The sequence below is a fragment of the Spirosoma liriopis genome, from assembly GCF_023196085.1.
GTDB lineage: Bacteria > Bacteroidota > Bacteroidia > Cytophagales > Spirosomataceae > Spirosoma > Spirosoma oryzicola.
In genome coordinates this window covers 1-212,043 of record NZ_JALPRF010000006.1, presented here as the reverse complement: position 1 = coordinate 212,043, position 212,043 = coordinate 1, and the positions used below count along the sequence as shown (strand labels likewise).

170 protein-coding genes, 1 pseudogene and 5 riboswitches are annotated in these 212,043 nt (G+C 48.4%); of the genes and pseudogenes, 104 read left to right on the top strand and 67 right to left on the bottom strand.

Annotation, left to right across the window (positions count from 1 at the left end; genetic code table 11):
- Positions 1-1,683: pseudogene (locus M0L20_RS25195) on the bottom strand (hypothetical protein); the annotation flags it as partial.
- A 477-nt stretch (positions 1,684-2,160) separates the two neighbouring features.
- Between M0L20_RS25195 and sugE the strand changes: the two are divergent.
- Positions 2,161-2,481 carry a quaternary ammonium compound efflux SMR transporter SugE gene (gene sugE, locus M0L20_RS25190; RefSeq protein ID WP_248479893.1) on the top strand — a complete coding sequence of 107 codons (321 nt, stop codon included), beginning with the start codon at positions 2,161-2,163 and terminating at the stop codon, positions 2,479-2,481.
- A 131-nt stretch (positions 2,482-2,612) separates the two neighbouring features.
- Here sugE and treF read toward each other — a convergent pair whose 3' ends face one another.
- The gene (gene treF / locus M0L20_RS25185) at positions 2,613-4,220 is read right to left on the bottom strand and encodes an alpha,alpha-trehalase TreF (protein WP_248479892.1); all 1,608 of its coding nucleotides are present in this window, start codon (positions 4,218-4,220) and stop codon (positions 2,613-2,615) included.
- A 149-nt stretch (positions 4,221-4,369) separates the two neighbouring features.
- Positions 4,370-7,744, bottom strand: coding sequence for a maltose alpha-D-glucosyltransferase (treS, locus tag M0L20_RS25180; RefSeq protein ID WP_248479891.1), 3,375 nt, complete (start codon positions 7,742-7,744; stop codon positions 4,370-4,372).
- A 341-nt stretch (positions 7,745-8,085) separates the two neighbouring features.
- Here treS and M0L20_RS25175 point away from each other — a divergent pair, with 341 nt between their 5' ends.
- From M0L20_RS25175 to M0L20_RS25165, 3 genes are all read left to right on the top strand, one after another.
- Positions 8,086-8,280 carry a hypothetical protein gene (locus tag M0L20_RS25175; RefSeq protein WP_248479890.1) on the top strand — a complete coding sequence of 65 codons (195 nt, stop codon included), beginning with the start codon at positions 8,086-8,088 and terminating at the stop codon, positions 8,278-8,280.
- Positions 8,281-8,326: 46 nt separating this feature from the next.
- Positions 8,327-8,734, top strand: a complete 408-nt coding sequence (locus M0L20_RS25170) for a ribosomal maturation YjgA family protein (RefSeq protein WP_248479888.1) — start codon at positions 8,327-8,329, stop codon at positions 8,732-8,734.
- A gap of 141 nt (positions 8,735-8,875) precedes the next feature.
- On the top strand, positions 8,876-10,189 hold the full coding sequence (locus M0L20_RS25165; protein ID WP_248479886.1) for an esterase-like activity of phytase family protein: 1,314 nt from the start codon (positions 8,876-8,878) through the stop codon (positions 10,187-10,189).
- 221 nt (positions 10,190-10,410) lie between these two features.
- On the opposite strand, the gene M0L20_RS25160 is transcribed toward M0L20_RS25165, so the two are convergent.
- Positions 10,411-10,659, bottom strand: coding sequence for a hypothetical protein (locus tag M0L20_RS25160; protein WP_232563396.1), 249 nt, complete (start codon positions 10,657-10,659; stop codon positions 10,411-10,413).
- Positions 10,660-10,985: 326 nt separating this feature from the next.
- Between M0L20_RS25160 and M0L20_RS25155 the strand changes: the two genes are divergently transcribed.
- From M0L20_RS25155 to M0L20_RS25140, 4 genes are all read left to right on the top strand, one after another.
- Positions 10,986-11,873: a Nif3-like dinuclear metal center hexameric protein gene (locus M0L20_RS25155; protein WP_248479885.1), complete on the top strand. Its 888-nt coding sequence runs from the start codon at positions 10,986-10,988 to the stop codon at positions 11,871-11,873.
- A 546-nt stretch (positions 11,874-12,419) separates the two neighbouring features.
- Positions 12,420-13,427, top strand: coding sequence for an SDR family oxidoreductase (locus M0L20_RS25150; protein WP_248479898.1), 1,008 nt, complete (start codon positions 12,420-12,422; stop codon positions 13,425-13,427).
- 377 nt (positions 13,428-13,804) lie between these two features.
- Positions 13,805-14,254, top strand: coding sequence for a response regulator (locus tag M0L20_RS25145; protein WP_232563399.1), 450 nt, complete (start codon positions 13,805-13,807; stop codon positions 14,252-14,254).
- 85 nt (positions 14,255-14,339) lie between these two features.
- Positions 14,340-14,921, top strand: coding sequence for an LOG family protein (locus tag M0L20_RS25140; protein ID WP_248479883.1), 582 nt, complete (start codon positions 14,340-14,342; stop codon positions 14,919-14,921).
- Between the two features lie 58 nt (positions 14,922-14,979).
- Here the strand turns inward: M0L20_RS25140 and M0L20_RS25135 are convergent, their stop codons facing one another.
- Positions 14,980-17,490, bottom strand: a complete 2,511-nt coding sequence (locus M0L20_RS25135; protein WP_248479881.1) for a PAS domain-containing sensor histidine kinase — start codon at positions 17,488-17,490, stop codon at positions 14,980-14,982.
- A gap of 292 nt (positions 17,491-17,782) precedes the next feature.
- Here M0L20_RS25135 and M0L20_RS25130 point away from each other — a divergent pair, with 292 nt between their 5' ends.
- On the top strand, positions 17,783-18,253 hold the full coding sequence (locus M0L20_RS25130; RefSeq protein WP_262924015.1) for a DUF2306 domain-containing protein: 471 nt from the start codon (positions 17,783-17,785) through the stop codon (positions 18,251-18,253).
- Between the two features lie 48 nt (positions 18,254-18,301).
- Here M0L20_RS25130 and M0L20_RS25125 read toward each other — a convergent pair whose 3' ends face one another.
- Positions 18,302-18,955 carry an HAD hydrolase-like protein gene (locus M0L20_RS25125; protein ID WP_248479877.1) on the bottom strand — a complete coding sequence of 218 codons (654 nt, stop codon included), beginning with the start codon at positions 18,953-18,955 and terminating at the stop codon, positions 18,302-18,304.
- Positions 18,956-19,387: 432 nt separating this feature from the next.
- On the opposite strand from M0L20_RS25125, the gene M0L20_RS30165 reads away from it, so the two are divergent.
- From M0L20_RS30165 to M0L20_RS25105, 5 genes are all read left to right on the top strand, one after another.
- Positions 19,388-19,516 (top strand): hypothetical protein, encoded by a 129-nt coding sequence (locus M0L20_RS30165; protein WP_262924014.1) that lies wholly within the window; start codon positions 19,388-19,390, stop codon positions 19,514-19,516.
- Positions 19,517-19,614: 98 nt separating this feature from the next.
- On the top strand, positions 19,615-20,028 hold the full coding sequence (locus M0L20_RS25120; protein ID WP_248479875.1) for a response regulator: 414 nt from the start codon (positions 19,615-19,617) through the stop codon (positions 20,026-20,028).
- 219 nt (positions 20,029-20,247) lie between these two features.
- A complete protein-coding gene (locus tag M0L20_RS25115) occupies positions 20,248-20,718 on the top strand; it encodes a D-Ala-D-Ala carboxypeptidase family metallohydrolase (RefSeq protein WP_248479874.1) in 471 nt (156 codons plus the stop codon).
- A 155-nt stretch (positions 20,719-20,873) separates the two neighbouring features.
- The gene (locus tag M0L20_RS25110) at positions 20,874-23,144 is read left to right on the top strand and encodes a hypothetical protein (RefSeq protein ID WP_248479873.1); all 2,271 of its coding nucleotides are present in this window, start codon (positions 20,874-20,876) and stop codon (positions 23,142-23,144) included.
- A gap of 282 nt (positions 23,145-23,426) precedes the next feature.
- Positions 23,427-24,563, top strand: a complete 1,137-nt coding sequence (locus M0L20_RS25105) for a glycoside hydrolase family 130 protein (RefSeq protein ID WP_248479872.1) — start codon at positions 23,427-23,429, stop codon at positions 24,561-24,563.
- Positions 24,564-24,676: 113 nt separating this feature from the next.
- Here M0L20_RS25105 and M0L20_RS25100 read toward each other — a convergent pair whose 3' ends face one another.
- Both M0L20_RS25100 and M0L20_RS25095 read right to left on the bottom strand, forming a co-directional pair.
- Positions 24,677-24,925 (bottom strand): hypothetical protein, encoded by a 249-nt coding sequence (locus tag M0L20_RS25100; protein ID WP_248479871.1) that lies wholly within the window; start codon positions 24,923-24,925, stop codon positions 24,677-24,679.
- 153 nt (positions 24,926-25,078) lie between these two features.
- Positions 25,079-25,807, bottom strand: coding sequence for an SDR family oxidoreductase (locus M0L20_RS25095; protein ID WP_248479870.1), 729 nt, complete (start codon positions 25,805-25,807; stop codon positions 25,079-25,081).
- A gap of 769 nt (positions 25,808-26,576) precedes the next feature.
- Here M0L20_RS25095 and M0L20_RS25090 point away from each other — a divergent pair.
- The 5 genes from M0L20_RS25090 to M0L20_RS25070 all read left to right on the top strand — a co-directional run bounded on the left by M0L20_RS25090 (position 26,577) and on the right by M0L20_RS25070 (position 33,491).
- Positions 26,577-27,611 (top strand): aldo/keto reductase, encoded by a 1,035-nt coding sequence (locus M0L20_RS25090; RefSeq protein ID WP_248479869.1) that lies wholly within the window; start codon positions 26,577-26,579, stop codon positions 27,609-27,611.
- Positions 27,612-28,656: 1,045 nt separating this feature from the next.
- Positions 28,657-29,244: a hypothetical protein gene (locus M0L20_RS25085; RefSeq protein WP_248479868.1), complete on the top strand. Its 588-nt coding sequence runs from the start codon at positions 28,657-28,659 to the stop codon at positions 29,242-29,244.
- Between the two features lie 943 nt (positions 29,245-30,187).
- Positions 30,188-31,723, top strand: a complete 1,536-nt coding sequence (locus M0L20_RS25080; RefSeq protein WP_248479867.1) for a replication initiation protein — start codon at positions 30,188-30,190, stop codon at positions 31,721-31,723.
- Positions 31,724-31,920: 197 nt separating this feature from the next.
- Entirely contained in the window at positions 31,921-32,691 is a 771-nt protein-coding gene (locus M0L20_RS25075; RefSeq protein ID WP_232563413.1) for a ParA family protein, read from the top strand.
- Complete coding sequence (locus M0L20_RS25070; protein ID WP_232563414.1) at positions 32,688-33,491, top strand: hypothetical protein; 804 nt, start codon at positions 32,688-32,690, stop codon at positions 33,489-33,491. The genes M0L20_RS25075 and M0L20_RS25070 overlap by 4 nt, the downstream gene beginning before the upstream one ends.
- 55 nt (positions 33,492-33,546) lie before the next feature.
- Here M0L20_RS25070 and M0L20_RS25065 read toward each other — a convergent pair whose 3' ends face one another.
- The gene (locus M0L20_RS25065; protein WP_248479865.1) at positions 33,547-34,338 is read right to left on the bottom strand and encodes a polysaccharide deacetylase family protein; all 792 of its coding nucleotides are present in this window, start codon (positions 34,336-34,338) and stop codon (positions 33,547-33,549) included.
- A gap of 254 nt (positions 34,339-34,592) precedes the next feature.
- Between M0L20_RS25065 and M0L20_RS25060 the strand changes: the two genes are divergently transcribed.
- Together M0L20_RS25060 and M0L20_RS25055 are read left to right on the top strand one after the other, a co-directional pair.
- Entirely contained in the window at positions 34,593-36,983 is a 2,391-nt protein-coding gene (locus M0L20_RS25060) for a mechanosensitive ion channel family protein (RefSeq protein ID WP_248479863.1), read from the top strand.
- Positions 36,984-37,086: 103 nt separating this feature from the next.
- Positions 37,087-37,662: a DedA family protein gene (locus tag M0L20_RS25055; RefSeq protein ID WP_248479861.1), complete on the top strand. Its 576-nt coding sequence runs from the start codon at positions 37,087-37,089 to the stop codon at positions 37,660-37,662.
- A 23-nt stretch (positions 37,663-37,685) separates the two neighbouring features.
- Here M0L20_RS25055 and M0L20_RS25050 read toward each other — a convergent pair whose 3' ends face one another.
- Positions 37,686-38,438 (bottom strand): hypothetical protein, encoded by a 753-nt coding sequence (locus tag M0L20_RS25050; RefSeq protein ID WP_248479859.1) that lies wholly within the window; start codon positions 38,436-38,438, stop codon positions 37,686-37,688.
- 217 nt (positions 38,439-38,655) lie between these two features.
- Between M0L20_RS25050 and M0L20_RS25045 the strand changes: the two genes are divergently transcribed.
- Positions 38,656-40,359 carry a UDP-N-acetylglucosamine--peptide N-acetylglucosaminyltransferase SPINDLY family protein gene (locus M0L20_RS25045; RefSeq protein WP_248479857.1) on the top strand — a complete coding sequence of 568 codons (1,704 nt, stop codon included), beginning with the start codon at positions 38,656-38,658 and terminating at the stop codon, positions 40,357-40,359.
- A 206-nt stretch (positions 40,360-40,565) separates the two neighbouring features.
- On the opposite strand, the gene M0L20_RS25040 is transcribed toward M0L20_RS25045, so the two are convergent.
- The 3 genes from M0L20_RS25040 to M0L20_RS25030 all read right to left on the bottom strand — a co-directional run bounded on the left by M0L20_RS25040 (position 40,566) and on the right by M0L20_RS25030 (position 42,879).
- Complete coding sequence (locus tag M0L20_RS25040) at positions 40,566-41,636, bottom strand: zinc-dependent alcohol dehydrogenase (protein WP_248479855.1); 1,071 nt, start codon at positions 41,634-41,636, stop codon at positions 40,566-40,568.
- A gap of 69 nt (positions 41,637-41,705) precedes the next feature.
- A complete protein-coding gene (locus tag M0L20_RS25035; protein ID WP_248479853.1) occupies positions 41,706-42,107 on the bottom strand; it encodes an SPW repeat domain-containing protein in 402 nt (133 codons plus the stop codon).
- A 4-nt stretch (positions 42,108-42,111) separates the two neighbouring features.
- Complete coding sequence (locus tag M0L20_RS25030; RefSeq protein WP_248479851.1) at positions 42,112-42,879, bottom strand: SDR family oxidoreductase; 768 nt, start codon at positions 42,877-42,879, stop codon at positions 42,112-42,114.
- A gap of 678 nt (positions 42,880-43,557) precedes the next feature.
- Between M0L20_RS25030 and M0L20_RS25025 the strand changes: the two genes are divergently transcribed.
- Together M0L20_RS25025 and M0L20_RS25020 are read left to right on the top strand one after the other, a co-directional pair.
- A complete protein-coding gene (locus tag M0L20_RS25025) occupies positions 43,558-44,538 on the top strand; it encodes a c-type cytochrome (RefSeq protein ID WP_248479849.1) in 981 nt (326 codons plus the stop codon).
- Positions 44,539-44,666: 128 nt separating this feature from the next.
- On the top strand, positions 44,667-46,415 hold the full coding sequence (locus tag M0L20_RS25020; protein ID WP_248479847.1) for a glycoside hydrolase family 15 protein: 1,749 nt from the start codon (positions 44,667-44,669) through the stop codon (positions 46,413-46,415).
- 65 nt (positions 46,416-46,480) lie between these two features.
- Here the strand turns inward: M0L20_RS25020 and M0L20_RS25015 are convergent, their stop codons facing one another.
- From M0L20_RS25015 to M0L20_RS24975, 9 genes are all read right to left on the bottom strand, one after another.
- Positions 46,481-47,620 carry an endonuclease/exonuclease/phosphatase family protein gene (locus tag M0L20_RS25015; protein WP_248479845.1) on the bottom strand — a complete coding sequence of 380 codons (1,140 nt, stop codon included), beginning with the start codon at positions 47,618-47,620 and terminating at the stop codon, positions 46,481-46,483.
- A 107-nt stretch (positions 47,621-47,727) separates the two neighbouring features.
- Complete coding sequence (locus tag M0L20_RS25010; protein ID WP_248479843.1) at positions 47,728-48,678, bottom strand: DUF8428 domain-containing protein; 951 nt, start codon at positions 48,676-48,678, stop codon at positions 47,728-47,730.
- A 77-nt stretch (positions 48,679-48,755) separates the two neighbouring features.
- A complete protein-coding gene (locus tag M0L20_RS25005) occupies positions 48,756-50,138 on the bottom strand; it encodes a sensor histidine kinase (RefSeq protein WP_248479841.1) in 1,383 nt (460 codons plus the stop codon).
- Complete coding sequence (locus tag M0L20_RS25000; protein WP_248479839.1) at positions 50,138-50,818, bottom strand: response regulator transcription factor; 681 nt, start codon at positions 50,816-50,818, stop codon at positions 50,138-50,140. Before M0L20_RS25000 ends, M0L20_RS25005 begins: the two co-directional genes overlap by 1 nt.
- Positions 50,819-51,019: 201 nt before the next feature.
- Positions 51,020-53,239, bottom strand: a complete 2,220-nt coding sequence (locus tag M0L20_RS24995; RefSeq protein WP_248479837.1) for a bifunctional alpha,alpha-trehalose-phosphate synthase (UDP-forming)/trehalose-phosphatase — start codon at positions 53,237-53,239, stop codon at positions 51,020-51,022.
- A gap of 219 nt (positions 53,240-53,458) precedes the next feature.
- Positions 53,459-54,532, bottom strand: coding sequence for an alpha/beta fold hydrolase (locus M0L20_RS24990; RefSeq protein WP_248479835.1), 1,074 nt, complete (start codon positions 54,530-54,532; stop codon positions 53,459-53,461).
- 54 nt (positions 54,533-54,586) lie between these two features.
- Positions 54,587-54,979 carry an SPW repeat protein gene (locus M0L20_RS24985; protein ID WP_232563431.1) on the bottom strand — a complete coding sequence of 131 codons (393 nt, stop codon included), beginning with the start codon at positions 54,977-54,979 and terminating at the stop codon, positions 54,587-54,589.
- Between the two features lie 172 nt (positions 54,980-55,151).
- Complete coding sequence (locus M0L20_RS24980) at positions 55,152-55,655, bottom strand: DUF11 domain-containing protein (protein WP_354004274.1); 504 nt, start codon at positions 55,653-55,655, stop codon at positions 55,152-55,154.
- Positions 55,570-56,070: a hypothetical protein gene (locus tag M0L20_RS24975; protein WP_435531846.1), complete on the bottom strand. Its 501-nt coding sequence runs from the start codon at positions 56,068-56,070 to the stop codon at positions 55,570-55,572. Before M0L20_RS24975 ends, M0L20_RS24980 begins: the two co-directional genes overlap by 86 nt.
- A 592-nt stretch (positions 56,071-56,662) precedes the next feature.
- Between M0L20_RS24975 and M0L20_RS24970 the strand changes: the two genes are divergently transcribed.
- The gene (locus tag M0L20_RS24970) at positions 56,663-58,315 is read left to right on the top strand and encodes a hypothetical protein (protein WP_248479832.1); all 1,653 of its coding nucleotides are present in this window, start codon (positions 56,663-56,665) and stop codon (positions 58,313-58,315) included.
- Between the two features lie 147 nt (positions 58,316-58,462).
- Positions 58,463-60,040 (top strand): M81 family metallopeptidase, encoded by a 1,578-nt coding sequence (locus M0L20_RS24965; RefSeq protein WP_248479831.1) that lies wholly within the window; start codon positions 58,463-58,465, stop codon positions 60,038-60,040.
- A gap of 43 nt (positions 60,041-60,083) precedes the next feature.
- Here M0L20_RS24965 and M0L20_RS24960 read toward each other — a convergent pair whose 3' ends face one another.
- Together M0L20_RS24960 and M0L20_RS24955 are read right to left on the bottom strand one after the other, a co-directional pair.
- Positions 60,084-61,277, bottom strand: coding sequence for a T6SS phospholipase effector Tle1-like catalytic domain-containing protein (locus M0L20_RS24960; RefSeq protein ID WP_248479830.1), 1,194 nt, complete (start codon positions 61,275-61,277; stop codon positions 60,084-60,086).
- Positions 61,278-61,497: 220 nt separating this feature from the next.
- Positions 61,498-63,918, bottom strand: coding sequence for a TonB-dependent receptor (locus M0L20_RS24955; RefSeq protein WP_248479829.1), 2,421 nt, complete (start codon positions 63,916-63,918; stop codon positions 61,498-61,500).
- Positions 63,919-64,540: 622 nt separating this feature from the next.
- Here M0L20_RS24955 and M0L20_RS24950 point away from each other — a divergent pair.
- Genes M0L20_RS24950 through M0L20_RS24940 form a run of 3 tightly spaced genes read left to right on the top strand, consistent with a single transcriptional unit; the run spans position 64,541 to position 68,793 of the window.
- Positions 64,541-66,076, top strand: a complete 1,536-nt coding sequence (locus tag M0L20_RS24950; RefSeq protein ID WP_248479828.1) for an ankyrin repeat domain-containing protein — start codon at positions 64,541-64,543, stop codon at positions 66,074-66,076.
- Positions 66,077-66,079: 3 nt separating this feature from the next.
- Positions 66,080-66,580 (top strand): DUF2271 domain-containing protein, encoded by a 501-nt coding sequence (locus M0L20_RS24945; RefSeq protein WP_248479827.1) that lies wholly within the window; start codon positions 66,080-66,082, stop codon positions 66,578-66,580.
- A gap of 17 nt (positions 66,581-66,597) precedes the next feature.
- The gene (locus M0L20_RS24940) at positions 66,598-68,793 is read left to right on the top strand and encodes a PepSY domain-containing protein (protein ID WP_248479826.1); all 2,196 of its coding nucleotides are present in this window, start codon (positions 66,598-66,600) and stop codon (positions 68,791-68,793) included.
- Positions 68,794-68,871: 78 nt separating this feature from the next.
- On the opposite strand, the gene M0L20_RS24935 is transcribed toward M0L20_RS24940, so the two are convergent.
- The 3 genes from M0L20_RS24935 to M0L20_RS24925 all read right to left on the bottom strand — a co-directional run bounded on the left by M0L20_RS24935 (position 68,872) and on the right by M0L20_RS24925 (position 71,364).
- Complete coding sequence (locus M0L20_RS24935) at positions 68,872-69,306, bottom strand: VOC family protein (RefSeq protein ID WP_248479825.1); 435 nt, start codon at positions 69,304-69,306, stop codon at positions 68,872-68,874.
- Between the two features lie 184 nt (positions 69,307-69,490).
- Entirely contained in the window at positions 69,491-70,138 is a 648-nt protein-coding gene (locus M0L20_RS24930; RefSeq protein WP_232563441.1) for a carbonic anhydrase, read from the bottom strand.
- 239 nt (positions 70,139-70,377) lie between these two features.
- The gene (locus M0L20_RS24925) at positions 70,378-71,364 is read right to left on the bottom strand and encodes an FAD:protein FMN transferase (RefSeq protein ID WP_248479824.1); all 987 of its coding nucleotides are present in this window, start codon (positions 71,362-71,364) and stop codon (positions 70,378-70,380) included.
- Positions 71,365-71,594: 230 nt separating this feature from the next.
- Here M0L20_RS24925 and M0L20_RS24920 point away from each other — a divergent pair, with 230 nt between their 5' ends.
- The gene (locus M0L20_RS24920; protein WP_248479822.1) at positions 71,595-72,074 is read left to right on the top strand and encodes a glutathione peroxidase; all 480 of its coding nucleotides are present in this window, start codon (positions 71,595-71,597) and stop codon (positions 72,072-72,074) included.
- A gap of 147 nt (positions 72,075-72,221) precedes the next feature.
- Positions 72,222-74,297, top strand: coding sequence for a GAF domain-containing sensor histidine kinase (locus M0L20_RS24915; RefSeq protein ID WP_248479820.1), 2,076 nt, complete (start codon positions 72,222-72,224; stop codon positions 74,295-74,297).
- A gap of 192 nt (positions 74,298-74,489) precedes the next feature.
- On the opposite strand, the gene M0L20_RS24910 is transcribed toward M0L20_RS24915, so the two are convergent.
- Positions 74,490-74,888 carry a hypothetical protein gene (locus M0L20_RS24910; RefSeq protein WP_248479819.1) on the bottom strand — a complete coding sequence of 133 codons (399 nt, stop codon included), beginning with the start codon at positions 74,886-74,888 and terminating at the stop codon, positions 74,490-74,492.
- A 448-nt stretch (positions 74,889-75,336) separates the two neighbouring features.
- On the opposite strand from M0L20_RS24910, the gene M0L20_RS24905 reads away from it, so the two are divergent.
- Positions 75,337-76,335, top strand: a complete 999-nt coding sequence (locus M0L20_RS24905; protein ID WP_248479817.1) for a threonine aldolase family protein — start codon at positions 75,337-75,339, stop codon at positions 76,333-76,335.
- Positions 76,336-76,409: 74 nt separating this feature from the next.
- Here the strand turns inward: M0L20_RS24905 and M0L20_RS24900 are convergent, their stop codons facing one another.
- On the bottom strand, positions 76,410-77,555 hold the full coding sequence (locus tag M0L20_RS24900; protein WP_248479815.1) for an energy transducer TonB: 1,146 nt from the start codon (positions 77,553-77,555) through the stop codon (positions 76,410-76,412).
- Between the two features lie 148 nt (positions 77,556-77,703).
- Positions 77,704-77,887: riboswitch (cobalamin riboswitch) on the top strand.
- Between the two features lie 29 nt (positions 77,888-77,916).
- Between M0L20_RS24900 and M0L20_RS24895 the strand changes: the two genes are divergently transcribed.
- From M0L20_RS24895 to M0L20_RS24875, 5 genes are all read left to right on the top strand, one after another.
- Positions 77,917-79,113 carry an ABC transporter substrate-binding protein gene (locus M0L20_RS24895; RefSeq protein ID WP_248479814.1) on the top strand — a complete coding sequence of 399 codons (1,197 nt, stop codon included), beginning with the start codon at positions 77,917-77,919 and terminating at the stop codon, positions 79,111-79,113.
- Between the two features lie 68 nt (positions 79,114-79,181).
- Positions 79,182-80,201, top strand: coding sequence for an iron chelate uptake ABC transporter family permease subunit (locus M0L20_RS24890; RefSeq protein WP_232563497.1), 1,020 nt, complete (start codon positions 79,182-79,184; stop codon positions 80,199-80,201).
- Positions 80,201-81,262, top strand: a complete 1,062-nt coding sequence (locus M0L20_RS24885; RefSeq protein WP_248479812.1) for an ABC transporter ATP-binding protein — start codon at positions 80,201-80,203, stop codon at positions 81,260-81,262. Before M0L20_RS24890 ends, M0L20_RS24885 begins: the two co-directional genes overlap by 1 nt.
- 6 nt (positions 81,263-81,268) lie before the next feature.
- On the top strand, positions 81,269-81,847 hold the full coding sequence (locus M0L20_RS24880; protein ID WP_232563450.1) for a cob(I)yrinic acid a,c-diamide adenosyltransferase: 579 nt from the start codon (positions 81,269-81,271) through the stop codon (positions 81,845-81,847).
- A 156-nt stretch (positions 81,848-82,003) separates the two neighbouring features.
- Positions 82,004-82,516 carry a bifunctional adenosylcobinamide kinase/adenosylcobinamide-phosphate guanylyltransferase gene (locus M0L20_RS24875; protein WP_248479810.1) on the top strand — a complete coding sequence of 171 codons (513 nt, stop codon included), beginning with the start codon at positions 82,004-82,006 and terminating at the stop codon, positions 82,514-82,516.
- Between the two features lie 158 nt (positions 82,517-82,674).
- Here M0L20_RS24875 and M0L20_RS24870 read toward each other — a convergent pair whose 3' ends face one another.
- The 10 genes from M0L20_RS24870 to M0L20_RS24825 form a co-directional block, all read right to left on the bottom strand.
- Entirely contained in the window at positions 82,675-83,253 is a 579-nt protein-coding gene (locus tag M0L20_RS24870) for a nitroreductase family protein (RefSeq protein ID WP_248479808.1), read from the bottom strand.
- Between the two features lie 28 nt (positions 83,254-83,281).
- Positions 83,282-83,869, bottom strand: coding sequence for an AAA family ATPase (locus tag M0L20_RS24865; protein WP_248479806.1), 588 nt, complete (start codon positions 83,867-83,869; stop codon positions 83,282-83,284).
- Complete coding sequence (cbiB, locus tag M0L20_RS24860; protein ID WP_248479804.1) at positions 83,862-84,809, bottom strand: adenosylcobinamide-phosphate synthase CbiB; 948 nt, start codon at positions 84,807-84,809, stop codon at positions 83,862-83,864. The genes M0L20_RS24865 and cbiB overlap by 8 nt, the downstream gene beginning before the upstream one ends.
- Positions 84,797-85,810, bottom strand: coding sequence for a pyridoxal phosphate-dependent aminotransferase (locus M0L20_RS24855; RefSeq protein WP_248479802.1), 1,014 nt, complete (start codon positions 85,808-85,810; stop codon positions 84,797-84,799). The genes cbiB and M0L20_RS24855 overlap by 13 nt, the downstream gene beginning before the upstream one ends.
- Before the next feature lie 3 nt (positions 85,811-85,813).
- Positions 85,814-86,209 (bottom strand): type II toxin-antitoxin system VapC family toxin, encoded by a 396-nt coding sequence (locus M0L20_RS24850; RefSeq protein ID WP_248479800.1) that lies wholly within the window; start codon positions 86,207-86,209, stop codon positions 85,814-85,816.
- Positions 86,209-86,367: a hypothetical protein gene (locus M0L20_RS24845; RefSeq protein ID WP_248479799.1), complete on the bottom strand. Its 159-nt coding sequence runs from the start codon at positions 86,365-86,367 to the stop codon at positions 86,209-86,211. The genes M0L20_RS24850 and M0L20_RS24845 overlap by 1 nt, the downstream gene beginning before the upstream one ends.
- Positions 86,368-86,493: 126 nt before the next feature.
- Positions 86,494-87,966 (bottom strand): cobyric acid synthase, encoded by a 1,473-nt coding sequence (locus M0L20_RS24840; protein WP_248479798.1) that lies wholly within the window; start codon positions 87,964-87,966, stop codon positions 86,494-86,496.
- Positions 87,959-89,911 carry a putative cobaltochelatase gene (locus M0L20_RS24835; protein WP_248479797.1) on the bottom strand — a complete coding sequence of 651 codons (1,953 nt, stop codon included), beginning with the start codon at positions 89,909-89,911 and terminating at the stop codon, positions 87,959-87,961. Before M0L20_RS24835 ends, M0L20_RS24840 begins: the two co-directional genes overlap by 8 nt.
- 58 nt (positions 89,912-89,969) lie before the next feature.
- Positions 89,970-94,259, bottom strand: a complete 4,290-nt coding sequence (cobN, locus tag M0L20_RS24830; RefSeq protein ID WP_248479796.1) for a cobaltochelatase subunit CobN — start codon at positions 94,257-94,259, stop codon at positions 89,970-89,972.
- Positions 94,260-94,264: 5 nt separating this feature from the next.
- Positions 94,265-95,635, bottom strand: coding sequence for a cobyrinic acid a,c-diamide synthase CobB (locus M0L20_RS24825; protein ID WP_248479795.1), 1,371 nt, complete (start codon positions 95,633-95,635; stop codon positions 94,265-94,267).
- On the opposite strand from M0L20_RS24825, the gene M0L20_RS24820 reads away from it, so the two are divergent.
- The 3 genes from M0L20_RS24820 (at position 95,625) to M0L20_RS24810 (ending at position 99,261) form a co-directional block, all read left to right on the top strand.
- On the top strand, positions 95,625-95,831 hold the full coding sequence (locus M0L20_RS24820) for a hypothetical protein (protein WP_248479794.1): 207 nt from the start codon (positions 95,625-95,627) through the stop codon (positions 95,829-95,831). The genes M0L20_RS24825 and M0L20_RS24820 overlap by 11 nt on opposite strands.
- Positions 95,794-95,996, bottom strand: a riboswitch (cobalamin riboswitch). It overlaps the preceding gene by 38 nt.
- A 45-nt stretch (positions 95,997-96,041) precedes the next feature.
- Positions 96,042-96,248, top strand: a riboswitch (cobalamin riboswitch).
- 117 nt (positions 96,249-96,365) lie between these two features.
- Entirely contained in the window at positions 96,366-97,001 is a 636-nt protein-coding gene (locus M0L20_RS24815) for a cytochrome c biogenesis protein CcdA (RefSeq protein ID WP_248479793.1), read from the top strand.
- A 40-nt stretch (positions 97,002-97,041) separates the two neighbouring features.
- Complete coding sequence (locus M0L20_RS24810; protein WP_248479791.1) at positions 97,042-99,261, top strand: TonB-dependent receptor plug domain-containing protein; 2,220 nt, start codon at positions 97,042-97,044, stop codon at positions 99,259-99,261.
- 166 nt (positions 99,262-99,427) lie between these two features.
- Here the strand turns inward: M0L20_RS24810 and M0L20_RS24805 are convergent, their stop codons facing one another.
- Positions 99,428-100,360 carry an NAD-dependent epimerase/dehydratase family protein gene (locus M0L20_RS24805; protein WP_248479789.1) on the bottom strand — a complete coding sequence of 311 codons (933 nt, stop codon included), beginning with the start codon at positions 100,358-100,360 and terminating at the stop codon, positions 99,428-99,430.
- 118 nt (positions 100,361-100,478) lie between these two features.
- On the opposite strand from M0L20_RS24805, the gene M0L20_RS24800 reads away from it, so the two are divergent.
- Both M0L20_RS24800 and M0L20_RS24795 read left to right on the top strand, forming a co-directional pair.
- On the top strand, positions 100,479-101,327 hold the full coding sequence (locus tag M0L20_RS24800) for a helix-turn-helix domain-containing protein (protein ID WP_248479787.1): 849 nt from the start codon (positions 100,479-100,481) through the stop codon (positions 101,325-101,327).
- A gap of 168 nt (positions 101,328-101,495) precedes the next feature.
- Positions 101,496-103,643: an alpha-L-rhamnosidase-related protein gene (locus M0L20_RS24795; protein ID WP_248479786.1), complete on the top strand. Its 2,148-nt coding sequence runs from the start codon at positions 101,496-101,498 to the stop codon at positions 103,641-103,643.
- Between the two features lie 67 nt (positions 103,644-103,710).
- Here the strand turns inward: M0L20_RS24795 and M0L20_RS24790 are convergent, their stop codons facing one another.
- The 3 genes from M0L20_RS24790 to M0L20_RS24780 form a co-directional block, all read right to left on the bottom strand.
- A complete protein-coding gene (locus M0L20_RS24790) occupies positions 103,711-104,487 on the bottom strand; it encodes a LytR/AlgR family response regulator transcription factor (RefSeq protein ID WP_248479785.1) in 777 nt (258 codons plus the stop codon).
- A gap of 151 nt (positions 104,488-104,638) precedes the next feature.
- On the bottom strand, positions 104,639-105,664 hold the full coding sequence (locus M0L20_RS24785) for a sensor histidine kinase (protein ID WP_248479784.1): 1,026 nt from the start codon (positions 105,662-105,664) through the stop codon (positions 104,639-104,641).
- Between the two features lie 109 nt (positions 105,665-105,773).
- Entirely contained in the window at positions 105,774-106,352 is a 579-nt protein-coding gene (locus tag M0L20_RS24780) for a cupin domain-containing protein (protein WP_248479783.1), read from the bottom strand.
- Between the two features lie 434 nt (positions 106,353-106,786).
- Between M0L20_RS24780 and M0L20_RS24775 the strand changes: the two genes are divergently transcribed.
- The 7 genes from M0L20_RS24775 to M0L20_RS24745 all read left to right on the top strand — a co-directional run bounded on the left by M0L20_RS24775 (position 106,787) and on the right by M0L20_RS24745 (position 116,749).
- On the top strand, positions 106,787-107,131 hold the full coding sequence (locus M0L20_RS24775; protein ID WP_248479782.1) for a nuclear transport factor 2 family protein: 345 nt from the start codon (positions 106,787-106,789) through the stop codon (positions 107,129-107,131).
- A gap of 265 nt (positions 107,132-107,396) precedes the next feature.
- Positions 107,397-108,551 (top strand): acyltransferase family protein, encoded by a 1,155-nt coding sequence (locus M0L20_RS24770; RefSeq protein WP_248479781.1) that lies wholly within the window; start codon positions 107,397-107,399, stop codon positions 108,549-108,551.
- A 180-nt stretch (positions 108,552-108,731) separates the two neighbouring features.
- A complete protein-coding gene (locus M0L20_RS24765) occupies positions 108,732-108,992 on the top strand; it encodes a hypothetical protein (RefSeq protein WP_248479780.1) in 261 nt (86 codons plus the stop codon).
- A 226-nt stretch (positions 108,993-109,218) separates the two neighbouring features.
- Positions 109,219-110,391 (top strand): efflux RND transporter periplasmic adaptor subunit, encoded by a 1,173-nt coding sequence (locus M0L20_RS24760; protein ID WP_232563474.1) that lies wholly within the window; start codon positions 109,219-109,221, stop codon positions 110,389-110,391.
- 63 nt (positions 110,392-110,454) lie between these two features.
- The gene (locus M0L20_RS24755; protein ID WP_248479779.1) at positions 110,455-113,652 is read left to right on the top strand and encodes an efflux RND transporter permease subunit; all 3,198 of its coding nucleotides are present in this window, start codon (positions 110,455-110,457) and stop codon (positions 113,650-113,652) included.
- Positions 113,653-113,654: 2 nt separating this feature from the next.
- The gene (locus M0L20_RS24750; RefSeq protein ID WP_248479777.1) at positions 113,655-115,085 is read left to right on the top strand and encodes an efflux transporter outer membrane subunit; all 1,431 of its coding nucleotides are present in this window, start codon (positions 113,655-113,657) and stop codon (positions 115,083-115,085) included.
- Positions 115,086-115,972: 887 nt separating this feature from the next.
- Positions 115,973-116,749, top strand: a complete 777-nt coding sequence (locus tag M0L20_RS24745; RefSeq protein ID WP_248479775.1) for a DUF5958 family protein — start codon at positions 115,973-115,975, stop codon at positions 116,747-116,749.
- Positions 116,750-116,812: 63 nt separating this feature from the next.
- Here the strand turns inward: M0L20_RS24745 and M0L20_RS24740 are convergent, their stop codons facing one another.
- Together M0L20_RS24740 and M0L20_RS24735 are read right to left on the bottom strand one after the other, a co-directional pair.
- Positions 116,813-117,055: a hypothetical protein gene (locus tag M0L20_RS24740; RefSeq protein ID WP_232563478.1), complete on the bottom strand. Its 243-nt coding sequence runs from the start codon at positions 117,053-117,055 to the stop codon at positions 116,813-116,815.
- Positions 117,056-117,316: 261 nt separating this feature from the next.
- The gene (locus tag M0L20_RS24735; protein WP_248479773.1) at positions 117,317-118,450 is read right to left on the bottom strand and encodes an FAD-dependent oxidoreductase; all 1,134 of its coding nucleotides are present in this window, start codon (positions 118,448-118,450) and stop codon (positions 117,317-117,319) included.
- 93 nt (positions 118,451-118,543) lie between these two features.
- Here M0L20_RS24735 and M0L20_RS24730 point away from each other — a divergent pair, with 93 nt between their 5' ends.
- Positions 118,544-119,500, top strand: a complete 957-nt coding sequence (locus tag M0L20_RS24730; RefSeq protein ID WP_248479771.1) for a helix-turn-helix transcriptional regulator — start codon at positions 118,544-118,546, stop codon at positions 119,498-119,500.
- A gap of 108 nt (positions 119,501-119,608) precedes the next feature.
- On the opposite strand, the gene M0L20_RS24725 is transcribed toward M0L20_RS24730, so the two are convergent.
- Positions 119,609-120,412, bottom strand: a complete 804-nt coding sequence (locus M0L20_RS24725) for an NIPSNAP family protein (protein WP_248479770.1) — start codon at positions 120,410-120,412, stop codon at positions 119,609-119,611.
- A gap of 305 nt (positions 120,413-120,717) precedes the next feature.
- On the opposite strand from M0L20_RS24725, the gene M0L20_RS24720 reads away from it, so the two are divergent.
- From M0L20_RS24720 to M0L20_RS24700, 5 genes are all read left to right on the top strand, one after another.
- Complete coding sequence (locus M0L20_RS24720; RefSeq protein ID WP_232563482.1) at positions 120,718-121,092, top strand: hypothetical protein; 375 nt, start codon at positions 120,718-120,720, stop codon at positions 121,090-121,092.
- Between the two features lie 185 nt (positions 121,093-121,277).
- Positions 121,278-121,754: a hypothetical protein gene (locus M0L20_RS24715; protein ID WP_248479769.1), complete on the top strand. Its 477-nt coding sequence runs from the start codon at positions 121,278-121,280 to the stop codon at positions 121,752-121,754.
- Positions 121,754-122,389: an SCO family protein gene (locus M0L20_RS24710; protein ID WP_248479896.1), complete on the top strand. Its 636-nt coding sequence runs from the start codon at positions 121,754-121,756 to the stop codon at positions 122,387-122,389. Before M0L20_RS24715 ends, M0L20_RS24710 begins: the two co-directional genes overlap by 1 nt.
- A 21-nt stretch (positions 122,390-122,410) precedes the next feature.
- On the top strand, positions 122,411-123,544 hold the full coding sequence (locus tag M0L20_RS24705; protein WP_248479768.1) for a PepSY-associated TM helix domain-containing protein: 1,134 nt from the start codon (positions 122,411-122,413) through the stop codon (positions 123,542-123,544).
- Positions 123,545-123,557: 13 nt separating this feature from the next.
- Entirely contained in the window at positions 123,558-123,743 is a 186-nt protein-coding gene (locus tag M0L20_RS24700) for a hypothetical protein (protein ID WP_248479767.1), read from the top strand.
- A 135-nt stretch (positions 123,744-123,878) separates the two neighbouring features.
- On the opposite strand, the gene M0L20_RS24695 is transcribed toward M0L20_RS24700, so the two are convergent.
- Positions 123,879-124,340, bottom strand: coding sequence for an Lrp/AsnC family transcriptional regulator (locus tag M0L20_RS24695; RefSeq protein WP_232563486.1), 462 nt, complete (start codon positions 124,338-124,340; stop codon positions 123,879-123,881).
- A gap of 174 nt (positions 124,341-124,514) precedes the next feature.
- Positions 124,515-124,720: riboswitch (cobalamin riboswitch) on the top strand.
- Between the two features lie 150 nt (positions 124,721-124,870).
- Here M0L20_RS24695 and metE point away from each other — a divergent pair.
- The 6 genes from metE (at position 124,871) to M0L20_RS24665 (ending at position 131,717) form a co-directional block, all read left to right on the top strand.
- Positions 124,871-127,171, top strand: a complete 2,301-nt coding sequence (metE, locus tag M0L20_RS24690) for a 5-methyltetrahydropteroyltriglutamate--homocysteine S-methyltransferase (protein WP_248479766.1) — start codon at positions 124,871-124,873, stop codon at positions 127,169-127,171.
- A 257-nt stretch (positions 127,172-127,428) separates the two neighbouring features.
- Positions 127,429-128,427 carry a methylenetetrahydrofolate reductase gene (locus M0L20_RS24685; protein ID WP_248479765.1) on the top strand — a complete coding sequence of 333 codons (999 nt, stop codon included), beginning with the start codon at positions 127,429-127,431 and terminating at the stop codon, positions 128,425-128,427.
- A 107-nt stretch (positions 128,428-128,534) separates the two neighbouring features.
- A complete protein-coding gene (locus M0L20_RS24680) occupies positions 128,535-129,230 on the top strand; it encodes a response regulator transcription factor (protein WP_248479764.1) in 696 nt (231 codons plus the stop codon).
- Entirely contained in the window at positions 129,227-130,594 is a 1,368-nt protein-coding gene (locus tag M0L20_RS24675) for a HAMP domain-containing sensor histidine kinase (protein WP_248479763.1), read from the top strand. The genes M0L20_RS24680 and M0L20_RS24675 overlap by 4 nt, the downstream gene beginning before the upstream one ends.
- Before the next feature lie 246 nt (positions 130,595-130,840).
- Positions 130,841-131,230 carry a hypothetical protein gene (locus tag M0L20_RS24670; RefSeq protein WP_248479762.1) on the top strand — a complete coding sequence of 130 codons (390 nt, stop codon included), beginning with the start codon at positions 130,841-130,843 and terminating at the stop codon, positions 131,228-131,230.
- Between the two features lie 124 nt (positions 131,231-131,354).
- Entirely contained in the window at positions 131,355-131,717 is a 363-nt protein-coding gene (locus M0L20_RS24665) for a TerB family tellurite resistance protein (RefSeq protein ID WP_232563492.1), read from the top strand.
- 39 nt (positions 131,718-131,756) lie between these two features.
- Here M0L20_RS24665 and M0L20_RS24660 read toward each other — a convergent pair whose 3' ends face one another.
- From M0L20_RS24660 to M0L20_RS24650, 3 genes are all read right to left on the bottom strand, one after another.
- Complete coding sequence (locus M0L20_RS24660) at positions 131,757-132,965, bottom strand: sialidase family protein (protein WP_248479761.1); 1,209 nt, start codon at positions 132,963-132,965, stop codon at positions 131,757-131,759.
- Between the two features lie 71 nt (positions 132,966-133,036).
- Positions 133,037-134,173 (bottom strand): acyltransferase family protein, encoded by a 1,137-nt coding sequence (locus M0L20_RS24655; RefSeq protein ID WP_248479759.1) that lies wholly within the window; start codon positions 134,171-134,173, stop codon positions 133,037-133,039.
- A 437-nt stretch (positions 134,174-134,610) separates the two neighbouring features.
- A complete protein-coding gene (locus tag M0L20_RS24650; protein ID WP_248479758.1) occupies positions 134,611-135,576 on the bottom strand; it encodes a DUF4886 domain-containing protein in 966 nt (321 codons plus the stop codon).
- Between the two features lie 513 nt (positions 135,577-136,089).
- On the opposite strand from M0L20_RS24650, the gene M0L20_RS24645 reads away from it, so the two are divergent.
- Genes M0L20_RS24645 through M0L20_RS24635 form a run of 3 tightly spaced genes read left to right on the top strand, consistent with a single transcriptional unit; the run spans position 136,090 to position 141,465 of the window.
- Positions 136,090-139,383: a SusC/RagA family TonB-linked outer membrane protein gene (locus tag M0L20_RS24645; RefSeq protein WP_248479757.1), complete on the top strand. Its 3,294-nt coding sequence runs from the start codon at positions 136,090-136,092 to the stop codon at positions 139,381-139,383.
- 23 nt (positions 139,384-139,406) lie between these two features.
- On the top strand, positions 139,407-140,924 hold the full coding sequence (locus M0L20_RS24640; protein WP_248479756.1) for a SusD/RagB family nutrient-binding outer membrane lipoprotein: 1,518 nt from the start codon (positions 139,407-139,409) through the stop codon (positions 140,922-140,924).
- Positions 140,925-140,943: 19 nt separating this feature from the next.
- Positions 140,944-141,465 (top strand): DUF1735 domain-containing protein, encoded by a 522-nt coding sequence (locus M0L20_RS24635; RefSeq protein ID WP_248479755.1) that lies wholly within the window; start codon positions 140,944-140,946, stop codon positions 141,463-141,465.
- 141 nt (positions 141,466-141,606) lie between these two features.
- Here M0L20_RS24635 and M0L20_RS24630 read toward each other — a convergent pair whose 3' ends face one another.
- Positions 141,607-142,992, bottom strand: a complete 1,386-nt coding sequence (locus tag M0L20_RS24630; protein WP_248479754.1) for a Gfo/Idh/MocA family protein — start codon at positions 142,990-142,992, stop codon at positions 141,607-141,609.
- Between the two features lie 289 nt (positions 142,993-143,281).
- On the opposite strand from M0L20_RS24630, the gene M0L20_RS24625 reads away from it, so the two are divergent.
- The 22 genes from M0L20_RS24625 to moeB all read left to right on the top strand — a co-directional run bounded on the left by M0L20_RS24625 (position 143,282) and on the right by moeB (position 166,704).
- Positions 143,282-145,273 (top strand): T9SS type A sorting domain-containing protein, encoded by a 1,992-nt coding sequence (locus tag M0L20_RS24625; protein WP_248479753.1) that lies wholly within the window; start codon positions 143,282-143,284, stop codon positions 145,271-145,273.
- A gap of 353 nt (positions 145,274-145,626) precedes the next feature.
- The gene (locus M0L20_RS24620; RefSeq protein WP_248479752.1) at positions 145,627-146,634 is read left to right on the top strand and encodes a GRP family sugar transporter; all 1,008 of its coding nucleotides are present in this window, start codon (positions 145,627-145,629) and stop codon (positions 146,632-146,634) included.
- A 217-nt stretch (positions 146,635-146,851) separates the two neighbouring features.
- Positions 146,852-147,124, top strand: a complete 273-nt coding sequence (locus M0L20_RS24615; RefSeq protein WP_232563337.1) for a hypothetical protein — start codon at positions 146,852-146,854, stop codon at positions 147,122-147,124.
- A 62-nt stretch (positions 147,125-147,186) separates the two neighbouring features.
- Positions 147,187-147,864 (top strand): NUDIX hydrolase, encoded by a 678-nt coding sequence (locus tag M0L20_RS24610; protein ID WP_248479750.1) that lies wholly within the window; start codon positions 147,187-147,189, stop codon positions 147,862-147,864.
- A gap of 231 nt (positions 147,865-148,095) precedes the next feature.
- The gene (locus tag M0L20_RS24605) at positions 148,096-148,389 is read left to right on the top strand and encodes a hypothetical protein (RefSeq protein WP_248479748.1); all 294 of its coding nucleotides are present in this window, start codon (positions 148,096-148,098) and stop codon (positions 148,387-148,389) included.
- Between the two features lie 118 nt (positions 148,390-148,507).
- The gene (locus tag M0L20_RS24600; protein ID WP_248479746.1) at positions 148,508-148,996 is read left to right on the top strand and encodes a ferritin-like domain-containing protein; all 489 of its coding nucleotides are present in this window, start codon (positions 148,508-148,510) and stop codon (positions 148,994-148,996) included.
- Positions 148,997-149,149: 153 nt separating this feature from the next.
- Positions 149,150-149,650, top strand: coding sequence for a DUF2231 domain-containing protein (locus tag M0L20_RS24595; RefSeq protein WP_248479744.1), 501 nt, complete (start codon positions 149,150-149,152; stop codon positions 149,648-149,650).
- A 355-nt stretch (positions 149,651-150,005) separates the two neighbouring features.
- Positions 150,006-150,764 carry a hypothetical protein gene (locus tag M0L20_RS24590; RefSeq protein WP_248479742.1) on the top strand — a complete coding sequence of 253 codons (759 nt, stop codon included), beginning with the start codon at positions 150,006-150,008 and terminating at the stop codon, positions 150,762-150,764.
- Between the two features lie 145 nt (positions 150,765-150,909).
- Complete coding sequence (locus tag M0L20_RS24585) at positions 150,910-152,883, top strand: cytochrome c oxidase subunit I (protein ID WP_248479740.1); 1,974 nt, start codon at positions 150,910-150,912, stop codon at positions 152,881-152,883.
- Positions 152,884-152,916: 33 nt separating this feature from the next.
- Complete coding sequence (locus M0L20_RS24580; protein ID WP_232563344.1) at positions 152,917-153,189, top strand: hypothetical protein; 273 nt, start codon at positions 152,917-152,919, stop codon at positions 153,187-153,189.
- 364 nt (positions 153,190-153,553) lie between these two features.
- Complete coding sequence (locus M0L20_RS24575; protein ID WP_248479738.1) at positions 153,554-154,765, top strand: pyridoxal phosphate-dependent aminotransferase; 1,212 nt, start codon at positions 153,554-153,556, stop codon at positions 154,763-154,765.
- A 155-nt stretch (positions 154,766-154,920) separates the two neighbouring features.
- On the top strand, positions 154,921-156,126 hold the full coding sequence (locus M0L20_RS24570) for a sensor histidine kinase (RefSeq protein WP_248479736.1): 1,206 nt from the start codon (positions 154,921-154,923) through the stop codon (positions 156,124-156,126).
- Positions 156,123-156,827, top strand: a complete 705-nt coding sequence (locus M0L20_RS24565) for a LytR/AlgR family response regulator transcription factor (RefSeq protein WP_248479734.1) — start codon at positions 156,123-156,125, stop codon at positions 156,825-156,827. The genes M0L20_RS24570 and M0L20_RS24565 overlap by 4 nt, the downstream gene beginning before the upstream one ends.
- Before the next feature lie 144 nt (positions 156,828-156,971).
- Positions 156,972-157,256 carry a DUF3500 domain-containing protein gene (locus M0L20_RS30370; protein WP_354004275.1) on the top strand — a complete coding sequence of 95 codons (285 nt, stop codon included), beginning with the start codon at positions 156,972-156,974 and terminating at the stop codon, positions 157,254-157,256.
- Between the two features lie 343 nt (positions 157,257-157,599).
- Positions 157,600-158,733, top strand: coding sequence for a DUF3500 domain-containing protein (locus M0L20_RS24555; RefSeq protein WP_248479732.1), 1,134 nt, complete (start codon positions 157,600-157,602; stop codon positions 158,731-158,733).
- A gap of 102 nt (positions 158,734-158,835) precedes the next feature.
- A complete protein-coding gene (locus M0L20_RS24550; protein ID WP_354004270.1) occupies positions 158,836-160,197 on the top strand; it encodes a HupE/UreJ family protein in 1,362 nt (453 codons plus the stop codon).
- 509 nt (positions 160,198-160,706) lie between these two features.
- Positions 160,707-160,798: riboswitch (TPP riboswitch) on the top strand.
- Positions 160,799-160,980: 182 nt separating this feature from the next.
- Entirely contained in the window at positions 160,981-161,184 is a 204-nt protein-coding gene (gene thiS / locus M0L20_RS24545) for a sulfur carrier protein ThiS (RefSeq protein ID WP_232563377.1), read from the top strand.
- A complete protein-coding gene (thiC, locus tag M0L20_RS24540) occupies positions 161,181-163,079 on the top strand; it encodes a phosphomethylpyrimidine synthase ThiC (protein ID WP_248479730.1) in 1,899 nt (632 codons plus the stop codon). Before thiS ends, thiC begins: the two co-directional genes overlap by 4 nt.
- Positions 163,076-163,720 carry a thiamine phosphate synthase gene (locus tag M0L20_RS24535; protein ID WP_248479728.1) on the top strand — a complete coding sequence of 215 codons (645 nt, stop codon included), beginning with the start codon at positions 163,076-163,078 and terminating at the stop codon, positions 163,718-163,720. The genes thiC and M0L20_RS24535 overlap by 4 nt, the downstream gene beginning before the upstream one ends.
- Positions 163,707-164,492, top strand: coding sequence for a thiazole synthase (locus tag M0L20_RS24530; protein ID WP_248479726.1), 786 nt, complete (start codon positions 163,707-163,709; stop codon positions 164,490-164,492). The genes M0L20_RS24535 and M0L20_RS24530 overlap by 14 nt, the downstream gene beginning before the upstream one ends.
- A complete protein-coding gene (gene thiH, locus M0L20_RS24525) occupies positions 164,489-165,628 on the top strand; it encodes a 2-iminoacetate synthase ThiH (protein WP_248479724.1) in 1,140 nt (379 codons plus the stop codon). The genes M0L20_RS24530 and thiH overlap by 4 nt, the downstream gene beginning before the upstream one ends.
- Positions 165,625-166,704 carry a HesA/MoeB/ThiF family protein gene (gene moeB, locus M0L20_RS24520; protein ID WP_248479722.1) on the top strand — a complete coding sequence of 360 codons (1,080 nt, stop codon included), beginning with the start codon at positions 165,625-165,627 and terminating at the stop codon, positions 166,702-166,704. The genes thiH and moeB overlap by 4 nt, the downstream gene beginning before the upstream one ends.
- On the opposite strand, the gene M0L20_RS24515 is transcribed toward moeB, so the two are convergent.
- Positions 166,690-167,295, bottom strand: a complete 606-nt coding sequence (locus M0L20_RS24515) for a thiamine phosphate synthase (RefSeq protein WP_248479721.1) — start codon at positions 167,293-167,295, stop codon at positions 166,690-166,692. The genes moeB and M0L20_RS24515 overlap by 15 nt on opposite strands.
- A 298-nt stretch (positions 167,296-167,593) precedes the next feature.
- On the opposite strand from M0L20_RS24515, the gene M0L20_RS24510 reads away from it, so the two are divergent.
- The 5 genes from M0L20_RS24510 to M0L20_RS24490 all read left to right on the top strand — a co-directional run bounded on the left by M0L20_RS24510 (position 167,594) and on the right by M0L20_RS24490 (position 173,316).
- Positions 167,594-168,565 (top strand): aldo/keto reductase, encoded by a 972-nt coding sequence (locus tag M0L20_RS24510; protein ID WP_248479720.1) that lies wholly within the window; start codon positions 167,594-167,596, stop codon positions 168,563-168,565.
- Complete coding sequence (locus M0L20_RS24505; protein ID WP_232563369.1) at positions 168,566-169,402, top strand: helix-turn-helix domain-containing protein; 837 nt, start codon at positions 168,566-168,568, stop codon at positions 169,400-169,402.
- 519 nt (positions 169,403-169,921) lie between these two features.
- Positions 169,922-172,075, top strand: a complete 2,154-nt coding sequence (locus M0L20_RS24500; RefSeq protein ID WP_248479719.1) for an alpha/beta hydrolase family protein — start codon at positions 169,922-169,924, stop codon at positions 172,073-172,075.
- Between the two features lie 146 nt (positions 172,076-172,221).
- Complete coding sequence (locus M0L20_RS24495) at positions 172,222-172,794, top strand: hypothetical protein (protein ID WP_248479718.1); 573 nt, start codon at positions 172,222-172,224, stop codon at positions 172,792-172,794.
- A 255-nt stretch (positions 172,795-173,049) separates the two neighbouring features.
- A complete protein-coding gene (locus M0L20_RS24490; protein WP_248479717.1) occupies positions 173,050-173,316 on the top strand; it encodes a hypothetical protein in 267 nt (88 codons plus the stop codon).
- A 211-nt stretch (positions 173,317-173,527) separates the two neighbouring features.
- Here M0L20_RS24490 and M0L20_RS24485 read toward each other — a convergent pair whose 3' ends face one another.
- From M0L20_RS24485 to M0L20_RS24460, 6 genes are all read right to left on the bottom strand, one after another.
- Positions 173,528-174,103: a sugar O-acetyltransferase gene (locus M0L20_RS24485; protein WP_248479716.1), complete on the bottom strand. Its 576-nt coding sequence runs from the start codon at positions 174,101-174,103 to the stop codon at positions 173,528-173,530.
- A 23-nt stretch (positions 174,104-174,126) separates the two neighbouring features.
- Complete coding sequence (locus tag M0L20_RS24480) at positions 174,127-176,388, bottom strand: xanthine dehydrogenase family protein molybdopterin-binding subunit (protein ID WP_248479715.1); 2,262 nt, start codon at positions 176,386-176,388, stop codon at positions 174,127-174,129.
- A 2-nt stretch (positions 176,389-176,390) separates the two neighbouring features.
- Entirely contained in the window at positions 176,391-177,410 is a 1,020-nt protein-coding gene (locus M0L20_RS24475; RefSeq protein WP_248479713.1) for an FAD binding domain-containing protein, read from the bottom strand.
- A complete protein-coding gene (locus tag M0L20_RS24470) occupies positions 177,407-178,057 on the bottom strand; it encodes a (2Fe-2S)-binding protein (RefSeq protein WP_248479711.1) in 651 nt (216 codons plus the stop codon). The genes M0L20_RS24475 and M0L20_RS24470 overlap by 4 nt, the downstream gene beginning before the upstream one ends.
- A 188-nt stretch (positions 178,058-178,245) precedes the next feature.
- On the bottom strand, positions 178,246-179,289 hold the full coding sequence (locus M0L20_RS24465; protein ID WP_248479709.1) for an NAD(P)-dependent alcohol dehydrogenase: 1,044 nt from the start codon (positions 179,287-179,289) through the stop codon (positions 178,246-178,248).
- A gap of 93 nt (positions 179,290-179,382) precedes the next feature.
- Positions 179,383-180,261 (bottom strand): helix-turn-helix domain-containing protein, encoded by an 879-nt coding sequence (locus M0L20_RS24460; protein ID WP_248479707.1) that lies wholly within the window; start codon positions 180,259-180,261, stop codon positions 179,383-179,385.
- Positions 180,262-180,425: 164 nt separating this feature from the next.
- On the opposite strand from M0L20_RS24460, the gene M0L20_RS24455 reads away from it, so the two are divergent.
- On the top strand, positions 180,426-180,896 hold the full coding sequence (locus M0L20_RS24455) for a putative molybdenum carrier protein (RefSeq protein ID WP_248479705.1): 471 nt from the start codon (positions 180,426-180,428) through the stop codon (positions 180,894-180,896).
- Positions 180,897-181,242: 346 nt separating this feature from the next.
- Here M0L20_RS24455 and M0L20_RS24450 read toward each other — a convergent pair whose 3' ends face one another.
- The gene (locus M0L20_RS24450; RefSeq protein WP_248479703.1) at positions 181,243-181,641 is read right to left on the bottom strand and encodes a T9SS type A sorting domain-containing protein; all 399 of its coding nucleotides are present in this window, start codon (positions 181,639-181,641) and stop codon (positions 181,243-181,245) included.
- Between the two features lie 715 nt (positions 181,642-182,356).
- Here M0L20_RS24450 and M0L20_RS24445 point away from each other — a divergent pair.
- Positions 182,357-183,787, top strand: a complete 1,431-nt coding sequence (locus M0L20_RS24445) for a S41 family peptidase (protein ID WP_232563354.1) — start codon at positions 182,357-182,359, stop codon at positions 183,785-183,787.
- Between the two features lie 398 nt (positions 183,788-184,185).
- A complete protein-coding gene (locus M0L20_RS24440; protein WP_248479702.1) occupies positions 184,186-187,026 on the top strand; it encodes a PAS domain S-box protein in 2,841 nt (946 codons plus the stop codon).
- A 434-nt stretch (positions 187,027-187,460) separates the two neighbouring features.
- Here the strand turns inward: M0L20_RS24440 and M0L20_RS24435 are convergent, their stop codons facing one another.
- Both M0L20_RS24435 and M0L20_RS24430 read right to left on the bottom strand, forming a co-directional pair.
- On the bottom strand, positions 187,461-187,799 hold the full coding sequence (locus M0L20_RS24435; protein ID WP_248479701.1) for a hypothetical protein: 339 nt from the start codon (positions 187,797-187,799) through the stop codon (positions 187,461-187,463).
- A gap of 206 nt (positions 187,800-188,005) precedes the next feature.
- Positions 188,006-188,626, bottom strand: a complete 621-nt coding sequence (locus M0L20_RS24430; RefSeq protein WP_248479700.1) for a hypothetical protein — start codon at positions 188,624-188,626, stop codon at positions 188,006-188,008.
- A gap of 324 nt (positions 188,627-188,950) precedes the next feature.
- Here M0L20_RS24430 and M0L20_RS24425 point away from each other — a divergent pair, with 324 nt between their 5' ends.
- Positions 188,951-189,736 (top strand): SDR family oxidoreductase, encoded by a 786-nt coding sequence (locus M0L20_RS24425; RefSeq protein WP_248479699.1) that lies wholly within the window; start codon positions 188,951-188,953, stop codon positions 189,734-189,736.
- A gap of 267 nt (positions 189,737-190,003) precedes the next feature.
- Here M0L20_RS24425 and M0L20_RS24420 read toward each other — a convergent pair whose 3' ends face one another.
- From M0L20_RS24420 to M0L20_RS24400, 5 genes are all read right to left on the bottom strand, one after another.
- Positions 190,004-190,402, bottom strand: a complete 399-nt coding sequence (locus tag M0L20_RS24420; protein WP_248479698.1) for a GlcG/HbpS family heme-binding protein — start codon at positions 190,400-190,402, stop codon at positions 190,004-190,006.
- A gap of 426 nt (positions 190,403-190,828) precedes the next feature.
- Positions 190,829-191,431 carry a MarR family winged helix-turn-helix transcriptional regulator gene (locus tag M0L20_RS24415; protein ID WP_248479697.1) on the bottom strand — a complete coding sequence of 201 codons (603 nt, stop codon included), beginning with the start codon at positions 191,429-191,431 and terminating at the stop codon, positions 190,829-190,831.
- Entirely contained in the window at positions 191,432-191,698 is a 267-nt protein-coding gene (locus tag M0L20_RS24410) for a hypothetical protein (protein WP_248479696.1), read from the bottom strand.
- 101 nt (positions 191,699-191,799) lie between these two features.
- Positions 191,800-192,567 carry a hypothetical protein gene (locus tag M0L20_RS24405; protein ID WP_248479694.1) on the bottom strand — a complete coding sequence of 256 codons (768 nt, stop codon included), beginning with the start codon at positions 192,565-192,567 and terminating at the stop codon, positions 191,800-191,802.
- Between the two features lie 44 nt (positions 192,568-192,611).
- On the bottom strand, positions 192,612-192,872 hold the full coding sequence (locus tag M0L20_RS24400; protein WP_248479693.1) for a DUF2024 family protein: 261 nt from the start codon (positions 192,870-192,872) through the stop codon (positions 192,612-192,614).
- 792 nt (positions 192,873-193,664) lie between these two features.
- Between M0L20_RS24400 and M0L20_RS24395 the strand changes: the two genes are divergently transcribed.
- The 9 genes from M0L20_RS24395 to soxC all read left to right on the top strand — a co-directional run bounded on the left by M0L20_RS24395 (position 193,665) and on the right by soxC (position 205,460).
- On the top strand, positions 193,665-193,916 hold the full coding sequence (locus tag M0L20_RS24395) for a hypothetical protein (RefSeq protein ID WP_248479692.1): 252 nt from the start codon (positions 193,665-193,667) through the stop codon (positions 193,914-193,916).
- Positions 193,917-194,050: 134 nt separating this feature from the next.
- Positions 194,051-194,200, top strand: coding sequence for a hypothetical protein (locus M0L20_RS24390; RefSeq protein ID WP_248479691.1), 150 nt, complete (start codon positions 194,051-194,053; stop codon positions 194,198-194,200).
- A 286-nt stretch (positions 194,201-194,486) separates the two neighbouring features.
- Positions 194,487-197,675 (top strand): SusC/RagA family TonB-linked outer membrane protein, encoded by a 3,189-nt coding sequence (locus M0L20_RS24385; protein ID WP_248479690.1) that lies wholly within the window; start codon positions 194,487-194,489, stop codon positions 197,673-197,675.
- Positions 197,676-197,696: 21 nt separating this feature from the next.
- Positions 197,697-199,166 carry a RagB/SusD family nutrient uptake outer membrane protein gene (locus M0L20_RS24380; protein ID WP_248479689.1) on the top strand — a complete coding sequence of 490 codons (1,470 nt, stop codon included), beginning with the start codon at positions 197,697-197,699 and terminating at the stop codon, positions 199,164-199,166.
- A gap of 83 nt (positions 199,167-199,249) precedes the next feature.
- A complete protein-coding gene (locus M0L20_RS24375) occupies positions 199,250-200,977 on the top strand; it encodes an amidohydrolase (RefSeq protein ID WP_248479688.1) in 1,728 nt (575 codons plus the stop codon).
- 51 nt (positions 200,978-201,028) lie between these two features.
- Positions 201,029-202,195, top strand: coding sequence for an LLM class flavin-dependent oxidoreductase (locus M0L20_RS24370; RefSeq protein WP_248479687.1), 1,167 nt, complete (start codon positions 201,029-201,031; stop codon positions 202,193-202,195).
- On the top strand, positions 202,192-203,640 hold the full coding sequence (locus M0L20_RS24365) for an APC family permease (RefSeq protein WP_248479686.1): 1,449 nt from the start codon (positions 202,192-202,194) through the stop codon (positions 203,638-203,640). The genes M0L20_RS24370 and M0L20_RS24365 overlap by 4 nt, the downstream gene beginning before the upstream one ends.
- Positions 203,621-204,217, top strand: coding sequence for a c-type cytochrome (locus M0L20_RS24360; protein ID WP_248479685.1), 597 nt, complete (start codon positions 203,621-203,623; stop codon positions 204,215-204,217). The genes M0L20_RS24365 and M0L20_RS24360 overlap by 20 nt, the downstream gene beginning before the upstream one ends.
- A gap of 1 nt (position 204,218) precedes the next feature.
- Positions 204,219-205,460 (top strand): sulfite dehydrogenase, encoded by a 1,242-nt coding sequence (gene soxC / locus M0L20_RS24355; RefSeq protein WP_248479684.1) that lies wholly within the window; start codon positions 204,219-204,221, stop codon positions 205,458-205,460.
- Between the two features lie 148 nt (positions 205,461-205,608).
- Here the strand turns inward: soxC and M0L20_RS24350 are convergent.
- On the bottom strand, positions 205,609-212,043 hold a 6,435-nt coding region (locus M0L20_RS24350; protein ID WP_262924012.1), incomplete at its 5' end, for an ExeM/NucH family extracellular endonuclease.

Below are 212,043 nucleotides of genomic sequence, written 5' to 3'. Positions count from 1 at the left end.
ATTGGTTAATTGCGTCAGGCTACTGCTGTTGCCATTACTGGAACTGGTGAATTCAGCTACCGTACCTGTGATGCGTACTTTGTCGCCAACGGTTCCGGTAAAGAGTCCAGCTGGATCATACACGAAAATACCTTCTGAGGTAGCCGGATTGCCATCGCTGTCAGCGTCTTCTTCCTGCACGTAAAATCCATTTAGCCGGTTCGTTCCAGAAAAAAGCCGTGTTACAATCCCTTCAATTGTCCGTACACCACCAAAGGCGCTATTAAACGTAGAGCCAATTCCCTGGATGGATGAAATCCGCGTAATGGTCACACCGCCACTGACGGTGCCACTAAGGCTAACATTTGTGCTGAGCGAACCACTATTGATAGTTACTGTACCGCTGAGCGAACCAGCCGGAGCCGAAGCACTGGTGCGAACATTAAAAACGATGTCTGACTTAGTATCAGTGGGTGTAATTGACAGGCTGGCATTATAAGATGAATTGCCAGCTGTAGCGATTTCAAACCCGTTTGGCGCTGACAATCTAATTTTCTGACCCCCCAAATTTGTCGCCGTTACGGTAAACGTCTGGGCGTTAGACGGTGTACCCTGTACAGCCGTAAAGCCGGACAAGGTAACTGGATTAACTGCTAGAGCCGGCGCATTTGCATCATTGACCTGCCCACTAACGGTAACCGGAGCAGTTAGCGTTGTATTGCTTGTGTTGGTTATAGAACCCGTAACGGCACCAACAGCGGCACCCGTTAACCGTGCGTAGACGATGGCTGAAGTTGTCGTCGCAGGCAGCGAGAGGGTCGATGTATAATCGGTTTCTGCTGATAAGCTAATCGCAATGCCCGATGGCGCGGTTACAGTTACGGGCGCTACCAGGTTATTCGCCGTCAGCGTGTAACGTTGGGGAGCCGATGGAGTTCCCTGCGATGTACTTAACCCGCTCAACGTTGATGGCGTAACGACGATTGATGGATCTGTAGAAAGCGAAGACCCCGTTACAGTTAGGTTATCGACCGAAACCTTTGGTCTCGACCCAGTAATATTAGCACCCGTGTTGGTTCCTCCATTGTAATAATAAAGGCGGAATCGGGCCGTAGATGCATTGTTGTATGCGGCTGATAACGGAACCGATACTGTCGCTGAACTGACTACGTTGTTGATTGCCGTAAAATCGCCCCCCAGATCAGTGAAAGTCGTTCCGTCCGTCGACCCATATACTTTGATAGTACCGGCCCGGTTGCCCGTTTGGTTGCTGATCTGAGCTACATCAAAGCGAAGTAACTCTGCTTTCAGCCCGGTAAAGTCGACTAAAAAATCGAACCCGGTGCTCGACATGTTATCGGTCCCACCCGTTGATAAAAGAACGATGTTTCCCGATCCTTTTTGCACTCCGCCCGATGTCCCGGACGAAAACGTTGATGAAGCTGTCGTTATGCGGGAGCCATTGGGAATGTTGGCGGTACCGCTGACAGCAATCGGTGCGAATCGATTCGCCCCAGAACCGCTTGTAAAGCCGTTGGTCCAGCCACTAATGCCGGAGAAGTCTTCTGTGTACGTGAAATTGGGCTGGGAAGCCAGGGGAACGGGAGTTGGATTTGTCTGCGCCCAACTGGCGGGTTGAGTCAGCCATATGACCGACAACAGCCAGAAGAGCCGCAGGACTTTACTTAAGAAAACGTGCTGCATACTATAGTTTGGATTAGTTAGTAAAGACAAATCCGCATACGGTCAGAGACTTAGTCCGTATACGTAATCGTCTAGTAGCAGCAAAAGTAGCAGAGCTATTTATTAGACTATTAGCATTTAACAATCTGTTAATACGTTACTTACGATTGATAATGTTGCATTAACAAACAAAGTAGATAGAGCTAGGACTATGTAGACGAAATGGCCTTGTAAGTTTCTTTTGTTCCAGTGAATTGATGTTTCAGTAATTGAACATTAAATAAATCCGTTCTTACGAATAGCTGACAAAAGCAACACTATCAGCTTCTCTGATCCGGTCCCTAGCTGCTGAGCTCTTTTTACGAAAGCAGTATATGTGTTAACTTTGCATCCTCATCTATTCTTTGCTCTTGCACGGATTGATAAGGCCAGGAGGACGACCTCCCCCATAGCGGGAAACCGATTCGGGACGACCCGACTTAAAAAACGGTAATCGTTATGTCTTGGATTTATTTAGTTCTAGCCGGTTTGTTGGAAGTTGTCTGGTCTTACTTCATGAAACTGTCGGATGGATTTACCCGACTATTGCCTTCCATTGTTACTATTCTCGCGATGATGGCCAGTTTCGGCTTGCTGGCCTTGGCGATGCGCTCTCTACCACTGGGTACAGCCTATACAATCTGGACCGGAATTGGTGCCGTTGGGGCATTCGCGGTTGGTATACTCTTCCTTGGTGAATCGTTTACCCCTACCCGCCTGCTCGCAGCCTTATTAATCGTAGCTGGACTTATTCTGCTAAAGCTTACTTCGGACCATTAGTGGGTTATACAGATAAAACCTTTGTCTAGAATACAAGTGGCTGTTGCTCAACGTACAGTGAACAACAGCCCCAACGATTTATTGATAAAACTCTGGGCAGCAATAGCGATTAGAGCATGTTGTTAAACCCTTCACTGCTCACTTAGCAAGACAGCCAACACGCCATTGGTCCATCCGAACCCGTCCTGATTGGGGTATTCGCCACCTTTAGCGGCTGCGGTATGAACAACGTCGTATTTTTCGACCATCTTGCCCGAGGCCTTGTACACGCGTAAATTTTCGCTTACCCAATTCATTTTGATTTGATCCGCCAGCGTGTTTTGTCGGTAATACCGCAACCCTTGGATTGATAGCCATTGCAAAGGAGCCCATCCGTTTGGCGCGTCCCACTGCTCACCGGTACTAGCCAAGGTTGTGGTTAGACCACCCGGCTTTAAAAACGATTTCCTTAGCTTATCCGCAACGGCAGTCGCCTGTTCCATCGACGCAATCTTTACGAAAAGCGGATAGACTGCCGCCAGCGAGTAAATCCGGGAAGGCTTTCTGGCCATAAAATCATAGTCGAAGAAAAACTGATTTTTCGCATCCCAGCAGTACCGGTGAATGGCTCGACGACGTTGTAAAGCCAGCTTTCGATACGTTTCTGCCTGACGAGAATCTCCTTTCAGTCGGTAACATTCCGACAGTGTTAGCTCCAGATTGACGAGCAGACTGTTTAAATCGACTGGAATAAAATCGGTGGTATGAATAGTCCGAAGTCGTTTTCCGTCGCTGAACCAGCGGCTGCTGAAATCCCATCCCGACTCGGCTCCGGCGCGAATATGCCGATACAGCATTTGCGGGTCTTTTACTTTCTTACCCAGTAATACATCTTCTTTGTAGGACTCAGGACGCGGTGTCGGATTATCGTCATAATAGCGGTTAAGAAATATTCCTTCGTCCAGACGAACAACACGACGGTAAGCTGTATTCGGATTGGTTAGTTGCGTTTTTCCGTCCATCCAGAATTTGTATTCCTTTTGCAATTCCGGTAGATAACGCAGCAACATTCGACGGCCCTGTACTTCACTGAGCAGGTTGACCATAAGCGAGAAGAACGGTGGTTGCGACCGGCCCAGAAAATACGTTCGGTTTCCATTGGGAATGAAACCAAACGTCCGGATGAGATAAGCAAAATTATTGACCATGTTTTGAATCAGATCAGCTTTTCCGGATGCTTTCAAGCCGAGCATCGTGAAGTAGCTGTCCCAATAATAGATCTCGCTAAAACGCCCGCCCGGAACTACGTACGAATTCGGCAGCGGAATCAACGATCCGGACTGCTGACCCGGCTTCGCCGATGGAGTCGCGGGTCGTGTCAGCACCGGCCATAAGTCGGCAATGTGCTGTTGCATCGATTGACCGGCTTTGCTGGTGTAACCCGACGCTGGCTTTACGGGCATCGTGAAATGCTGCATCACAAACGCTTCCAGATTAAAATCCGCGCGCTGACGAGCCTGGTTATAATTGTCGAGTATCGTAGCCGGCGGAAATTTGGGTGTGCAATCGGCAAACGTTTTTGAATCAGGAAAGACACTGTTCATTTGAACCGCTTCGAACAGCGGACCGAACTGAACATCGGGGCTAACTAATACCTGCTTGGCTGTTCCTGATTTCTCACGAACTTTCTGTCCATAGCCAGCGCCTAGGGTGAGCAGGTACAGGGTAAGTAGAAAAAAAAACGGAAGTCTTCGCTGCATGGTGGTGTTTACTAAGAATGCATTCGCCGATAGTTGCCCTTCGATTGAGCTTACTATCCACGAATGCATCGTTTCTGAATTGATCAAGATATACCTGTCGAAGTAAACGGACAGAAACGGGCCTGCTGCTAAACAGACCCGTTTTGCCGTTATCCTTCGTTATCGACTAAAGCCGCCGTTACGTCTGCTTCCGATGATTTGTCCGTTGGTTCGCCAATAACTGATTTAATGATGTTCAGTGGAACACGAACCCAATCCGGACGGTAATTCAACTCGTGGTTTAAATCCGTTATGGCTCTTTCAAGCAGGTACGTCTCCAACATCATCTGCAAATCTTCGGATTGCTTTGGAATGAACGAACTCGTTTGAACTGTCTCCAGATAAGCCCCCATAAAGAAGTTGCTCATGTAACGCGCCCAAAACTCTGCGTAAGGCATCAACCGAACTGTATCTTCCGGCGATACTTGGTTATTGTGCAAAAAGCCTTCATAACCAACGTAGTAAAAAGAACGGATGATTGAGGCTACGTCACGCAGGGGCGACCGTTTCAAACGTCGTTCGCTGTAACTACGGGACGGGTCTCCGCCAAAATCCTGAATAACAATATCAGTACTTGTCAGCAGAATTTTATCCAGCTGCAAATCGCCGTGAATCCGAGTTTTGGTCGTATCCAGCTTTTTCCGGTAGATTCGCTTGAGCGTATTTAGTACCTCGTCCTTACGACTCAGCATCTGTTCTACTTCCTGTTGCAGATCATCAGGCAAGCGCTGAAGGTTTCGTTTCTGGCTCTGGTAGCTTTCACGCACCAGCGACTGTAATCCCGAAAACAACGAACGTTGATAGTGCAACGAGAAATCTTCCGGGGCAAAGTCTTTCACGCTCGTCTGGGAAGCCAATGCCATGTGCAACTGACCTATTCGAGTACCCAACAAACGGGCTTGCTCAGCCGACCGCTGACCAATAAGTTCCTGCGTAACAGCGGGTAATTCGTCGAACGAAATGGGCTGACTTAACGTACCAGCGGTAGCATTAGTAGCAGCTGCTAGCTGATTCTGATCACGGGCCAGGATTCGTTCGATAAAGTTATTAATTCGCTCCAGCACGTAGGTTCGTGCATCACCGGGCCGGAAAATCATATCCTGCATGGTTCCCAGTGTGACGGGCTTGTCCGTAGTCTTCATCTCAACCGAACCAGCAAAAGCAGGAACGTATTCAAACTTGGCCTTTTCGGACAGGAATCGGGCAATCTCAGTATCCGGATTGATGGTTGGTTCAACCCGTCTGTACAGCTTCAGCTGAAAGCAGGAATCGTAGCTGATGGCTGCATAACCACGGTTGGCCGTGCTCAACTTTGGCTTTATGTCCCCATGCTCCTGAACGTACGTGTTCAAAGCGGGCGTGCTTTGGAACACCAGTTTACTAGCCGAAGTCAGGCTTTTTTCGGTCATGTGTTGGAGCAATGCCAGCTGCACATCCGTCAGGTAAAGACCGTCGCAAAGCACTCCCGTTTCGTCGCCAATTTCCAGATTAGCGATGACAGACTGTGGACAGTTTCCGGTAAGGTTAGCCGCTGATGTTTCTTTAGCGAGCGCGACGACTAACTGGAAGGTTTCGGGTAAGCCCCGTTCGTAAGCAACTTCCAGCAGCAGTATATGGGCTGTACCGTCGGGTAAAGGCAAAGTAGCCTGGTTCGTGACCGTAATTCCCTGCATTGTCTGCGTCTGCTCACTAAACCAGTCTGTTTTAAGCAGGTAGTCCGGTAAGATTTTGGTTTCCAATACCTGCCGATTGTTACCCTTTAATAAGTCATTCCAATCGTTGATACGCAGGGTTGGCAATTGAACCGAGGCAGCCGTCATCGCCTGCGTCTTTTCAAGCATAAACCACTGGTAGTCATGCGCTCCCAATGTAAAGAAATACGTTTCGTTGTCGGTCACAGCCGGGAAAGACGTTTTGCTGAAAACCTCGACCGGAACGTATCCCTTAAATCCGCTCAGACCAACCTCTGCCGGTTGGGGGTACTTCGACAGGTTGATCACAACCAATAGTGTCTCTTCCTCGTAAGTACGTGTGAAAGCGAGCACTTTTGGGTTTTCGACGGGCAAAAAGGTCATATTGCCCCACCCAAATGCTTTAGACCGCTTCCGCAGATTGATCATCCGTTTCATGAACCAGAACAGCGACGACGTATTACTGCGCTGCGTTTCAACATTGACGGATTCGTAATGGTATTCGGGGTCCAGAATTGTTGGCAGATACAGTTTGTGCGGGTTTGTGCTCGAGAAACCCGCATTCCGATCCGGTGACCATTGCATGGGCGTACGTACGCCATCGCGGTCGCCCAGATACACGTTGTCACCCATACCAATCTCATCGCCGTAATATATGACAGGCGTACCGGGTAGCGAAAACAGCAAACTGTTGAGCAGTTCTATTTTTTTCCGGTCGTTGCCCATAAGCGGTGCCAGCCGATGCCGAATACCGAGATTGATTCGGGCTTTCGGATCTTTGGCGTAGGTCTTGTACATGTAGTCCCGCTCTTCATCGGTCACCATTTCGAGCGTCAACTCATCGTGGTTGCGCAGGAAAATAGCCCATTGGCAGGTCTCCGGAATGGTCGGTGTCTGGTCGAAAATATCGGTAATCGGGTACCGATCCTCCATCTGCAAAGCCATAAACAGACGCGGCATTACCGGGAAGTGGTAATTCATGTGACATTCGTCACCATCGCCAAAATACGAAGCTGAATCTTCGGGCCACATGTTGGCTTCCGCAAGAAACGCAACACCCGGAAAATGATCGTCGATGTGCTTGCGTAGCTTTTTCAGAAAAGCGTGCGTTTCCGGCAAATTCTCCCCGTTCGTTCCCTCCCGCTCGAACAGGTAAGGAACGGCATCCAGACGAAATCCGTCAACGCCCAGTTCACACCAGTAATCGATCATCTTGAAAATCTCTTCCTGCACCAGCGGATTATCGTAGTTCAAATCAGGCTGGTGGTAAAAAAAGCGGTGCCAGTAATATTGCTGTGCTTCCGCATCCCAAGTCCAGTTAGACGCTTCAAAATCCTGGAAGATGATCCGAACATCTTTGTACTGGGTTGGATCGTCCGACCAGACGTAGAAGTCACGTTCGGGCGAGCCTTTCGGTGCCTTACGAGCCCGCTGAAACCAAGGATGTTGATCGGAACTATGGTTGATAACCAGTTCCGTAATCACTTTAAGGTTTCGCTGATGCGCTTCCTGAAGCAGAACCTTGAATTGCTCAATGTTTCCGTACGAGGGATTGATGCTGTAGTAATCCGCAATATCGTAACCGTCATCGCGGAGGGGCGACGGATAAAAGGGCAGCAGCCAAATAGCCGTGATGCCCAGCTCCTGCACGTAATCCAGCTTTTCCAGTAGACCCTGAAAATCGCCGATGCCGTCGCCATTTCCGTCGCAAAATGCTTTGATATGGAGTTCGTAGATGATCGCGTCTTTGTACCAATAAAGGTTATCACGTACATCCTTCTTAATATCTGCCATAGCTCTTCAGTAAGGTGTTGTGGTTGTCTAAAACACGTTTCTGAAAAAGACAGCACTTGTGTTTTAGATAAGCCCATTGAGTATTTAGGTCGTGAAAATTCTAACTGTGCTATCTGTCAAACGAATGGAGTAATCGGCTAGGGTATCGCAAAACCAATTGCCGTACGGAAGCTGTTGTGACTTCGGTTTATTCGTTTAACTGGTAGAATTCTGCAAACGTTTTTGCTTAACAAACCTGAATTGACTCAAACTGTTTATCAATGGCAAAGGCTATTAGACGATAGACATATGCAGGGAACGCATTGAATCCGGACAATAACCAACGCTAACGGTCTATAAATTTGGCCTGCATTTTAACGTCAGGAAAGCGGGAAACGAAACCGACTCAGCTAACCCCCGCCGGTGCAATGGCTGCCAATCGACCGGCGATTATCCTGTCATGGAATGAAATAAATACTCCGCTACTAGAAGAGTGCTCCATTCGTCTGATCGGTTACCGCACCTTAAATCGGTCTCCGAAAAGCAACCGGGGTTGAATGAACAGATATGCTTTTTAAATTCACCCCGCAAATTAATCTGGAGATGCAAAAATCAATAGTTGCGAGAAATCGCATTCATTACGGATTACTTACCATCAGCGTTCTGTTGATGGGGTTTGCGTCGAGACGTTTTTTCGGCGATTATTCGTTCGTGAAGCTGTACGTCGGTGATGGATTGTGGGCCTTGATGATTTTCCTGGGCTTCGCTTTCATGTTTAGCCAATGGTCTACCAAAGCTATTGCGGCAGCGGCTTTAGGTTTCTGTTTTGGTATTGAGTTTAGTCAGTTGTACCATGCTCCCTGGATAGATGCCCTGCGGGCCACAACCGTAGGCGGACTAATCCTCGGCTTTAGCTTCGTCTGGAGTGATCTGCTTTGCTACGGTATAGGCGTTGGGCTTGGTGCACTTATCGATACTTATTTTATGCAGCCTACTCCTAAAACCGTTTGAACGAATTGTTTGCTTCGTAGTAAATCGGATAGCTGAACTCAGTACTGTTCATAAATCCTTAATAGATAGCCCGTTAAATTTACAATAGGGTAATAGTGAGCCTAATAGCTTTGCGTGTTTGTAACAAGGCTGTTTATGTTCATGAAAACACAATTTATACCTACCTCATTTACTATTGGTTGCGCACTCATCGGCGGTCTTTTCGTTACCTCCTGCAATGACCACCTCCTTCCGGTAGTCAATTATCCTGCTTACGCCGAAGCGTCGAATCCAAAAATACTATCGACCGCTGCTAACGGAACAGTTCTTTACAACGGTGGATTTGGTTCGTCCATCGCAGCCGACCATACCGATCCAAATGTCTTTTACTTATTAACCGACCGAGGGCCTAACGCTACAGGAACAGCGGCTAACTCGATCATTTTTGGAAAAGCTGACTTTACTCCACAGATCGGAAAATTTCGCGTTGTGGGTAATCAACTGGTACTGGAACAGACGATTCTCCTTAAAAATGCAAACGGTCAGTTGCTAACGGGACTACCAAACCCAAGCGGTCAGGGCAGTACCGGCGAGACAGCACTTGACTTAAACGGACAGCCGATTACGCCCAGCGCTGATGGACTTGATTCGGAAGGGCTTGTACTGGCGTCGGATGGAACATTCTGGGTAAGTGACGAATACGGCCCACACATTGTACATTTTGACGCGACAGGTAAAACGATTGAGCGTATCAACCCATTCGGTACAGGTACGGGCGGGCGCACCTTGCCGAAAGTACTTGCCCGCCGTCGGCCAAACCGGGGTATGGAAGGATTGACCATTACACCCGATGGCAAAACGCTGGTAGGTCTGATGCAATCACCCATGTACAATCCGTCTTCTTCGGCAGTATCCGGTTCGGTTGTCCTGCGGATCGTGACCTTCGAGATCGAGACAGGAGCGACCAAACAGTACGTCTACCTGATGCAGAACGCTAGTCTGACAGGCTGTAGCGAAATTGCGGCAATCTCTAATACGACTTTTCTGGCGCTGGAACGCGATGGGGATTATGGCGGAAATCCAGCTAAACCAGCCGCCTTCAAACGGATTTATAAATTCGACCTGGCCGGTGCAACCGATATTTCCGATCCATCGAATGGCGACGGCGGCAAACTGTACAGTGGCTTAACGGTTGAGCAACTCAAGGACAAAGCAGGCTTAGCTAACGCCGGTGTAGTTCCCGTTACCAAGACGCTGGTGTTCGATCTTCTGAAAGACATATCGCCGGTGTATCCGCATGATAAAGCCGAAGGTATCGCATTGCTAAGCAACAATCGATTGGCTATTGCGAACGACGATGATTTTGGCGTTGTTGACAATGGGCAAAATAGTTTTGCCACCAAAATTTTGCCAGCTACCGGGAAAGTCGATCTCAATCGTGTGTATTTTGTAACCCTGCCAACCCCAGTGAACTAACAAATTACGACCATGCTCCATTGCCCTCACGTTTCGTAAGGGCAATGGCAATAAAACCGCTATTGGACTCCATAGAGTCAGGTATGGCTATTGCTTATGAATGTCCATTGTTAACTGTTTCAACCTGACGTACAGCAGAACAAGCGACATAAAGTTTACGCAACAGATCCCTTTTTTGTCACAATCGCTGATTGATCAAGATATCTATTGTTGGATATTTTTCAATTTAAACAAAGGTACGCCCCCAATATCCGGGGCTCGCTGGCTTTGCAACAAATTACCGGATCAGGTTGTACCCAGTCGTGGCGTAACTGTTCGTAGCAAATGCGTGGATAAAGCGCAGATCCATTATTCCAGCCACAAAAGCTGAACAGCCAGTTGGCCTCTTCTACGTTTTTTGCAAACCCCGCCGACGAATGCCAAATTGGCCAGTGCCCATCTACTTCCAGAATAATTGACGTTCGTATCATTGCTTTTTTGATGGCAAGATATCAATCGTTCAGCAACTGACGTGTTAACCTTTTCTCTGGAATATTAAGCAGTTATTACTCCTCTGTCCCTCTATTCTGACCACTACCGGTATGTTCTATCAGCTACTTAGCCTGAATAGCAATTACCGTGACGTTGCCGACTCTGATAAAACAAAAGTCAAGATACCCGCACACATGAATCATTTCTCCCGGCTTGTTCAGTAGGATTTTCGATTTTGCTGTTTTCTAAGCAAAAACTCACTAAGCTGGAAGCGCTTCAACTGTTTCAGCTACGAACTGATCGAATTCTTGGTGTGTAGTAACTTATGACTAATCTCTCTTTATCCCGGCGTACCTTTCTGATGGCTTCACTTGGCCTTCCTGCTTTTCGGATGCTACGGCCACATAGTCCTCAAGCACTTACGACAGGACAACTAATTGACCGTATTAAAACGCAGGTAGGTATCCCCTGGCGTGAGCAAACTGTTGACCGGCTAATCGAGGGTACGCCTGAACTTCCCGTCAAAGGCATCGCCTGCACAATGATGGCTACTCTTGACGTGGTTCAGCGCGCAGCCGCCAAGAATCTCAACCTGATTATTACGCACGAACCAACGTATTATTCTCACCAGGATCGTACCGAATCCATCGAACAGGATTCCCTCTACCAGTACAAGCATAATTTTATTCAGCAACATGGCATGGCCATCTTTCATTTTCACGATCACTGGCATGGCCGCAAACCGGACGGCATTGCTACAGGCATGATTCGTGAATTAGGCTGGCAGAAAAATGTCGATCCGGAAAACCACCGTTTGTTTACGTTTCCGCAAACGACGCTCGCTCGTTTTGCCCAAAACATGAGCAACAAACTGAACATTCAAACAATGCGGGTCATCGGCGATGCTCAATTGCCGGTCAAGCGCGTAATGGCCAGTTGGGGAAATGTCAGTCTACTCCAAGGGATTTCTTACGTAAATCAGGCGGACGTAGTAGTCGTGGGCGAAACGCACGAATGGGAGTTGGTCGAATACGTGCAGGATGCGATTGCTGCGGGCCAAAAGAAAGCGCTGATCATTCTGGGCCATTTTCTATCAGAGCAAGCGGGCATGAAATACTGTGCCGAATGGCTCAAAGAATTTATCCCGGAAGTACCCGTTGAGTTCATTGCCGCAAAAGAACCGTACTGGCGAGCCGATAAACCCGTCAAATAAGCTTGCTTTTAGGGACTGTGGTGTCGGTTTCTTAAAACCGACACCACAACATTACAGTGGTATAGTCAGGTTTAAGAACCTGACTATACCACCTTGTTCATTGTCAAAACGCGGGTTCATTTTCGTTTCCAGCTTCACTGCAATTGTCCTAAGCCGTCGCAGGGAAATGTTTGTTGCCAATAAAGCCATTACCTCATTTTCGGACAAATTTCTCTTCAGGCGTAGCGTCGATCTGGTCACTACTTTCCGCTCTGCCATTCGGTTTTCAATCGCTGTTTTGCCTTGACTGAACGGCTAACCTTTCTGTCCACCCTCCCAGACTAGCCACATCTCGGATAGCCTAAAACCCGGCCTGCTCTAGCGAAAATATATAAAATGCCAAACTCATCGATTTGTGGCTCGCAGAAACTTAACACTATGCGGCAACAAACGGTTAACCCGTCGCATAACGCAAAACTAGCCGCTGTCAATTACAGTGGGCTAGCCAATTACAAAAAAAGGCATACCAGTACACAAACTGGGCCGAACTCAACAAACAACATTAAAATGAGTGAAGACAATCAGCTAAGTAGACGCCAGGCTATTCACGGAATAGGCACTGGATTGGCTACGGTTGTGGCAACGCCAGTGTTAGCCGCTTCTAATGTATTATCGACCGAGAATAACGAGCCACCCGCCCTCGAAAATCCAACGACAAAATATCCGAAACCACCCTTTCGAAGCCAGTCGCAAGCCTGGCCGGGTCTGGCCAGCAAGATGGAGCCGCGTCCCGATCATGGCGAAACCAGCTACAAGGGATCAGGTCGTTTGCAGGGTCGCAAAGCCCTTATTACCGGTGGCGACTCAGGTATGGGCCGTGCTGCGGCTATTGCTTATGCCCGTGAAGGAGCAGACGTTGCGATCAATTATTATCCCAATGAAGAGGCAGACGCTCAGGAGGTTATAGCGCTCATAAAAGCGGCTGGTCGTAAGGCGATTGCGATTCCTGGCGACTTGCGCGACGAAGCGTTCTGTAAGCGGCTGGTGGACGAAGCGGTTCGCGGTCTAGGTGGACTCGACATCTTGGTTAGCAACGCGGCTCGTCAACAGGCTCGTGAATCGATCATGGACATTACCAGCGAAGATTTTGATGCGACAATGAAGACCAACATCTACGCTCCGTTCTGGATCATCAAAGCAGCCCTACCCCACCTGAAACCCGGCTCAACAATTATCGGAACGACTTCTGAACAAGCTTACGATCCCTCCGCTGATTTGTACGACTATGCACAGACAAAGGCTGCAACCATGAACTATGTCAAGTCGTTGGCTAAACAGCTTGGTCCAAAGGGCATCCGTGTCAACGGAGTGGCACCGGGCCCTATCTGGACACCGTTGCAGGTGAGCGGTGGAGCGACCCAGGAAAAACTAACTAAGTTTGGTAGTGATACTGCTTTAGGCAGACCCGGCCAACCGGTAGAATTGGCGTCCATCTATGTGCAGTTGGCCGCCAGTGATGGCAGTTTCGCCACGGGTAACATCTACGGTTCTGGTGGTGGGAAAGGCCAGCCTTAATGTAGAATTGTCAGCTATAGCGTCTTGGCTATGCGTAGTCAGTTTGCTACTAGAGAGGTGAATCGGTCTTTTTCTTGCTTTACTCTCTTATAAACAGTGCGAAATACGGGGCAGTCTTATTCACTTCTACAAACGGTATGGGTGAATAGGACTGCCCCGTATTTCTAAATGACACGATCCATTTTGGCCTGTCAAACAACAGACGCAACATGTCATGCCGCTTGGCCAACACCTTGGTTTGCCGAGCGGTTATCAGTAAGTCGGGCATAATTTCCTGTTCAAACCCTCTACCAGCTATATTACGTAGGAAATAACGCTCATAAATTGTATTTTTGACTACCTGTTGGCCTTTACCCCTCAACGGGTGTCCAACTAGTATGCACCGTTTTCCAATCTTACTGCTTGAGGATGATCTTGCCATAGTAGATATTATTCAGCGCACGGCCAAAATCAGTTTTCCCCAAGCCAGTTTTATACGAGTCGACAGTTTTGAAGAAGCGGTCATTTACTTTTATAATTTGGAAGGATATGGCCCCAAGCTTGTCCTGATTGACATAAATCTGGTTGGCTCAAAAACAGGTCTGGACTTTTTGGCTTTACTCAAAGAACATCCGATAGGACGACTTATTCCGGCTATTGTTCTTTCGGCCAGTCCTTCACTCCAGCACCGTCGGCAGGCTTACCAGTTAGGAGCTACCTCATTTTTCAGAAAACCGTTTTCTTTACAGGACTGGAAAAAGCTTTTTGAACTTATACAAGTGTACTGGTACCAGACAGTTAGTCTAGCGCCAACCTGGTACGAAAAGCACGTACGAGAGTCCAGATGAGCAAGCCCGGCTTGAGCATTGTTGCTAAAGGCATCTTTACGTCAAAGCCCAATGAACGGATGAGCCAGCATTCACTAAAGCGTTTGTGAAAAAGGTAACTGTATTTTGCGGATCAAGTCCAGGCAATGACCCTCTCCTGATGGAATCAGCCTATCAACTTGGTCAGCAGTTAGCCGACCGCCGTATTGATCTCATCTACGGTGGCGCTAAAGTTGGACTGATGGGTGCAGTAGCCGACGGGGCTTTATCTAACGGAGGACGGGTTGTTGGTGTTTTACCTGATTTTCTGCGAACGAAAGAGATCGCCCACGAGGGACTTACGGAACTGATTCAGGTGGAATCGATGCACCAGCGCAAACTTAAAATGCACGAACTCTCCGACGGGGTGATTGCCCTGCCTGGTGGGTATGGTACATTGGAAGAGTATTTTGAAATGCTCACCTGGGGTCAGCTTGGTCTTCACAAAAAGCCAATGGGTTTGCTGAACATCAATGGTTTTTATAACGGCTTACTTATGCTGGCGGATACGATGGTTTCGAGTGGACTTCTTAGGCCAGAAAACAGAAAAATGATGCTCGTGGCAGAAACCATTGACAGTTTGCTGGAGCAGATGCTAACCTACGAACCACCACTGGTTGGCAAGTGGATGACTCCTCAGAAAGTGTAAGAATAAGAGTGCTTTGATTGCTATACGATTAACTGAATAAAGCACTCTTATCAATTTCTCAAACGGGCAGATAGATAATAAACGTAGCCCCCTGACCGGGATGACTCGTGGCTGTTATCGCCCCACCGTGGTTAGTAACCACTTTTTCGCAAATAGCCAGACCGATACCAGTACCAGAAAACTCACTTTTGCCGTGTAGCCGCTGAAATACCTGAAAAATTCGATCAAGGTATTTTTCGTCAAAACCTACGCCATTATCGGCAACCTCAATACGGTGGTAAGACGCTGCCATTCGACTTGGCTTTATACCACTGGGCAACTGATCAAAGGTCACCAAACCGGCCCGTACCTGAATATGCGGAGCCATACCTGGCTTATGAAATTTCAAGGCGTTACTGAGCAGGTTCTGAAAGAGTTGCTCCAATTGCGAGCGATCACCCTCCACCGCTGGTAGTATATCTAGTTGCAGCACAGCTTTCGACTCAGCAATTACAAGTTCCAAGTCGGCTAATACGGTCTCCACAACTTCCGTCAATGAAACAGAGTCAACCGTATTTCGCTGGGTGGATAGACGCGAAAAGCTCAACAAATCCTTAATGAGCGTTGACATGCGGCTAGCAGCTGCCTGCATACGGTCCAGATACATGCTCCCCTCTCCCAGCTGATCCCCCAGGTGGTTTTTGAGCAGATCGCCAAACTGCTGAATCTTGCGTAGTGGCTCCTGTAAATCGTGAGAGGCTACATAAGCAAACTGCTGAAGATTTTCGTTGGATCGGAACAGCAGCCCGTTCGACTCTTCCAGTTCTTCGTTTATCGCTGCGTATTCTTCATTGGCTGAATACAGTTCTTCGTTCGTTGCAGCCAGCTCCTCGTTAGCGGCCGCCAACTCTTCTGTTCGTTCCTGCACCAACTGAGCCAGCGCAAACTGCTGCTGACGCTCGGCGGTAACATCCTGAGCTGTCCCGACGAGTTTATAGGCTTGTCCCTGCGTGTCGTATAAGACCCGACCCTGGGCATGAACGATGCGAACGTCTCCCGTTTGATAGTTTATAAGCCGGTACTCTTCATCATAAACTCCTGATGAGCCAGGCTGAAGAGCCGTTTGTATAGCAGCTTCAATGCGAGGGCTATCTTCGGGGTGAATCGGATTGAACGAAGCACTAACATCGATTTTGAGTCCATCGACACCAAACCAGGATTTGATACGGTCAGAGTAGGTGACGCTACCCGTAGCGATGTCCATTTCCCAGGTGCCCAATTGCGCTAGTTCAATCGCACCTCGTAGTCGGCTTTCGCTTTCCTCAACCGCCAACCGGGCCAGTACCTGCTCGGTTACTTCCGTAGCCGTGACCATCACGCCATAACGTTTCCCCTGTGCGTTGTGTAAAGCTTTGTAAACATAATTGTAATAGCCAACATAAGGTTGGCCATAGCGAACCAGGTTAACCTTTTCTCCAGGGTTCCGGTACGTTTCTCCAGTAGCCAATACCCGTTTAAGCCGCTCCATTAGGGGCGTTACTACTAACTCGGGTACGGCTTCCAGGAGAGGCTTGCCAACAACAGATTCGTTCCTTCCTATCATGGTCAGCATGTTCTCGTTGATAGTGCGGATCGTCATATCCTCCCCTACGAAAACTATTTTTGCTACCGGCGAATTATAAAACACATTACGTGTGAATTGCTCGCTTTCGATCAATTGCTGACTGGCAAGAACCTGAGCCGTAACATCTACGGCCATCTCCATAATCGCGTATACGTCACCGTTGGCGTCACGAAGTGGTTTGTAAGTAAAGTCAAAATAATACGTACCCAACACGCCATTCACCGCTAACCAAGCTGGACTCGCTTTTGCTTCGTACGTTTTGCCCGTCTCGAATACTTCCGCCAAGGTAGCCAGGAAAGGCTGGCCTTGTAATTCAGGCACGGCTTCAGCAACGGGCTTCCCAAATACACTACGCCCTTTTCCCCAGAAGTTAAGCATGGGTTCATTCGCCACTTCAATGCGCAGATCCCGCCCAACAAACAGACAGGTCGCCACAGGTGCTTCTTCGATCAGATTTCGAAAAACTGCTTCGTTTTTTTTAAGTGAAGTGGTGTCGTGAGCAATCAGAAGCACACCAGCAACCGCTCCAGCATCGTCATAGACCGGGCTGTAACTGGATGTACCGTAGATTGTGTCAGGTCCATTAGTGCAGAAACTAGGAATTACACCGTCATCAACCCGGATGGATTCTCCGTTTCGTACCCGATCAAGTAACGGTTTAACGAAAGACCAATTATTGGCCCAGCTTTCCTGCCCAGACTGGCCTAATGCGGTTGAATACTTATCAGAATTGGTTAACAGAAGGCGGTAGGCGTCATTATAAAATTGAATTAGCTCCGGCCCCCACCAAAGAAACATGGGAAATTCTGAATTAAGTAGAGTCGTTACCGTCGTACGCAGACTTTGTGGCCAATGGTCGGGTGTATCGAGCACGGTTGCAGACCAATCAAAAGCCCGGATCAACGCCCCCATTTCGCCACCTCTTGCTAGAAAAGGATAGGTTCCCGGCAAAGAATCAGGCATCATAAAAAGAAGTCGTAAGTCAAAATTGAACGTTATTCTTCTACAAACTGCGGCAAAGGTAACCACAAGAACTGAGCCCTACCTATTGTGGCACAGATCTGACTACGAAATAGCCACCACTGCCCATTAGTTCCTGCCTTTGAAGAATAGTGCGGCTACGTCCTTGTTTCGCCAGTTTCATCCTTTGTAAAACCAGCTTTGTCAGCATCAGAACCCTGTTGATCAAAAAGGCTTTTCTCGTCTTTTTACCGGCCTTTACTTTTGATTAACTAGCTACAATAATTCATTCTTGCTGATGATTCACTCTACCTTAGGTCTTGTACACACTGCTTCAGCTTTGTTGGCTATGCTAATGGGAGCCATCGTAATTGTTAAGCCAAAAAGAGGCCTCTTTCATAAACGCATCGGCTATGCTTATGTAGCCAGTATGGTCGTGTTAAATATCACCGCTTTTCAAATCTATAACCTGTTTGGCCGATTTGGTCCGTTTCATGCGCTGGCTATAATAAGTCTGTTCTCACTAATGGCAGGAATTGCCCCCGCCCTGTTGCGCCAGCGGGTAAAGAACTGGATGCACTGGCATTATTACTTCATGAACTGGTCAGTTGTCGGACTCTACGCTGCTTTTTGGGCCGAGTTACTTACCCGCACGCTACCAATGGGCCAGTTCTGGCCAGTGGTTATGATAGCCACCGGTATTACAACGGGAATAGGCTCTTATTTTATTCGTAAACAAGCCACCTACTTATTACCACCGGCTAACTAAGCGTAAACCGATCAGCATTATTTGCTACCGGTACTGAGCTACATCATTTTATTGCTGACCGAAGCCAATCGTATGACCGAGTACCGCCCGCGCTATATCATTCGGCGTGTGAAAAACGGAAATGGCAGGGAAGGATGTAAGTACATCAGCGCGCGTATAACCCCAGGCCACGGCACCAAAAGCAGTAGCAGCTTCTTTAGCGGCTTCAATATCACGAATTTCGTCCCCTACGCAAAGTGTTTCATTCGGCGTAACGCCACTCAAGGACATTGCCTTCCTGAATTTGTGCTGCTTCCCGAAAAGCGACGTACCACATCCATAATACGTAATCAACACTGCACTTTGCGGACCGAGAACCTTCCGAATATTATCCTCGCTGTTTGAACTCACAACAGCCAGTCGGACGCCGGCATCCGCCAACTGCTGCAACAGGCTACGGATACCATCAAACAATTGAATCTGATCGATGTCACGGGCCATCAACCGAATAAATGATCGGGCAATAAGAGGAATTTTCCAGACAGGCAGGTTAGCGCGTTTCATCATCTGACGGGCATCAAGCCCACGCAACTGATCAACGTCATCGGGATTGATTGTCGGGAAATTATACGTTTCCGCCAGAACATTAACGGTCCGCAGGAAATAGGGAAACGAATCGGCTAGCGTACCGTCGAAATCGAAAATGACTAATTTATAATTCATGGTTGTGCGGACGAATCAGGCTATTTGGCCTGCCCCATGTCAAAAATAACGAATAACAAACCAGTCTCCTCTATCGTGCTTACTCATCGGTACTGATATACACCCAATCTCTGCTTCCTTCGAGACAGCCACTCCTACCGCTACGGCAGCAACAGCAACCCTGTCAAAAAGTAAACTATATACTAGTTCTAAGGCAGGACTTAACCGAACAAAAACGCTGATCGTTGGCGTAGTCTAGCACAACTAATGGCCGGGCAAACATCAACAGTGCGTTCCGCGTAAGCGAACAAAACGGGCTCAAGAAGTCAAAAAGGCTGATTTAACCGATGCGATCTACGCGCCGTTCCCTTACTACTCGGTCATATTTAATTCGCATTGCTACCCTACCGCCGGAATGATTGTTTTCTTACTAAACAACAAGTTTAAATCACCATGGAAAATCAACCGCAGGAAACGACGCTGGATCAAACAAACTACGACTCAAACGATTTTGACTCGGCTACCACGAACGACGAAGCAGCCTCCATTGAATCCGGAGTTGATGTATCGGAGGACGAGTAATCTGACACTCAGGTTCTGACTAGCGCTTTATGTAGTGTTTAAAAGCAGATTCAGCGGGTGCTAGTCTGCTTACAGCAAATACGTTCTCTATCAGTAGTATGCGAAGCCAAGATAACGCTGTCGAGGCTCTTGTCATTTTTATTGCTAATGACCGGCCCGACGACCAGTATTTATACCGGCAGGCATTTGGTCAGGCTTGTCCCTCAGCGGTTCTGTATTTTTTCACGCATAAAGCCGAATTACTGGAAGCACTATCTAGTCAGGTGTACCCCGTGCCTTCTTTGTTGATTATGGATTGGGACATGGATCGCTACCAGGGGTACACAACCTTGGCTTTAGTAGCGGCTACACCTATCTGCTATACGATTCCGGTCATTATCCTGGCAAAACCGGATCAGCCCATTGATGAGGACAGTTGCGAGAAACTGGGTTACGAGATAGTAATAACCAAAGAGATAATGTATTCAAGATTAGTCGGTCAGCTTCAAGGTTTGGTTCGGGCTTTTGCCTAAACTATTAGCGATCAGCACGAATATACCCTGGGTAAATGCACTAAATGCTGATGCCTTACCTACCTCAAAAAAACAGAATTTTACTCGGTAAAGCGTTAGGCTGATCCGTAAAGCGATAACCTATGGATTGTGTTGGGTTAACGCACTCAGCTATAATTTTGAGTTGATAACGTCAGGTTTTGTCTGTGAATAAGCTTTACGTTTAAACCAAGTTTCGCCATGAACCGTAATCCTATTCTTGTACAACCTCCAGTACTGTACCCCGACTTTGGCCCTTATTTAACGTACGTAGAGGCTGTTAAATCTGCGACCGCTGTTCGAGCGGGCATCAACAATACCCCAACTCAGCAGCAGTACGCCAACATGGTATTGGTGTATCATCACATTCTTGTTCCGTTATTTGACCGCTTTGGTAAATTACCCATCCGCTCCTTCTTCCGTTGTCCGGCGCTCAATCGTGCGGAGGGTGGTTCAGCCACGTCGGCCCACTTGGCAGGATTGGCAGTCGATATTGATTGCGATTCCATGCGTACGGTAAACAACAGACAGGTATATGATTGGGCAAGGCAGCATCTTGACGCTGAGCAGGTTAAACTTCACCGAACCAAGGAATATCTCAATCCGGTCTGGGTACACATCGCCTACCGAAACCATGAAACGAATCAACTACTAACGACGAACAGGTTGTAGCAGCACCATCATTTGATTCGTTAGCGTGATACCAAACCTGATTCTGATCGCAGTTATGCTTACTTGCAAACGGGACCACTTCCTTACTTTAAAGTACCCTGACAGTCATTTCCGGTCAATGACTGTTTTCGCAGAAGAACCGAGCACATACCTTCATGCATTTGGACGAAACAGCGCCTTACTGGCAGCCTTTTGTGAAAGCGGAGCAGGTTTCACAATGGGTTGTTGGTCTCGATCATCAACTAAAACAGGCTACCGACTATCAGGATGTACCCTGGTCACTGGAACAGGGCCAATTACAAACCTGCTCAACACCTAACTCCTTCTGGCTTATCTACGAAGTTGAATCCGCCGGAAAACTGGCGATACGGACTTGCTTTGATCCTCAGACGATTCGTTCTGTCAAACTCAACAAAAAAACCAGTACAACGCTCGATTTCCAGGTTGAGGGAGCACTGGGCCTGTTCCGGGTAAAGCTTGAGCTAGCGTCTCAGCAACCTGTTGTGCTGCGTTACACTACCTCGCTGACGCCTAACCAGGATTTTTCGTTGGAAGCACTGCCCCGAGATGTGTATGTCCTGGATAAGGATTATGATCCGTCTACGACCGAGGGGATGGTCTACGTTACGCAAAATGGCCCTACCGCTGGATTAGCCTTTTGGTCCGTGACGAAGCCCGTAGAAGGCACGATCTTCTATTTTCAGAATCTTACTGCTCTCAACCCCTACTGTCAATTAACCCACACCGATCCGTCAGGCAGCGTCAATGCTCAATGGCCCGAAGTGGGTTTTTCATTACCCGCTTCAGAACAACCGCTTTCCGCCGGAACGGAAGTCGTTCTTTCGGATGCGTTTATCTACCTGAGCAAAACGATTCCGACCAGTGAATTCGAGGCCGCAGACCAGTTCCTCGAAGCGATTGACTCCATTTATCGGCACCTGCCCAAACCCGCGACCGATTATTTCGACTGGCCCAAATTGGCGAACCAAACCATCAAAGCGCTGTCCGAATCACCGGATTGCAGTCGGCATATCAAAAATCATTTTTACGTCAATGCCTACGTTTCTGCTACTCAGAAGCCGCCGGAAAGTATGGTTCAGCTGGCCATTCTGGTTCCGTTGACCGAATACCAGGATTGGCTGGGTCGTGCAATACCGTTGGTCGATCAGTTGCAGAAAAGCATACCTACCTTTTACGATGAAACCAGGGCTACCCTGATGCGCTGGTTACCGGGGGAACCGTTCAGAAAAGAAGAAACGAGCGAGGAAGAAGATCACAATAAAATAGACTCCTGGTATCTGTTACACACGCTCATGAACCTGGGACGACTGGCCCAAAACGGTAACGTAGAAGCTAAGGACCTTTTGTTTCGTTCTATCGACTTTGCCATTGGGGCCGCTCACCATTTCAATTATAACTGGCCAGTCTTTTACGACAGCTTAAGTCTGGAGGTATTGAAGGCCGAAACAGCAGAGGGCAGAGGTGGAGAACTGGATGTAGCGGGCCTGTATACGCACGTCATGTTGCAGGTCTATGAGTTGACCCGCGAACCTCGTTATCTGGCGGAGGCCAAAAAATCAGCGGAACGTCTGCGCGGAAAAGGATTTGAACTGCTTTACCAGAGCAATATCACCTTGATGAGTGCTTTAACGCTGGCAAAACTCTGGAAACTGACAGGCAACCGATTGTATTTTGATCTAAGCAAACTAGGTGTCGCCAATGTTATTGCCCGCTTATGGATCTGGGACTGCAACTTTGGTTTCGGTCAGCACCGTAGCACATTTCTGGGTGTAGCCCCGCTCCGGGATGCGGAGTACGTAGCCGCTTACGAAGAGGCCGAAATTTTTGCTACGATTCACAACTACCTGATCGAACTCAATGATGACGTTCCTCCCTCCGTTCGACTCTTGTTTTCGGAGTACATGAAGTATCTGCTGCACCGGGGTCGGTACTATTTTCCAAGTCAGCTTCCTCTAGAGATGGTCAGCCAGCAGCCTAGGGAAGGCCGCATCCTAACTGATTTACCGATTCCGCTCGAAGATATATCGACGGGCTGGAAACAAGCTGGAACAGTTGGTCAGGAGGTTTACGGCGGAGCGTTGGCCTATATCCTGACCACCTATAGCTACAAGAACTTTGACGATGTTCCCGTAATTTTTTATGCAGAGTACCCAATCTGTCAGGCAGACTATCAGCTGGTAACCAAAGATAGCGGCTACGCGGTCTATCGGCTGGGCGGTACAGCAGAAAACAAGTGCCGTATACGATTACTGGCCAAGGGTCGTCAGCTTCCCCAGTTGCAAATGCGTGATGAGGACAATCAGACGGGTGAACCGCTTTCCCCGATTCATCAAGACAAAAATTACCAGCAGTATGAAGTTCCAGGTAACCTACGCCTGCGTGTCGACTGGACGAAACCAGCTTAAATAGTTCGTGCATCAAAATGAGTTACCCACGGACACCGAATGCAATTACATCATGAAGTAAGCAAATGGACTCACTGTCGTTGAGGCACCGACGACCCTTAAGATAAGCGAGAAAGGCACTACTACGTGCCGAAGATATTGCCGTTTGTATGCAGTACATCCTGACTCAGTCTCAACGCTGCGATGGTATCTCGTTACAAATCTGTCCGTATCTGCAAATCTTCTAATTGCTTACTCTTTTGTCGTCGCGGAATAATGAATGTGAACTCAGACCAGTAAATCATGGCTTTTCTAGTAGACCAACTCGTATTTTCACCCAATGACATTGACTTGCAGTACTCTCCGTTGCGCCAGTCCATTCAGGCTGACACCTATGTGTTGGGTGCGTTTAATCCTGGCCTAACCCGATTGCCTTCTGGTAACCTGCTGATTATGATTCGGGTTGCCGAAGCGATCAATCAACCTATAATCGGCGAAACCATACATGCCATTCGTTGGGATGCGGAACGTGGTTATCATCTTGATACCTATCCGCTCAACAGTGTCAATGCGGCCGATCCACGCAAGTTTCAGTTGCTGGGCAACACGTACAAAGTTATGGCACTAACCTCGCTGTCATGGCTGTTACCCGTAGAACTGACTGCTGACGGAACGCAGGTGGTTCGGATTCATTACGACAAAATCATTGCCCCTCAGCGAACGTATCAGGAATACGGTGTTGAAGATGCCCGGATCACCAAAATTGATGATACGTACTACATGACCACGTGTTCGGTCAGCTCGGAGCGCCATTCTACTACGCTGTATACCTCGACAGACGGCCTTACTTATACACTGAACGGTATCATCCTGGACCATCAGAACAAGGACATGGTCTTTTTTGAAGGAAAGATCAATGGACGTTTTTTTGCGCTTACCCGACCGTTGGGCGATTTATACTTCGCAACCCGTCCGGAAAGCCCTTACTACGCGGGTCCATCGATCAACCTTGCTCAGTCGCCGGATAGTTTGCACTGGAAGCCACTCGACGAACCGTTCATCCGGGCGCGAAAAGGTACTGCCTCTACTATGAAACTAGGCGGAGGTACGCAACCTATATTGACCGACGAGGGGTGGCTAATGCTTTATCACGGCGTAGAATTGAGTGGGCAGGTTGGAATTTACCGCACGTTCTGGGCCTTGCTGGATAAGGATGATCCAACCAAAATTCTTTACCTCGACGATAAACAACCTGTACTCGAAGCAAACCCCGCCTTGATCGAACCGATTAAGGATCAGCTTTATTTATCAGATGTAGTCTTCACGACAGGACTTGTCGATGCGGGCGATTACTACATTGTGGCTTCCGGCGAATGTGATCTAGCATGTCGTATTACCCACATTCCTAAAGACTTTTTTACGTTAAGCGATAAGCAGTAAGCATCGAAATGCCTAGATAAGCAAATAGGTTGATGATCATTCTATCGGACCAAGTTGTGGAGTTAGGTTTGAGAACCTGACCCTACAACTTTGTCCGATAGCCAGCATGTGATTTATACCTTTCCCTTGTAATCCCAGTGATCTTTCATCACCGCTCCCTGCGCGTCTTTGAGCAGCTTACGAGAAAATTGGTCTCCTTTAATAATTCCTCGTTCATCTGCTTTACCGACAAATGCCAGTATGGGATTGCCTTCTTCGTCCGTCTTGGTCGCTACATCATAGCGGCCAAATTGAAACTTAATTAATTTCGAAGGTTCGTATTTCTTGTTGAGCTGTTTCAGCAGTCGTTCGCCTATCTTCATAACGCAGTCCGATTTTCTAAGGATACTGCGTTTAGCCCAAACCGTTTGTTAACGCTTTACTGAAGTGAGATAATGGATTTTGGCAAGCGTAAAAGGCTACACTGACTCGATTCGGAAATCAGAGAACGTTGATTGGTTTTGTGACTCCCTGTTCTACGCAGAAGGATTCATTCGGGCGAACGTGTTCCGCAGGTCGTCGGGCGTGGCCTTAACCATCGCGTCGCTAAATCCAAAGGTTATTTCGGTTTTCCCTTGTTTCAGTTGCTCGAAAACAGCGTCAATAAAAGAACTTACAGGTGGTGCCTGGTCGTGTAAACCCTTTCCGCCTAAGTCAGTGTTCAGCGCGGGTGGAATCACTTCGATCACGTCAATGCCATTAGGCTTGACTAACGCGCGCAACGACAGCGTAAAGGAGTGGAAGAACGCCTTTGTTGCCGAGTAGACGGGAACTTTGGTAAGCGGCACAAACGCAAGCCCTGACGTTACGTTGACAACCGTGGTAAGTGAGGGTAACTTGATAAATAAAGAGGTCAGATGAAGCGGTGCCTCAATGTTGATCGCAATTTCGTCAGTAGCGCGTTGGAAAAAATTCTCGTCTGTGACAGTCATCCATTGCTGAATACCGGCATTATTGACTAATACCGTTAGGTCGCTGTGTTCCTCGGAAATCCATTGAAACAACGCTTGTCGCTCTTCGGCGATAGACAAATCACACGGCCGGGTGATAACGGTCGGAAATCGATCAGCGACTTCTGCCAGAGCAGCTTCCCTCCTACCGCAAATAATGACGGTGTTATTTTCCTGAATAAATCGTTCTGTGAGACCTAAACCAATCCCAGACGCTCCGCCTGTAATCAGGATCTTGTTGTTTGAAATGTTCATTCTATGGTTTGAGTAAGGACCTTGTGTGAGCCTTCTCGCTTTGTCTACTTGCGACTAGTTAACTACAAAAAGAACCACGAAGCATAAAAAATTAGCCTAAATCCAGAATTTTAGCGAGTTGTCAATTACATCCTATCGTCGAATACAGCGTTATACTATGCCGAAACCTCTTGCTGGCGTGCTTCGCTATACGCATCCTGTCAGGGTAACCGGACGCGAGCCACGGCTAAACAAGGGCTTTCTTCTTTGTTTCACCCTTTACCAGAATAGTAGATCAGCATATGGTCTAAGTCAGTGCATAAATGAATACGAAATTCAAACGCAGCATCATGGCGCAATCAAATCGTAAGCATGAATGTCTGAGTTACCGATCTTTACCTCACTTTCTTGTTTGAATCGAGTATTACCGAAGCCTCGTAGCCAGGGTGTAACGAACCGATTTCCATCTACCACCAGGGCTGGTATAACGCCATTCCACGTGGTAGCATCATCGGACTACCCATGCAGCAGTACCGCAATAGTCCTATCTGACGGGCCTTCTTCTTTAAAATCAATAATCAAGCGCTCAGTCGATGCTTCGTTAACCATGCTGACATTTTTTAGTCGTCTTCAAGGGACATCAATAGTAGAATCACGAACCACCTTCGACTATTCCGTGCGCTTACCGCTTAAATTCTCGTCGTACGTGCTTATGAACATCGGGATAAATGAGTTGTTTACTTATCCAATCTAGCGGCTTTTAAGCCCTGTTCAACAACAATCGTCTATTATGACAACAACAGCACAACAAACTACCGCCCCTACCTGGGCGCAGCAAAACATACCTGAAATTGGCCTGGGTGGCGTAGCAATCGGCAATGAGTTTGAGGAAATATCCGATGTAGAAGCGCAGCAAACGATGGAAGCAGCCTGGCAAGCAGGTGTTCGCTACTACGATGTCTCTCCCTGGTACGGATTAGGGTTAGCGGAACGGCGTTACGGCCACTTTTTGCATAATCAAAAACGCGATGCGTATATCATCTCCTCCAAAGTAGGCAAGTTGCTGAAAGCGAGTAAACACAACAAAGGCGCTGACTATTTCCCCTACGCTCATTCACCAAATGATGTGGTATTTGACTATTCAGCAGACGGTGTTCGGCGGTCCATAGAAGACAGTCTCCAGCGACTGGGAATCGATAGCCTGGACATCGTGTTCGTCCATGATTTGTCGCCCGACAACAAATTACTCGGCGATTGGCTAGAACACTTTTCAGTAGCCCAGCAGGGAGCCTTTCCTGAACTTAGCCGGATGCGAGAGGAAGGCATCATAAAAGCCTGGGGACTTGGCGTCAACTGTCCGGAACCCATCTTGAAGACGATGGAAGTAGCCGACCCAGACATATTTTTACTAGCCTCCCAATATTCACTGATTGATCACGAACACGCCTTAAATCACGTTTTCCCCGAGATCAGCAAGCGTAATTTATCACTGGTGATGGGGTCCAATTTGAACGCGGGATTTCTATCAGGAAGCGAACGCTATAATTATGACCCCAAGAAGCCTATTCCAGCCGAATACCTGACTAAGCGAGACAAATTAAAAGCCATTGCCAAAGCGCATAACGTTGATCTTAGAACAGCAGCCCTGCAATTTGCCTTGTTTCCGGACGTAGCCGTTTCAGTCATACCCGGAGCCAGAACTCAAGAACAGGTCACTGAAAATGTCGCGTCTTTGCAGACCGAAATACCAGACGCTTTCTGGCAGGAATTGAAAGATCAAAACCTGATAGCGGACAACGCACCCGTCAAGCGTGTTCATCGCTAGGTTACGAGCGCGTACCAGCAAGTCTTTGACGGATCTGCTTGTTAGAGACTTGCTGATGCGTCAAACTTCTTAGCCAGTTTTGAACGCTCATTTTATAGAAAAATCTGGCTAAATGGAGCGTTTTTCATCGTTTGCGTTCAATTACTTACCGTTCAAAACCGATCTGGTTCAACTGTGTCAGCTGCTCGCTTCTTTTAAACACGACTCTGAAAGCAACTAGTAAACTGCTAAATCAATCTATCTGATCAGTTAATAAAGAAGCATAAATTATTGCTTGTCAGGTCCCTAGAAAAAGCGGTGTAATCCATTACCAGACCAACGAGTTATCAACATACCTTCGAAACTTGTGTATTTACAAGTTGATTTAAACCCTTACAGCGTATTTTATGGAGCCACATAAGGCTGAAAATAAATAACTTTATTTATTTTCAGCCTTATTTTCTGCTAAGAACGCTATCTATATGCTTTTCTACGATACAGTCTCATGAATTAAGCAGCTTACCACCATAGAGTATTTATCACTATTGTTTAATGGTATTGCTGTACTAATTCATTTGTAGCAGTCTATGAGAAATGTAATTCTGTTTGCATCTATGAGAAAAGTAAGAATAAAGTAGATAAAACAACACGTACATTATTCTTTTCGTAGCCTTTTCTGACCAGCGCTCTCTTCTATCTTTAGCTTGAATATTTTGAATTATTGCTTGCCAACCACAACCATAAGCGATTGAGCGCAACGTCTAAGAAAGTATAAGATTTACTACGCAGATCGATGGATACACCTTGCTGTTAGTCCTATTGCTGCTTAGTTTATCCAAGTGTGTTCCAAGCAACAGACATGTTCTGTGCAGAATCTATTCACAAAGATTTCCAAAGCGATGTTGTAAAACGACCACAATCTTTTTTGTGTTACTTTGTGAAGCAAGTGTGAATGAACGCTACAAACGGTTTACGGGCACTGTAAGTGCACAGATTCCTCGTAATGGTCCTTACAATACCGAGTTCTGTTACGAGTGGTTAACAGCTCAAATTTTTCTGATTAGTTATGGTCGACGCCCCGCAACATTCCTTAGATGAATCAGCTGAATTACAACCGAAGGTAGGTCGTGGCCGCCCTCACAAAACCTCCGATGAGAAGTCGACCTACTCGCATCTGATCTTGAGCGAGCGGGTTATCAATTCCTTGGACGCACCCACTAGCCAGTCCACAACTGAACCGTTGAGCGAAGAACAGGAGCGACAACAGGTGTTAGCTAAACTTAAAGAAATAAAACAGCTTCCAGCGTCAAATGCATATTACTGGAAGTTAGTCTTCACATTCACGTTTCATCTGTATCGTGAAAGCCAGGAAGTACAGCACAATCGCCTGACATCTGGAGAGCCTGTCCGCACTATATCGGTTAAGCAGATGGCTCAGGCAGCTGGTTTAGAGTATCACAATTTAAAAAACCTGTTCATCGGGCGGGGAACCGTTCGTAATCTAACAGACTACCAATCGTTTCTCTATGAACATGGCATCGATTTCATGCAGGTTCAATACAATCCAAGGTTGGTCGACAAGGCTTACTTTTATCTGATATGTCTTAAGCAAACAAATCTTGATAAAGAATCGCTGACCCAGTTATTTTTTTGACAACCTGATCTTTCAGACCGGCAATTAGGTTCTCCTCCTTCCCACAGCTATTTACTATCGTCTAGCTGCCCGTTTTGGACTTATCATGCCCTGTAGAATCTTACTGATCTGAAAAGCGATTCGTAAAGCTTGTTTGTGATGTCTTCTTGTCGAGCCCGACATCACATTCGCAGAGAGTATAGCTTTCAATTCTGGCTCAACAAACGGTTTTCGGCTACCCAATGCCTTGATTTACGTTCAAATCATTATCCATCTTGCATAATAAGCAGCGATATATGCTCAAAAAGCAGTAACTGTAAGCAATTGAACGCGAAACGATAAGCGATTGAACGCGCCGGGGAGATATTTTTAAATAATTTTATTTTTCTGTTTTTGGCTCGTTTGCAGCTGTCAAACTAGTTTTTTTCTTTTCTATCAAACTGAATTTTCAGCAACAATCTCTGTTTTGTTGTTTTAAGTATTTAACAATCTTTAAAATATTTAATATTTAAGGCCCTCATAAGTCATTGAAGGTCAATTTATTACAAGCATATAAATAAGTGATTGAACGCAGAAGTGTAAGCGATTGAACGCAGAAATATAAGCAATTGGACGCGGAACGATAAGTGATTGAACGCAGAAGTATAAGCGATTGAACGCAGAAGTATAAGTGATTGAACGCGGGCTAATTGATGATCTGTACTAACCACCCTAGTTCATTTTTCTATTAAGTGGGGACTCTATTTGATATTTATCTGATTATTAGAGTTTTATAAGAAATTATGTAAGCGATTGAACGTAGAAGTATAAGCAATTGGACGCGGAACGATAAGTGATTGAACGCAGAACTGTAAGCGATTGGACGCATTCCTGAAAAAACGGTCAAACGCTTACAGTTTGTAATGATAAGACAAGGCGATTCTTTCTTATATTCGCTTAGAAAGGCGCTAAACCACTAATCGGCATGGCCAAGAACGCTACGCAGAACAAGCTTGTCCAAACAAAGAAAGACTCGGATTATCGGTACACTATTCGCTTAAAAGCTGGCAAGTTTGGCTTACTCGAAGCAATCTCTAAGTTCGATCTGCACGAGTTTCGACTCTTTGGTACGATGCTCACGATGATTCAGCCGACCGATAGTGAGTTTAGTTCGACGATTATTAATGTTGGCGATGTTGTCAAGCTGTTTGCTTTGAGTCGTGGCGCGCGCAATTATGACGATATACGCACCGCAGCGCTGCGATTGCAAAAGAAATTTCTGGAGGTTTACGAAGAGATTGACGGTATTCCATACAAGACAACCGTACCCCTACTCGACCAATCCAGTGAACCGCTTAATGCCCGTGATCGAAATCACATTCGCGTTAAATTCCACGCCAAGCTCAAACCATATCTACTTGAGTTGAAGCGTGAGTACCTGACTGCCGATCTGCGCAATGTAGTCGGCATACAGAGCATCTATACAATTCAAATGTACGCTGTTCTAAAAAACCAATTCAATCTGGGCAATAAAGAACCGAAGTACAGTCTGGAGCGATTGCGTGATATTCTTAGCATAAGTCCCGAACTATATGTTAAGTACGGTAGCTTTAAGCAGCAGATCATCATGCGGGCCGTGCGCGATATTAACACCTACACGGATCTGGAGGTAAAGGAACTGGTCGAGACAAAACAGAAGCGACAGATTACGTCCGTGACGTTTGTGCTGGAAGGTAAAACCGTTGTTCGCTGGCAGACTTTACCCAAGGCAGAACCCGGACAGGTTGAACTTGAGTTTACACCCGTCGAAGTAATTGACCAGCCGAACGAGCAGGAGTCTGTCGATACGCAGGTGGAAGAAAAAGCCGTTAATGGGCTCGTAGACGAATTATACGAATTGGTAGAACGCTTTGAGATTTCACGACGAACCGTTGAAGAGTGGGTGGAAGGGTTGCCCGAACAGCAAATCCGACTGGGCATCGACCATGTGCTCACCGAACTAAAAAACGGTGTGAAAATCAAAAAGAGTATTGCGTCTTACATTGTGGCGATGGTTCATTCGACGAAGCTTAGCGATGATGTGCAGGCCAAAGAAAAACAGAAAGCGGAACGAACGGCCCATCAGCAGCGTAGCCAGCAACAGCAGTTGGTTTTTGAGCAAAATGCAGCGGCCAAGGCTACGTTACTTGACCAGTACGAAAATGAGCGACGGGTTGAGCTGATTTCAGCTTTTCGGAAATCAGCCGATTTATATCGTCGCTATCTTGAACATTTAAGAGGAAATCAGGAAAAACCTGGGTTGGGAATGAGCCTGAGTTCGGTTGTCGCCAGTCAGTTGACAACAGCCATGAGTGGTCAGAATTCGAAAGACGCATTTATGGCGGCCATTACAAATGCCGGTTACGGCTTGCTATACTCTGACTTGATTCATTGGTACGAGCAGCAATCGCCGAAGGCGTTGGCCCAAATCCGGGAAAAATACGCTGTAGTGGCTCAAAGTCTGGGCGTCCAGTTGCATTGAACCAGGCAACCTACATCCCGTTGGTTAGTCGATTCGATAGACCGTTAAAACGTATTAGGATCCAGACACTGAATTCAGTCAATCGGATTAGGTCTACATAAAAGAAAGCGCCAAACCTTTTTATATTTGCATAAAACGGCTCTGCTTGCTGTAGCCAGTGTACAGACCACAGAAGCCAGCTGTTACTAATTTGCCTTATGTCTTATCCCATCACCTTAGCGGTCACTAACAACAAAGGTGGCACTGGTAAAACTACTACCTCACTTAATTTAGGCGCTGCTCTGGCCCGGCGTGGTTTTAAGGTATTGCTAATCGATCTTGACTCCCAATGCAATCTTGGCTTAGCGGCCGGTTGCAGGCAAGCGCCCCATCACATCGGGCAATTGCTGCTGGGTGAAGCCACTTGGGAGCAAACGCTGGTAAAAGGCGAAACTGTTGACCTGTTGCCTTCCAGCCGGACGTTATTGAGCTACGAGCATCAGTTAAATATGGAGCCAGATAGCGGCTATCTGCTTCGTGAACAGTTAGAGGGACGTTCCTACGATTATGTTGTTATTGACTGCCCGCCAAGTTTGGGTGCACTTACTTTCGGAGCGTTAGGCGCTGCTAGCTGGTTTGTAGTACCCATGCAGGGGGAAAACTTTGCTTATGTGGGTCTGGACGAGATCCTACAGTGCGTAGCTAAGGTGCGTCGTCGGTTAAATCCTGACATTCAGTTGGCGGGTATCCTGATGAATAAGTTTGATTTGCGGACGAAGTTTGGGCAAACCGTATACGGAAAACTGACGAGTAACAACACCATCCGGTTGTTCAAACACTCGATTCGGCAGGATGTGTCGCTGATGGAATGCACCGCGTTTGGGCAGAGCGTTTTTGATTATGCGCCTAGCTCGCGGGGAGCCCAGGATTTTGATGGGGTCTGCGAAGAATTTTTACAATTAACCACCGCTACGGCTACTCGATCATGAAAAAAGGCAAATCATTTGATAACCTGCTGACTGATCTCCATAGCGACCCCCTACCCGATTCGGCGGTCCCTGCTCTGTCATTGCAGTCGGATGGCGTTGTGGAGCTATCACCATTGACGAGTGAAGAAGCCGACCGGCTTGCCAGCTGCGAGCAGATTATCAATGAAGGAATCACCACCTTTCTGGCCGTGGGAAATGCGTTGATGGAAATCCGGCAGAACAAGCTGTATAGAGCGAACCACCGAACCTTCGAAGGCTACTGCCGCGACCGTTTCCAACTGAAACGTCAGCGAGCCTATGAACTGATGGGCGCTGCTGAAGTGGTCAATAGTTTGTCGGAAAAATCGGGGTTGGACGATTTGTCGGAAATTTCCGACAAACGTGTTAACGTTGTTTTACCGACGCGCGAATCACACGCTACGGTGCTGGCTGAGGTACCAGAAGAAGTCCGTAAGGAAGTCTGGAAGCAGGTCGTAGAAGAAGCTGAATACACCGCGAAACCCGTTACCGCAACCCTTATTAAACAGGTGGCGAAGCGAGCTGGTCAACCGAACAGCACTCCCGTAAAACCAGAAGCCGAGTCTGTTGATCACACTCACCATATACAGCGGATCAAAAAGGCGGTGGGCAATGCCGCACCACAGGAAATTCGGATTGAGGTGCGCGGAGCATGGTTGATTCGTCATGGATTGGCCGACGCCTGGCGCGAACTTCGTGGCCGACCAGAATGGGTAATCAACGATAAATTCAAAGATACGCTTACGTTAGTCGAAGCAAAAGCGTTGGGCGTAATTCGCTAGTAGTTCCAGAACGATAAATGGCTACGGACAGATACCCGTAGCCATTTATCGTTTTTTACCGTTTTGCCTGAACGCTCTTTATGGATTGAGCGACGTCAATAAAAGGAGCGACCCAAACATCGCCTTCGTGCTGTTTCAAAAAACGAACTAGTTTGTTGTGTTCAGACAGGTTGACATTGAGGTTGTGTTCACCGCCAACACCGTGGAATAGAAATACCAATACGGAGTTTGTGCTCATCGCTTGTTTCACCAAAGCAATCATCTCCTCGCCGGACTGACCGTTGATGGCGTAACAGCCAACGTTGCCGAGATCAATTTCTGACGCTTTCCGCATTTCGCTGGTGACACCACGAGCCGCAATAAAATCAGCCTTCACAACGTCATAGTAATTTTTATCTCCAATCATTCGATCACCACAAGGAAAGGCAAAGGTGCGCCTTGTTTTGCCATCAATGGCTTGCAGCAGTGTATTGGTCATTTTGATCTCATCCACGATTCGCGGCAGCGTGTAGGTCGTCAGATCATACGTAGGATTAACCCATTCGCGGCCTGGCCGGCCACCGGCGCAGGGATGAAACAAGGTATGATTTCCTAATTCGTGCCCACGATTAGCCGCTTTTTTCCAGTCGTTCAGTCTGGCTTTAACGCCCGGAAAGTTACCAGCTAAATAAAAAGTGCCTTTCAGATTCAGGGAATCCAGCACGGGAATCACATTGTCTAAATGAACTTGTAGTCCGTCGTCATAGGTTAGCGCCACCGCGCATTTCTTGCCGTGCCAGTCCGGTTGTTGCGCAAACGCCAAACCTTTAACGCAAAATAGTAAGCTAAATAATAGTAGTGTTTTCATTTGATACTCAGACGGGTTTGTGATCGATAAGGGTCAAGCTAAGATGTGTTCTCACTTGTTTCAGGCTACAAAAATCAGGAAAATTTTCTGGCAAAGTTTCCTGAATGCTGCTTACTGAAAGGAATGTCGGATCAGGTATTTAATGGTTTACTGGACTACATTGCTAAACAAAGGTTACCCCGTTTTGCGTTCTACTTAGATAGGTAGTTCATTCATAGACCAATTGGCTGATGAATGTCTCCCGATTTTTTTCGATGATTTCCCTGTTTGTTATGCTTAATCAGTTAACTCCTTCTTGCTGCCGTGGTGCTGTCGTTAAACGTTGTTTTTTATCGTTTCTACTGAGCGTTTTTGTCTTGTTAGCGGCTGTGCCGGTTGTAGCTCAGGATTCGATACGAGACAACGTGCCAACCCAGACTATTCCGGATACGCTTTTGTTTAAGATACAAAAAGCACAGTCTGTAATCACGGAAATAAAGGCAGCCAACAAGAGAGGCTACGGCGTAGCTCGTGTGCGGGCTGGACTGGCCGACGTAAAAACGAACATAGCACCGGTTACGGCTGATATAAATGCGCAAAACAAAGCAATTGATGCAAAAACGCTCTCGAACTACAGTCTACTTCTGAACGATGCGCTGGATAAACTGTCAAACTGGCGAACGACGCTTTCTAAAACTAATAACGATTTACAAAGCAGACTTGACCGGGTAGTTGCCCTTAGTAATGATTCACTGCTAACGGTAGCTGGCAACGACACCACGGATAGAAAGCTATATGCCGATCAGTTATCAGGTCTTCGGGTACAATTGCAGGAGGCCGGTACGCGCACCAGCGCCCAGCTGGATACCGTAAGCCGACTACTGGCCGATGTATCGGGAACGTATCTAAACATCAGCGCGCTGCAAACGAACATCAACGAGCGGGTACAAAAGTCAAACGAGAACGCGTTTCAGCGTGAGTCGCCTTATATCTGGGATGCACCGGCATCACTCAGCGCGAGTAGTGTGCAGGACGTACTGACGTCAAGTTATCAGGGGCAGAACAAAATTCTGAAGTACTTTTTTGCTTCCAGCTGGGACAATCGTTTTCTGCTGATACTGCTATCAATAGGGTTTTTTGTGTGGGTGTTCACTAATTTCAAGAAGGCAAACAATCCTGCTTTAAGCGAAAAACTGGGCGAACTTCAGTACGAAAATATAAGACCCATACCCATTGTTGCCTCTTTGATTGTGCTGCTCAACTTAACTCCGCTGTTTGAGCCTAATTCGCCTTCTCTGTACATCGAGCTTACCCAGTTTCTATTATTGGTAGCGCTGACCGTGCATTTATGGAAGCGGTTTTCGAAAGAAGATTTGCGGATGTGGCTACTGAACGTAGCCTTATATGTCTTGTTAGTCATTACCAACACCTTGGTAGGCGACTCGCTTATCATGCGCCTTTGGCTTATCGTTTTAAACGTCGGATTTATTTACATCGGTGTTGCTTTTTTCAAGCGATTGCAGCGCAGGCATATTAGTGATCGGATCATCCGGCCTGTAATCAGGCTCTATCTGGTACTTCAGCTACTCGCTATTGTGTTAAACGTTTTTGGACGGATCAGCCTGGCCCAAACGTTCGCTATTACGGCGGTGGTTGGGCTGGTGCAAATTACGGGATTGGGTGTATTCATTGAAATTGTGCTGGAAGCGCTGGATTTACAGATCAAAATAAGCACCAGTTCGGCGGGCATTTTTTCTCGGGTGAACGTAGAGCACACGCGCCGTTCCTTTAAAAAGGGCTTGGCTTTTGTTGCTGTTGCACTGTGGTTACTCGTCTTTTTTATCAACCTGGGTATTGCTGATGGGATCTTTAATTTTATCTATCAGATACTGATCAGACCCCGATCCTTCGGTAGCATCAGCTTTACCCTAAGCAATCTACTGTCATTTTCGGTGATCGTTTATTTGGCTAGCCTGTTACAAAAAAATATCGGCTTGCTGTTTGGCGAAAGTCAGTTGCCAGCTGCCAATGGGGAAATCGATCAGGTGAGTTCTGTGTTGGCTTTGATTCGTCTGGTTATCATCGTAGCCGGGGTGTTTTTAGCCGTTGCGGCATCGGGTATTTCGATTGATAAACTGACGGTAGTATTGGGAGCGCTTAGTGTAGGTATCGGTCTGGGTATGCAAAACATCGTAAGCAACTTTGTTTCGGGAATCATATTAGTTTTTGAGAAACCGTTCCGGATAGGAGACTACGTTGAACTGGCGGACAAAAAAGGTCGTATCCGGGATATCGGCATTCGTTCCAGCAAGATGATCACATCGCAAGGTTCAGAAGTTATTATACCGAATGGCGATTTATTATCGAATCGATTGGTTAACTGGACCTCAAGCGATACGTACCTGAAAACGGAATTTACGCTCAAAGTGAGTGCCGACACGGACTTGCAGGCCATTAAGGAAATTATCAGAAAAGAAACGAGTGAGATCGACGGGGCTATCAAAACCATGCCACCGGATGTGGTTGTGACGGCCATCGGACCCGACAATGTCGAGTTGAAAGTAGTGGTCTGGATTAGCAGTATTTACTCGGAGGCCAGCGTGAAAAGCCAGTTACTACAAAATTTATTGTCTGATTTTAAAGAAGCAAACATCAAATTAGTGTAGTACAAAGTTCACCAATAGAATCGTCTGCCTTGGGGTCTGCGGCAAAGGAATAACCATATGGCTATTCTGGCGGTTTGCAAGGCAGACTCCAATCTACCAAGTTATGTCGTTTGAAGAATTGATGTTGACCTATGGTTATCCGATTCTGTTTTTGGGCGTTATGCTCGAAGGAGAAGCCTTTTTGATTGCAGGTGCTTATTTAGCCCATCGAGGCTATTTTTCATTACCTGCGGTCATTGGTATAGCCGTACTTAGTTCGTTTGTTGTAACGCAGATCTATTTTTATCTGGGCCACCGCTACGGAAGAACATTCATCGAAAAACGACCCCGATGGCAACAGCGATTTGACCGGGTAGAGCGGCTGCTGCATAAGTACGGAGCAGGTTTACTGCTTGTGTTTCGAGCGTTGTACGGATTACGGGCTGTAATTCCGGCGGCTGTGGGTTTGTCGAGGTACCCACTGGTCAAGTTCTTGGTGCTAAACGCCGTTGGTGCGCTTGTCTGGGCTTTGGTCATTGCCTTGGCGGGTAATGGCATCGCTCAGGTAGCCGAAGAACTATTCCACGAAATACGCTACCACGAGCGGACGGTCTTTTTTGTCGTGGCTGGATTAGGCGTGTTATGGGGCCTGTATCAGCTTTACCGCCAGCCTATGCTCAAGAAGTCAGCCAGACAGTAGTTAAGAGCCACTCGCAATGGAGTTTACCAGATTCGGCTAGCGACCACATTGATGAACGAGTTCGCTACGAAGGCAATCCCAAAAGAAAGCGCAATCGAAAACTCACGTAGCAAAAACGCTTGCAGGAAAAGAAACGTAGTAAATCCAAGTAGTCCGATAACCAACCCACGCAGCGTATTGATGGTGGCATTACTTCCCTGAAGCATATGGGAGAAAATAGCTAAAATCGAGGTAGTGATTGGAAACGGAGTCAAAATGCCGCTCCAATTTGGTCCGAGAACGCTGGCTAATCCGGTGATGAGCAACACAAACAAGGTTGCAACAACCATTCGGATTGGAATATCGTAAGGTAAACGACGAGCTTGTGTAGACAATACAGTCGGAACAGGGAAAAAGCGTAACGCCAAAAGAACAGAGCTTATTACCAACAGATAGCTGGCCCAAAGATTTAAATCCAGGTGCTTGATTAACAAGGCTGTAGCTGCGTAAACGCCATAGGATAATAGGAGGGTAGGAAGCCAGCTTACTTTTTGGGAGACAAAAGAATAACAATAGCAAAAAGCGATCAACGCTAAGATACCCGTCATTATCCCCTGAACGGACAGAATCCCAAATGACTTACCTTGCTCAAGAATAAAAAACAAAAGAATGGGCCCGGCTGTCCACGGCATACTACCGATTAATCCCCCCATTTTATTTCCCCATTTCCGGGCTACGAGTGTAATTAGCGCAATGACGACGGGAATAAGCGTTACTTTCAGAAAAAGAATATTCATGCGGAACCTGCCTGATTATTGGCTCGTAAAATTAGGCTGAAAAAGGAGAGAAGTTTACCTGATTGACTATAAAGGTTAAATGCAGGTAGATCAATTACCTTTGTTGAAAATCTGTAGTCTTGTTAAAGAAAATTCTACCGCTTTACCGAGTCTGTAGAATGCGCAAGTCCTGCAAGTAGTGCCCAGCGCGCCGATTAATTTTTCAAACGAGGCCCATATGAATCATCAACGGTTTTTGTACGTGCTCTGCCTGATAGCTCTCTTAACGACAGTATTTTCCTTTCATGCTGCTTATGATCCTATTTCAAAAAGAAGCGAAGGCATACCTGTTTGCGGGTTCGGATCGGATGGTCCTATCAATCCAATGGAGAACGGTAAATTTATAGTCGCCTTGCCCGGCTGGGGACATTATTCGTACAAGATTTCGACCCGGATTGACAGTGCTCAGTTTTATTTTGACCAGGGCTTGACGATGTATTACAGCTATCACATGAAGGAAGCTGTAGCTTCTTTCAAAGAGGTAACCCGTCTGGACCCTACCTGCCCAATGGGTTACTGGGGGCAGGCTCTGGCGGGAGGGCCTTACTACAATTCGGCTCATCTGTACACGGTTCCCCAAGATATGATGGTTGTACTGGCACGAATGAATGAGCTTGTTCCTTATGCCAATCCGAAAGAAAAGAGGCTAATCCAGGTAATGAACACGCGTTATTCAGCCGATCCCGCCGATACGCAACGAAAAAAACTTAACCTAGCCTACGCCGAGGCCTCCCGGCAACTCCTTAAGGAATACGATGACCCGGATAGCAAGATGTTTTACGTTGATGCGGTCATGTTGATACACGCTTGGGATTTTTGGACGCCTGATGGTAAGCCTAGAGCATGGACGCAGGAAGTGGTCGATTTGTGTGAAAGCGTGTTGAAGCAATACCCCAATCACCCGGCAGCGTTACATTACCATATCCATCTTACCGAAGCTTCCCGACATCCTGAATCGGCTCTGGCTAATGCCGATAAACTCAGAGCACAGCTTCCGGGGGTAGCCCACATGGTTCATATGGCGAGTCATGAATACCAACGCAATGGACTTTTCGCTCAAGGGGTGGTTGTCAACGATCTGGCGGATGAAAATCTTTTACAGTATGATTCTCTAGCCGCACACCTGGGTTTGGTAAAACACTCGCCCCATTATTTTGCGGTGCAAACATACTGTGCCTTAAGCGGGGGTATGTACCAAACCGGCCTTAGAAACGCGCTCCGCTGCCGCAAATCAGTCGCTCCGCGAGCGGAAAATACGTATGATCAGTATCTGTACATGCTTCCGGCAATGACGTTGGTTCGGTTGGGTAAATGGAGCGAAGTCTTAACGACAGCCAAACCTTCTGCCGACTGGACCTACGCATCTTTGTTGGATCATTTCGCCCGTGGTATGGCGTATGTCGGTTTGGGAAAAACGGCAGAAGCCCATCAGTATTCGCAATTACTTAAGCAAGCGTTACAGGATAAAATACTTGAAAAAAGGCGTATACCGTTTAACGCTCCGCTTCCCGTGGCTCAGATTGCTGGTCATATTTTAGATGCTTCGATCCTTTTTGCTGACAAACAACACGATCAAGCTATAGCGAGTCTTCAAAAGGCGATTGCACTAGAAGATCAACTAATCTACACAGAGCCTAGCGACTGGCCTTTACCCGCCAGACAGTATTTGGGGGCTTACATGCTGGCTTTGGATAAAGCGAAGGAAGCAGAGGCAGTATACCGTCAAGATTTAATTCACCATCCGGGCAATGGCTGGTCTTTAGTAGGACTTCACAAGGCCCTTAGCCTTCAAGGCAAACGGACGGAGCTGGAAAGGATTAAAGCTGGCTACCAAGCCGCCTTTTCGGAAGCTGAGCAAATTCCGGTTTCATCTATTTTTTGATTGTCGCTCACAGGAAATCCCGGTGACCAAGTTCGATCGAACCGCGGTGAACGACAAGTACCAGAACGGTTTAAACGACGAATCGATAGGAGAGAGGTAGTTGCTAATCGGCCTTCCTTCTTGAAAATCCGTTCAGCCTAATCGAAAAAGGTCGGCTCGTTATGAATAGTACAACGAGCTGACCTATACGGAAGAAACTAACCTAGTTAGACAATTAGCGCGACGAATACAGCATGCGTGTTTTCTTTGTCTTCAGCCGTTTCGAACGCTTTGTTGATTTCATCGAGCGGGAAGCGATGGGTAATCATTTTTTTTGCGTTCAGCTTCCCCTTAGCCAGTAAATCCAGACACATCTGCATTTCAGAGTCGATACCCCAAAATGAGTAACTAGCACTCGGAATCAACTGAATTTCGCCAAGCTGAATCTTGGCCCAATCGAGTTCAATACCCTTTTGTCCAGCCTCGAAGCCACCGACAATAACAACTTTGCCACCAATGCGGGTGAAGGACGTAGCCTGTGGTAATGTGATGGGCATAGAAGGTCCGCCCGCGCATTCGAAAGTAATATCGGCTCCGCGCCCACCGGTAAATTCCATAACTTTCTGGTATCCGTCTTCCGTCTTTGTATTCACAACGGCGTCGGCTCCAAGTTCTTTCGCAATGGCCAAAGCGGAGTCGACCACGTCAGTTACAATTACGTCGGCTCCGCTGATCTTAGCCAACTGCAATTGGCCTAATCCGATGGGACCGGCACCGATGATAACTACCTTGTTATTTAGCTTGATTCCGCTTAAATGAATAGCGTGCATGCACACCGAAAAGGTATCCAGTAAGGTAGCTTCTTCGTAACTGACGTGATCCGGTAATTTGTGAAATTTCTCAGCGGGTCCGACCAGGTAAGTTGCAAAATCCCGCGAAACGGTATCCATCCGGACCGGGTAAAGGTTAGGACACAGATTGTATTGTTGAACCCGACACCAATCGCAGGTGCCATCGCCTAAAACGGTTTCAACGACCACGCGATCGCCGGGCTTGACATTCTTAACCGCATCGCCGATCTCAATAACTTCAGCCGCAACCTCGTGTCCCATGATCCTACCTTCCAGATCAGGTTCTTCTTTTTTCCAGTGTCGTAAGTCCGTACCGCAGATGCCAGCAACGCGAATTCGGGCCAAGACCCAATCGGATTGGAGTATTTTGGGTGTTTCTACTTCCTTTACCTCAAATTCACCAGTCGCTGTTTTGAGCGCGGCTTTCATCGTTGAGTTCGTGCACATTGCTTTAGTGATGAGTAAGTTTTAAGCGTGTCGTAAAACGCAAAAGCTGTCAAACGAATAGGATTAAGTTTATTTGGTACGCACCGTTTTTTTGTTGGCCGGTAACCGTTCGGTCAGTAATCCCAGAGCCAGCAACAGTAAGCCGAGGATCAGATGCGGCAGAAAAATTCGGTTGGCAAAACCCAACAGCCAGGGCGATGCCCCCAGAAGGCTGCCGATTAATCGATCGAACGCCAGATGAAGCATCATCAGCAACTGTTTAACGAGGCCACCTTCATAATCGGTAACGACGGCAAGCAACAGGACTAGCCCACCAGCTGTTACCAATGGCCACAGGGCTCTCAGATCATGGGAGAAACCCAGCAGCCAGGGCACACCGATCATCACGGTACCGACCAGATAGTCCAGTACCGCATGTTCCTTAGTCGAGACGACCGATGTGCGAAAAGGTGGCTGCGGGAAATCAAACATGGGATTAGATCAGCTGGAGATGGGGCCGAATCTGAACGCTAACAACGTCACAGCGCTGCGGTTGGGTCAGAATGTACTGCACGCAAACGGCAATGTCCGCAGCTTTTAGCATTTCGCCTTTATCTTGGGCTTCTCGCTCCTCGTCCGGGGACGTCGACTGCATATCGGAGCCTACGGCACCTGGTTCGATTAAACTTACTTTGATGCCTTTCGGATTGACTTCTTTTCGTAAGCTTTCGGCAAATCCCTCAATCGCCGATTTCGTTGCCACGTAGACGGACGAACCCGATTCTCGAACCTGTGCGCTCATCGAGCCAATTAGGACAATATGACCCTTCTGCTGCTTATCCATCAGGCGCAGGGCTTCCTTGGTGAGCGCCAAATAACCCACCAGATTTGTTTCAATCACGTATCGCCAATCGTCGTCAGCCATCTCTGCGATGGACTCGGCTCCCAGTGCCGCGCAGTTAATGAGGATATCCAGCCCGCCCAGTTTCGTTTCTGCCTGTTCGACTACCCGCTGAATGTCTTCTGCCCGAGCGCTATCGGCGACTATGCCATCCGCCTGACCGCCCGCACTCCGCATGGCCGACAAGGCTTCGTCCAAAGGCTCCTGATGACGACCGAACGTGAACACGTTAGCGCCATAAGAACTCATCAGCTCTCCGATAGCGCGGCCAATGCCGGTGGTACCGCCTGACAAGAGAATGCGTTTGCCGCTTAGCGATTCGACAGCTGTGTGTGGATTGACGGACTTTGTTGTGTTTTCCATAAGTGTGTTTTGTTAATTAGATTGTCTGTTTTGCGATGTCGGATCTCCGATACGAGCAGTCGGATGGGAGCAGGTACATCGACACCAAACTCTTTCAGGTAATTACATAGTGTAGATTTCGTTCTCCTCGTAACGCGTTTCGTTGGGTATGTCGTAAGCCTAAAGCATCACGATGAGCGTGTGTCGCATTGTCAGAAAGCATAAGCGTACTACCTGTTTTCGCTTAGTTTTAACTCGCAAGCTAGATTGCCACCAAAAAAAATTGTTTAATAATGAGGTAGTGGATTGCTGCTGTTGATTGCTGTTGTGCTCTTGCTGAGTGGTCTACATAGCGTGATCAGTACAGCAAGGGGAGTCATTAAGTCAGCTACTCAAATTAATCGTGTCCGAAGTAGGTAGAGGTGGAGTTGGCTTTGAGAATCGTGCGGTCGACTCCGCCAACACCACTATTGAGGTAGACACCCACTTCACAGCGAGTTTTTAAAGCTTCTCTGGAAATACCGTATTTTTCCCGGTCAACATAAAGCCTAAGTCGTGCTATTTTAAGAGTGAACCGCCTTCAATTGATCAATTCGTTTGTTGGGTTCATCGTGCATTATTGCCGTTTCAACCGTGAAGTTCTATTCGAACAGGTGGCTAGTGAGCATATTTGTTTCATAACGATTAACCATAACTACGTTGAAAAAGACAGTTCGCATACTCGGGATTAGTCTAGCCGTTATTTTGGCTGGACTTGTAGGTGCATTGGGTTATGTCAAATATGCTTTGCCCAATGTAGGCGAAGCGCCCACTATCAAAGTCAGTGCGACCACGGCCCAGATTGAACGGGGCCGTTACCTGGCCAATCACGTCAATGTTTGTATTGATTGCCATAGCACCCGCGACTGGAGCCGCTTTGCGGGGCCACCTGTGGCGGGTACCACGGGCAAAGGGGGAGACCGGTTTGGTCCTGAGGTGGGCTTTCCAGGTACATTTTACGCCCCAAATATTACGCCTTCCGGAATCGGTCAGTGGAGTGACGGTGAAATTATTCGCGCTATTGCATCGGGGGTGACACGGGAGGGCAAAGCGATTTTTCCTGTGATGCCCCATCCTGCTTACGGTCGAATGGATATGGAGGACGTGAAATCAATCGTGGCTTACGTGCGTACATTGAAACCGATTGACAATGCTGTTCCAGCCTCGGAAGCTGATTTTCCGATGAATTTTATTCTCAACACCATTCCCCAAAAACCTGCTTTCCAAACGAAACCTGATACTTCAGATGTCCTGGCCTACGGTGGGTATCTGGTCAATGCCGCTGGCTGCACCGAGTGTCATTCTCAGCAGGATCAGGGAAAAGCGATTGCCGGTCTGGAGTTTGCCGGAGGAAGAGAGTTTGTCATTCCCGGTGGCAAGGTGCAATCGGCCAACATAACGCCGGACACCAAAACGGGCATCGGCCAGTGGACAAAAGAAGCCTTTGTTGCTCGTTTCAAAGCGTATGACCCAGCGCGGGGGTACATGGCACCCGAAGTTAAACCCGGAGACCGGCAATCGCTGATGCCCTGGACGATGTACGCTGGTATGACCGAATCGGATCTAGGAGCAATCTACACGTACTTGAAAACACTAAAACCTGTCCCTAATCGCGTAACCACTTTTGTCGCAAGTCGATAAGAGAACGGGTAGAGGAGTGCTAGACGGTACTGAGGTTTTTCAATCAATATTGCTTCTTCCAGGACGATGGAATGCTGTACGTAGCAAACTCTAGGTTCGCTTACGAGTTACTTGTCTAAACAAGTACTATGATTCGTCAGCCACAGATTAACGATTTAGCCCTTATCAGTGACCGACAAACGGGTGCCTTACTGGATAAGCAAGGTACAATCAGTTGGTTTTGTCCGACCCGCTTTGATGCCGAGGCCGTGTTTTCGCTACTACTTGACCAGCAAAAGGGAGGTTTCTGGCTTGTTGAAGCGGAAGATAAACAATTTGTAAGCCGGGCTTACCACGAACGAAGCAGTGTCTTGACAACACAGTATACGGTAGCCGGGCAACCTTTTTCCATTACGGATTGGATGCCCATAGACTTTGCTTTTACGGGTATTTGTCGCCAGTTCTCGAATGCTACTGGGGAAATCACCAACCGTATCCGACTAAAGCCCGATTATGGATTGAGAGATTGCATTCCTGTTCTGGCTGACGATAGCTTGTCCGTCAATTTTCCTTCTGTTAGCTTGTGCCTTTACACATCGCACCCCTCAACGCTGGAAGAAAACGAACTCGTCTTTCGCATTCCGGCTAACGAAACCGGCTGGGCCGTCCTGGTTGATGAACGTAAACCGCATCCCCCAATAACAGTTGAATTGCTACAGGATTCCCTGCGTCATATAAAGAATGTGTGGAAGCAACTGGCTTCGCTCCTTGTCTACGACGGACCGTACGAAAAAGAAGTGAACGATTCGATCCGGGCTATCCAACAGTTAACGTACGCCAAAACGGGCGGTATAATAGCGGCTGCCACCACGTCGCTACCCGAAGTGATTGGCGGGAAACGGAACTACGATTATCGCTTTGTCTGGATGCGGGATGTTGCCCTCATCACCGGGTCAATCGTCCAGGTTGACGAAGTTGGGGAAGTTGAAGAAAACTTTCTTTCGTTTATGTGTGGGGCTTTGGGTAAAAATGATCAAGCCAATCTGTCTCCTTTTTATAGTGTAGAAAAAGAAGTTATAGCTAGCGCGGAGCAGCTAGAGCTTGGCGGCTACCGAAACAGTCGGCCTGTGCAGATTGGTAATACCGCCAGTAAACAGTTGCAATTAGACAGTGACGCGAACATACTTATCGCGGCTAAGCTGGTTTATGATCGATTCGGTAAACGGGAGCATTGGGAGGCTGTTTGTAAAGTAGCCAACTTTCTGGCCGAAAACTGGAAACGTGAAGACAACGGTATCTGGGAAGAAGAAGTCAGGAAGCATTATACAACCAGTAAAGCCTATACGGCCAGAGGCTTAGAGTTCATAGCCAAATACGCTGATTCGCCAGCCCAGGCGGCTTATTGGAAAGAAACGGCTTCTCAAATCCGCAAGTTTGTGCACGATCACTGCATGACCAAACAGGGTGCATTTGCGGTGTATGCGGGTTCGGAGGAAGTAGACATTGCGGCTGCTTTGTTTACGCCCTGGTCCTACACGGAGCCCGACAGTCGGGAGATGAAAGCAACCGTACAGGCGCTGGAAACCGACTACTGCCGAAATCACTTATACTGGCGTCATCTGGAAGAGTTTGATTCGAAAAAGGAGGGGGCATTTTTAGCCGGAACATTCTGGATGGCCCATCATTATGCCATCGCCGGTAATCTGCCCAAAGCAAAGGCTATTATCGAAGCGGGATTAGCGTACCAAAATGATCTTGGCTATTTCAGTGAAGAAGCGGGTATTAACTCAGGAGAAATGCTGGGCAATTTCCCCCAAACCTTTGTTCATTCTTCATTTATCTGCGCCGTTAACGGCTTAAAACTAGCCATGGCTGGCAAAGATAGCCGTGCCTTTTAGAGCGACAAAGCTAAACGCAGTCTCTTGCCGAACGGGTGAAATAGCAGACAGTAAAAGGCTACTAGCTACGGTTGGCCTGGCGTTTTGTAGGCTAATGGACTGATTGCTTTCTGCTCTGATAACGCTTCGACGGAAGTTTTGAATGACTTCTTCAGCACGTATTGAGCCATTACCGGAAAGTGGTCTGAAAAAGAAATACCTGATAAGGTTTGGCAGGCTTTGATGTGCCAATCTGAACTAACGAATTGCTGGTCGATGCGAACGCAATAGGGGTGTCGGTTCAATGTAAAACCGAGCCCCTGACCGGCTTCTTCAAACGCGTTTTTAAAGTTCTGGCTTAATTTTCCGTACGAGTAACCGATGGGTGTTTCGTTGAAATCTCCGCAGATAATCACCGGATATCGACTGCCTACCACGTACTGTTCCACTTCCTGAAGTTGTTCATTCCGGTTTTCAAACCCTTCTTTCAGCCGGTGAAATGTATCGCCTAGCTCGAAACAAAAGCGACCGATATTCCCCGATTTCAAGGCTTCCATAGCCTCATTGGTACGCACACCCATCGACCAGAGATGAACATTAACGACCCGGATCGTATCGGCTCCGTAAGCGATATCGGCGCACAAAAATCCGTTTATATCGGGACCCTGCGTTCGATTCCAGATCCGTCCATACTGTTTTACAATCGGGTATCTCGAAAGTAGAGCCAGTCCAATTTGGCGATCTTTATCGAAGCAGGTCAGCTTCTCAACTTTCGTAGCGTATTGACTTTCAAGTTGAGAATTAGGTGAGTACTCCTGAAAACAGGCGATATCCGCTTTCAAAAGAGATTCGTCTAGTTTATTGTTCGTACTGACTGGGAACGTTTCACTATTGAAACTCAATACATTCAATGTCTGTGCCTGGCTGATCTCCAAGTCAACAGCGCTTGTCCCTACCAATCTCTTAACGACGACAAACGAGAACAAAACCCACATCAATCCAGCCATAGCTATCTGGCTTTGCCGCTTGTAAAGCAAATAAATGCAGGCAATCAATCCGCAGGGAATAGCCAGGGGCAAGGTCATCATCACAAACCCGGTAAGCCAATGACCAACCACTGGATAATAGCAAAAAGCCACCGTAAAAAACAGGTAGCTGAGTGCTGTATAGGCTAGAGGAAACTGCCGGTATTTAGCCCAGAAAATCGTTGCTACGTTTGTGAGCATTGCCCATGCGTGTCGCAGAAGCAATACCAAAAGGCTAATTAGTTTATAAAAAGTTAGCATAGCTTTCAATGTGGAGGTGGGTGGTGCGAACGGAAAATCCGTTGCTATTATTTGACAGCAAAACTGCCATTGCCGATCCTGAATCCTTCAGAATACAGTTCCACCGAGTAATTACCCGGCTTATAGGCCGTATCCCGGCGAAATAAAATATCAACCTGCTGATCGTTATTTTCGAAGGGAACCGACTGACGGATGCTATACCCGATCTCCCGCCCTTCGAACCATAACACTCCGCCAATACCGGTTTCGCTGACGACAGCCCCGTTGGTGTCTAGTATGCGTACGTAGATATCTTTATTGTTTTTCAACGCCACCGGATTCGATGGCATGATGAAGCTTATTTTCAGACGGTCGATGCGCGACGCTTTGTAGGAACCACCGTCGCGTTCTCTGCCGTTGGAAGCCAGGGCATTGACTTTTACGTTTACGGCTTTCATGGCTGAAGCCAGCGTTACTTTGTCCTTTAAGTCGGCGTTTTGAGCGGAATAGTCAACCACCGTTTGCGTTAAAGCCGCTTTTTCGCTTCTTAGCCCTTCGTTTTCGCTTAAAATAGTTTGTTTTTCTTCTTCCAGTACCCGAGCCTGGTTACGAAGTTGTCCGTTTTCGTCTTTCAGCTTGCGTATATCTTCCTCGTTTAAAACCAGGAAATTCTGGTAATCCTTGATTTTGAGCGTATACTTCTGAACAGAAAAGGAAAGATCGTATTTAAGCTTCTTTTTGTCGTTTTCCAGCTGTCGCTTAATGCGTTCCAACTCCGTTACGCTGCCGCCGAGCTGTCGCACTTCGACAATCTTTTTGTCCAATACCGTTGAAATGGAATCGAGTTTGTTCTGAGTAAGGGCAAACTGCTCTACTTTGGAGGTGAGCAATTTCTGGACTTCCAGGGTTTCGTTGCGGGAGCCGATGAACAGATACACCAGTAACGCCAGAATGCCAGCCAAAGCCCCAACGGTTAGGTTTAGCACCTCTTGCTTTTTACTTGTTGCTTCAACTTCCATCTTCCTAGAATTAGTAGATTATATGCAAAGCAACAAAACCGAACTTAAGCAGAACTTAAACTGACTTTAAATTTACCTTAAAATGGAGCTAAACTGGATAACGTTAAAATAAAGGTGGTTCCTTTTGGGGTAGACTGGACTGTTATCTCCCCCTTGTGCATCTGAGTGACCTGTGCAACAACAGCTAAGCCAACCCCATGTCCTTTACTCGACTGAGCGGTGGCATTCCCCCGAAAGAAAGGCTGAAAGATGTGCGGCAAGTCGGCGGGTGGTATTTGTGATCCCTCGTTGAAAACGGAAATAATAATCTTTCCTTTCTGTGAGCGAAAATCAACTGTTGCCGTTTTCTGGGGAGAGAACTTACAGGCATTATCCATGAGATTCATGAGCAAAACCTGCAACGAAGCTTTATTGCCCTGTGTGATCAACGCTTCTTCATCGTCGGGAAAGTCAGTGAACGTTAGCTGAACGGTGTAGTCTTCGTGCCAGTCCTGCAACCGCGTTTTCGTTTCCCAAAGGAGTTCATCCATTCGGACCGGCTCGAAATACATCGTGTTCGCTCGGATAGACGTATTAGCCAGTTCTAACAAAGTATTTGTGAGTTGCGTCAGGCTACGGGCATCTTCCTGCAACGATTGCAGCGTTCGTTCGTACGTCTCCGGATTTCGTTTTTGGATCAGTGCGACATCAATCTGCGAGTTGATTTTGGTAAGCGGATTTTTCAACTCGTGCGAGACGTTGGCGATAAACATTTTTTGGGTGTTTAAAGCCTGTTGGATTCGGTCGAGTAATTGGTTGAATGTCGCTACCAGCAAACCAATTTCATCCGACTGATTCGGGTGTTCCACGCGCCTGTCCATGTTGGCCGGAAAAATGGTATTAACCTGCTGAATAATACCCGACATGGGTGCTAGTGCCCGGTCGGCAAAAAGCCAGCCCGAAACGCCAAGTAGTAAGATTGCGGCCAACACCATAACCGTAAGAATCTTTTTGAGATCGTTCAGCGCTTCGATTCCAGGTTGGTCAATGCCACTGACGATCACCCAGTTACTGCCGTTGCCCCGTGCCAAGTGAATCGCAACGATTTGGTAATCGTTCTGGTGCAGATACAGACTCTGAGACGTTGAATCGAGTTTGGAGATAAACTGTTGGTGAAACTGGGTATTCGCGGGATTCGTAGAAAACAAGACTTCCTTTGTCCTGTCATTATAAATCGAAATGTTCTCGTTGAGCAACGGCACTTTATCGGCTGAGTCAATCAGTCGCAGAACCGTACTATCCGTTTGTTGTAAATCAAAAAGTAGCGTAGTTGTGGTAATCGCGCGATCCTGAAGGCGCTTGAAGAATCGTTTTTCCAAGTAAAGCTTACTGAAAAAGTAAACCCCGACCGAAAAAAACAGTAAGATCAGCGTGACCAGAAAAACAAACTGGTACGTTAGGCGGGTACGGATGTTAATCATTATGACACTAACTTTACGACATAGCCCATACCAATCTGGGTATGGAGCAACTTAATATCGAAGTCTTTGTCGATCTTTTTGCGGAGAAAATTTATGTATACTTCGATCACATTGGTTCCCGTGTCGAACGTTACATCCCAGTGTTTTTCTGCCAGTTCAACCTTAGAAATTACGCGCCCCTGGTGTCGCAGAAAATATTCCAGTAGCTGAAACTCTTTGGCTGTCAGGGAAATTTCTTTACCCCCGCGCACTACCTTTTTGGTATCCGGATTTAATTCCAGATCGGCAATTTTAAGCAAATTAGCGGTTGGAGCGACATTGTTATGACGACGGGTAAGCGCCCGGACCCGCGCCATAAGCTCGCGAAACTCAAACGGTTTGACCAGATAATCGTCTGCGCCCGCGTCGAGGCCCACAATTTTATCGTCGGTAGTTCCCAGGGCGGTTAACATCAAAACGGGCGTGGCTACATTCGCTGCCCGCAGCTTCCGGCAAAGCTCCAGTCCGTTCATGCCCGGTAAAATAATGTCGCAGATGATGAGGGCGTACGGAGAGCGCGTTGCCAATTGAAAGCCCATCGTTCCGTCGTAGGCTACATCAACCTCCCACTGGTGCTCTTCGAGTCCTTGTTTAATACTTTGAACTGTTTTTACCTCATCTTCAATAATCAGAATATTCATGTGATACCGCTATTTCGCCACTCGAATTTAGAGAAATAACGTAATTGATGAACATTTTCGGTTACTGACCGTCTATTTTCCCAGTTTCGACTTTGCCCGTAAAGCAGCCGTAATCGGTATAAAACTACCCGAAGCGGTATGTTCAGGCTTGCGCACACTCGCTGATAGTCAGCATAAACATACCGCTCCAGGTTTAACAGCCTACTCCGCCGAACTGGACGCTGGTTCTTTGGCCGGATGGTTCGCAAATTCGCTTAGTAGATCCAGCACCTGCTGGACATTGTCAAGCCGGTAGGCGGCATTAGTCGCGCCTTTTCCTATCTTGATCGTATACTGATCTTGTCCTGCCAAGGCCGAAAACATATCCTCGTCGGTACGGTCGTCGCCAATTGCCAGCACAAAATCATACGGAAAAGCAAAAGCTAATTGCTTCGCCATTCGTCCTTTATCGGTGTCTACATTTTTGACTTCGATAACTTTATTGCCATCAATAACCCGTAGCTGGTGGGGTAACAAAGCCATGAGCGTCGTGAGCATTTCCCTTGATCGGTCAAAGCCGATATCATCGGCAACACTGCGATAATGCCAGGCCAGAGAATGGTTTTTCTCCTCAATCGACGAGCCTTCGCAGCGACTGACAAAGTCGGCCATCAGTGGCCGGACCGTATCTTTCCAACTTCCATCATCCAGCACCGAACTTCGCCAGCCACCCTCTTGTCTGAGGTACGTACCATGCTCGGCCACAATGTCGACGGGTAGGCCATCAAGCAATTCCTCCAACTTCTCATGGGACCGCTCACTCATGACCACAACTTTGTTCTGGGAATTTTGCGTGAGCGTGTTCAATAGTTCTTTCACCTGTGCCGAGGGGGCCGTTAACTCCGGCTTATTGGTAAATTCGACCAGCGTTCCGTCGTAATCGATCAGTAACAGGCGGGATTGTGCCCGTTCAAACGCTTCGGTTAGTTTGTGTTTTCCAGTGCCTTTCAGGCTACGAACGTGGTTTTTGCGCTTGCCTTGTCGCGTGGCCGCCAAGGCGTCAAAAAAGTCGTTTGCCCACTGCTTAACATCGTATTGCTCAACGCGACGTTGCATCACGGCCATTCGGCGTTGTTGTTCCTCAGGGGGCATCATGAGGGCAACGTTTAATTGGTCGGCTACCTCGTACTCATCCAATGGGTTTACCAGTAAGGCGTCGCCGAGTTCATTGGCCGCACCTGTAAGCTCACTAAGTAGCAAAACGCCCTGCTGATCCTGGCGCGTGGCTATAAATTCTTTGGCGACCAGGTTCATTCCGTCGCGGAGTGGGGTTATCATCGCCACATCGCAGGCGGTATAAAGGGCAATCAATTGGGGAAACGCCAAAGATGCGTAGCGGTACACGATTGGTACCCATGTCAACGTAGCAAACTTACCGTTAATGCGACCCACCGCCTGTTCGATCATTTGCTTCCGTTCCCAATAGGTTTGGATTTCGTCGCGCGACGGGACGACAACCAGAATAAAAACCAGATTTCCTTTCCACTCCGGATGACTCTGTAAAAAGGCTTCTAGCGCATCCAGTCGCTGCATGACGCCTTTGGTGTAGTCGAGCCGGTCAACAGAGAAGATTATCTTGCCGGGGTAGGATTTTTTCAACTCATCGCGTTCGGAAACGACATCCGGTTGAGCGTAGGCATCGTGGTAAAGCCCGTAATTAATACCGATGGGAAAGGCCTGACACTGCACACCCCGATCTTGGTAAAGAACCTTGGCCAGATTATGCGACAAGCCTAAATTGAGACTGACTGACTGAAGAAAATGAATCAGATAGTCATTCGTGTGGAAACCAATCAAATCGGCTCCTAACAATCCTTCCAGCAGGTAATCCCGGCATCGTCTGGGCAACAGCCGCAGTAACTCGTTGGAAGGAAAAGGAATATGCAAAAAGAAACCGATGGTTGCCTCTGGCTCGCGCTCGCGGATCAGCTGAGGCAAAGCCAAGAAATGGTAATCGTGCACCCAAACCATGTCGGTCGGTTTCAAATGTTCGATTACTTTTTCACAAACGGCCTGGTTGGCTGCCTGGTACGCTGTCAGGTATTCGTCGTGATAATCAACGAAGCCTGGAAAATAGTGGAACAGCGGCCAAAGCACGGAATTGGAAAAACCGTTGTAGAATCCTTTATTAACGGCCTTATCCAGAAAAACGGGTACGTATTCAAAATCATCGTTGACCAGGTGTTTGCTTTTCTCCCACACGCTCTGGGTAAAATCCGCACAACCAATCCAGATGGGCTTCTGCGATGATGCGCTCAGATCCAGCGATTTAACGGCGGTTACCAAGCCGCCCGCCGATGGCTTCAAGGTGGTTGTTTTATTTTCCGTCTTGAAGGAAAAAGGCAAACGGTAGGAAATAATGATCAATCGATTGTTTTTCATAACGTTGTTGACATTGGCTGGTCTAAGTTAGCAAAACCAGCTACTACTTTTAAGAAAGTATCTGTACAAAGGTTTGTTCGTGAATAGGTTAAATTTTAGTGGGTAATAAAGCTTCTGGTCCTGCGCTTTATCATCGATTATTTTTTTGTCGTAAAAGTTGATGGAAAAATAAGGGCGCACTAAGTGAATCAGTACGTTCGTCAAAACCGGGAGTTTATGCTACCGGTTCATGCTTTGTACATCGGCAAGGGCGCTATCCAGACAGCGATGGAAATGCTCAGGCTCCTCGAAAATAGGGCTATGTGCCGAGTTGGAAAAAGAGAACAGGCGTTTACGCGGGCTTCGTACCTGATCGAAATAACGCCTGGCTGTTACGTAAGGCGTTTGGTAGTCATGTATTCCCTGAAACAGATAGTAAGGAACCTTAAGCGCGGGTGCTGTTTTATACAGGTCGGTGGCTACGACGGCTGGCCACAGATAACGCACACTTTTCATGGCACCGAATCCATAATAAATCTTGTCGAGCACTGTGTATTCGTTGAAAAGCAAAATACTTCGGATAAAAAGAGGGTAGAAATTGGCCCGGTACATACCACCGCCATAGGCGGCAACTAACTCACGCTGCCACATCAGGTAGTCCAGCCAGGCATCAGCCGGGTAGGGGGGAGGGCCTTGCCTTAACAGCCGGTTTACCTGTCGGCGTTCACCCCGTCTTCGGGCTTCGGCTAACACCCAATTATATGAAATCTGTTCTGCCTCCAGCTGGTTGGCAATCTGGCTTATGCTGAAATAAGCCGAAAATAATTCAGGCTGTTTCTGTACGGTGAGGATACCCAAAAATGTGCCCCACGAATGTGCCATGAGGTAGATACGAGGCTGCCGAAATCGCTTCGTTAACCACTGGCTTACGGCAACGGCATCATTGACAAAGGTAGAAACCCTAAATGTGCTGTCGAACACAGTGCCGTCATACGATTTGCCCGCTCCACGTTGATCCCAGTTGACAACAACAAACTTTTCTTCGAGCTCATGACCTACGAGCAGCGATGCTTCCGGTAAGCCGGGCCCACCATGTAGAAACAAAAGAACGGGTTTTGTACTATCGGCACCGCGCATAAGTAGCCACTGCGTAGTGCCGTTGATAGTTACCGCTTCGAGTTTGGCGATGCTACGGGGTAAGGGCTGTCCGTTGGTTCCCCGAATAGGCTTGGTCTTACCCGGACTAGTCCAGATCAGAAAGCCAACGGCCATGATCAACAGGAAAAAAACTATTCCACCGATTTTTTTCAGCATCTATACGATAGCAGACAAATTATACCGGTCGGCCCCTGCCTGCTTAGTGAACAGCTATAAATTGGTTTTAGCGTCAGACAGATGCTGTCCTAAAGAATCCAAATAAGCCCTTCGTTGAGTCATCAAGCCTGCTCCAATTTCAAAAAGGCCAAAAATAACATGGGGTAAGTAGACGCGGTCCGCAAAGCCAAAAAGCCAGGGCGACGCTGCCATGACCACCCCACTCATCACATCCATGCTCAAGTGAGCTGGCATCGGAATGACCTTGATAAAACCTCGCTCGTAATCGGTAAAGATCGAGTAGACAAGTGCTAGCGCACCCAGGACGACAGGCACCCACTGGGCGGCTGTTCCGTCGGCAAAACCAAACAGCCAGGGAGAAACCATAAATAAAAGGCCACTAAGATAGTCTAGTATACCGTGGACCTTTGTTGGAATGAACTGCATTGTATTTGTTGTTTAGTGTTCCCATAAACAACGCCTTACGAGTTGTATAAGCCCATTCTGGCAGGCATTATGAGGATTCGGCTCCGGTCTGCAAGAAACTTTAAGGCAGAATAATAAATTGCTGATAACACCAGTTTCAGTCTTCCAGTGACTGCTTTGCGCCGTCGCTTACTTACCTAACGCGTACCTTGAGCCATACTTGATCGTCTTCCCCGTTTTCAAATCCATTGTTTGGGGTTGAGTCAGGATCACTTACGGAGCTCGCACTGATTTGAGCCCGGTTAATCAGCGGTCCCTGTTGGTTCATTTGTAGTTGTAAAATAAGCTGAGCGCTCGCGCCCACCGGTAACGAAGGTATTGTTTGACTGAGCACACTATTCTCCGCTGACCAGCCTGTTTCGCCGACCAGGATTGTTTTGTCCGGCAGTGGATTGACAATGCGCACAGCCTGAGCGGGCCGACCCCCGCTGTTGGTAACCGTAATGGTGTAACTGACCACCTCATTCATTCGTGGCGTCAGGGTGCTGGCACTCATTCGTAGACTTAAATCCGCTTTGTCTGGTGCTGCCGCCGGCTGATTAGATAAAGGATCAGGTAAGGGCGTCTGGATTGGGTTTGGTGATATAAATAGTGCATCCCCAGCTGCCTCCGTACGAAAATCGGGAGGTATACCCACTCCGACTATTCTGAGTGGTTCCTTTCGTCAGTTTGACAGGACCCGTAGTCGGCATGAACAGGATGTCACCCAGATCGCCAATGCCTGTTCCGCTCAGGTGCATGTGAGAAAACCCGACGATCAGTGAGTCGGAATAATGGTAGCCGGACGACCAGTCCCAACCCTGAGACAGCTGAGTAGGGCCAAGCTGTACGGCCCCGAACGGCACATTCGCTCCCATAAAAACGTGACCGTTAAGATCGGTACCGATGAAAGGATCAACGTATTGAGTAAGGTCCGGTAAAGCGGGCGCTGGTGTCGATTGACCGCGTCCAGTTGTGAAGCTGATTGCCAACAGACAAAATACGCTTACTATACGTGTCAATCGGTAGTGTAAAAGACTTGGAATAGTAGATGGGTAAGGAAAAATGTGCATAGATTAAACACGAATAGCTTAAGCTGATCCGTCCGTGTAATTTAGTCATACTCCTGACCAGGGAATGAGCCGTAATTACCCGCCTACGATCGCTTTGAGAGATTTGCGTGAATAAATTTGTTACTACTTTATTTGTTGAGGCAAAATAAGAAAAGTATATTATTTATTAGTGTATATTTATTGTAAGTCAATTGGTTGAATTTAGTAATAATCATTAATGAATATAGTTCTGCTAGTACCAGTATACCGGTTTTCCATTAGCAAGTCAAATAAATACAGATAGACAAGGCGTATTGACGGCAACCTTGTAACAAACGAGCGTTACCAAAACATCCGCTAATGACTTTAATCTTATACCATTGCACCCTATTAAGTATAAGTATGACTATATAACTTTTCGAAGGGCCATTCACTCATTTTCTTTTTGATATAGGGTTTAAGGCATCTAAATCAATATACGTTAGTTGACCAATAAGTTGGATTAAACCAAGTTCGTGCTTTTATTTGTAAAGGGAAACTACTCATTCAGAAATGGATGCGTAAAAATTACTCTGTAATATCCTCATCGAACCTAGCTGCCAATCCGAATCCTATGTTTGCTGGATCAATTAAAAGTCAATCGTTAAGCTTCATTGTTTTTCTGGTATTTGCCGGAAGCTTTATAACGGCACTGTTTTTCAAGGAAAATCAACTGTGGATGGATGAAATTCTAAGCTATCTGCTTATTTCGGACAGTTCATATACCCACCTCAACGGCGCGATTGTTAGCGGTTTCGAGCAGACCCCTCCTGTGTTTTTCAATCTCTACTGGCTGATCGCCCATGCCATTAGTCTGGACGTTGTTTTCCTCAAATCGGTATCAATCGTTTTCTTTGCCGCTACGCTAGCTTTATTTTTCCGCTACACCACCAAGTTGATCGGAAACCCCGCCATCAATTTCCTGCTCATCACCGGAATCGCGGCATTTACGTACCTCAATATTACGCTGGCAAGTCAGATACGCTCTTACGTACCATTTCTGTTTGTAACCTTTATTTATTTCACCATCATCCACCGATTAATTCAGCGACCCACTAGCACAGGCTTATTGGCGGCCCACATTGGCGTTGGATTGTTGATGACATTGACCCATAATTTTGGCTTATTCTATCTGGCCGCTGCCGGGGCATTTTTCGGGGTACTATGGCTGTGGTCAACCGACCGGCGGTATTGGTTTGTGCTGGGTTCATTCGGGGTGATCGGAGTAGTATGGCTGTTGGGCTGGTATCCGTTCTTTGCTGTGCAGGCTAAAACCGGTGAACCTCACTCGTGGATTCCGTTGCCTGACGTTATGACTTTTTTTCGGGTTGTAGGCGAACTACAGCCGACGGTTTCGAACAAACTTGAAGAAAGCACCGGCAAGCTACCGCTGGTGGCAATATTACGTTTCGCGGGATTGATCGCCTTGTTTCTTTATATCGCTGTGCCGAAGATACGGAAAGGGCACAAGGCTGCCGTGGCTGATCCGGCCTTTATGCTTTACCTGCTGTCGGGCTTTATCTACGCGGCCACGATCACAATTACGCTGGCTGTCACGTTCTTACACACTTCGCTCTTTATCAGCCGATACCTATGGCCTAACCATTTGTTGGTTATTTATCAGTTGATTTATGCGTTTTATTATTTTGCCGGGTCCCGTATTACCGGTATCTCCGGTCAGCGTGTGAATGGCCTGGATCGACTGAAATGGGTACTGCCGGTATATATGCTTGGCCTAACATTTTTTCTGTTCTACCAGAGCCGAAAACTCGTGCTGACGCCCGCATCGGTAATGGCTTATGTCGATCAACTGGACAAAAAAGCACCTGTCTTTTTAGAATCATCACTCAATTTCCTGCCTATCTGGTACTATAACCGTGACCGGCCCATTCATTTTCTGCTGGATTACGAATCGGCATTTGATCCGGATAACGATCCCGGCGCTACAGTCGGTTACCATACACTATCGGCGGTAAAAGCGCAGTATAATGTGGGGGCTGTTATGCCAGTCGTTGACTTCAACAAGGAACAGGTTCCGCATTTTTATGTGGTCGATGAAGAATGGAATTACCAGATCGAACGGTTTATCCAGAACAAATCTGTTAAGGTAATTAGCAAAATACCGACCACTTTAGCTGGTTTTACGATTCTGGAATGTGTCTTCACGGGTTCTGACTCGAAGGTTGCCGAAGCGGCAGGGCAGACGCCAGCCGAACAGAATTTATAGAGTTGGCAACAATGCCTATAACGTTAGGATCTGAGAGGGGCTACTAACAGTTGAACAACGCTTTGGATTAATAGCACGCAGGAAATGGGTTAGTGAGGAACCGCCGAAAAGTCTTGTCTGCTCTTTCAAATGCGTTAACTTGTGCCCATGAAACAGATCTTGTTGTGCGTAACGGCACTCTTACTTTTCGGCAGAGGGGGCCAAGCCCAGTCTAGTAACGCCCCTTCAGCAAAGCCCCTGCCACGCATTGCCATTGCTGGTTTAGGCATTGAGTCCAGCACCTTTTCGCCCGCTGTTACCCAAGAAGAAGCTTTTCATGCCCGATATGGTCCGGAAGTGTTCAATGCGTATCCGTTCATGATGCCTATTGCACCGCTTCGCAAACAGGCGACCTGGCTTCCAGCGATTGTCGGTAAATCGTTGCCGGGGGGCGCTGTAACCCGGGAAGCGTATGAGTCGCTCGTCCATAAAACATTGGATACGCTTAAAAAATACGGACCCTACGATGGTCTTTATTTTGATATTCACGGGGCCATGAGTGTACAGGGACTCGATGATCCGGAAGGGGATTTGATAACCCGTATCCGAAATGTAGTCGGCTACAAAACGATAATTTCTACATCAATGGATTTGCACGGTTGCGTATCCTGGCGACTGGCTCAACATTCGGATCTAATAACCTGCTATCGCATGGCCCCGCACGAAGACGCGATGCAGACAAAAGAACGGGCGGTAGTCAATCTGCTGGAACGAATCAAAAGCGGTAAAGGAAAACCGGCTTATAAAGCCTGGATACCTATTCCAATTTTGCTGCCGGGTGAACAAACCAGTACCCGTATCGAACCGGGTAAGAGCCTATACCAACAGGTTGCGCCGTTGGCCGACAACCAGGAGGGTATTGTTGATGCGGCTATCTGGATCAGCTACGCCTGGGCCGACGAACCCCGGAATCATGCGGTGGTGATGGCCGTTGGTGACGATAAGGCTAAAGTGGCTAGCGCTGCCGAAAAATTGGCGCGTGCTTTCTGGGATGTGCGGGCGAAATTTGATTTTGTTGCTCCGACGGGTACATTGGATCAGGCGCTGGCAAAAGCCTTAGCCAGTCCGAAGCATCCGTATTTTATCAGTGACACAGGCGACAACCCGACTGCCGGTGGTGCGGGCGACGTTACCTGGACGCTTACCCAAATCTTAGCACGTCCGGAATTTCAACGAGCTGATGGCCCCTCGTTGATTTATGCGTCAATTCCTGGTCCGGAACTGGTAAAAAAAGCGCTTGCAGCCGGCGTTGGCGGGCATGTGGAAGGTACAGTGGGAGCCGCTGTTGATGCTCGCTTTGCCCCACCTGTTATGCTAAAAGGAACGGTAGAATCTATCGTAAAAGGTGATAAGGACGCGGAAGTGGAAGTAGCGGTTAAAGTCGGAAGTGTTCACGTCATTGTCACGCAAAAACGTAAGCCTTACCACAAGGAAAAAGATTTTACCCAACTCGGTCTAAACCCACGAAAATCTGACATCGTGGTAGTCAAAATTGGGTACCTGGAACCGGAACTGTATGCCATGCGGGCCGACTGGATCATGGCGCTAACACCGGGAGGTGTTGATCAGGATTTGTTTCGGTTGCCTTACAAGCGGATTAAGCGTCCGATGTTTCCGCTCGACAAAGACATGAAAACGCCGGATTTGTCCGCTCAGTTTGTGCCTGTATCTGGGGTAAATAAATAGGTTATAAACCCATCAGAGCATAAATCTAGGGCGTTGAGGAAGGCTAGAATCCTTCCTCAATAGCATACTTGTCAGGGAGTATAGGCTCATAGCGTTTCTTACAAATGGTCGAAGTCATTCGCTCTAAAGCACTTCGGGCAATCACGGGCTGAATGCCAACCTGACCACATAATTCGTTGATGTTCCGCAGCCCTTTCTGCATGAGAATTCGTTTGAGCAGTCGAACGCGTTCGTCCCGGATTTCGCCATAAAAAGCGTCGGGGCGGATGCTCCGGTCAAGATAGCTCTGACTGAACGCTAGATCGTGACCACCGTTGGGGGCGTCTTTGCTAGCCTGTGCAACCATCCACAAGAGAGCATTGTCAGAAAGTCCGGTATCGGCGTAGCCACCACCCACGTTGCTGTGAATGCCGGGAAACCAGACTTGTCGTACGACCTGCGTATCAGAATGGCTCCACAACGTTGGACTGAATGGCCTGCGATTCTCGTCAATGGATAAGGCATGGTAGGCGGCTTTTATGCGGCTGTTCAAACTCACATCCAAAAAGCGGTACTTGCCTAACAGCGTATCACTAATCCATTTCTGAGTGGCTTCGCTCATTAGCTGGCGGGGCAGTAACAAGGGAATACCCAACGAGCCCACCGTATCCCATACCCCGAGCATTTCAATGGTAACGTCGTAGCAGTCATGTGTGCTTCGGTAGTGCTCAACGGAGTTTGAGTCTGGGTTTTCCTTCAACTTCAGGTAAGCGTCGCGCAATTCGTTCAAATGTTGGGAAGACTCATCCGCTTTACGCGCAGATTGGGCAGCGGGCCGGTTTTGTTCGGTAGTGATTGGCGGTTTATCCGTGTGCCGGCTCAACAATTCAGGCATAGTCAGCGATTTATCTAAGCCAAATTTACCGATCAATCCGGCCACGCTCCGAACGGTATACGCTCCCCGGCTGAACCCAAACAAATATATCTTGTCGCCCGGCTGATAGCGCTCGGCAATAAATTGGTAGCACTGAAAAATGTTGTGAAGCAAGCCCGCTCCGGTTAGGCCGCCCAACCAACGGTCGAATCCTTTACCCGTTCCGACACCCATATCGTAAAAAATGTCTTTCTGGTCGGGGGCTTTAGCTAGCGCCAAGGCTCGGGCAATTTTGACGACATTCGTTGGTACCAGGCTACCTCGGTCAAGTTGCTCGGGATCATTCCAGGTGCCGTCTGAACAGACAATGATTTTTTTGCTCATGGCCGATTGCTTTTATTAGCGAAAGCTAAAGTGAGTCCGTTTCTCTGCCCCCGATTATTGAGCCATCGTGACTACTCTTTACTGATCGGTAAGCAGGCTGAACGAGTGTTCATCGAGGGCAGGCCGTTTTACCCATTCGTCACTTGGCCACAAAAAAGTCGGGGTGCCGGCTTCAATAAACCGACACCCCGACTTTTTTACAATCTGGCACTTAATCTCCTTAGAATCGGTACGATACCGTTGCGGTGAACTGCCGGGGAGGAATTGGCATGATGCTGTACCGGTCGTGGATCAAGTAGTTCAGGGCATTCGTGATGTTCGACACTTTAGCCAGAACCGATACTTTGCGGAAGCCATAACCGGCAGACAAGTCAACGGTTGTAAAGCCTGAAAGCGGAATCAGACGGCTGAATGCAGGTGTCTGACCGTACTGGTTATTATTGCCACCATAGCGGTTGCCGGTGTAGAAAGCAGAAGCACCCAGCTTTAAGCCCCGCAGGGGCGACCGATCAAACGTGTAGAAAATGGTAGCATTAGCCGTATGAGCAGGGTTGTTGGTCAACCGCTCTCCTTCGATGGGCGAGCCTTTCACCAACGAGGCTTTGGTATACCGCATGTAGTTGTACCCGTATCCGGTGATGAAATACAGGTTTTTGGATAGGTTACCTGTAAAATCAATCTCCAGTCCATCGCTGGTGGTCTGCCCGGTAAACTCTTTCACGTTCGCATCGGCATTCGGAGTGCCATCGGCTTTTGTCGGAGCCATCTGAGCCAGATCGCTGTTGACAATGTGATAAACGCCGACGTTTGCCGTGATCCGTCCATTGAATAGCTCATTCTTGACACCCGCTTCAAACTGATCGACAATTGACGGCTTCAGGAGTTGACCGTAAATATCGACTCCACTATTGATGGTGAAGTTGTTGGCGTAGCTACCAAAAAATGACGTGTTGCGGGTTGGTTGGTAGAGTAACGCTACTTTAGGTGAAAAAGCGGCATCGGTTTTCGTTTCAGCGGTTCCGCGCGTTTCGGCTCCGGTCAACAAGTTGAGAATCGTAGTCTGAACGGTCTTTTGTTGTGACCAACGAACACCAGCCAGTACTTTTACCTTGTTCGAGAGGCTGATTAAGTCCTGTACATAAATCCCGTTCCGAACCGAAGGAGACGTTGTTTTGCTAGTCCCAATTGCATCCGGGATGTCAGTGCGCGTCTCGTACAGATTTGGATTGAGGATGTTGATCTTATCGTAGGCTGTTTTGCCAGCTCCGTAATTGATTGTAAACGAGTTGCTGACACTGACAACGCCGACCACATCGCTACCAACCAGCAGTTGGTGACCAATTGATCCTGTGCTGAATCTGCCGTTCAGATTGACCTGTCCGGTGTAATCCTGCTCACTGGTGAGCGTGCGGCTGAGCGACCGTGTCCAGTCTCCGTTAGGGGCCACATTGTTGTTCGGTACACCCGCACCGAATGCGGTTACGTTCGTACCCTGAGCTGATCCGATGACGGTTAGTTTCCAATTTGTATTGAACGCGTGATCGATATTCAACGAGCCAGACGTCTGATCGACATTGTTGTATGCCCAGTTTGTGTTGATAAAGCGCGAACGGGGAACGTCTGGAATAATAGCATCCTGGTTTTGGTTCAGCGAGCCAATACCGTTATCCGGTGTCAGATTCGATTTCAGGTAATCACCTTGCATTAAAACGGTAGTCTTCTGACCAAGCTTGTACAATAACGATGGGTTAACGTAAACGCGCTCCGTCTTCACAACATCCCGGTAGCTATTCGATTTTTCGTAAGTACCAACGACTCGAAATGCTAGGTTTTTGGCAATTGGACCATACAAATCGATGATAGGTTTATAAAAACCGAAGCTGCCGACCCGCATGGAAACTTCACCCCCAAAATCGAAACGTGGTTTCTTGGTAACCATGTTGATAATCAACCCGCCCGATACGTTGCCATAAAGCAAAGCCGAACTACCTTTCAATACTTCAACAGATTCCAGCGTGCTGGCTTCGGGGAAGCCCATGGTGTTCGAGATAACGCCATTCTTGAAGATATTTCCGCCCGCACCCGCAATACCAATGCTGTAGCCACGGGCCGAAAATGTCTCCGCGACACCACCCCGCTGTTGCGTCAATGATACACCACTGACATTTTTCAGAACATCGCCCAGACGAGACGCCTGTTGATTGGTAATCAGCACGTTACTGACAACGCCCGTCATCTGGGGTAAGTCCAGTGGCGCAATACCTGCTTTACCCAGATTAACTACTTGATTATTACCCGTAACCTCAACTTCGCTCAGCTGCGAGGTACTTTCAGCCAATGAAAAATCGCTGGTCGTTGTTTGTCCAGCCTTTATGGTAATCGTTTTCTCCTGATTTTGAAGACCTACAAAGGTAATCTGTAACGTGTATGAACCGGGGTTAACATTCTTTAGCTGATACGTTCCATCTTCGGATGTTATCGTACCTCTGCGTGCTTCTTTCAAGCTAACGTTTACAAAAGCGGCCGGATTACCTTCACTCGTTTTCACAACGCCACTTACCGAGCCATGCGACTGGGCTATCGCTGTCAGGCAAGTTAAGAGTAGTAAAGAGGATAGGAAGACACTGTATAAATGTTTCATTTATTTAGACTTATTTTAAACTGTGGCAAAATTAGTTCCGATTTTTTTCGCTCCAACCTGCCGTTTTAAATACTTTAATTAATTATAAAACTTAGTGAAATAGTTAACTTACAATTACGTATGTATTAGTGTAAATAATTTGTATTATATTCACAAAGCATGAACACTCTATGAAGTTAAATGAAGTATAAAATTCTGAATGAAAGACTGTTGATTTCATTAGATAAAATTTAGTCGTATGATTATTACAAGTTGTGCTATATAAATTATTTGACATTTATGCTCTTATTGTCGTTCAAAAATTAATTGAAATTTCAATAAAAGGTTTGTTCATAAATTAGCTATTATTTCTATTAAATCTCAATTAAAATTGAAGCCTGTTTTCTACGCGTTATTCTTGTCTTTCTCTGTGAAAAGTCAGCTGTAATGTCGACTGAAAATCTGTATGATTATACCAGATAGCCATTCTCATTGACCGATGTCGTGGGCAGTGCCAAAATATTCAGCATCAAACGATATTTATTGATCTTATTTAGACTTAATCTTATTAATTTTGCCCTCGATTCATACTTTCCTTGAATTTAACCACCTGGTCATCTGATCTTCATTTAAGTGCGTCAGCATGAAAAAACTAGCGATTGCCCTTTTTACCGTCATTACCTTATCTGCACAGGCACAAAAAAATGTGCTTCTGGATCAGGCATTCTGGCAAAATCAGCCTGATGCCAATCAGATCAAAGCAGAAGTAGCGAAAGGGAACAACCCTTCCCAGCTTAACCCAATGAGTTTTGATCCAGTCGTGATGGCTATCAATGCGGGCGCTTCGACGGAATCGATCAAATACCTGTTGTCGCAACCCGGTAACGATGTCAACAAGCTTACTCATGATGGGCGTATTTATCTGCATTGGGCTGCTAATCGGGGTAACGTGGAAATTATGGAGTACCTGATTTCGAAAGGTGCCAAAGCTAATGTGGAAGACAGCCACGGTATGACTGTGCTGAACTTCGCAGCTGCCGGTGGTCAACCCAATACCCAGGTGTATGAATTATGCATCCGGAACGGTGCTGATCTCAAAAAAGACCTTAACCACGATGGGGCAAACGCTTTGTTGCTGGCCATTGCCAATGACAAAGAGCTTAAGCTAACGGATTATTTCGTATCAAAAGGATTAAGTCTGAAAAGCACGGATGCTGCTGGCAACAATGCATTTAGCTATGCGGCCCGGGGCGGAAATATCAACACAATGAAAACGCTGCTGGAACGGGGCGTGCCCGCTCAGGATAATGCGCTGATCATGGCAAGTCAGGGCGGACGCCGAGGTACGAATACCATTGAGGTATTTCAGTACTTGATGAGCCTCAACATCAAACCGACCGTGACGAATAAAAACGGAGAAAATGCTTTGCACGCTATTGTTCGTAGACCTCGGCAGAACGAAATCGTTCAGTTCTTTTTAGACAAAGGCGTCGATGTGAATCAAGCCGATGAAGAAGGTAATACGCCATTCATGAATGCTGCTGCGTCGAATCGGGATGTTGCTGTACTTGAGATGCTGACGCCTAAGGTGAAAAACATCAACCAGGCTAACCAGAAAGGCGTAACCGCTCTGGCAATGGCTGTAAAAGGTAATTCGTCGGAAGTGGTAAGCTATCTGTTAAGCAAAGGTGCTGATGTTAGCGTGACCGACAAAAGTGGTGATAACGTAGCTGCTTACCTGATGCAATCCAATACCATGAGCAACGGCCCACGTCCAGAAGGTGGCCCACGTCCGGAGGGCAGTGCAAGACCCGAAGGCGCACCAAAAACGGATGAATTTGCTGCTAAACTAAAACTGCTTCAGGATAAGGGGTTAGACGTGAAGGCTCCGCAAAAAAATGGCAATACGCTGTACCACCTGGCGGTTGCTAAGAATGATATCTCGCTGGTGAAACGGCTGGAACCCCTCCAGATCGACGTGAATGCTCGCAATAAAGAAGGCATTACCGCCCTGCACAAAGCGGCCATGGTATCGAAAGACGATGCGATGATGAAATACCTGTTGTCGATTGGTGCCAAGAAAGACATTCCTACCAACTTCAAAGAAACCGCTTTCGATCTGGCCAGTGAAAATGAATCACTGACCAAAAATCAAATATCTGTTAACTTTCTGAAATAGTATATGTCTTTTTTGCCTAAAATCGGCTTGCTGGCTTTGGTCTTAGCATTTGCTCGTCCTTCTGCTTCGCTAGCTCAATCCGCTTCCAGCCAGTACAAGTGTATGATCCAGATGACCAATTACATGGGCGAGGGAGCGTACATTGTTGTCTCACTTATCAATGGAAAAGGCGCTTATGAGAAAACCTTGTATGTGCTTGGCTCTGACAAAAAATGGTATCCTGATGTAAAGGAGTGGCATAAAGCGTTGGGTAAAAAAACGCCCAACATCAGCGCTATAACCGGGGCATCGGTAGCCGGTGGAGACCGTAGCGTGACCGTGCTGGATATCGACAATTCAAAGATTAACAAAGATTACAAATTGCGGTTTGAAAGTGCCGTAGAGGATAAAAAGTACTACGTAAAAGACTTGGAAATTCCTCTGACCTCAGAAGCACTCTCGGCCAAAAGTGAAGGTACGGGCTACATTCGCTACGTGCGCTTTAGCCCAACTACTAGCAACTAAGTTGCTTTCCCCCACCTATGACCATTTCTGTCTGGAGATACAGCCACTTGGCCCTGGCTGTATCTTCTTTTCTTTTGCTGTTACTGGCTTCTGTAACGGGTATAATTCTGGCGTTCGAACCGGTATTACAAAAAAGTCAGCCGTACCGTTCCGATCAGTTTGAGCAGGTTACCCTGGCTCAGACGCTGCCGGTTTTGAAGAAAAACTATTCCGAAATCAGTGAATTAAGCATTGATGCTAATGGCTTTGTACAGATCAATGGGAGCGATGCCGATGGTAAAAACCTGACCGCTTACGTAGATCCACAAACGGGTAAAGTGCTGGGTACGCCCAGCAAACAAAGCGAATTTTTTCAATGGGTCACTTCGCTTCATCGTTCGCTGTTTCTGCATGAAGCCGGGCGTTTTTACATTGGATTGACCGCGTTTCTGCTTTTGCTGATCACGGTTTCCGGCACTATACTGATCATTCAGCGTCAACGGGGGGTGAAGCGTTTTTTTACGCGTATCGTACGAGACAACTTTGCTCAGTATTACCACGTTGTGCTCGGGCGACTCTCGCTAATTCCCATACTCATTATTGCGCTCTCCGGTACGTACCTGTCATTGGCACGATTCGAACTGATTAAGACGGAGAAGATTAGTCCGAAAGTTGATTTAGACGCTATTCAGTCAAAACCCCTGCGAAAACTAGCCGATTTTCCCCTCTTTAAAAGTACTAGGCTTTCGGAGGTGCAAAGTATCGAGTTTCCGTTTTCAGAAGATGTTGAGGATTATTACAACCTAAAGCTTAAGGACCGCGAGCTGACGGTCAATCAGCTGACGGGTGACATCCTTAGTGAAGATCGGTATCCGACTGCGGTTTTGCTGACCAACCTGAGTTTGAACCTACACACGGGCCGGGCTAGCGCGGTGTGGGCGGTCGTACTTGCTCTGGCCGCGGGAAACATCCTCTTCTTTATTTATTCCGGGTTTGCGATCACCTGGAAACGGCGATCCAACCGCGTAAAAAACAAATATACCGCCGACCAGAGCCGATTCGTTATTCTGGTTGGATCGGAGAACGGCAGTACATTTCGGTTTGCCCAACTCGTTCACGAACAACTACTCAAGCAAGGACATAAATCGTTTCTGACTGAGTTCAACAGTTATACCGTTTTCCCTCAGGCAGAATACTTAGTCGCCATAACGGCGACGTACGGACTTGGTGATGCTCCAACCAACGCCAAACGGTTTGCTGCGCTCGTTGAGAAGTACCCCCAATCACAACCGGTTCGCTATTCCGTTGTGGGTTTTGGGTCGCGTTCTTACCCCGATTTCTGTCAGTTTGCCTTTGAGGTGAATCAGTTGCTTTCCCGGCAGCAATGGGCCACTCCGCTTGTGGATATTCATACGGTCAACGATAAATCGCCAGAAGACTTTAGTTTATGGGCCGAAGCCTGGTCTCAGCAAACAAACATACCCATCACGGTCAAGTCAGATTTGCTGAAGGTACCCGCCCCCCGTTTCGAAACGCTAACCGTAACCGACACGGTGCATACTGCTGAACCAGATGGAACCTTTCAAATCCGATTTCGGACTCAACGTCGACGGAGTGTTGCATCTGGTGATTTGCTAGCTATTTATCCGGCGAACGATCATCGAGAGCGGCTTTATTCAATTGGTGTTGTCGAAAAAGATATTCAGTTAAGTGTTCGATTGCATCCGAATGGGATAGGTTCGGGCTTTTTGCATCGGCTAACGACTGGAGAAACCATTCAGGCCCGCATCGTAGACAATGACCATTTCCACTTTCCGGAGAAAGCCTCGGCTGTAGTCATGATTGCTAACGGGACTGGTATTGCGCCATTTCTGGGGATGATTAGTCAGAACAAACAGCAAGTACCGTGTCATCTATACTGTGGTTTTCGTGAGCGCGCGTCGTTTTCTCTCTACCAGGATTTTTTAGTAGCAAATCAGTCGGCGCAAAAGCTCACAAACCTAAAGATTGCTTATTCGCGGGAAGGTGACAAGCAGTACGTCAGCGACTTGCTTGCCGTTGATACTGACCTACTCACTAATGTACTCGCTGCCAACGGTGTACTGATGCTTTGTGGATCACTTGCCATGCAGAAAGATGTACTTGAATTGTTAGAAACGGTCTGCGAAACGAGGTTGGGTAAGAGCGTCAGCTTCTATCAATCACACAGTCAGATTCTGATGGACTGTTATTAGATAGTCGCGTGGAATAGCGTAAGTGGAGAAGAGAAAGGCTACTGATAAACCGGCAACCTCAGAATTTAGCCCAAATACTTATCGGTTTGTAATCGTTATCATCCAGTTTATTCCATACTGGTCGGTTACCATACCAAAAATATCTCCCCAAAATTGCTTGATCAGAGGGGCGGTTATCGTACCATTTTCGGAAAGTTTGTCGAAGTACGCTTTTAACTGGGCTTCATCCGAACCGCCTAGCGATAAGCTAAACGTACCCGAACTTTGAGGTCCCGAACGATATGGATTATCACTAGCTAGCAGCACGATGGCTCCGTCCAGCTTTGCGTACATAATCAGATTTTTTACCTCGTCGCTATTTGCTTTCGGGTCTTGATGCGCATTGGCGGGACCATCGCCAAAGGCAGACATTGTTAATTCGCCACCGAAAACCTGTTTGTAAAACGCCATTGCTTCCCGGCAGTTTCCGCCAAAGAATAGATGTGGGTTGAGCGTTACTGTTGATTGAGACATAGATGTTTAGAAGCGGGTTACTATATGGTGCATAAGCTGAGTGGATATTACAAAAGTAGCGCGTAACTAAAAGATTGGTTGAAGCTCTACGATGCAATACCCACTGAACTGCTGTTTATGGCTATGCTTCTAAACCTGAACTATATTTTTTAGTAGCATAGGCCTATCGCGAAGTAACGACGCCTTAAAGAGTGGGAACGGCATCTTTAAACCGATAAATCGCCAGGTTTGGCTCTAGATCGTCGAGCGAAACCTGCATATCTTTTAGTGCTCCATTGGATAGGTCATATACCCAGCCATGCACTTTAATGTCTTTGCTTCCGAAGAGCCGTCTTTGTACAAACGACAGCTTCATCACGTTCAAACACTGTTCCCGCACGTTCAATTCGACCAGCCGACGATGTCTTGCTTCGGGATCTTCAATGGCGTCAAGCTCATCGCGGTGGATACGGTAAACGTCCTGTATATTACGAAGCCAGGTGTTCATATAGCCAAAATCATCGTGGGTCGTAGCCGCTTTAACGCCACCGCATCCATAGTGTCCACAGACAATGACGTGCTTGACCTGCAAACTCTCGACCGCATACTGCAACACGGCTAGCGAACTGATATCGTTGTTTGGAACCAGATTGGCAATGTTACGATGGATGAATACATCGCCTGGTTTGATACCCATGAACGCATCGGGAGATACCCGGCTGTCGGAACAACCGATGTAAAGAAAGTCGGGAGCCTGGCTCTTAGCCATGTCAGAGAAATAGGCAGGATCGAGGTCCAATTGCTTCTGTACCCATTCTATGTTGTGACTGAACACCTGATCGTACAAACTCATAATTTTTTCGTTTTAGGGGTAAAACTAATAAAAAAGACTTTTCTCAACAGCCTTTGCTCACTGGTCCATTTCTATGGCAGAATAAGCAAACCTGTTTAGTTGTATAACTTATTAGTTGTGAAAAATGCTATAAATACTTTTGATCAAGTAATTGAAAGGAATTATAAAAGCGGTTGTTGCAGCAAAACAATAACCTTACGCAGAACAAGCTTTCGTAGTTATAAATTGCTCACGATCAACTATAGAGTGAGGTTCTTCAAACCTAGCTTTCGGGAGGAATAAATCTGGCCGCTGTCGGTAATCAGGATATAGGTATAGTTGGGATATTTCTTAATTAATTTTAAGCCTGCATCTTTCCCGAGTACCATCAGGGAGGTACTGAATCCATTGGCTGTTTCGGCGCTAGGCCCAAAGACGGTAACGCTACTAACTCCGGTTGCCGGATAACCCGTGCTTGGGTTGATGATGTGCGCATAGCGTTTGCCGTTGAACACAACAAACTTTTCGTAACTGCCGGATGTGACTACCGCACTCTGGTATAACGGCACCAACGCAAAAAGGGTGTCTCTGTGAAGCGGGTTTGTGATGCCAATGGTCCAGTCGCTTCCGTCCGGTTGTTTGCCCCAGGTGCTCATATCACCCGAACCATTTACGATACCAGCCTTTATTCCACGTGCCAGCATCATGTCGCGGCAACGGTCGGCGGCATAGCCCTCGCCCAAAGCACCGAAGCCAATTTTCATGCCTTTGCGTCTGAGAAAAATGGTACCGTGTTTCTTGTCCAGAATGATGTTTTGGTAGCCAACTTTTTCAACTGATTTTTTGATGGCTTCGGGGCTGGGCATCTCCGTCATCGAACCGTCGAATTTCCATATCCGATCCATAGCGGCAAAGCTAATGTCGAAGGCGCCCTTCGTGATGTTGGAAAAATGTAAAGCCCGTTCCGTCAACGCAAATACCTCGGGGTCAACCCGAACTGGCCCGATGCCAGCATTTGCGTTAACCTTCGAAATTTGACTGTCTGCTTTCCAGTCTGAGATCAGGTTCTCGATTCGTGTCACTTCGGCAATCACGGTATCGATATGTTGCTCGGCTGCCAGCGAATCAGCCGCGACGATGGTGATGTCGAATCGGCTTCCCATCAATTTGACGGTTCGTTTGCGCGCAACCTGAGCAGAAGCTCCGAAGCAAGACAGAATCAGCAACAAAACAAGTACTTTTTTCATGGCGCAAAAATCGGAAGTATCGGGGTGGGTATGCAACAAAAACACGTCATTGCTGCTATTTATGTATCCGAACGGATTACCAGCACTGGTTTTGGCTGATTGAGTAAGCAAAATTTCTACCTTTACGTCGTAGGCGTTTTTGTCGTTTACGATAAAAACATATTATTATACTAACAAGTTTTAACTTTTGGTTGGAGCAGGTTGGTACATAAACTCTAGATGCGTTAAAGATGGAAAGTACATTTTATCAGTTATCGGCCAGAACACCGAAGGGGGCAACTATACCTATGGCTGACTATAAAGACAAAGTGTTGCTTATCGTCAACACCGCCACCCAATGCGGCTTAGCTCCGCAGTTTGATGGTTTGGAAGCACTCCACCAGAAATACAAGGACAAAGGACTGGTTGTGCTTGGTTTTCCCTGCGATCAGTTCCGGGGGCAAGAGCCCGAAAGTAATGAAACCGTTGAGCAGGTTTGCAAACTCAACCACGGAGTCACGTTCCAGCTCACTGAAAAGTGCGACGTGAACGGACCTCAAACACAACCTGTTTTTCAATACCTGAAAAAAGAGTTAGGCGGATTCCTGGGAAGTGGCATAAAATGGAACTTTACCAAGTTTCTGATTGACAGACATGGACAACCGTACAAACGATACGCACCCATCACCAAACCCGAAGCAATTGAAAGCGATATTCAAAAGCTGATTTGAGGGTAAGCGAAAGACATCGTTTTGTCCAGATAAAATTTGAATTCGTGTCATGTTATGTCTGCTTGTGACCTACACTTCCACATAAGGTCTTAATTTCTGCTATGCCTTTTTGAGTACTTTTACCAGAGAAAAAGTAATCCAAGATTAATGAATAATCCACTCTCTTCGGCTGAAGAAGGGGAGCGGTTGGCGGCCCTGGACAGTTATACTATATTAGATTCTTTACCCGAACAGGACTATGAAGATATTACCCTGCTTGCCTCCCAAATCTGTCAAACACCCGTTGCGCTCATCAGTTTAGTGGACGCAGAGCGGCAATGGTTCAAGTCAAACAGGGGTTTATCTTTCCGTCAGACTCCGCGTGATCAATCGTTTTGTGCGCAGAATCTGGCCAATTCAGCCGGCCCTCTGATCGTTGAAGATGCCCGGCTGGATGACCGCTTTCGGGCTAATCCGTTAGTGACAGGAGATCCTCATATTGTCTTTTACGCCGGTGAGCCTTTAGTGGATGAAAATGGGATGGTTCTTGGTTCATTGTGCGTCCTGGATTCTCAAGTGCGCCAACTTGATGCCGGACAACTGACTGCGTTGAAAATTTTGGGCAAGCAGGTGGTGAATCTGCTAACCGCACGCCGGAAAGCGCTTCAGGAAACGATGCTACGTCGGCAGCTACAAGCGAGCGAAGCCCGTTTCCGATCCCTGATTGAACAGTCACCTGTCGCTATTTGTCTGTTTGTTGGTCGTGATATGCACATTGAGATTGCAAACGACCAGATGATTCAGTACTGGGGTAAGGGTAACTCGGTGCTGGGTAAAACACTCCGAGAAGCCGTACCTGAATTAGAAGATCAGCCTTTTCTGACAATCCTCGATCAAGTGTATACCACTGGTGTGCCCTATGTAGGACGAAATATGCGGACTGACTTAGTCGTTAATGGCATTCTAAAAACCAGCTATTTCGACTTCACGTATCAGCCCATTCGTGATGCCAACGGTGCCATCTACGCAATTATGGAATTAGCCATTGACGTAACCGAGGAGATAACGTTGCGTCAACAGTATCAGCAGACACAAAAAGCATTGCAGAATGCCGTTGACTTGTCACAACTCGGCATTTGGAAGATAGACGTGGCTACGCAAACTGCCGAGTTTTCCAAGGTTGTAGAGGATTGGGTAGGGAGTACAGAACCATTGACACTGCAAGCCGCCATCTCAGCGATTGATCCGGAGGATTTGCCCCAATTTGAAGCGGCCTTTCGACAAGCGCAGTTTATAGAATCGGGTGGAAAACTGGAAGTAGAGTACCGATTAAAAAATAACACGTCTGGCCAGGTTTACTGGTTGCATTCGATGGGCCAGACCGAATTCGATGATAAAGGTAATCCCGTTTCGATTTTTGGTTTTAGCCGGGATGTTACTCAGGATCGGGCGCTTCAACTTACGCTGGAAAACCAGGTGCGCGAGCGTACACAGGAGTTGTGGCACGCAAATCAGGATCTACAACGCTCAAACGCCAACCTGCAACAGTTTGCCTACGTGGCCAGCCATGATTTGCAGGAGCCCTTACGTAAGATTCAATCCTTCAGCACGCTTCTGACCCAGCAACTGAATGGTTACCAGAATGAATCGGTAATGGATCACTTGCAACGCATCACCCGAGCCGGGGCTCGTATGTCTACGCTGATTAAAGATCTGCTTACCTATTCTCGCATCGAAACGCGAAGGCAAGCCTTTAGCCAAGTTTCTCTAGGTTCCATTGTGGAAGGAGTGCTGTCAGTGCTGGATTGGGAGATCCAACAACAAGGAGCGACCATATTGGTTGATGAACTTCCCGTCGTGAAGGGCGATACCATGCAATTAAGCCAACTATTCCAGAACCTGCTGACCAATGCGCTTAAATTTGTTGCTCCTGACAAAACTCCTCAAATTCGCATTGAGTATGCCTACCTGGCTTTAGATGATTTACCAGCCGAGGTACGACCTAGCTCACAGGTTCCGTCTTATCATCAGATCAGCGTAGTTGATCAGGGTGTGGGCTTTGACATTCGCTTTCTTGACCGGATTTTCCAGGTGTTCCAGCGGTTGCACAAAAAGAATGAGTTTCCCGGTACAGGTATCGGATTAGCTATTTGTCAGCGGGTGGTGGAAAATCATGGGGGAAGTATCAGCGCCCATAGTACGCTGGGCGAGGGCGCTACGTTTAGTGTCTACCTGCCCGCTTAGCTAGTAGCCAATTTTCTGTTGCAGAATCGAATAGCTTGGTAAGCTTTGCCGCGAAGTTGTCTATAAAACGAAATAGCTGCCGGTGGTGGTTTGACCAGTGCCCGCAGCTATTTCGTTACTCAAATTATACCACATGCCAGAGATTGCTCAGCTTGATAGGTACAGCTTATCCGTTGAGACTAGTGTCTGACTCTACTTGGTTGTCAGAATAGTTGGCCCATCAGGAAACTGAATATCAACATTGTCTTCCGCTGTGACAAAAACTTCCTGTGGTTTATCAACTGAAGTAGCACTTAAGGTTGCTTTCAATACTTTACCCGAAGGATTGAGCTGACCCAGTTTTTTGGTAGAACTCTCGTTCGATGTCATCCAGACTAGGTACGTATTTTTTGATGGAGTCAGGTTTTTTGGTGGAGCCAGATTCTGCACATCTATGTTCAGCACAAAGTTTTTGTTCTTATCTGTTTTCACTTGTACGGTCCCACTGGCGGACGGAACAATGGTGGAGTTACGAAAGGTCATTTTGGGCGTACATGAACTGAGGCCAGCGATCAGACTCAGCGCCATCATGATACTCTTGATGTGTTTCATTTTGTTGGTACTTTAGCTAGTGATTACGTTATACGTATAAACGTGGGTGACGAGTTTAATTAATGAAAAGACCTGTTTTCAGGACCTTCACGCATAGCTTGATGCCAACATTCCTCCAAGAAACAGCTTCCTACCATTCATCAATCAGTTCGTCAAAATCATAACTTGTATACCTGACAGTTTGTTAGAAGACGTCCTTTCGCGAGTCATATCAGGGTTTATGGACTCTACTATTAATACCATAGCAGCTAAACAAGATACTACGAAACACAGATTTAGTCGATAGAATAAAAAATAGGCGCAGCAGATGTAGTTTAAAACCGGTCATTCATTCGCATAACCCGTACTTTTGTTGATGCGTTATGAGCATCTATTACTGAAGTGCATAGTTTATGTATAGTTTAAGAACGATTATAGTGAGGGGGCGCACCCGTCGATTTTACAAGCGTTGGTTGACAGCAATCTGGTACAGCAAAGTGGCTATGGCGATGACGAATACTCCCAACAAGCTGTCGAGCTAATCCGTCAACAGACAAATAATCCATCCGCTTCCATTTATTTTGTTTCCGGAGGAACGCAGGCAAACCTGGCCGTAATTTCGTCGGTACTACGTCCGTATGAATCCGTGATTTCTGCCGCGACCGGACACATCTTGATTCACGAAACGGGTGCGATTGAAGCAACGGGCCACAAAATCGAAGCGGTGCAAAGTGCAGATGGTAAACTCAGACCAGCTGATATTCTAACCATTCTGGAAAAGTTTGAAGCGGTCCATATGACCATGCCCCGTCTGGTGTACATATCCAATCCAACGGAGATAGGGACACACTATGTCCGGGAAGAATTGATTGCTTTGGCCCGTTGTTGTCGCGAACATGGCTTGTTTCTGTTCATGGACGGAGCTCGGCTGGCTTCCGGATTATGTGCCAGCGATATAACCTTTCCCGATCTGGCCGACTATACCGACGTTTTTTACATTGGTGGTACAAAAAGTGGCGCTTTATTGGGTGAAGCCATTGTGATCAACAATCCAGCGCTGCAACCAAATTTTGCGTATACACTCAAACAGCGAGGAGCGCTATTAGCCAAAGGAAGACTACTGGGTATTCAGTTCAAAGCGCTTTTTACCGACAATCTATTTTTCGAAATCGGGGCTCACGTCAATCGGATGGCGGCAAAGCTTGTCGTTGCGTTTAGCCAGTTAGGGTATTCGTTTCTGACAAAATCATCTACCAATCAAATTTTCCCTATTCTGCCGATTCAGGTTATCCAGGAATTACAGGCGAAATATGATTTTTATGTCTGGCAGAAAATTGACGATCAGCAGGCTGCTATTCGGCTGGTAACGAGCTGGACTACTCAGGAAGCAGTAGTTGATCAATTCATCAATGATTTAAACCAGGCAAACGAACAAGCCTTGGTTCATGTAACCGTTGCCAGCAAGTAAGGAGCCGGGTATATAGTCAGGGCTACCCGCTTGTGAACGGGTAGCCCTGACTACAGGTAGCAAGTGGCTACAAATTACTTATAATAGCCCCAGACTTCCCGGCTTGTAAGGCCTGTTTTTGAAATAACGACGGGTACCACCAGTTCAGGCAGAACCGTACGCCCTTCCAGGCGATCAGCGGGAAGGGTATTGATTGGAACGTTGTTTGTCGAACTTACTGACCGGTTCGTATAGGTAAACGTTACGGGTAAAACATAGTTACCGGCGTAATCTGATTTCACTTTTGACAGTTTTTCAAAAGCTCGCGTAACCGCCTGATCAAAACCAAAACCGACGTTATCCGGACTAAGCAGCTTGACATTCGTTATTTGGCCCGTTTCGTCCACGTCGAAACCGGCATAAACGCGCCCGTAAGCGCCGTTGTTCCAGGCTATATTCGGGTACTTTACGTTTTTTTGTAGAAAATCAGTAAACCCAATGTCGTTGCTCAACTGCGTGTTGTTGAGGGTCGTTTCCGGCAGTCTGGAATCGTAGTTCGTCACGATCTTGACGACATCACTTTCAGTTAGTCGCTTGTCAGGTATCGTGGCGGACAACTGGCCGGAAGGGTCTCGCAAAACAGTTTCTAATGAGCGTTTGGTCAGACTTACGGGTTGCGGAGGTGTATCGCCTATCTGAATGTAATACCGTTCCTTCGTCTGATAGTAGCCCTCGAAAGAACTGCTTTTCTCGTAACCATTCCGAATCGATTTTTGGATCAGTCGGCTGGTCAGGCTTTTCAATAATTTCGTTTGGCCGTTATAAACCAACATGACATACGCTTCGTATTTGATGCCAAGCATTGCCTTTGGCTGTCGGATAAACGTGTTGCCGTTGATTGTAAAGGCATAGGGTGTCACAATTTTAGGTGCAATATCTTTTGAAATCTGGCACGTTACTTCATGATTCACCAGATTGAAAGCCAAGTAACAAGGGATTGCTTTACCTGACTCATCGAGTTGTATAGTACCTTTCTGCAATACCGGAAATGTATAGAATTCGCTGCCTAACAACATGACTTGCTGATGGGAAGAAGCCGGAAAACGATAGGCGGCTTCAGACACATACGACTCACATATCGTCACGACTTGTCCAAAGCCATCTTTTGTGACGGTACACTGACCCCAGGCCGTTGCGGCACGGATAAACAAAAGAGCCGAAAGTATAGTGAAACGATTCATAACTCCGATATGGATAAGTTGTAGGGATTGTTATAAAGCTACGCCAATAAAGTTATATTATTTCATTAAAAATAAATAATGCAAAAAAGGGCTCTTTACGAGAGTAAATAATGTTCAACTTTTTCCGGCTACCTTTGTCCTAAGGGTAGCAAATAAATTACCGAAAGGTAGCCTGTGTTTGCTTTAAAAGGGAATGCAGTGAAAAGCTGCAACAGTCTCCGCTGCTGTAACCCCACGATGAAAGTCACATACCATGTGCGCCACTGTTCTTGAACGGGAAGGCCGTTTGTGGCTGGGGAAGTCAGAATACCTGCCTTTGTAGAATCGATCAACAGCTTTCGGAAGAAAAGCTCGGCTATTCATGATTAAGAGAAAAATAACCGCTAGGCTGCCAAAATCAGCCGTTCCTATCTGGCTGACCTTTTTGTTCGCCCTAGTACTTGCCAGTAGCACCGCTCGGCCAGTTCCGTCTAAACCGGTACCAACGATTAACGTTCCAGTTGGTGAGCAAGTGTCTGTTCGCTACGCCAAAGGCTTTAGCATTAAGTACACTGGCCCTTACAAGATCGTCTCGATTATTAGCCCGTTTGAAAAAAAGGTTGATACTATCCGGTATGTGCTGGTGCAACGGGGTACACCACCGCCAAAAGGGTTTGCTGCCAGTCAGGTCATTGAAATTCCGTTACGTAAGCTGGTCGCCATGTCGTCAATGCACGTAGGATTGGCCGCTTTTCTAGGAGCCGAAGACCTGATCGTTGGGCTAGCTAATTTGAAATATGTCTCGTCGCCCAAAGTGCTCCGGCGGATCGAAACTGGAAAAATCCAGGAAGTTGGGCGCGACCAAACGATCAATGAAGAGCAACTGATTACCATGCAGCCCGATCTGCTGATGGCGATGGGAAGCCCAACGGCCCGAATGGATCGGTATCGTACGCTACGGGATGCGGGCATTCCGGTGCTTATCAATTCGGAGTGGGTGGAAACAACGCCACTGGGCCGGGCTGAGTGGGTGAAACTGATGGCGGCACTGCTTAACAAGGAAAAATTAGTCAATCAGAAGTTTAGTCAGGTTGAGAACGAGTACAAACGGTTGTCAGCGCTTACGCAAAAGGTGTCATACAAACCGTCGATCATCAGCGGCATGAATGCGAAAGATGCCTGGTTCGTCCCGGATGGAGATAGCTACATGACCCGTTTTTTTCTGGATGCGGGTGGCAGTTATCCTTGGGTAAACCGGCGGGCTACGGGTAGCTTGCCTCTCAACTTCGAAGCGGTTTATCCGATAGCCCTGAAAGCCGATTATTGGCTCAACGTAGGCATGATGTCGGTCGATTCGAAAGAGAGCGTATTAGCCAGAGACGCCCGGTACGCTGATTTCAAGGCGTTTAAGCAGGGGCGGATGTACAGCTACAGCAAGCGGGTAAACGCCCAGGGAGCAAACGATTTCTGGGAGTCAGGCGCATTGAATCCGCAATTGGTTCTTGCTGACCTGATCAAGATACTCCACCCCGAACTTTTACCGAAACACGAACTGGTCTATTACCGGCAACTGAAGTAATGAAAAGCACTGTTGCTTCTTTGAATGACGCGAGCCGTTTCTCGTCCAAATGGCCTTGGCGTCGGCTGATGCTGTTCGTTTTGACGGGTTTGGCCCTGCTCTGCTTTCTCACAAACATTAGTTTAGGGTCGGTCGCTATTCCGCTCAAGGAAGTGGCCCGCATTGTTTTTCAGCAGGAATCGGAGAACAGAGCATGGCTGTACATCGTACAGAAAATACGGTTGCCTAAAGCAATTACTGCGGTGATAGTCGGTTGCGGACTTTCCGTTAGCGGTTTACAAATGCAGGCTCTTTTCCGAAATCCACTGGCCGGGCCTTCCGAATTGGGTATTACAGCGGGGGCCGGTCTGGGTGTTGCGCTGGTTATGCTGGGCAGTGGCGGTAGCGCCAGTCTGTACGCGATTCGCCAACTGGGCGTATCGGACAGTTGGTTGTTGGTAACGATGGCTTCGCTGGGATCGGCGTTGGTGCTGTTGCTGGTTTTGTCGATTGCCGGTCGATTGCGCGACAATGTTGTTTTGCTCATCGTCGGCGTTATGGTTGGTACCATTACGTTATCCATCGTTAGCATCTGGCAGTATTTCAGCCAGCCTGAACAGCTTCAGGAGTACCTGATGTGGACATTTGGTTCGCTGGGTGGTGTCGTGCAAACGCATCTATATGTACTGGCGGGCGTGGTAGCCGGTGGCTTGTTGCTGGCTCTTGCTTCGTCCAAAGCTTTAAATGTCCTGTTGTTGGGCGAAAACTACGCGCGGAGCATGGGCCTGAATGTGCGACGTAGCCGCTTGTTGATCCTGACAAGCACAAGTTTGCTGACGGGTAGCATCACGGCGTTCTGTGGTCCTATTGGCTTTGTCGGCATTGCCGTTCCACATCTCACTCGCTCGCTGCTCAACACGTCAGATCATCGGCTGCTGGTTCCGGCGACCTGCCTGATTGGAACGGTACTGTTGTTGGTTTGCGATAGCATTGCTCAACTGCCCGGTACGCAGGCTGTGTTACCAATCAACGTCGTAACATCGCTGCTGGGCGCCCCCGTGGTCATCTGGATTATCGTTCGTCGAAACAATTTACGGACTGCACTCTGATGGACCAACAGCAACCCTTGTTAAGCACCAAGGCATTGACAATCGGCTACTTAAGGAGTCGGCAGGTCAGTCGAACGGTGGCCAAATCGCTGGATGTGAGTTTGTGGGCTGGTCAGTTGGTTTGTCTGCTGGGTCCGAACGGCGCGGGTAAGTCAACGTTGATGCGGACGCTGGCCGGTTTGCAGGATCCATTGGGAGGGCAGATTTTTGTTACGGGTCAGGAGTTAGCTCAATTAAGTCCCACAGCCTTGGCGCAGAAGCTGAGTTTGGTGCTGGCGGAGCGAGTCGATACCGGAAATCTGCTGGTTCGCGAATTGGTAGCGTTGGGCCGTACTCCGCATACGGGCTGGTTCGGGAACCTGACCATATCCGATCACGAACAGGTACAAAACGCTCTGGAAATGACGGAGACGCTTGGGTTTGCTCATCGTCGTTTGCATGAGCTAAGCGATGGCGAACGGCAGAAGGTAATGCTCGCCCGTGCGCTGGCGCAGGATACCGACTTGATCCTACTGGACGAACCGACCGCTCACCTTGATTTACCAAATCGGGTGGAGATGATGCGGCTGCTACACCGATTGTCCCGCCAAACGCAGAAAGCGATTTTACTGTCAACGCACGAGCTGGATTTAGCACTGCAAACGGCGGACAAACTCTGGCTGCTGGATGCAAACGGCCATCTGGCTGTGGGTGCTCCAGAAGATTTAGTGCTGACGGGCGCTTTCGAAATTACGTTCGCAAAAGAAGGTTTTTCCTTTGACCGAAACACCGGGACATTCACGATGCATGCCAACGAAATAGGTCCGACACTACATCTCACTGGTGACGAAAACCTGCTTTTTTGGACTCGTCGGGCGCTTTATCGGGAAGGCTTCATCGTTGGCCCGTCAAACGAAGCGGTTTGTACAATTACCGCTTCCAATCAGAGCGGTAGGGCTACGTGGCAGTACACCATGAACGGTCATGATAGCGTCTTTTTCTCAATTACCGATCTATTGGCATCACTGCAAGAGCTGAAAAACAACTCGGTTCTTACGACAAAATCTGTTTTAAAACAGTAAAATCTTATGAAAATATACACCACAAAAGGCGACAAAGGTACCACGGGGTTGTTTGGGGGGAGCCGGGTCGATAAAGATAACGTTCGTATTGAATGCATCGGAACGCTGGACGAAGCCAACTCAACAATCGGATTATTGCGCGTGAAGCTGGGTGTTGATCATCCGTGGCAGCCAAACCTGCACAAGATCCAGAAAGATTTGATGGATATGATGTCGCACCTGGCCCGGCCTTCCGACGCTAAAAAAGAAAATAAAAACCCGATGCCGGAAGATGGTGCTTCTTTCTGCGAGCAATGGATTGATGCACTGGAAGCCGCCATGTCGTCGCCATCGGATTATTTTTTGTTGCCGGGAGGTAACGAAATATCCGCACTGTGTCACGTCGCGCGCACACAGATCCGGCGGGGTGAACGGCGGCTGGTCTCGTTGCGTAAAACTGATGAAGTGAATCCGGCTATTCCGGCTTACGTTAACCGACTTTCTGATTTGTTTTTTACCCTGGCGCGGGCCGAAATGGACAAAGCTGGTGTAGCTGAAGAGAAATGGCAGCTTTTTCTATACAAGCGCTTCAAGTCAGAAGTATAAATTATTCTTCGACAGGATTTACAAGATTGACATGATTTCTTTTTGACAAGTTATCTCACAGATCATTAATAATCAGTTATTTTCTGACAGGGTTTACGGGATTAATATTAAGAAAGGAAAATCCTGTCAATCCTGTCAAAAAAAGCACTCAATACTATGATCATTTACGTATCGGGTGGAGCACGGAGCGGCAAAAGTCGGTATGCGCAGGAGCGTGCCCGCCAACTCAGCGATTCGCCGGTTTATGTGGCTACAGCCCACATTTGGGATGATGAATTTGGTCGGCGGGTAGAGCGGCACCGAAACGAACGAGGTCCTGAATGGACCACGTTTGAATCCGAACGCGATCTAAACAACCTGCCGCTGGAAAATAGGGTAGTGGTCATTGATTGCGTTACGCTTTGGCTCACCAACCTGTTTATGGCGTTTGACAATGATATAGAGCAAACGCTCAACGCATTTAAGGCTGAAATTGATTCGCTACGTCAATTGTCAGGAACGTTTCTTATTATCTCCAATGAGATTGGCATGGGGCTACATGCGGATACCGAGCTTGGTCGAAAATTTACCGACTTGCAGGGTTGGGCCAATCAATACGTAGCAACGCACGCTGAGGAAGCAATTTTTATGGTATCGGGTTTGCCGCTATGCCTGAAAAAGAATTTTTAAAAAAACGTAAAAGTCGAAAACAATAGCCCGTTGGACAGAGTTATGTATTTGTAATTCGCTTGAAGCAGAGTAAAAAAACGGAAACGTGACAGTATTTCTGCACACAGAGTGAAATCAAAAGCCAGGTGACTATTCGTCGTCTGGCTTTCTTTTTGGCCTTAACTTTCTATCCAGGTCAGCTTCTCGGCAATTGGTTTACGAACCGCTGGTTTATCCTTCGCCTGATGGTAACCCATGTAAAAAAACCCAAGACATTTTTGGGTAGGTGTCAGGTTTAAAAAGGCTTCCAGAGCAGCCAGATTGCTGGGCGAACTCCAGTAAGCGCCAACGCCCAACGCTGTTGCCGTAAGCCACATGTTTTCGACTGCGCAAGATACAGCCGCCACCTCTTCCCACTCCGGCACCTTATCAGGGTGTACTTCCATCACAATAGCAAGAATGCAGGATGACTTCAACACCTTGTTCCGTGTCCCTTCGTATTTTGCTTCCGAGAACGATTCAGGAGTCGCATTAGACCGATACGTGTCGCTCATAAAATCGGCGAGTTTGGTTAATCCGTCGCCCCGAAAAATGGTAAACCGCCACGGCTGGGTCAGTCGATGCGTGGGTGCGTAGTTCGCGTTTTCGAGAATGGTTTCGATAACGTCACGCGGAACTTCTTTGTCGATGTAGTCGGGCGGAAAAATGCTGCGACGGCTACGAATAATTTGGTTGATCGTGTCGATTGATTGGGACATGTTGTACGTACTCATTTAAATAGGCTTATCAATTTAACTTGGTGGACGAATTACGAGTTCCTATCGACATAGGAACGTACTGGCTTACGGTAGACAAAACGAAATCGACCCGTTCTGCTACGGAAATTCGGGGTAGTTCGAGCAAGGTAAAGTTCAACTGCTGATAAGTTTCTACTATAGCGTCATGCAAGGCGCAGGACTCGGCGAAGGTCTGCCAGCGTTCTGCATCATTGACGTAAATTGCTTCCCAGGGGGGAGCGACGAACACCGTGGGTTGGTAGGGGTACTGCTGAACAGCCTGTTGAAACAAGGCATCGACTGGTACATTGCCCACTCGTAAATACGCAATGATGTCGGGAATAGCCCGATCAAAAAACAGTGCCTGATCCTGACCGAATGTGCTTGCCCGCTTATGATCGGTAATCATACCCTTCAGGGCCAATCGGGCAAAACAATCCAGATCGATCCAGGGTAGGCACTGACTTCCGCTCGCGACTTCCTGCTGAATCAACTGCCGGGATATTTCGTCAAAACAACGAAAACCAGCAGCCCGCAAGGCTTCGATCAATGTACTTTTACCGGCACCCGGTCCACCCGTAATGATAAACTTAGACATATTTGTTACTCACCAAATGGACGACAATCACCAAGATGACCATGAGCAAGCAGGTGAAGTGATTGATTCGGCTGGTGCGCTCGATATCAGTTGGCTCGATCAATCGCTCCTGTTCGCCGATATACGGTTTGTCCACTAAAACGCCGTGGTATACATTCGGACCCCCAAATCGGCAGTTGAGAATACCCGCTAAAGCCGCTTCGGGATAACCGGCGTTTGGGCTCTTATGTAGACTACCATAGTGGATAGAAAATCGAAGTCCGCGCCGGTTTCCACTGACTAAGCCCATCAGCAAAGCGGTCAATCGGGCTGGAATAAAGTTGGCAACGTCGTCCAGCCGGGCGGCAAACTTACCGAATTGCTCGTAACGGTCGCTACGGTAGCCGATCATCGAATCCAGCGTATTGATCATTTTGTAGGTCATCATTCCCGGAATACCCGCTAGCCCGTAGAAGAAGAGAGGAGCGATAACACCGTCACTCAGGTTTTCGGACATGGTTTCGAGCACGGCAATCCGTATTTGCTGGGCGCTTAACCGCGACGTGTCTCGCCCAACGATCCGCGAAACCTGCCGACGCCCCGCTTCGATCCCATCCCGTTCCAGTACCCGAAAGACGGCTCTACCTTCGGTAATCAGGTTGTTGTTCGCCAGGCCGTACCAGACAAAAAGCCCATTGACGAGCACAAATAGGACGGGGTGAATAATTAGCAACAGTTGATGTAAAAAGTAGAAGAACAGGTAAACCAGAATGCACAATATGATGGTCAACGCAGCCCCTTTCCAGAGTCGAAATACCCCGTGGTTGAGTCGACGTTCACAAAAGGCAATGGTCGAGCCAAACAGTCGGATCGGGTGGGGCCAATTGTCGGGGTCGCCAATCAGCAAATCCAGCACGTAGCCGATCAGGAGCGGGAGGATTACCAGTACTAGTTTTCCCATTCGGACAAGGCGTTGATTAGCAAGGCGTTTTTGTCAGGGGATAGTGTACAGACTCGAAAGTGCCCCGCTCCCAAGCCCCGAAAATTGCTGGCGTCTCGAATAAGCAGACCGTACTTTTCGAGCAAGAAAGCTTTTAACTGGGCGGCTGTACCCTTGTTTGTTTCCGCCAGAAAAAAATGCGTATCGCTGTCAAATACTTGAAGCTGATCATTCTGACGCAATTGCTGAACGAAATGGGCTTTGTCAGCCAGGAGTTGATCCAAAGGCAATTGACACTGCTCGAACTGTTCAAAAATAAATCGCCCCGCAGCCAGTGCCATCGCGTTGACCGTCCAGGGTTGTTTACAAGCTTTGAGCTGATCTATACGTTCCGGCTTACTAGCAACGTAACCCAGTCGAAGACCCGGAATCGCGTAGGCTTTTGTCAATGACCGCATGACGAGCAGGTTATCAAACTGGTCGAGTAACCCAATTGCGGTATCAAGCTCACGGGTGAATTCGATGAACGCTTCATCGATCACAAAAAGGGTCTGCGGATTTTTTCCCATCCAGTCGGTCAGTTGCCCGAAAATGGCTCCCGTTGGGTTGTTGGGCGTACAGATAAAGACTAAATCGCTCGTCAATGCCGGCAGATCGGAAAGTGTATTCCAGTCGAGGAAGGTCAGCCTGTGCTGAAACATCCGGCAGGCATCTTCGTACTCGGCAAAGGCGGGCGCTACAATCGTGGTCGTCTGACCGGCAAATGCCTGAGCAATCAAATAGATGCTTTCGGTGGTACCACTGTTGATGAGTACTTGCTCTGGCGTCACCCGGTGGTGTTCGGCGACCTGATTAGCCAGACTCTCGGCCAGTACTTCCGGGTATCGGTTGATGGTTGCCCATTGACTGAACAGGTATTCTTTAAGACCTTTAGGCTCACCGCCATACCACACATTGGTACTAAAGTCGGCTGTAATCGTGCGCGAGTAGCGGTAGCTATCGTCGCCATGTCCGTGCAGCATAAACTAAGCTTCAAGTAGCCGAATTTGGGGAACGTATTCCCGAAACTGTTCGTCGGCGGATATGATAGTTAAATTTTCTTCCAGAGCAGAGGCTATCAGGAGTCGATCGAAAGGGTCGCGGTGATTAGCGAATAAGGGAATGGATTCGTAAGCCGCAATGTGCGTGTTACGGAGTGGCATTAGCTGAAAACCATCGCGATAAAGCTGGCTAATCAAGGCTTCTACAGGCAAAGAGAGTTCAGGTAACTTATTAATTTTCTGCTTGATCGCAATTTCAAATAAGCTTATCTGACTAACCCAAATTGTGTTTGTCTGTAAAATGTTTTGAACAATCGGCTTTAACTTTTCCGGGCTGACAATTGCCCATATAAAAACCTGTGTATCGGCTAAATAATCCATTACATGTAATCACTCAGGTCGTCGAGCGGGTCATTGAAATTATCGGGGATACTATACTGGCCGGCTAAACTACCCAATTTCACTCCTTTATGATCACCACTCGTCTTTTGCCATTCCTGCTCTTCCATGAATAGGACCACTACTTTTGACTTTTTCATTGTAGGTGGTAATTCGGTCAAGGTAAGATTACCGTTTTCGTAGATTCCTTCGATGGCTTTGTACATAACAGTTCATTTATAAGTGTACAATAATCAAAGATAACTTTTTTTGCAAAGTGTTCGGATTCATACGTGAAGAGTCGCGTACACCTGGTCCATATCGATGTTCGCCCGAATTACATCCGCCAGCCGGTCATATTGCTGGTCTTTAAATTTCTGAAAATCGAACGGGGATTCTGATTGTTGCGTCGAATAGTCGGTCAGTAGATCGTTTATAACAACGTCGTTATCCAAAATGCCATGCAGATACGTACCCCAACAGCGATGGCTGTGCCGGTAGCCGTCCGCCAATCCATTGTCCAGGTACGCTACCGGATTGGATGTACCAAGCACCGTTGTCTCGCCCATGTGTATTTCATACCCTACGCAACGAGCCGTTTGCTGCTGGTAGGTGAACTGGCGTTGCTGCGTCGTTTTTGTAGGTTGCAAAACGGTTCGAACGGGCAGTAGGCCTAAGCCGGGAATAGACTCAATAGCACTTTCCAAATGATCAGGGTCGTCAATACGTTCGCCCATCATCTGATAGCCACCACATATCCCAATCACCGTTTTCCCGTCTTTGTGGGCCGACACAATGGCGGAGGCTACGCCGTTATTTTTCAGCGTTAACAAATCCTCAATGGTGTTTTTACTACCCGGTAAGATAACAATATCGGCTTTGCGGAGTTCGTCGGGTTGGTTTGAATAAAACAGGTTGACGCGTGGATCGCGTTCTAATCGGTCGAAGTCGGTAAAATTGGATAAGCGTTTCAACAAAACGACCGCTACGTTTACTTTTCCGGCTACCGTAGATCGAAATTTCTGTTCCAATGAAACTGAATCTTCCTGCTCGATAAAAATATCCCGAAAGTAAGGTAATACGCCCACGACTGGAACACCGGTCAGTTCTTCCAGCATCCGGCGTCCGTCTTCAAACAAGCGAGCATCTCCCCGAAATTTGTTGACAATAATACCTTTGATGATTGAACGTTCCTCTGGCGTCAGCAGAGCAATGGTGCCGTAAACACTGCCGAATAATCCGCCCCGGTCGATGTCGCCAATCAGGTACGTTGCCGCACCCGCATGCTGTGCCATACGCAGGTTGGTAATGTCGCGGTGTTTTAAATTTAACTCCGAAATACTACCCGCTCCCTCCATCACCACGGGCGAATACTGGTTGCTCAATCGGTCAAACGCCTGCTTAACAGCGGTAAAGAGTTCAGCCCGGTTGTTTCCCATGAAATAATCGTAAGCGGACTGATTGCCAATGGGCTTGCCATTGAGGATGACCTGCGAACTTTTGTCGTTTGTTGGCTTCAATAATACCGGATTCATATCGGTATGACAGGCAATGCCAGCCGCTTCGGCCTGAACCGCCTGCGCCCGACCAATTTCGAGGCCATCGGGGGTCGCATAGCTGTTCAACGACATATTCTGGGCTTTGAACGGGGCAGGTTGATAGCCGTCCTGTTTGAAAATCCGGCAGAATCCCGCCGTGATAACGCTTTTGCCAACGTCGGACGCCGTACCGACAAACATAATGGGACGAAGCTTACGCATTAGTTTCTCGAAGGTTAAGCCGTGAGGATACCGTCTTGGTTATCGTGTCTGCGGTCAGATCGTCCAGTGCTACGCACTCCGCGCCTAGAGCCTGAGCCAACTCCCGCGCCCGACCCAATCGCAGGTAATCAGTGTCCGTGTCAATAACCAGAGTCGATAGCGATTGATCACGAAGCTGGTTGGCCAGTCGAATCGTTTGTTGCCAGGCATCACCACCGCCGGGTAAGGGTACATTAGCTTTACCATCGCTTAAAATGACCACGAAAGGCTGTCTCTTGTCCGATTTTTGGAGCGATTGCACCAGTTCGGCAGTCATTTGTAAGGCGTGTGGTAATGGCGTTCGTCCGCCCGTTGGCAGGTTCTGTAGCGCCTGCTCAGCCTGCTCAATATCGCGGGTAGGGGCTAATAGTAGCTGCGACTCTACTCCCCGAAAAGCAATAACGCCCACACGATCGCGGTGCTGGTAAGCGTCGGTCAATAGACTTACTACACTCCCTTTGACAGCTTCCATCCGGCGGCTGGCAGCCATCGACCCGGACGCATCGACCACAAACAAAATCAGGTTACCTGTTTTTCCGACTCGCACACTCTGATGCAGATCGTCACGGGTGATTTTCCACTCATCGTCTCCCCGGTGTATTGCGCTCTGCAAGGTAGCTGATACCGCAAGATCCATTGGTTGCTGATCGGGAACCGCTCGCACGTACGAACCGCGTGGCGCATTCATAACTGGATTACGTCGTCCAGTCACAGCGGGTTGCTGACTGACGTTTGTTTCGGTAACCAGCGATTGCGTACTCAGGACAGGCAGCACGCCAAAAACCTGTTCCTGCTGTGATTCGTCACGAGATGATTCGTCGCTTTGTGATGAATTACCGTTGGGCGATTGTGGAGCTGTTTCCGATTGATCGTTGTTTTTTTTAGGTTGTGGTTGGTGGGGGGCATCCGATGGCGGCTGTAGTTCATCCAGCTGGTTTTCGAACTGTCGATTCTCTTCCGCTGGTTTTTTTCGATGCCGGTGGGGGAGAGCCAGCTCAGCCGCTTGCCGAATGTCGTCCGCTGTTACATCGGTGCGCCCCGCTAGAGCCGCTAGTGTCAAAGCTGTTTTGTACAAGACAATATCGGCCCGTAGACTGGCGACGTTCAACTGCGTACACAGCTGACTAATGAACGTCAGTAACCCGTCGGTCATGCGTACTTCGGGTAACAACTGGCGAGCCTGCTGAATCTGACGCGCTATGGCCTTTTGTTCATTATCCCACTGATTGACAAATAACACGGGATCGGCTTCAAAGGCAATACGGCGTCGAACGACTTCGGTTCGCTCGGTAGCATCGCGGGGAGCCGTTACATCGACTACTAATCCAAACCGGTCAAGGAATTGAGGGCGAAGGTTGCCTTCTTCGGGGTTCATCGTTCCGATTAGCATAAACCGGGCCTGATGATTCACCGACAAACCGTCCCGCTGAACCGTGTTGACACCCATAGCCGCAACGTCGAGCAAACTGTCGATCAGGTGATCGGCCAGCAGGTTAACTTCGTCAATGTACAGGATACCCTGATGAGCCGAAGCCAATAATCCCGGCTGCAATTTCTTTTTCCGTTCTACCAACACACCTTCCAAATCCAGACTACCCAACACCCGGTCTTCGGTTGCCCCGAGCGGCAGGTTAACAAACGGAACGGCTACCTCTTCCGTTTGCCAGTTGGGCTGTTGACAGGCTTCACATTCGTTCAACGGTTCATTAGGCAAACAGTTGAACTGAGAACCGGCTACACGCAGGATAGGCGGCATCACTGCTGACAAGCCGCGAACAGCCGTGCTTTTAGCAGTACCCTTGTCGCCCCGGACCAGTACCCCGCCAATACCCGGATTGACCGCGCACAAAAGAAGGGCTTGTTTGAGCCTGGGCTGACCGACGAGGGCCGAAAACGGGTAAATCATGAATGGGTGAGTCGGATAAAAAAGTAATTGGAAGCTGTCAAAATATGTTGGTTGCTGGTTATTCGCTGCGTATTTCAAGCATGCTTTCGCTTTTCAGGTACACCTCCTGCAAGGCCTGTAACATATCGGGGGATGGGTTCGCCCACATGCCCCGCTGAGCGGCTTCGAGCAACCGTTCGGCGATGGCGTTCAAAGCCCACGGGTTGCTTTCAGCAAAGAACTGTTGCATGGCGGGGTCCAGAGCGTAGGTTTCGCCCACCTGCTCGTACATCCAGTCATCGACAACCTGCGCGGTGGCATCATAGCCAAACAAATAGTCTACCGTAGCGGTCAGCTCCAAACCACCCTTGTAACCGTGTCGCTTGATGCTTTCCAGCCATTTCGGATTGACGACCCGCGACCGGAAAACGCGTAATGCTTCTTCTTTCAAGTCGCGCACAACCGGCTGGGCGGGGTTCTGTGAATCACCAAAATAGTGTTTCGGCTGTTGCCCCGTCAGGCTGCGGATCGTGGCAATCATGCCGCCGTGAAATTGCAGGTAATCGTCGCTGTCAAAAATATCGTGTTCGCGATTGTCCTGATTGTGAAGCGCTACCTCCACGCCCGACAACCGCTGTCTGAACTCGGTACGCGCGTCGACACCCTGCGCGGTTTTCGAATAGGCGTACCCACCCCAATTGACGTAAGCCTGAGCAAAATCAGCGTCGGCGCGCCAATTTTTTTCGTTGATGAGCGGCAGAATACCTGCTCCATAGCTACCGGGCGCTGCCCCAAAGATTCGGTAACTGGCTCGCTCTTCGGCTTCTTCGAGGGGCATATCCTGGTCGCTTATTGCTGCTAAATCAGCCAGGTAATGCTTACGGACGAAGTTCTGGTCGAGTGGTTCGTCCAAGGCAATGACGCGCTGAACCGCTTCGTCCAACAACTCAATCAAATGTGGGAAAGCATCCCGGAAAAAGCCGCTGATTCGGGTCGTGACGTCGATTCGGGGGCGGCCTAACTCGTCGAGCGAAATCACTTCCACGGTTGTCACGCGCCGACTTTCGACCTGCCAGACCGGTCGGACGCCAAGCAAAGCAAGCACTTCGGCTACGTCGTCGCCACTGGTTCGCATGGCGCTCGTACCCCAAATGCTGATACCCACGCTTTCGGGATACGTTCCGGTTTCTTTCCAGTGCCGGTCAAGCACTTCGCGGGCGAGTTGCTGACCCACTTCCCAGGCTGCCTGCGATGGTAACGCTCGTGGATCGACCGCGTAAAAATTACGACCTGTCGGCAAAATATGCGCCATCCCCCGAGTCGGTGCGCCACTTGGCCCTGCCGGAACATACCCACCGGATAAACCGTGCATTAGGTTAGTGATTTCGTCGTCGGTACGCGCCAGATTGGGCATTAGCCGACTGCATACGTAACGCAACACCTGTCGAATGCCGTCAAACTTGGCTTGGGCTGGTGATTCGTTAAACATCTCGAACAGCACTTGATCGATGCGGTCAGGGTGGAATCGATACTGTTGAGTCACCCGAAACAAGTGGTTGGCCAGTTCGTCAAGGACTTCCAGCGCATCCGAATGGGTGATCACGGGGCGTCCGGCTAGTTCCGTAAATACCGTCGAAACGGATTGAAGTCGCGCACCTTTATTCGCTTGTAATGTGTTCAGGTTCCAGTTGAAAAGCTGCGCTAATTCGGCGGGTAGACTGGGCGTCGTGGCGTTCGGTAGCCGGGTAAGTGATTGCAGCATATCGACCAAGGCGTCACCCGTCGGCATTTCGCCCAGCGTGTGCAGACCGTTTCGAATCTGAGCCGCTCCCAACTCGCAGAGATACCCGTCGATGTCTTCGATCAAGTGCGCAACATCTTTGCCGTCCATTTCGGTCAGGCTGACTGGCACACCTTCGGGCGTCATTTCATCGTCCCAATCGTGCTTGTGATCACCGTGGTCGCGGCTGAGCATGGCCGACAGATCGGCGTCCAGATTCGTTTGTTTGATGAGCGTCCAAATTTGCCGTTGCAAGAGCGGCAGCTTGGCCGGGTCCATCGTTTCGACCTGATAATATTCATCGACCAACTGCGTCAATTGAGCCAGTTCTCCGTAACTGTCGGCGGAGGTCATGGGGGGCGTCAGGTGGTCGATCACGACGGCATGAGCGCGCCGTTTTGCCTGTGATCCTTCGCCAGGGTCGTTGATAATGAACGGATAGAAAAGCGGCAGATCGCCCAGAAATGCATCGGGAAAACAATTGACCGATAGCCCAATGCCTTTCCCTGGTAGCCACTCCAATGTACCGTGTTTACCAATGTGCACAATGGCGTCGGCCCGCCAATCGTCGCGGAGCCAGCGGTACAGAGCGTAATAATGGTGGGTCGGTGGTAAATCGGGCTGGTGATAAATGGCGTCGGGGTCCATGCCGTAGCCACGGGGCGGTTGCAACGCTACGAACGCATTACCCAAATCCAGACCCGCCAACGCAATGTGGCCGTTGTGAACATAGGTTTCGCCGGGGGGCGGTCCCCATTGCTTCTCCATTTTTTTGCGCAACACTTCGGGCAACTGAGCGTACCATTCCTGATAACGCGCAGATGACACCCGACCGGCAGCACTGGCGAGTTGCTCCGGGGTCAAATACGTTTCGTCGTACGCACAACGGTCGATGAGCTGGTGAATCAGCTCCGTTCCCGTTGCGGGTAGTTCGCCGATCTGATAGCCTTCCGCTTGCATCGCGTACAGGATATTCATCAGCGAAGCCGGTGCATCCAGCCCAACGGCATTACCGATCTGCGAGGCTTTCGTATTTGAATTTGTGAAAATAAAAGCGATCTTTTTCTGGGCGTTCGGCAGATTCCGCAGCCGAGAAAAACGCAGGGCCAGCCCCGTTACGCGCTCCACCCGATCATCCAGCGGAACGTAGCCTTTGGCATGCCGTTCTTTCTCTTTGAACGAAACCGGAACCGTAATGATCCGTCCGTCAAACTCAGGAATCGCTACGTTCATGGCCGTATCCAGCGGATTGAGCCCCCGGCTTGACGACTCCCAAGGACCACGGGCCATTCCCGGCGTAATAGCCTGAAAAATGGGAACGTTGAGCTGGGCCAGCGCTCGCCCTGAATCCGCTTCCTCGTCCGCCGGGCGAACATCGGTCATCGCGTACGAGATGGTATTAATCAGATTGTCAATGGCAATGCCACCGTGCTCGGCCTGGAAATAGCTGAACGCGAATGGACCGTTGGTGACCGGATCAACCGCTTTAAGCGACGACGTAAAGATCGGCAGTGCGTTCAGGCCTTTGTCTTCCAACGACCGAACGAGTGCATCCACAAAAGCCGTGTTGCCGCTAAGCCAGTGCGACCGGTAAAACGTAAGGCCCACCGTAGGCCGATCCGGATTATGCTGCTGTACCCAGTCTGATAGATTGGCCTGTTCGGGTAGATCCGGGTGGTAAATGCCATGTTCGGGTAGCTGGACGGGTGCATCGGCCCCGAATCCCGTCATCAGCAGGTGATCAGATAAGAAGTGAAGCAGGGAGGTGAAATTCTGATAGCCTCCGGCTTGTACATACGCCAGCGTTTCGTGCAGAATAGCGGGTGATACCGTTGAAACGGCGGCAAAATCAGGGTTCAATTCGCCCGTACCGCTAATGACGATCAAATGCTGCCCTTTTTCTTTGGCCCGACGTACCAATTCACTAAAGCCGGGAACACTGCTTGGCCGACCGTGGATACGCAGGACAATGATCTGAGCGGCACCGATCTCCCGGTCGAGGAGTTGAGCCATCTGCGCTTCGCTCTTGATCGCCAGCAGACTGATCCCCGACGTTTTCGGAAAATCGTCCGGTAATTCCTGCAAGACCCGGTTCATCGTCAGCAGGTCGGTGTCGGCATGAGTCAGAAATACGATGCCGCCAGTTGGCGTTGCCGTCTGACCGAGTTGGGTCGCTATTTCGGAGCCTTTCCAGGTGTAAAATTGAAAAACGTATTCCGATAGTTCAGCCGGTGGGGCCAGAAACCCGTCGGCGGCAATCATGCTGTCGATGTAATCGAAAATGGCGATGATCTGCCAGTCGCTATTGATGGAGTGAAACCACACTGAATGCCCATCGAACAGCAGCGTGACCACGTTGGCCAGCGTGCAGGGGCCGAGGCACCCGCCTTTGGTCATGTGAACGACGTTGCGAATCTTCCGACGCATCCACTCGCTTTTGTACAATTCGACCGGAATGGCTGCGTACCCCCGGTCGGTGCGACCGCAGCAACAGGCGTTGTAGCAATACGATAAGTGCCCCCGGCGCTGAACCAAGTTTATGGCTTTACCGTCGGATCGGGTTACTCGCTGGCGTTTGATGTCAGCCATAAGGGTTAGTCCGCTAGGGCGGTCGTTGCTCTGTTTTTATCGACTAGAGATGCCGATAAAAGTTGATGAATAAATGCCGGGTTGTTGCCCCAGTATAGATGCACGTACGAAGCGAAGGTGTTGCTGACCCGGTACAATTTGGTTTCGACCGGAATCCCTTTCGCATTCGTGATCGTTGCGAGTGAATCAGAAGAAACTGATTCCTGTAACGTTGAGTAATGAAATTCGTGTCCGTTCAGCGCCAATCCATTCCAGTCCACTCGGCGGTAACCAAGCGTCAGTTTCGCTGTACGCATAGACGTGGTTAGCGGTAAGGCTCCCACCATTGGAAAAACTGCGCCCTGTTTATCTTCAATATGATGACCGAGGTACATAAGCCCACCACATTCGGCGTATGTTAATCCGCCCGATTGGCAGTAGGCCCGAATGCTTTCCCGCATGGTGTCGTTGTCGCCCAGCGTTTGCGCGTACAGTTCCGGATAGCCGCCGGGGAGGTACAAAAAATCCGTTTCGGGCAGTGATGTATCGTGCAATGGGCTGAAAAATGTAACGCGACCGAAGCGAGCGAGTACGTCTAGGTTCTGCTCGTAAGCAAACGTAAATGCCTCGTCGCGGGCTACGCTGATGCGCCGGTCCGATACAGGTTCTGCCGTAGACATTGTGGTGCGTTCTGACCGTTGGGCGCGGGTAATCGCTAGTAAGCGGTCTACATCGATTGTCTTTGGAATAGCGTCGGCAACAGTCTGAATGATGCGTTCGTAATCCGTTTCGGTAGAGATATGCAGACCAAGATGTCGGGACGGAATGGTAAATTCGGGATTTGCCGGTAGATAACCCAGCGCTTCGACGCCTACGTCCGTACAAGCCTCCGCCAGAAAGCGGTAATGCGATTCTGATCCGACAAAGTTGAAGATCGCCCCGACCAGGTTGATGCCTTTGTAAAAGTTTTTGAACCCGTACAGCAATGGAGCCACCGAGTAAGCCATTGCTTTGGCGTTGACGACCAGCACGACGGGAATAGTCAGCAATTCGGCAAGTGCTGCGCTACTGCCCTGCATTCGATTCGAGCCGTCGAACAAGCCCATCACGCCTTCGGTCACGGCCACGTTGGCACCGCTGGCATAGCGTTGATACGACTCGGTCACGTGCTCCGGCGACGCCATGAACAGATCCAGGTTGATACTTGCCGTACCGGCTGCCGTTCGGTGATGATAGGGGTCGATGTAGTCAGGCCCGCACTTGAACGGCTGTACCCGCAGGCCCCGATCCGAAAGTGCCCGTAGCAATCCCAGCGTCAGCGTTGTTTTGCCGGAACCGCTGGATGGCGCTGCCAGCAAAAAATGCGAAAATTCGTCTAGATCAGGCATGCGTTCCATTGACAACCCGTTTAAAAAAACGTCAGGCTGCATTTCGCCATGCGAACGGGAGGGGGACAGCCAGCCAGGCTATGGGTACAATAAACCCATCATTCCGGTACCCAAAAAAGGGCCGACAATGTACGCCAAGCTTGACCGTGCTTCAGACCGCGAAAGCATTGTCAGCAAGAATAAGGGCAGGTTTCCTGACTTGTAACATTGCTGCCGTCCTTCCCAGCCCGGAAAGCCAGTGGACATTGTTGGGCAGCAACTTGTAACGTTACGTACAGTTGCGCGACAGTTCGGATTGACACCACCGGGGTGGCCTGACCGATTCCCTCTTGATCTGCCCGTGAGCAGAACCCTTTTCCTGTTGGGGAAATGAAGTAGTTAACGTATTCTCATCAAAGGTACGGTATATTTTATACTTTTGTGGCTGTTTACGGGTGTGCTTTCTACTGGGAAGCGCTTAAAAGGGAATCCGTCGCACCGTTTCGATGGTGTAAATCGGAGCAGTCCCCGCTGCTGTATAGTTCACAAAAAGGTTCTGACTTAATTAGCCACTGTTCGACTGCGAATGGGAAGGCGTCAGAACGGAACGAGCCAGAAGACCTGCCTTGAACAAATAGCTGGAATGCTTTCGGGACGAAAAGCAACAGAGAGCATTATGCGGCACCCCTCCGGGTGTACATCGGCTTTTTGTGTGCGTTCTCCGCAGGCCAATCAATGGTTCATTTAGTAGCGCAGACGCATGATCAATCCTCTTTTGCTGGATTCACTTCTCCTCGGTGTTCAGCACTCCTTTGAACCCGACCACATGGCCGCCGTATCGGTACTGGCCTCCGAAAAAAACAAACAAGCTAAATACCATATTTGGCGTGTTATCTGGCGGTCGTCGCATTGGGCGCTGGGCCATTCGTTCACGCTGATTCTTTTTTCCTGCCTGATTCTGTTGTTCAAATCGGCGCTGTCGCTGAATATTGCCGAACAAGTCGAACTGGCCGTTGGACCGTTGATGATCTGGCTGGGCATTGTCGCCATCCGACGGAATCATCAGCAAGCGCACGAGCACGTTCAGGCGTCTCCCAACACGTCGTTCAGCCGCTCGTTCTGGGTCGGCATGGTTCATGGATTGGCCGGTACGGGAGGTGCCTGTACCGTTGCGCTGACCCTGGCCGCCCGTGACGCTTCTACCGCCGTCTGGATTATCGTGTTACAAAGCGCTGGTATCATTGTCGCCATGACCATTTACGGGTATCTGTTGGCCTTTTCGCTGACAAGGGTGGTCGATACGTGGCGGCAAACCATTCGGCTTGTCAATTATGCCGTGGGTATCTTTTCCATTGCCATTGGCTTATTTACTCTCTGGGAATCTGTCCAGCCTTAGTCCGCTTCATCTCGTTAAACTACCCCTAATGTATAGTCAAGTGAGTCTATTTTTACGTTTAAGTACCCGTTTACGCATCAGTGCCCAAGTCATCAACCGTAGCTCAGTAAGTGGTATCGTATGTCTGCTGGCTGGTCCGGCCTGGAGTCAATCAACACCCCCCGACACCGTACGCAACCGGGACCTTACGGAAGTCGTCGTTACAGCTACCCGTTCGGAAGTTCGACGCGATTTGGTTCCCCAGCAGATCACGGTGCTAAGCCGACATGACATCGACCAGACACCCGCTACGGACGTTACCGATCTGCTCAAAAAACTGGCGTCTGTCAATGTTATTCAATACCCTAGTTTATCGTCGGGCGTTGGTATTCGTGGGTTCAGACCGCAGTTTTCGGGACTCAATCAACGCACCCTTTTGCTTATTGATGGCCGTCCAGCGGGTGCTACGAACCTGTCAACCATTGGGCTGAATAACGCTGAACGGGTGGAGGTTTTGAAGGGACCGGCTTCGGCACTCTACGGTTCACAGGCGATGGGCGGGGTCATCAACGTAATTACCCGGCGTTCGAAAGGACCGGTTCATGGCAACGCCTTTGCAGAATACGGTTCGTTCCAGACGTACCAGGCGGGTGGAAATGTCGGCGGTAACCTGACGAAACGACTCGACTTCGATGCGTCGCTTAATTATTTCAAACGGGCGCAGGATTACAAGCTGGGCAGTGGCAATTTTTTCCGGGACAAGCTGGATGGCGATCAGGCTGTAAAAAATTACAGCAACAAACCCGCCGAAACTATCGATGATCGTAAAGATGACGGGCAGGTTCGTCCAAACACCAAACTAACGTATTACTCGGGCGCATTACGAGTGGGTTACCAGCTCAGCACCAACTGGCGTGTTGATGCGCGGGGCGAGAAATTTATTGCCAAGGATGTTGAATCGCCCGGTGACATTACCTACGGAACTACCCAATCCAGCCTGAAAGATGCCGACCGGCAGGCGGGCGAAGTTGCGGTCAGTGGTCAGGTGGGCGCGCACAAACCCGTTTTACGGGTGTTTGCTTCCGGCGAAAACAGCTTTTTCAAAACGACCAACGTTTCGGGTAAACCAGTGACGCCGTATCAATCGTCGAGCACAGAGAATCGTTGGGTTGGCATACAGCTAAAAGACAACTGGCAGTTAGGGCCACACACGCTGACGGTGGGCTACGATTACCTTGATGCCAGTACACAATCGCGCAGTTGGAACGATGCCACGACGGAGCGGGCCCCATCACAGCCTAATTATGCCATTCGCTCGTCGGCTCTTTACGCGCAGGGGCTGCTGCATGTCTACCACGATCGACTTATTCTGCAACCAGGCATCCGATACGACAACATCACGTTTGACGTAAAGGAAACGCCCCTGCTGACGACGTTTAAACCCGGTAAGGCAACAACTCCATTCGTTAGCCCAAGCCTAGGTGCCGTTGTGCGTCTGTTACCTGGCTTACAGGCAAAAGGTACAGTAGGACGGGCCTTTGTTACGCCCGATGCGTTCAATGTGGCCGGGTATTCTGAAACACGTACCTCGGCGGGTAAGATTACCATTACGACTGGAAATTCGAATTTGACCAATGAAAATAGCGTTAGCTACGACGCTGGTTTGACATTCAGTCGTCCGAAGACCGGTTTCAGTGCCGGGGTTACCTATTTCCATACAAACGTAAAAGACCGGATTGCGCGGGTCGTAACGCAGGTCAATGAAGCGCAAACCAACGGCGACGTGATCGTCGCGCGTGCAACGTACGTGAATGCCGCCGATTCGGAAATCAGCGGTCTCGAATATGAACTAGCGTACGATTTTGGTGCGCTGAGCAACTACCGGTATTCATTACAGTTATTCGCCAACGCCACCAGTATGTTCCGGTATACCGAAACCATCGTTGGAACGGATCGATCCGTAACGCAGCGGGACATCATGAACGTAGCCAAACAGAACTGGAATGCTGGGCTGGATTACAACTCCTACAAAGGACTGCGGGCACGGTTGCTGGGACGGTATGTTGGTCATCGGAAAGACACCGACTTTACCGACGCAGCCAACCCTGAAATTGTTTACCCGGCTTATCTGGTTATTGATGTCAGTGCCTCCATGACAGTAGCAAAACAGCATACCATTGGTGTACAGATCGCAAACCTGACGGATGAGAACTATTACGAAAAAAGAGGGTATAACCTACCCGGTCGGTCCATTTCGCTACGCTATACATTAGCGTTCTAACATTACCTAGTTATTTAGCAAAATGATGATCCAAACGCGATTGATGGCGTAGATGATCAGTAGTCCATCGGCACCGAAACGCTTCGGTGCCGATTTTGTGTTTGGAAAGTATACCGTTTTAAAAGAGTACTCTGTAGCGGCAATTCACGAAAAGAATACGCAGCCCTCATTGGTTTTTGAACCACGACGCGGTGGCCTGAATACCCGCTTCGTAAGACGTCGGCGTATAGTTGAACGCCCGCTCAAATTTTGAGGAGTCGAACTCGAACGGAAACTCATCTTGGTAATTCATCTCGTACGCTTCTTTCAGGAAAGGATTAAACCAGCCGATAAGCTTTAACAACCACTTGGGTAGCACCAGTAATTTATTCGGACGGTTCATCGCGCGAGCCGCTATTCGAACAAACTCCCGGCCCGTTAGCGCCGTTCGGGGTGTAGGCAAATGCCAGATCTGGCCTAACGCTTTCTCGTGCGTCGCCAGTAGATAAAGCGCTTTGGCCGCGTCAGGGACATAATTAAACGAGCGAGGCACATCGGCGTTAATGGGCCATTGCGCCCGGCTGCCTTTTTTAAGATTGCTGAACACGTACACACCCGGCGCACTTTTATCCGTCACCGTTGGTCCGTAGAAGTCTACCGCCCGCGCAATAGCTGCCCGGATGTGCCTCTCGCTCATTGCCTGTTCTAGGATGCGGGCCACCTCCGCCCGTACCTTCCCTTTCCGGCTGACAGGTCGGTACGGCGTTTCTTCCGTGATAGGCCCGTTTACCCGACCATACATGTATACGTCGTCGAAGAAGATGAGGGTAGCGTTCGTTGCCTGACAGGCGGCAATGGTATTTTGCATAGTGATCGGCCAGTCGCGTTGCCAGACATCCGCGTTGTAGTCGATACCGATGAGTAGGTAAACCACATTTGAACCCGCTACGGCTTGTGTTAATGCGTTCCGGTCGAGCACGTTAGCCGCCACGGTTTCGGTTCCAGCTACGGACTTAGGGTTGCGGGATACCAGCCGGATCGTTTCACCGTTTGCTTGCAGAATGGGAATAAGAGCGGTGGCGATGGTGCCATTAGCGCCCACTAAAGTATGTACAGCCATAACCGTATTTTTTGTGGATTGACAGACCAAAAGTAGTGGAGGTAACACCCAGAGGATTGTACGAAAACGAAACAGGGGCAACCGAAACCCAATAACCCGACGATTCGTTAAAGCTGGTATGAACACGGACGATGCAAGCATAGAACAGGTTCTCCTACCCGACGAGCGGCTGACGGACGTAGTGCGACACATCTATTGCATTCGCCAATCAGCGCAAGCACCGACGATCCAGAAGCAGTTGGTGCCCAACTATGAAATGATGCTGATCGTTAATTTTGGCCCGGCAATAACTGCGTCGGTAGCTGATTATACCTGGGTTGTTGAGCGGTCTGCCGTTTTGGGACCACTCAACAAGCTTCTGCGGTATACCGTCCCGCCCGACGCAGACATGATGGTTGTCGTCTTTACGCTTAATGGCTTTTATCGGCTGGTTGGTCAACCCATTCATTCACTGCGAAGTGAAGCGGATGCCGACATCGGAATGCGACTGAACGATGAAACTTTTGCGGAGTTGTGGGCGCAGTTAAAAGCAATGCCATCGCTGGCTGACCGGCTCGATTTGCTGAATGCTTACCTGTTGCTGCATATGGCCCCCGCCGATGAGGACTCCCTTTCGATCCTGGAGGGAGTCGTATTGTTCGACAACGTAGCCATCGATCCAGTGAAAGTCATTGCCGAAACGCGTCAGCTTTCGACCCGTTCCGTACAGCTTCGCTTTCAGACCAACTTGGGGGTTTCGGCCAAAGAACTGGCTCGGTTTCTGCGTTTCAAAAAAATGGTAACCGAACTGATTACACAGTACCCGGCCTCGCCCGACTGGGCTAATCTGGTATTCGTTCATGGCTACCACGATCAGAGCCATTTGATTCGGGACTTTCAGCAATTTATGGGCCTTAGCCCCACCGAGTTTTTACAGCAACTGGCCAGTCAGGAAATCTGCATTTCGCAACCCGGTAAATATTACTAAAATCATCGGATACGCTACTTGTTGGTCAAATGGTTGTTAGCGGTGCTGCACCGCAACGACTCTACTTTATACGGCTTGAACGGTAAGATAGTTTAGTTCGTCACTTTGTAGTGTGACTAGGTAGAATCTACCACCGCTCAATTGTGTAAACAAAAGCCTAAATCGCCCATGCGTAACCGTTTGTTTCTTTGCTGTCTTCTGTTTATTGTTTGTTCAACTCACTTGGCCGCTCAGTCCAGAGCGACCTGGATTTGGTATCCGGGCGATTTTGAAATCTGGCTGAGCAATAAAATGCAGACGAAACGCACCGAACGGAATGCATTTATACCGCCCTTCTGGCGACTGTACAGCCATCAGATTGTGGTGAATTTTTCGAAACAATTGAATTTACCGCAGCCTGAAGAAATTACGGTAGCTGTCGAAGGGCAGTACAACGTAACGATTGACGGGAAATATGTGCAAAGCGATATTCGTCGGATTACACTGCCTGCCGGAAAGCATAGCATCAACTTTCAGGTGTATAATCAGGTCAGCCCACCATCGATCTACGTGCAGGGAAAAACGATTTATTCCGATCCCACCTGGACAGTAGAAGTTGTTCATAACAATTCGGCGGACAACATGCCCGGTAAGGCAACCAATGGGTACGCGGGTAGCTGGAACTTCGACGGTCCCGAGAAGCTTCCTTCCCGCTATAGCTTACCGACGAAAGAAGTGAAGGCCACGTCCATAAAGCGTAATGCGCAATCGGTTTTAGTCGATTTTGGTCAGGAAACGATTGGCTTTGTTCAGCTGAAAGGATTGACGGGTACCGGTAAATTATCGCTCTATTTCGGCGAGTCGCAGGAAGAAGCGTTGTCGGTTGATTCCTGCGAAATCCTCGATCATTACACGATAAACGGTAACTCAACTGATTTTACGGCCAGCAATGCACGGGCGTTTCGCTTTGTCAACATCGTTCATGAGCCGGGCATTCAGTTTGCCGATGTGTCCATGTTATACGAGTACCTGCCGCTTGCTCAGCGCGGAACCTTTAAAAGCTCCGACGAGCAACTAAACAAGATATGGGATGTATCGATTCGTACCCTCGAACTGAACACGCGGGAGTTCTTTCTCGACGGTATCAAACGTGACCATTGGGTCTGGTCGGGTGATGCTGTACAGTCTTACCTGATGAATTACTACTCGTTTTTCGACAATGAATCCGTGAAGCGAACTACCTGGGCGCTGCGTGGAGCCGAACCGGTAGAATCCCACATCAACACCATTCTGGATTACTCGCTGTACTGGTTTACGGGGATCTACGACTACTACCTGTATACCGGCGATGAAGCGTTCCTTAAAACCATCTATCCGCGCATGGTTACGCTGATGGACTTTGTGCTGAAGCGAAGAAACAATAATAGTATGCTGGAAGGGCTACCCGGTGATTGGGTCTTTCTGGACTGGGCACCCATGACGAAGGAAGGTGAGTTAAGTGCCGAGCAACTTTTATTTGCTCGTAGTCTCGAGACGATGGCGCTTTGTGCTTCGCTCATGAACGACAATGAAAAAGCAACTACGTACAATCAACTGGCGGTCGATCTGAAAAATAAAATTCTGGAAACGTTCTGGGACCCCAATCAGCAGGCGTTTATCCACAGCCGGAAAGATGGGCAGGTAAACCGGCAGGTTACCCGTTATGCCAACATGTTTGCCACAATGTTTGGCTATCTCGATTCCACCAAGGTAAATGCTGTTACCAAAAACGTATTGATGAACGACAAGGTGCAGAAAATCACGACACCGTACATGCGGTTCTATGAGCTGGCAGCACTGGCCGAAATTGGTCAGCAAGCCTACGTAACGAAAGAAATAAAAGACTATTGGGGGGGAATGCTTCAGGAGGGTGCTACTACGTTTTGGGAAGCGTATGATCCGAAAGAAAAAGGGGCGGCCCGTTACGCCATGTACGGTCGTCCGTTCGGGAAAAGCCTGTGCCATGCCTGGGGAGCCAGTCCGCTTTATTTGCTGGGTAAGTATTATCTGGGTGTAAAACCGGTGCAGCCCGGATACGCTAATTACGTGATCGAGCCAAATTTGGGCGGTCTGCAATGGATAGAAGGTAAAGTGCCAACACCCCAGGGCGATATTGCGGTATCGGTCAACACGCGACAGATCAAAGTAAACACGGTAGGAGGGAAAGGACTGCTCCGTTTCAAAAGTGCTAAAAAGCCTGCCTGCAAAGAAGGTCAGCTAATCAGTAAAGGAAAACAAACCTTTGAAATGGCGTTGGAAGCGGGTAAAAATTACATTGTGTCTTACTCACTACCTTAAAAATTCAGCTTTTTGAAGCAATTAAGATTGACGTTTTGATGGGCAAATAAGCGCTGTTTACAGTGACTTATTTGCCCATCCATTTTTTAAAGTCGGTGGCTCGTTCCCGGCTTACCAGAACCTCCGCAGCGGGGCAAGGGTTGAGCGTAAGTTTGAGCTTGTGATTGAAATAAGCGTGAATTTGCTGTACCGCGTTTACGTGAACAATAAACTGTCGGTTAGCCCGAAAAAACAGGGTAGAGTCAAGCATTGAATCCAACTCGTCCAGTGTGTAATCCAGTGAATATTTTTGGCCTCTGAAGGTGCGAAACAAAGTGACCCGGTCTTCCGAGTGAAAAAACGCAATCTCGCCTACTTCGATGGGAAGCCACTGCGACAGGTGCCGCACCAGAAAACGACGCCGGTACTCGGCAGGCTCATTCTGTCGGCGCAACTGTTCGACAAGAGAATCAATAGCAACGACCTGAATGGTTGGTATTTCAGGCTGGCGGTTGAGAAGCTGGTATTTGTGTAAACTGGCGGCCAGTTCGGGCTGTTTGATGGGTTTTAGCAAGTAATCGATGCTGTTGACCTTAAACGCTTTAATCGCATATTCGTCGTAGGAGGTTGTAAAGATGACAGGTGTCGAAATCGGCGTTTGTTCGAAAATTTCGAAGCTTTGCCCATCCGCCAGTTCAATGTCCATGAAGATCAGATCAAGGGACGGTTTGGTTTGAAGGTATTCTACCGATGTTTCTATACTGGACGTTACATTGACGATTTGTATATCGGGCGCTAATTCGGCCAGCAGTTTAGTCAGTCGGAGGGACGCTAATTCTTCATCTTCAATGATAAGGACATTCATAAAATTGTCTGGGCTAAGAATTGGGTGAGTCGATTCACGAAACTAGCCAGACCGTACAATGCACCCAGCGCGACATTGTATCAACACCCCAAAAACGCGACTGAAACGGTATAGCCCGCTACTGACCTGAAACCAGATGCAACACAATACGCTAAACCGGAATTAAGGGCAGAGCTACGACAAACTGATTGGTTTCTTCCCGCACCGAAGGCATCGGCTGACCCAGCATTTCGTATTTCGACAGAATGTTTGCTAAACCGACGCCCGTTGACATAACACCTTGTCTTTTTCGCTGAATATTATTGCGAACGTGTAGATTGGCCAAGCTGTCGGTTTGAATCTGAACCGTCAGCGGCTTACTCTTCATAACGATGTTATGTTTGACGGCATTTTCGACGAGCAATTGTAGGGTGAGTGGAGGAATTTGGTACGATTGGAACCGCTTGTCTACCTCAATCGACAGTTGAAAACCACTGCCGTATCGAGTCTGGAGCAGGTGAACGTACGAATGAATAAAGGATAGTTCCGTCGCGAGATCGGTTAAGTTTTGTTCACTGGCCCGCAACACATACCGGTACACAGAACTCAACTCTTCGGTAAACGTTTCGGCCTGCTTTGGGTCTTCCCCAATCAACGTGATTAATGAATTCAGGCTGTTAAACAGAAAATGTGGGTTAACCTGCTGTTTGAGCACATCCATCTGTTGCTGCATGTGCAACTGCTTGAGTTTGTACTCCCGCTCGGTGCTTTGGCGTAATTGATTGTAGGTGTAAATGGATTCGTGCGAGCCCGCCGATATAACGTTCGTAACAAAGCCAATCATCAGTACCCAGGGAATGGTTTCGGGTTTGTACGGATACCCCAACTGATCGTAGAGCCAATAAAGGATTAGAATCGCGGACATCATGAAAGCGACGTACATGAGCATGGAGTACAGAAGTCGCTGGCCGAACTGATCGGGTGCTCCGTAGCAATAACGCATGTAATTCATCCATAACGTGAGCACGACAAAGATGACTGCTCCCCAGATATTGATAATAATCGTACTGTCAATGAACAGCGATTTATCCTGAAAGTAAAGCGGCCCAAAAATGATGTAATTGGAAATAATAACAGCGGGGTAAGTCAGTAAATAGATGAGAAAATTATAGCGGTCAAACGTAGCCCACTGTTTCATAGACGAGGAATCAAGCTAATCCAAAGATAAACGATGGCGGAAGCGAATCAAGCGAAAAACAAGCAGGTCAACGGGAAAAACTGAACGTCAAACCTGCTTGTACAAACTGCTAGACGGTCAGGTAACGACGTTGTAGTTCGGCGGCAATTCCTTTCTTGACCGCCCGGCGACCCAACCAGTTCAAGACAGGTTGCAGCACGGCCATCCAACCGACCAGGTAGGTTCCACTAATCATAACCGTATAGCCTAGGGCGTATAGGCTCTTGGGCATACCCTGCGCGGTTGACTGCCCATCTCTGGCCAGGCCATACGTAATTTGAAGGGTCTGTTCAAAACCGGGGCAGCCGGGTGCAATCCGACACTGGAAGCGGCACGACTGAGCGCTTTGATTAAAGAAGCGATGTTTGCTGTAGGCAGGTGCCGTTGCCGATTCGCCCGGTTTAAGGCGGATAATCTGGTCGCCAACCTGAATGCTTAACTCACCTTCCAGACATGTAAATTCTTCCGAGAAATCTTCGTGGTAATGCAACGGATTACCCCCACCCGCTGAAAGCGTTACTTCAACTAACGTGTGGTAGCCATTGCTTTCGCGGCTTGTTTCCAGAAAGATTACTTCGTCTTTGAGGATCGGGTTGATAATGGTGCGCGAAGCGGTTGAGGTCGTTGCCGATTGTTTTACGGTTTGCATGAGCTTGTTGTTTAACTGAATGACTGGTTGAACGAATACCGGCTATTCGAAACCGGCGTTGATGGGACAAATTTGCGCAGAGACCAGGCCGATTACCGAGGATGATACTACTGAAGCGGTACTTAGACCTACTGAAGTGCTTATTCCCCGCTTTGAGCAAATTGTTGCTGTTCGGGCTAAGCACACGCTGCGGCCCAAGCTGAGAGTTGATGGACGCTGAGCCGATAGTCGGCAAGCGAAAATCTTGTAGTATTCAGATTACCTTTCGTACTAGTTATCGCTTTCGTTTAGTGCGCACAATTATCAGGTGCGTGTTTGGCCGTGGCTATCTCAAGAAAATCTGGTAAAATCTCAATTTCTGCCGACGCTCGACCGGGGTGGACAGGATTTAGCTTTGGCTCTTCGAATACCAACACTAAACGGTTCGTCAATCCATGAATTATCAATCCCTTCTTCGTCAGCTTTATCAGGATTTCAATGCCCGTCACATTGATGCGGTTCTCGCTCATCTGCATACCGATGTCGCTTGGCCAAACGGGTGGGAGGGGGGCTATGTAGCGGGCCATGATGAAGTCCGCGCTTACTGGCTCCGGCAATGGCAGCAAATCAATCCTTCGGTAGAGCCGCTTTCCTTTGAAACAAGACCCGATGGAGAAATCGCGATCTTGGTTCATCAAGTAATTAAAGATCTGGACGGCCATGTGATGAGTGATGAGCAGCTCAATCACGTATATCGCTTTGAAAACGGAAAAGTGCGGACAATGACAATCGAACACTGATAAGCTGTTCTGCCGCTATTTTTAATTCTAATCCGACAAACGATCTCGTAGCTAGAAATAAGGACTGTTTTGAGCCGTGCAAAGCAAACTAGAGTAGACCTTGTTGAATAATGAAGTAAAGACCGACAGGAATAGAACACGCTGCGCCGTATTTTTGGCCTTCTGTTTTACCGCACTAAAACAGAAGGTCAATTGTAACCAATACACAATGATGTTTTGTGGCCGTTGTGCTTGGTCATTTTTGGGTAGGCTCTTCTAGTAAATTATGGTGGATTTACGTTCAACGTCAAAAAGTAAAACTTCATCGGCTTCATTCGCGGATACAAAACCACATTACAACATCCTTGATGGATTACGTGGCGTAGCGGCAATAACCGTTGTTTGTTTTCACTTATTTGAAGCCTTTGCAACCAGTCATTTAGACCAAAGAATCAATCATGGCTATCTAGCTGTTGATTTCTTTTTTATCCTGTCGGGCTTTGTAGTCGGCTACGCCTACGATGACCGCTGGGAAACCATGACGGTAAACGACTTCATGAAACGTCGGTTTATTCGCTTGCATCCGATGGTCGTGATGGGGGCCATTATCGGAGCCGTTATGTTTTACTTCCAGGGCTGCGCTGCCTGGGACGTGTCAAAAGTATCGGTGCCGGCGCTGTTGGTAGCAACCCTTATAAATGCTTGCCTGATCCCGGCAACTCCCGGCTTTGAAATTCGGGGTGTTGGCGAAATGTTCCCGCTGAATGGTCCGAGCTGGTCTTTGTTTTTTGAGTACATCGGCAATATCCTCTATGCCTTCTTTATCCGTAAACTTTCCACCAAAGCGCTTGCTGTACTGGTTGTACTGGCCGGTATCGGGTTAGCTGCATTTTCTATTTGGGGACCTTACGGCGATATATGCGTTGGGTTCTCATTAACGGGGGACAACCTACTCGGTGGTTCTTTGCGTCTGTTGTGTTCTTTCTCGGCGGGGTTGTTGTTATCTCGTGTGTTTAAACCTGTCCACGTAAAAGGAGCATTCTGGATCGGTGGTTTATCGATTATTGTTCTATCAGCCATTCCTCGAATCGGTGGCAGCGAACAGTTGTGGATGAACGGTTTATATGATGCGATCTGTGTTATTATAATCTTTCCTACCCTGGTTTATCTGGGTGCTTCAGGAACAACTACAGACCAGCTATCAACCCGACTGTGTAAGTTTTTAGGGGATATCTCTTATCCGCTGTACATGGTCCATTACCCGTTTATCTATTTATACTACGCCTGGGTTAAAAACGAAAACCTCACATTCGAGCAATCGCTTCCCGGCGCTATAGCCCTTGTTGTTGGCTCTATTCTATTGGCTTACTTGTGCTTAAAACTATACGACGAACCCGTGCGCAAGTTTTTAACGAAGCGCCTGTTGCGAGTAGGAAAATAGCCTTTATTAAAGACCAGCCCTTTTAACTGTTCCCGTCGCTTCTCATTGAATAAAATATAACTTACTGCTCGTTTGAGGATCAGTTAGTTACAGCGTACTGTTTGTTGTTTGGATAACAAAATGCACCATTAATGTAGTTACCTACTTCAAATCGGTTTGACGTAAACAAATAGTTCGATCATGAATCAGCAGCAGCTATTACAGACAGTCGCCAGTAAACTAATCGAGCGCTGGCGTTTGGTTGAAGCACAGGGGCAGAACGATAGTAGTGGTGAAGCGAGTAAGACGTTTCATCATCAGGAAGGCCAGTTTCTCGAAGAGTTAATCGATCTGGTAAATTCAGGTTTAACGGCTCCTAATTCAGATTGGAAAACGGAAAAACAGCCGAAGGCTCCACCCATCTACTTTAGTCCCGACTCGACTTATGTAGAGCCACGCTGATCATAAGTAGCCTTTTAATGAACGGGGTACTTTGAGTGATAAATGATCGTCAGTTGCTATGACACACAGAGCTTCACGGGCCTGATCAGTTCCTATAAAACTCGCTGTTTGAAAATTAATAATCTGATAGATAAGTAGTTATCTTATAAATTAATTATTTTTTAATGAACTAGGAATAGTTTGGCTGGGATTGCTGTTCGTTTAAAACTACTGCATCTTCAATCCCATGCAATTCCTCTCTACGAATAACAAACTTCTTCCCCGCTGTTTAGCACTCTCTTTTACTCTTATTCAGTTTGGTTGCGGATCATCGACCAACGAAGCATCAACGGCGACCGAGATTCCCACATTGCCCGTCGTTCAAGTCAAAACGGCATCAGTCACAACGTATCAGGAGTTCTCGGCCACGCTCGAAGGCCGGGTCAATGTAGATATTCGTCCGCAGGTTGAAGGCTACCTAGAAAAAATTTATGTTGATGAAGGGGCTACCGTCCGCAAAGGACAGCCGTTGTTTCGCATCGATACCCGTACGTACCGCGAGCAAGTCGGTAATGCGGATGCCAGCTTGTTGGCCGCCAAAGCAAATCTGGATAAAGCCGCTCTGGAAGTGGCTCGACTAACGCCTTTGGTCGAAAATAACGTCGTTTCGGATGTCCAGCTTAAAGCCGCGCAATCGGCCTATGCAGCGGCTAAAGCGAATGTCGCACAAGCCCAGTCAATGGTGGGTAACGCCAATGTCAACCTCAGCCGTACACTAATCACCGCACCCGCTAGTGGTTTTATTGGTCGTCTGCCTTACAAAGTGGGCAGCCTGGTCGGACGTGCCGAGTTACAGCCTCTGACAACCGTATCCGATGTACACGAAATATACGCGTACTTCTCGATGGGCGAAGTTGACTTCCTTCGGTTTACCCAACAGGCGTCCGGTGGTAGTCTGGCCGATAAGATTCGTAAGCTGCCGCCTGTTGAACTAGTGCTTGCTGATGGCAAAGCCTATGCTCAGCACGGTCGGATTGAGATGGTATCGGGTCAGTTCGACAAAACGATGGGAGCTATCAGTTTCCGGGCCGTTTTCCCCAATTCACAAGGGCTATTACGATCTGGCATCAGTGGGCGGGTCCGCATCCCTGAGCCGCATCCATCGGCGGTGGTTATACCCCAGGAAGCGACCTTCGAACGTCAGGATCGGGTTTTTGTTTTTGCCGTTGCCGATAGCAACAAAGTGGTGAGTAAACCACTTCAAATAGCCGGAAAAAGCGGTAACTTTTACCTGATTACCAAAGGTGTAAAACCCGGCGAGCGCATTGTACAGCAAGGGCTGGATCGGCTTCGCGATGGGGATGCCATTACCCCCCGCCTTGTTGCTGTCGATAGCCTGACAACGTCCCGCGAACTGTAATTACTTCAACGAAATTCATCGTTCTGATCGGCTTTGCCCGATTGGAGCGCTTCTGGCAAAACCATGCTTAAAACATTCATTGAACGTCCGGTACTGGCTACGGTCATTTCGATTCTGCTGGTCATATTGGGTGTCATTTCTTTGGTCACGCTGCCCGTCACGCAATTCCCCGAAATTGCCCCGCCAAGCGTGCAGGTTGCGGCTTCGTACCCCGGCGCTAATGCCGAGGTGGTTGCCCGCTCCGTCGCTACCCCCCTCGAAGAGGCCATTAATGGGGTCGAAAATATGACGTACATGACATCGTCGTCGGGTAACGATGGGTCAGTAGCAGTCAACATTTACTTTAAACTCGGCACTAATCCAGATCTGGCGGCTGTAAACGTACAGAACCGGGTAGCCAAAGCCACGAGTCTTTTACCCGCCGAAGTCATCCAGGCGGGCATTTCGACGCAAAAGCAACAGAACAGTATGATTATGATCCTCAACCTGAACAGTGATGAGGACGTATACGACGAAACGTTTTTGCAGAACTACGCCAAGATCAACCTGATCCCAGAGTTACAGCGGGTGAACGGTGTCGGACAAGTGATGGTGTTCGGGGTGAAAGACTATTCCATGCGAATCTGGCTAAAACCGGATCGGTTGGTGGCTTATGGCCTTTCTCCCCAGGAAGTGCTCGGAGCGATTCGGGAACAGAACCTGGAAGCGGCTCCCGGTAAAATCGGTGAAAACAGTCGGGAATCGTTTGAGTACGTTATCAAATACAAAGGCAAACTTAGCCAGCCGGAACAGTACGAAAATATTATCCTCAAAGCGAATGCCGATGGATCGGCTATTCAGCTAAAGGACGTAGCCCGGATTGAATTTGGTTCGTTTACCTACAGTGGCGATACAAAAGTAAACGGTCGGCCAAGTGTGGGTATTGCGATCAACCAGATGGCGGGTTCTAACGCCAACGATATTCAGGTTGCTATTCTGGCGATCATGGATAAGGCCAAAGGAGCGTTTCCGAAGGGAATTAATTACACCATCGGATATAGTACCAAAACCTTCCTCGACGAATCTATTGACCAGGTTACGCATACGCTGCTCGAAGCATTTGTGCTTGTGTTTATCGTGGTGTTCCTGTTTTTACAGGAATTTCGGTCCACGCTTATTCCGGCGATTGCGGTGCCGGTCGCCATTGTTGGTACGTTCTTTTTCATGCAACTGTTCGGCTTTACGATCAATCTGCTAACGCTGTTCGCACTCGTACTGGCAATTGGGATTGTGGTTGACGATGCCATTGTGGTGGTAGAAGCGGTTCATACTAAGATGGAGAAAAGCCGCCAGTCGGCGCGGGTCGCTACGTTGCATTCCATGCAGGAAATTTCGGGTGCCATTATCTCTATCACGCTAGTAATGGCTGCGGTATTCGTTCCGGTTGGTTTCATGAACGGTCCCGCTGGGGTGTTTTACAAGCAATTTGCCTTTACGCTTGCAATCGCCATCCTGATCTCGGCGGTTAACGCCCTAACGCTGAGTCCGGCACTGTGCGCATTGCTACTCAAAAATTCACATCATGTTGACGGTGCAGCGCACAATGGTCATTCGAAGAAAGGATTTTTAGACCGCTTTTTTGCGGGCTTCAACGCCGGATTTACATCGCTGACGAATCGCTACGTTGGTGGACTACGGTTTTTGATTCGCCACAAGTGGGTCGGCTTAAGCAGTCTGGCGTTAGTGACAGCGGTAACGGTCTGGTTCATGCGCACAACCCCAACGGGTTTTATCCCATCCGAAGACCAGGGCTTTATCGCTTATTCGCTGAAGCTACCGGCGGGGGCTTCGTTACAGCGTACGCAGAAAGTTGCGGACAAAATCGAAGGTATTCTGCATAAAACCCAAGCCGTTGAACAGCACATTGAAATTAGTGGCTTCAACATGATTGCGAACTCGGCGAGCCCGTCGTATGCAGCCGGATTTGTTAAAATGAAGCCATACGCAGAGCGGGGAGCGGTGAAGGATTTGCAGCAGGTCGTTGATGCCGTAAGCAAGCAGGTTGCTGGTGTTGAAGAAGGGCGGGTAGACGTATTTACCATGCCAACTGTACCGGGCTTTAGCAATGTCGATGGGTTTGAATTGTTATTGCAGGACCGAACAGGCGGGAAGCTGAATAAGCTGAGTGCTACAGCCAACGCGTTTATTGAGGAAATCCAAAAGCGGCCCGAAATTGCCGCTGCCTTTACGACATTCGACACGGGTACCCCGCAGTTTGAACTGGAACTGGACGTAAAGAAAGCGAAGCAACTAGGCGTTTCAACCAGCGACATCATGCAAACGATGCAGGTGTATTACGGGAGTACGTTTGCGTCGGATTTCAACCGCTTTGGCAAGTTTTATCGGGTTATTGCTCAGGCTGACGCTCCGTATCGGGCTGATCCGTCCTCGCTGAACAGCATTTATGTCAAAAATGCGACGGGACAGATGGTTCCGATGACGACGTTTGTGACGCTGAAGCGTGTGTATGGACCCGAAGCCGTTACCCGAAACAATCTTTTCACATCGGTCGCCATCAACGGAATGGCTAAACCGGGTTATAGCTCAGGGGATGCGATTCGGGCAGTGGAAGAAGTTGCGAAACAAAAACTGCCGGTGGGGTACACGTACGAATGGACCGGGATGACGCGGGAAGAAATCGCAGCGGGTGGCCAGTCGGGTTTAATCTTCGGACTTAGTCTAGTGTTTGTGTATTTCCTCCTGGCAGCGCAGTACGAGAGCTACATTCTGCCCTGGGCCGTCCTGCTGTCTATTCCGACGGGGATTCTGGGCGTTTTCCTGTTCATCAATCTGGCCGGAATCGATAACAACATCTATGTGCAGGTCGGTTTGATTATGCTCATCGGGCTTTTAGCCAAAAACGCCATTCTGATTGTCGAATACGCGGTGCAGCGACGGCAGACGGGTATGGGCTTATTGGCGTCGGCGCTGGAAGCATCGCGGTTGCGACTGCGCCCGATCCTGATGACTTCGTTTGCCTTTATTGTCGGGCTCATCCCGCTTATGGGTGCAACGGGTGCTTCGGCTAAAGGAAATCACTCGATTAGTATAGGAACGGCAGGGGGAATGTTGACAGGAGTTCTGTTTGGCCTTTTTATCATCCCCGTCTTATTCGTCATTTTTCAGGGACTTCAAGAGAAGATCCGTCGGCCTAAAACCGACGAGGAACGGAAGGCGCTGGCCGAAGAAGCCTTTGCCGATAGTCCGCTAAATCGTAATTAATCATGCTGCAAAGATTTATTCTATCATTGCGCCCATACTTCAGCATTCTTCTCATTCTATCCATCCTGTCGAGTTGCAAAGTCGGGCAGAACTACCAGCGGCCAATCACGAAGCTACCGGAACAGTTTAGCCCACAAGCTTCAACCGCCGATACGTCCAGTGTGGCAAAAATGCCCTGGCGTCAGTTTTTTCAGGATGCTGAACTGCAAAATCTGATCGGGAGCGCGCTTACCAACAATTTCGACTTACAACTGGCAATTAAGCGTATTGAAGAGAATCAGGCTTATGTCCGGCAAACACGTTATGCATTGCTACCGTCGGTCAACGCGCAGGTGGCGGCTTCTACGGTTACCCCATCGCGTAATAGTCTGAACGGACTGAGTCTGGAGAACTTTATTGGCACGCGGCATCTGGAAGATTACTCGGCCAATCTCGCTCTATCCTGGGAAGTGGACATATGGGGACGTATTCGTCGGCAAAACGAAGCGACGATAGCTACTTTTTTACAGACGCAGGAAGCCGCTAATGCCGTTCGTACTAATCTGGTCGCGAATGTGGCAACGGGCTATTTTAACATCCTGCTGCTGGATGCACAACTCGATGTTGCCAAACGCAACCTGGCTCTTGGTGATACGATTGTGCAATTGGTACGCTTTCAAAAAAAGTCTGGCGATGTAACGGAGCTCGCTGTTCAGCAAGCCGAAGCGCAACGTCAGACTGCCGACCTGTTGCGTGCGCAGTTGGAACAGGGCTTGATTATTGAACAGAATGGACTCCGGCAACTTCTGGGCGACTGGCCGGGAAGTATTGAACGCGGCAATCGACTTACTACCTATCCCGTAGCTGATACATTGCTAGCGGGCGTACCGGCTCAGCTGTTGTCCAATCGCCCGGATGTGCGCGCTAGCGAATTAGGGTTAGTGGCTGCTAACGCCCGCATTGGCGTTGCGCAGGCTAGCTTATACCCCGCGCTGACCATTACGGGTTCGGGCGGTTTGAATTCGTTTCAGGCGCAGAACTGGTTTGCTTTCCCCAACTCCTTATTTTACAATCTGGCGGCAGGGTTGACGCAACCCGTTTTTCTGCGACGACAGCTCCGTACGCAACTGGAGGTAACAACGATTCAGCAGGAGGCAGCCCTGATCCAGTTTCGCCAAAGTATAAACAATGCCGTTAAGGAGGTAGCCAATGCGCTGGTGCAAAGTGAACGGTTGCAGGAGCAGGAGCGGATCGCTATCGGGCGGGTACAGACATTGCAAGGGGCTGTTAAAAATGCAAAGCTCCTGTTTAAAAGTGGTATGGCTACATACCTCGAAGTAATCACCGCTCAGAGTAACGCGTTACAAGCTGAACTAGCTTTGGCTGATATTAAACGGCAGCGACTAGGCGCTATGGTCGAAGTCTACCGGTCGCTAGGCGGTGGCTGGCGCTAGATTGGCTTAGCCGATTGAGAAACTGCATATTTGTCTATCATGGTTGCTCAATCTGCTAAGCATGATTATTGCTACGTACGGACATCTGCTACAAATTCTCGATTTAAATAGAATATATAGCTATTCTGCCGAAAGGGTTGATGTTTAGTGAGTAGCAACGTTCCATATGTGTCCGTTTTTATCTATCCTTTAAATAAGAATACCACCCAGTAAATAAGATAAAGCTAATTTGTGATTAGGTCGCACTTGCTTAACAATTATGCGTAGAATTGTTACCTGTAACTAAAAAGTGTTAACCTAATTAGCAAAATGACTTTGATGTTAAGTGTATTCACGTATGTGGTGACCGTACCTGTACGACTGCTCACCGTCTCTTTATCTTTTCGACGTTTCACCAGCAAATCAGGCTGCCCTCACTGCGGGAGTGTTTTGGATAGTGAGCGTACTTCCAGACCCTTGTTAGTAAAAAACTTGCTTTTCTTTTTACCGTTAAAGGCTTATAAGTGCATGAAATGCCGTAAAGAACATGTACGGTTTTAGTTTGTGTATAGATTGCAGTACATACGTCGCATGTAGTGTCTAACAAACTGGTTTTGGGGAAAACCATGAAGAAAGCTACAAGGCAAGAAGTATTTTAAGAACTGCTGAATAAATGGATAAAACAGGTAAGCCAGACTTAACTAAGTCTGGCTTACCTGTTTTATTAACCGATAGATAAAGGAAGTCGAGACAGGAGAGATGCGTAGTTTTGTTTTATGTTGTTAATACCAGTGCTATTGATTTTTGTATAACTTCGGATACAGCGACTGGCGTAAGTATACGCTGAACGTTGTTTACTTGGTAAAAACGAGTATTGCTCATTCCGGCAAGCTTAATCCACAACGATCATGATTGAAAGACTGAGTTTATCAGACGAAATTACGTTCAATCAATTTGGACAGGGAGTTGTTTCGGAACTTGCTTTACTAGAGCGTTTTAGCCAATTCAATGAAGAACAAAAAAGGATGCGTGTTCTTAGTTTGTTTACGCTGGCCCGGCAGTCAAAACTCAATGAAGAGGATATAAAACAAGTCTTAACGGATGTACCGCCTACCAAACCTGATCAATCACCTTTTTCAATACTGTATACGAGTCGGTTAAACAAAGGGCTACGGATAAATCTGGCTGAAACGGAGCTAGACAATTCGTTTGTGCTTTTGCTGCGATTGTTCAAAACCGCTTACCAACGCTGCTACGAGCGTGAAAAAGGCAGTATTGCGAACTGGTGGTACTGGGATTTATCAAAGCCTGAAACGGTACAGCGTATAGTTTCGAGGCATAATGAACTGGTCGAAGAAGTCTACAACGATCCAGGTTTTAAAAGCGAATTTTCATGCATTGCAAAGCTGTGGAATAAGCGGAAGGAAAACCGGGGGATTCCACAGCAGGAGCCAACTCTTGATTCCCCAACGCGCTTCAATTTTCTCTCGTACGATGAGATCGTATACAGTTCAATGATAGCATGTTGGGACAAGACGCTTCATTCGATAATGGCGTTGGAAAATGCACTCAAAAACGCACTTTCCAAACGGTACAGTTTACCCGTCGAGCTGATCGAACGAGTAACAGACAACGTAATCGAACGGTACTACCGCGAAATGTATAACTCAGGACTGATTGAGTAGAAATCGTCCTTCCGCTTATACTGAACAATAAAGCCCCACTTATACAGCGTGGGGCTTTATTGTTCAGTCAGTTTCTAATCCTTTAGGTACACTAATCTGTATTTTGCAGCGCTCAAAATGGTCTTTGGCCCGTTTTACGCTCAAAAACAACTCGCTTTCCAATTTACTCAGCCCGTTGAAGAGCTGGTAAACGTGTCTTACTCTTCCCTTCTCTTTGCTACGGACAATTGCTTTAATTTTATCCTTGGCCAACGTCTGCTCGGTTGTGGTGTAATAGACCACATCGCCGACATATAACTCAAACATACTGGGTAGAAAAGCCGAGGAGTTGGTACGACTGGCTTTCAATAAGAAAACAAACCGATACAGCCATTAATTCGTTCTAAATCATATTTTAAGCACTTTTTTGCATATTGATTTCTTAGACATACAAACTAGGTTCATTGCATCTATATGTTTTATTTGTATGATAGTGCCACGGATTCTGCGGGATATTTGTAATAGGCATTCTGTTAAAAGCTAATCAATTTGTGGTGTCGGCTTCTCAAAACCGACACCACAAATTGATTAGCTTTTAACGAATTTTTGAAACGAGAAGTCAGGATGACGCATCTCTAGTTCGTTCATCGTTGAGTCATGCTGGGCCGCTGTTGCGTAAACCTTCATTTTTTGCTCATAATCGTCAATAGCAGCCTGCACAGTTTGATAGTCTCCGCTAGTCAGGCTATCGGATAAAATCAATGCATCCAGGAGGCCTGTGTTAACGCCCTGACCCGCAAAGGGCGGCATCAAATGAGCGGCATCTCCAATGAGCGTTATGGGTAACGAACGATTCCCTTTCCAGGGTTTATCCAAGGGTAGTTTTCTGGTTGGTAACCCCCAAAAAGTAGAAGTAGCCTGAAATAATTGGTGGTAGCGTTCGTCCCAATCGGCGAATCGTTCGGAGAGAAATGAACGAACGCTATCCTTGTTCTGGAAGTTGACTTTATTGTCATTGGTCCACCCGGCTGGTGTCGCAAAAATGACATTATAGGTCAAGGCCCCGTTGTTGTCGGGATTTGCCACCAACAAGTTGCCTTGGTAAGAACTCATCAGGATATTGCCACCGGATAACTGGAAGAAAGGAAGACAGTTGATTTCAGGGTCAAGTACCTCTCCTTGTATAAAATAGGTTCCGGTATCTTCGACTTTACTGTCGGTGACCTTTTCTCGTACGTTAGACATTCCCCCATTCGCCACAATGACAAAATCAGCTGTCGCCTGACTTTCGTTTTCAAATTGCAGGAGCCAGCTTCCGTTGTGCTCGTTTAGCCCTGTCAGTTTACTGTTCCAGACAACGGTGTCACTGGCTAAGCTATCCAGCAGCATTTTCCGTAAATCGTTCCTATTGATTTCAGGGTTATCATACTGGTTTTCGGGTGTGGGTTTCTTAGAGAACAGTACCCGGCCTCGCTCATCGGCTAGGGTTCTGCCCATTGGTCTGGCTAAGGCGAAGTACCGTTCGAGCAACCCTGCTTTTTCCATCGCTCTCTGGCCGGAAGATTTATGCAGGTCAAGCGTACCGCCACAAACTCGCGCTTGTGCGTCCTTATCTCTTTCGTAAACCGTCACCTTAATACCTTGCTGTTGTAGTAATTTCGCCATTGTCAGACCGACGGGGCCTGCACCGATAATGGCTATCTGTTTATCTTGAAGTACCATACGTTTGTATTGTTTGACGCCGATACAAAATTCCAGTACCTTTTCGGAGTTAAATAACCCTCTTCGCTCAAAAAATAGTCGTAAACGATTACAATGGTCAGAGACGATTGGCAAACTATTCCACAGGTTTTACAAACGTTTGCTCGTGTAGTAGGGGCAGAAATAAAAAACCGAAGACTGGTTATTCCCGAAAAGTTTGGTAGCGGTTATTGCGCCGGATACGTTTTTAATGCGCATATCCGAATGCTGATCCTGAATTATGAACTTAAGGATGATCTGCTGCTCCAAAACCCGGAGGTTAACGCAGCCGGACGGATGATTCTCTTTAAGTTTCAGAACGTAATTCACAAACCAAATACCGCAACAACGGGTAAGGAAGCCCCTTCTGTTTTAATTGCGACCAGTAGTATGAATACTGACGTTGTTATACCGATCCATACCAACACGTCGACGATTAATATAGAAGTAGATACGAATTATTTGAAGGAATTGGTTGATGTGTCAGACGAATCGCCGGTTTTGCAAAGCCTGCTAGCCAACGAACAACCGTTGCTGTTTGAAGAAATGATCTTTCCGTCTTTACAGGGTATCATAGACGAACTGTTGACTGAATCAGTTGACGAAACGTTCCAACTGTTTTTTCTGAAAATAAAGGCGGAGGAGCTGATTTGCCGATTGTTGATGGCGTTGAAAAAGCGCGACGAAAAGCAGCTTTATTCCATAAACGGTTTGGATAGCCAGGCCATTTACCGTGTGAAAGCGCAAATACTGGAACGCCTGGAAACTCCGCCGGTGATTAGCGAATTGGCCGTTAGCGCCCGGATGAGTCCATCCAAGTTGAAACGGTTATTCAAGCAAATCTTCGGCAATAGCCTTTTCAGTTATTACCAGGATTTTAGGATGAGAGAAGCGGCTCGCCTATTAAAAGAGGAAAAACTATCCGTTTCGGAGGTAGGTTATCGACTCGGCTTTACCAATCTAAGCCATTTTTCAAGGGTCTTCAACGAGCACATTGGAAGAAACCCGAAACAGTATAGCCGCACTAAATAGCAATCGGCTTACCCCTGACTGTACACCCGTCCGGGGGTAAGCCGATTGCTCACCCCCGAACGGAAAATAGATAGGTTAACTAAATCGCCTGACGACACGACTTCCTCGTCAAATCTGCGAGTAGGCAGTGGGTACCAGAAAGGTACGGTTGATATTGGATATAATTTTAGCGTCTGCATACTCCGGCATTGAGCTGATCTTTTTCCACTCTGGATCGCCACCAAACGTTCGCCAGTTCTGGTCATGCTCCGCCATGTCGTCGAACGTTAGCATGTATGTCAGATTAGGGCGCATTGGGCCAATCAGCGTTTCGCCAAAAAAGACGGGAGTTAACCCAACTCGTTTGAAGATGGCAATCTCCCCACCCTGGTTAAACATCTCGATCTTTTTCTTGCCGGCGGTTTCGTTATGACTTTCGTACCGACGTAATTCAAACAGGCGCTGCTTTTTAGGGGGTACTTCCAGCCGGGGCATATCCGCCAACGCTTTCAGCAGCGAACTTTCGATGCGCTCATACGCTGGTGCCGTTGCTTCCGCATTTAGGTAATCTGCACCGGCTTGCTGGTAGGCGCTATCCTTGGCCAGCTGATCCGGTACTTTTAAATAATCGTCCATTGAGTTGAACGGAATAACCACCGCCAGCTTGGTAAACCCCTGCGGAAGATATTCGGTAAATACACCGATGTTTTTACTGCCCAACCGATTGAGCGCTGGAATGGCGGCCTGTTGCCAGTAATTGTTTAGAATAGTCAGTTGTTTCCCATTTTTCAAACTGTAGATCCGAAGCTCGTAAAACTCTGGGCTTTGACTTTGGTGAGCGTCTGAAGGAGCTATTGATTGACTCAGCGGATTAACGAAACTTGATACTGAACCGGTTAAAAGAGAGGCTTTAACGAATGAACGTCTTTTCATAAAATGAGTTGTTGAAAGTACTTTCCTGGGCTGATGGTTAGTTGTCAGGAAAGCATGCAAATGTATTGGTTTTTCTGACCTGGTTTTAGAAAATACTTGATGCGTTTACGCCCATTTTTCTACCAAATACAAGGCGTATTTCTTTCCATGATTTGATCCCGCTTGCAGAAGTAACCTGTTTCGGAATGGTGCTATAGATGCACTCCCTGTATGACTTGCTTTTGGAAACAGAAAGAGCGTTGAGACAGGATAACTGCTAATTTTTACGATGACTATTCTCAAATCCGACGTACTTTTGCAGCACCATGCGTTCCGTATTGACATACATCCTGTTGATAGCTGTGCTCTTGCCTAGCATTAGTCCCTGGGGAACCGTTGCCTATTATCACCTCAACAAAGATTACATTGCCCGTGTCCTCTGCGAGAACCGCAGCAAACCTGAGCTTCACTGTGACGGAAAGTGTTATCTGGCAAAACGCCTGAAAGCCCAGCAGGACAAACAGGATAAAGAAACGACGGAGCGAGTACAGCAAACAGCGCCGATCCAATTATTTTGCGAAACGCATTTTTCATTTGATTTTGCGCGTGAGATTGCGTTTAGCCATCGTCAGGTATTTCATTATCTGATTTCTTCCTACATGTCGCCGGCTAGCGGTCTGCTTCGTCCGCCCTGCGCCTAAACTAACCGATTTTAGTATACCCTCTTTTTTACGACTGGCTCCCATTCGTACACGTAATCTATTGATAGTTAACTTATTGTGTCGGTAGTCGCACGTGGCTGACGCTCAGTCTAACCAGGTAACATTCACAGTTTCTAAATCATCCGTGGCTGTCTACTGGCCACAGAACAACTAGTCGATCCCCAATGAATTTATTTAAAATAGTCGTAGCTATGCTGGCTGCGATAACGCTATTCGCTTGCCAATCGAAACCAACTTCCGATGCGACTGCACACGCATCCCATTCGACGGCGCAAGCCGCTGCGAAACCAAAATCCGTGGCCGATCTTGAGCAGCAAATACTAGCCGTTCACGATAGTGTAATGCTCGCCATGAGTGAACTGATGCGGCTGAAAAAAACGATAAGCCAACAACTCGCCGAACAAAGTAAACAACCTGCCTCAGCAAATGCTCACCAGCGGGGGCTCGCGGTAAAGGCTGCGCTGGAACAGGCAGACCAGTCGATGATGAACTGGATGCATCACTACAACGGAGATACACTCGCTACATTGACTGAGCAGCAGGCACTGGCTTATCTACAGGAGGAGCAACAACGCGTCAATGCCATGAGTGAATTGATGCGAAAGAGTATTACTGACGCACAAGCCTATCTGAAACGATGATGAAACCCATCTTTCTTGCCGCGGGCTTATTAGTTACTCTGAGTAGTTGCCACCTGACCGACGAAAAACTGCCGTATATCGGGGAGTCCGAAACTGTGACCAAAATCGTCGATGGTAAAAAAGTTACGGAGCGAGAGTACCCCGCTATTCCGGCCTTCTCATTCGTTAACCAGGATGGGAAAACCATTACCCAGGACGATTTTAAGGACAAAATCTACGTAACCGATTTCTTCTTCGTGACCTGTCCGACCATCTGCCCGATCATGAAAAAAAACATGCTGACTGTTTATGAAGCCTATAAGGATAGTCACGACGTACGCATCTTATCGCACACCATCGATCCAGACCACGATACGCCTACGGTGTTGAAGCAATACGCTAACGACATGGGTGTCGCGGGAAACATGTGGCAGTTTGTGACGGGCGATCGCGAGAAAATCTACGACATCGGTGAGAATCACTATCTGGTAACGGCTAGCAAGGATTCTACAGCCCCGGGAGGCTACATACACAGTGGAGCGTTCGTGCTGATTGACAAGGAAAAACATATCCGGGGTATGTATGATGGCACCACGCTGGAAGGTACCCAGAAGTTGATCCAGGACATTGACGTGCTTCGGCGGGAGTATGAGTAACGAATTTAAAAGTAGAATTGTATGAAGCTAACGCGTCGTTTGTTTACTATTCATAGCTGGCTGGGGCTAATCACGGGTGTTTTCCTGATTCTATTAGGGCTGAGTGGGTCGGTGCTGGTTTTTCGACACGAACTGGATCGACTAGCCAATCATGATTTGTTGATGGTAAAGCCATCTCGTCCGCTTTCTGAACGCTCGTTGACCAGATGCTACCAGACGATTACTGCCCGTTATCCTAATTTGGATGGTATTGCCTGGATGAATCCGAATGCTGGTCCTACGGATGCTTACGATTTCCGGTTATACCTGAATGACGCTCGCTTATTTACGTACGATTTGGGACTTATTTCGTTGAATCCGTACACGAATACTATTCTGCGCGAAGGTAAATCGAGTGATTTCAGCCCTAGCTTCATTGAATGGCTATTGCAGTTTCATTTCAGCTTTCAATTGGGTGTACCCGGTGCGGCTTTGGCGGCTTTGTTTGGACTGACTATGTTAGGCTCATTGTTGACAGGTTTGGTTGTCTACCGAAAGATAATTTGGAAAGTACTGTGTTTTCGGGTGCGGATTAATAGAAAAAACTGGCGTACCATTAGCTCCGATTTACACCGGGTCGTCGGCGTCTGGTCGCTGCTGCTGAATGCGATTATTTTCTTTACTGGGTTCTGGATGAACCTGTTTGCGTTCGAAGCGAAAACCTGGAAAACCGAGCAAATACCTACGCATCCGAATACAACAATGGTATTATCGGCTGATGCTCTACTTCAAAAGGCCAGGCAATTAATGCCCGATTTAAAGCCCTCGTACGTTTATTTGCCGACTCAGCCCGAGCGAAAATTTCGGGTCAATGGTCCGTTGGAAGGTCAATGGGCTTTGTGGGGAACGGGCAACTTGGTCAGTCTTGATCAGCAAACGGGTAAGCTGATTCAGCTTCGTCGCTTAGCAGCGCTTCCTATTGGTGATCGCCTTGAAGCCACATTTTTTCCTTTGCATGTAGGCAACTACGGTGGCTTACCGGTAAAAATGCTGTATGCACTTATTGGCTTGACGCCCGGATTACTGGCTATTACCGGCTTTCTGCTTTGGTGGCGTCGTGCCCGAAAAAGCGTTCCGAATGCGTCCCGGAAATATGTTTTGGTTAAATCAACCTAATAGCTAAACAGCTATGACTACCTTACCAAATCGTCAGGATCTACGTCAGCTATTAGCTGATACAGGTGTTACCTTGCCCGAATCGAAGCCTTTCTTAAGGCAGGATGTCGTGCTCTGGACGGCACTGGTGCTCATTCATTTTACCGTGCTGTTGGGAATCGGCGATATGCTCGTCCGTCTTTTTTCTAACACGCATTGATCGATCAGGTACTGCAAAATCCGTTTTCAAATTCGCCAGGGTTTCAACTCGGTGAATTTGAAAACGGATTTTTGTTTTTGTTTGGTTGTCAGGGCATTATAGATAGCATAGTCGTGCCTTAGTGACGAAGTCGGGTTAAAAATTAACGTTATAGGTGTTCTTATTCTCGCTCATCACAAACGTACTGTGGGTGCTCCCGATACTGGTTACCGAACCCAATTTATTGAAGACAAAGTCCTGGTAGTGTTTCATGTCTTTAGCATACACCTTTAAAAGAAAGTCGAAATCCCCGGAAATATTGTAGCATTCAACTACTTCGTCCAGCCTAAGAATGTCAGTTACAAACTCATGTCCAATGCGTTTATCATGCTGCTTAAGCTTGATATTACAAAAAACGATTAATCCGTAGCCCAGCTTTTCGGCATCAATCAAAGCGATGTATTTCTTGATGTAGCCATTAGACTCCAAACGCTTTACCCGTTCAAAAACCGGCGTATGAGACAGATTTACCCGATCCGCCAATTCTTTTATAGTCTGTTTCGAATTTTCTCCCAGAAGTTTGAGTAACTGCTCGTCTATATCGTCTAGTTTTTCCATAGAAGGATTTTCTGTTGTGGACAGAAGAATCAATTACAAAGAGAATAAATAACTATTACAACCACGAAAGTAGAATTTTTATCTTAATTAAGATATAGTAAGTAGATGTTAAATCTGGTAATATAATTTTGACCCGAATTTTATCCGTCAATAGGGTTCAATTTAACGTTATTTTCTAAAGTGCCTGAAATAGGTTTTCGACGAGAGTCGGAATTAAAAGGGAATCGGTCAGGCCGCTGATGTGGTCTAAAGCCGAACTGTCGCGCAACTGTACGTAACGCACAAACTGTCGTCCCATGCACGTTCACTGACCGTCAAAGGTTGGGAAGAACGGACGCCAGGTTACAAGTCAGGAGACCTGCCTTTTTTGGGAATAGACAATGTTTTCGCGGAATAAAACACGTAGTCTGACCTTATACCTTTCAGCCGATTGTATGTCGGCTTCTGTGTCGCCGTGCGCTCTGTTCTCGAAGCCTTGTCCCGTTTAGTGAAGCACGTTTCACCTGTTTTCATCAAAACAATCAACAAAAATGCTGACACAAAACCTGGGCTACCCTCGGATTGGTGGACAACGACAACTCAAAAAAGCCAGCGAACAGTATTGGGCAGGCAAGATCGACCTGACGGAATTAAATCGGGTTGCTCAGACGATCAAAGAAGAAAACTGGCAAACGCAGCTGGGTGCTGGTATTGATCTAATTCCGTGTAATGATTTTAGTTTTTACGATCAGACGCTGGATACAAGCCTGCTGCTGGGCGTTATCCCTCCGCGTTACAGACCTGTGCTGTCCGAAGTTGCCCATAACCAGGAAATCGATCTTTATTTCGCGATGGCCCGGGGCTACCAGAAGGATGGTCTGGATATTACGGCGATGGAAATGACCAAATGGCTGGATACCAACTACCACTACATCGTGCCGGAGTTTACCGCCGATCAGGAGTTTCGTATTTTTAACGAACATGTATTCACCGAGTATACGAACGCCAGGCAACTGCTCGGTCAAAAGGCCAAGCCGGTATTGGTTGGTCCAGTCAGTTATCTGCTCTTGGGTAAAGAAAAACAAGAAGGCTTCGACCGCATTGAGTTGATCAATAAATTGGTTCCGATATACGTCGAGATCATCAATCGGCTCGGACAACTAGGTGCCGAATGGATTCAGCTGGATGAGCCCTACTTAGCCCTCGATTTGTCGAAGAAAGAGAAAGAAGCGTTTGAGTTTGCCTATCGACAGATTGCTAGTCAGGTAAGTGACGTCAAACTCATGGTCGCTACTTATTTCGACGCTTTGCTGGACAATACCGCATTGGCTGTCAGCTTACCCATCATGGCGTTGCACGTTGATCTGGTTCGCGCTCCGGAGCAGTTGGATGAAGTATTGGCTTTAACTCCCGATCCGCTTATACTCTCTCTGGGTATTGTGGACGGACGAAATGTCTGGAAGAACGATTACGAAAAATCGCTGAAGCTGATCGACAAGGCTGTTGAGAAACTAGGAAAGAACCGCGTGATCATTTCTCCATCCTGCTCGCTGCTACACAGCCCAATCGATCTGGACGGAGAAACCGCGCTTGATCCAGAAATCAAAAACTGGATGGCCTTTGCGAAACAAAAACTAAATGAAGTACGTGAACTGGGGCAGATCGTTGACGGAAACCAGACGTTGTTGGAGGCCAATAAAAAAGCAATCCAGAGCCGACACGCTTCGCATAAAGTACACAAGCAACCGGTTAAAGATCGGGTGGCAGCCATCACGGATGCCCAACGAACCAGCGCTTTCCCGGTTCGTCAGCAGATCCAGCGTGAACGTTTCAATCTGCCAGCCTTTCCAACTACAACGATTGGTTCTTTCCCGCAAACGGATGAAATTCGTCAGTTACGGGCTAACCTAAAAAAGGGAGAGTTAACGGTTGAGCAATATGAACAATCGATTGAGCAGGCGACCATCGACGCGATTCGTTGGCAGGAAGCAATCGGTATCGATGTACTGGTCCACGGCGAGTTTGAGCGGAATGATATGGTTGAGTATTTCGGTGAGCAACTCGAAGGGTTCCTCTTTACCAAAAACGGGTGGGTACAAAGCTATGGCAGCCGTTGCGTCAAACCGCCCGTAATTTTCGGAGATGTCAGCCGTCCGAATGACATGACCGTACGTTGGAGCCAATTTGCGGCTGCCCAGACCGACAAACCCATGAAAGGTATGCTGACCGGCCCGGTAACGATCCTGCAATGGTCTTTTGTCCGTGACGATCAGCCCCGCGAGGTAACTACCAATCAGATCGCGCTGGCGATCCATGACGAAGTTCAGGCGCTGGAAGCGGCTGGTATCGGCATCATCCAGATCGATGAAGCCGCGATTCGAGAAGGACTGCCGTTGCGCAAAGCTAAGCGCCCGTACTACCTGAATTGGGCCGTGAAAGCCTTTCGGATAACGGCCAGTGGTGTTGACGATCAAACGCAGATTCATACTCATATGTGTTATAGCGAGTTTAATGACATCATTGAACATATTGCCGCTATGGATGCAGATGTAATCACGATTGAGACTTCCCGTTCCCAAATGGAATTGCTCCATGCGTTTGCTCATTTTGACTATCCAAACGAAATCGGACCCGGTGTCTACGACATTCACTCGCCACGAGTTCCGAGTACGGAAGAAATGACGACGTTGCTATCCAAGGCCGCAGATCTGTTGCCAGCGCACAACTTGTGGGTGAACCCGGATTGTGGGCTAAAGACTCGAAAATGGCCGGAAACCAGGGAGGCTTTAACAAATATGGTAGCAGCCGCTAAGCTGGCACGAGAGCAAATCAGTACAGAAATCGTACGGTAAAATAGGGAAGGGCGGGCGATTCCGCCCTTCATCATTCCGCTAAAATGACTGTGTCGTGTATCAACCCTGTTGATGCCGCCAAATCGATCGGTAAGGAGGAAGCGTAATAATAAACCGTATTTGGACTATATTTCGCCAACGAAAGGCGCCAATGACTGCTACATCACCTGTCTACTGATACGAAATGACTCGTGCCATATAACTGGTAGCCACTATTTTAGACATTCAAGCATAAAGCTCTAGCTCAAGTACCAACAATGTTTCTCGAAAAGATCAAATCCGGTCAGTCAGGTGTGTTGCTGTACGGCATTACGCCCCCCAAAACGAGCACGCTCCCTGAACGCGTCGCTGAGATTGCCCAAAAAACAATTGACCGACTGGCTGTCCTGGACATTGATGGGCTTGTCGTCTATGACGTACAGGATGAGTCGGCTCGCACTACAGAAGAACGGCCCTTTCCTTTTATCAACGCGCTGGACCCGCTTAGCTTTGCTTCTACCTATTTGGGTGAGTTGAGGGTTCCAAAAATAATCTACCGTCCAGCTGGCAAGTTCAGCCCCGAGGAGCTGTCTTATTGGCTGGAAGACCTTCACCAACAGAAATTCTATCCAGTTTTTGTCGGCGTGCCCGCTCCGGATTTTCCCGTAAAAACCAGTCTGTCGGAAGCATACCAGATCTGGAGCAGGCACCAGGAAACCTCCGTCATTGGCGCTGTAACCATTCCCGAACGGCATCAGGTGCTACACGATGAAGATGTCAGAATACTGGATAAAATGAGTTGTGGCGTATCGTACTTCATTTCCCAATGTGTTTTTAATCTTGACTACGCCAAACAGATAATTGACGATCTCGCTCACCGTTGCCGTCAACAGGCTGTCCATCCCCCAACCCTGATTTTCACGCTTACTGCTTGTGGTTCGGCCAAAACGCTTCAGTTTATGGAGTGGCTGGGGATTCATGTACCACTCGAATTGCAGGAAGAGTTAAAGAAATCAGATGATATTCTTCAGAAATCGGTAAAGGTGTGTCTTGATATTGCATCAGCGCTGACCGATTACTGCACAGAACATGCCATCCCTTTCGGTTTTAATATCGAAAGTGTTGCTATTCGCAAAGCAGAGATCGAAGCATCGATTTACATGACCAATGAGATCGGTCAACTGCTAAAGGAAAAAGGTATCAGAAAGCCGTTAGCAACTAGCCGTTCGGAAACTGTAGACGATACGCAGGTTTATAGCAAAATCGAGAGTTTATAAAAGCGACTACGGCCTCGAAACGTTCAGGTAGCTTTGCGTCCGGGCCTAAACGAACCTTATTCGAGCGACCGAAGATCAAAATTGAACCCGGCACTAACCCTAGCGATATGACATCAGATTTCCTTGCCCATTTGCTGGTCGTTGAAGATGAATTGAAAGTAGCAACGTTCATCAAAAAAGGCCTTCAAACCCAGTCCTATTCTGTTGAAGTGGCTGCTACGGGTGAGGAAGCCAAAATCCTGTTAGGCAAATCGCACTTTGATCTGATTATTCTGGACGTTAATCTGCCCGATACGACGGGGCTTGAACTGGCCGAATACATCCGCAATAAGCCTAGCCAGGTACCAATTCTCATGCTGACCGCCCTCGATACCATCGCCGATAAGCTGCTGGGTTTTGAGGCCGGGGCTGACGACTACCTGGCCAAACCATTTGACTTTATGGAATTGCTGGCCCGCATAAAAGTGCTGTTGCGCCGGTCAACAACGGTCCAGGAGCCGGGTCGTATCCTGCGTGTAGCTGATCTGGAGCTTGATCTGCACGAACGGGTAGCGCGACGAAATGGGCAAACCATCGAACTAACCGCCCGAGAATATGCCCTGTTGGAGTATCTTATGCGAAATGCCGGACGAGTCGTTTCCAGGGTCGATATTGCCGAGCAGGTATGGGATATCGGCTTTGAGACGGGTACAAACGTGATCGATGTATACGTCAGTTACTTACGCGCTAAAATCGACAAAGATTCACCTTCCAAGCTTATTCATACCTTAATTGGAATGGGCTACGTGTTAAAAGAAAAATGAGCCTGCGCACCCGACTGACCCTGCTATTTACGGCTATTGTTTCTCTTTTGCTGGCCCTGTTCTGCGGATTCCTGTATCAACTGGCGGAAGGCTACCGGGAGCGCCAATTTCAGGAGCGCCTGCGGGCGGAAGCTTCAACTGCAGGCCAGCTGTTACTGAGCCAGGAACGAATAGATCCGGCCCTGTACAAAGTACTGGACAAGAATCACCTGACCGTATTGCCCGAGGAAGAAATCATTATCTATAATTCACGCAATCGGCTGGTGTACGAAAGTGGAACGGATTACCTTACGATTACGCCTAATCACCTCGATCAGATCCGGCAGGACCGGCAGGTAGCCTGGCGGGAGTCAAATCGGCAGATTGTGGGTATCTTATTTACCAACCACCAGCTGCCGTTTGTCATTGTTGCCTCCGCAGTCGATAGCTATGGACAGCGCACCGTAGCAAATTTAGGTCAATTGCTTGGACTGGGCTGGTGTGTTATGATCGGCCTAACCGGATTAGCTGGCTGGTTTTTTGCCGGACGCATGCTTAGGCCCATTAGTCAGATTAATCAGCAAATTGACAATATCACCGTTTCCAATCTTTCACTACGCTTATCAGAAGGGTCTCACCGGGATGAAATAAACCAGTTGGCCCAGCGATTCAACCGAATGCTGAATCGGCTTGAAGAAGCGTTCCGATTACAGCGTTCATTCGTGTCAAGTGCTTCTCACGAGCTACGAACACCCCTGACGGCTATTACGGGACAGGTAGAAGTAGCGTTACTGGCGGACGATGAACCGGAAGAACTACGCGCGACCCTCCGTTCCATTCTGGAGGATGTGCGCGGCTTAAATCGAATGGTGAACGGGTTGCTGTCGCTGGCCAACGCCAGTGTGGATATTTCGACCGTACCGATGGGTTTGGTGCAACTGGATACCTTACTGGATCAAATTCGCCTGGAGTTGAAACGGATTCAACCGGAATACACAATCGATCTACGCATCGACTCTCCGAATATGCCAGTCTCCCCAGCAACGTGGCAACTCAAAGGCAATGAAACCTTGCTGCGAACGGCCATTCTTAATTTGCTGGATAATGGAGGAAAGTTTTCGCCCGACCATACGGTGCAGGTGCAGCTATCCAGGCGGGGGGCGACGATTTGCGTGACGGTTCATAATACCGGTTCCGTTATCGACCAGGATCAACAAACCCTTATTTTTAATCCTTTTCAACGGGGACGTAATGCCGGTAGCCAGCCTGGGCATGGCATCGGCCTGGCGCTCACAGAGCGTATTATCCGACTTCACCAGGGCCAGATCCAGGTTGACTCATCGGCCGAAGCAGGCACAACCTTTACGGTTATTTTACCTCACTAACGCATACCCATTTCGTTTGTCTGTTCTCAACAGCGTACCCGCTGATCGGGTCATCGTCGTTCCCCTTGGTCGGTTAATTTACGGGTATGCGGTTGTTTGCCGTGCATATTTTGCATTTCTAATCCCGTTCTAATGCGGCTCTAACAGGAGCCTAACACGGGGGTGCGACCTTTGTCATGTCAATCAGGCAATGATTCAAACATACTTGTTTTAAGCCTGGCTGATCAAACAAAAATGACAAAAGCCATGAAAACATACCTCGTTATTACCGCCCTGAGTATCCTTACCATCCTGAGTGCCTCGGCGCAGGATGACTCCAAGCTGCGACGTGACGTAACGTACTCAACTCATAACTACAAGCATCCCAACAAAGCTGCGACTGCCCGTCAGTGGGCCGCAAAAAAAGGGATTGCCGTGAACGCCCCTACGCTGAATCAGGGACCCGCAGTTAGTTACAAACATCAGGCTCCAGGTGCCAAGCCGGTTGGTGGCATGGTTGTACCGCACACGCCTGAATCAGACGTAGCTCTTCGAAATTATAAAATTCAGCGGGGTCGCGAGTCACGACCAGCTGCTACGGATTCGGAGGTAACGGCTGGTGTACACCAAAAGCAACCAAGTACCAGTGGAAACTAACGCTATCGGCTAAGCCAGCATAGGCTTGACAAAGGTAAGTTGAACGTTGACGGACGAATGAAGCAGTTTGCTAGCCATTCCGTCCGTCAGCGTATATTTTTACTCTTTTCCCTTCTCCCTTATTATGTATTCACCCGATGTAGCACTGGGCTTAGGTAGCCTGGTTTATGCCTTATCTTGTTTAGAGGGAAGGCCTCACAAAGAAGAAATTATAGTAGCCAAAGCCCTCTTGGTTAGAGAACCTCACGGCTCATTGGCGCTCAATGGTTATTTCCTGCGCGAGAATGCAGGGGAATCCGCTGAAGAAGCCTATGCCTTCGGTATGCGTCGGCTGGTGAGCCGACAAACCGAATTGACGGATAAGCTAAAAAAACGGTTTGTCACGCTACTACTCCGCGTGGCTCGGGCGCACAAAGGTATTTCGGCGAACGAGTGGCTGTTTATTCGACGGTTTAGACGTGATTTGCAACAACTTCAGACTGGTTAAAGCGTAGACGTCATCCACGTTCATTAGCAGCCGTCAACATCAGCGAACCAAATCTTGGTACGGTATACTGACGTAGGTAATCATTGTGTAATCATCTTTCTCGTACAAAACGCCAACCTTACCATCCTGCTGTACAACCAGGTCTGAGTACGCAGCCGAGCCATTATAAATTTCTTTTCCTGCCGACCAGCTTTTCCCATCGTCTTGACTAGCGCGGATGGTTAATTTCTCGCGTTTCGTCTGGCTGTTCAGATTGCTGAAAAGCAACACGGTCTGTTTGTTAGCGGTGTAATAATTGATCATACTACCCTGACAAATTGGGTCTGGTAAATCACTGGCGATTGTCACCCGGTCCCAGGTTTTGCCCGCGTTGGTTGAGAAGGACAACAATCGATTTTTAACGTCACCAGACTGATTGCGGCTGTTCATCAGCAAGCTACCCGTTGAGGTTTCGGCGGCAGTACTTTCGTTACCACCGGGGTAGCTTACGGTTGCTGACAGCTTCCAGGTTTTGCCGTGGTCATCGGAGTAAAATCCATGCGCCCGGTAATCGCGGAACTGAGGTTGTTCCCTCCCCTCCGAATGATTCGCGGCAACAAACAGCCTACCTTTATAACGCCCATTCTGCATTTGAAGCGCGTGGCCTGGCGTATTGGCATATGATCGCCAATCGTCCGGAAACGCAAAACTCGCGTTGATCTCCGGCTTATTCGGACGGTTAACGGAGATTGTGATGTTCACAGGTTCTGACCAGGTCTGACCGCCGTTGGTGCTGGTTTTGTACCATACTTCCCGAATGGCTTTTCCATCTCGTACATCTTTCTCCGAAGCTATGCCGGTATTATAAATCATAAATAGCCGTCCGTTAGGAAAACGGCTGTCGGTTAGGTCGAAAACGGGGGCAGGATTTCCGGCCTGCGCAAGTCCATAATCAGCGACAATGCGCACTGGGCTCCAGCTTTGACCATTATCACGGCTGGTTTTGAGCACAATGTCTACATCACCAAAATCTCCGCAGTCTGATTTGCGGCCTTCCGCGAAGGCTAGCAATTCGCCCGAGGGGGCTTTCACAATTGCTGGAATCCGGTAGCACGTATAGCCATCTTCTCCATTCTTAAACACGACAGTTTCAGCTGCATGAGCACCCGTTGATACGGATCTTGTTGCCACCGACTGAGTACTGGTGGGAATGGGCCTGATTAATCCACAGACTGCCAGACCCAGACAAGTAAAGAGGGAATAAAACATAAAGGGTTAGCTTCAGGCGCTGGAAATGATTTTCCAACTGGTTACGTTTGGCGTTATAAGATCGTACTAAGTCATAGCAATACACTTCTCTTCTTAATAGTCATCTTTCTTCGCAACCAGGCTCTCACTGGTTCGTCATACCACGTTAAACTCACATAAGCTAACCCGATAGCGCCTGAAAACGTGAGGAGGGCATAGGGCCAGGCTTGCTCTAGGGTGATGCCTTTATGATTGCTTACCCAGGCCACATAAAAATAAACCAATACATAATGCGTCATGTACAAAGGATAAGAGAGCTTACCCAGAAACTGACAAAGTTTAACTTCCCACTGCGTATGCACCACACCACTAGCCCCGATATAAACTATGAGTGGAAAGACAAAGATGATGCAAAAAGCTTCGTACAAACCATTCATCCACAGATGGTCTGCACCGCCAATTCGTGGCATCAGCAAAACAATTGCAACCAGCAGGGCACTCCACAAAAAAGCATTTTTAATATAGGTAGGCCGCCAGACCCGCGACAGCAGCAGACCCGCAAAAAATGGAAACAGTGTGCGTGTTATTCCGATGCGCATGTGTTCAGCGTTGAGTGTCCAGCCACCCGTAACGTCGCCGTTGGGATTCGTAACCGCAAAATGCAAAAGCAAAGCACCTGACAGTACGACAAAATAAGCCAGTGCTTTATTCGATAGCTTGCGTAAACCTAAGGCATACAAAATATTAGCGATGTACTCGAAAAATAACGACCAGCCTACGCTGTTAAGCGGATGCATCTCTTGCCAGCCGCGTATATCCATCGAAAGAGGTACGGGTATGAGCGTATAGCCGATTAGCATAACGACGATCAGTTTCCAGACAGGAACGGTATGGATAAGCGGCCATATCGTTGAGTCAGTAAAATAGAAGCCTATAGCACCTAGCGTCATGCCCAGTACTACGAGTGGCTGCAACCGCTCGATCCGGCGAAATAGAAAGCCGCCAACCGTTAATTTGTCCCATCGGTCGTCGTAGGCATACCCAATCACAAAACCGGAAAGAAGGAAAAAAAAGTCAACGGCCAGATAACCGTGATTCACTACATTGTCAAGGCGGCTGCTGGCTAGCGGTTCGGCCAGGTGGAAGAATACGACGATGATAGCGGCTACCCCCCGCAATCCATCTAAGAGTTGATAATGCGGCTTTGTACCCAGTTTGTCCTGGCTCATAAATGGCAGAAAAATGGGTCAATATACGTTGGCATGGCCTGAATACACATGGTCTTGAACTTTTATTCCCCTAAGTCATCACCGCTTCTGGAAGTACGGTGTCTGTTCTGAAAGCAACAACCTGCTCATAAGCCATCTATATCGAGTTCTAACCGGCTGAATGCATCTTAGAAAGTCTATAGATAGATTGCTGGTCTACTATCAACGGATGATATTGTTGCAAAAGAGAAGCAGACAAGTTTAGCTTGTCCAAGAGAATTATAAGGTGAGTTCTGTAGTACAAAAAAAGCCCCACTGGTAGATCAATGGGGCTGTGAGAAGCATAACTCTTTACTAACGGATGCGCAGACCTTTTATTGTGCGCTATGAAACACAACGCGGTTTATTTTTCTCTTTTTTTTGACGTATATGGGTTATGCTGGGAACACACCGATCTTTTAGTTAACAGCGATCCATCGATGGGCTGATTCTTTCTTCTCTTTACGAACCGTGGTCCAGGCAACTTTTCGTAACTGCTTGGCAAAGTTAGCATCCACTCCTGGGGGCGTGTAGCGCAAAGCAGCGGGAGATTCGTTATACAGAAAGCTGTACCAGACCAGCGATCCTAGATAACAACCGGCATCATTAGCGTGATGCGAATCGAACCCTAGTTTATCGTTGTTCCAGTAATAGCCAACATGCAACGAGTACGTTTGATTGGGTAGGACCGGCGGTTGTAAATGCTGGGCTTCAACGTTTCCTGCGCCCTGAAAACCCCATTTTCTGCTAGAGGTAATTCGCCAAAATGCGTCACCGTTAGGAATGACCGGCGTACTTAACTCGTCGGCAACCGTATGGTAAGCGGCCCTGGATTTTTGCCACATCTGCTCCGCGTTTTTAGCTGAATCTCCCTTCGCAATTCGACTGAAATCTTTTGAATCAACGCGGTATGCCCATGTTTGGTGAAAAACTACAGTGGCCTTTGGCTGAAGATTTTTTACGTAATCATACAGTTTACGGGCATAGGGCTGATACGTTTCTAGGTCACCGGATAGAATTGATGCCTGCTGGATGGTGATAACATCCCACGTTCCTTCCGATAAAAGCATCTTAAGCGACTTTCCTCCGTAGGGTTTTCCTTTGGGATCATTGGAATCTTTTTCCGCAGCTTCAGCGTGGTCCCAATGCCGTTGTAACGAACTACCGCCAATCTCGGCGCGTCCAATTATCAATTGGTGTCCACCTTCCTGACTTAATTGAGGCAAGTATTTTGACGCATTCTGTGAAAAGCTGTTGCCAATCATAAAGAGGTGAAGAGGCTTCTGACGGCTTTGAATAGGGGAGTGGGCAAAAGCCGTGTGAACGAGTAAAAAATAGACAAACAACAATGTTGTCCTTCGGCTTACAGATCGAAAATTATGCATGCTACTAGTCAGTGGAATAAAACAGTAATAATCATATAGAGGGGCAACAGCAATGGATTTACTGTGCCAATATACTTTTTAAATTCTCTCCAAGTGTGGGAGAGAATTAGAGATTATAAAATAGTCTGCGGATTCGATGGGATATACGATGATCTGGGAATTTGTATAGCTATCTGGCATTCGACAAAACATTTTATGCCACGCCCGGTTCGGCCTGTACTATCGTGCATTTTGTGAACGCATACTGGTGTCCTATCTATCTATCAAACTGTCTGGTTATACCAGAAACGAAAAGGAAAAAGTCTTAATAAGCTACCCCGTTAGCACGGGAATACTATAATCTATCAGATAAATCAGATCGACTAACTTTTCACTTATACCCCAAATCCAGACAAGTCATTTCGCACTTAAAATACTAACAGTAAGATTCTTACAAGTCAAGAGATTTGCATTCTGCGGTCGCAGAAGCAACGGTTCGTTTACATACAGTTTTTATTTTTTCCTTCAACTATTATGAGAAAAGTTCTAATCGTCAATTGGTTAGTGTTACAATTCATGTGTCTGTGCCTTTTTGCGCAGGAAGCGGCTGTTACCGGTCGCGTAACGTCCTCCGATGATGGTTCGGCCTTACCAGGTGTGAGTGTGGTGGTCAAAGGAACAAGTCGCGGAACAACGACCGACGTCGATGGAAATTATCGCATCAGTGTAGAGCCCAACACAACCTTGACGTTTTCGTTTGTTGGTTTCAAGACGCAGGATGTGGCTATTGGCAATCGCAGAACGGTTAATGTGGTGCTGGCTGCGGATGCTTCGACGCTAAACGAAGTCGTGGTAACTGGTTTCGGTATCCAGCGGACTGAACGTGAAATTGGTACCTCGGTGGCTCGTATCAACAGCGCTCAAATTAACCAGGCGGCCCCCGTCAACGTGGCCAATGGTCTAACGGCTAAAGTGTCCGGTCTTCAGATCAACACGACTAATAATGCGGTGGGAGCCGGTGTCCGCCTGACACTGCGTGGCAATCGCTCGTTTTTAGGCAACAACCAGGCCCTGTTGATCGTCGATGGGGTCATTTCCGACATTAATTTTTTAACAGCGATCAACCCCAATGACATTGAAAGCACTACCGTTCTGAAAGGTCCCAGCGCGGCAGCCTTGTACGGGTCGGATGCTTCAAACGGTGCGCTTATCATCACAACAAAACGCGGCACTCAGAATAACAAGCCTCAGATCACGTACACGAACAATACGCAGTTTGAAAGTATCTCTTACATGCCTGGACTACAGACCCAGTTCGGGGCCAACGGTGGCGAAGGCGCTCCTTATTATGATCGAAACTACCGCCGGCTGTACGTTCCCTACGAAAACCAGCAGTTTGGCCCCGCTTTCGACGGCTCAATGCAACCACTCGGCTACGGAGTTCAGGTGCGGGATGCAAACGGTAACGTACGGCTTGATACACTGATGGTTCCCTTTTCAGCACCCGGTAAAGACCCGCGCCGGGCCTTTTTCAACACGGGTGTCACTGAGCAGAATGACATTTCGTACCGAATCGGTGATGCACAAAACTACTTCGGTCTGAGCTTGCAACGTGTTAATCAGAAAGGGGTAGTGCCAAACGACAAATACCAGCGAACCACTATCGGGATTCGGGGAGGCCGCTCCGTAAACAAGATCACGACAAATGCGAGCGCTCAATTTGCCTATCAAACCATTAATACGGAAAATGGAGACTTTAATCAAAACCGGCCCGTGTATTGGAATGTGCTGAACCAGCAACCGCAGGCTCCGCTCAACAGTTATCCGCTCAACGATATAACGTCTCCGTTCGGCGATGTCAACGGTTTTTACAATGCCTACTACCCCAACCCTTATTGGCAAATTACGGGTAATAACTCACGCCGAATAACCAATCTGTATACCCTCCAGGGTTCCGCTGATGCCGCATATCAGGCTACCAGTTGGCTAAATGTGCTTTACCGAATTGGTGGACAGATCTACAACTCGCAGTTAAAAGCGTACATCGCTGATGTAACGTTTTCGGAATACGCTACCGGTGACCCTTGGGAAGCGGGTAACATTGCTTCGTCGGCGGGTGGGCATACAAACGCGACGGTTCAGGATGCGACGCAGCTTAGAACTCGCTTTACGGGCGATCTGCTCGTCACGCTGAATCCCAAATTTGGTGATTTTACAACAAGACTGATTCTGGGTCAGCAAACCCGTCAGGAATACAGTCGATCAACGTATGATTATGCCGGAGCGTTGGTTGTGCCGGGTACTTACAACATTGCTAACCGGTTAGGCAACCCAACGGTATCGGAATATAGCAGTCAGAATCGTCTCCTCGGTGTATTTGGCGACCTGACGATTGGCTACAAGGACTTTGCGTTTATTCACGCTACGGGTCGCAACGACTGGACTTCCTTACTGGCTCCCAGCAATCGCTCTTTCTTCTACCCGAGTGTCGACGCTTCGGTTGTGCTGACGGAGGCTATACCCTCGTTGAAAAACAGTTCAGTACTCAGTTACGCTAAAGTTCGGGGGGGCGTAGCCCGAGTCGGGCAGGTAAACGTAGTACCCTACCAGTTGCAGAATGTGTTTAATCCCGGCACTGGATTTCCCTTTGGGGGACAAGCAGGCTTTGGCCAAAGTACGCAGCAGAATGATCCGAACCTGAAACCGGAATTTACCACGAGCGCCGAAGTTGGACTGGAAGTTGGTTTGTTCGATCGCTTCAACGTCGAAGCCGTCTATTATAACACGACAACGACGAACCAGACGGTACCCATCGACGTATCGCGGGCAACGGGTTATGCATCGGCTTTGGTGAACACGGGTACGATGAAAAACCACGGTATCGAATTGGATTTACGCACCATCAGACCGCTGGTTAACGCCGGAAACTTTACCTGGGATCTCAACACGAACTTTACATACCTGGAAAGTCTGGTAACGGACGTGTATCAGAATTTGCCCCGAATCAATATTCCGTACGGCACTGATCCTTATCGGCCAAACCTGACGCCTACCGCATCGAATGTCTTTGCGGCAAAAGGATTTGCTTATCCGGCCCTGTATGTAAGCGATGTTCAACGCGTTCAGACAACGGACCCAACCGCAGCCAACTATGACCCGACAGGGCAGTTTGCCGGTCGGCCCGTGGTCGATGCAACTGGCTATCCAATCCTTGATCCTAATCTCCGGTATGCCGGAACAACGCAGCCTAAATACCGATTTGGCTTAACAAACACGTTCAAATACAAAGGCTTGACCCTATCTGCGGTCGTCGAATATCGGGGGGGAGCCGTCATTTATAATGCAATCGGTAACGCACTGGAATTTACGGGAGCAGGCATCCGGTCTGTTTATGCAGGACGACAAAATTTCGTATTCCCCAACTCCGTTGTTGTTGCCGGTCAGAATTCAGACGGTACGACTCAATATGCGAACAACACCAACGTAACCACGCGGGACGGCAACTTGGTTTTCTGGACAAACTCGGGTTATCACAACGCAGGGTACAGCTACGTGACAAGCGCCGACTTCTGGAAACTGCGCGAGGTAGTACTGAGCTACAATATTCCCACGTCGATCCTGGGCTATACCAAATTCATTAAATCCTTGAACGTCGCGCTGACGGGTCGAAATTTAATTATGCTTCGCCCAAAAACAAACGTGTTCACCGACCCCGAATTTTCGGGTGGATCGAACGCCAACGACAACAGCAACGCGGTCGGAACGACGACCGAGTACCAGACACCACCAACGCGGTTTTACGGGTTCCGACTCAGCTTTGGCTTTTAATCATCTCCTTTTCGTCAAAAACTATGCGACTTATAAAATACATAAAGGCAGGCTTATGTGCCAGTCTGTTTATGGCCGTAGTTGGCTGCAACGACTACCTAGACATAAACAATAATCCCAACCAGGTGACGACAGCCACTCCTCAGTTGGCTTTACCCAGCGCGCTGGCGACTACCGGCTGGTATCTGTCCGGAAATGTACCACCAGGAAGTGGCACTACAGCCAATACTAATTTTTACTTCCTGAATCTATGGATGGGCTATTGGAACTGGAGCGGAAACTATTCCATCGCCACTTCTGACAAAAACTACCAGTTTACGCAGGGATTTAACAACAGTATCTGGTCCAGCGCTTATTTAAACTTGAGTAACTACAATTATATTGAGAATCAGGCAACAACGTTGAATCAGCCTATTTTGCGGGGTATGGCTAAAATTATGAAAGCACTGCATTTTCATATTCTGGTCGATACCTACGGTGATGTTCCTTACCGCTCGGCGTTACAGGGGACAACCAACATTCTGCCTAGTTACGAAAGTGGTCAGGTGATCTACGAAGACCTGTTTAAACAGATCGACTCAGCAATGGTCTTTCTGAACAACAGCGAAGGCACGCTTAATCCGGGAGCCAACGACATTATGTTCGGAGGTGATGTTTCGAAATGGCTTAAATTCGGCAATACGTTAAAGCTGCGGATGTTGCTGCGCCAGTCGGAGAAGCCAGAACGTGCCCAGTTTATTCAAAGCCAATTAGCCATTATCAATGCATCAGGCTACGGATTTCTGGGACCTCGCGAGAATGCAAGCGTAAATCCAGGTTATTCGAATTCGCAGAATCAGCAAAATCCACTTTACGGCGCTTTTTACGCGATCAATGGCAACCCAACAACGCTTAATAACCAGTACAAGGGTAATCTCTACGGTATCACATTTTATCAGCAGACAAATGACCCTCGACTGAACGCTTACTACAGACCCGTAGCCGGGACAACCAGCCAGTTTAACGGTACGTATTTCGGCACTACTGATCCGTTGGTAAACAGCCAGGTTTCTGATATTGGACCGGGCGTTCTGCAAAACGTCAGTCAGTCTTCACCGGTTTTACAATCGCACGAAAGCTTATTTATGCAGTCAGAAGCTGCGCAGCGGGGCTGGATCCAGGGCGATCCCAAAGCGCTGTACCAATCGGCAATTACGGAATCGTTTCTCAACGTGGGCCGAACGGCCGCAGAGGCCACTACCTATTATGCTCAGCCGGGCGTTGCTGATGTAAACTGGGAAGCTTCTCCCAATAAGCTGGAAGCTATCATCACTCAGAAATGGGCTTCAGAGAATGGAACAGCACCGTTTGAAGCCTGGTCGGATTACCGTCGTTTAGGCTTGCCGGCAACAATTCCGATTTCGCAGGACCCTAGCACAACGGTACGGCAGATTCCGGTTCGGTTGCTTTACCCAACCAGCGAATACAGCAACAATGCCACCAACGTAGCGGCACAGGGTACAATCAATCAGTTTACCAGCAAGATTTTCTGGATGAAGTAATCGTCAAACGAACCTAACAATGATGAATACCTTAGTAAAGAGCATTATAGCCCTGAGTCTGGCTTTGAGTCTGACTTCATGCCTCAAAGATGACGAACACTTTGTCGATTTTGCCAGCGCTGGCTACGTTGCCGAGATTCCGTATGCAGCTAACCGCAGTGTTCTTAAAACCGTGTCGGTATCAGCCACTAGCCCCGGCACCGTTGCTCCTGTTGACGTAAATATTGCTTCCCCCAATCCGCCAACGCAGGATATTTCGGTAACGATGGCTATCGATCAGGCTGCGTTGACAGCCTACAACACGGCGAATAATACGGCTTATACCCTGCTGCCAGCAACCGCTTTCCAGTTGACAAATCCGACTGTAACAGTCGCTGCGGGTCAGCGGATTGCAACGGTAGCTATTAATCTTATCGGCACTCAGATACCGGCGACGGGTGGCCCATACGCGGTTCCAATCAGTATCACGACGGTTCCACAAAATGTAATCATCAGCGCTAATTACCACACGCAGATTCTCGTGATTTCACGGACGCAGTAAAAGCGGATATTTTATACGACAAAGCCCCTCCTGCTTACCGCAGTGAGAGGCTTTGTCGTATAAGTCTATTGTTAACGAGCTACTGACAATTTGAGTTAGCTGAGTGAAGTGTTGACGAATGTAAATGCCTTTTGCTGGCATTTACATCAACTGTGGTTCGGGTCCACGGAAAGGATCAAGTTTTGTGTAAAGCGGTAGTTTGACGGGTCGCCCTTCCTGAGCCGACTGGTAGATAGCCTCCATGATGCGGTGATCCTGTAAGCCTTCTTCTCCGGGTGTAAACGGCTGCTTGTTTTGCTGAATGCAATCCGAGAAGTGGTCCATCTCCGTAGCAAACTGATTTTTTTCCATGATCTCGATTTCATCCCGATGTTCGGTTTGTCCAACGGCGTAAGCCTGCTGCATTTGTAAACCGTTGTAAGCAAATGCGTTCTCGACATTCAACCAACCCCGTTCGGCCAGCACACGATACCGGCGGGACTCATGCGTAAAGTAGTCGGTGCCACAGTTTGCTATAACACCGCTCGGAAATCGCATCTGCCACGACACCAACTCCTCAACTTCCCGAAACAACGGATTGCCGGGAGTGCTGTATTGATAAGCAAATACCTCGGTAGGTTCTTCTCCCAGTAAAAAACGGGCGGTGTTCAAACAGTACAAACCAATATCGGGCAAGGCTCCTCCACCGGCCAGCGCTCTGATGTGTCGCCAATGGTTCGGATTCGCTTCTTGCTGAGCGTTATGCAGTTCTAGATATTTGGGAGCACCGTATAATTTCTGACGGACCTGTTCACGAACATATCGGTTATAAGGTTCGTACTGAATCCGGTACGCAACCATCAGCTTTCGCCCCGCTTTGTTGCACGCGTCGATCATTGCCTGCGCCTGTTCCGAGTTGGCAGCCATTGGTTTTTCGGACAGAATATGCTTGCCTGCCTGCGCCCCCCGGATGGTGTATTCAGCATGCATCGCGTTGGGAAGAACGATGTAAATTACCTGCACCTCCGGATTATCTTTTAATTGATCGTAGGTATCGTAATTGTAGCAGTTTTGGGGTTTAACGCCGTACTGCTGCGCTACTTTCTGAAGCTTTTGTGGATTCCCGCTGACCAACGCTACCAGTTTCGACTTTCTGCATTCGCCAAAAGCAGGCAGAATATTTTCGAGCGACAAATGCCCCAAACCGACGACAGCATAACCAACGCGCGAATCGGGCGGCTGTGGCGAAGGTGTAGGTGGCGTTTGTCGATCAGCATCACCCCGGATGGGTTCGAGCTTGATTGGCTCATCGATCTTAGCCGGTATTTCCACCGGGGGAGAAACAGGTTGAATACGCGGAACTGTGTCAGCCTGAACCTGGGCGGATGGAGTGCTTTTGGGTGGTCGATTTTGACCGTAGGTTGTTAACAAACTCCCCGTTGCCCCGATTGCCAGCGTCCGACCCGTAAATTTTAAAAACTGCTGGCGCGACTGTGGCGACATGGACTCATCAAGCAACGATTTAACTAGTTCTGTAAAGCGATTCATAGGCGCTGTTGCGTTGGTTAGATACTGCTGCTCGATTAACCGCTTCTGCTTTCTATGGTTAAAGACCTTGACCAAAAAGTTAGCCAGGTTCGTCAAACGTTATCCAGTGCCGCTGATGCATGAGCGAACGGTACCGTTACGCATTCCCGTACCCATAAATTCCCTGTAAATCAGACAAGTTTCGCTGTACAACCCCGCCGTTGCCGTTTCATCAGTTTCCAACTGATTTTTTAACCTTAGCCTTGGCACGACGGTCTTACAGAAGCGCTACATTTTTTCACATCAGTCTATGAAAAAACAATACGTTTTGCAGTCCAGCCGCTGGTTGTTGGTGGCATGGGTACTTTGTTCTGGTCATCTTACCCGTGCGCAAACGCAGCAACCCACAATCCAGTGGCAGCGGACCTTCGAAACCAACGATCTGACGAGTATTACGTCGGTTCGGGCTGTTAAAATAAGCCAAGGGGGGTACGGTTTATTATTGGGAAAAAGTGTGGTTTGTCTGTCGGAAACTGGTGATGTCATTTGGAATAAACCCGTACCAGCTACTCAAGAAGACAAATCGGTAATGGCTGTTCCCGTCCGCCAAACAATTGGCATAACGCCAACGCCGGATGGCGGTGTTGCGATACTGGCGCAGGATACGCAAAACCGCTTCTACGTTACCAAACTGAATGCATCTGGTGATCGGTTGTGGTTGCGCATCATTGATCGTGCCGACACGGGCGCAGCTAGTAAATTGACAGATAATTCGTTGATAACTACTCCCGATGGTAGCTTATTAGTAGCTGGTGCTTTTCGTGATCGGTTGTCCTATGTTACGCTGACCCGATTAAACCAGGAGGGTGTTATTTCTGGTCAGTGGCGCATCAACTATACCGATGCCGAACAAGGATCACAACCAGCCATACAGTCCATACTCAATACTGCCGATGGCGGCTATCTATTAGCAGGCAAGACAACAGTTACCGGAACATCGAAAGGGCTGGCCATCAAACTTAACAAGTCCTACCAGATTACCTGGAAAAGCACGTACCCAACGGTTGATTCGCTATCGGCTATCGTGGCTAAACCATCCTCTGACAACACGTACATAGCCATCGGATCGAGCGCGGGCGGAAATGCCCGTTTGCTGACCATTTCACCATTGGGAAAAGAAGACGGTAACCAGATTGCAACCTTTGCGGGATCAACAGCATCCGCCAGGCTAGTTAACAGTGGAACAGGTTATACCATTCTCGATGCAACGGGTGCTCCGGCCAATAATTTTCGGCTGCAAGGCTTCTCTGGTCAACTCGCTCCTGAGTGGACAAAAACCGTAGGCGGCTCTGGTAACGACCTGCCTGCCGACCTGCTGGCTAACAGCGACGGGGGCTACTTAGCTCTGGGAACAACAACATCAACCGATGGCGACGTTACGGGTCGATCCGGTAATACGACAGCGGTTTGGCTTATAAAATTCGGCAGTTCAGCAACGGCGACTACACTTCGTTTAACAGCGCCTACGTATAACTGCCAGACAGGTGCTATCGTGTTTAACACCACGGGCGGTAACGGTACACCGATTCTTTACAGTGCTTCGGGAATCACGCGCGCTACCCTGACAGACAATTTTGGCATTGTAGAACAGGAATTACGTAACGATCCTAAAACGGTCATTATTCAGGCCACGCAAAGCGGACAAACAGTTAATTATGCGTTTGATTTGGCCACTGTTTGTCCAAATGTGCAGCAAGGCAATTCGTCGGCGAGTACGCTTAAGCTTGCTCCGCCTACGTACAACTGTAGTACGGGTGCCATTACATTCCACGCAATCGGTGGCGATGGTTCGCCCATTGAGTTTGCTGCGGCTGGTATCACGAACTGGACAACCAATCCAAATCAACGGGTGGATGCTGAATTACGGACCGCTTACGATGCGAAACCCATAACAATTTTGGCTCGTCAAGGTGATCAGGTAGCCTCCTATGTTTTAGACCTGAAAGCAGCGTGCGCTAGAGCGCGCTTAGCGGCTAACGAACCGTCGGCGGTTCCTTCGGTGGCAATTCTAGGTAACCCTGTTAGCGATCTGTTGACGGTTGAAGTAACAGGTATACAGAAACAATCGCTTGTACTACGGTTAACTGACGACAGAGGACGACTGGTAGAGCAACGGTTGATTGAACAACCAATGACTCGTGAGCAACAAACCTTCGACGTACGAAAACAGGGTCCGGGTATGCTGTTCTTACACACGACCATTAGTGGTCAGCAACAAACGATAAAAGTGATAAAACACTGAGTGTAGGTATGTTTATCAATTATTCACGGGCGCATACTTCGGGATGCGCCTACTTCGTTTAAACGCCCCTAAAATCATCAACAAGTGGCACGTATTGAAGCCTGTAACTATCGGTTCAATCAGGCCAAATCCTCGTTTTTTTAGCTTCTTTGGCAAGGAAGCGGTTTCATAAATGTCAGTTCTGCTGTCTATGACGAAGTTAGCAAGCCATTTGTGACCATTCCAGACAACGCTCATTTACTACTTGCTGGATAGCTTGTTGACAATCAACCCGTATGGCTGGATTGGCGGGCTAACTCTTTTTGACCAATACGGGTGCCTGCCGATTCGCCTGTTTTGCCTTGCAACAGCCTATGTTTACAATTAATGAACCAACAGTAGGTATCGGTTTGTGTTTAGCTACCATGTTCCTCTGGGGCTCCTGGGCAAACGCGCAGAAATTTGTCACGCAGACCTCTCCGCTCTATGTCTTTTATCGCGACTACGTCTACGGTATTCTTCTTGCTTCTCTTATCATTGCGTTTACATTAGGCAGTTTTGGCGACCAGGGCCGTTCGGTGATGGCGGATGTAAAGCAAGCCGAATTGAACTACATACTTATTGCGCTGGCAGGTGGCGTTGTCTTCAACATTGGCAATATGCTACTTACAGTGGGTATGAGCATTGCCGGAATATCCATTGCAATGCCGGTTGGGACGGGCCTATCATTAGCCATTGGTCTGGTTGTCAATTACCTGGCTAAACCAGAGGGTAGTATTCCCTTGCTGGCCATTGGCGGGGGCGCTATTCTAATCGCTATGGTCTTTAGCTCGCTGGCTTATCAATCCAAGCAAAAAGAAGGCGATCAGGATGCTGACAAGAATAGTAACCGGGGCATCTGGATTGCACTGGCTGGCGGTTTAGTTGCCGGGTTTTTCTTTCGTCTTACTTCCGAATCACTGGTAACGGATCTGGACAAACCGGAGTCGGGACTCTTAACACCGTATACGGGCTTAGTCCTTTTTGCGTTAGGCGTCCTCCTGAGTAACCTTCCGGTAGAATACCTGGTCCGGCGGTTTGTTCTTACCGACGAAGACAATCAAGCAACCTACGCTGATACTCCGCTTAATTTGCATCTGGCTGGCATGGGTGGTGGATTAATCTGGGGTGTAGGAATGATAGCACTACTGCTGGGGTCCAAGCAGGCAGGTGATGCGGTTTCCTTCGGACTTAGCCAGGGTGCTACCATCGTCTCGGTACTGTGGGGTTTGTTCGCCTGGCATGAATTTAAAGATGCACCCCCCAAAGCAAATCGCTATCTCTGGCTAATGGGAATCATTTATGCGCTGGGACTTGTCCTTATTGTTCTGGCCCGTTCTTAATTGTTCTGCTTTCGCCGTTCGAAATCATTCTCAAAACCGGATCAAACAGCTCCACGATACAAGTGGTTTGTCCGACTAGACAACCTGATCAACTCAACATTTAAAAAGATAATTTACCATGAAGTACGGGATAATAACTCTCGGGGTCCTTTGTGTCGGTTTGCTCACCGGCTGCGAAACCGGTATTCGCAGACTCGATTTTGAGAGCAAACAATACATGGCAACCTATAACGTGGACTCGACTAAAGGACTTGACAGCACAAACATCGTCACCTTGATTGACTCTAAAGCCATTTATGTTTTCAGCGAAGACGGCAAAGGAATGAGCCATATCCAGACCGGCATGTTATCGAAAGACACGCCCTTTACGTGGAAGGTACAGAACGACAGCATGTTTATTGATAACAAAGAGTATGCCGTTGAACGGCAGGACCGGGGCTTCATTTTCCGATCTGATTCCGTAAAAATGTTTCTAAGTCCGCAACGCTAGTGAATTGACCAGCTGCTAGTCGGCAGGGCTTCTTTTGATTCGACACTTCCTCTTTACCGAAAATGGCTCAACAACTTACCGACGCTTTTAAATACAAAAACTGGCGTGCTCATCTAGAGCAAAACGGAAACAGCGTTAAGAACGTGCAACCGTTGTACGTTCATCATGCACAAAAAGATGGAAACGTTTTGTACGCCTTACTGACGATTGACGCGGACACAACGGAAGGCCAAAAACTGAATCCGATCTGCTTTCTTAAAGGGGATGCCGTTTCGATGCTTGTCGTTCTGATAGCGGAAGAAACAAACGAAAAATACGTCCTTCTGGTCAGGCAACGGCGCATCTGCGACGGCTCTTTTACGTACGAGCATCCAGCCGGAATGATTGATCAGGACGACCCATCGCCGGTTGAAGTTGCCGCCCGCGAATTGGGCGAAGAAGCACAATTGGATGTACAGCCAGCGGAGCTAAAGCCCCTTTTCGATAAGCCACTGTATTCGGCTACGTCAACCAGCGACGAAGCGTTGTATTTCTTTTACCTGGAACGGCGAATGCCTTTAGCCGACGTTCAGGCATTACAGGGTAAATCGACAGGAGAGGAAGACGAAAATGAGCACACAACACTCCATGTTGCCACGTTTCCAGAAGCCCACAAACGCGTAAGCAACATCCACGGTGTAATGAGCCATTTGTTGTATTTACAAAAAGTAGGTGATTACGAAACGATAAAAACATTGTAAGCAGAAAGCATTTCCACTAATGCAATCAGATCAATCGGTTAGACAAATTTGTACCCGTTGATCTGCGTCAGAACGGTCAGGCGCTAGCCTCGAACAATCCTTCCCTTCAACTCCCTTTCGTCATCGTACCGTTGCCTTATTTATCTCATCTATTGCGCAATCGACTCTAGCAACGATTGTTATGAGTGGAAGCGTGTCGACACGCACACGCCTTTCAAACCAACTCAACCCATGAAAACGATACGGATAGCGATCCTTCTGCTTGCACTGGCAGGAAGCGGAAAAGTACGGGCACAGGCAGGTGGAAACTTAAGCGATCATGCTTCGCCAAACAGTAAAGCGCGGACAGGTAGTACGAGGACAAAACCGTCGCAGCAAAAAAACGCGTCTACGGACAAGTCAACCCGCCAGATGGGAAACAACTCAGGCAGTAGTACAACGTCAAGCCAGGGCAATATCAACCGAGGAAATAAATCCGGTACCAAGCCAGCTAGTACGTCCTCAAAATCGCCCAAGAACAATTAACGCTCATGTACATACGCACATTGGGGCTGCACCAAATCCTTACTAGTTGCTACGCCTGTATGCAATTTACGGATGCAGCCTGACGGCGCGAGTTATAACTACAAACAAAGTAGTATACATGAAAACCTTACAGAAATTTATGGAGCACACGATCCAGGATCTGTACTCCGCCGAAAACCAAATCCTTGAAGCGCTACCGCAGCTTATGGAACATGCGCAGAACGATCAACTGCGGCAGGCATTTCAATTGCATCAACAACAAACCGAGAAACAAGTAGAAAGGCTCGAACAAATTGCCCAGCAGATGGGCATTGATCCAGACGGCGAAACCTGTTTGGCCATGCAGGGCATTATCGAAGAAGCGCAGGACCTGCTGGCCCAACTCGAAGATGGTCAGGTTGCCGATGCTGCTATAATCGGTGCTGCTCAAAAAGTTGAACACTATGAAATTGCCGCGTATGGTACGGCCCGAACATTAGCACAACAGGCAGGTCAGGATCAGATTGCCGATTTACTCGAACAAACCCTTAGCGAGGAAAAAGAAACAGATGAGAAGCTTACGACCATTGCAACTAGTCAGGTCAATCAAAAAGCGGCTCAGTCCTGAGAATAGTCACAAGCCCTAATAGTTACACACTGACATAAGACACGTATAGTCGATTAACGCACAGATCACTCCTGTGGTAGTCGACTATACGTATGTAAGCCTATATAGGAAGATAATCAACCCGGTTATTCACAAATAATCAACCCAACGACTATGGAAAGTAAATTCAAAGTGGCGCGTCATCCTGCCCACCCCATTCTTATTGTTTTTCCGCTAGGCTTATTGTCTACTTCTGTGATTTTTGATGTAGTTTACTTATTAACGGATCGCCCGGTTATGTCTGTTGTCGCTTTTTGGATGAGCGTCGCGGGTATCATCGGTGGGTTTGTCGCTGCTGTTCCGGGCCTTGTTGACTGGCTGGCAATTCCATCGGGTACGAGAGCCAAGCAGGTTGGCGCTGTTCACGGCCTGGGTAATGTCGTCGTGTTGGTTTTATTTATTCTCAGTTGGTTACTGCGACGCGACGAACCAAGCAACATTCCGTCTACATTGGCGCTGGTCTGTTCGTTTGCTGGATTTGGTCTGGCGGGTATTACCGGCTGGTTGGGAACGGAGTTAGTCTACCGCTTGGGCATGGGCGTTTATGATGGAGCGCATCTTAATGCGCCTAACTCTTTATCGGGTCGTCCAACAAGCGAAGTTCAGACGCCATGATCGAATCAACTACCGTGTACAGTGATTCACCCAGCCAGTAGTCAGGCAAATAACCAGCCAGAAGATACAGGTTCAACCCTTATTTCTTATGGCTGCAATATATCTGTTCCTCGAGCCATTATAGCCATTTGTTTCTGTTCAATTGGCTGTTTACAAACTGCGTTCGCTGGGCTTCACTAGACGACTGATCTCTACTAATTTTTCTAAAAAGCGAGAATAGCGCCATTTCCTAACAATTTTTTGTCGGGCTAAGCAGCGGTTAAACGGCTGGAGTTTGCCCTCTGTGAGGGTACTTCATTAGCTACCAAACTCACGTTTGTTCGTAGGTACAATCCCATTTTTATCCATAGTTCCAATGAGATTAAACACGTTGTTATTGACCTTGTGCCTTGCCGGTTGTGGCACCCAAGATCGCTATGAGATGGATTCAGGTTACGCAGCTGGCAACGGCGAGAACGAAGTAGCCAAACGCGTAAGTGGCACATGGCTGCTGAGTACGGACTACCATTACCGCGACCGTTGCAATTATCTGCCCGAAGAATTTGTCAAAAATCTGTTTCAGCTGGGCGAGGATGTTGAATTGACGAAATACACCGGGCTGAACGATTGTGAACTACGATGGGGCAACAATCGGGTTGGTTTTTACTTGGAAAGCGACAAACCCTTTGAATCCACCTTTCAGTCAGAGTATTATTTCAATAAGCTTTTTCAGCCGGAAGCTAATAAAGCAACCGCCCAAAACAACCCACGCAAGCCGGTTCTTTTTGGGCAAGCTCCGCAGGGCACCAACTCCGAAGTACCAGCTAGCCTGACGACAACAAGTCCTGAGCAGGATTCAACTCGGGGGGCGGACCCATCTGGTCAAATTGAAGGAATGACGCAAGCTGCGCCACCAATTACTACCCCTGCGAAGAATACAGCCACGGGTGTAGCCGTGAATGACGTGGGCGATAAAGCCATTTGGGAACCGGCCAAAAAGCGACTTCATGTGCTTTACAACAACCACGTGTTTAGTGTAGGAGCCCAGATGCCGGGCGATCAGGCCAAGATCAAACAGGGTTGTATCGGCTTAGCTAAGCTGGTGATCAACTCGTTGAATGACAACACCGATTAACTAGCCAACTGACGACCGACCGAACTTTCCTTTTTCATATTCTTTGCTGTGGTAACTGCTCACGACACAACGTGAGCGTTACTTATACTCCGTTACTCATCCATGGTACCTTCTTACATCCTCTTTTTTCAAACTCCTCAATCGTATGTTTCTAACGGGCGTCATAATTATTTCCGCCATCTTTATGGGCTGGCTTTTTACTGGATATGCCAACTTACGAACGGGCAATGCCAGCCACCGGGTTGACGATCTAACAACCGGAACGGATGCCGCTGATGCAGCCCATGCCGAACACGAACCGCAAAGCAAACTTCAGAAATACATTTTTTCGGAAGATCATAAAACAATTGCCAAGCAATACCTGATCACAGGCATCTTTTGGGCCATAATTGGAATCAGCTTGTCGGTGATGTTTCGGCTTCAGTTAGGCTTCCCTGATATGAAAGTTGATTTTTTACGACCGTTACTGGGCGACTGGATAACCGAGTCGGGCAAGATCGATCAGGATTTTTATTTGGAGATGGTGACAATGCACGGAACCATAATGGTCTTTTTTGTGCTAACCGCCGGTTTAAGTGGTACCTTCTCCAACTTTCTGATACCTCTTCAGGTGGGTGCCCGCGACATGGCATCGGGGTTTCTGAACATGCTTTCGTACTGGTTTTTCTTTATAGCCAGCTTGATCATGTTTTCGTCGCTGTTCGTCTACACGGGTCCGGCAGGTGGCGGCTGGGTGATTTATCCACCCCTGAGCGCTCTGCCACAGGCGCACAAGGGATCACAATTGGGCATGACGCTCTGGCTGATCAGCATGGCGTTTTTTATTGTATCTCAGTTGTTGGGCGGAATCAATTACATTACTACAGTCATTAATTTACGCACACGGGGCATGTCCTTCAGCAAGTTACCTTTAACAGTCTGGGGATTTTTCTTAACGGCGGTTCTGGGCCTGATCTCGTTTCCAGTTCTGTTTTCGGCAGTACTGCTCCTTATCTTCGACCGGCATTTTGGTACAAGCTTTTACCTATCCGAAATCTACATCAAAGGTGAAGCGCTTCCCAACGTAGGCGGTAGTCCGATTCTGTTTCAGCATTTATTCTGGTTTCTGGGGCACCCTGAAGTGTACATTGTGATACTTCCTGCCTTTGGTATAACCTCCGAAATCATGGCAACCAATGCGCGTAAACCTATTTTCGGTTACCGGGCCATGATAGCCTCAATGATCGGTATTGCCTTCTTATCCTTCATTGTCTGGGGGCATCATATGTTTGTGTCCGGCATGAATCCTTTTTTAGGGTCGGTTTTTATGTTTTTGACGCTAATTATTGCCGTTCCATCGGCGGTGAAAGCGTTCAACTACGTTACGACTCTATGGCGCGGTAATATCCGGTTCACGTCGGCGATGCTGTTCGCCATCGGTTTTGTGTCCTTCTTTATTTCGGGGGGGGTAACGGGTATTATACTCGGCAACGCAGCCCTGGACATTCCACTGCACGATACGTACTTCGTCGTTGCTCATTTTCACTTAGTCATGGGAGCGGCTTCGGCCTTTGGACTTCTAGCCGGAACGTATCACTGGTTTCCCAAGATGTTTGGTCGAATGATGAATGAACGATTAGGCTACATTCATTTCTGGCTGACCTTCGTGGGCATCTATCTCGTGTTTTTCCCTATGCATTACCTGGGCATTGCTGGTTTTCCGCGTCGTTATTATTCGTTTACGAGCTATGACTTCATGAAAGGTAAGTTCGCGGATATGAATAGCTTTATTACCATTGCCGCCATTATCACGTTTACGGCGCAATGGATTTTTATCTGGAATTTCTTTTACAGCATCTTCAAAGGACGCAAGTCTGTCCAGAACCCCTGGCGGTCAAACACCCTCGAATGGACGGCTCCGATCAATCCAGGACATGGCAACTGGCCGGGAGAGTTACCGGCGGTATACCGCTGGTCGTATGATTACAGCAAACCGGGAGCAAAAGACGATTTTATCCCGCAAAACGTACCGTACTCGCTAACGCTGGAATCAAATCTACCTCACGAAAACGAACAGATTCCGCTGGAAAAAGCAATTGAAGCACAGAAAATGAATGATCAGTTTGCGCACCCCCACTAATCGACAATGCCTTCGCATCAAACTCCTATCACTATGAACAAAGAGCAAGAATCGACCGATAACGAAAACACCCCAACTAATGGTTCGCAGGAAGCCCCTCGCGAAGAAGGCACAACGGGCGAGACGGAAACCTATGTGGGTAGCCATGCCGATAATTATGATCCCGAAAACACACCAGACCCAGATGGCCCCCGAGATAAGCCTAGTGGCGAAAACACAAAGAACAACGGAGAACAGGGCGGAGGTCTATGGACGAGTGGTGGTCAGGTAACTACCGGCTCTGGCTACAACGAACCAGGTCCCTAGACTATGCCCATCAAAACTAGCCGTTGTAAGCAAACGCTGTATGTTAAGGTAAAAAAAGCGTTTGCTCACAACGGCTAGTTTGTGTTTATAAGTAACTCAGGATTTTTTACTTGCTCCTATTCGGGTCGATGTCGATAAATGGGTATCTCCAATCAAACGTTCGGAGTACATTTCCGACAAAGATCTATAGAGGATTTCGCAGACGATTAATCAGAAAAGAATTAGCTCTTTCACCCCAGCATTTGCCGGATTCATCACAAACCGGTTTGGTTAAACAACACCTCCTTCAGCGGTTTCGTATTTCTGACAAACCAACTGACCTACGTTTGCTCCATTGGCTACTCAACATCAATCCCAATTTATTATGACTCTTGTTGAATCCACCTCGGTAGTCAATCAGCCAGATCTGAACCTATTTACGCATACGGTTCACAGCCCTTCGTACGCCAGTCTGACGGATAATTTTGAGCGTGTTGACAAACTGAAAGATTACTGCATACCCGTCAACTCGTACTTTCCGACGACCGCCATTATGGATGCGCTGTACGCAAAGATGCCTTATGCACTCAAGTATTATCCGAGCAGCAATTCGGAACTCGCCGAACTGATTTGCCAGTTTGCCGATATTGCTGATCCGAATTCGGTGATTGCAGGGAATGGCTCAACGGAGCTGATTTCCTGGCTTAACACGCTGTACGTGAAAGACAACCTGCTGGTACCCGTGCCGTCATTCGGACGTTGGACAGATGAACCAAAAGGGTTAGGACGACATGTACGCTACGCCTACTATTCCGATCTGAACAACCAGTGTCTGACAGCGGATGAGTTTGTAGATGCCGTTAAACGAACAGGTGTGAGAAACGCTGTGCTTTGTAATCCAAACAATCCTACCGGCTCCATTTTGCAGAAGGAAGACGTAATTTGGATTATGCAGGAGTTAGCGTACCTCGATACCCTCATCATTGACGAATCGTTTATTGATTTTTCGCAGAGCGAGCCGCCTACCGTCAAAGATGTCGTTACGGAATTTCCGAATGCCTGGGTCTTAAAAAGTTTAGGCAAAAACCTGGGATTACATGGTTTGCGAATGGGCTACGCCATCAGTCATCCCAAAAACATTGACGCCCTCAAGAAACACGTGCCCTTCTGGAACGTCAACGGGATTACTGAATTGTTGCTAAAGCTGGTGGTTGAGGGTAAAGCCGACTACGAACAAAGTCGGTTACAGGTTATTGCTGACCGCGAGTATTTGAGATCTGCTTTTCAGGAGATTCGTGAATTTACCGTTTTTCCGTCTGCGGCCAACTTCATCTACGTCAAATTAACCGATACCATCAACGGTGATTTACTTAGAGATCGATTATTGCTAAATCAGCAATGCTTTGTACGAAACTGCGGCAACAAAATCGGCTGTACCAGTCAGTATTTTCGAATAGCGGCCCGCCCCAAGGAAGATATCGATTACCTCGTTGCGGCCATCAAACTGGAGCTGAAACAGTTGGCAACAATTGCCTTTATGAGGGACCTCAATAGCGCAGGCTGTTCGATCCATCGAATCACCAAGCAGTCCTTGTAAATTGATTTTATGACGCGGTTCGATAGCCGGATGGACAACCGATTATCGAACCGCGTCAGTTTAGCGTGTTGTTCACCCCAAAAATTGGTCTTTCAACCACATTTATGTCTGCCGGGTAGGGTGTTATTGTACTTTTGTACGCATCTTTCCGTGGAATGGCAGCCTGGTTGAAGTCACATAGCACGAATCTACTAATTGGAATTGCTCTGATAATTCTACCACTGATTTATTCGGTCTACAGTGGTGTAAGCTGGTCTCCGTTAAGACCGCACGAGCATCTGGTACAGAATGGACTAGCTTATACGCTGCTGGTCCTGTTTTCATACTTGAATCATACGGTATTAGTACCCCGCTGGTTTCTAACAAAACACTATTGGAAATACGCACTTATAGCGGTTAGCTGCGTCTTGGCCGCCGTTTATTTCCCGTATCGGATCGAGCAGTGGTTTTTCTTCAAACCCCCAAAAGAAAATACTCCGCTGGTTTGGGCTCGTCAACTCTTTGTGGAGGAGATGATGATGACTGGCCCCTATACCCCACAATTTGAATCACATCACGACGAGAATAGACCTGTTGTTAAGCCATTTGATCGGTACCGGGGGCCACATCAAGATGGCCCACCCCATCCGCCAGATGGTGAACGCCCGAACGACGCTCATGGACCGCCTTTTACGCTGCTCCTTCCGGTCAAGCTAGCCATCTTTTTCTTGTTAGGAAGTGTCAGTTCGCTTATCTCTATTTCCATCCAGACGGCTAGTCGGCTCCATCAGGTTGAAAATGACCAGTTGCAGGCTGAACTTCGGCAGCTTAAAGCGCAGATACAGCCGCATTTTCTCTTCAACACCCTCAACAGTATTTATGCGCTCGCCATTCGGCAGGATGAGCGAACAGCCGATACCATTGTCAAACTCTCGGAATTCATGCGCTATATCATTCGCGACGCGCACCGAGATAAAGTGGCTCTGGCTAAAGAGATTAATTACATTGGTAACTATATTGATCTTCAAAAAGCTCGGCTACGTGATGCGGTTCAGGTGAACTACCGACTTGAAGGGGATGAGACGCACGGAGAAATCGCTCCTTTACTTTTGTTTTCCTTTATTGAAAACGCCTTTAAATACGGGGTAAGTCCGGACGAGGAATCGCGGATTGATATTCGAATCCGGATTGAAGGTAGTAACCTGGATCTTTATGTCGCCAATAAAAAAGTTCAGGTCAGTTCTTTCGAAAATTCAACGGGTGTGGGTTTGCAAAATACCCGAGAGCGGTTGCGGCTTCTTTACCCCGATACCCACCAGTTAACCATTGACAATAACCCGACCGATTTCCAAGTCAGTCTTAATCTGACTTTATCCGAATGAAAGCCATTGCCCTTGACGACGAACGGCCGGCCCTCGATGTTATCGAAGCCTTTTGTAGCCGAATAGACACGGTAGATCTGGTCAAAACCTTTACCCGAACTGGCGAAGCTCGTTTGTATCTGGAAGCAAACCCCGTCGATCTGATCTTTCTGGACATCAACATGCCGAAGGAGTCGGGACTGGATTTTTTTAAATCCATCACCCAGCAAACCCTCGTTATTTTTACGACGGCATATAGCGAATATGCGCTGGAAAGTTACGAAGTGGAAGCCGTCGATTACCTTTTAAAACCGTACACGTACGATCGTTTCTTCAAAGCGACGCAGCGAGCCCAAGCGCGGTGGCGAACACTCCAGCAGAACCAGGACATGAACAATCAAGGCCCTGGGCAGGCGCACCTCTTTTTTCGGGCGGATTACGGCCTGGTAAAAGTTACCGTTGCCGACATTGTTTTTGTCGAGGGATTGGATAATTACCTGAAAATTCATTTAAAGGAAGGCCATCCTTTAGTCTTGCGGCTTACGATGAAAGCCATGCTGGAAAAACTACCAGCCAATAAATTCATTCGCGTTCACCGGTCTTTCATTGTCGCAATTGACAAAATTCAGTCGATTCGTGGCCGTATGATACTGATCGGAGAGGAGGAAATTCCTGTCGGAAGTAGCTACGAAAAAGACTTTTTTAGTCTGTTCATGAAATAGATCAGCCCTAAACGCTTCCTCTGTTCAATAAAAAATTGGCTTGTTTGCCCCAACTTATTCTTGGGTTAGGACGCTAAATTACCCAGCACTAAAGTATGTCTGTAAGTTAGTTGGTACGCTAAGTTCAGACAAGTAGACGTTGGTATTGAACGCTATCAAGCTATACGTAAACGATTTAGAGAATACGATGGCTGCTACTATTTAACTAAATATACGTCGAAGTTAGCCAGCACCTATATCGCCTATTCGGGTACGACCTCCGTAGCCAGTCAGAATGACTACATGCGCATTGATGGACTGAGTGTAGGGATCGAGTTTTCCTACCAAGGTGGGGTAATTATCCGAAATACCCCTCATTCCCACTCCGTCTGGCGTGATTATACCAGCGATTATGGGGTAACTAATGTCGGTTTAGGTGCCTCGTTTTGAAGCGCATCACATCCAATTTGGGCGCTGGTGCGCTTTTTCTTTGGTTCGATTTAACCCCGTAATTTTTATGATTCACCACAAATTCAAGGTAATTACCCCTAACCTGGCGGGGTTGACCACTACTTTTCCTATATCCGCTTAGTAAAGCCGATTTTTGTTTTGGCAGCGAACTCCATCGTTTTTGGCACTAAGGTGAATTGAATAGTTTGCCAGTATGTGATTCATTCACCACAACATTTCGACTCTTTACCCTAACACGGACGGTTTTTGCAACAGCGATCAACGGTTTTAAGTACTCGTAAATAAGCAATCAGGCGCTGACAGAACGTATTCAGCAAACATTATGAAACGCAACAACGTAACTCTTTTCCTACTGATCCTACTGGGCTTTAGTACCAGCTTTGAATCTTGCAAATCAACGGATGTTGATGCGACCAGCACAACGGGGTCAACGACGGGGTCAACAACAAACGCTTCCAGTTCAATTACAACCGCTCTGTCAGCTACAGCCACAACAACAACCTGTGGTTCGACGGGCGTCGCTCAAATCGTTTGCCTGGCCGAAGCCTTCAAAGCTACCTTGAGCAGTATGCAAGTATCGACGGTGCAATTGAGTTACTCGAAGGCCAACGCACAGAAATGGTCTAACTTACCAGCAGGAATGTCTGCACGCGTAGGTATCAACCTGGGTGCGCTCAGTGATACCCAACTGGCGGCTTTCCGCAACCTGATGGTGGCTGTACTGGCGTTAAATAATACGAACGAAGGGTATGATGAGATGCTGGGCAACCTAGTCGCCGATGATTACCTAAACACGATTGGTGGAGGATCTACGTACGGGGCTGGTAATTATTTCGTATCATTTTTAGGCACGCCTAGCACCACTAGTTTATGGGCTATCTTGTTAACGGGCCACCACTATACCCAGCCCATCACGTTCAACGCGGGAGCGGTCACAGGTGTTACACCGGCTTTCCGAGGTACCGAGCCGCAGGCAGCCGTCACCGCAGGGAATCGTACGTATCAGGCATTTGAGCAGGAACGTGTCGCTTTTGCTGCCTTGTTGACGGGTTTAAGCGCTACCGAACAAACCACGGCTAAACTGTCCGGCAGTTATAACGATTTGGTACTGGGGCCGGGACAGGATGGGAAGTTCCCAGCGACCAAATCAGGCTTACAGGTAGGCAGTCTGAGTAGCGATAAGCAGACACTGGTGCTAAACGCCATTCGCCTTTACGTCAATGATCTGGATGCGTCTACGGCTGCGGCCGTGTTAACGAAATACACCTCAGAATTGACAAATACGTATGTCTCGTATTCAGGCACGACAGCCATGAGTTCCCAGGGCGATTATGTGCGTATTGATGGACCAAGTGTATGGATCGAGTTCTCCTACCAAGGTGGAGTAATTATCCGAAATACCCCTCATTCCCACTCCGTCTGGCGCGACCACACCGCCGATTATGGCGGCAATTAGGATGTCATTGCTGCTTTAACTCGTACGAGTACAACAGCGCGGATTGATTACCTTCGATTGGTGGCCAGCGATAAGCGAAACACGATGTTAACGCCTTTTCTAGTGAATAAAGTAAGCTTTGTCAATAGTCGTCGATCCAGATGGCGATTGATTTTGACCATACTCGCACTGGCCATTGGCCGACCAGAGTTAGCGACTGCTCACCCCATGCCGAACTCGGTGGTTCTGCTCAACGTTCATGCTAACCGCATCGACGCCGAGCTACAAATTCCACTCGTGGAGCTGCAATCGGCTTGGGGGCACGCCGTAAACGACTCGTCGGCAGGGCTGGTAGCACGGTTGGGTCCTCAACTTAGGGAATACCTCAAGACGCATATCCGTCCACAAAGTCCCGACGGGCGTTTCTGGAACGTAACGGTTGGCAAATTGACCGTCCACGAAAGTCAGAATCCAATCAACGGCGTTTATCGCGAACTCACGGCTCAGGTACAGATGCTTCCCCCGGTACGACAATCTGGTCAGGGCGAAGACGTACGACAGTTTACCTTTTACTACGACGTAGTATTGCACCAGGTAATGACCCATAAAATTCTGGTGTCGATACGTCAAGACTGGGTACGCGGGCAACTAGCCGAATCCGAACCGGTTCAGGTAGGAGAAATTAGCCTGGATATTGTTAATAATCGCATTTTACCGCTGTCGGTTAACCTGGCATCGGGTAGCTTCTGGACGGGTTTTACCGCGATGGTTAACCTGGGAATACAGCATATTGCCGACGGAACAGACCATTTGCTGTTTTTGCTTGTGTTGTTACTACCCGCTATGTTGCAGGTAACGGGCGGTCCAGGACAACGATTTGCCTGGGGCCGATTTGGCGGGGTTCGTTATAGCCTGAAGCAACTGTTGCTCATTGTTACGGCCTTTACGATAGGCCATTCAATTACATTGCTGGCGGGATCGCTAGGCTGGGTACGGCTTCCCTCGCAGCCGGTTGAAATTTTGATAGCCGTATCGATTCTCGTGTCTGCCATCCATGCCGTTCGCCCTATTTTTCCAGGTCGCGAAGCCTGGATATCGGCTGGCTTCGGGCTAATTCACGGGCTTGCCTTTGCCAGTTCGCTGGCCAATCTGCAACTTGATGCGGGCCCCATGGCACTAAGTATTCTGGGTTTCAACCTGGGTATTGAGTTGATGCAGCTATTTATTATTTTGCTGACCATACCCTGGTTGATGCTGTTGAGCCGCACACAAGCCTACGGACTTGTTCGGTTGACAGGTGCCTTGCTGGCAGCCATAGCGGCTATTGCGTGGGTGGTTGAACGGATCACGGGTCAACCGAATTCATTGACACAGGGAATCGAGTTAGTATCTCCCTACGCGCCCTATGGATTGGGCGTGTTGGCAATACTAGCATTACTACTCACCTGGCGTACGAATCGGGTGCGTCAACTTCAAGAATTCTAGGTTTTAATGGTCACGTTCACAAAAAGGATTGATCATAACTCCAAGTGGTTGAGGAAATCAACCTGAACCGCTTGACTACATGGTAGGCTACAAGCGAGTATATCGTTTTGACCTGCTATGTGATAAAGTACTTCACTACATATATATATTATCTGGCTTACTGAGCATCACTATCGAAAAGCCGCCATGCCCTTGTTTGACACATGTCTACTCCGGTTAATCTTCCTTAAATTGTCAGCAAATGCATTATGAATCCCTCGAGGAGTGCTTAATGACGAGAGTGAACCCTTTATAAAAAGTAGTATACTGTAATGGTTTTTACCAAGACTATACCCGAACTTGAAAAGGCACGCAAAGTTTTTCAGCTGCCATCAAAAAAATCAAGACTCCTCGCTGCCTTAACGCCGGATGGTGCTGTCAGCACCGCTCGATGTATGGTCATTATCTAAAAAAAAGAACCGACTAGCGATTCACATTATATAAATCTTATATATTTGCCCCGCTGAACAGCGAAGCTTTAGGGGTGCCCGGACGGGCTGAGAGATCACCCTTTGAACCTGAACAGGATAATACCTGCGGAGGGAAAAGCGCGAATAAAACCGGGTTAGACTCGTTTCATTAGTCTGTCAATTGGCATCTGTGTTTGTGTAACACGGCACTTGTCCCTAAAGCAAGCCGCATCAGTGGTTGCTTCTGACACACTTCGGTTTTCGCACTCATTTCTCCGCTTGCTTTCTGATTCCGGTTGCCCCTGGCGTTGCGTTTAGCCTCAAACGTACGACTATGACTGTATCCGTTAACAATCAGTCCGTTACTACTTCGCCTACTGCTTCACTTGGAAGCTTACTGACGCAGTTGGAGCTAACTCAAAAGAAAGGCATTGCCGTAGCGGTGAACAACGCTATTGTTCCCCGTACTCTTTGGAATCAGTATCCGCTATCTGGCAACGAAACCATTACTATTTTACAAGCAACCCAGGGAGGATGAGCACGAACCCCAACCGCCCGACGCTGCCCTCGCAGCCGTCCATTACGCGCCAGCCATTGACCGGCTCCCGCAAAATTTACGTGCCCGGCCAGATGAACGACATCCGGGTAGCCATGCGCGAAATCAGTCTGTCCGACACCGTGTCGTATGTCGGCACCGGTAAAATCCGCCAGCCCAACACACCGGTTACGGTCTACGATACGAGTGGTCCCTACACCGACCCCGATGTAGCCATTGATCTGAAACAGGGGCTGCCCCGGCTGCGGGAATCCTGGATTACGGATCGGGGTGATGTCGAGCAACTGACGGCTTTTTCGTCGGAGTTTTGCAATCTAAGGCTGGCTAACGAATCGCTGAACGCCCTGCGGTTTGCCCACATCCGGCACCCTTACCGAGCCAGCGCGGGCCAGAACGTGACGCAGTTGCACTATGCGCGAAAAGGCATCATCACGCCTGAGATGGAGTACATTGCCATTCGGGAAAACCAACGGATTGACTTAATTACCGAGCAGTTACCCGGCTCGCAGGCAGCGTTGCTGCACCAACATTCGGGCCAGAGTTTCGGGGCCAACACACCGAAGGGGCATATCACACCGGAGTTTGTGCGGCAGGAAGTAGCCGCCGGGCGGGCCATCATCCCAGCCAACATCAATCACCCCGAAAGCGAACCCATGATTATTGGTCGCAATTTTCTGGTCAAGATCAACACCAATATTGGTAATTCGGTGGTATCGTCGAGTATCGAAGAAGAAGTTGAAAAAGCCGTGTGGAGCTGCCGTTGGGGGGGCGATACGCTGATGGATCTTTCTACCGGCAAGAATATTCACGAAACCCGCGAGTGGATTATCCGCAACTGCCCGGTGCCGGTTGGAACCGTGCCGATCTACCAGGCGCTGGAGAAAGTAAACGGAAAAGCCGAAGCCTTGACCTGGGAGCTGTTCCGAGACACGCTCATCGAACAGGCGGAGCAGGGTGTTGATTACTTTACCATCCACGCGGGGGTGCTGCTGCGCTACATTCCCCTAACGGCCCGACGCGTAACGGGGATTGTCTCGCGCGGTGGCAGTATCATGGCCAAGTGGTGTCTGGCGCACCATCAGGAGAATTTTCTCTATACCCATTTCGAGGAGATATGCGCCATCATGAAAGCCTACGATGTGTCGTTTTCGCTGGGCGATGGATTGCGTCCGGGTTCTATTGCCGATGCCAACGATGCCGCTCAGTTCGCGGAGCTTGAAACGCTGGGCGAACTAACCAAAATCGCCTGGAAGCATGATGTGCAGGTGATGATCGAAGGGCCGGGCCACGTTCCGATGCATCTGATTAAGGAGAACATGGACAAGCAGTTGCGGGAATGCGACGAAGCACCGTTCTATACGCTCGGCCCGCTGACTACCGACATTGCTCCCGGCTACGACCACATCACATCGGGCATTGGCGCGGCCATGATCGGCTGGTTTGGTACGGCTATGCTTTGCTACGTAACGCCCAAAGAACACCTGGGCTTACCGAACAAAAAAGACGTGAAAGATGGAGTGATTACCTACAAGATTGCCGCCCATGCCGCGGATTTGGCCAAAGGGCATCCTGGCGCGCAGTACCGAGATAATGCACTGAGCAAAGCCCGCTTCGAATTTCGGTGGGAAGACCAGTTCAACCTCTCCCTCGACCCTGACACCGCCCGTGAATACCACGACGAAACGCTTCCCGCCGACGGGGCCAAGACTGCCCATTTCTGCTCCATGTGCGGACCTAATTTCTGTTCGATGAAAATTACGCAGGACGTCCGCGACTACGCCGAGCAAAACGGCCTAACAGATGAAAACGTACTGACCCAGGCCATGCAGACCAAAGCGAAAGAATTTACCGAACAGGGTAATCAACTGTACGTATGACCATTAGCCCCTTACACTATATCGTTACCAACCCCGAGCAGGCTCAACTGGCTTGCCAGGGGGGTATCGACTGGATTCAGCTTCGGGTGAAAGACCAGTCGTATGCCGACTGGAAACACCTGGCTCAGGACACGCTGGCGGTCTGCCGTGCGTTCAACGCCCGACTGATCATTAACGACAATCCGAACCTGGCGGGTGAAACCGGCGCGGACGGTGTGCATCTGGGACAAGACGATATGCCCGTTGCCGAAGCCCGGAAGCTGCTGGGCGATGGGTTTATCCTTGGCGGTACGGCCAATACACTAGAACACGTTCGGCAACACGAGCGGCACGGTGCCAACTACGTGGGACTGGGTCCGTTTCGATTCACGCGTACTAAAGAGAAACTAAGTCCAATTCTGGGACTGAACGGTTATCAGACCATCCTGTCGGCACTACGGGGGGAAGGAATCACGACGCCCATTATTGCCATTGGCGGTATCACGCTGGCCGACGTTCCAGCCCTGCGCGAAACGGGATTGTACGGAATCGCGGTGTCTTCAGCTATCAGTAGTTCAGCCGATCCTGTTGGTCAGGCCCGCTTGTTCTATCAATCTTTTGTATCCAAAACATCTAAACCTCTTGTCGATGAACGCTTCTGAAACCCAACCGCTGGTGCTGGCGGACCGGACATTTACGTCCCGGCTGTTTACCGGAACCGGCAAATTTAGCTCGTCGGAGCAGATGGAGGCTACCTTATTAGCGTCAGGAACCCAGCTCGTTACCGTTGCGCTCAAACGCATCGACGCGCACGACCACCAGGACGATCTGCTAACGCATCTGGCACACCCGTCAATTCAGCTATTGCCCAATACATCCGGAGTTCGGACGGCTCGTGAAGCCGTCTTTGCAGCACAGATGGCCCGTGAAGCGCTAGAGACGAATTGGCTGAAACTAGAAATTCATCCCGACCCGAAGTACCTGCTGCCCGACCCCGTCGAAACGCTGAAAGCTGCCGAAGAACTCGTTAAACTCGGTTTCATAATTCTTCCTTATGTCCACGCCGATCCTGTACTTTGTAAACGACTGGAAGATGTGGGCGTGGCTGCGGTTATGCCCCTGGGTGCACCCATCGGTTCCAACAAAGGGTTGCGCACGCTGGATTTTCTGGAAATCATCATTGAGCAGAGCCGGGTACCGGTGATTGTTGATGCGGGACTGGGTGCTCCATCGCACGCAGCCGCAGCGATGGAGCTGGGGGCGGATGCCGTTCTGGTCAATACGGCGCTGGCGGTATCGGGTAATCCGGTTCGGATGGCCACGGCCTTCCGGCTCGCCGTTGAAGCCGGGCGACTGGCGTACGAAGCCCGACTCGCGCAACCTGTTTCTCATGCACAGGCGAGTAGTCCACTAACCGCTTTCCTGGACGAATGAAAAACGAAAATAATTGGTTCGATCGGCACGACTGGAATACCGTTCTGCGCGACGTTTACGCGACCACGCCCCAACAGGTTGAACAGGCACTGGCGCGGTCCCGGCGTACACTCGACGATTTCAAGGCGCTGATTTCTCCGGCGGCTCAGGCGTACCTGGAACCGATGGCGCAGCTTAGTCATCAATTGACCCAGCAACGTTTCGGCCGGACTGTCCAGCTTTACGCTCCCCTGTACCTCTCGAACGAGTGTCAGAATATTTGTACCTACTGCGCTTTCAGTCTGGACAACAAAATCCGGCGCCGGACGCTAACCGACGACGAAATCCGGCGGGAAGCTGAGGCTGTACAGCAGTTGGGCTACGAACATATCCTGCTGGTGACGGGGGAAGCCAACCAAACCGTCGGCGTACCGTATTTGAAAAACGCCATTCGGCTGCTACGGGAGTATTTTGCTCAGGTGTCGATGGAAGTACAGCCACTCGACCAGCCAGAGTACGAGGAACTAATCAGCGAAGGTTTGAACACGGTACTGGTTTACCAGGAAACGTACCACCAGGCTACGTACCGGAATCACCATCCGAAGGGTAAGAAATCAAATTTTTTATATCGGCTTGAAACGCCGGATCGACTGGGCCGGGCGGGTATTCATCGCATCGGACTAGGGGCTTTGTTAGGGCTGGAAGACTGGCGTACGGATAGCTTTTTTACGGCGGCTCATCTGCAACACCTGGAACGGACTTATTGGCAAACTCGCTACAGCGTCTCCTTCCCCCGTCTGCGCCCCATCGACCTGCTTGAAAACGATACGATAACAGCCAAAAGCTTCGATCGGTGCATGAGCGACCGCGATTTGGTTCAGCTCATATGTGCCTATCGTCTGTTCAACGAAGAAGTTGAGTTATCGCTTTCCACCCGCGAAACGCCCCGCTTCCGCGATCACGTACTGAAATTGGGAATTACCAGCTTAAGCGCCGGATCAAAAACCAATCCGGGGGGCTACGTGGTAGAACCGCAATCGCTCGAACAGTTCGCCATTTCCGACGAACGCAGTCCCGCTGAGATGGCCGAGGTGATCCGACGGCAGGGCTACGAGCCGGTTTGGAAAGACTGGGACAAAACACTGGTACAGCTATGACTGAAGCCGAACTGAATCGGTACGACCGACACATTCGACTGCCCCAGGTTGGTCTGACGGGTCAGCAGCAACTCAAGCGTTCGCGGGTAGCCTTAGTGGGGGCCGGTGGGCTGGGATGCCCGGTGGCCCAGTACCTGACGGCTGCTGGCGTTGGTACGTTGGGCATTATCGATGGCGACAGCGTGGCCGAAAGTAACCTGCAACGGCAGATTCTCTTTTCGCCGGAACATGTCGGGCAGAACAAAGCCGAGGTAGCTGCTCAGTTACTGAATCGCCAGAATCCGCACGTTCAGGTTGTAGCACACCCTTTTTTTCTGGATAAGACTAATATCCTCAAAACATTAGGTGCGTATGATTTGGTGATCGACGGTTCCGACAATTTTGCGACCCGCTATCTGGTCAACGACGCCTGCGTGCTGCTGAACAAACCGCTGGTGTTCGGCTCGATCTACCAATTTGAAGGACAGGTTAGCGTTTTCAACTATGGGGATGGTCCCACTTACCGCTGCCTGTACCCGGACCCGAGTGAACTGGAAGCCTGCGGAGAAGTGGGGGTTCTGGGGGTATTACCCGGCATTACCGGCTGCCTGATGACGGCTGAAGCCATCAAACTCATCACGAGTATCGGTGACGTGCTAAGCGGAACCTTACTGACATTCAACGCCCTGACGTGCTCGTTCAGTACGTTCTCCTTGACCGCCGACCCCGCCAACAAAATTATTCAGTCGCTACCCGATCTGCAACCTGTCTGTAGCCCGGTCGAAGCGGTCGATTTCGTTCCTGAACTGGACGCGGCTGCCTTCCTCGACTGGATGGCCTCTCCCGATGCTCCGCTGCTGATCGATGTTCGCGAGGCTGACGAATATAGGCAGGATAACCTGGACGGTACCCTGATTCCTTTGGGAACTTTACATCAGCACCCGGAACGCGTTCCGGCAGATCGTCCGGTTGTAATCCATTGTCAGTCGGGTGGACGAAGTCGTCAGGCGGTACAGTTTCTAAGAAAACATGGTTACGCTAATGTGCTGAATCTGGCGGGTGGACTGAACGCTGTTCGGCGGCTAGGTGTAGATTGACGCCCTGATTTGTTGGAGAGCAGCCACGGGGTTAGGGCTTTGCCAAAGCGCTCCCATCAGAGCCGCCCCATCGAAACCCGCTTGATGGACCAGCCGTACGTTATTGGCGCTAATGCCACCTAAGCCAATCAGGCGAGGTAAAGCCCGATGTCCGTGCTGTTCGCGGATGAGCTTAATCTGCTGGGCCAGCCTTCCTAGCTGAACCGTAGGACCGTAGCCGGGCTTGCTAATGCTTGGGAATATCGGACTGTAAAAAACCAGTTCAACCTGACCGGCTAGAGTTGGCCAGTCGTTCAGTTGATGAATACTGGTCGAAAACGGTTTTTCGGAAAGGGGTTCTTCGTTGCCAAACAAACGCAAACGGTCGGCTTCTTTCAGGTGCCAGCGGAACGGAGCGCGAACTTCACCAGGGTTTGGAGCGGCTAGCAACGTACGTGACCGAGCGTTCGTGCTGCTTTTCAGTGAGGTTTCAGCCGCAGCCGAGCGATCATAAAAATAGTCGAGTCCACCAGATAGCAAAGCCAATAGCGTGCTTTCGGATGGACGTTGTCGGTTTTCGTCGGCGATTCCAATAAGCTGAAAAGTAGTCATTGCTTAAATATAACCGATGTGTTTTATTTTTTAGTTTTATCGACTATGGTTTTAGTTGGGGACCTTAATAAACCTTCCACTGTACTCTAACAGTCACTTTATTAGTAAGTCCGTGTAGAATAAAAAGGGCGGAAACAAAGACAGCTGATTCGCTGCTACGATATAGATAACAGTTGGTCTATACCAATCTCATTTGCCTACAAACACTAGTCTTGTCCTAGCTTCGATGAGCCGTACAAGCAAAATAGCTGAGCCGTAGAAGAAACTAGCACGTTTTGTAAAGATTGATCTTTGTGGCATGAAAACTATCGCAAAAATTCAACTAGGTCAAAACGGACCACTCGTTTCCAAACTTGGTTTAGGCTGTATGCGGATGTCTTCGATCTGGGGCGGGGCTACTCCTGACCAAACCGAAAGCATTGCCACCATCCAGGAAGCCTTGGACAGAGGTATTAATTTTTTAAACACCGGCGACTTCTACGGGGCTGGTCATAACGAACTGCTGATCGGCAAAGCCATCAAAGGAAGACGCGATGATGCCTTCATCAGCGTAAAATTTGGGGCTATTTTTCACAACGGTCAATGGTTGGGGATGGATCTACGCCCCGTCGCGATCAAGAACTTTATCAACTATTCCCTGACCCGCTTGGGAATTGACACCATTGATCTCTACCAGCCTAGTCGAATGGATAACAGCGTACCGCTGGAAGACATTATTGGGACGGTTGCCGATTTGATCAAAGAAGGAAAAGTGCGTACCATTGGCGTTTCGGAAATTACGGCTGACCAACTTCGCCAAGCCAACCGCATTCATCCCATTAGTGCGCTGGAGATCGGCTATTCGCTGGCGGATCGTCAAATAGAAAATGATCTGCTGCCTGCCGCTAAGGAATTAGGCATTGCTGTCGTGGCCTTCGCTAATACGGCGGAAGGCTTGTTGACCGGTGAGTTGAATGCCCCGCTGCCCCAAGACGATTATCGAAATCATTTCTCTCGTTTTCAGGGAGACAATTTGATTCATAATCTGGAAAAAGTCGACATCTTAAAGCAACTAGCCAACAGCAAAGGCTGTACGCCAACCCAGCTGGCAATTGCCTGGGTAAAGGAACAAGGCGACCATATTATGCCGTTAGTAAGTATGAGCCGTCGGTCGCGCTTGCCCCAGAATATGGAAGCGATGGCTATTGAATTCACCCCAGAAGAGATGAATACGTTAAACGCTACATTTGCTGTCGGTGCCATACGTGGTGGCACTTACTTACAACGCTAAATGACCAGTCCAGCCGAAATCCTACCCGGTGTGATCTTTTATTCGTACCACTCTGCGGAGCGAAGGGAGAAAGTATGTGTATGGAACCATCACACCTTGATTTTACAGGTTTCAGGCGAGTTTATCCTAGAAACCTCCGGGCAAACCGTTTCGATGACCGGTGGAGACATGCTGCTGATCAGCAAAAACCAATTGGGCACGCTTACCAAAGTTCCGCCCCCCGGAGGTAACTATGAAACTATTGTCATATCGTTGCAGGAGGAGCTGCTGCGTAAGATTGCGTTAGAAGAAAAGCTCGAAGCAAACCAGAAGTATACTGGTTTGCTCAATACCTTAATCCCAACCAACGAATTCCTACAAGGCTATTTTCAGTCGATTGTTCCCTACGCTCGCAGCTCGGGAGCAAGCCTAACCGACGAGATGGGTATTCTGAAGTTGAAAGAGGGCGTCAAATTACTCTTGCTTGCTTTGCCCCAGCTTCGCGACTTACTGTTCAATTTTTCTGCTCCTTACAAAATTGATTTGGAGAAGTTTATGCTCAGTAACTTTCATTTCAATGTACCTATTGAAAAGTTCGCCCAGCTTACTGGCCGCAGCCTGGCCGCTTTCAAACGTGATTTCGGTAAAACCTTTGGTGTTCCGCCCCGTCACTGGCTACAGGACAGGCGGCTGAGCGAAGCCAAATACCTTATCGAAACTAAACAGCAAAAACCCTCAGCTATTTACCTCGAACTGGGGTTTGAAACGATTTCTCACTTCTCGTATGCCTTCAAGAAAAAGTTCGGCATGTCACCCACTGCGCTGAGTCATGCGCCAACAAATTTACTTTTACCATAGGCGCCGTCTGCCAAAATCTAGCTCATTCGCCCACAGCCTTGCTCCGCTATTACCATCAGTAGATACGAGAAAACAAACTATTCAGCCGTCGGCTTACCCCTTGGGGCACGGTTTGTAGCAATCCTTAAATGGATTGGTGTTGGTATAACAGCTTACGGAAATATAAACGATGGTCACTCGTATGGAGGTCTTGCCATGTCCATATATGGCGGTAGACTGTAAGCAATTTTAATTAACGAGAAAGGGCCAGAACAGACTGTTTTGGCCCTTTCTCGTTAACTGGTAATGAACGCGCATCAAAACACCTTCACTAACCCAATCTTTCTATACATTATAACTGATTTGTAAGCAATTGTTACACTTGGTTACGAAGTTTGGCTACGGGTCAAAAACTTGGTAGGTAGAGGTTTTCAGTTATGGGCTTTTAACGAAGGAAATTAGCTGGTTTCTATCCCCCAATCTGAAATTGAGCGCAATCCAGCTATGGCGTAAAATCCAGGTTGCTAACGCTGCAAATTTATGACTGCCCATCACCGTGCTATGCTGAATCGAAGTCGATTAATTGGTTTATTTATACTGGTTTCCCATGCTATTTTAGCCCAGCAGGAGCTATCCGTTTTACCATACTGGAATTACGAAGCAGCCGTACCGTCCAGCAGTTTGTACCGGCATTTATGCCAGCGAGCCTTTACCCAGCTTGCTCAGCGACAAGTTGCCATCGAAAAGATAAAATCGAAGTCCGACTGGCAAAAACGGCAAGCAGAAATTCGTAGAAAACTCGCAATTGCAATCGGTCCGTTTCCCGAAAAAACGCAGCTAAATCCAGTGATCACGGGCCGAATTCAACGGGCCGATTTTAGCGTAGAAAAGCTTTACTTCGAATCAAGACCTAATTATTTTGTTACAGCAGGCCTTTTTATCCCCAAGAATCGTACAGGTAAGCTTCCGGCTATCGTGTATTGCAGCGGTCACAACTTAAGCGGTTTTAGGGCTGAGCCATACCAGCGCGTGATTCTCAATTATGTCAAAAAAGGCTTTGTCGTACTGGCTTTCGACCCCATCGGTCAGGGTGAACGAAGACAGTACGGCGACGATTCAGTCGTTAAACAGTTACCCGTCAATGAGCATTCGTATCCCGGAGTTCAATCGTTTATCGCTGGACTTTCCCCGGCTAATTATTTCATCTGGGACGGAATCCGGGCGGTCGATTATCTGGTTAGCCGTCCAGAAGTAGACCCAAACCGCATTGGGATTACGGGTCGTTCGGGAGGAGGCACTCAATGCACATACATTGCCGCAATGGACGACCGGATCGTAGCTGCTGCGCCGGAATGTTACTTGACTACGTACGATAAGTTACTGCGCTCGGGAGGCCCCCAGGATGCTGAACAAAATTTGCTTTATGGGCTTGAACATGGGCTTGATCTGGCTGATTATTTGGAGGTCCGCGCACCTAAACCGACGTTAATTGTCAGCACCACACGGGATATATTCAGTATTCAGGGAGCCCGTGATCTGTTCCATGAAGCGCAGAGAGCCTATACCGCTTTCGGAAAAGGAACTGACTTAGCGATGGTGGAAGATGATGCAGAGCACATCTCAACGGTCAAAAATAGAGAAGCTTGCTACACCTTTTTTCAAAAATACCTGAACAATCCCGGCAGTTCCACGGATCTTAACGTTCCTCTTTTCAAAGAAGCGGACTTGTATGTCACTCCTAACGGACAGGCTTTAGCTTCATTACCGAGTGAATCCTTATTTTCGTTGACCCAAAAATACCTTTCAAGCCATAAAGCGCGTCAAGGTAAATCCATCTCTACGCTACAAAAAACAGTTGAAACGATAACGGGCTATGAAAAGCCAACTGGACAAGGAGAACTGATTTTTTCTGGACGGTTACAGCGAGATTCTTACTCGATTGAAAAATACCTTGTTAAAGGTACAGGCAATTACTTTTTGCCGGTACTGTGGATCAAGCCAAAGCGCAAACCGAGCAAAACCTTAATATTGCTGGACGACAGGGGCAAAGAAATTGCTGCCAAAAACGGTGAATGGGCAGATCAACTAGCGAAAGAAGGGTATGAACTAATTATTCCGGATCTAAGCGGGACAGGCGAACTAAGCCCAGGATTTATCAAAGGAGGTGATTCAGTAATCGACGGAGTCAAGATAAATTTATGGTTTACAGGCGTATTAACGCATAAAAGTCTTGTTGCGGTACGAGCGGAGGAAATCGAAATTCTAGTAAATCTTACAAGCGAACAAATTGGTCCCAACCAACCGCTTGTGGTAGTAGCCCAGGGAACGCTAGGCCCTGACTTACTTCATGCTGCGGTGTTTTGCAATAAAATTAATCAGATCGTATTGCTAAACGCTTTGAGTGCTTACCAGGCCATCATGGATGAAAAGAATTACAAAACTCAGTTTATACCTTCTGCCGTGGCTGGTGCTTTACCAGCGTACGATCTTCCCCTCTTAGTTGACTTTTTAGGTAATCGAAACGTGTTGATTATTAATCCGAGGAACGCTGTCAATGAAGAAATTACCTCACAAGCGGCAGGTGAGATCTATAACGCAGCGCTGAGAAAGGAAAAAACGACTTTAAGTCTTCAGCAATCTATTAAACCGGAAAGCTATTCACAAGCAATAATCAGTTGGCTACAAAACCAGTAATTCAGCATCCTTTTACGATACCGAGATCAGCGTTTTACTTCCTCGACAATTAAATTCGTATTGCGCTTAGCTAGCCTATAAATACGTAAATAACAGTCGTTCCAACGCTTTTGAGTCGAACGTGGTCTAAGTAGAAAAACAATTCTATGAAGACGATCCAATGGCTTTCGATTGCCTTGATTGGGCTACTAGGCTGTTCAAAATCTACGCCAGATCCTGTTGCTGGTGAGGATACCAAAGCGACTTTGAATGGACAAGGCTGGAGTGGTATTTCGACAGCCTGGAAAAATCCGAGTGACTCGTGTGGCACAAACACCATCAATCTGACGATTCAAAACAAGTTAGCTTACCACAAAGCCCGCTTGCGAGCGCCTGCTATCTGTGCCGGCTATTGCGGGGATCAATCCCTCAGTTTCACCAGAATCCCCCTAGCGGTTGGCGTCTACGCCCTTTCAACGCACCAGCCTTGTTCGGCGAGTCCGAATCAAGTAGGGGTTAGCTTTACGACCTTGATCGGGGGTGACGTAATTCGAGATCAATATCAACCAGACTTAACCAGGACGGCCACAATCAAGGTTACGAAGTATGACCCACAAAGTGGTGAAATGGAAGGTACTTTCGAGGTTACGTTGCTGCGAGATACTCGCAGGCAGCTTACGTCTGATGCAGCAGAAACCGTTCATTTTCAAAATGGTTCGTTTAAAACAAAGTTGCCTTGACTGGTTTTCTACGCTTTTGCTAGGATCTATATTCGTTGATTGAGCTGCGATGGTTGGTACTTTGAAGCAGGATCACTGGGCAAATTGTAAAATCTGGATTTTTATAAGACGTTTACGTTTAGCACTAATTATAGTACGTTAGCCCACGATTAGAAAAGCTGCCGCCAGTTATCCGCTTTTTGTTCCATTGGTCCTTTTACAAAACTCAAGTCTGAAGGATTGACTAGTTTTAACTATCCATCAATCAACGTCACAATGCCTATTTTCTCCTTCTCACCCTGCCTAGTGGACCAACAGAGCTTAGATCAGCTATCCGATGAGCAGGTATTTGCTAAGCAAGCGAAAATCCAGCAGGTGGGTTACTGGCTGCTATTGCTACTCGTCTTGTTCGTTGGCATGGCTTTTATCGTCAACTCCTATTTGGTAGCCGCTAGCAGTTGGGCCCTAATCCCAGCTTTGGCTGATTATCGTAAGAAGTACAAGGCTATCAATGGGCAGCTTCAAAAACGGAACCTAGCCTGATCGTAGTCTTGTTTAATATCAGGTAGCAGGAGTAGTGTTGATTTTTTATACTGATAATTAATTGTTGAATTATCAGCGTGTTTGCTCAGCGTTACCAGATTTACATTATTAGAAAATCCCAAGTAAGATTCAATGAACCTTACTTGGGATTCAGAATTCACGGCAGATCAGAAGTTTCCTGATTGGTCGATTATTCTTTATTCAACAGAAATCACAAGTCCTTTACTACTTTCGCTGGTACGCCAGCAACAACCGTATTCGGGGGAACATCCCGACTGACCAGCGCTCCAGCCGCTACAACCGCATTCTCGCCAATGGTGACTCCCGGCAGGATGGTTGCCCCCGCTCCAATCCAGGCGTTTCGTTTAACCACAATTGGTTTGGTGAGCAGCGTTTTGCGTTCGTCAGGATTTAACGGATGGTTTTCGGTGGTCAGATTAACCCGTGGCCCGATCTTCACATCGTCTTCAATGGTTATACCGCCAATGTCCAGACATGAACACGCGTGATTGATAAACACGCGCTTACCTAACCGGATGAATCGGCCAAAATTGGTGTAAAACGGGGGAAAGATCGCTGTGGACTCATCTATTACCGTCCCGATGATTTCTCCCAACCGCGAACGTAACTGATTGACATCGGTTGCCGTAGCGTTCATCTCAACGCACAAGCGGATGGTGCCGGAGACCACTGCCTGAAACTGGGCTATCTCCGGATCGTCCGGGCGTAATGGCTCACCCGCTTCTAGCCTGTCAAAAATACCGTTACCGCTATGGTCGATGCTCATCTTTCAAAGTGCCTTTTTAGTTTTTAACTCATCCGAAGCAGCTTATCGGGTGTGATCGGCAGGTCACGGACGCGTTTTCCCGTGGCATTAAAGACAGCATTCGCTACCGCCGGGGCAAAACCGATTAACGCAATTTCACCCATTCCTTTTGCCCCCATTGGGTTGATATGCGGATCTGGTTTATCGATCATTATCGTTTCAATCGCCGGTACATCCGCGTGAACGGCTACGTGATAATCACCCAGGTTGTTATTGACAAATCGGCCAAACCGGTGATCAATGACGGCCTCTTCGGTCAACGCCATCCCGATTCCGCCTGTAACCCCGCCAATCATCTGGCTAGCGGCTGTTTTAGGGCTAACAATCCGCCCTGAATCAGCCACGCTAACCGCGTTGGCTACGCGAACCACACCCGTCAGCGGATTGACGCGTACCTTGACAAAATGCACCGAAAACGAGTATATGGAGTACTTTTGTAAGTCTGGCCCACCTTTCGAATCGCCCTTTTTGTCAATTACAGTCAGGTTATTGCTTTTCATCAGGTCGGTAACAGCCACTTTTTTGCCCGGTTCTTTTTCGATAGATAGTATACCGTCGGACAATGTTAGCTCATCGGCTTTTCGTCCGGCAAATGGCCCACCGTCTTTAATTGCCAGCTTGACCAGTTCGTTTTTGATCAATGTGCAGACATCAAAAACGGCTGATCCTACCGCCGAGACAATAGCGGAACCGCCCTGAGTAGGTGCTTTGGGCAATGAGGTATCACCGTACTCGACCTTGATCCGATCAAGCGGCACGCCCAGAACATTATGCGCAATCACCGTTAGCGCAGTACCAGTACCGGGACCAATGTCTGTTACAGCGCTCTGCACCCTTAGCGATCCGTCCGCATTTAACAGCACTCGGGCCGAAGCTTCCCACCGAAAGGCGTTGAATGTACCCGTACTCATGCCGTAGCCAGTTAGCCAGCCGTCCTCTTGCTGACTACCGGGCTGGTTTTGGCGATTGCTCCAGCCAATGGCTTCAGCTCCGCGCTGGTAAGCCTCCCGGAGGTACTTGCTGGAATAAGGTCGGTTGTGTTCGGGGTCCGTTTCCGTATAATTGCGAAGACGGAATTCAATGGGGTCAATGCCTAGTTTGTAGGCCATCTCGTCCATCGCCGATTCGAGCGCAAATGCGCCCGTAGCTTCCCCAGGGCCACGCATCCAGATTGGTACGCCCCGGTCCAGTCTAACGATACGGTAACGAGTGCTCACATTCGGGCAGTCGTACAGGAACTTAGTCATGTTGACTGTTGCTTCGGTAAAGTCCTCGTATGAAGCCGTTTCGGCTGTGGCTGCGTGCGCAATACCGACCAGCTTGCCATTCGTGTCGGCTCCCATTTGTATAGTTTGTACCGTGCAGGGCCGATGACCCACCAACTGAAACATTTGACTGCGGGTAACCACCAACTTTACTGGACGATCTACTTTTTTGGCAATTGCCACAACCGCCGTCTCCTGCGGCCAGGTTCTAAGACCCATGCCAAACCCTCCACCCATGAATTCGGTATGCACGCGAATATTGTTAGGGTCTAGCTTAAACGCCTGAGCTATAGTCTGCTGAGTAGCGTTGACGCCCTGCGTTTTGGCATAAATCATCAGCGTATTAGCATCCGTCCAATGAGCCAGAATACCATGCAGTTCCATGGGATTGTGAACTTCTACGGGAATGGTGTAATTCGCTTCCAACGTAACCGGGGCTGTACGATACCCATCGGCTTTGCCGCGCATGTAGTCCTCAGATCGGTCAGGCGCAATGCCTTCGGCCAGGTGCTTATCCAGGTCAGTGCGTGCCGCCTGTTTTGTATAGGTCGCTTTTACGAGGGAGGCCGCATAGGTAGCCCGCTCGTAACTGTCGGCCACTACGATAGCGATAGGCTGCCCATCAAACAAGATTTTGGGACTGTTTAGAATCCTGTATTTTTCAAGCGTATCAGGCTTTGGCGGAGGTCCGTCCGCCTTGTCACCCACGGGGGCATCCCAACCCGGAATCGAAGGCATATTTTCGTGCGTGAATACGCCCAGAACGCCCGGTGCATTTCTGGCTTTCTTGGTATCCAGGCTGGTAATACTGCCCCGACCAATCTCGCTACCAACAATGACACAATAGGCCATATTAGGCAATTCAAAATCGGCGAAATATTTAGCGCCACCCGTCACTTTCATGCGTCCATCGACCCGGTCGGGCGCGACCCGGTCACTCCTGACCGGGTCAACAGGCGAATTTGTTTTATTTTCGGTCATGGTCAGGCGGTTTTAGTTGCGATTTTAAGCGCTTCGATAATGGAGTTGGGAGCTAAGGTCAGTTTGAAGTCATTCTCCCCGTAGCCTTTAGCATCCTTCATGGCTAGCGTTGCCGCCTGTTTAAAGGTATCCTCTGTTGCTGGTTTATCTTTCAGGAAGCTTTCAGCCGCAGTTAGTCGCCAGGGCTTGTGAGCCACTCCCCCCATAGCCAACCGAACGTCCTGAATCGTATTCCGCTTCATCTGGACTGCTACACCCACCGACACCAAAGCGAAAGCATAGGAAGCCCGGTCGCGCACTTTGAGGTAATACGAATGATCCGAAAAGTCATTCGTCGGCAAATCCACCGACATGATCAATTCACCAGGCTGCAACGTGTTGTCCTGCTGGGGCTTATCGCCGGGTAGCCGATGAAACTCGCTGAACCGAATTTGGCGATCACCCTTTGGCCCGGATACGTTCACCGTCGCATCCAGGGCGGCTAGCGCAATGCACATATCGCTGGGATGTACCGCGATACACGCTGAGGAGCCACCAAAAATAGCGTGCATCCGGTTGGCCCCTCCGATGGCTCCGCAGCCCGATGGGCCATTGGGCTGCCCTTTGTCGGGTCCTGCCTGTACGGGGCTACGCTTATTGCAGGGCATGGATGGATCGTAGAAATAAGCGCAACGGGTTCGCTGCATCATGTTTCCGCCTACCGTCGCCATGTTACGCAGTTGAGCCGATGCACCGGCGTTAAGTGCCATTGACAAGAGCGGAAAATGCTTTTTCACCAAATCATGCTCGGCTACGGCTGAGTTTTTAGCCATAGCCCCGATACGTAAACCGTTTGCTGTCTTCTTGATCGTTGACAGTGGCAACTTATTGATATCCACCAGCCGTTCGGGAATCACGACCTCCCGTTTCATCAGATCGATCAGGTTGGTGCCGCCTGCCAGAAAGTAGGTGCCGTTGTCCTGAGTGTAGGCTGTTATAGCCGCTTTAGGGGTCGATACCCGCGTGTATTGAAACGGATTCATACTTTGGCTCCTCCCTGTTTGACGTCTATAATTGCATTAACGATGTTGGTGTAAGCCCCGCATCGGCAGATATTTCCGCTCATGTATTCCCTAATTTCCTCCGGCGAATTGGCATGACCTTCCCGGATGCAAGCCACTGCCGACATGATCTGACCGGGCGTACAATACCCACACTGGAAACCGTCGTGTTTGATAAACGCTTCCTGCATGGGATGGAGCCGGGCGGTTGCATCGTGTCCCCCTTCGGATAGCCCTTCGATTGTTGTCACTTTACAGCCTTCGGTCGTCATTGCCAATGTCAGGCATGCGTTAACCCTTGCGCCATCGACGTGTACTGTGCAGGCTCCGCACTGTCCGTGGTCGCACCCTTTCTTGGTCCCGGTCAGGTGAAGTTGTTCACGCAACAGGTCCAGGAGCGTAACGCGTGGTTCAATGGATAGCTTGTGAACAGTTCCGTTAATATCCACTTGAAGTGGCATTTGCTCGAAAGCAGCGGCTACTTTTTCATCGAGTCCATTCTCTACGGCTGTCAGCGCGGCTGGTGGCGTTATGGCCAAAGCTGCCAACGCAGACGATTGCTTTAGAAAGATGCGTCGGGATGCGTTCGAATTCTCCAACTCATCCTCAATGTGTTCATGCTTAGCCATAACGCCTTTTTTAACGTTGAAATAACTTGTATCTATAATTGCAGGTAACAATCTAAACTGTGCTGTTAATGTCAAAAAATCGACAGCACAGCCAGATCCAGGAATACAGGGAAAGAGCTAATTACAGCTGTCAGCTCGGCCAGCATTTGCCCATACAATTCATCGTACTGAAAATGGAAGGTTATTGTTTACAGCGTAGCCATGTCGATGACAAACCGGTAACGTACATCGCCCTTTACCATCCGGTCGTACGCCTGATGAATATCCTTGATGTCAATCATTTCAATATCCGATACGATGCCTTTGTCGGCGCAGAAATCCAACATCTCCTGCGTTTCAGCGATGCCGCCTATACTTGATCCTGCAATGCTTTTGCGACCAATTATAAGGCTAAATGCCTGAAGAGCCGCAGGCGTTGGAGGAGCACCCACACAGATGTGTACACCATCTACTTTCAACAAAGAAAGGTATTGTCCGTAGTCGTGCTCGGCGGAAACGGTGTCCAGAATAAAATCGAAGTATCCGGTTACTTTATCAAGCTGAGCCGGGTCGCTTGTCACCACAAAATTGTGCGCACCCAATTCTTTCGCATTGGCTTCTTTGTTGGGTGATGTGCTCAAGACCGTCACTTCTGCACCTAACGCAACGCCGAATTTGACCCCCATGTGTCCCAGACCACCTAAGCCTAAGACTGCCAATTTGTGCCCCGGACCTACTTTCCAGTGACGCAACGGAGAGTAAGTAGTGATGCCAGCGCAGAGTAAGGGAGCGGCAGCCGCCAAGTCTAAACGTTCCGGTACGTGCAGGACAAAATCTTCATTGACGACAATGGTATTCGAATAGCCTCCATAGGTCGGGGTTTTCTTGTCCTGCTCTAACCCGTTGTAAGTCTGACTATTGCCTTTTAAACAGTATTGCTCTAAACCCTGTCGGCAGGACTCACACTCACGGCAGGAGTCAACCATACATCCTGTACCCGCCAGATCACCCACGCTGAATTTGGAAACCTGAGAACCGACGGCAACAACCCGGCCTACTATCTCGTGGCCCGGAACCATCGGGAATAGACTACCGCCCCACTCATCTTTGATCTGGTGCAGGTCGGAATGGCACACTCCACAGTAAAGAATATCGAATTGAACATCGTGAGGGCCTACTTCCCGTCGGTCAAAATTCCAGGGTGCCAAGTCCGAGTCCTTAGTCTGGGCTGCATACGCTTTTGTTGCAATCATAACCTGTAACGTTTTGCCTTTATGTTGAAACGGTAAAGTTACAGGTGGCAAGGTCCGATAAGGTAAAACTTTTCAAACCAATACTTATAGATTTCAAACCTCCGCCAGACGAAAACTACGCGGATTGGTGCCGGTAAACTTTTTAAAGAAGTTGTTGAAGTAAGACGGGTACTCAAAGCCCAATGCGTAGGCGATATCAGCAATGTTCCAATCGGTATGCTGTAGTAAGGCTTTTGCTTCGCTAAGCACTCGTTCCGAAATATGAGCCGTGGTTGACCTACCTGTTATTTCGTTGACAGCCCGGTTCAGATAATTGACATGCACGTTTAGGTTCGTGGCATAGTGCTTGGCTGTTGTCAGTTGCAAGGGCCGGTCGATAGTCTCGATGGGAAATTGCCGTTCCAGCAGTTCGAGAAAACCAGAGGTAATTCGGGAAGCCGCGTTCTTGTGATTATCAAAATTTTGGGATGGTTCCAGCTTTAACGCTTCGTGAATAATCAGCTGTATGTAATTGCGAATCAGCTCATCTTTATACGAATAAGTCGTTTGCTGTTCCTCAATCATTTTTTTAAAGATCGTGTTCAGAAACTCGCGTTGCTGCGGGCTGATTGTTAAGATCGGTGTGCCACTTAATTTGAACAATGGAGAATTTTGCAAACTCTCTGATCGGTCGGAGAGCGTCAGAAAATCTTCTGAAAAAAGGCAGGTATAACCCACATACGTAGTTGAGATTGTTTCCCAGGAGTAAGGGACATGGGGATTACCGAAAAACAGAACTGTATCGTTGGCTTCAAAGCTTCTATCTGCATAATGGATTATACTTTTGCCGGTGGTGAGGCAAATTTTGTAGAAATCTTTCCGACTGTAGATGCGGGTAGCGTTGCTGTCGCTGTCTATCTGGAAAACATTGAAGCCTTTGAGCTTTAGCTCGGTATTAAACTCCGAAACCGAACGTACTGGTTGATCTGCCATAGTCAAAGTTAAGGAATTCAAATTAGCTTTTGGTCTCGGATGTCCTTTAGAATTATATACTTTCCCTGCGTGGATTCAACCAAAATGCTAGCATGCAGGTTACGTATCCGTTGATTCTGCTTAATTGACAACACGCTTGTTATGTACACCCTGACAAAAAAACCATGAGCTTTTACCCGTTAGAACGCGTAATTTCTGGTGGACAAACTGGCATTGATCAGTTGGGTTTGGAGGTAGCCCGGTCATTGGGTATTCCAACGGGTGGTACTGCCCCCAAAGGCTATATGACTGAGGACGGACCCAACCAACAGCTATGCGATTATGGTTTGATCGAACACAGTTCAGCTAAGTACCCACCTCGCACCCGTGCTAACGTGCAGCAGTCGGATGGAACCGTACTATTTGGAAACCTAATCGGTGGTACAAGACAAACCCTTGATTTTTGCGTGCAAGAAAGAAAGCCCTGCTGCGTAAATCCAAATGCGGATCAGTTGCGAGATTGGTTAGTTGAATATAAAATTCGTACACTCAACGTTGCTGGAAATCGTATGAGCGGCTTGTCTGGTGAACAGCTTCAGCAGTACCGACACGTATTGACCAATGCGTTACAGCAATACGCCGGGTCAGGCAGATAAGGGTCCTTTCAGAGTAGTACAACAGAATAGTCAGAAAAATTACACACTCAATTGTCCAGACATCGCGTTAGCCTAGCGGGTGTTTCTTTCTGCCACTGAAGTTGGAGGTGGCACAACTAATGGGCTTATAGAGGCTTCCCGTTGTACCGTTCATAATGCGTAACCAAGAAATAAAGCGACTATGGTAAGAGTAACTGTTGACTTTGATAGACCGCTTCGATATTGGTTTAACTTCTTGATAAGTAATAAATTACATCAGTACAGACTATAATCAATTGTCTAAAACGCAACCGGGTTCAACTACTTTATGAAGTAGCTGAACCCGGTTGTTTCGTATTTATTGAAATTAGTTGATAGCTACTAAGCGATTAGGAGCACTTGGTTGCTGAGTACCCAGCGTGACCGTCTGTACTGATGTATCTACTCCGTTTGAAATCTCCAACTGGTAAACGCCGTCTGGCAACTGATCCATGTCAAGACTAAGGCGGGCTGTTTTTTCTTTCTTCGTCAGGTGTTGCGCAAACAAGACTTTACCGTTTGTGTTTTTGAGCTTTATATCAACCGCACCTGTTGTTTCTTTGTCCAGGCCAATGTTCAGCTTGCCCGCCATGTTGGTGTAGATACCAGTTTTATAAGTGGCAACCGATGTCGCACGTTTGCCGGGATTCGCTTCGGCGAAAGAAGCGGAAACGGTAATCAGAGTAAAAGTGAAAGCAACGAGCAGCGAGTTAAGGAGCGTTTTCATGAGCTTTATTTATTAGGTTCTTGATTCAATTAGTAGCGGGTTATCCCCGGTTGATGAATCAAAGGTATGGGCTATAGATGGTACTATGCATAACAAACTACCGGAACGGCTAAGCTAACTGATAAGCGGTTAGCAGAAGTGATCACCGAGCGAGAGGCAAAACTACGAGACAAGTTATATCGTTTGTAAACGCTCGTTCTAGTATTGTGTACTCTACAAATAAGCCTAGAGTTGTGGCTCCATACCTGACTGCGTGACATTGTAGCCCTTCCTATTTGTACCACTAAATCAGGGAGGACTAGATTTGTCGACGCTCATTCTAACCCAAAGCCGTTAACCACTATTGGCGTCATAAGCTATTATTTCATTACCAGTTTGTAAGTAATTTCTCAAACTGGTAATGAAATGATAGCATTGACAGAAACTAGATTGTATAATCTAAACATCCAGCCTGACTTGATTTAGCACAATTTTCTAGTTCTGATAACAATCGATTATTGGACATAACGAAAGGTGAGTAGTCTGGTATCAGAGATGCATACCAATTTGCGGGAGTGATATGCTTATCTGCTAAAATGATAGAAAGAATAGAAACTATCAATTGACATAGTAAGTCCAACCAAAATAGCGCTTTATAAATGATGAGGGATGAGGTCATTATAATGACCGACACCATAAAGTTTTGCGTATAGGTTGCATCTGAGACCACACTAGCATGACCGTTACTACCCGCCATATTGCCACTTCAATTTTGTTGGTTTGCTTACTTAATCAATTCGTCACGGCGCAATCGCCGGCTTCTTGTCGCTGTTCCGATGTGCTTGACCAAGCTATCCGCAAAACCACAAACGTGTACGCCGGTTTCGCCGACAAGGTGAACGCAAAAAGTCAGCTTCGCTATAACACGTTGATTGACAGTCTACAGAAACAAGCAATTAAAGCACCAGATGGATTTGTCTGCTTCGATTTACTGAAACGCTACGCTGGCTTTTTCCGGGATTTACACGTCAGTGCCGGTTACTCCCCACAGTTATCGCCCACCACTATTCGCACTATCGCTTACTCCGAATCGCAGGCTCGCGCCTATTTGGCTAAACGATCAGCACTCAAACCCTTCGAGGGAATCTGGGAATTGTCAAGTGGGAAGATGAAAATTGCTACAGTGGCTGATCCTGACTATCCTGGACGCCACATTTCAGTAGTTCTTTCCTCCACACTGCCTAATTGGAAGCCGGGTATGGTACAAGCCCAATTCATTGGCAAAACCGGTGAGTATGAACAGGCGCACTACGTTTTCGGGGATTTCAAAAGTAGGCCAATGGGCATCCAGCCAAACGGGAACCACTACCAGATTTGGGGCGACAGTTGGCAACGTATAGTTCCAAAAGCGGAAGAAACAGCTCAACGGCCACTCGAAAGCGTGGTTGTCAAACAACTGAATCCAGAGGCCGTTTATGTCCGCTTGCCGCATTTCACCAGTTCACAAATGGCTATTCTAGACAGTTTGTTAAAAACTCACCGAGCAATGATTGGCCGTACGCCGTCTTTAATCTTTGATATGCGCGGCAACGGCGGGGGTGACAGTGGTGCGTGGGCTTCGGAGGAATTTATGCAACTTTTTTATACCCAACCAATTCCGATTGCAAGAGCCTTGAACCGTGCTTCTGATGAGTGGATTGATAAACAGGCCGCCTACGTCGAACGGCTGCGAAAGCAGAAAAAAGCCGACGACTCCGAATTAAAGATGAATATTGAGTTCCTGGATTCGCTCAAAGCCCACCGTGGCGAGTTTGTTCCCGATAAAACCGAGTACGTTATTCGCTACGATTCGGTGCGGACTTTTCCCAAACGCATTGCGGTATTGATGGATAAAGGCTGTGGCAGTGCCTCGGAATTTTTTCTATCAATGGCCAAATACAGTCAGAAAATTACACGTTTCGGCACCTACACGGGTGGCTTTATGGATTATGGCAATGCCAATCCGTTTTCCTTAACCTGTGATGACTACTACATGTATTTGCCGGTGACCAGAATGCCGTGGGTGGATACAGACCCGATTGATAATATAGGCTATAAACCAGATGTACCTATTCCTTCAACCGAAAAAGACTGGATTAATTTTGTTTTGAATCACTGGACAAACTAACGTTTCCTGATCCGGTCATGATCGAAGTACAGTGACGAAAAATTAATCATCTATTTTATAAGCCGTAAATTCTTTATAAAAGCCATATTGAATCTATTTAAGTACCCTGCCTGACTCATAATCTTCTGATTCAACTGCTTCTGCAATTGCTGTTTAAGTGCGCATCTTACAGACTTGAGCATAGATCGTTCTGTTTTTGTCAATCGCCTGTTCGACGTAACCAGATTGTTTAGAATATTAACTGCTATCTTGTACTTTATAATTAGTAAGCTGGCTATTGAATAATCCGAAGTAGGCTACAAACAAGACCGGTGAACTATTTGTTGCTAGTAGACGTGAGGATCACATACCATGTACCTAATCTGTTAACTTGTCCCCCATAATACTTACCGTTACGAATGACTGGCGATCGGCTGTCCTCCAAATCATCCCTCGAGCTCAACCAAAAACTTGATAGTAACGTTGCCCTGGACGCTGCTGGACTTGGTGTCTGGGATTTGAATTCAGATACTGGTCTGCTCAATCTGGATACTCAGTGCCTGCAACTGTTCCACATTGAAGCGGCTCACCAACTTTCATACGCCGATTTCAAAAATTTTATTTACCCTGCCGACATAGCTCGATTGGATGAACTGTTTCAACAGGCTACCGACGATCGTTTTTCGATAATCCTTCGGATTGTTGGCAACGACAAGCTTCTTCGTCGGATTGAACTCAAAGGGCGTAGTTTCCTTGGCGAAACAGGGCAGGTCATTCGTGTGACAGGCATTGCTCAGCAAGTACCTAATCAGCAACCAGTAAATCGACAAGAGGAAACAGAGCATGACCATTTTCGGGAATTAGTTGAGCAAGCTCCCGTGGCGATGGCGCTCCTTAGCGGCCCCCAGTTTGTGATTACCCTGGCCAATGAACGCGTGCTTGCGTATTGGGGTAAGCAGCGTGAAGATGTCATAAACAAATCTTTTTTTGAGGCTATGCCCGACGTAACTAGCCAGGGCATTGACGAGCTTTTACAGAAAATTTATACCAGTGGTGAGCGCTCTATTGCCAAGGAATCAGTCGTCATCCTAAAACAAAACGGAATAACAGAGTCTACTTCTATCAACTTCATTTGCAAACCTTTCTGGCAAGATGACCATATAACAGGTGTATTGGTGGTTTGTACTGACGCTACCGAGCAAGTGCTGACCCGCCCGAAAAACCCGTCAAATGAATACGCTGACCGCTCGTTGATGGACACACTTCCGGCTATTATCTGGACGACCGAGCCCGATGGTAGTTGCAGTTATCTGAACAGGCAGTGGTACGATTATACCGGACAGACCCAGGCTGAGGCCGAAAAATTTGGTTGGCTTGATGCTATTCATCCGGATGATAGGGAGTCATCTGCAACGCGTTTCCTTGAGGCAAATGAGAAGCATATATCGTTTGACCTGCTTTACCGCTTGCGTCAGTGCGACGGAACGTACCGCTGGGCAATCGATAAAGCCAGCCCTCGCTTTGATAACGATGGGCAATATCTGGGTATGATTGGCACCGTAGTTGACGTACACGAGCAGAAACTGGCTGAAGAAGCCCTGCGAGCTAGCGAATCCAAACTTCGCTCAATTGTCTCGACGGCCCCGGTTGCTATCGGCTTATTCATTGGTCGCGATCTGGTAATTGAATCGCCCAACCAGACATTTATCGACATTGTAGGGAAAGGTCCCGACATTGTGGGGAAGCCTTTGCGCGAGGTTATGCCCGAATTGATTACGGAGAACCAGCCCTTTCTACAAATACTCGACGATGTGTTCACCACGGGTCAGATGTTTCAAAGTTACGGTTCGCAGGTGTCTATTGTTCAAAATGGGGTGATGACCCATAAAATTTACAACATTTCCTATAGCCCTCTCTTTGACTCGGATGGAAATGTGTACGCCATTCTCGATCTGGCCGTTGACGTAACGGGTGAAGCGAAAGCCCGGCAAGCCCTGAAGGAAAATCAGAACATTCTGCAATCGATGATCAATATGGCGGAAATGGGTAGCTACAGTATTGATCTGGAAACCAATCAGCTGGTTAAGTCGCAGCGGGTGGCCAGCTGGTACGGATTGCCAGAAGTCACCGATGTTGCCACGTCGATCAGTATGATTCAGGAAAGTGATCAGCAGCGGGTGAGCCAGCTCTTTGCCGATGCTCTTCTGCCGAGTTCGGATGGCTCCTACCAGATGGAATACACCGTTATTAACGCCCAGACAAACCAAAAACATATACTGCAAACGGTAGGTCAAGTTCGTAGGGGATTAGAAGGGCAACCCACCCACGTCGATGGTCTGGTGTGGGATATTACCAGCCAGCACGAACTACAACTGGCCCTGGAGCAACTGGTTCAGCAACGAACCGAAGAGTTAGCGCTTACCAACGAAGAGCTTGCCAGTACCAATGATGAACTGGCGATGGCAAACCAAGCCGTGACGGAAGTGAACAGCCAGTTGCAAACGTTAGTCAACGATTTAAAACGCTCAAACCAGAACCTGGAGCAGTTTGCCTACATTGCATCTCACGATCTGCAAGAGCCCCTCAGAAAAATTCAATCCTTTAGTTCGCTCCTACAGCAGCAGTTTGGCCCCGAACTAGGTCCGACAGGATTGGATTTGTTACAACGACTCGCCAATGCGGGCTCTCGCATGTCAATCCTGATTCGCGACTTGTTGACTTTCTCGCGCATTGCAACCGAACAGGTTCGTTTGTCACCCGTTGCGCTTAACCAGATTGTTCAGGAAAGTTTAGACAATTTGAGTCTACTCGTTGAGGAAACCGATGCTTTAATCACCGTTGATCCTTTACCAACCGTACAAGGTGATGTCATGCAATTAGGGCAGTTGTTTTCGAACCTACTTTCGAATGCGCTCAAATTTCATAAACCAGGAGAAGTACCGCAAATCAGCATTAGTGCGGTAACGGTAACTGGCGCTAGCTTGCCAACTGAGTTGATTCAAAGCCGCCCAAGTCAGCGCTATCATCGAATTACAGTTAGCGATAATGGTGTTGGCTTTGATGAAAAATACCTGGATCGCATCTTTCAGGTGTTTCAGCGATTACACGGAAAAAATGAGTTTGCGGGTACGGGTGTGGGGCTAGCAATTTGCCAGAAAGTGGTCACCAATCACGGTGGTATACTAACTGCCAGTAGTCAAACGGGTCAGGGAGCTACCTTTATTGTATACTTGCCGCTTCTTGTTCCAACTAATCTATAACGTCATTCTGCTCTGTCCAAGGTAGTGCGATATGCTGCGGCAATAGCTTCCTGATCAACGGTTTTTGTTCGTTACTATTCTCCTGTGGACGATTTGAATAAGGCTGTTAATTCAAGCAATTGTAAGTAGCCGGTAATCACATATATTCATTTGTCCCTTCTGGTTGATCGTTTATATTTGCTTTGTCTTGTGAAGTTGTGTAACCTTCATAGGGTGTGAAAATGTCAAAAGCGGACTGATCTTGTCAGTCCGCTTTTTTAAGTGAAGATAGTCAGCACCATCCAATTGGGCACTGACTAATTTTATGTGTGGTTGCTCGATTGTCCGGTCCGGCCATTTGATTCGTCAAATTTGGCGGTGGTGTCAGTTATTTTAGCCGATATCACCGCCAAAGGTTAAGTTTTCAGACCTGAGTGCGTATCCTATTCGTCAGCCTACTGGCTATTGGATTTAGAAGAAGAGCCACTTCCCTTCTTATTAGTAGATTGCCCTCCTTGTCTGGACCCTGTCTGTGATGATGCGTTCGGTGATGAACCTTTCACTGGGATGTTTGACCTAGTGGCCCCAGCCTTGCTTTGCTGTTCAGCCTCTTTGTTGTACGGAACTCCTTTTCCTAGATTCTGGCTTGAGTTCGCTTTACGGGCATTATTCTGGGGCGAGGAACCCTGCTGTCCGGTATTGCCTTCTAGTGCTCCTCCCGTTTTCGTTTGAGCTTGGCCATGCATCCACACGCCTAACACAATCCCTGCTGTTACCATTATTGTCTTTTTCATACGTCGAGATCATTATTTGATACACCTGTAAATCATCAAAATACTAACTAAAACAAGTAGTCAGCCTGTCATTTAAAGATTAATAAGTAAGCAAATGGTCATGATTTGTAAGATTCATCAGACACGCCAAAACGGAAAAAACAGGAAATCCATATGTTTAAATCCGATCCGTTTCGGATAAGTCAGTCGCCTGAGTGGGTCAACGGCTACGGCTCTACTAGATAATCGGTTAGTTTTTTCCACTGTGTTTCCTGAAACATCGCCCAACCACCAGCTGCAAGTAAGGTGTTGACTACCGACCGTTTTCCAGCGGTCTCTTCCGCATTATTGACCCGTTCATTTTGACCAATTTCGCAGGCTATCAGTCTAGTACCCTGCCGCTCCACCCGGAATGTACTGCTGGCTTCATCGGTAAAAAAGTGTTCAATCGGGGCTGTTGACTCTTCATGATGCTGAGGGCTTTCGCTGGGCACTACCGTAAATTCAGCGGCTGTATCGTCATTAGTTATCGCAACGACCCGGACCCAGTTATGCGGTAAAGGACCCGGTAGCTCAATGAGAATAAAGTGACCAACAACTAGCGAATCGTTGTTGTCGATACGATTTCCCCGTTGATCGTAGACCGTAAAAGTAGCCGATATTCCTGGTAGGTTCGACCAGCTATTGACAGCCAAAAGCTTTTCTCTAGCCTGGGTGAAAGCTTGCCGAGCCGTAGTTTCGTCAGGATAGGTAGCCTCACTTTGATAGCGTTTGTCCTTGGTCTGGTTGCCTTGCAGAGCCTCTACATCGTCTTTGATCGTCTCCACTATTTTTTTAATGATGCTCATTGGACCAAGTTTTAGAGGATACCAATTAGCCAACAGCTATTAGGAAGGCAACTAGCGTACTTTACATCTGCTGGCATTCTTGATTTAACCAGTTAACCACGCGCGTAGCTCAATCTGCAACGCAATAAGAAGCATCAATGAGCCAATGGCCACAGCTCATAGAGATGAATCAACTTTACCCATTGTTCGGGGATGAGCCGCTCAAATAGCCCTCGGAAAACAATTTACTCTAACGATCATGACCTTAAATTCATAACAAATCGCTCGCTCGACACTTTATCTAGAACAGGCTTTAGTATACATTCACAAACAACGACACAGCGTATGCAAGAATTAGAAGGTAAAGTTGCTCTGATTACGGGGGCCGGCTCAGGAATTGGTCAGGCCACTGCTTTATGCTTCGCTCAGCAAGGTGCTCGGGTTGCCGTACTGGACCTTTCCGATGACAACGTTAAACAGACTGTCGAGCAAATCACCCAAAAGGGTGGGCAGGCACTGGGTATTGTGGCTGATGTCTCTCAGGTTAGCGATATGCAACAGGCTATTGAGCAGATACAGCGGCAATGGGACCGACTCGACGTGGTTTTTGCCAATGCAGGGATTAATGGGGTTTGGGCACCGATCGACGAAATTGAGCCCGAGGAATGGGATCAAACAATTAATATCAATCTGCGCGGTACGTTCCTGACTGTCAAGTATGCACTTCCTCTGTTGAAAGTGGCAGGGGGCGCCATTCTAATAACGTCTTCGGTAAACGGCACACGAACCTTTAGCAATACGGGGGCAACGGCTTATTCCTGTTCTAAAGCTGCTCAGGTAGCCTTTGCCAAAATGACAGCGCTTGAACTGGCCAAGTACCGCATTCGGGTGAATGTGATTTGTCCCGGAGCGATTGACACCCACATTGATCAAAGCACCCAACAGCGCAATCTGGAACGCGAACAGGAGCCGGTGGTGTTTCCCGAAGGTAAGACTCCCCTGACCGATGGAGCGCCTGGTAACGCTGAGCAGGTGGCTCAACTAGCTTTATTCCTGGCTTCTGACCGGGCCAGCCACATTACGGGTACGCCTATCTGGATCGATGGGGCGGAGTCACTCATAAAAGCTTAATTCAATTTAAGCTTTATCATGCCCGGTAATTAACAGGCAAAATTCAAGGTGCTTGCTTGATTACACGTGGCTGGCGGTCTCTCCCATCCAGGCAGTAAGGAGTTGCTTTTTTAAATAAATAAGGCTCGTTCTTCACAACGCGGATGAACGAGCCACTAACTCCTTCGCATAATTATATACTTGATTAGTTTCTTTAGAGGGATTGAACAGCAAATTTTCTTTAGTTGGCTTCAACGTTTGTAATTAGAGCGATCAGGTTGGTTTCTGCTAAAGTGCATCCACACCTGCCTGAGCAACCAGATTATCGTTTTCTACCGTACTTCCTGATACGCCAATCGCTCCGATAATTTCCCCCTGGGCGTCTTTGATGGGTATTCCTCCGGGAAATGTTATTATACCGCCATTCGAATGCTCAATGTTATAGAGCGAACCGCCAGGCTGAGACAATTTACCGAGTTCACCGCTAGGCATGTCGAAATATCGGGACGTACGTGCTTTCCGCATGGCAATATCGGCTGATCCTAGCCAAGCACCGTCTATTCGAACGAACGCCATTAAGTTAGCTCCTGAATCGACAATGGCGATGTTCATTGGTACACCTATTTCTGCTGCTTTTGATTGGGCAGCTTCAATAGCTTGTTGAGCTTGCTGAAGGGTTACATACATAAGTAAAAAGATTAGTTGATCTTCTGCCCACACAGTGAAGTTAGCGATTAGACAAAAGATGTTGATCCATCAAATTGAGAGAAATCAGAAGACTAGTGACAATGACTAGCTAGTAATCTCGACTGTTTAGTTATTGCCTACAAACCTTGTTGCCGGTACCCCAAACCCTTCTAAGTTGAAATTATAGCTAATAGATTCCTCGTTTTGACGGCATAGCTGCACTGAATAACGTGGTTCCCTAACTTTTTGGTATTATCATCAAGTTACGGCTTTTGTACAGGACGATACGGGATATCCCGAAACTAACCTCGATTAGATCGGCCTGTTGGCTTGGCTGGGGTAGTAGGAACAGTAGGTTTGAAACAAAGAAGTTAACCCACGAAATCCGTTTCTATTCGTATTATTTTCAATAAATAGCTTACCGCTTTAGGCATGCGTGTGTTCGGGACAGTCTAATCGGAGCAGGTCTGCCTCCAAGGGAATTTTAAGTAAGCCACAGTAATGAATTTGCCCATCGTACTGGTAGTGTACACACGTTTTGCACATTCGCTGGACAGCAATCAGGCCGTGCTGGTGCAGCCCGTAAATGAGTGTAAACAAGCTTTCATAAAGCACCGTCTTCTGCCTCCCATCCATTTTACCAATCAACTGGCTAATTCCATTGGCAAAACTACCCGTCTGTTCGACAATTTCCTGACCGGCGGTAGTTAACTGCAAACTATGGCTACGGCTGTCGAAAGGATCCACAACGCGTACCAATAATTCTTTTTGAACCAGCACCTTCACCGCATCACTGATGGTCGGTTTTGTCAAGTTAAACTCCTCTGCCAGATACCCTATGCGACACTTGGCTGGTTCGTGAAAGGCAAGAAACAGCAACACTTGTATTTGAATTGGACTTAAGCCGGTCATGCGGCTTTGCTGCCAGAGCAATGTCCGAAATACCTCACCAATCCGCTCTAGCCCCGCCACAATTTTGGCGTCAACCGAGCTATTTTGTTGGTTTACGTTAAATATGGAATCATTCATTCAAGTATCACAAGTTTCACAATAAGGCGCGTAGCCCTCAAAATTTGGCGCAAATTGTCCTCCGGCGCTGACCAGCTTAGATAAAGGAATTTGCTCTCCTGAAGAAAGACCAACCATCTGACTGGTTCCCTTCCCGCCAACATGCACAATAAGTGCATTCAACGTAATCAGTTCGTGAAACTCGGTAAAATATTGGACTTTTACATACTGCCGATGTTCAACAAGAGCGGTCAGATAGTCACTAAAAGATAACAAAGACGTTTCCATACAAATTAAGCTAAGTCAGTAAGCTGTTATTACATCTGCCTTATTCAAAAAACGATCCGAATGGGGCAATTGGTTATTGACCCCATTCGGCATTGATCGTTCTACTTTTTTTCTACGGTATACGGTAACGACAAACTGCCTGATAACACTCCATATACAGCGTAAACTCCCAGCATAGGCTTATCAGCCGTTTCATGATGAGCCCCTGCTTCGCCGTGCGCGGGATGATGCATCTGCAAATAGCACGTAACGGCGTCAAAGCGGAAATCTGAGCGGTGATTGATCCGGTACGCTGGAATAGCCACCCGAATGGTTTGACCGGCAGTGACGACACCGTAACCTGGCGAATCGAAATAGAGTGGTACGCCCGGCGCTGTTTTGGGCAGCACTACCGCTTTGTCATCTCGGCGAAAAGCTTTTACACTCAATCCTCCAGGCACCCGCTTGTCTTCCTGCAAGACTACCCAGTGAGGATGCCAAACGATCCCGTCGTTGTCAAAGTTGCCGTCGTTATTTTCGTCCCAAAGTGGGGTATCATCCATGTCCGGATGCGAGGTAAGAGCCAGCGCTACAATGCCCTCGGTGGGTGAGAAACCGACATCCTGCGCTTTGAGTGTTGTCGGGAACACATAGGCCAGTACCGGAGCCCCTTGGGTACCCCCCACTGGCTTCGGTGTCGTACGACCAGCCTGACCGCTTACCTGCATACTCATAACGACCATATCCAGATCAGACTGGTAAACAGCCTTCGCCGACGTCAGCTTAAAGTCGGCATTATTATAAGAAGCTCCCGGCTGTTGTGTTTGGGCCAGCGTTGTACCTGACCAGGCGATCAGCATTAGTAGCAATACTATTCGTGAATGGTTCATAATTTTTGTGCATTGGTTAATGGATAAAAAGGGATCTAGCCGGGTTAGCAGCCCTGCATTTCAATGATGTGAAATCCCTGATGGACAATGCTGGTCTGCACCATCTCGTCGGCTTCTTCTATGTGACAGAAGCGGCATTCTTTAGCAGCCAGGGGTTGCCCGGCTTGTCCTTTCGTCGCCAGGTAGGTCTGCCCATACTCATGAATCGTTGCTTCACTCGTCAACGTAGATGGCACCAGAATGTCGAAGTGCATAATTGACCCGTCTGTACGGGTAACGTAAGTATCAAAAACGGAAACTTGCATGATTGGTAGGAATTAGCGTTGATTTATAATCTTCGTGATTGGTGTGAGAGCAGCTTCGGTTAGTGCTGCCCTATCCAGATCAGCCAGTGCTTTACTAGCTGGTCGTACTGGTGCGGTGATTGGCGGCTTCTGTTGGAGTATGCTTTTACTAGTTGTGTTTTCTTTGTCATCGTCAAAACGTTAACTGTTCGACACAAATTTAATTAGGATTCCTAACTATATTGAAAATGACTATATCTTCTTTTTCAATGCATGATTGATAAAATCTATTTATTAGTTAAGCTCGGTATAACAATGGCTAGAAGAGGCAACTGTTTTTCACCGTTTGATTTGAAATAAGAAGATGCACCAGGATGCCTAGTCTTTGTGACTACGGATTCGACCGCAATATACTGATCATCACTATAACTACTCTAAAGCTTATTAGCCAATCCCTTTTGAGCTATTAAAAACTAAATTGATCTATTTCAACGATACTCCTGGTTCTCGATAGACTTTAACATAACTATCTGATTATCATTTTTATAACATTTATTTGCAAAACTAAATTTACGTGTTCACCTTTGCCTATTCATCAACGCGCATTGCTTTGACAATGCTATTAGTGATCACAGATTGATTACCAGCTAATCATCAGTCATCAGCACATTACTTTTCTTAACTCATGAACACAGTGCACTAAAGATAAGGTTTTCAAGTAGTGATTTTTAACCTATATAATCAATAGATAATATAAAGTAATAAACCTTATTTTCTAGCGGATCTACGTTTAAGCAAACCTAATTACAGACAATGATACAAGTGACTTATCATATCTCTGGCTTCGACCGACTCAATTTTGTCAGCGACATTACCAGTAGCGTTCCGCAGGATGAGTCCGTCTTTATCCGAACGCTCAACTTCGAGGCAGACGGCGTTTTAGCGAATGGTATCCTCACGATTCAAGTGCAGCAGAAAACGCAGCCCATCAGCAACCTGGCTCAGCGTTTTTATGCGGTTCCGGGCGTCATTAGTCTGAGCGAGTCCACAGAACAAGTGCAATAACAACATAGATAGACCTACGGCAATAGGTCTTCTAGACGTGAACCCAGAACAGCGGCAACTGTTCCGGTCAACTTCATACGGCTCTGGTAAACGAAGCGTCGGACCGGCCTCTTTTCACATAACCAAACAATACAATGCAAAAACGTTTATTAGCAGACGTACTTTTTCTGCCTTTCCCCCAGAATTTACCGCTCCAGTTAATGGTATCTGGCAATCGAGATACCACTGATCATCGCGTCACCGATCCGGCTAGTCTACCCGTGAAATCAACCTGTATTGGATAAGGTCCGCTTCGGCTGGAGTGAAACCCAGGGACTATTCCCGTGTGGCGACAAATTTTTAGCGCCAGACATTTTGAATAATCCCAACTCGCTGGTCTGACCAAACTCCACTGCCTTCGTTTGCAACTTTCTTGTACGCTGGAATTGCTGCGTCTATACGCCCCGAAGATCGCTATTGTAGTCGTCGATAGAATTGATAAAAATCCATCGCAAGAGAGGGCATGCTGGCTAGTGACCAATGAATGCTGCGGTTTGCTGTAGCGCTTCTCGTGCATATACCCATCATCACATGAATAAATCTACTCCACAAGTTTTATCTACATTCATCGTCCACATCGCTTTGTTGCTGATACTCTTTTCCACGCAGGTAATAGCCCAAAATCGGCTCCTCACCGGATCAGTTTCCAGCAAAGATGATGGTAAACCGCTTCCTGGTGCAAACATCATTGTTCAGGGAAGCAACATTGGTGCGCAAACCGATGCAGACGGAAGATTTTCGCTTCAAATACCACGGAACGCGACAAAACTGGTGGTTTCATCCATCGGCTTTCTTAATCAGGAAATTTCTATTACCAACGCGGCTACGCTGGCAATCACGCTGTCGGCAGATACCCGTCAACTGAGTGAAGTGATCGTAACGGGCTACTCCAGCGAGAGTCGAAAAGCGTTTACGGGTTCAGCAGCTAAAATCAACGCGACTCAATTAGAAAATCGACCCGCCCAAAGTCTTGATCAGTTGCTGGGCGGACAGGCGGCAGGGGTCAATATTGTTCAGCCGAGCAGCGCCCTCAACAACACGCCTGTTTTCCGAATTCGAGGCATAAATTCCATTACGTCCTCGGTGTATCCACTTTTTATCGTTGATGGCGTTACGGTTTTTACTGGCTCCGCAGGCGGTTCGGTAGGGAACAATCCCTTGTCGGACATAAATCCGTCGGATATCGAAACGATTGATATTCTCAAAGATGCTTCTGCCACGGCGATTTACGGCTCACGAGCGGCCAATGGAGTCGTTGTAATCACGACGAAAAAAGGAAAAAAAGGGCGTACCAAAGTAAGCTATGATGGGTGGGTGAGTTTTAGCAAGCCTTTCAATCTACCAAAATTGTTAGCACCAGCGGACTACGTTGCGATAAAAAACGAAGCGCGGGTAAACGCCGGCCTATCTCCTGGTTTTGTGTTGGGTAAAAATGCCGACGGTAGTGGAATCGGGACTAACTGGTATGATGTAGCGTATCAGACGGGTGTTTCCCAAAATCACACCATCAGCATTTCGGGTGCCAATGACGCGACCAGTTATTTTCTGTCGCTTAATCATTCCGATCAGAACGGTATTCTCCGCACGAACACGTTCAAGCGCGATGCCGCCCGTGTCAACCTGGAACACACACTGACAAAAGGGATTCGAATCGGTACGAATCTTACATACAGTAAGTCCAGCAACGCGGGTCCTAACTCGGGAGCGATTGGGCCTAACTCCATTGCGTCATCGTCGGGGAATAGTGTCAATACACAGTACATCGGCTTGCAGCCACTTGCCCGGATGACGTATATTCTTCCGCCCAATGTCCCTGTCTACAATGCCAACGGTACGTACAATATCAACACGGCGAATGGTAATATCGGATACGGCCCGAACAGCTCGGCACTCGGTGTTTTTAACGCGTATAACCTGCAAACCATTTTAGATCTGGACAAAAACACATCCGATAACAATACGCTGATCGGCAGCGTGTTTGCAGAAATTGAACTACTAAAGGATCTGAAACTAAAGACCGTTTACGGCCTCGACAACTATGTGGTCGAAAACAAGGAATTCAGAAATCCGTACAGTGGAGATGGCTTCTCGACGAATGGTGTAGCGTCCAATTCCAACACGACTTATTACCGCTCTAACTGGACAAACACGCTTTCTTACAGCACAACCTTTCGGGAAGACCATAACTTGCGAGTACTGATTGGGCATGAAGAAATCTACCGCAAAGTGGATGGATGGGGGGCTACACGAACCGGTCTGGCCGATCCGTTCTACACCAATTATCAGGGCGGTTTCACGACGATTACGCCAGCCGCAACTGTCTACGCTGAAAATGGAATACGTTCTTTTTTCAGCAACGTGAACTACGATTACAAGCGCAAATACCTGTTTAGTTTCAACTTCCGTCGGGATGGGCTGTCCGCGTTGGCAGCGGGTAATAAATGGGGGAATTTTGGCGGAGGTTCCGTGGGCTGGAACCTGTCGGAAGAATTCTTTTACAAGCAAGCATCCCTTTCTCGGATACTGAACGATGTCAAAATCCGGGCCAGCTACGGTATTGTCGGCAACAGCAGCCTAAACGATTACGCAGCGCTGTCGCAGTTTAGCTCCGGCACCTACGCGGGGGTAGCCAGCCTGTTTTTCGGGCAAGCGGGTAACCCGGAGTTGCAGTGGGAAACAAGCAAAAAAATAGACATTGGCTTAAACCTGGGGCTTTGGAATAACCGCGTTACGCTGGAAGCGGATTACTACAAAAATACCATCGACGGGTTGATCCTAAACGCTCCTCAACCCTCTTCCAAAGGGATTCCTGGTAACTCGATTGCCGCCAACGTGGGATCGCTGTATAATCAGGGAATCGAGTTGGGGATCTCCGCTACCCTGCTTAACAAAGGAAAACTTGGTTGGAACGCCAATGTCAACATTGCCACTCTCGAAAACAAGGTTACTTCCTTGGGTACCGGGGGCGACATCTACCCGACGAACCTGAGCACCTTTGGTATTCAGAACATTACGCGGGTTGGTTATTCTGTTGGCTCCATTTTCGCCGTACCGACTGCGGGGATCAACCCTGCCAACGGCAACAAGCTGTATATCAATCGGAACAACGAGACGGTTCAGTACAATGCTGTTACTAAAAGCTTCTCGTATCTAGACGGTGGCCCCGCGCCGGTCATTGACAACTACGCAGACGGACGGATTCAAGGTCCATCCTTACCGACGTATTACGGGGGCTTCAATAACAACCTGACGTACGGTCCGTTCGATTTGACCATTGGCCTTATTTTCTCAGGCGGCAACAAACTATACAACGGGACCCGGGCTACGTTATCTGATCAGCGGTATTTCAACAACGGCACCTTTATCCTGAATCGCTGGACTACGCCCGGCCAGGTAACCGACATTCCGAAACTGGTTTGGGGGGACAGCTTCACGGGCGGCTTCTCATCAGCCAACGCTACAAACGTTGAAGATGGCTCGTTTATCAAGCTCAAAAATGTTGCGCTGGGCTACCGTGTTCCCGTCGAACGCCTTGGTATTAACAAGGTCATTTCGTCGGCGCGGGCTTACGTTCAGGCGGCCAACGTGTTCACCATGACAAAATACACCGGCTCCGATCCCGAAGTATCCATCAACGGTAACTCGATCAATTCAGGCAAAGACCAGAATGTTCCGGTCAACGCATCTGTCTATACTGTTGGCGTAAACATTGGCTTCTAAATCCGTAACACACTTATTGTCATGCTACTCCACAAAAAATTTACCCGCATTTTCAGTCAGTCCTTAACTGTATCGGCTCTTTCGGTACTGCTGTTTTCTGCCTGCCGCAAAGACATTCTCGATGCGGTTCCCGTGACCAGCATATCCAACGAATCGGCCTACAGTACGCCCGCTAAAATTCTGGCCCAGGTCAACGGCATCTATGCCCAGTTCGGCAGTGCATCGTATTACGGAGGTCGGTTCATTGTTTTCAACGAACAGCGCGGCAATGAATTCAGCCAAAACGACGGAAATAACTCCACGGGAGCCAACGTCTGGAATCAGTCCATCTCAGCTTCAGGGGATTTTGTTAATGCGGTCTGGACCGCTGCGTACCGGACCATCAACTCCTCGAATCTGCTGATTGAAACGTTAGCTACGTCAACCGTTGTCCCAGATTCAGTCCGCAAAGGGTACATTGCCGAAGCCAAATTTTTACGGGCTTTTAGTTATCTGAGCCTAGTACAAACCTACGCTAAACCGTTTGCGCAGAATAGCACCAGTCCGGCTTTACCACTGCGTTTGAAAGCCGAAACCTCAAGCAACAACAATGACTTGGCGTTCAGTAGTGTAGCGGACATCTACGGACAAATTATCAAAGACTTGAACGAGGCCGAAGCCGATTTGCCAACCGCGTATTCAACGGCGATTTTAAACGCGTCCAGGGCACACAAAGCGTCGGCTATTGCACTAAAAACCCGAGCCTACTTGATCAAAGGCGATTATGCAGGTGTCGTGACGGAAGCAGCTAAATTAGTGTCTGCGTCAACTCCGTTTCAATATTCCGCTGGAACGGTGACGCATCGGTTAGAGACTAATGTAGCAACAATATTTGGCGGCTCTTATCTGGGTAACGAAGCAATCTTCTCCATTCCGTTTGTCAATCCAGCGGAAGCGCCTGACCTACAAAGCGCACTGGCGGCCAACTACCTGACGCCGGTTATTTATCTGAATCCAACGGGTATTGTGTCTGACCCGGTTTTTTCGTCAGCTACGTCGGCAGATGCCCGAAAAAACTTGCTTGCTACAAACGCAACGGGGCAAAAGCTACTGAAAAAGTTTTCTAAAAATTCCGCGCCCTATACGGACTTTATTCCTGTGATCCGCTACGCCGAAGTACTGCTCAACTACGCGGAGGCCGCAGCGCAAACGGGCGATCTGAACAAGGCAACCGCCCTACTTAGAGCCGTTCGTAATCGATCCGACGCAGGTTTTACATTTACAACGGGGATCGGATCGAAAGACGAGTTGGTCAGCACCGTACTGAACGAACGCCGGATCGAATTACTGGGAGAAGGCTTCCGAACCTCCGATCTGCTCCGACGTGTACAACCGCTTCCTGCCAAGACGGGCAATGCTGGTTCAGCTCCGGAAGTAGCGCCAACGGCTGGCAATTACGTATGGGCGATCCCCAGTGGTGAACTCGCTTACAACACATTAGCGCCCCGCTGATCAGACGCAATCATTACGCCAATTTTTTATCATCTGCCTAGCTGCACCGGCCAGTGGCCTGACCAAATACTCCATTCAATCCTATGAAACGTACAACGTTTATTCCACTTTTCCTTGCTCTTCCTTTGCTGACGTTAGGCAAAGGTCCCGGTGATGGATCAAAACCCGCCAAAGAAAGCGCGGATAAGATTTTTGTCAATGGTACCATCATTACCGTTGATGCAAAAAATTCGACGGCGCAGGCGGTAGCCGTAAAAGCCGGAAAAGTCCTGGCGGTTGGTTCCATTCGTGATATCAACAAACTCAGAGATGCGGGTACAGTCGTCGTTGACCTCGGCGGTAAAACCGTTATTCCGGGCTTTATCGATGGTCACAGTCATTTTATGAGTCTTGAATGGACACAAACGGCCAATGTAGCAGCCCCACCTGTAGGTACGGTTAAAACCATCGCCGATATTGTTAGCGAGCTAAAAAAATACAAAGCCGAAAAAAACATTCCCGACGGGGCATGGATTCGGGGATTTGGCTATGATGTGGACCAACTAGCCGAGAAACGTCACCCAATCAAAGAAGATTTAGACGGAGCTTTTCCCAACAACCCGGTTGTCATTACGCACGTGTCCGGGCATATGTCGGTCGCCAATTCGGCTGCGTTGAAAGCGTCGGGTATCGATAGCACCACCAAAGATCCTGCCGGGGGAATTATTGTTCGGAAAGACGGCTCCAATGAACCGGCGGGCTTGCTCCAGGAGAAGGCGCAGTATAGTGTTCGCCTGAAAAACGCCAACGCAACGCCTTCGTTGGATGATCAGTTAAAGGTTCTTCACGATCAGCAGCTTTACTACGCCAGTCAGGGAATTACGACTGCCCAGGATGGCAGCACAAGTTTCGAATCGCTGCAACTGCTCAAGCAAGCTGCGAATAAAGGAAAGTTGTTTATCGATATTGAAACGTTACCCTCCTACGGTATTATCGATAAAGTGTTAGGCAACCCTGATTTCACGTACGGCACGTTGACAAACCACTTAAAACTTAATGGCTTCAAGTTTATGTCCGATGGGTCGCCCCAGGGCAAAACAGCCTTTTTTGGCCAACCGTATTTAACCAAAGTACCGGGCTGTGACGCGGAAGTCTGCCGGGGCTTTCCCGTAACGTCGCAGGGGCAGTTTAACGAAGCTGTGCTAAAGGGTTTTAAAAACAACATTCAAACGTACGTCCACTGCAACGGCGATGCCGCCATCGACATGTACATCGAAGCGGTTGAAAACGCCAACCGGGTGTTAGGAACTACCAGCACCAACCGTCGCCCTGTAGTAATTCATTCGCAGTTTGTTCGGCCCGACCAGCTCGATAAGTACAAGCAGTTGGGCATGTTGCCCGCCTGCTTCACCAACCACACGTTTTTCTGGGGCGATGTTCACGTACAGAATCTGGGCGAAAAACGCGCTTTCTTTTCGAGTCCACTGAAAACGGCGCTTAAAAAAGGGATCATTGCGACGAACCATACCGATTTCCCCGTAACGCCGGTCAACCAACTGTTTTTGTTGTGGTCATCTGTCAACCGGCAATCGCGCTCGGGACGAACGATTGGCCCCGACGAGCGATTGACGCCCATCGAAGGCTTACGAGCCGTAACGATCAACGGAGCGTATGAATATTTCGAAGAAAAAACCAAAGGCTCGATTGAACCCGGCAAGCTGGCCGATCTCGTGGTTCTTTCCGATAATCCGCTAACCATCGACCCGCTGAAAATCAAAGACATTGTGGTGTTGGAGACAATCAAGGAAGGAAGCACGATTTACAAGCGATAACTCCGGCGATACGCGTCGCTCATTCATGACTTTGTTAACCTGCAAGTAAAAATGACCTTAGCAAAAATTACCACGGTACCTATTCGTACTACGCAACGTGTGGCGGAAGTAGCCTGGTTTGACGATATCATTGGGGGAGATACTGAGTATCTGGGTGTGCTGGACAACACCCGCCGAAGCAGCTTTTCCCATTGCAAAGACATCGCGCTGGAAGCCGAGAAGCTAGGCTTCAGTACCATTTTATTTCCGACTGCCTACACCGTCGGGCAAGATCCGCTAACTTTTGCCGCCGGTATTGCTCCGCTGACCAGTGCTATAAATTTATTGGTAGCCATCCGTACCGGCGAGTTTCATCCACCCATGCTGGCTCGGGCACTGGCTTCGCTTGACCACATGCTCAACGGACGATTGATCTTAAATATTATCAATTCCGACCTTCCTGGTTTGCGCGAAGATCCAGTTCTTCGGTACCAGCGGTGCGCCGAAACCATCGAAATCCTGAAACAGGCCTGGACAAAGGATCGGATCAACCATCGGGGTAAATTATACCAGTTCGATTTACCCGCTGATCCCGTAAAACCTTACCAGCAGAACGGTGGACCACTGCTTTATTTTGGTGGCACCTCCGATGGCTCACGCGATGTGTGCGCGCGGTATTGCGATGTTTTTCTGACCTGGCCCGAGTCAGAAGAAAGTATGTACGCAACGCTTCAGGACATGACAGCACGGGCAGCCCGCTACGGTCGAAAAATTGATTTCGGTTTACGTATTCACGTCATCGTTCGGGAAACGGAAGCCGAAGCGCGGGCGTATGCCCGACGCCTGATGTCAAAATTTGACGAACAGCGAGGAGCCGAAATACGGGCGCGGGGCGAAGATTCCCGGTCACTGGGCGTGCTCCGACAGGATCAGTTGCGCGAAACCGCCAACACCGATGGTTACGTTGAAGACATTCTCTGGACCCACATCGGAAAGGTGTTTTCGGGTTGCGGGGGCGGTTTGGTTGGGAGTGCTGATCAGGTCGTTGCCAAGCTTAACCGGTACATCGATATGGGGTTTCGCTCGTTTATTTTCTCGGGTTTTCCGCTTCTTGAGGAGGCTAACTACTTCGCCAAACTGGTCCTCCCCCGCCTGCCGAATGTATCGATGCCTGCCTTACAGGGCCGCATTATGGCAAACGCCCCTATTACCCCACTGACAACGGCTGAACTGGTATGACAACAACGACCCTTGAAAAAGAGCCTGTGGTGATGAAACGGGAAATCGGTCTGCTCGACGCGACGCTACTCGCAGCAGGCGGCATGATCGGTTCCGGAATCTTTATCGTCAGTGCCGATGTCATACGGAACGTTGGTTCGGCGGGATGGCTTATTGCCGTATGGATCATTGGGGGTTTCATGACCCTCATAGCAGCCGTTAGCTACGGCGAACTTAGCGGTATATATCCCAAGGCAGGAGGCCAGTACGTATACCTCAAAGAAGCGTATAATCCGCTGATTGCTTTCCTGTACGGCTGGAGCTTATTTGCTGTTATTCAGACGGGAACCATTGCTGCGGTAGGCGTTTCGTTCTTTAAGTTCCTGGCTTATTTTGTACCCGCTATTAGTGAAGACGTTGTTTTGTTCTCGCTCGGACAATTTCATATTTCGCCTGCCCAGCTTCTGGCGATTGGGGTAATTTTTTTGCTGACCTATATCAATACCAAAGGTGTAAAAGGTGGAAAAATCATCCAGACAACGTTTACCGCCACCAAAGTACTGAGCATTATTGGTTTAATTGGATTTGGGCTGTTCTATCTAAAACCAGATGTCTGGGCAAGCAACTGGACCAATGCCTGGCACTTACAACGGCTCGGGCGTGATGGCTCGGTTGATATGTATCTGGGCCTCCCAGCCCTTGGTGGCGCTATCGCGGCTGCCCTGACCGGTACCGTGGTTAGTTATGATGCCTGGAACAATGTGACGTTCGTAGCGGGTGAAATCAAAAATCCACGCCGAAATATTGGCCTGAGTTTACTGCTGGGCACATTGTTGGTCACTGTACTGTACGTATCGCTCAACGTCATGTTTACGGCTGTGTTACCACTGTCCGACATTGCCGGTGCCGAAAAAGACCGGGTGGGTATTACGGCGGCCCAGGCGATTTTTGGTCAGGCCGGTACTGCTGTCATCGCTATCACCATCCTGATTGCTACGTTTGGCTGTAACAATGGCCTGATTCTGGCCGGAGCGAGGGTGTATTACAGCATGGCTAAAGACGGTTTATTCTTTCAGAAAACGGCTCACCTGAACAAACACGCTGTTCCCGAATTCGCCTTATGGATTCAGGCTACTGTCGCTTCATTATTGTGTTTGAGTGGTCGCTACGGCGATTTGCTGGATATGATCTCGTTTGTTGTCGTCTTGTTCTACATTCTGACGATCTGGGGAATATTTATACTGCGCCGGAAACAACCCCACATCGAACGGTCGTACAAAGCGTTTGGCTACCCAGTATTGCCGGCGCTATACATTCTGATGGGTAGCTTATTCTGTGGCCTACTGATCATTTACAAACCAACCTATACCTGGCCGGGGCTTCTCATTGCGCTTCTTGGCGTGCCAATCTATTATTGGTTGGTCAGGCAAAATCACGTAGAAATTAATGAACGTACATCCTTATAGTATCTGGCTGGCAGGCGTCTTCGCGCTGCTGACTTTAGACAGTTGTTTTCAGGTAAACGGGCAAGACCATCTCTCCCATCCGGTCGTCATTACTGATACACTACCGACTCGCTTTGGCATCGGGCGACTAGCCACAGCAGCCGAAATTGCACGGCTTGATATCGATGTGCGTCCTGACGGAAAAGGCTTACCCGCCGGACAAGGAAATTCCACCACGGGCAAACAAATTTTCGCCACTAAATGCGCAGCCTGTCACGGAACCGGGGGCGTAGGGGGTCCAAATGGCTCACTGGTCACGTCGACCAATCCGGACAGAAAACGACCCGAGAAAACCATCGGAAATTATTGGCCGTATGCCACAACCGTATTTGATTACATCCGTAGGGCGATGCCATTTAGCCAGCCGGGTTCGCTCACCAACGAAGAGGTTTACCACCTGACAGCCTATTTACTACAGGCGAATGGCATTATCGACGAAAAAGCCGTCATCAACGCGCAAACGCTTCCTCGTGTAGTCATGCCCGCTCAGAAGCTGTTCGTCCCCGACAACCGCAAAGGTGGGCCAGAAATAAAGTAAAATGAAGAAAAGCACAAGTCAACTGGAACAGCTTACGGGCCGCCTGTCACGGCGGGCTATGCTTGGAGGGGCGGCTACGGCAGCGGTAGCCCTCGTTCAAACAGCATCCGGCAAAACACTTCAGCAAGGCATTGCCGTAAGCGAGCTACTCCCCGACGCTCCGACAAAACAAATCGGCACGCTAGCCGGAGAAGTAGGCACACGGTCTACATTTGAAAAAGTCGTTAAGAAGCCGTCGGATATTTCTTCCCGGTCGCCGTTACAAGATTTCTACGGCATTATCACGCCATCGGATCTGCATTTTGAGCGGCACCACGCGGGAGTTCCGGTAATCGACCCGGCCAAACACGAACTTCTGATTCACGGGTTGGTCGATAAGCCACTGGTGTTTACTGTTGGCGACCTCAAACGTTTCCCCTCCGTTTCCCGCATCGCCTTTCTGGAATGCTCGGGAAATTTTCGTTCGGGTAAAGAAACGCTGAGTCCACAGGATATTTGCGGATTGACCAGCCAAAGCGAATGGACAGGCGTAAAACTTTCGACTCTGTTTCGGGAAGTCGGGGTAAAACCAAATGCCAGCTGGTTTCTGGCCGAAGGGTCCGATGCGGCCATTATGACCCGGAGTATTCCCGTAAAAAAAGGCTGGGACGATGCGATTGTGGCTTACGCGCAGAACGGCGAAGCGCTGCGCCCCGAACAGGGGTATCCCGTGCGATTGTTTTTACCCGGCTGGGAAGGGAATACATCCGTCAAATGGTTGCGTCGAATCGAGTTGTCCGACCAGCCGTTTATGACCCGCGAAGAAACCTCGAAGTACACGGAGCCGATCAAAGAAGGCAAGTACCGACAGTTTAGTTTTGACATCGACGCCCGCTCAATCATCACGTTTCCCGCTTATCCCAAAACGGTTGAAAAAGGCTGGATCGAAATACGGGGGATTGCGTGGAGCGGTCGCGGGAAGGTAGCACGGGTAGAAGTAAGTACGGATGCGGGTAAGTCGTGGCAACTGGCTGCGCTTCAGAAGCCAATACTGGACAAAGCCCATACGGCGTTTCGGTACGTTTGGCACTGGAACGGGACCGAAACAGAAATCCTTAGCCGAGTCACTGATGAAACAGGCTACGTACAGCCTACCCTGAAACAATTGATCGAAGCACGGGGTAACACCATCGGCTACCATTTTAACCCGATTACAGCCTGGCGAATTAAGCCGGACGGCACCGTGCTATTTAAACCAGAGTAAAATAGTCACGAGCGAATTTGAACCCGTTAAGCACGAAATTATTCCGATTGTAAGCATTATCTGACTGATCTTGGCGAATGCGTTAAAAAGCCGAAGCCCATACACAAGGTACGGGCTTCGGCTTTTTAACGCTTATTTACTCAAGTGGCTAGAACTTGATGAGCTTGACCTGTTTGCGTTGCGTTGGGGTGCTTACTTCTAGGAGTAATACACCCTGCCCATTGCTTACTGGTAGGCTAACCTTTTCCTTCGCTTTCACCGATTCAATAGCAACCTCATGCAGCGATTTACCCTGAAGATCGAACAACGTCAACCGGACCGGCTGACCTTCGGCACCACTTATCTCGATCTGTGCTTCGTTGCTTACAACTGGGTTGCCCAGCACGTTAACCTCCAGCTCGGCAATCGCTTCCTGAGCGGCCATACGAGAACTTACTGGTGGCTCCTGCCCGTAGACCAATTCGCCGTTTAAGTAAGCCGTGATACGAGCGTTCGGCGCGTAGTCGCGGTTGAGCATGTACGAGTAATCGTCACCCTGGTTAAAGCCTGAGTAGTCAGCCTTGTTTATGCTGCTCTGAATCTCCCCTGAGCTGCTGCGTGGTGCCAGGTTGCCAGCCCCCGCCGTAAAGCGATATTCGAGGTAGCCCGTTGCACCCTGACGAGGACTGCTTAGCGGCACATAGCGTACCTGAACGTTACCCGAACCCAGCTGCACATAGTTGTACTGGATGTTGAGCGGAGACGAATTTTCTACTGTCAACCAGTATCGTAATGTCAGCTGCTCGTAGGGAATGGTCCCATCGCCTTCGTTGCTCACTTGCACAAAAGGCTTGATGGTGTTGGTGTTCAACTGACCATTGTCGGGATCGCGTTGCAGAACAACAAGCTGGGTGTTGCTGGCTACCGGAGCCGGACTCACCGAGATATTGAAGCTGGTCGTCGACGAAAGATTACCTGGATCAGTAGCCGTAATGGTTACCCCAACAACACCGCTCGTACTTGGCGTGCCCGACAGGATGCGACTAGCCGCGTCGAAGCTCAGCCCATTCGCAGGATTCAGGTTAGCTATGTACGTTAGCTGGTTTGGCGTTTCTACATCCGTAAACGCATTCACCGTATACGAGAAGAAACGACCGACGATGGCTCCCTGATCGGTATTGTTACCCGGACTTGGCGCTGTGTTGGCCGGCGCTTGCATCACCGTTACGCTTACTGTTTTAGCGACGCTTTGAGCCGGTGAGGCAGCGTCAGTGACGGTAACGGTAAACGTTTGCACACCCGCCGTCAATCCTGAAACAGTAGCCGTACTGCCGTTAACCTGAATCGTCCCTGGTCCCTGGAAGCTGTAGCTGTAGGGCGCGTTGCCACCCGAAGCGTTGGCAGACAGAGTTGTCGAACCAGACGTCAGCAAGCTTGTCGGGTTGGCCGAAACCTCCAGACTAAGCGGAGTGGGTACAACAGGTCCCTGCCCTTGTGGTTCTTCTCCCCAGACGAGTGATCCATTCAGATAAGCCGTAATGCGGCTGTTTGGTGTATAATCACGGTTGAGTGCATACGAGTAGTCATCCCCCTGGAAGAAGGAGCTATAATCGGCCTTATTGATGTTAGTCTGGATGTCACCTGAATTGCTGCGCGGAGCGAGACTACCCGCAGCGGCATCAAAGCGGTATTCCAGATAACCGGTAGCGCCCTGGCGGGGCTGACTCAAAGCGACATAGCGTACATGAACGTTGTTAGCACCGAGTTGAACGTAGCTAAATTGAGCGTTGACCGGCGACGGGTTCTCCAAAGTCAACCAGTAACGCAAGGTAAGCTGGCTGTAGGTAATGGCGTTATCACCGTCGTTTCGAAGTTGCAGATACGGCTTAATAGTGTTGGTATTAAGCTGTCCGTTGTCGGGATCGCGCTGTAAGACTGCCAATTGCACGGTAGGTAGCACATCGACAGGACTCACCGTGATGGTAAAGCTAGTACCTACGGTCAGACTCCCTGGATCAGTAGCGGTTACCGTAACCGAATTGACGCCACTAACAGAAGGTACACCACTGATGGTAGCCGGAGCCGTAAAGCTTAGTCCAGCAGGTAAGCCGCTTACTGACAGCGTTAGTTGGTCTGGCGTCTCGGTATCGGTGAATACGCCCGTCAGCGAAAGGGTGTAGTTCTGGCCAACGGTTGCACTTTGCGGGGCAATTGCCTTGGCTACGGTTGGTGCGGTGTTGGGAGCCGTACCTAACGTGACGATGTCCGAACGGAACTTTTTGAAGTTGTTCTGCGCGAGGTCTTTCGCAATCGTACCGTTGTTGTAAAAAACGGCGTCACCATTATCGACCAGCAATTGAATCTGGCTCGTACTGGTCAACGGGCTGGGCACCTCGACAATCGACTCAAAACTACCGTTTGCATTCAACGACGATAAGTCAGCGGAACGTAGTAAGGGCGCATCAGCAGGGTTCCCCGTCCAGGTGTACAACCGGAAATCGTTGGGAGCCGCTCCGGCATCACCAGCAGGTCCGGCAATAATAACGTATTCGTTGTTGCTGTTTTTACGAATTTCCCGAATACCCCGGCCCCCCAGATCAACTTCTAGCGGAGCGCCAAAAGTAGCGCTACCCTGTGTGCCTCCGTTACCCGTTGGCAGCGTCGTGAAGTTAGTAACAGCTACGATCAGCGCTTTTTTCCGATCCGTCGGCGGCACCTGAGGAGCCCGGAACGAAACATAAGCCGTTGCGTTATCAGGAGCCAGTTCGACACCTTCGATGTTAAAACCAGTTGGCTGTTTTGACCCGACACCTGCGGTTGCGCTGGCCGCTAGTCCGTAAAAGTTAGCGCCTTTACCGTGTCCGTTATTGACATCCCAGGCAATGATATCATTACGCAGGTAATCGTACCGACCTACGTAGCTTAGCGTTGTTGCCGCACCACTGCCAGTTACATCCGTAGCAAATACCCGATTTCGGTTAGGCCGGTTGTCTCCACCATCGGCGTTACTTTCTGAACCCATCCAGAAAATGCGGTTACCCAGACGAGTAGACGCTTCCAGATCGACTTCACGCGGTACACCACCCGATACATCCGTAAGCCCCAGCGACGACGTAAAGTCAAACCCAGCAATGGGTAATCCTGAGTTCTGCCGGTTGTAAAGTCGAAGCACCTGATTCTCATCATCGGCAACCAGCATTGTATTGGCATCCACCAAAATTGCCGTCGACGCGTCACTCGTTCCGGTATGGAAACGGGTAGTAGCTGGCGTTACAGAAGCAGCAGAAGCGGCATAATTAATGACGTACGAAGCGTTATTAGTACCGTCACTGACAGTTACCGTTACTACAGCAATGCCGACTCCGGTTGGTACCAGTTTCAAATTACGGGCGGCATTTGAGCCAGTAAAGGTGAGCGTTGACACCACAGAAGGATTGTTACTGCTGGCGGTTACAGTCAGATTGGCAACGGGTGTATCCGTATCGGCCAGCGTGAAATCAACACCGAGCGTAGCTGCCGGATCGGTTGGGTCATTGATGACACCGCTAACGTAACCCGGACCCGCAGCGGGCAGATTCAGATACGGTGTTGTCGAAGCCGCTACCCGAATTGTCGGAACCGCCGTTGTCGGATTGTCATTGTCGGTAATGGTTACGCTAACCGGATTGGTAGCTATGCCATTGTAAGCTGGATCGGTGCTGCTTGTGCTGTGCAGGATCTGAGCCGTGTGCGTACCTTCCACCTGATTATCGTCAACCGCCGTTACCGTTACGGTCTGGATCACGCTATAAGAAGCAGGAGTAAACGTAAGCGTAGTCGGATTAACCGTCAATTGAGTCCCCGGATTGATCGTCACCGTAACGTCGCTAGTCGGCTGACTGTTGAACGCAATGGTATACGTGTCCGTAGCCCCGCCTTCTGCTACCGCCGTCGTTCCCGAAGATTCGACAACGAGCACCCGGTTGAGAGGGATATAATACCCACCCGGATTGCCCAAGTTACCCGTAGTTGCTACGTATGCGTTCTGCGCGTCGCCCACTACAGAAAGTTTGTAAGCAGCAGCGCGGTTCTGTCCCAGATTGGCCCGATCTACCCAGCCACTTACATCAGCAGTCCGCACCGAACCAGTGATCGTCTGATCATTAAACGTAAGTCGATCAATCAACGCACCGGTTGCATCATAGATGTTTATTTCATCACTACGACCCAGGTTCTGGTTACTGCCCCCAATCACCTTTACCGAAGCGGGTAAATACCAGGCTGTGCGAAAAATGGCTTGGTCTGCTTCGGTGAAAACAACAGACTCACCCGGTTGCACCACACCAAATCCACTCAGCGAGAACGATCCCGCCGTGCGCGAGTTATCGTCATAGCTCCAGCCAGTCATGTCAACAGCCTTGTTTCCAACGTTGGTCAACTCAACGTATTCGCCCGGCGTTCCGTTGTACATGTACTCGGTAATGCGAATACGTCCTTCGGCGGCAGCATTGATCGACAGCGAGAAGGTTGCACTAGCGGTGTTACTAGCCGGATCGGTAGCCGTTATTGTGAGAGTCGATACGCCTGTTACAGTCGGTGTTCCGCTAATGATGCGCGTTGTCGGATCAAATGATAGCGAAGCAGGTAGTCCACTTGCTGCGTACGTAAGCGTCTGATTTTCTGGGTCCGTAAACGCAGGCACCGTAAAGGTAAATGCCGTACCAACCGTTGCCGTCTGATTGGCGATGGTTGAGGCAATCGGCGCTTGATCGGGATTTGATACCGTAACGCTGGCTGTCGCCACAGCGCTCTGACTGGTCGGTGACGTTGCATCACGAACAACAACCGTAAAGGTTTGAACACCTGCCGATAGCCCTGACACCGATGCGGTATTACCAGTCGATGTGATTTGGCCCGGTCCGCTAAAGCTGTACGTGTATGGCGCTGATCCGCCCGATACGGTTGCCGACAGGCTGGTTGTACTGGTTGTCAGCAGTGTTGTTGGATTTGCCGACAAGGTTACCGCCAACGGTGCCGATGGGGGTGATAACGACAAGCCAATGATAACCGGATCGTGATCCGACGTACGGAACTGATCGGCATTGTACAGCGAGCTAACCTGATTTGTCGTCTTAAACTCGACGTTGTAATCCAGTATATTGGGCTCGTCCGAGTTGATGTGCCACTTCTCCGCACCACTCACTTGTGACAACAGACTGGCACTACCCAACGCGTGATCCAGCGAACCGACCTGCCCGTCGAACACATACGAGTATGAGGTATTCGGTAACAGATTGGTGTAGCCACGACTGGCAAGCGTTGTCAATGGATCTTCCTGAGCGTACGCATTCAAATCACCCAGGATCATATAGTCAGGATCGGTAGTACCCGTTGGGCGTGTGGCCAGCCAGGTAGCCAGATCCTGCGCCTGCCGGGTACGCGTACCGTTTGATTGCCCTTGTCCATCGCCCGCATCCGAATCACCCGATCCGCCAGAGCTGGACCCTTTTGATTTAAAGTGGTTCGCAACAGCGGTAAAGATGCCACCCGTTGCGTTTTCGCGGAACGTTTGCGCAAGTGGGAAGCGGCCTACGGTATTGAATGCTGAACTGCTTGTCAGCGTTGCCGCAGCACCGACCGGCGTAACCTTAGCCGGCTTATAAATCATCGCTACCGTGATTTCATCGCTGGAAATGCTGGTATTCGGGTTGATGAACGCGTACGTACCAGCACCGGCAACCGCATTTACGCCGTTCACCAAATCCTGAATGGCGCTGTTCGCTCCGTAACCGTCATTTTCCAATTCGTTCAACGCGAATACGTCAACGCCCGATTGGACAATCGCCTGGATCGTCTTGTTTCGCTGCCGGGCAAATTCAGTCTGTGAATCAGCTCCGCGAGATGTAGGGAAACCGCCACCTTGTCCGTTGCCATTGAAGTAATTCAGCAAATTGAAACTACCTACTTTCAGCGAACCACCTACAACTGGCGATGTGTTTGGCCGCGGATTAGTTGCCAGAAAGTTGACACCTGTTGTTGTCTGAAGCCGGTAGCCTTCCAGCCGCTCATCCAAAACGGCAACGATATTGGTTACTTCATCGCCACCCCGTAATGTGTTTGACGCACTCAATATGTTACCTCCGCGACCAAAAATAATGGGGTCTGGATTCTGTGCCGTGCTACCGTCATCGAGAATAATCCGGCGTTTTGCAATCTCACCAAGATACGCCGAGTACCCGCTAACACTGGGCGCATTAAACTGTGTATACTGATCCAGCCGCGCGTCTGTTCCTGGGTTATTGCTCGAACCCGTGGCTGACAGAACGACCTGCCCGTAGCGACCTAATTGAAAATATTCCGTTACGGTTAAATTACCGTTAGCGGCTTTGGCGTTCACGAGCATCCCTTCGTAACGTTCCAGATCAGAAACATTGGCGACCGGAAATACCACATCGGTAACGGTGGGTAATGTTGCCGCTCCGAGGTTAAGTACATTCGTTAGATTGGTTAATTGCGTCAGGCTACTGCTGTTGCCATTACTGGAACTGGTGAATTCAGCTACCGTACCTGTGATGCGTACTTTGTCGCCAACGGTTCCGGTAAAGAGTCCAGCTGGATCATACAC

What these genes read in the sequence shown, in the direction of transcription:
- sugE (WP_248479893.1), top strand. Translation starts at nt 2,161, where the DNA reads ATGTCTTGGATTTATTTAGTTCTAGCCGGTTTGTTGGAAGTTGTCTGG.
- treF (WP_248479892.1), bottom strand. Translation starts at nt 4,220, where the DNA reads ATGCAGCGAAGACTTCCGTTTTTTTTTCTACTTACCCTGTACCTGCTC.
- treS (WP_248479891.1), bottom strand. Translation starts at nt 7,744, where the DNA reads ATGGCAGATATTAAGAAGGATGTACGTGATAACCTTTATTGGTACAAA.
- M0L20_RS25170 (WP_248479888.1), top strand. Translation starts at nt 8,327, where the DNA reads ATGCAAAAATCAATAGTTGCGAGAAATCGCATTCATTACGGATTACTT.
- M0L20_RS25165 (WP_248479886.1), top strand. Translation starts at nt 8,876, where the DNA reads ATGAAAACACAATTTATACCTACCTCATTTACTATTGGTTGCGCACTC.
- M0L20_RS25160 (WP_232563396.1), bottom strand. Translation starts at nt 10,659, where the DNA reads ATGATACGAACGTCAATTATTCTGGAAGTAGATGGGCACTGGCCAATT.
- M0L20_RS25155 (WP_248479885.1), top strand. Translation starts at nt 10,986, where the DNA reads ATGACTAATCTCTCTTTATCCCGGCGTACCTTTCTGATGGCTTCACTT.
- M0L20_RS25150 (WP_248479898.1), top strand. Translation starts at nt 12,420, where the DNA reads ATGAGTGAAGACAATCAGCTAAGTAGACGCCAGGCTATTCACGGAATA.
- M0L20_RS25145 (WP_232563399.1), top strand. Translation starts at nt 13,805, where the DNA reads ATGCACCGTTTTCCAATCTTACTGCTTGAGGATGATCTTGCCATAGTA.
- M0L20_RS25135 (WP_248479881.1), bottom strand. Translation starts at nt 17,490, where the DNA reads ATGATGCCTGATTCTTTGCCGGGAACCTATCCTTTTCTAGCAAGAGGT.
- M0L20_RS25130 (WP_262924015.1), top strand. Translation starts at nt 17,783, where the DNA reads ATGATTCACTCTACCTTAGGTCTTGTACACACTGCTTCAGCTTTGTTG.
- M0L20_RS25125 (WP_248479877.1), bottom strand. Translation starts at nt 18,955, where the DNA reads ATGAATTATAAATTAGTCATTTTCGATTTCGACGGTACGCTAGCCGAT.
- M0L20_RS30165 (WP_262924014.1), top strand. Translation starts at nt 19,388, where the DNA reads ATGGAAAATCAACCGCAGGAAACGACGCTGGATCAAACAAACTACGAC.
- M0L20_RS25120 (WP_248479875.1), top strand. Translation starts at nt 19,615, where the DNA reads ATGCGAAGCCAAGATAACGCTGTCGAGGCTCTTGTCATTTTTATTGCT.
- M0L20_RS25115 (WP_248479874.1), top strand. Translation starts at nt 20,248, where the DNA reads ATGAACCGTAATCCTATTCTTGTACAACCTCCAGTACTGTACCCCGAC.
- M0L20_RS25110 (WP_248479873.1), top strand. Translation starts at nt 20,874, where the DNA reads ATGCATTTGGACGAAACAGCGCCTTACTGGCAGCCTTTTGTGAAAGCG.
- M0L20_RS25105 (WP_248479872.1), top strand. Translation starts at nt 23,427, where the DNA reads ATGGCTTTTCTAGTAGACCAACTCGTATTTTCACCCAATGACATTGAC.
- M0L20_RS25100 (WP_248479871.1), bottom strand. Translation starts at nt 24,925, where the DNA reads ATGAAGATAGGCGAACGACTGCTGAAACAGCTCAACAAGAAATACGAA.
- M0L20_RS25095 (WP_248479870.1), bottom strand. Translation starts at nt 25,807, where the DNA reads ATGAACATTTCAAACAACAAGATCCTGATTACAGGCGGAGCGTCTGGG.
- M0L20_RS25090 (WP_248479869.1), top strand. Translation starts at nt 26,577, where the DNA reads ATGACAACAACAGCACAACAAACTACCGCCCCTACCTGGGCGCAGCAA.
- M0L20_RS25085 (WP_248479868.1), top strand. Translation starts at nt 28,657, where the DNA reads ATGGTCGACGCCCCGCAACATTCCTTAGATGAATCAGCTGAATTACAA.
- M0L20_RS25080 (WP_248479867.1), top strand. Translation starts at nt 30,188, where the DNA reads ATGGCCAAGAACGCTACGCAGAACAAGCTTGTCCAAACAAAGAAAGAC.
- M0L20_RS25075 (WP_232563413.1), top strand. Translation starts at nt 31,921, where the DNA reads ATGTCTTATCCCATCACCTTAGCGGTCACTAACAACAAAGGTGGCACT.
- M0L20_RS25070 (WP_232563414.1), top strand. Translation starts at nt 32,688, where the DNA reads ATGAAAAAAGGCAAATCATTTGATAACCTGCTGACTGATCTCCATAGC.
- M0L20_RS25065 (WP_248479865.1), bottom strand. Translation starts at nt 34,338, where the DNA reads ATGAAAACACTACTATTATTTAGCTTACTATTTTGCGTTAAAGGTTTG.
- M0L20_RS25060 (WP_248479863.1), top strand. Translation starts at nt 34,593, where the DNA reads ATGATTTCCCTGTTTGTTATGCTTAATCAGTTAACTCCTTCTTGCTGC.
- M0L20_RS25055 (WP_248479861.1), top strand. Translation starts at nt 37,087, where the DNA reads ATGTCGTTTGAAGAATTGATGTTGACCTATGGTTATCCGATTCTGTTT.
- M0L20_RS25050 (WP_248479859.1), bottom strand. Translation starts at nt 38,438, where the DNA reads ATGAATATTCTTTTTCTGAAAGTAACGCTTATTCCCGTCGTCATTGCG.
- M0L20_RS25045 (WP_248479857.1), top strand. Translation starts at nt 38,656, where the DNA reads ATGAATCATCAACGGTTTTTGTACGTGCTCTGCCTGATAGCTCTCTTA.
- M0L20_RS25040 (WP_248479855.1), bottom strand. Translation starts at nt 41,636, where the DNA reads ATGTGCACGAACTCAACGATGAAAGCCGCGCTCAAAACAGCGACTGGT.
- M0L20_RS25035 (WP_248479853.1), bottom strand. Translation starts at nt 42,107, where the DNA reads ATGTTTGATTTCCCGCAGCCACCTTTTCGCACATCGGTCGTCTCGACT.
- M0L20_RS25030 (WP_248479851.1), bottom strand. Translation starts at nt 42,879, where the DNA reads ATGGAAAACACAACAAAGTCCGTCAATCCACACACAGCTGTCGAATCG.
- M0L20_RS25020 (WP_248479847.1), top strand. Translation starts at nt 44,667, where the DNA reads ATGATTCGTCAGCCACAGATTAACGATTTAGCCCTTATCAGTGACCGA.
- M0L20_RS25015 (WP_248479845.1), bottom strand. Translation starts at nt 47,620, where the DNA reads ATGCTCACAAACGTAGCAACGATTTTCTGGGCTAAATACCGGCAGTTT.
- M0L20_RS25010 (WP_248479843.1), bottom strand. Translation starts at nt 48,678, where the DNA reads ATGGAAGTTGAAGCAACAAGTAAAAAGCAAGAGGTGCTAAACCTAACC.
- M0L20_RS25005 (WP_248479841.1), bottom strand. Translation starts at nt 50,138, where the DNA reads ATGATTAACATCCGTACCCGCCTAACGTACCAGTTTGTTTTTCTGGTC.
- M0L20_RS25000 (WP_248479839.1), bottom strand. Translation starts at nt 50,818, where the DNA reads ATGAATATTCTGATTATTGAAGATGAGGTAAAAACAGTTCAAAGTATT.
- M0L20_RS24995 (WP_248479837.1), bottom strand. Translation starts at nt 53,239, where the DNA reads ATGAAAAACAATCGATTGATCATTATTTCCTACCGTTTGCCTTTTTCC.
- M0L20_RS24990 (WP_248479835.1), bottom strand. Translation starts at nt 54,532, where the DNA reads ATGCTGAAAAAAATCGGTGGAATAGTTTTTTTCCTGTTGATCATGGCC.
- M0L20_RS24985 (WP_232563431.1), bottom strand. Translation starts at nt 54,979, where the DNA reads ATGCAGTTCATTCCAACAAAGGTCCACGGTATACTAGACTATCTTAGT.
- M0L20_RS24975 (WP_435531846.1), bottom strand. Translation starts at nt 56,070, where the DNA reads ATGCACATTTTTCCTTACCCATCTACTATTCCAAGTCTTTTACACTAC.
- M0L20_RS24970 (WP_248479832.1), top strand. Translation starts at nt 56,663, where the DNA reads ATGTTTGCTGGATCAATTAAAAGTCAATCGTTAAGCTTCATTGTTTTT.
- M0L20_RS24965 (WP_248479831.1), top strand. Translation starts at nt 58,463, where the DNA reads ATGAAACAGATCTTGTTGTGCGTAACGGCACTCTTACTTTTCGGCAGA.
- M0L20_RS24960 (WP_248479830.1), bottom strand. Translation starts at nt 61,277, where the DNA reads ATGAGCAAAAAAATCATTGTCTGTTCAGACGGCACCTGGAATGATCCC.
- M0L20_RS24955 (WP_248479829.1), bottom strand. Translation starts at nt 63,918, where the DNA reads ATGAAACATTTATACAGTGTCTTCCTATCCTCTTTACTACTCTTAACT.
- M0L20_RS24950 (WP_248479828.1), top strand. Translation starts at nt 64,541, where the DNA reads ATGAAAAAACTAGCGATTGCCCTTTTTACCGTCATTACCTTATCTGCA.
- M0L20_RS24945 (WP_248479827.1), top strand. Translation starts at nt 66,080, where the DNA reads ATGTCTTTTTTGCCTAAAATCGGCTTGCTGGCTTTGGTCTTAGCATTT.
- M0L20_RS24940 (WP_248479826.1), top strand. Translation starts at nt 66,598, where the DNA reads ATGACCATTTCTGTCTGGAGATACAGCCACTTGGCCCTGGCTGTATCT.
- M0L20_RS24935 (WP_248479825.1), bottom strand. Translation starts at nt 69,306, where the DNA reads ATGTCTCAATCAACAGTAACGCTCAACCCACATCTATTCTTTGGCGGA.
- M0L20_RS24930 (WP_232563441.1), bottom strand. Translation starts at nt 70,138, where the DNA reads ATGAGTTTGTACGATCAGGTGTTCAGTCACAACATAGAATGGGTACAG.
- M0L20_RS24925 (WP_248479824.1), bottom strand. Translation starts at nt 71,364, where the DNA reads ATGAAAAAAGTACTTGTTTTGTTGCTGATTCTGTCTTGCTTCGGAGCT.
- M0L20_RS24920 (WP_248479822.1), top strand. Translation starts at nt 71,595, where the DNA reads ATGGAAAGTACATTTTATCAGTTATCGGCCAGAACACCGAAGGGGGCA.
- M0L20_RS24915 (WP_248479820.1), top strand. Translation starts at nt 72,222, where the DNA reads ATGAATAATCCACTCTCTTCGGCTGAAGAAGGGGAGCGGTTGGCGGCC.
- M0L20_RS24910 (WP_248479819.1), bottom strand. Translation starts at nt 74,888, where the DNA reads ATGAAACACATCAAGAGTATCATGATGGCGCTGAGTCTGATCGCTGGC.
- M0L20_RS24900 (WP_248479815.1), bottom strand. Translation starts at nt 77,555, where the DNA reads ATGAATCGTTTCACTATACTTTCGGCTCTTTTGTTTATCCGTGCCGCA.
- M0L20_RS24895 (WP_248479814.1), top strand. Translation starts at nt 77,917, where the DNA reads ATGATTAAGAGAAAAATAACCGCTAGGCTGCCAAAATCAGCCGTTCCT.
- M0L20_RS24890 (WP_232563497.1), top strand. Translation starts at nt 79,182, where the DNA reads ATGCTGTTCGTTTTGACGGGTTTGGCCCTGCTCTGCTTTCTCACAAAC.
- M0L20_RS24885 (WP_248479812.1), top strand. Translation starts at nt 80,201, where the DNA reads ATGGACCAACAGCAACCCTTGTTAAGCACCAAGGCATTGACAATCGGC.
- M0L20_RS24880 (WP_232563450.1), top strand. Translation starts at nt 81,269, where the DNA reads ATGAAAATATACACCACAAAAGGCGACAAAGGTACCACGGGGTTGTTT.
- M0L20_RS24875 (WP_248479810.1), top strand. Translation starts at nt 82,004, where the DNA reads ATGATCATTTACGTATCGGGTGGAGCACGGAGCGGCAAAAGTCGGTAT.
- M0L20_RS24870 (WP_248479808.1), bottom strand. Translation starts at nt 83,253, where the DNA reads ATGTCCCAATCAATCGACACGATCAACCAAATTATTCGTAGCCGTCGC.
- M0L20_RS24865 (WP_248479806.1), bottom strand. Translation starts at nt 83,869, where the DNA reads ATGTCTAAGTTTATCATTACGGGTGGACCGGGTGCCGGTAAAAGTACA.
- cbiB (WP_248479804.1), bottom strand. Translation starts at nt 84,809, where the DNA reads ATGGGAAAACTAGTACTGGTAATCCTCCCGCTCCTGATCGGCTACGTG.
- M0L20_RS24855 (WP_248479802.1), bottom strand. Translation starts at nt 85,810, where the DNA reads ATGCTGCACGGACATGGCGACGATAGCTACCGCTACTCGCGCACGATT.
- M0L20_RS24850 (WP_248479800.1), bottom strand. Translation starts at nt 86,209, where the DNA reads ATGGATTATTTAGCCGATACACAGGTTTTTATATGGGCAATTGTCAGC.
- M0L20_RS24845 (WP_248479799.1), bottom strand. Translation starts at nt 86,367, where the DNA reads ATGAAAAAGTCAAAAGTAGTGGTCCTATTCATGGAAGAGCAGGAATGG.
- M0L20_RS24840 (WP_248479798.1), bottom strand. Translation starts at nt 87,966, where the DNA reads ATGCGTAAGCTTCGTCCCATTATGTTTGTCGGTACGGCGTCCGACGTT.
- M0L20_RS24835 (WP_248479797.1), bottom strand. Translation starts at nt 89,911, where the DNA reads ATGATTTACCCGTTTTCGGCCCTCGTCGGTCAGCCCAGGCTCAAACAA.
- cobN (WP_248479796.1), bottom strand. Translation starts at nt 94,259, where the DNA reads ATGGCTGACATCAAACGCCAGCGAGTAACCCGATCCGACGGTAAAGCC.
- M0L20_RS24820 (WP_248479794.1), top strand. Translation starts at nt 95,625, where the DNA reads ATGCGTTCCATTGACAACCCGTTTAAAAAAACGTCAGGCTGCATTTCG.
- M0L20_RS24825 (WP_248479795.1), bottom strand. Translation starts at nt 95,635, where the DNA reads ATGGAACGCATGCCTGATCTAGACGAATTTTCGCATTTTTTGCTGGCA.
- M0L20_RS24815 (WP_248479793.1), top strand. Translation starts at nt 96,366, where the DNA reads ATGATCAATCCTCTTTTGCTGGATTCACTTCTCCTCGGTGTTCAGCAC.
- M0L20_RS24805 (WP_248479789.1), bottom strand. Translation starts at nt 100,360, where the DNA reads ATGGCTGTACATACTTTAGTGGGCGCTAATGGCACCATCGCCACCGCT.
- M0L20_RS24800 (WP_248479787.1), top strand. Translation starts at nt 100,479, where the DNA reads ATGAACACGGACGATGCAAGCATAGAACAGGTTCTCCTACCCGACGAG.
- M0L20_RS24795 (WP_248479786.1), top strand. Translation starts at nt 101,496, where the DNA reads ATGCGTAACCGTTTGTTTCTTTGCTGTCTTCTGTTTATTGTTTGTTCA.
- M0L20_RS24790 (WP_248479785.1), bottom strand. Translation starts at nt 104,487, where the DNA reads ATGAATGTCCTTATCATTGAAGATGAAGAATTAGCGTCCCTCCGACTG.
- M0L20_RS24785 (WP_248479784.1), bottom strand. Translation starts at nt 105,664, where the DNA reads ATGAAACAGTGGGCTACGTTTGACCGCTATAATTTTCTCATCTATTTA.
- M0L20_RS24780 (WP_248479783.1), bottom strand. Translation starts at nt 106,352, where the DNA reads ATGCAAACCGTAAAACAATCGGCAACGACCTCAACCGCTTCGCGCACC.
- M0L20_RS24775 (WP_248479782.1), top strand. Translation starts at nt 106,787, where the DNA reads ATGAATTATCAATCCCTTCTTCGTCAGCTTTATCAGGATTTCAATGCC.
- M0L20_RS24770 (WP_248479781.1), top strand. Translation starts at nt 107,397, where the DNA reads ATGGTGGATTTACGTTCAACGTCAAAAAGTAAAACTTCATCGGCTTCA.
- M0L20_RS24765 (WP_248479780.1), top strand. Translation starts at nt 108,732, where the DNA reads ATGAATCAGCAGCAGCTATTACAGACAGTCGCCAGTAAACTAATCGAG.
- M0L20_RS24760 (WP_232563474.1), top strand. Translation starts at nt 109,219, where the DNA reads ATGCAATTCCTCTCTACGAATAACAAACTTCTTCCCCGCTGTTTAGCA.
- M0L20_RS24755 (WP_248479779.1), top strand. Translation starts at nt 110,455, where the DNA reads ATGCTTAAAACATTCATTGAACGTCCGGTACTGGCTACGGTCATTTCG.
- M0L20_RS24750 (WP_248479777.1), top strand. Translation starts at nt 113,655, where the DNA reads ATGCTGCAAAGATTTATTCTATCATTGCGCCCATACTTCAGCATTCTT.
- M0L20_RS24745 (WP_248479775.1), top strand. Translation starts at nt 115,973, where the DNA reads ATGATTGAAAGACTGAGTTTATCAGACGAAATTACGTTCAATCAATTT.
- M0L20_RS24740 (WP_232563478.1), bottom strand. Translation starts at nt 117,055, where the DNA reads ATGTTTGAGTTATATGTCGGCGATGTGGTCTATTACACCACAACCGAG.
- M0L20_RS24735 (WP_248479773.1), bottom strand. Translation starts at nt 118,450, where the DNA reads ATGGTACTTCAAGATAAACAGATAGCCATTATCGGTGCAGGCCCCGTC.
- M0L20_RS24730 (WP_248479771.1), top strand. Translation starts at nt 118,544, where the DNA reads ATGGTCAGAGACGATTGGCAAACTATTCCACAGGTTTTACAAACGTTT.
- M0L20_RS24725 (WP_248479770.1), bottom strand. Translation starts at nt 120,412, where the DNA reads ATGAAAAGACGTTCATTCGTTAAAGCCTCTCTTTTAACCGGTTCAGTA.
- M0L20_RS24720 (WP_232563482.1), top strand. Translation starts at nt 120,718, where the DNA reads ATGCGTTCCGTATTGACATACATCCTGTTGATAGCTGTGCTCTTGCCT.
- M0L20_RS24715 (WP_248479769.1), top strand. Translation starts at nt 121,278, where the DNA reads ATGAATTTATTTAAAATAGTCGTAGCTATGCTGGCTGCGATAACGCTA.
- M0L20_RS24710 (WP_248479896.1), top strand. Translation starts at nt 121,754, where the DNA reads ATGAAACCCATCTTTCTTGCCGCGGGCTTATTAGTTACTCTGAGTAGT.
- M0L20_RS24705 (WP_248479768.1), top strand. Translation starts at nt 122,411, where the DNA reads ATGAAGCTAACGCGTCGTTTGTTTACTATTCATAGCTGGCTGGGGCTA.
- M0L20_RS24700 (WP_248479767.1), top strand. Translation starts at nt 123,558, where the DNA reads ATGACTACCTTACCAAATCGTCAGGATCTACGTCAGCTATTAGCTGAT.
- M0L20_RS24695 (WP_232563486.1), bottom strand. Translation starts at nt 124,340, where the DNA reads ATGGAAAAACTAGACGATATAGACGAGCAGTTACTCAAACTTCTGGGA.
- metE (WP_248479766.1), top strand. Translation starts at nt 124,871, where the DNA reads ATGCTGACACAAAACCTGGGCTACCCTCGGATTGGTGGACAACGACAA.
- M0L20_RS24685 (WP_248479765.1), top strand. Translation starts at nt 127,429, where the DNA reads ATGTTTCTCGAAAAGATCAAATCCGGTCAGTCAGGTGTGTTGCTGTAC.
- M0L20_RS24680 (WP_248479764.1), top strand. Translation starts at nt 128,535, where the DNA reads ATGACATCAGATTTCCTTGCCCATTTGCTGGTCGTTGAAGATGAATTG.
- M0L20_RS24675 (WP_248479763.1), top strand. Translation starts at nt 129,227, where the DNA reads ATGAGCCTGCGCACCCGACTGACCCTGCTATTTACGGCTATTGTTTCT.
- M0L20_RS24670 (WP_248479762.1), top strand. Translation starts at nt 130,841, where the DNA reads ATGAAAACATACCTCGTTATTACCGCCCTGAGTATCCTTACCATCCTG.
- M0L20_RS24665 (WP_232563492.1), top strand. Translation starts at nt 131,355, where the DNA reads ATGTATTCACCCGATGTAGCACTGGGCTTAGGTAGCCTGGTTTATGCC.
- M0L20_RS24660 (WP_248479761.1), bottom strand. Translation starts at nt 132,965, where the DNA reads ATGTTTTATTCCCTCTTTACTTGTCTGGGTCTGGCAGTCTGTGGATTA.
- M0L20_RS24655 (WP_248479759.1), bottom strand. Translation starts at nt 134,173, where the DNA reads ATGAGCCAGGACAAACTGGGTACAAAGCCGCATTATCAACTCTTAGAT.
- M0L20_RS24650 (WP_248479758.1), bottom strand. Translation starts at nt 135,576, where the DNA reads ATGCATAATTTTCGATCTGTAAGCCGAAGGACAACATTGTTGTTTGTC.
- M0L20_RS24645 (WP_248479757.1), top strand. Translation starts at nt 136,090, where the DNA reads ATGAGAAAAGTTCTAATCGTCAATTGGTTAGTGTTACAATTCATGTGT.
- M0L20_RS24640 (WP_248479756.1), top strand. Translation starts at nt 139,407, where the DNA reads ATGCGACTTATAAAATACATAAAGGCAGGCTTATGTGCCAGTCTGTTT.
- M0L20_RS24635 (WP_248479755.1), top strand. Translation starts at nt 140,944, where the DNA reads ATGATGAATACCTTAGTAAAGAGCATTATAGCCCTGAGTCTGGCTTTG.
- M0L20_RS24630 (WP_248479754.1), bottom strand. Translation starts at nt 142,992, where the DNA reads ATGAATCGCTTTACAGAACTAGTTAAATCGTTGCTTGATGAGTCCATG.
- M0L20_RS24625 (WP_248479753.1), top strand. Translation starts at nt 143,282, where the DNA reads ATGAAAAAACAATACGTTTTGCAGTCCAGCCGCTGGTTGTTGGTGGCA.
- M0L20_RS24620 (WP_248479752.1), top strand. Translation starts at nt 145,627, where the DNA reads ATGTTTACAATTAATGAACCAACAGTAGGTATCGGTTTGTGTTTAGCT.
- M0L20_RS24615 (WP_232563337.1), top strand. Translation starts at nt 146,852, where the DNA reads ATGGCAACCTATAACGTGGACTCGACTAAAGGACTTGACAGCACAAAC.
- M0L20_RS24610 (WP_248479750.1), top strand. Translation starts at nt 147,187, where the DNA reads ATGGCTCAACAACTTACCGACGCTTTTAAATACAAAAACTGGCGTGCT.
- M0L20_RS24605 (WP_248479748.1), top strand. Translation starts at nt 148,096, where the DNA reads ATGAAAACGATACGGATAGCGATCCTTCTGCTTGCACTGGCAGGAAGC.
- M0L20_RS24600 (WP_248479746.1), top strand. Translation starts at nt 148,508, where the DNA reads ATGAAAACCTTACAGAAATTTATGGAGCACACGATCCAGGATCTGTAC.
- M0L20_RS24595 (WP_248479744.1), top strand. Translation starts at nt 149,150, where the DNA reads ATGGAAAGTAAATTCAAAGTGGCGCGTCATCCTGCCCACCCCATTCTT.
- M0L20_RS24590 (WP_248479742.1), top strand. Translation starts at nt 150,006, where the DNA reads ATGAGATTAAACACGTTGTTATTGACCTTGTGCCTTGCCGGTTGTGGC.
- M0L20_RS24585 (WP_248479740.1), top strand. Translation starts at nt 150,910, where the DNA reads ATGTTTCTAACGGGCGTCATAATTATTTCCGCCATCTTTATGGGCTGG.
- M0L20_RS24580 (WP_232563344.1), top strand. Translation starts at nt 152,917, where the DNA reads ATGAACAAAGAGCAAGAATCGACCGATAACGAAAACACCCCAACTAAT.
- M0L20_RS24575 (WP_248479738.1), top strand. Translation starts at nt 153,554, where the DNA reads ATGACTCTTGTTGAATCCACCTCGGTAGTCAATCAGCCAGATCTGAAC.
- M0L20_RS24570 (WP_248479736.1), top strand. Translation starts at nt 154,921, where the DNA reads ATGGCAGCCTGGTTGAAGTCACATAGCACGAATCTACTAATTGGAATT.
- M0L20_RS24565 (WP_248479734.1), top strand. Translation starts at nt 156,123, where the DNA reads ATGAAAGCCATTGCCCTTGACGACGAACGGCCGGCCCTCGATGTTATC.
- M0L20_RS24555 (WP_248479732.1), top strand. Translation starts at nt 157,600, where the DNA reads ATGAAACGCAACAACGTAACTCTTTTCCTACTGATCCTACTGGGCTTT.
- thiS (WP_232563377.1), top strand. Translation starts at nt 160,981, where the DNA reads ATGACTGTATCCGTTAACAATCAGTCCGTTACTACTTCGCCTACTGCT.
- thiC (WP_248479730.1), top strand. Translation starts at nt 161,181, where the DNA reads ATGAGCACGAACCCCAACCGCCCGACGCTGCCCTCGCAGCCGTCCATT.
- M0L20_RS24535 (WP_248479728.1), top strand. Translation starts at nt 163,076, where the DNA reads ATGACCATTAGCCCCTTACACTATATCGTTACCAACCCCGAGCAGGCT.
- M0L20_RS24530 (WP_248479726.1), top strand. Translation starts at nt 163,707, where the DNA reads ATGAACGCTTCTGAAACCCAACCGCTGGTGCTGGCGGACCGGACATTT.
- thiH (WP_248479724.1), top strand. Translation starts at nt 164,489, where the DNA reads ATGAAAAACGAAAATAATTGGTTCGATCGGCACGACTGGAATACCGTT.
- moeB (WP_248479722.1), top strand. Translation starts at nt 165,625, where the DNA reads ATGACTGAAGCCGAACTGAATCGGTACGACCGACACATTCGACTGCCC.
- M0L20_RS24515 (WP_248479721.1), bottom strand. Translation starts at nt 167,295, where the DNA reads ATGACTACTTTTCAGCTTATTGGAATCGCCGACGAAAACCGACAACGT.
- M0L20_RS24510 (WP_248479720.1), top strand. Translation starts at nt 167,594, where the DNA reads ATGAAAACTATCGCAAAAATTCAACTAGGTCAAAACGGACCACTCGTT.
- M0L20_RS24505 (WP_232563369.1), top strand. Translation starts at nt 168,566, where the DNA reads ATGACCAGTCCAGCCGAAATCCTACCCGGTGTGATCTTTTATTCGTAC.
- M0L20_RS24500 (WP_248479719.1), top strand. Translation starts at nt 169,922, where the DNA reads ATGACTGCCCATCACCGTGCTATGCTGAATCGAAGTCGATTAATTGGT.
- M0L20_RS24495 (WP_248479718.1), top strand. Translation starts at nt 172,222, where the DNA reads ATGAAGACGATCCAATGGCTTTCGATTGCCTTGATTGGGCTACTAGGC.
- M0L20_RS24490 (WP_248479717.1), top strand. Translation starts at nt 173,050, where the DNA reads ATGCCTATTTTCTCCTTCTCACCCTGCCTAGTGGACCAACAGAGCTTA.
- M0L20_RS24485 (WP_248479716.1), bottom strand. Translation starts at nt 174,103, where the DNA reads ATGAGCATCGACCATAGCGGTAACGGTATTTTTGACAGGCTAGAAGCG.
- M0L20_RS24480 (WP_248479715.1), bottom strand. Translation starts at nt 176,388, where the DNA reads ATGACCGAAAATAAAACAAATTCGCCTGTTGACCCGGTCAGGAGTGAC.
- M0L20_RS24475 (WP_248479713.1), bottom strand. Translation starts at nt 177,410, where the DNA reads ATGAATCCGTTTCAATACACGCGGGTATCGACCCCTAAAGCGGCTATA.
- M0L20_RS24470 (WP_248479711.1), bottom strand. Translation starts at nt 178,057, where the DNA reads ATGGCTAAGCATGAACACATTGAGGATGAGTTGGAGAATTCGAACGCA.
- M0L20_RS24465 (WP_248479709.1), bottom strand. Translation starts at nt 179,289, where the DNA reads ATGATTGCAACAAAAGCGTATGCAGCCCAGACTAAGGACTCGGACTTG.
- M0L20_RS24460 (WP_248479707.1), bottom strand. Translation starts at nt 180,261, where the DNA reads ATGGCAGATCAACCAGTACGTTCGGTTTCGGAGTTTAATACCGAGCTA.
- M0L20_RS24455 (WP_248479705.1), top strand. Translation starts at nt 180,426, where the DNA reads ATGAGCTTTTACCCGTTAGAACGCGTAATTTCTGGTGGACAAACTGGC.
- M0L20_RS24450 (WP_248479703.1), bottom strand. Translation starts at nt 181,641, where the DNA reads ATGAAAACGCTCCTTAACTCGCTGCTCGTTGCTTTCACTTTTACTCTG.
- M0L20_RS24445 (WP_232563354.1), top strand. Translation starts at nt 182,357, where the DNA reads ATGACCGTTACTACCCGCCATATTGCCACTTCAATTTTGTTGGTTTGC.
- M0L20_RS24440 (WP_248479702.1), top strand. Translation starts at nt 184,186, where the DNA reads ATGACTGGCGATCGGCTGTCCTCCAAATCATCCCTCGAGCTCAACCAA.
- M0L20_RS24435 (WP_248479701.1), bottom strand. Translation starts at nt 187,799, where the DNA reads ATGAAAAAGACAATAATGGTAACAGCAGGGATTGTGTTAGGCGTGTGG.
- M0L20_RS24430 (WP_248479700.1), bottom strand. Translation starts at nt 188,626, where the DNA reads ATGAGCATCATTAAAAAAATAGTGGAGACGATCAAAGACGATGTAGAG.
- M0L20_RS24425 (WP_248479699.1), top strand. Translation starts at nt 188,951, where the DNA reads ATGCAAGAATTAGAAGGTAAAGTTGCTCTGATTACGGGGGCCGGCTCA.
- M0L20_RS24420 (WP_248479698.1), bottom strand. Translation starts at nt 190,402, where the DNA reads ATGTATGTAACCCTTCAGCAAGCTCAACAAGCTATTGAAGCTGCCCAA.
- M0L20_RS24415 (WP_248479697.1), bottom strand. Translation starts at nt 191,431, where the DNA reads ATGAATGATTCCATATTTAACGTAAACCAACAAAATAGCTCGGTTGAC.
- M0L20_RS24410 (WP_248479696.1), bottom strand. Translation starts at nt 191,698, where the DNA reads ATGGAAACGTCTTTGTTATCTTTTAGTGACTATCTGACCGCTCTTGTT.
- M0L20_RS24405 (WP_248479694.1), bottom strand. Translation starts at nt 192,567, where the DNA reads ATGAACCATTCACGAATAGTATTGCTACTAATGCTGATCGCCTGGTCA.
- M0L20_RS24400 (WP_248479693.1), bottom strand. Translation starts at nt 192,872, where the DNA reads ATGCAAGTTTCCGTTTTTGATACTTACGTTACCCGTACAGACGGGTCA.
- M0L20_RS24395 (WP_248479692.1), top strand. Translation starts at nt 193,665, where the DNA reads ATGATACAAGTGACTTATCATATCTCTGGCTTCGACCGACTCAATTTT.
- M0L20_RS24390 (WP_248479691.1), top strand. Translation starts at nt 194,051, where the DNA reads ATGCAAAAACGTTTATTAGCAGACGTACTTTTTCTGCCTTTCCCCCAG.
- M0L20_RS24385 (WP_248479690.1), top strand. Translation starts at nt 194,487, where the DNA reads ATGAATAAATCTACTCCACAAGTTTTATCTACATTCATCGTCCACATC.
- M0L20_RS24380 (WP_248479689.1), top strand. Translation starts at nt 197,697, where the DNA reads ATGCTACTCCACAAAAAATTTACCCGCATTTTCAGTCAGTCCTTAACT.
- M0L20_RS24375 (WP_248479688.1), top strand. Translation starts at nt 199,250, where the DNA reads ATGAAACGTACAACGTTTATTCCACTTTTCCTTGCTCTTCCTTTGCTG.
- M0L20_RS24370 (WP_248479687.1), top strand. Translation starts at nt 201,029, where the DNA reads ATGACCTTAGCAAAAATTACCACGGTACCTATTCGTACTACGCAACGT.
- M0L20_RS24365 (WP_248479686.1), top strand. Translation starts at nt 202,192, where the DNA reads ATGACAACAACGACCCTTGAAAAAGAGCCTGTGGTGATGAAACGGGAA.
- M0L20_RS24360 (WP_248479685.1), top strand. Translation starts at nt 203,621, where the DNA reads ATGAACGTACATCCTTATAGTATCTGGCTGGCAGGCGTCTTCGCGCTG.
- soxC (WP_248479684.1), top strand. Translation starts at nt 204,219, where the DNA reads ATGAAGAAAAGCACAAGTCAACTGGAACAGCTTACGGGCCGCCTGTCA.